This window comes from Streptomyces solicavernae, assembly GCF_029968095.1.
Classification (GTDB): Bacteria; Actinomycetota; Actinomycetes; order Streptomycetales; family Streptomycetaceae; genus Streptomyces; species Streptomyces solicavernae.
In genome coordinates this window covers 168,940-399,625 of the sequence record NZ_JASCIR010000002.1, presented here as the reverse complement: position 1 = coordinate 399,625, position 230,686 = coordinate 168,940, and the positions used below count along the sequence as shown (strand labels likewise).

The 230,686-nt window shown below is 71.7% G+C and carries 179 protein-coding genes, 1 tRNA gene, 10 pseudogenes and 2 riboswitches (2 of these 192 running past the window's edge); of the genes and pseudogenes, 79 read left to right on the top strand and 111 right to left on the bottom strand.

Annotation, left to right across the window (positions count from 1 at the left end):
• On the top strand, nucleotides 1–1,161 hold the 3' end of the coding sequence (locus QIS99_RS04185) for a Tex family protein (RefSeq protein WP_408909473.1). The gene continues 1,308 nt to the left of window position 1, outside the view; 1,161 of the gene's 2,469 nt are visible here — the last part of the coding sequence; its start codon lies off the left edge, out of view; its stop codon occupies nucleotides 1,159–1,161.
• A gap of 119 nt (nucleotides 1,162–1,280) precedes the next feature.
• Here the strand turns inward: QIS99_RS04185 and QIS99_RS04180 are convergent, their stop codons facing one another.
• Nucleotides 1,281–2,336, bottom strand: coding sequence for an oxidoreductase (locus QIS99_RS04180; protein WP_282510465.1), 1,056 nt, complete (start codon nucleotides 2,334–2,336; stop codon nucleotides 1,281–1,283).
• Nucleotides 2,337–2,644: 308 nt separating this feature from the next.
• Between QIS99_RS04180 and QIS99_RS04175 the strand changes: the two genes are divergently transcribed.
• Nucleotides 2,645–3,580, top strand: coding sequence for an FAD-dependent oxidoreductase (locus tag QIS99_RS04175; RefSeq protein WP_282510463.1), 936 nt, complete (start codon nucleotides 2,645–2,647; stop codon nucleotides 3,578–3,580).
• Nucleotides 3,581–3,709: 129 nt separating this feature from the next.
• On the opposite strand, the gene QIS99_RS04170 is transcribed toward QIS99_RS04175, so the two are convergent.
• The 3 genes from QIS99_RS04170 to QIS99_RS04160 all read right to left on the bottom strand — a co-directional run bounded on the left by QIS99_RS04170 (nucleotide 3,710) and on the right by QIS99_RS04160 (nucleotide 8,921).
• Nucleotides 3,710–5,437 carry a BCCT family transporter gene (locus tag QIS99_RS04170; protein WP_408909479.1) on the bottom strand — a complete coding sequence of 576 codons (1,728 nt, stop codon included), beginning with the start codon at nucleotides 5,435–5,437 and terminating at the stop codon, nucleotides 3,710–3,712.
• Between the two features lie 108 nt (nucleotides 5,438–5,545).
• The gene (locus tag QIS99_RS04165; protein WP_282510459.1) at nucleotides 5,546–6,841 is read right to left on the bottom strand and encodes a M14 family metallopeptidase; all 1,296 of its coding nucleotides are present in this window, start codon (nucleotides 6,839–6,841) and stop codon (nucleotides 5,546–5,548) included.
• Between the two features lie 97 nt (nucleotides 6,842–6,938).
• Nucleotides 6,939–8,921, bottom strand: a complete 1,983-nt coding sequence (locus tag QIS99_RS04160) for a Xaa-Pro dipeptidyl-peptidase (RefSeq protein ID WP_282510458.1) — start codon at nucleotides 8,919–8,921, stop codon at nucleotides 6,939–6,941.
• Between the two features lie 245 nt (nucleotides 8,922–9,166).
• On the opposite strand from QIS99_RS04160, the gene QIS99_RS04155 reads away from it, so the two are divergent.
• Both QIS99_RS04155 and sph read left to right on the top strand, forming a co-directional pair.
• Nucleotides 9,167–10,660: a M1 family metallopeptidase gene (locus tag QIS99_RS04155; RefSeq protein ID WP_282510457.1), complete on the top strand. Its 1,494-nt coding sequence runs from the start codon at nucleotides 9,167–9,169 to the stop codon at nucleotides 10,658–10,660.
• 209 nt (nucleotides 10,661–10,869) lie between these two features.
• Entirely contained in the window at nucleotides 10,870–11,871 is a 1,002-nt protein-coding gene (gene sph, locus QIS99_RS04150) for a sphingomyelin phosphodiesterase (protein WP_282510456.1), read from the top strand.
• A gap of 86 nt (nucleotides 11,872–11,957) precedes the next feature.
• Here sph and QIS99_RS04145 read toward each other — a convergent pair whose 3' ends face one another.
• Nucleotides 11,958–13,430, bottom strand: coding sequence for an amino acid permease (locus QIS99_RS04145; RefSeq protein WP_282510454.1), 1,473 nt, complete (start codon nucleotides 13,428–13,430; stop codon nucleotides 11,958–11,960).
• A 344-nt stretch (nucleotides 13,431–13,774) separates the two neighbouring features.
• Here QIS99_RS04145 and QIS99_RS04140 point away from each other — a divergent pair, with 344 nt between their 5' ends.
• Nucleotides 13,775–14,605 (top strand): MerR family transcriptional regulator, encoded by an 831-nt coding sequence (locus QIS99_RS04140; protein ID WP_282510452.1) that lies wholly within the window; start codon nucleotides 13,775–13,777, stop codon nucleotides 14,603–14,605.
• Nucleotides 14,606–14,661: 56 nt separating this feature from the next.
• Here QIS99_RS04140 and QIS99_RS04135 read toward each other — a convergent pair whose 3' ends face one another.
• The 6 genes from QIS99_RS04135 to QIS99_RS04110 all read right to left on the bottom strand — a co-directional run bounded on the left by QIS99_RS04135 (nucleotide 14,662) and on the right by QIS99_RS04110 (nucleotide 22,182).
• Nucleotides 14,662–15,384 carry a hypothetical protein gene (locus QIS99_RS04135; protein WP_282510450.1) on the bottom strand — a complete coding sequence of 241 codons (723 nt, stop codon included), beginning with the start codon at nucleotides 15,382–15,384 and terminating at the stop codon, nucleotides 14,662–14,664.
• A 177-nt stretch (nucleotides 15,385–15,561) separates the two neighbouring features.
• Nucleotides 15,562–17,772, bottom strand: a complete 2,211-nt coding sequence (locus QIS99_RS04130) for a 3-hydroxyacyl-CoA dehydrogenase NAD-binding domain-containing protein (RefSeq protein WP_282510448.1) — start codon at nucleotides 17,770–17,772, stop codon at nucleotides 15,562–15,564.
• A 250-nt stretch (nucleotides 17,773–18,022) separates the two neighbouring features.
• Nucleotides 18,023–19,237, bottom strand: coding sequence for an acetyl-CoA C-acetyltransferase (locus tag QIS99_RS04125; protein WP_282510446.1), 1,215 nt, complete (start codon nucleotides 19,235–19,237; stop codon nucleotides 18,023–18,025).
• 57 nt (nucleotides 19,238–19,294) lie between these two features.
• Entirely contained in the window at nucleotides 19,295–20,437 is a 1,143-nt protein-coding gene (locus tag QIS99_RS04120) for an acyl-CoA dehydrogenase family protein (RefSeq protein ID WP_282510787.1), read from the bottom strand.
• Nucleotides 20,438–20,508: 71 nt separating this feature from the next.
• Entirely contained in the window at nucleotides 20,509–21,663 is a 1,155-nt protein-coding gene (locus QIS99_RS04115) for a CaiB/BaiF CoA transferase family protein (RefSeq protein WP_282510445.1), read from the bottom strand.
• A 111-nt stretch (nucleotides 21,664–21,774) separates the two neighbouring features.
• Nucleotides 21,775–22,182: an MmcQ/YjbR family DNA-binding protein gene (locus tag QIS99_RS04110; protein WP_282510443.1), complete on the bottom strand. Its 408-nt coding sequence runs from the start codon at nucleotides 22,180–22,182 to the stop codon at nucleotides 21,775–21,777.
• A gap of 87 nt (nucleotides 22,183–22,269) precedes the next feature.
• Between QIS99_RS04110 and QIS99_RS04105 the strand changes: the two genes are divergently transcribed.
• Nucleotides 22,270–23,544 carry a saccharopine dehydrogenase family protein gene (locus QIS99_RS04105; protein ID WP_282510441.1) on the top strand — a complete coding sequence of 425 codons (1,275 nt, stop codon included), beginning with the start codon at nucleotides 22,270–22,272 and terminating at the stop codon, nucleotides 23,542–23,544.
• A 94-nt stretch (nucleotides 23,545–23,638) separates the two neighbouring features.
• Here QIS99_RS04105 and QIS99_RS04100 read toward each other — a convergent pair whose 3' ends face one another.
• A complete protein-coding gene (locus QIS99_RS04100) occupies nucleotides 23,639–24,337 on the bottom strand; it encodes an endonuclease V (protein WP_282510440.1) in 699 nt (232 codons plus the stop codon).
• Nucleotides 24,338–24,393: 56 nt separating this feature from the next.
• On the opposite strand from QIS99_RS04100, the gene QIS99_RS04095 reads away from it, so the two are divergent.
• The 5 genes from QIS99_RS04095 (at nucleotide 24,394) to QIS99_RS04075 (ending at nucleotide 29,483) form a co-directional block, all read left to right on the top strand.
• Nucleotides 24,394–24,690: a YciI family protein gene (locus QIS99_RS04095; protein WP_282510439.1), complete on the top strand. Its 297-nt coding sequence runs from the start codon at nucleotides 24,394–24,396 to the stop codon at nucleotides 24,688–24,690.
• A 180-nt stretch (nucleotides 24,691–24,870) separates the two neighbouring features.
• A complete protein-coding gene (gene ssgD / locus QIS99_RS04090; RefSeq protein WP_282510438.1) occupies nucleotides 24,871–25,287 on the top strand; it encodes a spore wall synthesis regulator SsgD in 417 nt (138 codons plus the stop codon).
• Nucleotides 25,288–25,668: 381 nt separating this feature from the next.
• The gene (locus tag QIS99_RS04085) at nucleotides 25,669–27,309 is read left to right on the top strand and encodes an ABC-F family ATP-binding cassette domain-containing protein (protein WP_282510436.1); all 1,641 of its coding nucleotides are present in this window, start codon (nucleotides 25,669–25,671) and stop codon (nucleotides 27,307–27,309) included.
• Between the two features lie 243 nt (nucleotides 27,310–27,552).
• Nucleotides 27,553–28,329, top strand: a complete 777-nt coding sequence (gene ddaH, locus QIS99_RS04080) for a dimethylargininase (RefSeq protein ID WP_282510434.1) — start codon at nucleotides 27,553–27,555, stop codon at nucleotides 28,327–28,329.
• A 182-nt stretch (nucleotides 28,330–28,511) separates the two neighbouring features.
• Nucleotides 28,512–29,483: an acyl-ACP desaturase gene (locus QIS99_RS04075; protein WP_282510432.1), complete on the top strand. Its 972-nt coding sequence runs from the start codon at nucleotides 28,512–28,514 to the stop codon at nucleotides 29,481–29,483.
• A gap of 142 nt (nucleotides 29,484–29,625) precedes the next feature.
• Here QIS99_RS04075 and QIS99_RS04070 read toward each other — a convergent pair whose 3' ends face one another.
• Both QIS99_RS04070 and QIS99_RS04065 read right to left on the bottom strand, forming a co-directional pair.
• Entirely contained in the window at nucleotides 29,626–29,916 is a 291-nt protein-coding gene (locus QIS99_RS04070; protein ID WP_282510430.1) for a WhiB family transcriptional regulator, read from the bottom strand.
• 296 nt (nucleotides 29,917–30,212) lie between these two features.
• A complete protein-coding gene (locus QIS99_RS04065) occupies nucleotides 30,213–31,010 on the bottom strand; it encodes a VOC family protein (protein WP_282510428.1) in 798 nt (265 codons plus the stop codon).
• A 354-nt stretch (nucleotides 31,011–31,364) separates the two neighbouring features.
• Between QIS99_RS04065 and QIS99_RS04060 the strand changes: the two genes are divergently transcribed.
• Nucleotides 31,365–32,591 (top strand): glycoside hydrolase family 64 protein, encoded by a 1,227-nt coding sequence (locus QIS99_RS04060; protein ID WP_282510426.1) that lies wholly within the window; start codon nucleotides 31,365–31,367, stop codon nucleotides 32,589–32,591.
• A gap of 18 nt (nucleotides 32,592–32,609) precedes the next feature.
• On the opposite strand, the gene QIS99_RS04055 is transcribed toward QIS99_RS04060, so the two are convergent.
• Nucleotides 32,610–33,662, bottom strand: a complete 1,053-nt coding sequence (locus tag QIS99_RS04055) for a LacI family DNA-binding transcriptional regulator (protein ID WP_282510424.1) — start codon at nucleotides 33,660–33,662, stop codon at nucleotides 32,610–32,612.
• Between the two features lie 163 nt (nucleotides 33,663–33,825).
• Entirely contained in the window at nucleotides 33,826–34,812 is a 987-nt protein-coding gene (locus QIS99_RS04050; protein WP_282510422.1) for a multicopper oxidase domain-containing protein, read from the bottom strand.
• A 221-nt stretch (nucleotides 34,813–35,033) separates the two neighbouring features.
• Here QIS99_RS04050 and QIS99_RS04045 point away from each other — a divergent pair, with 221 nt between their 5' ends.
• Both QIS99_RS04045 and QIS99_RS04040 read left to right on the top strand, forming a co-directional pair.
• Nucleotides 35,034–37,559 (top strand): ThuA domain-containing protein, encoded by a 2,526-nt coding sequence (locus QIS99_RS04045; protein ID WP_408909472.1) that lies wholly within the window; start codon nucleotides 35,034–35,036, stop codon nucleotides 37,557–37,559.
• A gap of 3 nt (nucleotides 37,560–37,562) precedes the next feature.
• On the top strand, nucleotides 37,563–39,788 hold the full coding sequence (locus QIS99_RS04040; RefSeq protein ID WP_282510418.1) for an OmpL47-type beta-barrel domain-containing protein: 2,226 nt from the start codon (nucleotides 37,563–37,565) through the stop codon (nucleotides 39,786–39,788).
• Between the two features lie 17 nt (nucleotides 39,789–39,805).
• Here QIS99_RS04040 and ligD read toward each other — a convergent pair whose 3' ends face one another.
• Nucleotides 39,806–40,855, bottom strand: a complete 1,050-nt coding sequence (ligD, locus tag QIS99_RS04035) for a non-homologous end-joining DNA ligase (protein ID WP_282510417.1) — start codon at nucleotides 40,853–40,855, stop codon at nucleotides 39,806–39,808.
• A 74-nt stretch (nucleotides 40,856–40,929) separates the two neighbouring features.
• Between ligD and QIS99_RS04030 the strand changes: the two genes are divergently transcribed.
• The 3 genes from QIS99_RS04030 to QIS99_RS04020 all read left to right on the top strand — a co-directional run bounded on the left by QIS99_RS04030 (nucleotide 40,930) and on the right by QIS99_RS04020 (nucleotide 44,718).
• On the top strand, nucleotides 40,930–41,994 hold the full coding sequence (locus QIS99_RS04030; protein WP_282510416.1) for an ATP-dependent DNA ligase: 1,065 nt from the start codon (nucleotides 40,930–40,932) through the stop codon (nucleotides 41,992–41,994).
• Nucleotides 41,995–42,375: 381 nt separating this feature from the next.
• Nucleotides 42,376–43,323 (top strand): DUF3048 domain-containing protein, encoded by a 948-nt coding sequence (locus QIS99_RS04025; RefSeq protein ID WP_282510415.1) that lies wholly within the window; start codon nucleotides 42,376–42,378, stop codon nucleotides 43,321–43,323.
• A gap of 264 nt (nucleotides 43,324–43,587) precedes the next feature.
• Nucleotides 43,588–44,718: a DUF3048 domain-containing protein gene (locus QIS99_RS04020; protein WP_282510414.1), complete on the top strand. Its 1,131-nt coding sequence runs from the start codon at nucleotides 43,588–43,590 to the stop codon at nucleotides 44,716–44,718.
• Nucleotides 44,719–44,929: 211 nt separating this feature from the next.
• Here the strand turns inward: QIS99_RS04020 and QIS99_RS04015 are convergent, their stop codons facing one another.
• The 8 genes from QIS99_RS04015 to sucC all read right to left on the bottom strand — a co-directional run bounded on the left by QIS99_RS04015 (nucleotide 44,930) and on the right by sucC (nucleotide 51,781).
• Complete coding sequence (locus QIS99_RS04015) at nucleotides 44,930–45,721, bottom strand: SDR family NAD(P)-dependent oxidoreductase (RefSeq protein WP_282510412.1); 792 nt, start codon at nucleotides 45,719–45,721, stop codon at nucleotides 44,930–44,932.
• A 50-nt stretch (nucleotides 45,722–45,771) separates the two neighbouring features.
• Nucleotides 45,772–45,909, bottom strand: coding sequence for a hypothetical protein (locus tag QIS99_RS04010; protein WP_282510409.1), 138 nt, complete (start codon nucleotides 45,907–45,909; stop codon nucleotides 45,772–45,774).
• Nucleotides 45,910–46,094: 185 nt separating this feature from the next.
• Nucleotides 46,095–46,991: a universal stress protein gene (locus tag QIS99_RS04005; protein WP_282510407.1), complete on the bottom strand. Its 897-nt coding sequence runs from the start codon at nucleotides 46,989–46,991 to the stop codon at nucleotides 46,095–46,097.
• 122 nt (nucleotides 46,992–47,113) lie between these two features.
• Nucleotides 47,114–47,479 carry a PH domain-containing protein gene (locus QIS99_RS04000; RefSeq protein WP_161697346.1) on the bottom strand — a complete coding sequence of 122 codons (366 nt, stop codon included), beginning with the start codon at nucleotides 47,477–47,479 and terminating at the stop codon, nucleotides 47,114–47,116.
• A gap of 255 nt (nucleotides 47,480–47,734) precedes the next feature.
• Nucleotides 47,735–47,819 (bottom strand) — tRNA-Leu (locus QIS99_RS03995).
• 309 nt (nucleotides 47,820–48,128) lie between these two features.
• Complete coding sequence (locus QIS99_RS03990; protein WP_282510402.1) at nucleotides 48,129–49,685, bottom strand: aldehyde dehydrogenase family protein; 1,557 nt, start codon at nucleotides 49,683–49,685, stop codon at nucleotides 48,129–48,131.
• 58 nt (nucleotides 49,686–49,743) lie between these two features.
• The gene (gene sucD, locus QIS99_RS03985) at nucleotides 49,744–50,631 is read right to left on the bottom strand and encodes a succinate--CoA ligase subunit alpha (RefSeq protein ID WP_282510400.1); all 888 of its coding nucleotides are present in this window, start codon (nucleotides 50,629–50,631) and stop codon (nucleotides 49,744–49,746) included.
• 25 nt (nucleotides 50,632–50,656) lie between these two features.
• The gene (gene sucC, locus QIS99_RS03980; RefSeq protein WP_282510398.1) at nucleotides 50,657–51,781 is read right to left on the bottom strand and encodes an ADP-forming succinate--CoA ligase subunit beta; all 1,125 of its coding nucleotides are present in this window, start codon (nucleotides 51,779–51,781) and stop codon (nucleotides 50,657–50,659) included.
• A gap of 223 nt (nucleotides 51,782–52,004) precedes the next feature.
• On the opposite strand from sucC, the gene QIS99_RS03975 reads away from it, so the two are divergent.
• The 4 genes from QIS99_RS03975 to QIS99_RS03960 all read left to right on the top strand — a co-directional run bounded on the left by QIS99_RS03975 (nucleotide 52,005) and on the right by QIS99_RS03960 (nucleotide 58,589).
• Entirely contained in the window at nucleotides 52,005–53,690 is a 1,686-nt protein-coding gene (locus QIS99_RS03975) for a thiamine pyrophosphate-binding protein (protein WP_282510396.1), read from the top strand.
• Between the two features lie 14 nt (nucleotides 53,691–53,704).
• Nucleotides 53,705–54,937: a formyl-CoA transferase gene (gene frc / locus QIS99_RS03970; RefSeq protein WP_282510394.1), complete on the top strand. Its 1,233-nt coding sequence runs from the start codon at nucleotides 53,705–53,707 to the stop codon at nucleotides 54,935–54,937.
• A 4-nt stretch (nucleotides 54,938–54,941) separates the two neighbouring features.
• Nucleotides 54,942–57,086: an acetate--CoA ligase family protein gene (locus QIS99_RS03965; RefSeq protein ID WP_282510392.1), complete on the top strand. Its 2,145-nt coding sequence runs from the start codon at nucleotides 54,942–54,944 to the stop codon at nucleotides 57,084–57,086.
• A gap of 117 nt (nucleotides 57,087–57,203) precedes the next feature.
• Nucleotides 57,204–58,589: an OFA family MFS transporter gene (locus QIS99_RS03960; RefSeq protein WP_282510390.1), complete on the top strand. Its 1,386-nt coding sequence runs from the start codon at nucleotides 57,204–57,206 to the stop codon at nucleotides 58,587–58,589.
• A gap of 88 nt (nucleotides 58,590–58,677) precedes the next feature.
• Here QIS99_RS03960 and QIS99_RS03955 read toward each other — a convergent pair whose 3' ends face one another.
• The 19 genes and pseudogenes from QIS99_RS03955 to QIS99_RS03865 form a co-directional block, all read right to left on the bottom strand.
• Entirely contained in the window at nucleotides 58,678–59,742 is a 1,065-nt protein-coding gene (locus QIS99_RS03955; protein WP_282510388.1) for a sugar phosphate isomerase/epimerase family protein, read from the bottom strand.
• A 75-nt stretch (nucleotides 59,743–59,817) separates the two neighbouring features.
• Nucleotides 59,818–61,221, bottom strand: coding sequence for a nucleotide pyrophosphatase/phosphodiesterase family protein (locus QIS99_RS03950; protein ID WP_282510386.1), 1,404 nt, complete (start codon nucleotides 61,219–61,221; stop codon nucleotides 59,818–59,820).
• Nucleotides 61,218–61,772 (bottom strand): annotated as a pseudogene (locus QIS99_RS03945) (metabolite traffic protein EboE); the annotation flags it as partial. The gene QIS99_RS03950 and the pseudogene QIS99_RS03945, both read right to left, overlap by 4 nt.
• 348 nt (nucleotides 61,773–62,120) lie before the next feature.
• Nucleotides 62,121–62,729: pseudogene (locus QIS99_RS03940) on the bottom strand (metabolite traffic protein EboE); the annotation flags it as partial.
• A 3-nt stretch (nucleotides 62,730–62,732) separates the two neighbouring features.
• The gene (locus QIS99_RS03935; protein ID WP_282510384.1) at nucleotides 62,733–63,587 is read right to left on the bottom strand and encodes a TatD family hydrolase; all 855 of its coding nucleotides are present in this window, start codon (nucleotides 63,585–63,587) and stop codon (nucleotides 62,733–62,735) included.
• Nucleotides 63,587–64,216, bottom strand: a complete 630-nt coding sequence (locus tag QIS99_RS03930; protein WP_282510382.1) for an EboA domain-containing protein — start codon at nucleotides 64,214–64,216, stop codon at nucleotides 63,587–63,589. Before QIS99_RS03930 ends, QIS99_RS03935 begins: the two co-directional genes overlap by 1 nt.
• Nucleotides 64,213–65,145, bottom strand: coding sequence for a sugar phosphate isomerase/epimerase family protein (locus tag QIS99_RS03925; RefSeq protein ID WP_282510380.1), 933 nt, complete (start codon nucleotides 65,143–65,145; stop codon nucleotides 64,213–64,215). The genes QIS99_RS03930 and QIS99_RS03925 overlap by 4 nt, the downstream gene beginning before the upstream one ends.
• A gap of 193 nt (nucleotides 65,146–65,338) precedes the next feature.
• The gene (locus QIS99_RS03920) at nucleotides 65,339–66,760 is read right to left on the bottom strand and encodes an SCO3242 family prenyltransferase (protein WP_408909478.1); all 1,422 of its coding nucleotides are present in this window, start codon (nucleotides 66,758–66,760) and stop codon (nucleotides 65,339–65,341) included.
• Nucleotides 66,761–66,837: 77 nt separating this feature from the next.
• The gene (locus tag QIS99_RS03915) at nucleotides 66,838–67,992 is read right to left on the bottom strand and encodes an inositol-3-phosphate synthase (protein ID WP_282510785.1); all 1,155 of its coding nucleotides are present in this window, start codon (nucleotides 67,990–67,992) and stop codon (nucleotides 66,838–66,840) included.
• A 127-nt stretch (nucleotides 67,993–68,119) separates the two neighbouring features.
• Nucleotides 68,120–69,478, bottom strand: coding sequence for a ThuA domain-containing protein (locus QIS99_RS03910; RefSeq protein WP_282510376.1), 1,359 nt, complete (start codon nucleotides 69,476–69,478; stop codon nucleotides 68,120–68,122).
• A gap of 30 nt (nucleotides 69,479–69,508) precedes the next feature.
• Nucleotides 69,509–72,073 (bottom strand): PQQ-dependent sugar dehydrogenase, encoded by a 2,565-nt coding sequence (locus QIS99_RS03905; protein ID WP_282510375.1) that lies wholly within the window; start codon nucleotides 72,071–72,073, stop codon nucleotides 69,509–69,511.
• A 258-nt stretch (nucleotides 72,074–72,331) separates the two neighbouring features.
• Entirely contained in the window at nucleotides 72,332–73,360 is a 1,029-nt protein-coding gene (locus QIS99_RS03900) for a sugar phosphate isomerase/epimerase family protein (RefSeq protein WP_282510373.1), read from the bottom strand.
• Between the two features lie 6 nt (nucleotides 73,361–73,366).
• Complete coding sequence (locus QIS99_RS03895) at nucleotides 73,367–74,695, bottom strand: Gfo/Idh/MocA family protein (protein ID WP_282510783.1); 1,329 nt, start codon at nucleotides 74,693–74,695, stop codon at nucleotides 73,367–73,369.
• 68 nt (nucleotides 74,696–74,763) lie between these two features.
• Nucleotides 74,764–75,825, bottom strand: coding sequence for a substrate-binding domain-containing protein (locus QIS99_RS03890; RefSeq protein WP_282510372.1), 1,062 nt, complete (start codon nucleotides 75,823–75,825; stop codon nucleotides 74,764–74,766).
• A gap of 69 nt (nucleotides 75,826–75,894) precedes the next feature.
• Nucleotides 75,895–76,950, bottom strand: coding sequence for an ABC transporter permease (locus tag QIS99_RS03885; RefSeq protein WP_282510371.1), 1,056 nt, complete (start codon nucleotides 76,948–76,950; stop codon nucleotides 75,895–75,897).
• Nucleotides 76,947–78,437, bottom strand: a complete 1,491-nt coding sequence (locus tag QIS99_RS03880) for a sugar ABC transporter ATP-binding protein (RefSeq protein WP_282510781.1) — start codon at nucleotides 78,435–78,437, stop codon at nucleotides 76,947–76,949. Before QIS99_RS03880 ends, QIS99_RS03885 begins: the two co-directional genes overlap by 4 nt.
• 249 nt (nucleotides 78,438–78,686) lie before the next feature.
• A complete protein-coding gene (locus QIS99_RS03875) occupies nucleotides 78,687–79,868 on the bottom strand; it encodes an ROK family transcriptional regulator (protein WP_282510370.1) in 1,182 nt (393 codons plus the stop codon).
• A 249-nt stretch (nucleotides 79,869–80,117) separates the two neighbouring features.
• Nucleotides 80,118–80,807 (bottom strand): GntR family transcriptional regulator, encoded by a 690-nt coding sequence (locus QIS99_RS03870; protein ID WP_282510369.1) that lies wholly within the window; start codon nucleotides 80,805–80,807, stop codon nucleotides 80,118–80,120.
• A gap of 163 nt (nucleotides 80,808–80,970) precedes the next feature.
• Nucleotides 80,971–81,927, bottom strand: a complete 957-nt coding sequence (locus tag QIS99_RS03865; protein WP_282510368.1) for a beta-ketoacyl-ACP synthase III — start codon at nucleotides 81,925–81,927, stop codon at nucleotides 80,971–80,973.
• A gap of 151 nt (nucleotides 81,928–82,078) precedes the next feature.
• On the opposite strand from QIS99_RS03865, the pseudogene QIS99_RS03860 reads away from it, so the two are divergent.
• Nucleotides 82,079–82,441: pseudogene (locus QIS99_RS03860) on the top strand (class I SAM-dependent methyltransferase); the annotation flags it as partial.
• A gap of 47 nt (nucleotides 82,442–82,488) precedes the next feature.
• On the opposite strand, the pseudogene QIS99_RS03855 reads toward QIS99_RS03860, so the two are convergent.
• A pseudogene (locus tag QIS99_RS03855) lies at nucleotides 82,489–83,147 on the bottom strand (class I SAM-dependent methyltransferase).
• Nucleotides 83,148–83,412: 265 nt separating this feature from the next.
• Between QIS99_RS03855 and QIS99_RS03850 the strand changes: the two are divergent.
• From QIS99_RS03850 to QIS99_RS03820, 7 genes are all read left to right on the top strand, one after another.
• On the top strand, nucleotides 83,413–84,402 hold the full coding sequence (locus QIS99_RS03850; RefSeq protein ID WP_282510366.1) for a 2-dehydropantoate 2-reductase: 990 nt from the start codon (nucleotides 83,413–83,415) through the stop codon (nucleotides 84,400–84,402).
• A complete protein-coding gene (locus QIS99_RS03845; protein ID WP_282510364.1) occupies nucleotides 84,399–86,390 on the top strand; it encodes a molybdopterin oxidoreductase family protein in 1,992 nt (663 codons plus the stop codon). The genes QIS99_RS03850 and QIS99_RS03845 overlap by 4 nt, the downstream gene beginning before the upstream one ends.
• A 9-nt stretch (nucleotides 86,391–86,399) precedes the next feature.
• Nucleotides 86,400–88,385: an NAD(P)H-dependent oxidoreductase subunit E gene (locus tag QIS99_RS03840; RefSeq protein ID WP_282510362.1), complete on the top strand. Its 1,986-nt coding sequence runs from the start codon at nucleotides 86,400–86,402 to the stop codon at nucleotides 88,383–88,385.
• A 106-nt stretch (nucleotides 88,386–88,491) separates the two neighbouring features.
• A complete protein-coding gene (locus QIS99_RS03835) occupies nucleotides 88,492–89,352 on the top strand; it encodes a 2Fe-2S iron-sulfur cluster-binding protein (RefSeq protein WP_282510360.1) in 861 nt (286 codons plus the stop codon).
• A 7-nt stretch (nucleotides 89,353–89,359) separates the two neighbouring features.
• On the top strand, nucleotides 89,360–90,238 hold the full coding sequence (gene fdhD, locus QIS99_RS03830) for a formate dehydrogenase accessory sulfurtransferase FdhD (protein WP_282510358.1): 879 nt from the start codon (nucleotides 89,360–89,362) through the stop codon (nucleotides 90,236–90,238).
• Nucleotides 90,239–90,547: 309 nt separating this feature from the next.
• The gene (locus QIS99_RS03825) at nucleotides 90,548–92,470 is read left to right on the top strand and encodes a sialidase family protein (protein WP_282510356.1); all 1,923 of its coding nucleotides are present in this window, start codon (nucleotides 90,548–90,550) and stop codon (nucleotides 92,468–92,470) included.
• 10 nt (nucleotides 92,471–92,480) lie between these two features.
• Complete coding sequence (locus tag QIS99_RS03820) at nucleotides 92,481–93,758, top strand: DUF4185 domain-containing protein (RefSeq protein ID WP_282510354.1); 1,278 nt, start codon at nucleotides 92,481–92,483, stop codon at nucleotides 93,756–93,758.
• Here QIS99_RS03820 and QIS99_RS03815 read toward each other — a convergent pair.
• Nucleotides 93,694–94,773, bottom strand: a complete 1,080-nt coding sequence (locus QIS99_RS03815) for a bile acid:sodium symporter family protein (protein ID WP_282510352.1) — start codon at nucleotides 94,771–94,773, stop codon at nucleotides 93,694–93,696. The genes QIS99_RS03820 and QIS99_RS03815 overlap by 65 nt on opposite strands.
• Before the next feature lie 207 nt (nucleotides 94,774–94,980).
• On the opposite strand from QIS99_RS03815, the gene QIS99_RS03810 reads away from it, so the two are divergent.
• The 6 genes from QIS99_RS03810 (at nucleotide 94,981) to QIS99_RS03785 (ending at nucleotide 103,901) form a co-directional block, all read left to right on the top strand.
• Nucleotides 94,981–95,853, top strand: a complete 873-nt coding sequence (locus QIS99_RS03810; RefSeq protein WP_282510350.1) for a LysR substrate-binding domain-containing protein — start codon at nucleotides 94,981–94,983, stop codon at nucleotides 95,851–95,853.
• A 295-nt stretch (nucleotides 95,854–96,148) separates the two neighbouring features.
• Nucleotides 96,149–97,972, top strand: a complete 1,824-nt coding sequence (locus tag QIS99_RS03805) for an AMP-dependent synthetase/ligase (protein ID WP_282510348.1) — start codon at nucleotides 96,149–96,151, stop codon at nucleotides 97,970–97,972.
• A gap of 123 nt (nucleotides 97,973–98,095) precedes the next feature.
• Nucleotides 98,096–99,355, top strand: a complete 1,260-nt coding sequence (locus QIS99_RS03800; protein WP_282510347.1) for an ABC transporter substrate-binding protein — start codon at nucleotides 98,096–98,098, stop codon at nucleotides 99,353–99,355.
• Between the two features lie 11 nt (nucleotides 99,356–99,366).
• Nucleotides 99,367–102,099 (top strand): ABC transporter permease subunit, encoded by a 2,733-nt coding sequence (locus QIS99_RS03795; RefSeq protein WP_282510346.1) that lies wholly within the window; start codon nucleotides 99,367–99,369, stop codon nucleotides 102,097–102,099.
• Nucleotides 102,096–102,881, top strand: a complete 786-nt coding sequence (locus QIS99_RS03790; protein WP_282510345.1) for an ABC transporter ATP-binding protein — start codon at nucleotides 102,096–102,098, stop codon at nucleotides 102,879–102,881. Before QIS99_RS03795 ends, QIS99_RS03790 begins: the two co-directional genes overlap by 4 nt.
• 186 nt (nucleotides 102,882–103,067) lie before the next feature.
• Entirely contained in the window at nucleotides 103,068–103,901 is an 834-nt protein-coding gene (locus tag QIS99_RS03785) for an aldo/keto reductase (RefSeq protein ID WP_282510344.1), read from the top strand.
• Between the two features lie 143 nt (nucleotides 103,902–104,044).
• On the opposite strand, the gene QIS99_RS03780 is transcribed toward QIS99_RS03785, so the two are convergent.
• Nucleotides 104,045–104,989: a class I SAM-dependent methyltransferase gene (locus QIS99_RS03780; protein ID WP_282510343.1), complete on the bottom strand. Its 945-nt coding sequence runs from the start codon at nucleotides 104,987–104,989 to the stop codon at nucleotides 104,045–104,047.
• A 137-nt stretch (nucleotides 104,990–105,126) separates the two neighbouring features.
• On the bottom strand, nucleotides 105,127–105,438 hold the full coding sequence (locus QIS99_RS03775; RefSeq protein WP_282510342.1) for a 4a-hydroxytetrahydrobiopterin dehydratase: 312 nt from the start codon (nucleotides 105,436–105,438) through the stop codon (nucleotides 105,127–105,129).
• Nucleotides 105,439–105,519: 81 nt separating this feature from the next.
• Between QIS99_RS03775 and QIS99_RS03770 the strand changes: the two genes are divergently transcribed.
• Nucleotides 105,520–106,341 (top strand): helix-turn-helix domain-containing protein, encoded by an 822-nt coding sequence (locus QIS99_RS03770; protein WP_282510341.1) that lies wholly within the window; start codon nucleotides 105,520–105,522, stop codon nucleotides 106,339–106,341.
• Here QIS99_RS03770 and QIS99_RS03765 read toward each other — a convergent pair.
• Complete coding sequence (locus QIS99_RS03765; protein ID WP_282510340.1) at nucleotides 106,331–106,732, bottom strand: hypothetical protein; 402 nt, start codon at nucleotides 106,730–106,732, stop codon at nucleotides 106,331–106,333. The genes QIS99_RS03770 and QIS99_RS03765 overlap by 11 nt on opposite strands.
• A 189-nt stretch (nucleotides 106,733–106,921) precedes the next feature.
• Here QIS99_RS03765 and QIS99_RS03760 point away from each other — a divergent pair, with 189 nt between their 5' ends.
• From QIS99_RS03760 to narI, 4 genes are read left to right on the top strand one after another with little or no spacing between them, the layout of a single operon-like run.
• Complete coding sequence (locus QIS99_RS03760; RefSeq protein ID WP_282510339.1) at nucleotides 106,922–110,599, top strand: nitrate reductase subunit alpha; 3,678 nt, start codon at nucleotides 106,922–106,924, stop codon at nucleotides 110,597–110,599.
• A complete protein-coding gene (gene narH, locus QIS99_RS03755; RefSeq protein ID WP_282510337.1) occupies nucleotides 110,599–112,245 on the top strand; it encodes a nitrate reductase subunit beta in 1,647 nt (548 codons plus the stop codon). The genes QIS99_RS03760 and narH overlap by 1 nt, the downstream gene beginning before the upstream one ends.
• Entirely contained in the window at nucleotides 112,242–112,829 is a 588-nt protein-coding gene (gene narJ, locus QIS99_RS03750) for a nitrate reductase molybdenum cofactor assembly chaperone (protein WP_282510335.1), read from the top strand. Before narH ends, narJ begins: the two co-directional genes overlap by 4 nt.
• Nucleotides 112,826–113,551: a respiratory nitrate reductase subunit gamma gene (gene narI, locus QIS99_RS03745; RefSeq protein ID WP_282510333.1), complete on the top strand. Its 726-nt coding sequence runs from the start codon at nucleotides 112,826–112,828 to the stop codon at nucleotides 113,549–113,551. The genes narJ and narI overlap by 4 nt, the downstream gene beginning before the upstream one ends.
• Nucleotides 113,552–113,632: 81 nt before the next feature.
• On the opposite strand, the gene dnaK is transcribed toward narI, so the two are convergent.
• The 7 genes from dnaK to QIS99_RS03710 all read right to left on the bottom strand — a co-directional run bounded on the left by dnaK (nucleotide 113,633) and on the right by QIS99_RS03710 (nucleotide 121,615).
• On the bottom strand, nucleotides 113,633–115,459 hold the full coding sequence (dnaK, locus tag QIS99_RS03740) for a molecular chaperone DnaK (protein WP_282510331.1): 1,827 nt from the start codon (nucleotides 115,457–115,459) through the stop codon (nucleotides 113,633–113,635).
• A 145-nt stretch (nucleotides 115,460–115,604) separates the two neighbouring features.
• Nucleotides 115,605–116,033 (bottom strand): OsmC family protein, encoded by a 429-nt coding sequence (locus QIS99_RS03735; RefSeq protein ID WP_282510329.1) that lies wholly within the window; start codon nucleotides 116,031–116,033, stop codon nucleotides 115,605–115,607.
• A 111-nt stretch (nucleotides 116,034–116,144) separates the two neighbouring features.
• On the bottom strand, nucleotides 116,145–116,693 hold the full coding sequence (locus tag QIS99_RS03730) for a nitrobindin family protein (protein ID WP_282510327.1): 549 nt from the start codon (nucleotides 116,691–116,693) through the stop codon (nucleotides 116,145–116,147).
• 220 nt (nucleotides 116,694–116,913) lie between these two features.
• Nucleotides 116,914–117,225 (bottom strand): hypothetical protein, encoded by a 312-nt coding sequence (locus tag QIS99_RS03725; RefSeq protein ID WP_282510325.1) that lies wholly within the window; start codon nucleotides 117,223–117,225, stop codon nucleotides 116,914–116,916.
• An 88-nt stretch (nucleotides 117,226–117,313) separates the two neighbouring features.
• Nucleotides 117,314–118,774: an amino acid permease gene (locus tag QIS99_RS03720; RefSeq protein ID WP_282510323.1), complete on the bottom strand. Its 1,461-nt coding sequence runs from the start codon at nucleotides 118,772–118,774 to the stop codon at nucleotides 117,314–117,316.
• Between the two features lie 86 nt (nucleotides 118,775–118,860).
• Nucleotides 118,861–121,068, bottom strand: coding sequence for a phage holin family protein (locus QIS99_RS03715; RefSeq protein WP_282510321.1), 2,208 nt, complete (start codon nucleotides 121,066–121,068; stop codon nucleotides 118,861–118,863).
• Nucleotides 121,069–121,210: 142 nt separating this feature from the next.
• Nucleotides 121,211–121,615, bottom strand: coding sequence for a hypothetical protein (locus tag QIS99_RS03710; protein WP_282510319.1), 405 nt, complete (start codon nucleotides 121,613–121,615; stop codon nucleotides 121,211–121,213).
• 154 nt (nucleotides 121,616–121,769) lie between these two features.
• Here QIS99_RS03710 and QIS99_RS03705 point away from each other — a divergent pair, with 154 nt between their 5' ends.
• Nucleotides 121,770–122,543, top strand: coding sequence for an MBL fold metallo-hydrolase (locus tag QIS99_RS03705; RefSeq protein ID WP_282510317.1), 774 nt, complete (start codon nucleotides 121,770–121,772; stop codon nucleotides 122,541–122,543).
• Between the two features lie 35 nt (nucleotides 122,544–122,578).
• Nucleotides 122,579–123,193 (top strand): DedA family protein, encoded by a 615-nt coding sequence (locus tag QIS99_RS03700; protein ID WP_282510779.1) that lies wholly within the window; start codon nucleotides 122,579–122,581, stop codon nucleotides 123,191–123,193.
• A 4-nt stretch (nucleotides 123,194–123,197) separates the two neighbouring features.
• On the opposite strand, the gene QIS99_RS03695 is transcribed toward QIS99_RS03700, so the two are convergent.
• The 5 genes from QIS99_RS03695 to QIS99_RS03675 form a co-directional block, all read right to left on the bottom strand.
• Nucleotides 123,198–124,406, bottom strand: coding sequence for an MBL fold metallo-hydrolase (locus QIS99_RS03695; protein ID WP_282510315.1), 1,209 nt, complete (start codon nucleotides 124,404–124,406; stop codon nucleotides 123,198–123,200).
• Nucleotides 124,403–125,650: an aminotransferase class I/II-fold pyridoxal phosphate-dependent enzyme gene (locus QIS99_RS03690; RefSeq protein WP_282510313.1), complete on the bottom strand. Its 1,248-nt coding sequence runs from the start codon at nucleotides 125,648–125,650 to the stop codon at nucleotides 124,403–124,405. Before QIS99_RS03690 ends, QIS99_RS03695 begins: the two co-directional genes overlap by 4 nt.
• A gap of 100 nt (nucleotides 125,651–125,750) precedes the next feature.
• Nucleotides 125,751–126,314, bottom strand: coding sequence for a hypothetical protein (locus tag QIS99_RS03685; RefSeq protein ID WP_282510311.1), 564 nt, complete (start codon nucleotides 126,312–126,314; stop codon nucleotides 125,751–125,753).
• Between the two features lie 244 nt (nucleotides 126,315–126,558).
• The gene (locus QIS99_RS03680; RefSeq protein WP_282510309.1) at nucleotides 126,559–127,134 is read right to left on the bottom strand and encodes a TIGR03086 family metal-binding protein; all 576 of its coding nucleotides are present in this window, start codon (nucleotides 127,132–127,134) and stop codon (nucleotides 126,559–126,561) included.
• A gap of 5 nt (nucleotides 127,135–127,139) precedes the next feature.
• On the bottom strand, nucleotides 127,140–127,364 hold the full coding sequence (locus QIS99_RS03675; protein WP_282510307.1) for a DUF6158 family protein: 225 nt from the start codon (nucleotides 127,362–127,364) through the stop codon (nucleotides 127,140–127,142).
• A gap of 91 nt (nucleotides 127,365–127,455) precedes the next feature.
• Here QIS99_RS03675 and QIS99_RS03670 point away from each other — a divergent pair, with 91 nt between their 5' ends.
• Together QIS99_RS03670 and QIS99_RS03665 are read left to right on the top strand one after the other, a co-directional pair.
• Nucleotides 127,456–128,256, top strand: a complete 801-nt coding sequence (locus tag QIS99_RS03670; protein ID WP_282510305.1) for a PTS sugar transporter subunit IIA — start codon at nucleotides 127,456–127,458, stop codon at nucleotides 128,254–128,256.
• Between the two features lie 26 nt (nucleotides 128,257–128,282).
• A complete protein-coding gene (locus QIS99_RS03665; protein WP_282510303.1) occupies nucleotides 128,283–129,869 on the top strand; it encodes a PTS ascorbate transporter subunit IIC in 1,587 nt (528 codons plus the stop codon).
• A gap of 33 nt (nucleotides 129,870–129,902) precedes the next feature.
• Here QIS99_RS03665 and QIS99_RS03660 read toward each other — a convergent pair whose 3' ends face one another.
• A complete protein-coding gene (locus QIS99_RS03660) occupies nucleotides 129,903–131,522 on the bottom strand; it encodes an ABC-F family ATP-binding cassette domain-containing protein (RefSeq protein ID WP_282510301.1) in 1,620 nt (539 codons plus the stop codon).
• Nucleotides 131,523–131,688: 166 nt separating this feature from the next.
• Here QIS99_RS03660 and QIS99_RS03655 point away from each other — a divergent pair, with 166 nt between their 5' ends.
• Both QIS99_RS03655 and QIS99_RS03650 read left to right on the top strand, forming a co-directional pair.
• Nucleotides 131,689–132,534 carry a class I SAM-dependent methyltransferase gene (locus tag QIS99_RS03655; protein ID WP_408909471.1) on the top strand — a complete coding sequence of 282 codons (846 nt, stop codon included), beginning with the start codon at nucleotides 131,689–131,691 and terminating at the stop codon, nucleotides 132,532–132,534.
• Nucleotides 132,535–132,673: 139 nt separating this feature from the next.
• Nucleotides 132,674–133,027: a VOC family protein gene (locus QIS99_RS03650; RefSeq protein WP_282510299.1), complete on the top strand. Its 354-nt coding sequence runs from the start codon at nucleotides 132,674–132,676 to the stop codon at nucleotides 133,025–133,027.
• 57 nt (nucleotides 133,028–133,084) lie between these two features.
• On the opposite strand, the gene QIS99_RS03645 is transcribed toward QIS99_RS03650, so the two are convergent.
• The 5 genes from QIS99_RS03645 to QIS99_RS03625 form a co-directional block, all read right to left on the bottom strand.
• Nucleotides 133,085–134,917: a CocE/NonD family hydrolase gene (locus QIS99_RS03645; RefSeq protein WP_282510297.1), complete on the bottom strand. Its 1,833-nt coding sequence runs from the start codon at nucleotides 134,915–134,917 to the stop codon at nucleotides 133,085–133,087.
• 258 nt (nucleotides 134,918–135,175) lie between these two features.
• Entirely contained in the window at nucleotides 135,176–136,108 is a 933-nt protein-coding gene (locus QIS99_RS03640; RefSeq protein WP_282510295.1) for a S66 peptidase family protein, read from the bottom strand.
• Nucleotides 136,105–138,108: a prolyl oligopeptidase family serine peptidase gene (locus QIS99_RS03635; protein WP_282510293.1), complete on the bottom strand. Its 2,004-nt coding sequence runs from the start codon at nucleotides 138,106–138,108 to the stop codon at nucleotides 136,105–136,107. The genes QIS99_RS03640 and QIS99_RS03635 overlap by 4 nt, the downstream gene beginning before the upstream one ends.
• Nucleotides 138,109–138,278: 170 nt before the next feature.
• Nucleotides 138,279–139,631 carry a M20/M25/M40 family metallo-hydrolase gene (locus QIS99_RS03630; protein ID WP_282510291.1) on the bottom strand — a complete coding sequence of 451 codons (1,353 nt, stop codon included), beginning with the start codon at nucleotides 139,629–139,631 and terminating at the stop codon, nucleotides 138,279–138,281.
• 11 nt (nucleotides 139,632–139,642) lie between these two features.
• The gene (locus QIS99_RS03625) at nucleotides 139,643–140,485 is read right to left on the bottom strand and encodes a M55 family metallopeptidase (protein ID WP_282510776.1); all 843 of its coding nucleotides are present in this window, start codon (nucleotides 140,483–140,485) and stop codon (nucleotides 139,643–139,645) included.
• Nucleotides 140,486–140,774: 289 nt separating this feature from the next.
• Here QIS99_RS03625 and QIS99_RS03620 point away from each other — a divergent pair, with 289 nt between their 5' ends.
• Nucleotides 140,775–141,248, top strand: coding sequence for a GreA/GreB family elongation factor (locus QIS99_RS03620; protein WP_282510289.1), 474 nt, complete (start codon nucleotides 140,775–140,777; stop codon nucleotides 141,246–141,248).
• 107 nt (nucleotides 141,249–141,355) lie between these two features.
• Here the strand turns inward: QIS99_RS03620 and QIS99_RS03615 are convergent, their stop codons facing one another.
• From QIS99_RS03615 to QIS99_RS32280, 3 genes and pseudogenes are all read right to left on the bottom strand, one after another.
• Entirely contained in the window at nucleotides 141,356–141,637 is a 282-nt protein-coding gene (locus QIS99_RS03615) for a hypothetical protein (protein WP_282510287.1), read from the bottom strand.
• Nucleotides 141,638–141,654: 17 nt separating this feature from the next.
• A pseudogene (locus tag QIS99_RS32285) lies at nucleotides 141,655–142,125 on the bottom strand (AAA family ATPase); the annotation flags it as partial.
• 52 nt (nucleotides 142,126–142,177) lie between these two features.
• Nucleotides 142,178–142,540, bottom strand: a pseudogene (locus QIS99_RS32280) (Clp protease N-terminal domain-containing protein); the annotation flags it as partial.
• Between the two features lie 285 nt (nucleotides 142,541–142,825).
• On the opposite strand from QIS99_RS32280, the gene QIS99_RS03605 reads away from it, so the two are divergent.
• The 5 genes from QIS99_RS03605 to QIS99_RS03585 all read left to right on the top strand — a co-directional run bounded on the left by QIS99_RS03605 (nucleotide 142,826) and on the right by QIS99_RS03585 (nucleotide 149,278).
• Entirely contained in the window at nucleotides 142,826–143,422 is a 597-nt protein-coding gene (locus tag QIS99_RS03605) for a DsbA family protein (RefSeq protein WP_282510285.1), read from the top strand.
• 90 nt (nucleotides 143,423–143,512) lie between these two features.
• A complete protein-coding gene (locus QIS99_RS03600; protein ID WP_282510283.1) occupies nucleotides 143,513–144,880 on the top strand; it encodes an NAD(P)/FAD-dependent oxidoreductase in 1,368 nt (455 codons plus the stop codon).
• Nucleotides 144,881–145,028: 148 nt separating this feature from the next.
• Entirely contained in the window at nucleotides 145,029–147,362 is a 2,334-nt protein-coding gene (locus tag QIS99_RS03595) for an FdhF/YdeP family oxidoreductase (protein WP_282510281.1), read from the top strand.
• Complete coding sequence (gene fdhD, locus QIS99_RS03590) at nucleotides 147,350–148,270, top strand: formate dehydrogenase accessory sulfurtransferase FdhD (RefSeq protein ID WP_282510279.1); 921 nt, start codon at nucleotides 147,350–147,352, stop codon at nucleotides 148,268–148,270. The genes QIS99_RS03595 and fdhD (QIS99_RS03590) overlap by 13 nt, the downstream gene beginning before the upstream one ends.
• Nucleotides 148,271–148,348: 78 nt before the next feature.
• Nucleotides 148,349–149,278, top strand: a complete 930-nt coding sequence (locus tag QIS99_RS03585; RefSeq protein ID WP_282510277.1) for a LysR family transcriptional regulator — start codon at nucleotides 148,349–148,351, stop codon at nucleotides 149,276–149,278.
• 75 nt (nucleotides 149,279–149,353) lie between these two features.
• Here the strand turns inward: QIS99_RS03585 and QIS99_RS03580 are convergent, their stop codons facing one another.
• On the bottom strand, nucleotides 149,354–150,286 hold the full coding sequence (locus tag QIS99_RS03580; protein ID WP_282510275.1) for a LysR family transcriptional regulator: 933 nt from the start codon (nucleotides 150,284–150,286) through the stop codon (nucleotides 149,354–149,356).
• Nucleotides 150,287–150,420: 134 nt separating this feature from the next.
• On the opposite strand from QIS99_RS03580, the gene QIS99_RS03575 reads away from it, so the two are divergent.
• Entirely contained in the window at nucleotides 150,421–151,530 is a 1,110-nt protein-coding gene (locus tag QIS99_RS03575; protein WP_282510273.1) for a cation diffusion facilitator family transporter, read from the top strand.
• A gap of 106 nt (nucleotides 151,531–151,636) precedes the next feature.
• On the opposite strand, the gene QIS99_RS03570 is transcribed toward QIS99_RS03575, so the two are convergent.
• From QIS99_RS03570 to QIS99_RS03520, 11 genes are all read right to left on the bottom strand, one after another.
• On the bottom strand, nucleotides 151,637–151,993 hold the full coding sequence (locus QIS99_RS03570; RefSeq protein ID WP_282510270.1) for a hypothetical protein: 357 nt from the start codon (nucleotides 151,991–151,993) through the stop codon (nucleotides 151,637–151,639).
• Between the two features lie 258 nt (nucleotides 151,994–152,251).
• A complete protein-coding gene (locus tag QIS99_RS03565) occupies nucleotides 152,252–155,134 on the bottom strand; it encodes a DUF5682 family protein (protein ID WP_282510268.1) in 2,883 nt (960 codons plus the stop codon).
• Complete coding sequence (locus QIS99_RS03560) at nucleotides 155,131–156,255, bottom strand: ATP-binding protein (RefSeq protein ID WP_282510266.1); 1,125 nt, start codon at nucleotides 156,253–156,255, stop codon at nucleotides 155,131–155,133. The genes QIS99_RS03565 and QIS99_RS03560 overlap by 4 nt, the downstream gene beginning before the upstream one ends.
• 74 nt (nucleotides 156,256–156,329) lie before the next feature.
• On the bottom strand, nucleotides 156,330–157,802 hold the full coding sequence (locus QIS99_RS03555) for a vWA domain-containing protein (protein ID WP_408909477.1): 1,473 nt from the start codon (nucleotides 157,800–157,802) through the stop codon (nucleotides 156,330–156,332).
• Nucleotides 157,803–157,912: 110 nt separating this feature from the next.
• Complete coding sequence (locus QIS99_RS03550; RefSeq protein ID WP_282510263.1) at nucleotides 157,913–159,340, bottom strand: hypothetical protein; 1,428 nt, start codon at nucleotides 159,338–159,340, stop codon at nucleotides 157,913–157,915.
• Complete coding sequence (locus QIS99_RS03545; protein ID WP_282510261.1) at nucleotides 159,310–159,828, bottom strand: hypothetical protein; 519 nt, start codon at nucleotides 159,826–159,828, stop codon at nucleotides 159,310–159,312. Before QIS99_RS03545 ends, QIS99_RS03550 begins: the two co-directional genes overlap by 31 nt.
• Before the next feature lie 210 nt (nucleotides 159,829–160,038).
• Nucleotides 160,039–162,507, bottom strand: coding sequence for a SpoIIE family protein phosphatase (locus QIS99_RS03540; RefSeq protein ID WP_282510259.1), 2,469 nt, complete (start codon nucleotides 162,505–162,507; stop codon nucleotides 160,039–160,041).
• 212 nt (nucleotides 162,508–162,719) lie between these two features.
• Complete coding sequence (locus QIS99_RS03535; RefSeq protein ID WP_282510257.1) at nucleotides 162,720–165,194, bottom strand: MFS transporter; 2,475 nt, start codon at nucleotides 165,192–165,194, stop codon at nucleotides 162,720–162,722.
• 276 nt (nucleotides 165,195–165,470) lie between these two features.
• Nucleotides 165,471–165,914 (bottom strand): SRPBCC family protein, encoded by a 444-nt coding sequence (locus QIS99_RS03530; protein ID WP_282510255.1) that lies wholly within the window; start codon nucleotides 165,912–165,914, stop codon nucleotides 165,471–165,473.
• A gap of 169 nt (nucleotides 165,915–166,083) precedes the next feature.
• Nucleotides 166,084–167,259 carry a GDSL-type esterase/lipase family protein gene (locus QIS99_RS03525; RefSeq protein WP_282510253.1) on the bottom strand — a complete coding sequence of 392 codons (1,176 nt, stop codon included), beginning with the start codon at nucleotides 167,257–167,259 and terminating at the stop codon, nucleotides 166,084–166,086.
• Nucleotides 167,256–167,867: a TetR/AcrR family transcriptional regulator gene (locus tag QIS99_RS03520; protein WP_282510252.1), complete on the bottom strand. Its 612-nt coding sequence runs from the start codon at nucleotides 167,865–167,867 to the stop codon at nucleotides 167,256–167,258. Before QIS99_RS03520 ends, QIS99_RS03525 begins: the two co-directional genes overlap by 4 nt.
• A 304-nt stretch (nucleotides 167,868–168,171) precedes the next feature.
• On the opposite strand from QIS99_RS03520, the gene QIS99_RS03515 reads away from it, so the two are divergent.
• The gene (locus QIS99_RS03515) at nucleotides 168,172–169,776 is read left to right on the top strand and encodes an alpha/beta hydrolase (protein WP_282510251.1); all 1,605 of its coding nucleotides are present in this window, start codon (nucleotides 168,172–168,174) and stop codon (nucleotides 169,774–169,776) included.
• Between the two features lie 14 nt (nucleotides 169,777–169,790).
• Nucleotides 169,791–170,435 carry a GNAT family N-acetyltransferase gene (locus QIS99_RS03510; RefSeq protein WP_349017266.1) on the top strand — a complete coding sequence of 215 codons (645 nt, stop codon included), beginning with the start codon at nucleotides 169,791–169,793 and terminating at the stop codon, nucleotides 170,433–170,435.
• On the opposite strand, the gene QIS99_RS03505 is transcribed toward QIS99_RS03510, so the two are convergent.
• Nucleotides 170,401–170,985, bottom strand: coding sequence for a HEAT repeat domain-containing protein (locus QIS99_RS03505; RefSeq protein ID WP_282510250.1), 585 nt, complete (start codon nucleotides 170,983–170,985; stop codon nucleotides 170,401–170,403). The genes QIS99_RS03510 and QIS99_RS03505 overlap by 35 nt on opposite strands.
• A gap of 391 nt (nucleotides 170,986–171,376) precedes the next feature.
• Between QIS99_RS03505 and QIS99_RS03500 the strand changes: the two genes are divergently transcribed.
• The 9 genes from QIS99_RS03500 (at nucleotide 171,377) to pssA (ending at nucleotide 182,334) form a co-directional block, all read left to right on the top strand.
• A complete protein-coding gene (locus tag QIS99_RS03500; protein WP_282510248.1) occupies nucleotides 171,377–173,161 on the top strand; it encodes a 3-hydroxyacyl-CoA dehydrogenase family protein in 1,785 nt (594 codons plus the stop codon).
• Nucleotides 173,162–173,252: 91 nt separating this feature from the next.
• Nucleotides 173,253–174,071: a TetR family transcriptional regulator gene (locus QIS99_RS03495; protein WP_282510247.1), complete on the top strand. Its 819-nt coding sequence runs from the start codon at nucleotides 173,253–173,255 to the stop codon at nucleotides 174,069–174,071.
• A gap of 478 nt (nucleotides 174,072–174,549) precedes the next feature.
• Nucleotides 174,550–175,887: a crotonyl-CoA carboxylase/reductase gene (ccrA, locus tag QIS99_RS03490; protein ID WP_282510246.1), complete on the top strand. Its 1,338-nt coding sequence runs from the start codon at nucleotides 174,550–174,552 to the stop codon at nucleotides 175,885–175,887.
• A gap of 34 nt (nucleotides 175,888–175,921) precedes the next feature.
• A complete protein-coding gene (locus QIS99_RS03485; protein ID WP_282510245.1) occupies nucleotides 175,922–177,970 on the top strand; it encodes a protein meaA in 2,049 nt (682 codons plus the stop codon).
• Nucleotides 177,967–178,932 (top strand): HpcH/HpaI aldolase/citrate lyase family protein, encoded by a 966-nt coding sequence (locus QIS99_RS03480; RefSeq protein WP_282510244.1) that lies wholly within the window; start codon nucleotides 177,967–177,969, stop codon nucleotides 178,930–178,932. The genes QIS99_RS03485 and QIS99_RS03480 overlap by 4 nt, the downstream gene beginning before the upstream one ends.
• A 6-nt stretch (nucleotides 178,933–178,938) precedes the next feature.
• On the top strand, nucleotides 178,939–179,451 hold the full coding sequence (locus QIS99_RS03475) for a MaoC family dehydratase (RefSeq protein ID WP_282510243.1): 513 nt from the start codon (nucleotides 178,939–178,941) through the stop codon (nucleotides 179,449–179,451).
• Nucleotides 179,452–179,453: 2 nt separating this feature from the next.
• Complete coding sequence (locus tag QIS99_RS03470; RefSeq protein WP_282510242.1) at nucleotides 179,454–180,659, top strand: acyl-CoA dehydrogenase family protein; 1,206 nt, start codon at nucleotides 179,454–179,456, stop codon at nucleotides 180,657–180,659.
• Nucleotides 180,660–180,830: 171 nt separating this feature from the next.
• Nucleotides 180,831–181,487, top strand: a complete 657-nt coding sequence (locus QIS99_RS03465) for a phosphatidylserine decarboxylase (protein WP_282510241.1) — start codon at nucleotides 180,831–180,833, stop codon at nucleotides 181,485–181,487.
• 22 nt (nucleotides 181,488–181,509) lie between these two features.
• A complete protein-coding gene (gene pssA, locus QIS99_RS03460; protein WP_282510774.1) occupies nucleotides 181,510–182,334 on the top strand; it encodes a CDP-diacylglycerol--serine O-phosphatidyltransferase in 825 nt (274 codons plus the stop codon).
• A 128-nt stretch (nucleotides 182,335–182,462) separates the two neighbouring features.
• Here the strand turns inward: pssA and QIS99_RS03455 are convergent, their stop codons facing one another.
• Nucleotides 182,463–183,641, bottom strand: a complete 1,179-nt coding sequence (locus QIS99_RS03455) for a glycerate kinase (protein WP_408909470.1) — start codon at nucleotides 183,639–183,641, stop codon at nucleotides 182,463–182,465.
• A 278-nt stretch (nucleotides 183,642–183,919) separates the two neighbouring features.
• Between QIS99_RS03455 and QIS99_RS03450 the strand changes: the two genes are divergently transcribed.
• From QIS99_RS03450 to QIS99_RS32275, 3 genes and pseudogenes are all read left to right on the top strand, one after another.
• On the top strand, nucleotides 183,920–185,011 hold the full coding sequence (locus tag QIS99_RS03450) for an ADP-ribosylglycohydrolase family protein (RefSeq protein WP_282510239.1): 1,092 nt from the start codon (nucleotides 183,920–183,922) through the stop codon (nucleotides 185,009–185,011).
• Between the two features lie 97 nt (nucleotides 185,012–185,108).
• The gene (locus tag QIS99_RS03445; RefSeq protein WP_282510770.1) at nucleotides 185,109–185,537 is read left to right on the top strand and encodes an NUDIX domain-containing protein; all 429 of its coding nucleotides are present in this window, start codon (nucleotides 185,109–185,111) and stop codon (nucleotides 185,535–185,537) included.
• A 238-nt stretch (nucleotides 185,538–185,775) separates the two neighbouring features.
• A pseudogene (locus QIS99_RS32275) lies at nucleotides 185,776–185,892 on the top strand (NAD-dependent deacetylase); the annotation flags it as partial.
• A gap of 97 nt (nucleotides 185,893–185,989) precedes the next feature.
• Here QIS99_RS32275 and QIS99_RS03435 read toward each other — a convergent pair.
• The 4 genes from QIS99_RS03435 to QIS99_RS03420 form a co-directional block, all read right to left on the bottom strand.
• The gene (locus QIS99_RS03435; RefSeq protein WP_282510237.1) at nucleotides 185,990–186,682 is read right to left on the bottom strand and encodes a hypothetical protein; all 693 of its coding nucleotides are present in this window, start codon (nucleotides 186,680–186,682) and stop codon (nucleotides 185,990–185,992) included.
• 55 nt (nucleotides 186,683–186,737) lie between these two features.
• A complete protein-coding gene (locus tag QIS99_RS03430) occupies nucleotides 186,738–187,241 on the bottom strand; it encodes a methylated-DNA--[protein]-cysteine S-methyltransferase (RefSeq protein WP_282510235.1) in 504 nt (167 codons plus the stop codon).
• 10 nt (nucleotides 187,242–187,251) lie between these two features.
• Nucleotides 187,252–188,730: an AlkA N-terminal domain-containing protein gene (locus QIS99_RS03425; RefSeq protein ID WP_282510768.1), complete on the bottom strand. Its 1,479-nt coding sequence runs from the start codon at nucleotides 188,728–188,730 to the stop codon at nucleotides 187,252–187,254.
• Between the two features lie 160 nt (nucleotides 188,731–188,890).
• The gene (locus QIS99_RS03420; RefSeq protein ID WP_282510233.1) at nucleotides 188,891–190,330 is read right to left on the bottom strand and encodes an NCS2 family permease; all 1,440 of its coding nucleotides are present in this window, start codon (nucleotides 190,328–190,330) and stop codon (nucleotides 188,891–188,893) included.
• A 299-nt stretch (nucleotides 190,331–190,629) separates the two neighbouring features.
• Between QIS99_RS03420 and QIS99_RS03415 the strand changes: the two genes are divergently transcribed.
• Nucleotides 190,630–191,304 (top strand): helix-turn-helix domain-containing protein, encoded by a 675-nt coding sequence (locus tag QIS99_RS03415; protein WP_282510231.1) that lies wholly within the window; start codon nucleotides 190,630–190,632, stop codon nucleotides 191,302–191,304.
• A gap of 137 nt (nucleotides 191,305–191,441) precedes the next feature.
• Here QIS99_RS03415 and QIS99_RS03410 read toward each other — a convergent pair whose 3' ends face one another.
• The 4 genes from QIS99_RS03410 to QIS99_RS03395 form a co-directional block, all read right to left on the bottom strand.
• Entirely contained in the window at nucleotides 191,442–191,954 is a 513-nt protein-coding gene (locus tag QIS99_RS03410) for an O-acetyl-ADP-ribose deacetylase (protein ID WP_282510229.1), read from the bottom strand.
• Between the two features lie 301 nt (nucleotides 191,955–192,255).
• On the bottom strand, nucleotides 192,256–193,680 hold the full coding sequence (locus QIS99_RS03405; RefSeq protein WP_282510227.1) for a phytoene desaturase family protein: 1,425 nt from the start codon (nucleotides 193,678–193,680) through the stop codon (nucleotides 192,256–192,258).
• A gap of 873 nt (nucleotides 193,681–194,553) precedes the next feature.
• Nucleotides 194,554–195,390, bottom strand: a complete 837-nt coding sequence (locus tag QIS99_RS03400; RefSeq protein WP_282510225.1) for an inositol monophosphatase family protein — start codon at nucleotides 195,388–195,390, stop codon at nucleotides 194,554–194,556.
• A 112-nt stretch (nucleotides 195,391–195,502) separates the two neighbouring features.
• Nucleotides 195,503–197,308 carry a gamma-glutamyltransferase family protein gene (locus QIS99_RS03395; RefSeq protein ID WP_282510766.1) on the bottom strand — a complete coding sequence of 602 codons (1,806 nt, stop codon included), beginning with the start codon at nucleotides 197,306–197,308 and terminating at the stop codon, nucleotides 195,503–195,505.
• Between the two features lie 313 nt (nucleotides 197,309–197,621).
• On the opposite strand from QIS99_RS03395, the gene QIS99_RS03390 reads away from it, so the two are divergent.
• From QIS99_RS03390 to QIS99_RS03375, 4 genes are all read left to right on the top strand, one after another.
• A complete protein-coding gene (locus QIS99_RS03390) occupies nucleotides 197,622–198,635 on the top strand; it encodes a TIGR02569 family protein (RefSeq protein WP_282510223.1) in 1,014 nt (337 codons plus the stop codon).
• A gap of 168 nt (nucleotides 198,636–198,803) precedes the next feature.
• Nucleotides 198,804–199,859: a lipoyl protein ligase domain-containing protein gene (locus QIS99_RS03385; RefSeq protein ID WP_282510221.1), complete on the top strand. Its 1,056-nt coding sequence runs from the start codon at nucleotides 198,804–198,806 to the stop codon at nucleotides 199,857–199,859.
• Between the two features lie 213 nt (nucleotides 199,860–200,072).
• Nucleotides 200,073–200,720 carry a hypothetical protein gene (locus QIS99_RS03380; protein WP_282510219.1) on the top strand — a complete coding sequence of 216 codons (648 nt, stop codon included), beginning with the start codon at nucleotides 200,073–200,075 and terminating at the stop codon, nucleotides 200,718–200,720.
• A gap of 81 nt (nucleotides 200,721–200,801) precedes the next feature.
• Nucleotides 200,802–202,346, top strand: coding sequence for an NCS1 family nucleobase:cation symporter-1 (locus QIS99_RS03375; protein ID WP_282510217.1), 1,545 nt, complete (start codon nucleotides 200,802–200,804; stop codon nucleotides 202,344–202,346).
• Here the strand turns inward: QIS99_RS03375 and cycA are convergent.
• The 7 genes from cycA to QIS99_RS03340 all read right to left on the bottom strand — a co-directional run bounded on the left by cycA (nucleotide 202,336) and on the right by QIS99_RS03340 (nucleotide 209,986).
• Nucleotides 202,336–203,811: a D-serine/D-alanine/glycine transporter gene (cycA, locus tag QIS99_RS03370; protein WP_282510215.1), complete on the bottom strand. Its 1,476-nt coding sequence runs from the start codon at nucleotides 203,809–203,811 to the stop codon at nucleotides 202,336–202,338. The two genes, QIS99_RS03375 and cycA, sit on opposite strands and share 11 nt — an antisense overlap.
• 282 nt (nucleotides 203,812–204,093) lie before the next feature.
• A riboswitch (glycine riboswitch) is annotated at nucleotides 204,094–204,184 on the bottom strand.
• Nucleotides 204,185–204,282: riboswitch (glycine riboswitch) on the bottom strand.
• A 63-nt stretch (nucleotides 204,283–204,345) separates the two neighbouring features.
• Nucleotides 204,346–205,368, bottom strand: coding sequence for a TIGR03842 family LLM class F420-dependent oxidoreductase (locus QIS99_RS03365; protein ID WP_282510213.1), 1,023 nt, complete (start codon nucleotides 205,366–205,368; stop codon nucleotides 204,346–204,348).
• A 73-nt stretch (nucleotides 205,369–205,441) separates the two neighbouring features.
• Complete coding sequence (gene hydA / locus QIS99_RS03360; protein WP_282510211.1) at nucleotides 205,442–206,848, bottom strand: dihydropyrimidinase; 1,407 nt, start codon at nucleotides 206,846–206,848, stop codon at nucleotides 205,442–205,444.
• 85 nt (nucleotides 206,849–206,933) lie between these two features.
• The gene (locus QIS99_RS03355) at nucleotides 206,934–208,214 is read right to left on the bottom strand and encodes an aspartate aminotransferase family protein (protein ID WP_282510209.1); all 1,281 of its coding nucleotides are present in this window, start codon (nucleotides 208,212–208,214) and stop codon (nucleotides 206,934–206,936) included.
• Entirely contained in the window at nucleotides 208,211–209,053 is an 843-nt protein-coding gene (locus QIS99_RS03350; protein WP_282510208.1) for a nitrilase-related carbon-nitrogen hydrolase, read from the bottom strand. Before QIS99_RS03350 ends, QIS99_RS03355 begins: the two co-directional genes overlap by 4 nt.
• 233 nt (nucleotides 209,054–209,286) lie before the next feature.
• Nucleotides 209,287–209,682: a PPOX class F420-dependent oxidoreductase gene (locus QIS99_RS03345; RefSeq protein WP_282510764.1), complete on the bottom strand. Its 396-nt coding sequence runs from the start codon at nucleotides 209,680–209,682 to the stop codon at nucleotides 209,287–209,289.
• Nucleotides 209,683–209,734: 52 nt separating this feature from the next.
• The gene (locus tag QIS99_RS03340; protein ID WP_282510207.1) at nucleotides 209,735–209,986 is read right to left on the bottom strand and encodes a helix-turn-helix domain-containing protein; all 252 of its coding nucleotides are present in this window, start codon (nucleotides 209,984–209,986) and stop codon (nucleotides 209,735–209,737) included.
• A 126-nt stretch (nucleotides 209,987–210,112) separates the two neighbouring features.
• Here QIS99_RS03340 and map point away from each other — a divergent pair, with 126 nt between their 5' ends.
• Nucleotides 210,113–210,880: a type I methionyl aminopeptidase gene (gene map / locus QIS99_RS03335; RefSeq protein WP_282510206.1), complete on the top strand. Its 768-nt coding sequence runs from the start codon at nucleotides 210,113–210,115 to the stop codon at nucleotides 210,878–210,880.
• A gap of 239 nt (nucleotides 210,881–211,119) precedes the next feature.
• Here map and ggt read toward each other — a convergent pair whose 3' ends face one another.
• A complete protein-coding gene (gene ggt / locus QIS99_RS03330; RefSeq protein WP_282510205.1) occupies nucleotides 211,120–212,958 on the bottom strand; it encodes a gamma-glutamyltransferase in 1,839 nt (612 codons plus the stop codon).
• A gap of 103 nt (nucleotides 212,959–213,061) precedes the next feature.
• On the opposite strand from ggt, the gene QIS99_RS03325 reads away from it, so the two are divergent.
• Together QIS99_RS03325 and QIS99_RS03320 are read left to right on the top strand one after the other, a co-directional pair.
• Nucleotides 213,062–213,826 (top strand): hypothetical protein, encoded by a 765-nt coding sequence (locus QIS99_RS03325; protein ID WP_282510204.1) that lies wholly within the window; start codon nucleotides 213,062–213,064, stop codon nucleotides 213,824–213,826.
• A 250-nt stretch (nucleotides 213,827–214,076) separates the two neighbouring features.
• A complete protein-coding gene (locus tag QIS99_RS03320; RefSeq protein ID WP_282510203.1) occupies nucleotides 214,077–214,286 on the top strand; it encodes a hypothetical protein in 210 nt (69 codons plus the stop codon).
• A 108-nt stretch (nucleotides 214,287–214,394) separates the two neighbouring features.
• Here the strand turns inward: QIS99_RS03320 and QIS99_RS03315 are convergent, their stop codons facing one another.
• Nucleotides 214,395–215,660, bottom strand: coding sequence for a cytochrome P450 (locus QIS99_RS03315; protein WP_282510201.1), 1,266 nt, complete (start codon nucleotides 215,658–215,660; stop codon nucleotides 214,395–214,397).
• On the bottom strand, nucleotides 215,657–216,430 hold the full coding sequence (locus QIS99_RS03310; RefSeq protein ID WP_282510199.1) for an alpha/beta fold hydrolase: 774 nt from the start codon (nucleotides 216,428–216,430) through the stop codon (nucleotides 215,657–215,659). The genes QIS99_RS03315 and QIS99_RS03310 overlap by 4 nt, the downstream gene beginning before the upstream one ends.
• A 178-nt stretch (nucleotides 216,431–216,608) precedes the next feature.
• On the opposite strand from QIS99_RS03310, the pseudogene QIS99_RS03305 reads away from it, so the two are divergent.
• Nucleotides 216,609–216,833: pseudogene (locus QIS99_RS03305) on the top strand (CocE/NonD family hydrolase C-terminal non-catalytic domain-containing protein); the annotation flags it as partial.
• Nucleotides 216,834–216,877: 44 nt separating this feature from the next.
• Here QIS99_RS03305 and QIS99_RS03300 read toward each other — a convergent pair.
• From QIS99_RS03300 to QIS99_RS03280, 5 genes are all read right to left on the bottom strand, one after another.
• Complete coding sequence (locus tag QIS99_RS03300) at nucleotides 216,878–217,750, bottom strand: amino acid ABC transporter permease (RefSeq protein WP_282510197.1); 873 nt, start codon at nucleotides 217,748–217,750, stop codon at nucleotides 216,878–216,880.
• Nucleotides 217,747–218,391 (bottom strand): amino acid ABC transporter permease, encoded by a 645-nt coding sequence (locus tag QIS99_RS03295; protein WP_282510195.1) that lies wholly within the window; start codon nucleotides 218,389–218,391, stop codon nucleotides 217,747–217,749. The genes QIS99_RS03300 and QIS99_RS03295 overlap by 4 nt, the downstream gene beginning before the upstream one ends.
• A gap of 10 nt (nucleotides 218,392–218,401) precedes the next feature.
• Nucleotides 218,402–219,334 (bottom strand): glutamate ABC transporter substrate-binding protein, encoded by a 933-nt coding sequence (locus QIS99_RS03290; protein ID WP_282510762.1) that lies wholly within the window; start codon nucleotides 219,332–219,334, stop codon nucleotides 218,402–218,404.
• 42 nt (nucleotides 219,335–219,376) lie between these two features.
• Nucleotides 219,377–220,120, bottom strand: coding sequence for an amino acid ABC transporter ATP-binding protein (locus QIS99_RS03285; RefSeq protein WP_282510193.1), 744 nt, complete (start codon nucleotides 220,118–220,120; stop codon nucleotides 219,377–219,379).
• Between the two features lie 128 nt (nucleotides 220,121–220,248).
• On the bottom strand, nucleotides 220,249–220,689 hold the full coding sequence (locus QIS99_RS03280; protein WP_282510191.1) for a DUF6278 family protein: 441 nt from the start codon (nucleotides 220,687–220,689) through the stop codon (nucleotides 220,249–220,251).
• Nucleotides 220,690–220,890: 201 nt separating this feature from the next.
• On the opposite strand from QIS99_RS03280, the gene QIS99_RS03275 reads away from it, so the two are divergent.
• Nucleotides 220,891–221,070 (top strand): hypothetical protein, encoded by a 180-nt coding sequence (locus QIS99_RS03275; protein ID WP_282510189.1) that lies wholly within the window; start codon nucleotides 220,891–220,893, stop codon nucleotides 221,068–221,070.
• Nucleotides 221,071–221,211: 141 nt separating this feature from the next.
• Nucleotides 221,212–223,020 (top strand): SGNH/GDSL hydrolase family protein, encoded by a 1,809-nt coding sequence (locus QIS99_RS03270; protein ID WP_408909469.1) that lies wholly within the window; start codon nucleotides 221,212–221,214, stop codon nucleotides 223,018–223,020.
• 97 nt (nucleotides 223,021–223,117) lie between these two features.
• Here QIS99_RS03270 and QIS99_RS03265 read toward each other — a convergent pair whose 3' ends face one another.
• The 4 genes and pseudogenes from QIS99_RS03265 to QIS99_RS03250 all read right to left on the bottom strand — a co-directional run.
• The gene (locus QIS99_RS03265; protein ID WP_282510185.1) at nucleotides 223,118–223,897 is read right to left on the bottom strand and encodes an exodeoxyribonuclease III; all 780 of its coding nucleotides are present in this window, start codon (nucleotides 223,895–223,897) and stop codon (nucleotides 223,118–223,120) included.
• A 58-nt stretch (nucleotides 223,898–223,955) separates the two neighbouring features.
• Nucleotides 223,956–224,597: an MBL fold metallo-hydrolase gene (locus QIS99_RS03260; RefSeq protein WP_282510760.1), complete on the bottom strand. Its 642-nt coding sequence runs from the start codon at nucleotides 224,595–224,597 to the stop codon at nucleotides 223,956–223,958.
• A 46-nt stretch (nucleotides 224,598–224,643) separates the two neighbouring features.
• Nucleotides 224,644–225,924, bottom strand: a complete 1,281-nt coding sequence (gene pcaDC / locus QIS99_RS03255; protein WP_282510183.1) for a bifunctional 3-oxoadipate enol-lactonase/4-carboxymuconolactone decarboxylase PcaDC — start codon at nucleotides 225,922–225,924, stop codon at nucleotides 224,644–224,646.
• Nucleotides 225,925–226,385: 461 nt separating this feature from the next.
• A pseudogene (locus tag QIS99_RS03250) lies at nucleotides 226,386–227,365 on the bottom strand (IS630 family transposase); the annotation flags it as partial.
• Between the two features lie 592 nt (nucleotides 227,366–227,957).
• Between QIS99_RS03250 and QIS99_RS03245 the strand changes: the two are divergent.
• A pseudogene (locus tag QIS99_RS03245) lies at nucleotides 227,958–230,686 on the top strand (scabin-related ADP-ribosyltransferase); it runs 2,412 nt beyond the window's last position.

The following is a 230,686-nucleotide window of genomic DNA, read 5'->3' as shown; positions in this document are numbered from 1 at the left end:
TACTCCGCCTCCGCGTTCGCCTCGCAGGAGCTGCCGGACCTGGACGTGTCGATCCGTGGCGCGGTGTCCATCGCGCGGCGGCTTCAGGACCCGCTGGCCGAGCTGGTGAAGATCGACCCGAAGTCCATCGGCGTCGGGCAGTACCAGCACGACCTGTCCGAGGTGAAGCTGTCCCGCTCGCTCGACGCAGTGGTCGAGGACTGTGTGAACGGCGTCGGCGTGGACGTGAACACCGCCTCCGCCCCGCTGCTCGCCCGCGTCTCCGGCATCGGCTCGGGCCTCGCGGAGAACATCGTGGCGCACCGCGACGCCAACGGCCCGTTCCTGAGCCGCAAGGGCCTGAAGGACGTCACGCGGCTCGGCCCGAAGGCGTACGAGCAGTGCGCGGGCTTCCTGCGTATCCGCGGCGGGGACGACCCGCTGGACGCCTCCGCCGTACACCCCGAGGCGTACCCGGTGGTGCGGCGGATGGTGAAGTCGACGGGCGGCGAGGTGGCCGCGCTGGTCGGGAACACGGGCGTGCTGCGCTCGCTGCGTCCGGCCGAGTACGTGGACGACAAGTTCGGTCTGCCGACGGTCACGGACATCCTGCGCGAGCTGGAGAAGCCGGGGCGGGACCCGCGGCCCGCGTTCAAGACGGCCACGTTCAAGGAGGGCGTCGAGAAGATCGCGGACCTGTCGTCCGGGATGGTGCTCGAAGGGGTCGTGACCAACGTCGCGGCGTTCGGCGCGTTCGTGGACGTCGGGGTGCACCAGGACGGGCTCGTGCATGTGTCGGCGATGTCGAAGACGTTCGTCAAGGACCCGCGGGACGTGGTGAAGCCGGGCGACATCGTCAAGGTGAAGGTTCTTGACGTGGACATCCCGCGCAAGCGGATCTCGCTGACGCTGCGCCTGGACGACGAGGCGAACTCCGGTGCGGCCGGGGGCGGTTCGGGCACCTCCGCCGGTCAGGGGCAGCGGCAGGGTCAGGGGCAGCGGCGTGAGCGGGGCGGGTCCGGTGGGCGGCCTCCGCAGCAGCGGGGTGGGGGCGGCGGCCGGGACCGGCGCGGTGGCGGTGGCGGTGGCGGTGGCCGTCAGGCTCCGGCGCCTGCGAACAGTGCGATGGCGGACGCGTTGCGGAAGGCGGGGTTGCTGGACGAGGGCGGGCGCGGGCGGTAGTCGGAGCTCGGCATTCGCGCCCCGACCGGGGCGCGGCATTCGTACCCCGACCGGGGCGCGGGGCTGTGACAACATGTGCGGCTCCGCCGCGTGGGCGCCGACCAGCCACGACGGCCGCCTCAAGGCACCGCGCTCACCAGCACCGCCCCCGGCGCCCGGGCCACCAGGAACGCCCGGCCCCGCACCGCCCGGGGGTCGAGGGCGATGCGGTGGCTGCCGGGTTCGAGGATGCCCTCGTACACCGCGTGGGCGCGGCCGCGGTGGAGGCGGTCCAGGCGGTACGCGGTGAGGCGGACGCGGCAGGTCGAGGCGACCTGGACGTCCGCCTCGCCGTCGACCACGTCGAGCCCCGCGAGCCGGTGACGGGCGAGCTGCCCCTCTCCCAGGGCCTGTTCGATCTGGGCGACCAGGAGCGGGACGATCGGGGCGAGCCCGTCGACGTACTCGACGGCGATGCCCGCCCGCTCGAACTCCCCGCGTATCGCGGCACGTTGACCGTCCGTCACGCCTCGGCCGAACGCCACCGCGCCGTACGTGCGCAGCTCCTCGGGCGGGATGTCGAGCGTGCCGTCGGCGGGCAGGGTCTCCGCGCCGATGCCGATGATCCGGAGCGCGGCGGCGAGCTTCGCGAGGACCGCCGCGCGGGCGCCGACCAGCAGGACGCGGCGGCGGGCGGCGGGAGCGCCGGAGGCGTCCTCGGCCCGCAGGACGCGGCGTAGGGCGTTCCGGTACTCCTGAGCGCGGAAGCGGAACGGGCCGATGCCGTGGTAGCCGTTGCGCTCCAGGTCGGCGCGCTCCTCGGTCTGCCAGGCGAAGTCCCGCCACACATAGGCGTCGCCGCCGTCCGTCCCGTCCCCGGCACGCTCGATGACCGCCGTCACCGCGCCGCAGGCCAGCGCCTCGCACTCCGGGCAGCCGTAGATCACGTACCGGCCGTCGGCCAGCGGGGCCTCCGCCTCCAGGAGGAGTCGGCGCACATGGTCGACGAAGATGGCGGGCGGCACGTCCGCGGCGAGCGGGGAGACCGCGTCGAGGTCGGAGAGCTGGAAGAGCAGCGGGCGGCCGTCGACGATGAAGTCCAGGTAATCCCGGTGCACTTGATAGCCACCGTCCGCGAGGACTCCCCCGGCGCGGGTCGCCGGGGCCAGGCCGAAGGAGGTGTATTCGGCAGACATGTGCGGAGTATTCCCGCCGGGACACGGAAGCGAGCATGCCGGCCGGTGCCGATTCCGGTGCGGTAGCGGTGCCGGTACGAGTGCCGCTTCCGGTGCCGATTAGGGCGTGTCCGGCGGATCTTCGCGGAACAGGCCGCGGCGTCATGGGGGTCCCCCCTGTTCGAGCGGAGCCGAGAGCTTGGGGGAGCGTGCTCTGGGGGTCCCCCCGGCCGGAGGCTGGGGGAGCGTGCCTGGGGGCACCCCCAGCGGTAGCTGGGGGAGCGTCGTGGACCCGCGAAGATCCGCCGGACACGCCCTAGGGTCCGTGCATGAGCGCTGAAACGATCGTGGTGGGCGGCGGGGTCATCGGGCTGACGACGGCGGTGGTCCTCGCCGAGCGGGGCGAGCGGGTACGCGTGTGGGCGCGGGACCCGGCCGCGGACTGCACGTCGGCCGTGGCGGGCGGGCTGTGCTGGCCGTACCGGATCGAGCCGCAGGCCCTGGTCGAGGAGTGGTCGCTGCGCTCCCTCGACGTGTACGTGCCGCTGGCCGCGGAGCCGTCGACGACGGGGGTACGGCTCGTCACGGGCACCATGGCCGACACCCGGCCCGGCGACCTCGGGCGGTGGGCGCAGGCCGTGCCGGGGCTGCGGGAGGCGACGCCGGGCGGGCCGGGGCTGCGGGCTACGGTGCCGTTGATCGACATGCCGACGCATCTGTCGTACCTGGAGGACCGGCTGGCCGCAGCGGGCGGCAGGGTCGAGCGGCGCACGGTGACGGACCTGCGGGCGGCCTCGGCCGAGGCGGGGGTGGTGGTCAACTGCACGGGTCTCGGGGCGCGTTCGCTGGCGGCCGACCCCTCGGTGCAGCCGGTGCGGGGGCAGCTGGTCGTCGTGGAGAACCCGGGAGTCGAGGAGTGGTTCGTGGCGACGGGCGGCGGGGGTGCGGCCGAGACGACGTATCTGCTGCCGCAGCCGTACGGGCTCGTGCTCGGCGGGACCGCGGAGGAGGGCGAGTGGAGCCGTGAGCCCGATCCGGGGACGGCGGCGGCGATCGTGGAGCGGTGCGCGCGGGTCCGTCCGGAGGTCGCCGACGCCCGCGTCCTGGCCCATCGGGTCGGCCTGCGCCCGGCGCGCCCGACGGTGCGCCTGGAACGTGAGCGCGTCGAGGGCGGCGGGGTGCTGGTGCACAACTACGGGCACGGGGGCGCCGGAGTGACGGTGGCCTGGGGGTGCGCGGAGGCGGCGGCGGGGTTGGCGGGCTAGCCCTGGACTAGGCCTGGACCAGGCCTGGGCTAGGCCGGTCCGGGAAGGGGCGGAGAGCGGAAAGCAACGGCGGCGCCGCCCCCGGTTGAGAGGGGGCGGCGCCGCCGCAGGTGTGGGCCGTGGGCCGGGTTACCTGCCCGAGGACGCGCCCTTGTCCGCGGGGGCGGACGGTGCTTCCGGGTCCGCCGGGCCGATGCGGAGCTCGAAGTCCCCGTCGTACTTCTCGTGGCCGGCGATGACGGCCATCTCGACCGCCTCCTCGCCCTTCTCGCCCCGCACGATCAGCGGGTCGTGGCGCAGGTCGCGCATCAGGGCCCAGCACATGCCGACCATGACCACCGCGAACGGCGCCGCGACCAGGATGGTGAGGTTCTTCAGGCCCGTCAGGGCGTCGTCGCCACCGCCGCCGACGAGCAGCATGATGGCCGCGACGGCACCGGTGACCACACCCCAGAAGATGACGACGAACCGGGTCGGCTCGAACGTGCCCTTCTGCGAGAGCGTGCCCATCACGATGGACGCCGCGTCGGCGCCGGAGACGAAGAAGATGGCCACCAGGATCATCACGAGCAGGCTCATGACGGTGGCGAGCGGGTACTCGTTCAGGACGCCGAACAGCTGGCCCTCGACCGACAGGTCGGTGCTGAGCCGACCGTCCTCGCTCAGCTGCATCGCCGTACCGCCGAAGACCGCGAACCAGATGAGGCTCACCGTGGACGGCACCAGGATGACGCCGCCGATGAACTGGCGGATCGAACGGCCCCGGCTGATGCGGGCGATGAACATGCCGACGAAGGGCGTCCAGGAGATCCACCAGGCCCAGTAGAAGACCGTGTTGCCGCCGAGCCAGGTGGCGATGTCCTCACCGCTGGCCGCTTCCGTACGGCCGGCCATCATCGGCAGGTCGCCGAGGAACGCGGCGACCGAGGTCGGCACCAGGTCGAGCACGAGGACCGTCGGGCCCACCACGAACAGGAAGACCGCGAGCACGCCCGCGAGCACCATGTTGATGTTGGACAGCCACTGGATGCCCTTCTCCACACCGGACACCGCGGATGCCACGAAGCAGATCGTGAGCACGGCGATGATGGAGACGAGGACGGCGGTGCTGACCTTGGTGGCCCAGTCCAGCTCCCGCATGCCGTTGGCGATCTGCAGGGCGCCGAGGCCGAGGGATGCGGCGGAGCCGAAGAGGGTCGCGAAGATGGCGAGGATGTCGATGGCCCGGCCGATGCCGCCGTTGGCGTTCTTCTCCCCGATGAGCGGGGTGAACACGGCGCTGATGGTCTGCCGCCTGCGGCGCCGGAAACAGGAGTACGCGATGGCGAGTCCGGCCACGGCGTAGATCGCCCACGGGTGCAGCGTCCAGTGGAAGAGCGTCGTGGCCATCGACACCTCCATCTGCGCGCCCGAGTCGGCAGGCGAGGTGCCGGGCGGCGGTGAGGTGTAGTGCGTCAGCGGCTCGCTCACGCCGTAGAACATCAGGCCGATGCCCATGCCGGCGCTGAACATCATGGCGATCCAGGACACCGTACGGAACTCCGGCTCCTCGCCCTCCGCGCCGAGGGTGATCCTCCCGTAGCGGCTGATCGCCAGCCACAGCGCGAAGATCACAAAGCCGGAGGCCGCGAGCACGAACGCCCAGCCGCCGTTGTGGATCAGGCCGTTGAGCATCTTCGTGGAGACTGTTTCCAGCGTGTCCGTGGAGAGCGCGCCCCAGACGACGAACGCGAGGGTGAGGACGGCGGTGACACCGAACACCACTCTGTCGGTCTGGGCCGGCGGCCCCTCGTGCGGGCTGCCAGGGAGCTCCACCGATCCGCCCGGTGGCTCTCCCTGGTCAGCCGTCTTGCTCAGATCATGTGTCACTGGCACGCCCTTCGAGGTACGAATCGCGGTACGAATCGCGGTACGAAATCAAGTCACCGCTACCCCTTACCACATGGGCCGGTTCTATTACCCCCTTCAGCAATCTTCGAACGGACGTGCCTCGATGAGGTGATACGGCGCCCGTTCGTCCAGAAGCAGCGGCACCAGAGCCCGCAGCGACTGCCGTACGGGGACGAAGGCGCCGTCGTCGGTGCGCTTGACCTTGATGCCGTGCAGCCGCAGCTCGTCGCCGACCTCCGCGTACTGGTCCGCGTCGAGGGTGTAGCCGCAGGGCGGGTCCTGCAGGGTCTCGGCCGGTTCGGCGGGGTCGTTGTCGGCGCCGCCGGTGTAGACGGGGCCGCGGTCGGCGAGGCCGGAGGTGCGGGCGGCCGCGGTGGCGGCGCGGATCTGGCCCGCGCGTGCGCCGGTGTAGGCGAGCAGGCCGTCGAGGGCGTGCAGCTGGGAGGTGACGCGGCGGCGGTTGTTGAACGCCTCGTCGGCCTTCTCCCGCTCGGTGAGGGCGTCGACGCGGCTCTCGATGAGGAGGCCGACGGCGTGCTTGAGGCCGGAGGTGTTGCGCAGGATGCGCTCCTGGCCGTCGCCCGCGGTCTGCTTGACCGGCTCGCCGGTCTCCGGGTCGGTCCAGATGCCGTACGTGCCGGTGGAGTGGCCGTGGTCCTCGGCGGCGGGCCTGACGTACTTCCCCGACAGGGTCTGCGCCTCGCGGTGCACGCCTTCGGCGACGTTGGGGTTGCGCGGCCAGAGGTCGAGGAGGTCCTTGTCGTAGTACGGCGGGGTGGCGCCGTACTCGTGCAGGTCGTAGATGACGTCGGGGCGCTTGTCGCGGATCACGGCGGCCAGGGCGCGGCCCTCGGCGGTCTGGAGGGCCAGGTGGTCGCGGTTGATGTCGACGCCGTCGGAGTTGCCGCGGGTGTTCGCGGCCCGGCCGTCGGGGTTGACGGTGGGCACGATCAGGAACGTGGTGGTGCGGCGCAGGGCGCGGGTGCGGTCGTCGGTGGCGGCGGCGAGTTCGCGGGTGGTGGTGAGGCAGGCTTCGCGGCCGGAGGGCTCGTCGCCGTGCTGGCTGCAGATGAGCAGCACGGTGTTGGTGGTGCGGCGTTCCTCGCCGATGCGGACGAGTTGCAGGGGGCGGTTCTGCCGGGTGGTGCCGATGCGGTCGACGGTGACGTCGCGGTGCGCCCGGTCGATCGTGGCGAGGAACTTCTGCTCCTCTGGCTGACTGGTCCAGCGGGCGCCGTTGCTCCGCTCGAAGCCGGTGCGGGGCCCGTCACCGCCCGCCCCGGCCTCGGCCGCGTTCGCCGGTACGGCGAGGAGGGGCGCGGCGAGCACGGTGGCGGCGGTGAGGGCGAGGGTGCGGGCGCGGGGTCTCAAGGGTGGTGCCTCCCTGGTTCTCGTACGGGGTCGGTCGCTTCGGCGTGCGGGGTCGGTCGCTTCGGCGTGCGGGTCGGTCGCTTCGGCGTGGCGAGGTTCAGCCGATGAACGGGACGCCGCCGGGCACGCGTTGCGCGGCGGGGTCGCGTTGCAGCCCTTCGTAACGGCTCTCGCGCGGCTGCTCGGGTTCCGCCGCGCCGCGGGTCGCCTCCGCGAAGGCGCGGGCGCCGCCGACCAGGGGCAGGCGGGCCTGGGTGCGCGCGAGGTCGAGGGTCAGCTGCGGGCGGGCGGCGGGCGGTTCGATGAGCCCGGCGTCGGTGCCCGCGACGATCAGGGCGAGGCGGTGGCCCTTCGGTACGACGTGGTCGCTCGCGGCGATGTCGATCGTGAGCGTGTGCCGCTTGCCCGGGGTGAGCGGGCGGCCCTTGTCCGGGTCGGCGTAGGTGCCGAGGTCGGCCCAGCCGCGCGCGAAGACGGTGAAGTCGACGTCGGCGGTGTCGGCCTCGGTCTCCCGGTAGCAGGGGCTGTCGCCGGGGCGAGCGGCGCCCCAACAGGTGCGCTCGTCAAGGGTGTTGATGCCTTCACCGGACCCGGTGTAGTCGCGGATCGTGTCGGGGCCGAGGTCGACGAGGACGGCCGAGAGGTGGGCGCTCGTGGCGTTCGGGGTGGCCGTGACGGTGATCTGCGAGGAGCCGGAGAGCCGTAGGTCCTGGGTGAGCGGGCCGGTGACGAAGGAGGCCTTGTCGGGTGTCGACTGGTCCACCTGCGCCGCCCAGTCGGCCTCGCCGCGCCGCGGGTCGTCCGTGAAGCTCTCTACGGCGCCTGCCGGGGCGCGCTGCGGGCCGAGGGTGCCGACGCCGGGCTGTTCGCCCTTGCCGGGGTGCAGGCGGACGGTGCCGGTGGCCTGCGGCGGCCAGTGCCGGTCGGTCGTCCAACGGTCGGGGGCGCGCTCGATGTCGGCCATCGGCTCCTCGTCGATGCCGTTGTCGTAGCCGAGGAGTTCATGGTCGAACCAGCGGTGCAGGGTGCGTACCCAGTCTTCGCGGCGGAAGTCGAAGGGGTCGACGTGGCCGGTCTGGCTGAGCCAGATCTTCCGCTCGACCCCGGCCTCGCCGAGGGCGTCCCACCACTGCCCGAAGTGCTTGGCGCGGACGTTCAGGTCCTGCATGCCGTGGACGAGGAAGACGCTGGCCTTCACCCGGTCCGCGTCCGGGACGTGGTCCCGCTCCTCCCAGAGGCCGGTCCGGTCGCCGCTGCGGGGCGCCCCGTCGATGAGCCGCTGCTGCACGGCGCCGCAGCGGGCGCGGGCGGCGGGGCTCTCCACGTAGTCCGACAGCCACTCGGGCCCGGAGTCGTAGAGGGGCGCGCCCTGCTGGAAGTAGTAGTCGTACCAGGAGGAGATCGCGCCGATCGGGACGATGGTCTCCAGGCCCTCGACCCCGGTGGCGGCGACGCCGTTGGCCACGGTGCCGTCGTAGCTCTTGCCGATCATTCCGGTGCGGCCGTTGGACCAGTCGGCCTTCGCGCGTTCACCGCCGGTGCGGGTGGTGTAGCCCTTGGCGCGGCCGTTCAGCCAGTCGACGACGGCCTTCGCGGACTGCACGTCGGAGCGGCCGCCGACGTCCACGCAGCCGTCCGAGCGGCTGGTCCCGGCGAGGTCCACGGCGACGAAGGCGTAGCCGCGCGGCACGAAGTAGTTGTCGAGGTACAGCGGGAACCGGACGACGTTCCCGTGCTCGTCGTACGTCTTCTTCTGGCTCTCGTTGCCGCGCCCGCAGCACTGGTAGTACGGGCTGGCGTCCATGATCACGGGGATCTTCCGGCCCTGCTGCGCGGGTTCGCGGGGCCGGATGATGTCGGCCGCGACCCGGTCGGTCCGTCCGTCGCCGTCCCCGTCGATGCGGGTGTCGACCCAGACGGACTCGCGTACGGCGTTCTCGTACGCGTGGACGGGCCTGCTCTCCTCGCCGTCGGGCGGGGCGGCGTACGCGGGTGAGACGGGTGCGAGGAGCGCCGCCAGGAGCGCTCCCGCGAGCAACAGCACACGTACCAGGCGCAGATCCCGCACATGTATCGGCATGGGCCGGAACGTACCCGGGTCAACTCCCGTGCAAAAGAGGGCAGTCGTGGTCTTCGAGGTGCGAGATGTCAGGAGTGCAGGACGAAGTGGCACATGTCGGCCGGATGGCAGTCGTGTGACAGCAGGGGCCATGGACATGACCGGGGCGTACGGGGCTGAATAGGCTCCGGAGCACGCGGACCGTCGTACACCTATCGGCCGTCCGCACCCCAACCAGCCCCCCACATCGACCACTTGGAGCTTTTGTGCACCGCAGACTGATCGTCCCCGGCGCGTTCGTGGCCGCCCTGCTGCTGGCGATCCCGGCATCGGCCGCCGACTACGAGCCGGGCGCCGCCGGGATCGGCGACCCGTACTACCCGGCGAGCGGCAACGGCGGCTACGACGTCTCGCACTACGACCTGCGCCTCAAGTACCAGCCGAAGACCGACCTGCTGGAGGGCACGGCGACGATCCTCGCCACCACCAAGCAGGACCTGTCGCGGTTCAATCTGGACTTCGGCCTGGATGTGAGCGAGGTCCGGGTCAACGGCAAGAAGGCGAAGGTGTCCTTCTCCGGCGACCAGGAGGTCGAGGTCACCCCGGCCGCGCCGCTGCCGCAGGGCAGCGAGATCACGGTCGTCGTGCGGTACGCGGGCAAGCCGTCCGAGCTTGAGATCAACGGCTTCACGGCGTGGCACCGCACCCCGGACGGCGGTGTCGCCGCGCAGGAGCCGGAGTCGGCGGTGTGGTGGTTCCCGTCCAACGACCACCCGCTCGACAAGGCCACGTACGACGTGTCGGTGCAGGTGCCCAACGGCACGCAGGCCATCAGCAACGGCGTGCTGCAGTCCACCCGGCCGGTGGGCGCCGACTGGACGCGCTACAGCTGGCGTTCGGACAAGCCGCAGGCCTCGTACCTGGCGACGCTCGCGGTCGGCAAGTTCGACATCACGACCGACAGGACGGCCGCGGGCCTGCCCGTACTGAACGCGTACAGCAAGGACCTCGGCGCGAACGAGGGCGCGGCGAAGGCCAGCGTCGAGCGCACCGCCGAGGTCGCCGAGTGGCTGGAGGAGGTCTTCGGCCCGTACCCGTTCAACGCGCTCGGCGGCTATGTCCCGAACGTGACCAGCGGCTACGCCCTGGAGACGCAGACCCGGCCGTTCTACAGCCCGAAGCAGTTCGCCTCCGGCTCCAACGTGTCGGTCGTCGTGCACGAGTTGGCGCACCAGTGGTACGGCGACAGCGTCTCCGTCCACGGCTGGAAGGACATCTGGGTCAACGAGGGCTTCGCCCGCTACAGCCAATGGCTCTGGTCCGAGAAGGAGGGCGAGGGCACGGCCCAGGAACTCGCGGACTACGTGTACGCCTCGCACCCCGCGGACGACGCGTTCTGGACGGTGAAGCCGGGCGACCCGGGCCCGGAGAACCAGTTCGACATCGCCGTCTACGACCGGGGCGCGCTCGCCCTGCAGGCGCTGCGGGGCGAGATCGGCGACAAGGCCTTCTTCGAGATCCTGAAGGGCTGGCCGGCGGAGCACGCGTACGGAAACGCGAAGGTGTCCGACTTCGTGCGGTACGCGGAGCAGGTCTCCGGCAAGCCGCTCGCCGGGCTCTTCGACACCTGGCTGTACCAGACGTCGAAGCCGTCCGCACCGGCCGCGGCGGGCGTGGGGGTGGCGCGCAGCAAGGCCGCACAGCCCAAGTCGTGGAAGAAGATCGCGCGGACGAACACGGTCCACGACCACAAGCACTGAGGTGTCACTGAGGTACCGCTGAGGTGCCAACGCGCGGCTGGGCGGCGTGCTTTCGGGCGCGCCGCCCAGACGTATGCCACCCGGAGCCGGACGTATGCCACCCGGAGCCCGGAGCCGGACAGATTCCGTCACCTCGGGGCTACCTGTAAGTAACTTCTCCTGGTTGGATGTGGCGCGAACCTCACCCCCACAGACCACAGGAGTCCCCCATGCCTCACATCCCGGCCCGTCGCGCCTGCGGCGCCGCCCTGGCGCTCGCGCTCGCGGGCGGTGCGCTGGCGGCTCAGCCCGCCGCCGCCGCGCCCGTCGAGCAGAGCGTCGAGCAGAGCTCCGCGCAGAACCTCAAGGTCCTCACGTACAACGCGTTCCTGTTCAGCAAGGCGCTCTACCCGAACTGGGGCCAGGACCACCGCGCGGCCGAGATCGTCAAGGCGCCGTTCTTCCAGGGCCAGGACGTGGTCGTGCTGCAGGAGGCCTTCGACAACTCCGCGTCGGACGCGCTGAAGCAGCAGGCCGCCACCGCCTACCCGCACCAGACGCCGGTCGTCGGCCGCAGCAAGGACGGCTGGGACGCGACCGGCGGCAGCTACTCGGCGACCACGCCGGAGGACGGCGGTGTCACGGTGCTCAGCAAGTGGCCGATCCTGCACAAGGAGCAGTACGTCTTCGGCGACGCCTGCGGGGCCGACTGGTTCTCCAACAAGGGCTTCGCCTATGTGGTGCTGAATGTGAACGGGCAGAACGTCCATGTGGTCGGCACCCATGCCCAGTCGACCGACCCGGGCTGCGGCGAGGGCGAGGCCGCGAAGATGCGCAGCGCCCAGTTCAAGGAGATAGACGCCTTCCTCGACGCGAAGAACATCCCCGCGGACGAGCAGGTCCTGCTCGCGGGCGACCTCAACGTCGACTCGCACAGCGGCGAGTACGCCTCGATGCTCCGCGACGCGGGCGTGGACGGCGCGGAGTCCCGTACCGGGCACACGTACTCCTTCGACACCGAGGAGAACTCCATCGCCAAGGACCGCTACCCGGACGCCCCGAGCGAGGACCTCGACTACGTCCTGCACCGCACCGGCCACGCCCGCCCCGAAGGCTGGACCAACCACGTCGTCAAGGAGCAGAGCGCGCCCTGGACGGTGTCCAGCTGGGGCAAGGAGTACACGTACACGAACCTCTCCGACCACTACCCGGTGACCGCGTCCGGGAAGTAGGCGGCGCGCACACGACGGCGGCCCCGCCCGAGGAGTGCTCGGGCGGGGCCGCCGTGTGGGGCCGTGTGGGGCCGTGCGGGCGGGCGTTACTCGATGCCCAGCTCGTCGTACGACTTGTCGAGCTCCTTCTTCGCGACCCGCTTGCGGACCCCGAACCAGCCGATGACCATCGCCGCGGCGATGACCGGGATCAGGTACAGCGTGCGGCGGCCGATCTCCGGGTCCTGCCACATCAGGACGAGCACGGAGAGCAGGAAGACGATCGTGACGATCTCCGTGACCGGGCTGCCGGGGAGCCGGAACTTCGGGCGTTCGAGCAGGCCCTGCTTGGCACGGCGGACGAACGCCAGGTGGCAGACCATGATCGTGACCCAGGTCGCGATGATGCCGATCGAGGCGACGTTGAGGACGATCTCGAAGGCCCTCTCCGGCATCAGGAAGTTCAGGCCCACGCCCGCCACACACACCGCGGAGGTGAGCAGGATGCCGCCGTACGGCACCTTGGAGCGGTTCATCTTCCCGGTGAACTTGGGCGCCGAGCCGGCCATCGCCATGGAGCGCAGGATGCGGCCGGTGGAGTACAGGCCCGAGTTGAGGGACGACATCGCGGCCGTGAGGACCACCAGGTTCATCACGTCGCCCGCCGCCGGCACGCCGATGCTGGAGAGCACGGTGACGAAGGGGCTCTCGTCGCCCGAGTACATCGAGCCGGGCATCAGCAGCGCGAGCAGCACGACCGAGCCGACGTAGAACAGGCCGACGCGCCACATGATCGAGTTCACCGCGCGCGGGACGACCTTCTGCGGCTCGGCGGTCTCGCCCGCCGCGACGCCGACGAGCTCCAGGGAGGCGTACGAGAAGACGACGCCCTGCATCACGATGACGACGGGCATGAGGCCCTCGGGGAACCAGCCGCCGTTCTCGGTGATCACGTGCAGGCCGGGGGTCTCGCCGCCGACGGGCTGCTGCGTGACCAGCAGGAAGATGCCGATGAGCATGAACCCGACGAGCGCCGCGACCTTGATGATGGAGAACCAGAACTCCATCTCGCCGAAGATCTTCACCGAGATCAGGTTCACCACCAGCACGATCGCGAGCGCGATCAGGGCGAGCACCCACTGCGGGATGTCGGTGAAGAAGCTCCAGTAGTGCGTGTAGAGCGCGATCGCCGTGATGTCGGCGATGCCGGTGGTCGACCAGTTGAGGAAGTACGCCCAGCCGGCGACGAAGGCGCCCTTCTCACCGAGGAATTCGCGCGCGTACGACACGAAGGAACCGGACGAGGGCCGGTAGACGACCAGTTCGCCGAGGGCGCGAACGACGAAGAAGGCGATGATGCCGCAGGCGAGATACGCGAGCGCGAGGCCCGGTCCCGCCGAGTTGAGGCGCCCTCCGGCACCGAGGAAGAGGCCGGTTCCGATCGCGCCACCGATGGCGATCATGTTGATGTGGCGCGCCTTGAGGTCCTTGTTGTAACCGGCGTCGCCCGCATCCGCAGGCGGCTGGGCGGCATCTGTGCGGGATGCGGCCGTGGCCGTCGTGACGGCGTCCTTGCTCACGGGTGGATCTGCTCTCTTCAGGGGATGTGCCGTGGTCCGTACCCCCACCTGACCTCGACACGAGACCACCTCGACACGAACCGACGGGACACCTTCACCCGCGGGCGCGGGATTATGCGGTGACGCGGATCACATCGCGTTTTATCTCACATGCTGGTCATGTCCTTGCGATCGCTCTGTCACGGCTCGTAGGGCCTTGGATCGGACGGTACGAAGACGGCTGCGCACTACTTTCACAACGCTGGTGGTACAGCAATACTGTCTCACTGGACCCCTGCACGACCGAGCACGCACGACCGAGCACGCACGCCCGAGCACGCACGACCCCGAGATGGAGCGCAGCCATGACGACCGAAGCGGACTCCTCCGGTCAGGACGGTCGGGACGGCCAGGACGGTCGGCACGGCCAGGACGGTCGGCACGGTCGGGACGGCCAGGTCGGTCCGGCCCTCTCCGGCCCCGGGGCGCCGACCCTCACGGTCGACGAGCTGGCCGCCCGCGCCGGAGTCACCGTGCGCACCATCCGCTTCTACAGCACCCGCGGGCTGCTGCCCCCGCCGGCCATAGGGCCGCGCCGGGTGGGGCGGTACGGGCCCGACCATCTGTCGCGGCTCGCCCTGATCGAGGAGCTCCAGCACCACGGCCTGACCCTCGCCGCGATCGAGCGGTACCTGGAGCAGCTGCCGCCCGACATGAGCGAGCACGACCTGGCGATCCACCGCGCCCTGGTCGCCAGCTGGATCCCCGACAGCGCCGCCGAGATGAGCCACGAGCAGCTGGAGCGTCGCGCCGGCCGCGCCCTCGACGAGGCCGACGTGGACCGGCTCGCCGCGATGGACGTCCTGGAGCGCACCGACGACGCGGACACCTTCCGGATCGACCCGGGCGTGCTCCACCTCGGCCTGCGCCTGCTCGACGTGCCGATCGGCCTCGACTCGATCCTCTCCGCGCGCGAGGTGATGCTCCAGCACTCCCGGGAGGCCGCGAAGGAGCTGACGCGGCTGTTCCAGGACGAGGTGTGGGGCCCGTACAGCGAGCGCGAGCGGGACCCGGAGGCGGTGGCCGCGATGAAGTCCCTCTCCGCACACATGCAGCCGATGGTGGTGCAGGCCCTGGTCACCGCGTTCCAGAGGACCCTCAAGGAGGAGCTGCGCGCGCGGTACGCGGGCGGGTGAGGCCCAGAGCTCAGGCCCAGAGCCCAGAGCCCAGAGCCCAGAGCCCAGGCTCAGGCTCAGCCGGGGAGCTTCACATGGGCGGCCGAGGCGGTCGGGCCCTGCTCCAGCTCGGCCTGGTTCATGCGCTCGACGAGCATCTTGCCGAGTTCGACGAGCGCGGTCGGGCCCGGCTTTCCGTCGTCGACGATGTCGGCGCGGCTGTACGTGCGGACGATGCCGACGTACTTGGCCTGGCGGACCAGGAGGGTCCGCTCGCCCATCTTGCCGCCCTTGACGGAGGCCGTCGCGGAGTGCTGCTCACCGAAGCGGCCGTCCGGCATCACCAGGAACCCCTCGGCCTCGGCACCCAGCTTCTCCTTCCAGGCGTCGAACCCGCCCTGCGCACTGACCGGTGTGCGGTACTCCCACACCTCGAAGTTGGCGTACTCGCCGCCGTCGTCGAACATCTCCGTGCCGAACTCGGCGATCGCGCCCGTGACGACGCCCTCGCAGCGTTCTTCGCTCGCGGGGCACTGGAGGGTGCCCTTCGTCCCCTGGAGGTCGCCGTAGTGCTCGTTCTTGCGGGGCTTCTTCAGCGGTTCGGGCATATGGCCGGGGAGCAGGGGCACCACGACCGCGGCGGGTGCCAGGTGCCGGTCGGCCTCCGGCGGCGCGGACGAACTCGCGCTCTGCTCCGGCTGCTTGGGCTCGTCGCCGCCCCCGCGGGTGGCCGAACCCCCGCACGCCGAGAGCATCATGGACAACCCGACGACCGTGATCGCGACCGGCTTCAGCCTCATCGCGGCTCCTCCCCCGTTGTTCCGTTCATTGTTCTGTTCCGCAAGGCTCATTGTTCTGTTCCGCAAGGCCCTTGCGGGTACCGAGGCCCTTGCGGGTACCGAGCTGTTCTACCAGTCCGACGGCCGCGCCCGGAGCACGGGGCTCCGGGCGCGGCCGTCAGGGTCGGGCGGGGTCGCTCAGCCGTCGCTGAACTTCTCGCCCTGCTCCGCCTTCTGCACGAGCAGCGCGGGCGGCTGGAAGCGGTCGCCGTACGTCTCGGCCAACTCCCGTGCGCGGGCCACGAATCCGGGCAGGCCGCCCTCGTAGCCGTTGATGTACTGCAGCACGCCGCCGGTCCAGCCCGGGAAGCCGATGCCGAAGATCGAGCCGATGTTGGCGTCCGCTACGGAGGTCAGGACGCCCTCTTCGACGAGGCGCACCGTGTCGAGCGCTTCGGAGAACAGCATCCGCTCCTGCATGTCGCGGAACGGGATCTCGTACCCCTCCCTCGTGCTGTGCTTGCCCGGGGGGCGACCCCCGGAACCCCCGAAATGCTCGCGCAGGCCCGGCCAGAGCTTCGCCCGCTTGCCGTTCTCGTCGTACTCGTAGAAGCCCGCGCCGCCGCTGCGGCCCGGGCGGCCGAACTCGTCCACCATGCGGTCGATGACGGCCTCGGCCGGGTGCTCGGGCCAGGTGCCGCCCTCGTCCTCGATGGCCTTGCGGGTCTCGTTGCGGATCTTGCGGGGCAGGGTGAGGGTCAGCTCGTCCATGAGGGAGAGGACCTTCGCCGGGTAGCCCGCCTGGGCCGCGGCCTGCTCGACGGAGGCGGGCTCGATGCCCTCGCCGACCATCGCGACGCCCTCGTTCATGAAGTGGCCGATGACCCGCGAGGTGAAGAAGCCGCGCGAGTCGTTCACCACGATCGGGGTCTTCTTGATCTGCCGGACCAGGTCGAAGGCCCGGGCCAGGGCCTCGTCGCCGGTGCCCTCGCCCTTGATGATCTCGACGAGCGGCATCTTGTCGACGGGCGAGAAGAAGTGCAGCCCGATGAAGTCCGCCTGCCGCTCGACGCCTTCGGCGAGGACGGTGATCGGCAGGGTGGAGGTGTTGGAGCAGAGCAGCGCGTCCGGCTCCACGATGTGCTGGATCTCCTGGAACACCTTGTGCTTGAGCGCCGGGTCCTCGAAGACCGCCTCGATCACCGCGTCACAGCCCGCGAGGTCCTGCGGGTCGGCGGTCGGGGTGATCCGGGCGAGCAGCGCGTCCGCCTTCTCCTGCGTCGTACGGCCGCGGCTCACCGCCTTCTCGCAGAGCTTGACGGAGTAGTCCTTGCCCTGGTCGGCGGACTCCTGCGACACGTCCTTGAGGACGACGTCGATCCCGGCGAGCGCGCACGAGTACGCGATCCCGGCGCCCATCATGCCCGCGCCGAGCACGGCGGCCTTGCGCACCGGCCTCGGCTCGATGCCCTTCGGGCGGTTGGCGCCGGAGTTGACGGCCTGCAGGTCGAAGAAGAACGCCTGGATCATGTTCTTCGACACCTGACCGGCGGCCAGCTCGGTGAAGTAGCGGGCCTCGATGGTCAGGGCGGTCTCGAAGTCGACCTGCGAGCCCTCGACGGCCGCCGCGAGGATGTTGCGCTGCGCAGGGTAGTTCGCGCCGCCGGTCTGCTTCTTGAGGTTGGCCGGGAACGCGGGCAGGTTCGCCGCGAACTTCGGGTTGGCCGGGGTGCCGCCGGGGATCTTGTAGCCGGGCTTGTCCCAGGGCTGCGCGGACTCCGGGTTGGCGTCGATGAAGGCGCGGGCCTTGGCGGTCAACTCGTCCCGGTCGGCGGCCAGTTCGTGGATCAGGCCGTTGTCGAGGGCGCGCTTCGGGTTGTACTGGTTGCCCTGGAGCAGCACCTTCAGGAGGGCGTCGGCGATGCCGAGGAGCCGCACGGTACGGACGACGCCGCCGCCTCCGGGGAGCAGGCCGAGGGTGGCCTCGGGCAGGCCGATCTTGGCGCTTGAGGAGTCGAGGGCGACACGGTGGTGGCAGGCGAGGGCGATCTCGTAACCGCCGCCCAGGGCCGCGCCGTTGATCGCCGCGACGACGGGCTTGCCGAGGGTCTCGATGCGGCGCAGGTCGCGCTTGATGCCCTGGCCGGCCTCGAAGGCGAGGTGGGCGGTCTCGGGGGTGACCTGGATGAGGTCGCGCAGGTCGCCGCCGGCGAAGAAGGTCTTCTTGGCGGAGGTGAGGATGATGCCGCGAATGGTGTCCTTCTCGGCCTCCAGGCGGTCGGCCGTCGCCGCGAGGGAGTCCTTGAACGCCTGGTTCATGGTGTTCGCGGACTGGTTCGGGTCGTCCAGGACGAGGGTGACGATGCCGGTGTCGTCCTGTTCCCAGCGGATGGTGGTGCTTTCGGTCATGGCTGTGTCTCCGTGAGGTCTGTTGGGGGTGCGGGGCGGCTACTGGGGAGGGTGGCCGAGGTTCATGGCCGGCTGCCGGTCTCGTCGTGGTTGCTCGCGCAGTTCCCCGCGCCCCTTGAGATGCGCACTCCGTGCGGCACCTCATCGGGGAAGGCAGCGGCGCAGCCGCACGCCTTCAGGGGCGCGGGGAACTGCGCGACCAGCCCCCACCGGCCTGCAGTCGGCGACGAACCTCAGCCGCCGCGGCGCGCTACAGCCGCTCGACCACGGTCGCGATACCCATGCCTCCGCCCACGCAGAGGGTGGCCAGCCCGTACCGGAGGTCCCTGCGCTCCAGCTCGTCCACCAGCGTGCCGAGAATCATCGCGCCCGTAGCCCCCAGCGGGTGCCCGAGAGCAATCGCCCCACCGTTGACGTTGACCTTCTCCAGGTCCAGCCCCATGTCCTTGACGAACCGCAGCACCACCGCCGCGAACGCCTCGTTGATCTCGACCAGGTCGATGTCGTCGATGGTCAGGCCGGCCTTGGCGAGCGCCTTACGCGTGGCCGGCGCCGGACCCGTGAGCATGATCGTCGGCTCGGAGCCGGACACCGCCGCGGAGACGATCCGGGCGCGCGGCGCAAGCCCGTACCGCTCCCCCACCTCGCGCGTGCCGATCGCGACCAGGGACGCGCCGTCCACGATGCCGGAGGAGTTGCCCGCGTGGTGGACGTGGTCGATCTGCTCGACCCAGTGGTACTTCTGCAGCGCCACCGCGTCAAAGCCGCCGAGGTCGCCGATGTCCTTGAAGGACGGCTTCAGCTTGGCCAGCGAATCCGCGGTCGTGCCGGGGCGCGGGAACTCGTCCTGTTCGAGGATGACGAGGCCGCTGCGGTCCTTCACCGGGACGACGGAACGCTCGAAGCGGCCGTCCTTCATCGCGGCGGCGGCCCGCTCCTGGGACAGCGCCGCGTACTCGTCGACGTCGCGCCGCGAGAAGCCCTCGATGGTGGCGATCAGGTCGGCGCCGATGCCCTGCGGGACGAAGCCGGTCTCGAAGTTGGTCATCGGGTCGGCGAACCAGGCGCCGCCGTCCGAGGCCATCGGGACGCGCGACATCGACTCGACGCCGCCCGCGAGCACCAGGTCCTCCCAGCCCGAACGGACCTTCATCGCGGCCAGGTTGACCGCTTCGAGGCCGGAGGCACAGAAGCGGTTCTCCTGGACTCCGGCGACCGTGTCGGGCAGCCCGGCGGCGATGGCGGCGATACGGGCGATGTCGGAGCCCTGATCGCCCACCGGGCCGACGACACCGAGCACGATGTCGTCGATGGCGGCCGGGTCGAGGCCGGGGAAGCGGGCCTTGATCTCGTGGATCAGGCCGACCACCAGGTCGATGGGCTTGGTGCCGTGCAGGGCCCCGTTGGCCTTGCCGCGCCCGCGCGGGGTGCGGATCGCGTCGTACACGTACGCTTCGGTGCTCAAGTCTCAGGCCTTTCGTGGTGCGGGACGAGGGTGGCTGTACGAGAGGTTCACGAGGGGCTACGGAAGCAGCGAACGGCCGATGATCTCCTTCATGATCTCGGTCGTGCCGCCGTAGATGGTCTGGATGCGGCCGTCGGTGAAGGCCTTGGCGACGCGGTACTCGGTCATGTAGCCGTAGCCGCCGTGGAGTTGGAGGCAGCGGTCGGCGACGCGCTTCTGCAGTTCGGTGGCCCACCACTTGGCCATGGACGCGTGCACGGCGTCCAGTGCGCCCTTGTCGTGGTCCTCGATGCAGCGGTCCAGGAACGTCCGGGTGACCGCGCACTCGGTGGCCATCTCGGCTATCTCGAAGCGGATGTGCTGGAACTTGGCGATGGAGCGGCCGAAGGCCTCGCGCTCCTTCACGTACTCCATGGTGATTTCGAGCAGGTGCTCGGCGGCGGCGATCGCGGCGACGGCGATGCCCATGCGCTCCTGCGCGAGGTTGGTCATCAGGTGGATGAACGCGCCGTTGAGCTCGCCGAGCAGGTTCCCCTTCGGGACCCGGACGTCGTTGAAGAACAACTCGGCGGTGTCCTGGGACTTCTGGCCGATCTTGTCGAGGTTGCGGCCCCGCTCGAAGCCGTCCATGCCGCGCTCGACGACGAGCAGCGACAGGCCGTGCGCGCCGCCCTCGGGGGTGGTCTTCGCCACGACGACCACGAGGTCGGCGAGGATGCCGTTGGAGATGAACGTCTTGGAGCCGTTGAGCAGCCAGTGGTCGCCCCGGTCCTCGGCGGTGGTGCGGATGCCCTGCAGGTCGGAGCCCGCGCCCGGCTCGGTCATGGCGATCGCGGTGATCAGCGAGCCGTCGCAGAACCCGGGCAGCCAGCGCCGCTTCTGCTCGTCGGTGGCGAGCGAGGTCAGATACGGGCCGATGATGTCGTTGTGCAGCCCGACGGCGAGCCCGGCCGCGCCCGCGCGTGTGAACTCCTCGGCCAGTACGGCGGAGTAGCGGAAGTCCTCGTTCCCGCCGCCTCCGAACTCCTCCGGTACGGCGAGCCCGAGCAGCCCCTGCCGGCCCGCGGCGAGCCAGGCCCCGCGGGAGACGATGCCGTCCTGCTCCCACTGCTCGTAGTGCGGCGTGACCTCCTTGGCGAGGAAGGTGCGCACGGTCTCGCGGAACGCCTCGTGATCGGCGTCGTACAGCTTGCGCTGCATGCCCGAGGGCGTCTGTGGCGTCATGCTGGGGGCCTCCTGGAGGCGGTACGGAACGGACGTGGGCTGGTCGCTCAGGACGGGTCGAGGCCGGGCACGCCCCAGTCGCGGGCCACCTCCGCGGTGTCGGCGCCGGGCTGCGCGGGGCCGCGGCGGACGGCGCCGGGGGTGGCGGAGAAGCGGGGCGCGGGCGCGGGCTGGGTGATGCCGCTGTGCTCGACGAAGGTGGCGCGGGCGGCGAGATGCGGATGCCCGGGCGCCTCGCGGAGCGAGAGCACGGGGGCCACACAGGCGTCGGAGCCCTCGAAGACGGCGGTCCACTCCGCGCGTGTCCGGGTCTTGAACGCGGCGGCGATCGTGTCCCGCAACTCGCCCCAGGCGGCCAGGTCCTGGCGGGCCGGGGCCCGGTCGGCGACGCCGAGGAGCGTGACGAACTCGTCGTAGAACTGCTGCTCAAGGGCGCCGACGGCCATGTGACCGCCGTCCGCCGTCTCGTAGGTGCCGTAGAACGGGCAGCCGCCGTCGAGAAGGTTGACGCCCCGCCGGTCCTGCCAGCCGCCGGCCGCCAGCATGCCGTGGATCATCGACGCGAGATGCGTGGCCCCGTCCACGATCGCGGCGTCCACCACCTGGCCCTCGCCGGTCGTACGCGCGTGCTGCAGGGCGGCGAGGACGCCGACGACGAGGTAGAGCGAGCCGCCCGCGTAGTCCCCGACCAGGTTGGCCGGGATCGCGGGGGCGTCGTCGGGGCGGCCGATCAGGCCGAGGGTGCCGGTGACCGCGATGTACCCGATGTCGTGGCCGGCGCGCTGGGCGAGCGGACCCTCCTGGCCCCAGCCGGTCATCCGCCCGTACACCAGGCGGGAGTTGCGGGCCCGGCACTCCTCGGGGCCGACGCCCAGGCGCTCGGCGACACCCGGCCGGTACCCCTCGATCAGGATATCGGCCCGCTCCACCAGGTCGAGCACCCGGCCGGGCCCCTCGGGCGACTTGAGGTCGATGCGCACCGAGCGCTTGTTGCGGTTGGTGATGTCGTACGCGGGGTCGATGCCGAGTCCGCCGCCGCCGGGGCGGTCCACGCGGACCACGTCGGCCCCGAGGTCGGCGAGGAGCATCGCCGCGAACGGGCCGGGCCCGATGCCGGCGAGCTCGACCACGCGGACCCCGCTCAGCGGGCCGTTCCGACCCGTCGCCGTCTCTGCCGCTGTCCCTGCCGCTGTCCCTGCCATCGAGCCCCCAGCACTGTGACACCACCGATGTAACACCAGTGATGCTAAGAACGTGTTCCACTCCGCACAAGGGTTGGCGAGCAAGCGCTTAGAAAATCGACTCCTCTCCGTTCAGTGCCGGGCGTCGAGCTCCCCGACCCACTTCTTCGTGGCGATCGCCCGGTAGCTCTCCTCCACCCAGTCGCACAGCAGCTCCGCGTCCGGCGCGCCCTGCTCCTCAAGGGGGACGCGCACCCAGCCGGCCTTGCCCAGGCCGTACCCCGCGGGCTCGGCTCCCGGGCAGGTCATGGCGTGCGCATGCGCCTCCTCGTCCTTCAGCTTCACCGTGACGCCCAGCGGCCAACTGCCGTCCTCCACGCCGAGGAAGACGAACACCTTCCGGTTCACCTTCGCCACCGACTCCCCCCACGGGAACTCCTCGACGGCGCCCGGCAGTTCCAGGGCGAAGGACCGCACGCGCTGCCACTTCCGCTGCACGGCCTTGGGGGCCTTGCGCGGGGGATTGTTCGGTTCGACCATGCCTGGCTCCGGGGTGCTCGAACGGCCATGTCCCCCTCACGCTAGCCTCGGCCACCGACAACGGCGCGGGCACGACCGAGGGGTGTCATGAGCACGGAAAACGACAAGGCTGCCGCCGAGACCACCGAGACCACCGAGACCACCGAGACCACCGAGACCGCCGGAACCGCGACGGGCGACTCCCGGGCCGAGCGCACGTACGACATCGTGCTGTTCGGAGCGACGGGTTTCGTCGGCACACTGACCGCCGAGTACCTCGCGGAGCACGCGCCCCGGGGGCTGCGCTGGGCGCTCGCCGGGCGCAGCACGGCCAAGCTGGAGCGGCTGCGCGAACGGCTCGCCGGGATCGGGCCGGACCTCGCTGAGCTGCCGCTGCTGCGCGCCGACGCCGACGACCCGGCCGCGCTCCGCGACATCGCACAGCACGCGCGCGTGGTGGCCACGACGGTCGGCCCGTACATCACGTACGGGCAGGAGCTGGTCGCGGCCTGCGCCGACGCGGGCACGGACTATCTGGACCTCACGGGCGAGCCGGAGTTCATCGACCTCGCCTATGTGCGGCACGACGCACGCGCGCGTGAGACCGGGGCGCGCCTGGTGCACGCCTGCGGCTTCGACTCCGTGCCGCACGACCTGGGCGCGCTCTTCACCGTGCAACAGCTGCCCGAGGGCGTGCCGCTGCGGGTCGACGGGTTCGTCCGCACCAACGCCACGTTCTCCGGCGGTACGTTCGCCTCCGCGCTGACCGCGTTCTCGCGCCCCCGGCAGACGGCGGCGGCCGCGCGGGACCGGCGCCGGCACGAGCCGCGCCTGACCGGCCGCCGCGCGTACGCGCCCGTGGGCCCGCCCCGGTACGCGAAGGAACTTGACGCCTGGGCGGTGCCGTTGCCGACGGTCGACCCGCAGATCGTGCAGCGTTCGGCGCGCGCCCTGGAGCGGTACGGCCCGGACTTCCGGTACCGGCACTACGCCGCCGTGAAGCACCTCCCGGTGGCGCTCGGCGGGGTCGCCGGCGTCGGCGCGCTGGCCGCTGCGGCCCAACTGCCGCCCGCGCGGCGCTGGTTGTCGGGCCGGGTCAAGCCGGGCGAGGGGCCGAGCGAGGAGCGGCGGGCGAAGAGCTGGTTCTCGGTGCGGTTCGTGGGGGACGGGGGCGGGCACCGCGTCTGCACCGAGGTCTCGGGCGGCGACCCGGGCTACGGCGAGACGGCGAAGATGTTCGCCGAGTCCGCGTTGTGCCTGGCGTTCGACGAGCTGCCCTCGGCCTCGGGTCAGGTCACCACTGCCGTGGCGATGGGGGATGCGCTGCGGGAGCGGTTGCAGTCGGCGGGGATCAGGTTCCGGGTGGCTCGGGGGGAGCGCTGAGTCCGGCCGGACGGGCCTCCACAGCCGCCCCTCCGCAGCCGCCTCAGCCGGTCGCCTCAGGAGGTCGCCTCAGGAGGTCACCTCAGGCGTCGCCTCAGCCGGTCGCCTCGGCCAGTGCGCGCCTGCACAGCGCATCCGCCCGCCGCGTCGACTCCGGCAGGCGGTACCGCGGCGCGAGGTGCAAGGTGTGGGCCACCGCGTTCTCCAGGTTCACCCCGTGGCCGACCGAGACGAACACCGGCTTGACCCCGTCCCGAGTGCGCACCGCACACCCCACCACCTCCCCGCCCGCCCCCGCGTCGACCAACGGCGACGTACTGCCGCGCCGAGCACCCGGCTCCTCGTACGCGAACGTGAACGGATTCTTCGCGACGCCGATCGTCGGCAGCCCGGTGAGCACGCCCAGATGGCTGGCGAGGCCGAAGCGGCGCGGGTGGGCCCGCCCGTACCCGTCGCACACGACGAGGCCCGGCGCAACCGTCAGCCGCTCCAACACGGCCAGCACCGTGGGCAGTTCACGGAAGGCGAGCAGCCCCGGCACGTACGGGAAGCTGACCCGCCCGACCGCGGTCGCCTCCTCGACCACCGCCAGGCTCGCCGCGTCCAGGACGACGGCGGCCGCGACGACCACGTCCCGCGCGTCGTCGTACGCCACGTCGACCCCGGCGACCCTGCCCGTGCCGGGCGGTGGGCCGGGCTCGCGCAGCTCGACGCGGGTGCGCAGCTCGTCCTGGACGGCGCGCGCCCGGGCTTCGGTGGTGGGCCAGTCGGCGGGGATGCGTACGGTCGTCATGGTGGTGCGAGGGTACGCGGACCGGGCGCGGCGCGTGCGCGGATATCCTCGCCGTCATGTTCGTACTGGAGTTGACCTACACCGCCCCCATCGAAGCCGTGGATACCCACCTCGACGCCCACGTCGCATGGCTGGACCGGCACCTCGCCGACGGCGTCTTCATCGCCGCCGGCCGCAAGAACCCGCGGGACGGCGGCGTGATCATCGCGGTCGGCGAGGACCGCGCCGCCGTCGAGAAGATCGCCGCCGCCGACCCGTTCAGCACGGCCGGGGTCTGCGAGTACCGGGTGACGGAGTTCATCGCGACCAAGACGGCCCCCGAACTGGCCCCCTTCCGGCAGCAGCCGGCGTAGCCGGACAGGGCAGTACACCTGGCCCTGTCTTCAGGCGCTCGCGGGCGGGCCACCGCAAGGGCGGGTCGTGGGGGCGCCGGTGATGCACGTCACCAACGCCCCTGTGCACGGATTGCCTCGTTCCGCCGTCTTCCCCGGTGTCCGGGTCCATCCGCCCGGCCGTCGTCGAGGGAGCAGGCGTTGTCCACCGTCATCGAGCAAGCCGTAGAGGCCCGCCTCATCGCGTCCGCGCCGCGCATGCCCAGCATCCCGGCGACCCTGCGCTACGACGCACGCGATCCGTACGCCGTGCGCATGGCGTTCCCCGCGCCCGCGACCCTCGAAGGCGTCGACGTGTCCTGGACGTTCGCCCGCGACCTGCTCACGGCCGGGGTGGACCGGGCCGCGGGCGACGGGGACGTGCGGGTGCGGCCGTACGGCTACGACCGGACCGTCCTGGAGTTCCACGCCCCCGAGGGCACGGCGATCGTGCACGTGCGCACCGCCGCACTGCGCCGCTTCCTCGGGCGCGCCGCCGCCGCCGTGCCGGCCGGGCGGGAGCACGCGCACCTGGACGTGGACGGCGACCTGGCGGAGCTGCTGCGCGACGCCTGCTGAGGGCGGGCGAGCGGTCGCCGGAGACCGGAAACCCGGATGCCGGAAACCCGTTGACGCCCATCGCGCTCCCCCTTTACGGTGTACGAGCCTTGTTGTCGTCGATCGGAGTAGGACGTTGCTCGTCTGAGGTCCTGGGACACCGCGTAGCACAGTGATTTCGCCTGTGTGCACGCCCGGTGCGACCTCGACGGTGAGCCGTCCCCCGCGCAACAGGGTTTTTCTGTTCCACTGCCGCCCCGGCTTCTCGCCGCCGCGGCTTCTCGCTTCCGCCCCGGCTTCTCGCTTCCGCCGCCGCAGGAGCCCCTGTCGCACTCCCCCGTCGCACCCCCGTGTCCCCCACGCGCCGCCCTGTCACTTCGAGCGCGCCGGAGGCCGCCCACCATGTCTACCCACCCCACATCCATCGCCTGCACCTCGCTCGGCTTCGCCTGGGCCGACGGCACCGAGGTCTTCGACGGCCTCCAGGTCGCCTTCGGCCCCGGCCGCACCGGCCTGATCGGCACCAACGGGTCAGGAAAATCAACCCTGCTGAAGCTGATCGCGGGCGAACTCACCCCGGCCGACGGCACCGTCCGCGTCAGCGGCGAGGTCGGCTACCTGCCGCAGAACGTCACCCTCGACACCGCCCTGCGGGTCGACGCCGTGCTCGGCATCGCCGCCACCCGTGCCGCCCTGCACGCCATCGAGGCGGGAGACGCGGCCGAGGAGCACTTCACCGCCGTCGGCGACGACTGGGACGTCGAGGAGCGCGCCGTCGCCACCCTCGACCAGCTCGGCCTCGGCCACATCGGCCTCGACCGCACCATCGGCGAGGTGTCCGGCGGCGAGTCCGTGCTGCTCAGGCTGGCCGCGCTGCTCCTGAGCCGGCCCGACGTACTCCTCCTCGACGAACCGACGAACAACCTCGACCTGTTCGCCCGGCAGCGGCTGTACGCCGCCGTGCAGGCCTGGTCGGGCGTGCTCGTCGTGGTCAGCCACGACCGTGAACTCCTCGACCAGGTCGACCAGATCGCCGACCTGCGCGGCGGCGAAGTCAGCTGGTACGGAGGCAACTTCAGCGCGTACGAGGAAACCCTGGCCGTCGAGCAGGAGGCGGCGGAGCGTATGGTGCGCGTCGCCGAGACCGACCTCAAACGGCAGAAGAGGGAACTCTCCGAGGCCCATATGAAGCTGGCCCGCCGGGTGCGCTACGGCAACAAGATGTACGCGCAGAAGCGGGAGCCGAAGATCGTGATGAACGCCCGCAAGCGGGAGGCCCAGGTCTCCGCCGGCAAGCACCGCATCATGCACGAGGAGAAGCTCAGCGAGGCCAGGGAACGGCTCGACGAGGCCGTGGAGGCGGTGCGGGACGACGACGAGATCCGCGTCGACCTGCCCTTCACCGCGGTGCCGCCGGGCCGCCAGGTCCTCACCCTGCGCGAGCTGACCCTCCGTTACGGAGCCGAGGTCAAGGGCGAGTTCGACGTGCGCGGGCCCGAGCGGATCGCCCTGGTCGGCCGCAACGGCGCGGGCAAGACGACGCTGCTCCGTACCGTCGCCGGACAGCTGGACCCGGAGGCGGGCGAGGCCGAGGCGCACGTCCCGCTGCGGTTCCTGCCGCAGCGGCTCGACGTCCTGGACGATGCGCTGAGCGTCGTCGAGAACGTCGCGCTCGCCGCGCCGGACGCCACCAACAACCGGATCCGGGCCCGCCTCGCCCGCTTCCTGTTCAAGGGGGCCAAGGCCGACCAGGCGGCGGGCACGCTCTCCGGCGGCGAGCGGTTCCGCGCGACCCTCGCGGCGCTGCTCCTCGCCGAGCCCGCACCGCAGCTGCTGATGCTGGACGAGCCGACGAACAACCTCGACATGGCCGGCGTCCGGCAACTCACCTCGGCCCTGGATTCGTACGAGGGCGCGCTGATCGTGGCCTGCCACGACCTGGCGTTCCTGGAGTCGGTCGGGGTGACCCGCTGGCTGCTGCTCGACGGAGATCTGCGGGACACGAGCGAGGAGGAGGTGCGGGAGCTGTTGGCGGCGCGGTGAGCGTTCGCGCGGCTCCGGAAAGGATCACGAATACGAAGGCGCGGTGTACGTCCTGGACGAGCCGCAGTCCGGAGAGGGGCTGCGGTGTGGGGTTCCGGTGTGGGGTTCCGGTGTGGGGTTCCGGTGTGGGGTTCCGGTGTGGGGTTCCGGTGTGGGGTTCCGGTATGCCGCGCGACCTTGCATCATTGCGGCAAGGACCGAACCAGCGGTAACCAGCAAGGACCGGCAAGGAGAGTCGCACCCGTGGCAAGCAAGAAGGCCCTGATCCGCCGACCCGGCCCGCGCCTGGCCGAAGGCCTGGTCACCCATCTGGAGCGCACCCCGGTCGACGTGCCGCTGGCGATCGCCCAGTGGGAGGCGTACGGCCACACGCTGCGGGCGCACGGCTGGGAGACGGTCGAGGTGGACCGCGCCGACGACTGCCCGGACGCGGTGTTCGTCGAGGACTCCGTGGTGATGTTCCGCAACGTCGCCCTGATCGCCCGCCCCGGCGCCGGGTCACGCCGCCCCGAGACGGCCGCCGTCGAGCAGGCCGTGGCCGGGCTCGGCGCCTCCGTGAACCGGGTGCGGGAGCCGGGCACGCTGGACGGCGGGGACGTCCTGAAGATCGGCGACACCCTGTACGTGGGGCGGGGCGGCCGGACGAACGCCGCCGGCGTCGCACAGCTGCGGGCCGCGTTCGAGCCGCTCGGGGCCCGGGTCGTCGCGGTGCCCGTCTCGTCCGCCCTGCACCTGAAGTCGGCGGTCACGGCGCTGCCGGACGGCACCGTGATCGGGCACCCGTCGCTCGTGGACACCCCGTCGCTGTTCGGGCGGTTCCTGCCGGTGCCGGAGGAGTCGGGCGCGCACGTGGTGCTGCTCGGCGGGGACAGACTCCTGATGGCGGCGAGCGCCCCGAAGTCGGCGGAACTGCTCGCGGACCTCGGCTACGCGCCCGTACTGGTGGACATCAGCGAGTTCGAGAAGCTCGAAGGGTGCGTGACATGTCTCTCGGTCCGCCTGCGCAATCTGCACGGATAGCCGCAAACCAGCAGGCCACATAGGGGATTGAGCGGAGAAATCGGTCACAGGCCCACCCTGGCGGGGCTGGCCCTTTACCTGCCTCTTAACCTACGGTCTCGTAACCTACGGTCTCGTAGGCTACGTCCCCGTAGGTAAGCCGCAGCAAGAGCACAGCACCTCACGTCCCCGCAGGAGCCCCCGTGACGATCGCCTCTCCCCACCTCGGCAGCCCGGACACCTGGACCGACGCCCGGCTGCTTTACGCCCTCGAAGAGGTCGTGGAGAAGGAGCTCAACCGCCACCTCAAGGTTGCCAAGGACTGGATGCCGCACGACTACGTGCCGTGGGGCGACGCGCGCAACTTCCCGGAGTTCTTCGAGGACGGCGAGGAGTGGGAGCCCGGCCAGTCCAAGGTCACCGACATCGGCAAGACCGCCCTCGTGGTCAATCTGCTCACCGAGGACAACCTGCCCAGCTACCACCACGAGATCGCGAGCCTCTTCGGCCGCGACGGCGCGTGGGGCACCTGGGTGCACCGCTGGACCGCCGAGGAGGGCCGGCACGGCATCGTCATGCGCGACTACCTCCTCGCCTCGCGCGCCGTCGACCCGGTCAAGCTGGAGCAGTTCCGGATGGCGCACATGAGCGAGGGCTTCGAGTCCGACAACCGGCACTCGATGCTGCACTCCGTCGCGTACGTCGCGTTCCAGGAGCTGGCCACCCGCATCTCGCACCGCAACACCGGCCACCAGTCGGGCGACCCGGTCTGCGACCGGATGCTGGCGCGCATCGCCACCGACGAGAACCTGCACATGGTCTTCTACCGGAATCTGCTGAAGGAGGCCTTCGAGCTCGCCCCCGACCTGACCATGCAGGCCGTGCGCGACGTGGTGGTCGACTTCCGGATGCCCGGCCACGGCATGCCCGGCTTCGAGCGGGCCGCGGCGCAGATGGCGATCGGCGAGATCTACAACATGCGCATCCACCACGACGACGTGCTGCAGCCGGTCCTGCGGCACCTGAAGGTCCTGGAGATCGACGGGCTCGGCCCGGAGGGCCTGCAGGCGCAGGAGGAGCTCGGCATGTTCATGGGCGGCCTCGACTCCGAGGCCGCCAAGTTCGACGAGAAGCTGGCGGCGCGCAAGGCCCGTATCGCGGCGCGCGGACGCTGACCGTCCGGTTACAGCGCACGCACTCAGGGCCGTCCCGGCCACCGCTTCGGCGGCCGGGACGGCCCTGAGTCGTTCTTCACGCCCTGAGTCGCTTTCCGTCGTGTTTTCACGCCCTGAGTCGCTGTTTCGGGTCCGGCTGAGCTCAGGCGCGGTCGGCCGGTCTGCGGGCGGGGCCCCTTCTGAGGCGGTCGCGCTCCTTCTCGGACAGGCCGCCCCAGACGCCGAACCGCTCGTCGTTCGCGAGGGCGTACTCAAGGCAGGCGGCGCGCCCCTCGCAGGCCTGGCAGATCTGCTTGGCCTCACGGACGGAGCTGCCCGGCTCGGGAAAGAAGAACGCCGCCCCGGTCTGGGCGCACAAGGCGAGGTCGAGCCAGCTGGGACGGTCGTCGGATGCCCCGGTGTGCGGGGCCTGCGTGATGGTCTTGCCGGTCATGACGCTCATCGTGTCGGCCCGGGAAAAACGAACGATCAACGAACGGTCAACGGGCCCCGGTCACCTGTTGACCGCGCCACCGCCCCGGCCACCGGCCGCCTGCTCGCCGTGCCGTGCCGTGCCGTGCCGTGCCGTGCCGTGCCGTGCCGTGCCGTGCCGTGCACGATGCCGCGCACCCCTGCCGCAGCGCCAGGCTTTCGGGCCGTAGGGCGTGTCGCGGCGGCCCGGCGGCCGTCGACCGTCGGTGCGTCGGTGCGTCGGTGCGTCGGTGCGTTGGCCCGCAGGTCGCCCGGCGCCTACTCCGCGTCCCCCTGGCGCGGCTTCGGCTTGAGGACGGCGAAGCGTGCCCCGAAGGGGTCCGCGAATCTGGCGAGGCGGCCGACGTCCGGCACGTCCAGGGGGTCGACCCGGACCGTGCCGCCCCCACCGCCCGCGGCGGCCGCCGCGGCGTCGCAGTCGGCCACTGCGAAGTACGGCAGCCAGTGCGCGGGGCCGTCGGCCTCCGAGGCGTCCGTGGACTGCTCGACGACGCCGCCGAACATGGCGTCCACACCGGCCTCCGCCGGGTGCAGCGTCGTGTAACTCCCCGTGGGGTACGAGACGTCGAAGGTCTGGATGCCGAGGACGCTGCCGTAGAACGCCGTGGCCCCCTCGATGTCCGGGGTGAACAGCTCGGCCCAGCAGCACGCGCCCGTCCTGCCGAAGGCGTCGAAGCCCTGCATCGTCCCGGCCTGCCAGAGGCCGAACCCGGCGCCCGCGGGGTCCGCGCAGACCGTCATCCGGCCCAGCTCGCCGACGTCCATCGGCTCCATCGCGACCGTGCCGCCCGCCTCCTCGACGGCCTTGGCGGTGGCGTCCACGTCCGGCGTGCGGAAGTACACCGTCCAGGCGGGGGCGTCCTGTGACTCCGGCACCGTCATGCCGCCGGCCACGGCGTCGCCTTCGCTGCGGTACGTGACGTACCCGCCGAAGTCCTCGTCGCCTTCGTCGGCCCGCCATCCGAGCACCGACGCGTAGAAGGAACTGGCCGCAGGCAGGTCCGGGGTTCCCAGATCCGCCCAGGTCAGGGAGCCCTTGTGACGAGTGCCGAGCATGATCGCTCCTTCGGGTGTCCGGTCCGGTCGCACTGCCTCTCCGAGTCTTGCACCCGGCACTGACAACCGCCTCCCGGACACCGGGCCGCCCGCCTGCCCGCGACGGCCCCCGCATCCGGCAGACCACGGCAGACCCCGACCGGCCCCGACCGGCCCCGACCGGCCCCGACCGGCCCCGACCGGCACTCCAGGCAACCACCACCCCACCCCCCTCCCGCCCCCGCCGACTTATGAACGATCACCGCCGAAGAGAGCGCTCTCAGTCACAACTCTTGACGCCAGTAAGGGACTTGGCCAAGGTGGTCGGCACGCGGACGCCCCCACACCGCGTACCCCCACACCCCAGGAGACTCCGTGATATCGCGCCGAGTGTTCTTGACCGCCACCGCAGGAGCCGCCACCGCGCTCACGTACCCCGTCTGGGGCAGCGCTCTCAGCCCCGGCGCCGAGGCCGCGCCCGAGACCTGTGAACTCGCCCTGGAGAACAAGTCGCTGACCGGCACCGTGCACGCGTACGTCACCGGGCACGAGCAGGGCACCGACCGCTGGGTGCTGCTGCGGGCGGACGGCAGTGTGTACCGGCCCGAGTCGCCCGCCGAGCCCGAGACCCCGCTGCCGGTCGACTGCGCGATCCCGCTCGGCGGCCCCGGCGAGGCCCCGGTCGTCCTGACGCTCCCGCAGATGTTCGGCGCGCGCGTCTACTTCGTACGCGACGACAAGCTGGACTTCTTCCTCAACCCCGGCCCCTCCCTCGTAGAGCCCGCCTTCGCGACCGAGGAGGACCCCAACTACGGGCGCACGTGGTCGTTCTGCGAGTTCACGTTCAACCCGCAGCAGCTGTACGCCAACATCAGCTACGTCGACCTGGTGACCGCGCTGCCGATCGGCCTGAGGCTGGAGGGCGACGGTACGCACGAGGTGGCGCCGCTGCCGGACGGGGCCGTACAAAGAATCGCGGACGATCTGGCGGCGCAGGCCGCGAAGGACGGGCAGCCGTGGGACCGGCTGGTGATCAAGGGCGACGGCGAGGACGTGCTGCGGGTGATCTCGCCGCAGAACCTGATGGCCCCGTACTTCGACAAGCCCGACGAGATGCCCTTCCGGGACCTGTGGAACGGCTACATCGACCAGGTCTGGGAGAAGTACCGCGCCGAGGACCTGCGGATCGACCTGCAGGGCGGCCGCGGCGTGCTCGCCGGCCGGGTCGGCGGGGACACGCTGACCTTCGACGGCGGGCACAGCTTCGCCAAGCCGACCTCGAAGGACGTGTTCACCTGCAACCACGGCCCGTTCACCAACAACCCGAACGACCCGGACGACAAGAAGGGCCTGATCGCCCGGCTCGCGGCGGGCTTCAACCGCAGCATCATGCTCAGCCACCCCGAGCAGCCGAACGGCGCCACGGCCGCGGACTACTACCAGGGCGCGACGACCAACCACTGGGCGCGGGTCGTCCACGCCAACTCGCCGATCGGGTACGCCTTCCCGTACGACGACGTACGTCCCGACGGCGAGCCGGACGAGTCGGGCGCCGCGCACGACGGGAACCCCCGGCGGTTCACGGTGTCGGTCGGCTCCTGACCGGGCGGGCCCCGGCGCTCAGGCGGAGGCCCGCCGCACCAGTGCCGTCGGTGTGATCACCGAGGCCGGGGCGGTGACCGAGTCCCCGCAGGGAGCGCCCCGGACGCCGCCCCGCTCCAGTCCGCGCAGCAGCAGCCGGGCCATCAGCCGGCCCATCCCCTCGATGTCCTGGCGCACGGTGGTCAGCGGCGGGCGGGTCTGCTCCACCACGGGCTCCATGTCGTCGAAGCCGACCACCGCCACGTCCTCGGGCACGCGCCGCCCGCGCTCGTGCAGCACCCGCAGGGCACCGGCGGCGGTCAGGTCGTTGGCGGCGAACACCGCGTCCAACTCCGGAGCCCGGTCCAGGAGTTCCCGCATCGCGCGCTCACCGCCCGCCGGGGTGAAGTCGCCGCGCGCGACGAGCGCCGGATCGGCCTCCGGCAGCACGTCGCGGTAGCCGTCGAGGCGGTCCACGGCCGAGGTCTGGTCGGGCGGTCCCGCGATGTGCGCTATCCGCTTCCGGCCGAGGCTGCGCAGATGCCGTACGGCCTCGCGGGCGCCGCCGCGGTTGTCGCAGTCGACGTACGGGGCGCACTCGCCGCCGCGGTCCGGGCGGCCGCCGAACACCGTGGGCAGGGCGGACCGCCGGATGATGTCGGGGAGTTCGTCGTCCAGATGCACGGAGAACACCAGGGCCCCGTCGACGTGCCCGCCGGCGAGATAGCGGCCCACGCGCGCGTAGTCGTCCCGGCCCTCCACGAGCAGCAGCACCAACTGCGAGTCGTGAGCGGTGAGTTCCTTGCTGATGCCGCGCAGCTGCTGGGCGAAGAAGGGGTCGGCGAAGACCCGGGTCTCGGGTTCGGCGATGACGACGGCGACCGCGTCGTGCCGCCGGGTGACCAGGGAGCGGGCCGCCCGGTTGGGTACGTAGCCCAGCTCGTCGACCGCGCGGAGGACCCTCCCGGCGAGTGAACTCCGCACGCCGGCCCCGCCGTTGACGACCCGGGACACGGTGGCGCGGGAGACGCCCGCGTGCGCGGCGACGGCCTCCAGGGTGGGGCGGGGCGCGGGGGTCGACGGGGCGGTCACGCTCGGGGCACTCCTCGGGCCGGAAGGGGCGGCCCGGCCAGGATAGGGAGCGCTCTCACCCACCGTCGACCCTGGCCCGACAGGGTCGCGGGGAACTGAGCGACCAGCCACGACGGCGTGAGCGCCCGAGCCAACGGTGCCGGACCCGCCCTCGAACCCAGGCCTAGTGCCCCCCGTGACCCCCGTCATGCCCCGGAATCGTCCCGTCCGCCTTCGCCACCAGGAACATCCCCACCATCCCCATGTCCGAGTGGCTCTGCACATGGCAGTGGTACATCCACGCCCCCGCGCCGACCCCCTCCCCCGCGACCACCTGGAACCCGAAGGAGTCCGCGGGCCCGGTGATCTTGTTGTCGATGACGGGGCTGGGGTCGTCCGGGCCGGTCAGGATGCCGGTGCGGTTGTCCGCCCAGCGGTGACCGTGCATGTGGAACGTGTGGTAGTACTCGCCGTGCGTGATCATCACGATCTCGACCCGGTCGCCGACGGTGGCCTTGAGGTCGGGGCCCTTGGGCAGGTTGTTGATGGTCATGTCGTTGAAGACGATCGTGTACGTCCTGTCCGGCAGCACATCGCCCTCGCGCCGCACGACAAGCCCGCCGTAGAGCCCCTTGCGCAGCCCGCCCGTGCCGTGGTCGGTGCCGACGACGTGGTCGTGGTAGTGCCAGTAGCCCGCGCTGCCCGCCCGCCAGGTGCCGTCCTTGCGTCGGCCGGGGGCGTGCGTGCGCCAGGTGTACGTACGCGAACTGCCGGGTTCCACATGGCTGTTGTTGTGCCGGGTGCCGTCGCTGCCGATCTCGTAGTCGACGCCGTGCGGGTGCAGGCTGACGTCGACGTCGGTGAGGTTCTCCACCTCGATGTGCAGGGTGTCGCCCTCGACCATCTCCAGGAGCGGCCCGGGGATCGTGGCCTTGCCCTTCTCCAGGCCGTATCCCATCTGTCCGTCGGCGAGGTTCTCGACGTACAGCTTGATGTGCCGGGTCTCGCCCTTCGCCTCGGCCTTCTTCCCGCCCGCCGCGGCGGCTGGGGGCGCGGAGCCGGGAACCACTCCCGACATCGATGTCAGACCGGCTGCGACGGCGGCGCCCCCGGCGAAGAGCCGCCGGTTGAATCCGCGTCTGCCGAGTTGCCCGCCCAGTGCTTCCGTCATCGCCGAACTCCCCAGGGCCGTAACGAGGTTGGCGGGTTCCAGGGGGTTCCCTGGCCCATCGGACGGCCCACACCGTAGCTTCGGGATCTCCGTTTATCCACACTCAGGACAAAGTTTGTGCAATCGCGGTCATAGCTATTGGCGGACCACCGAAAGAGGTCTAGCTTCCTTGGCGCTGTAGCCGTGCACGACGAGGGACACGATGAGGGGTGGGTGACCCGATGCGGAGCGCACCACGTCAGAAACCCGCGGATGCGGGCGCGTTGAACGGGCACAACAGACACAGACCCAGAACCCGCAGGCGCTGGGCGGCCGGGATCGCGGCGGGAGCGCTCACCGCGGGACTCCTCGCCGCCGGTCCCGCCACCGCACGGCCGTATCCGGGGCCGGGGGACACTCCCGCGACAACGATGTCGCTGCCCTCGCCACCGGGCGGGAACAAGGTGCGGGTGCTGCTCTTCCACGGCTCGGCGAGCGAGGAGACGCCGCTGGTCGACGCCGGGATCGAGGCGATCGAGAAGATCGGCCTCTCCGGGCCGCACAAGCAGCGCTTCACCGTCACCGCCACCGACGACGGCTCGGTGTTCACCGACGGGAAGCGGCTCGGCCGGTTCAACGCGGTGGTGTTCCTGACCGGCGGCGGCGATGTGCTCGACCCCGAGCAGGAGATGGGCCTGGAGGCGTACATGGAGGCCGGCGGCGGCTTCCTCGGCATTCATGACGCGGCCCGCGCCGAACCGTACTCGGACTGGTTCACCGGCCTGGTCGGCGCCCGCCCGGCGAAGGGCAGCGGTACGACAACCCAGCGCGCGACCGTCGAGGTCGGCGACCGGCAGCACCCGGCCACCAAGGGCCTCCCCCTGGAGTGGAAGCGCCCCGACAAATGGCTGAACTGGGAGAAGAACCCGTCCGGCGACGTGCACACCGTGGCACGCGTGCGCGAGTCGACGTACAAGCCGGGCGAGAGTGCCAACGGGCCCGACCATCCGGTGAGCTGGTGCCGTGACTACGACGGCGGGCGGTCCTTCTACACCGGCATGGGCGGCACCGTGGACTCGTACGCCGAGACGGACTTCCGTACCCATCTGCGCGGCGCGCTGCTGTGGACGACACGACTCGTGCGGGCCGACTGCAAGGCCGCCATCAACTCCAACTACAAGGCGGAGCGCGTCACCGAACCCAACCAGCCGGGCCGGAACGACCAGATCGGCGAGCCGCACGGCCTGGTCACCGCGGAGGACGGGCGGGTGTTCTACATCGGCCGGGGCGGCGCCGACGCCTCGCAGCCCGTGGTGACCGACTGGGACGACCCGGACATCGGCAAGGGAAAGGGCCAGATCCACATCTACGACCCGAAGACCGATAAGGTCCAACTCGCCGGTGAGCTCACGGTGTTCGGCAACAAGGGCGGCGGCGGCGAGCTGGTCAAGAACGAGGAAGGCCTGCTCGGCATCGAGCTGGACCCGGAGTTCGAGGACAACGGCTGGGTGTATCTGCACTACACCCCGCACTCGGAGATCAACCGCGAGACGCACATGGCCGAGCGCCGCGTCTCCCGCTTCACCCTCGACCCGGCCACGGACAGACTCGACCTGGGCAGCGAGAAGGTGCTGCTCAAGTGGCCCGTGCAGATCCACAGTTGCTGCCACGCGGGCGGTGGCATGGCCTGGGACTCGAAGGACAACCTCTACATCGCGACGGGCGACAACAACTCCAGCCGCTTCAGCGACGGCTACTCCGGCAACAACCCGGAGCCGACCTTCAAGGGCGTCTCGTTCGCGGACGCACGCCGCACCGCCGGCAACACCAACAACCTCAACGGCAAGATCCTCCGCATCCACCCGGAGCCGGACGGCACGTACACCCTGCCGGAGGGCAACCTCTTCACCGGCAAGGAGGAGGACGAGGGCGGCGGCAAGACGCGCGGCGAGATCTATGTGATGGGCGTGCGCAACCCGGCGCGCATCTCCATCGACCAGCAGACCGACATCCTGTACGCGGGCTGGGTCGGCCCCGACGCCGGTGAGCCGTCGACCACCTGGGGCCCGGCGAAGTACGACACGTTCGCCGCGATCACGGGCCCGGGCAACCACGGCTGGCCGTACTGCATGGGCAACAAGCAGCCGTACCGCGACCGCAACCTGCCCGACCCGACGCAGCCGCTCGGCTGGTACGACTGCGACGCGCCGAAGAATGAGTCGCCGCACAACGACGGCCTGGTCAACCTGCCTCCGGTCACGTCCAACACCATCTGGTACTCCCCGGCGGGCGGCGGCCCGGACTTCCCGCGCGACGCCAACGGCGTGCCCTCGTACAAGGCGGAGGAGCAGGTGTTCCGCCTTCCGTGGCTGAAGGGCGGCGGGCAGGCCGCGATGAACGGCCCGGTGTACCGGTACGACGCGGACAGCAAGAGCGAGGTGAAGTGGCCGGAGTACTGGGACGGCAAGTGGTTCGTCGGCGACTTCTACGACCAGGACCAGCCGCGGCACGCCGTGCTCACCGACCCTGAGACGGTCGGCAAGGGCGGTGTCCCGGTGCACGCCGAGTCGCTGAAGAAGATCGTGCCGATCGGCGACGACGGCATCAAGAACCTCATGGACTGGAAGTTCGCGCCGGACGGTTCGCTGTACGTCCTCGACTACGGGCGCGGCTTCTTCACCTCGGACGCCAAGTCGGCGCTGTGGCGCGTCACTTACGAGGGCGGCGCGGCCACGCCGAGCGCCGACCAGCTGGCCAGGAAGGGCTGACCGGTGAGACACAGACAGAGATGGCTACGGGTGCTGCTCGCCGCACTCCTGACGGTGCTCGGCCTGACCGCCCCGGCGGCGTACGGGCAGCCCGCCCCGGGCACGCGGCCGGTGCAGGACGAGGGCGCGGCCGTGGAGCAGGTGCTGACCTGGACGGCCGGTGACCCGATCGACAAGTACCTGTCGGCGCCCACCACGGCGGTGGCGGGCAGGACCACGATCGTCTTCGAGAACAGCGCTGCCACCGGCAACACCACGGGCATGCCGCACACGCTGACGTTCGACGTCTCGGACCCCGAGTACAACAACGACGTGCCGCTGAACATCCTGGCCAACCCCTCCGACGCGGAGGGCGGCAAGCACACCGCCGAGGTGACGCTGACGCCGGGCCGGTACCTGTACCACTGCACGATTCCCGGGCACGGCTCGATGCAGGGCATCCTCACGGTGACCGAGGGCGGCGGCGAGGACACCACCGCCCCTCAGACCTCGGCGAAGGTCGACGGCACGCAGAACGCGGACGGCGCGTACGTCGGGCAGGCCGCGGTGACCGTGTCGGCGGCGGACGACAGCGGCGGTTCCGGCGTGGAGAAGGTCGAGTACGCGGTCGGGGACTCCGGTGCCTGGCAGCCGTACACGAATCCGGTGGTCGTCGACCAGGTCGGCAGCCACAAGATCCGCTACCGGGCCACGGACAAGGCGGGCAACGTCGCCGCCGAGAAGGCTGTCGAGTTCGCGGTGGTCGCGCCGGACACGGACGACACCACCCCGCCGGAGACCTCGGCGACGGTGACCGGTGAGCAGAACGCGGACGGCGCCTATGTCGGCATGGCAACGGTCACGGTGGCCGCGTCGGACGCGGGTTCCGGGGTGAACACCGTGCAGTACGCGGTGGGTGACTCCGGTGAGTGGCAGGCGTACACCGCGCCCGTGATGTTCCACGACCCGGGCACGTACAAGGTGCGCTACCGGGCCACGGACAAGGCGGGCAACGCGGCCGCCGAGAAGGCTGTGGAGTTCGCGGTGGTGGCGCCGCCGGCGGAGGACACCACGCCGCCGGAGACCTCCGCGGAGGTCGACGGGACGGTCGACTCCGACGGCGCGTACGTCGGCAAGGCCACGGTGACAGTGACCGCGACGGACGACGGCTCGGGCGTGGACAAGGTCGAGTACTCGCTCGACGGCGCGCCGTACGTCGCGTACACCGAGCCGCTGGTCGTGGACCGCACCGGCCGGCACGAGGTGGCGTACCGGGCGAGCGACCGGGCGGGGAACACCTCCGAGGCCCGCAAGGAGGCGTTCACGGTCGTCGAGGGCGGCGGCGTGCCCGCGCCGGACTGTCCGGAGTACGACGAGCGTCCGACGGTGTTCGTCGGCTCGGTCGACAGCGGCGTGCCCAACCGGATGACGAAGAGCCGCTGCACGATCAACGAACTGATCGAGGACGAGAAGGACTGGTCCTCGCAGGCGCTGTTCCTGAAGCATGTGGACGAGGTGCTCGACGCCCTCGCCGACGAGGGGGTGATCGACGCCCGCGAGCAGCGCACGATCCACCACGCCGCCAAGAAGTCCGGCATCGGCAAGCCCGGCCAGACCAAGGGCTACCGCAAGCTGTTCGACGGCTCGAAGGAGTCGTTCGCCAAGTGGCAGCATGTGGGCGGCGGTTCGTTCGGCCTGAACGAGGACGGCTCGATGACCTCGGGCACCACCAAGGCCGGGCTCGGCATGCTGTGGTTCCCGGAGCGGAAGTACGACGACTTCTCGCTGAAGCTGCAGTGGCGGGACGACGCGCCGGGCGACGGCAACGCCAACTCCGGTGTGTTCGTGCGGTTCCCGCAGGTCCACGACCACCCGGAGGAGTCACGGCCGGAGTGGGTCGCCATCAAGTACGGGCACGAGGTGCAGGTGCTCGACCGTCCCGACGGCGACATGTACAAGACCGGGTCGGTGTACGGCTTCGACCGGGTCGGGCTCGCGGGCGCCGGGGTCACGCCGAAGGGCACCTGGAACGACTACGAGATCCGGGTGGTCGACCAGCACTACCAGGTGTTCCGCAACGGCAAGCTGATCAACGAGTTCGACAACACGGGCGGCCAGCTCTTCGAGCCGCCGCGTGCGGACGACCCGGGCACGGACGGCCGCAGGTACGCCTCCGGCTATGTGGGGCTGCAGGTGCACGGGGTGACGGATGTCGTCTCGTACCGGGACATCCGGATCAAGGAGTTGTAGTCACCGTCACCGGTTCATCAGGTGGTTGTGGGCTCGGGCGGCGCCTCCTTCGGGGGCGCCGCCTTCTTGGCCCGGCTCGGCTGCACCCGCTTCGGCTCGCCCGGCATCTTCGGGTACTCGGGCGGGTACGGCAGGTCACCGAGGCCGTGGTCCTGCTCGTCCTTGCGGGCCAGTTCGAGCAGCGCGTCCAGGGAGAAGCGGTGGTCGTCCATGTCCGCGTGCACGTCACCGCGTTCGGCGTACCGCTCGGGCATGGTCACGATGTCGAAGTCCTCGGGGCGGGCCGTGCCCACCTCGTCCCAGCTGAGCGGCGCGGAGACCGGGGCGTGCGGGCGGGGCCGTACCGAGTACGCGGAGGCGATGGTGCGGTCGCGGGCCGTCTGGTTGTAGTCCACGAAGATGCGCTCGCCGCGCTCCTCCTTCCACCACTTGATCGTGACCTGCTCCGGCATCCGGCGCTCCAGCTCCCGCCCGACCGCGATGGCCGCGCGCCGCACCTGGGTGAACGTCCAGTGCGGCGCGATGGGCACGAAGACGTGCAGGCCGCGGCCGCCGGAGGTCTTGGGCCAGCCGCGCAGCCCGCCGAACTCGTCGAGGACGGCGCGCAGTTCGTGGGCGGCGCGGACCGCGTCGCCGAAGCCGGTGCCGGGCTGCGGGTCGAGGTCAATGCGCAGCTCGTCGGGGCGGTCGACGTCGTCGCGGCGGACCGGCCAGGGGTGGAAGGTGAGCGTGCCGTACTGCGCGGCCCACAGCACGGCGGCCTCCTCGGTGGGGCACATCTCGTCGGCGCTGCGGCCGCTGGGGAAGGTGATGTGGGCGGTGGGAATCCAGTCGGGCATGCTCTTGGGCGCCCGCTTCTGGTAGAACCACTCGCCGGTCACGCCGTCCGGGTAGCGCTGCAGCGTCGTGGGCCGGTCACGGAGGGCGCGCAGGATGCCGGGTGCTACGGCGAGGTAGTACCGGGCGATGTCCAGCTTGGTGTACCCGCGCTCCGGGAAGAAGACCTTGCCCGGGTTGGACAGGCGCACGGTCCGCCCGCCGGCCTCCAGTTCCACCGCTTCGCCCATGCGAGCCACGGTAGGGGTGCGGCGCATCCCTCGCACACCGGGCGGTCGCGGTCGTGCGCGCGCAGAATCGATGCATGGATCTGCCGGTGATGCCGCCCGTGAAGCCGATGCTCGCCAAGCCCGTGAAGAAGATCCCGCCGGACATGCAGTACGAGGCCAAGTGGGACGGCTTCCGGGCCATCGTGTTCCGCGACGGCGCCGAGACCGAGCTGGGCAGCCGCACCGGCAAGCCGTTGACCAGGTACTTCCCGGAACTCGTGGCCGCCCTGACGGCCTGCCTGCCGGAGCGTTGCGTACTGGACGGCGAGATCGTCATCGCCCGCGACGGCCACCTCGACTTCGACGCGCTCACGGAACGCATCCACCCCGCCGAGTCCCGCGTGAAGCTGCTCGCCGAGCGGACGCCCGCCTCGTTCGTGGCGTTCGACCTGCTGGCGCTCGGGGACGACGCGTATGTCGACCGGCCCTTGACCGAACGCCGCTCGGCGCTGGTCGAGGCGCTGTCGGGGGCTGTCCCGCCGGTCCATGTGGCGCCGGCGACCACCGACCCCGAGCTGGCCGCCGACTGGTTCCGCACATACGAGGGCGCGGGTCTTGACGGGGTGATCGCCAAGCCGCTCGACCTCCGCTACCGGCAGAACGAACGCCTGATGTTCAAGATCAAGCACGAGCGCACCGCCGACGCGGTCGTGGCCGGCTACCGCTTCCACAAGTCGGGCCCGATCGTCGGCTCCCTCCTCCTCGGCCTGTACGACGAAGCGGGCGCCCTGCAGCACGTCGGGGTGTGCGCGGCGTTCTCCATGCGGCGGCGCGAGGAACTGGTCGCCGAACTCGAACCCCTCCGCCTCGGGGCGGACGAGGAGCACCCGTGGGCGGCCTGGGCGGAGGAGTCCGCGCACGAGTCGGCCCGGCTGCCGGGGGCGCCGAGCCGCTGGTCCGGCAAGAAGGACCTGTCGTGGGTGCCGCTGCGGCCCGAACGGGTCGTGGAGGTGGCGTACGACCACATGGAGAACGGCGCCCGCTTCCGGCACACGGCCCAGTTCCGCCGCTGGCGCCCGGACCGCGCCCCGGAGAGCTGCACCTACGCACAGCTGGAGGAGCCGGTGCGGTACGACCTGGCGGAGGTGCTGGGCGGGTGAGGGGTGGTTGCCCGGGGGGGTTGCCGGGGGGGGGGGGGGGGGTGAGGGGTGGCTGCCGGGGGGTGAGGGGTGGCTGCCGGGGGCTGCCGGGGCTTCCCATGTGTCACGCCGCGTCGTGGAAGACACCCCAGTCCGCGGCGGAGACGCGCTCGGCGGGGCCGGTGGTGGTCGTGTTGCCCTGGCCGTTCATACGGCCCAGGTTCGCGCGCCGGGCGGGCGGGGGCCCGGCGGGTTCCGGACGGGGAGGTACGTCGGCATTCCGGCGGGGCGGGGCAGGTAGGGGCTGGCATTCCGGCGGGGCGGGGCAGGTAACGGGACAGGCCTGACGCCGCCCGACCGCGGGTATGTGTCCGCCAAGGGGAGCAGGACGGGGTGGTCGGCATGGACGTCGGACAGAGCAAGGCCGAGGGCAGCCGCAGCAGCGTGGAACGGCGGACGTTCCTGATCGGCTCCGCCGCACTCCTCGCGGGCTGCACCCTCCAGACCCAACCCGAGGGCGACGACGCCCGGCCGCCCGCCGCAGGCGAGAAGGGCTGCGTCCCCCTCGCGGTGAAGGTCGACAATGTGGGCCCCGCCCGCCCGCACACCGGCCTGAAGGAAGCCGACTTCGTCCACGTCGAGCAGGTCGAGTCGGGCCTGAGCCGCTTCCTCGCCGTGTACGCCACCGGCCGCCTCCCCGAGTCGGTGGGCCCGGTCCGCAGCGCCCGCGAGAGCGACCTGGACCTGCTCGGCCAGTACGGGCGCCCGCTGCTCGCCTACTCCGGCGCGCAGTCCAAGCTCCAACCCCTCATCGCCGCCGCGCCGTTGGAGGCCCGTACGCCCGGCGAGGCGGAGGACGCGTTCTACCGGGACCCGGACCGGCCCGCCCCGCACAACCTGTTCGTGCGCCCGGCCCGCCTCGATCCGCGGCCCACCGCCTGCGACCCGGCGTCCTTCGGCTTCCGCGTCGGGCCCCGCCCACCGGACGGCCAGGACACGCCCCGGCACACCGTGCACTATCCGGCGGCCACGTTCGGCTTCGTCTGGTCGGCCGAGGAGGAACACTGGCGGGTGGAGCTGGACGGCGAGGAGTCGGCGCTGACCCCGTCGACGGTGCTGGTCCAGCACACCCGGATCCGCGGCTCCCGCTTCCACGACCGCTGGGGCAGCGTCACCCCGTTCACGGAGACCACCGGCACGGGCCGCGTCCTCCTCCTGCGCAACGGCCGTACGTACGAGGGAACATGGACCCGCCCGACGGCGGACCGTCCCACGGACTACCGCACGGCGGACGGCCGCCGCCTGTACTGCGCAAAGGGGCAGGTGTGGGTGGTGTACGTGAAGGAGTGAGCACCGGCGGCCTCTCTCCTTCTCAGCACTTCGACTTCCCAGCACTTCGACTGCCCAGCACCTCGATCGGGTCCGTCCCCCACCGATGCTCGGGGCACCCGTCCCGCAGCCGCGCCGCGCACCGGCCGGATGCGGCCGGAAAGGATGAATGCGCCGCGGTTGGATGGCCGCCGCGGCGGTACGTACACACCTCCCGTACGGAAGGACTGCGCCAGCGAATCCAGCAGGGACGCTCAGGACGCTACGGACGACGGAGGCGCTGCGATGACAGCGAGATCTGCACCGGCCAACCGCACAAGACCCACCAGCCCCACCAGCCCCACCGGCCCCACTGACGGCACCGCCCGCACCGATCGCACCGCCCACTCCGACCGCACGGACCGCCGCACCACCCGGCACACCACCCGCCACGGGGCGCGACTGCTCGCGCTCGTCGCCGCCGGTGCGCTCACCCTCGGCGCCGCGGCCGAGGCCGGCTCCCAGGACCGGGGCACCCAGGGCGGGGGTGCCCAGGACGCCAGGCGGACGGCCGCGGGACCGCCGAGCCAGGTGTCGCCGTTCACCGGCCGGCCCGCGAGCCTGGGCCCGGTGCTGGCGGTGAAGTTCGACAACTCCAGCAAGGCCCGCCCGCACCGGGGCCTCAACAAGGCGGACATCGTGTACGTCGAGAAGGTCGAGGGCGGCATGAGCCGGCTGATGGGCGTGTACGCCAGCCGCAAGCCGAGCTCGGTCGGGCCGGTGCGCAGCGCCCGCGAGTCCGACGTGGAGCTGCTGCGCCAGTTCGGGAACCCGGCGCTCGCGTACTCCGGGGTGCGCAGCTCGCTCACCACGTACCTGAACCGCTCGCCGATCTACGTACGGCCGCACGACAAGGTGCCCGGCGCGTACTTCCGCAGCGCGGACCGGCCGGCGCCGCACAACCTGTTCGTCGAGCCGGGCGCGCTCCTGAGGACCGCGCCGCACGCCAGCCGCGCCGCCGACATCGGGTTCCGCTTCGGCCCGGCCCCGGAGGGCGGCGTGCCGACGGACAGCCGCACCGTGCGCTACTCGGGCGCGAGCCACACCTTCAGCTGGTCGCCTTCGCTGCGCCGCTGGCGGGTCTCGTTCGACGGTTCGCCCGCGATGCAGACCAACGGCCGCCAGATGGCGCCCCGCACGGTCGTCATCCAGCACGTCTCGATGCCGCCGTCCAAGTACCGGGACGTCAACGGCGCCGCCACCCCGTACATCAAGACGGTCGGGCAGGGCCGGGCGACGGTCCTGCGGGACGGCAAGGCGTACGAGACCCGCTGGCACCGGCCGGACGCCGATTCGGGCACGACGTTCACCCGCCCCGACGGACAGCGCATGCCGTTCGCGAGGGGCCAGGTGTGGGTGGTGTACGCGGACCGCTGAGGCCGTCTGCCGGAGCGCACGGGCGGACCCGACCGGGGCGGGCGCACGGACTCTCCGGCCGAGCGGTCCGCCCGCAGGCCGCCCCACCGAGCAACCCCGGTCCTCCCCCTCGCTCCTCCCCTTCGCTCCCACCCCCCACCCTCGCCTCACTCCCCACCCTCGCCCTCTCTCACGTCTCACGTCTCACGTCTCACGTCTCACGTCTCACGTCTCACGACGAGTCCTTCCGCACCGTCCACCCCCCATCGACCACCAGACTGGACCCCGTCACATACGACGCCTCGTCCGCGGCGAGGAACGCGATCGCCGCCGCCACCTCCTCGGGCGTCCCGAGGCGCCCGGCGGCGGTCTGGGCGGCGCTGCGCTCTCGGTCGGCCTCCGACAGCCGGTCCCACGCGCCGGTGAGGATCGGCCCGGGCAGCACCGCATTGACCCGCACCTCGGGCCCGTACTCCACGGCGAGCTGACCGCACAGCGACACCAGCGCACCCTTGGTCGCCGCATACGCGGGGTGCCCCGGAATCCCCGCGTGCGCGTGCACGGACGACGTGAGGACGACCGCGCCACGCTGCGCGCGCAGTTCGGGCAGCAGCGCCTTGAAGCCGAGGAACGACCCGGTGAGGTTGACGGCCAACTGCCGGTTCCACGACTCCAGTTGCATCTCGTGGGCGCCGCTCACGTCCACGGTGAAGGCGTTGCTGACGAACACGCCGACCGGCCCGAATCCCGCCGCGGCCGCGCCGACCCGCTGCCACGCCTCGGGCTCCGCCACATCCGCGTGCACGAACTCCGCCCGCCCGCCCCGCTTGCGGATGGCCGCGGCGACGTCCCCGCCCCGGTCCACGGACACATCGGCGAGCACGACGGCCGCCCCTTCGGCGGCGAGCCGCGCGGCACTGGCGGCACCGATGCCGGACGCTGCCCCGGTGACGACGGCGACACGTCCGCCGAACCGGTTTGCTGGGGTGGGGAGTTGAGGCTCGGCGCGGTCGGCAGGGGCCATGGGCCGACCCTAGTGCTCCGCCCCGACCGCCGACACTCCTCGTGCGGGGCTCACTCGGGTCCGTTCCCCACAGGCCCCGGCAGCCAGTCGCGGGCCTGGTCGAACTCAAGCCAGCGTCTTCGTCCCGCGACCCGGGCGCAGGCGGCGAGCAGCTCGGCGAGCCCGTCCGGCTGCTGCCCTCGGACCACACGCCTCGGTCGCCGCCGCAGCCCGTACCGCCTGCACACGGACGAGCTGCCGCCGTACGTCAGTAGACGCTGGCCCTGCGCTGCGGCGGCCAGGACGTGACGCCGGGCGTGGAGAACTGCTGCTCCGGCTGCCGGTTCTGCTCCTGATCCGGCTGCCGATGCGCCTGCCGATTCAGCCCGGCGGCCTACGGCACGACCGCCACCGGACAATGCGCATGCAGCAGCACCGCGTTGGCGGCGGAGCCGACGAGGAACGAGTCGGCGGAGAGCCGGCGACGGTGGCGCCCCACTACCAGCAGCCCGGCCGTCTGCGAGGCGACGACGAGGCGCCCCGCCGCGTCCGCCGGGGCGACGACACAGGTGACCTCGGCATCCGGATGCCCCGACACGGACGCTTCGAGCCGCCGCCGCTGCGCCTCGTACAGCTCCGCCTCGATCTCGGGCCGTCCGTCGCCGTCTGTGCCGGTGACGTACGGACCCACGACCGTGAGCGTGGACAGCGGCACGGAGTACGTGGTCACGACCTCAAGTCGGGCCCCCTTGCGCGCGGCCTCCGCGAAGGCGAACTCGATCGCCGCGTCCCCGGTCTCCTCGGGTTCCAGGCCCAGGACCACGGGCGGCACACCCTCCGGCAGCCGTACGACCTCGGCCCGCGCGGCGTGCGGCACGACCACGACGGGGCAGCCGGCGCGCGCCGCGCACGCCCGGCTCACCGAGCCGAGCAGCAGGCTGGCGAAGCCTCCGCGGCCGCGCGAGCCGACCACGAGCAGCTGCGCCTCGTCGCCGAGCGCGGTCACGGCGGACGGCAGCGCACCGTCGAGGGTGACAGTGCGGACCGGCGGCAGGTCGGACCGGCCGTCGAGGAGGCGCCGCACCTCCGTGAGGACGGGCGTCTCGTCCGGCTCGGGCAACGGGATCACCGGCAGGTCGCCCTGGAGCGGCACGTTCTTCACGAAGTCGGTCCTGACATGCGTGACGACGAGCTCCGCCCCTCGCTCCCGAGCAGCGGCCAGCGCCCACTCCAGGGCCTTGACACTGTGCTCGGACCCATCGACGGCGGTGACGACCGGAAGCGCGTTCATGCCCCCATCGTGCGCACACATCGGCCCGCTCGGCAGGGCCGAACGTCTCCGCGGCTCAGGGCCAAGGTCTGCGGCCCGGGGTCCGGGGGTCCGGGGGTCCGGGGGTCCGGGGGTCCGGGGTCTCAGCGCGCCACGAACTGCGTGAGGATCGCCTGCACTTCGTAGATGTTGACGCCCTTGGTGAAGGTCTTCTCGATCGGCGCCGACTCCCCCGACACCCAGATCTTGAGCTCCGCGTCCAGATCGAAGTGCCCGGCCGTCTCGACGGCGAACCGCGTGATGCTCTTGTACGGCACCGAGTGGTACTCGACCTTCTTGCCGGTGATCCCCTGCTTGTCTATGAGCACGAGCCGCCGGTCGGTGAAAAGGATCGTGTCACGGATCAACACGTAGGCCGCATAGACCTGTTCCCCGTGCCCGAACAACCGCGCATACTCCTGCTGAGCCTTGCCCGGGTCGACGGTGTGAGCGTTACCGAAGAGTGCCATGCGACGTACCCCCGTGAATTCCTGGTGCCTGCTGGTCCGGTTCTCCGAACTGTATCGGGGGCGCTGAATTCCAGGTCGACCCCCGCCCCGGACACGGCAGTCCGCAGCCGCCAGTTCTCTGCCGACCGCAGCGCGATGCCGGCAGTGACCGGTGGGGCCCAACCCCCGGAGCGTGAGGTCCGCGACGGCCGGGAAGGTGAATCGAGGGGAACGACAGATCCCCGCGGTTCCTGTGAACCGCGGGGATCTGAACTGTGTCCGAGGGGGGACTTGAACCCCCACGCCCGATAAAGGGCACTAGCACCTCAAGCTAGCGCGTCTGCCATTCCGCCACCCGGACTAGGTGTGCGCCGCCTGCCGGGGGCCTTGCCCCGCGGCGACATGGACAACAATACCAAGGATTCAGAGTGCCTTTCACCTGCGTATCCCTCCACCTGCGAGCCTGCCCCCGCCGGCGAGGGCGGCGGATCTGCGCAGGTCGGGCGCGGTGTGCACTGCGTGTGGCCGGACGGACACCCGCTGTTGATATCGGCGTCGCGAGCCGGCCCACGTGGGGCGGGGCCGGCTCGCGAGTGGTGTGCGTCACGGCACGGTCGTAGGCGTCGTCACGGGACAGTCATAGGCGTCGTCACCGGCACATTCGTGGGCGTCACGGCATCAGGTGGTACTCGGGGAAGTTGCCCGGGAGCCGTTCGCGCTCGTCGCCGCGGGTGACCGCGCGGACGAGGAGTTCGCCGCCGACGAAGGCGCCCCGCCAGGACGCGCCGAAGCCGCCGAAGAGCTCCTCGCGGTCGCCGCGCGAGCGGGGCCTGTCGTGGCCGGCCTTGAACGCGCGGATCTGCGGGGCCAGCCGCTCGTACGTGGCCCGGTCGTCCGTGGAGAGCGTGGCGACCAGGGCGCCGTTGGACGCGTTCATCGCCGCGAGGAGTTCCGCCTCGGTGTCGACCAGGACGATCGTGTCGACCGGACCGAAGGGTTCCGCGTGGTGCAGCGGGGACGACGGGGGCGGCCCGAGGAGCGTGACCGGTGGGACGTACGCGGATGTGTCCTGGCCGGGCAGGAAGCGGCCGTCGGACAGGGTGCCGCGGTGCACGGGAACGGCTCCGCGGTCGACGGCCTCGGTGACCTGGTCGGTGAGCTCCTTCGCCTTGGCCGCGTTGATGAGCGGGCCGAAATCGAGGCTCGGCGGCGGGTCCGCCGGGTCGGCGACGGCGAGCGGGTGTCCGATGCGGATGGAGCGCACGGCCGGGAGGTACGCGTCGAGGAACCGGTCGAAGAGGGAGCGCTGCACGACGAAGCGCGGGTAGGCAGTGCAGCGCTGCTTGCCGTAGTCGAAGAGTTTGGGGATGAGGGCGGTCAGGGCCTCCCAGTTCGAGTAGTTCCAGATGCCCCAGGTGTTGAGGCCCTCCTGTTCGAGGATGTGGCGCTTGCCGAGGTCCGCGACGGCGGTGGCGACCGCGGCACCGGTGTCGCGGCCGCCGACGAACGAGACGCAACCGATCTCGGGCGCGCGCACGAGGGCCTCGGAGAGTTCGCCGCCGCTGCCGCTGACGAGGGTGATCGGCACGCCTTCGCGGGCGGCGAGCGCGCAGGCCAGAGTGAGGCAGGCGAGGCCGCCGTCGGTGGGGGTCTTGGCGATCACGGCGTTGCCGGCGAGGGCCTGGACGAGCATCGCGTGGACGAGGACCGACATCGGGTAGTTCCAGCTGGCGATGTTGGAGACCGGTCCGTCGAGTGGGGCGCGGCCGGCCAGCATGGGCTCGATGCCGTCGACGTACCAGCGCACTCCGTCGATCGCCCGGTCCACGTCCGCCTGCGCGAGGCGCCAGGGCTTGCCGATCTCCCAGACGAGGAGGAGGGCGAGGAGTTCGCGGTGTTCGGTGAGGGCGTCGAGGGTGGCGGCGATGCGGGCCCGGCGTTCGGGGAGCGGGACGTGCCGCCACGCGCGGTGCTGGTCGAGCGCCGCGCGTACGGCCTGGCGGGCGGTGCCGGCGTCGAGGCGGGGCGGTCCGGCGATGGGGGTGCCGTCGACGGGGCTGGTGGCGGGCAGGGTGCGGCCGCCGGGTTGCCAGGTCGCGGCCCGGAGGTTGAGGACGCGGTCGTCGAGGAACGCCTCGGGGGCGACGGTCCGGCAGCGCTGCCAGGCGTCGGTCCAGGCCGTTCCGGGTTTGAGGGCGAGGGTGGGTTCGGGGGTGGCAGGGGCCATCGGTGTTCTCCGCTCTCGGTGCACAGTCGGGGGCGGGAGGTGTGCGGTTCCCCAGGGATCAGGAGGAGGCGAGGTGTTCGAGGACGAGTCGGGCGGTCTCGGTGGGGGTCGCGCCCACGCGTACGCCCGCCGCTTCGAGTGCTTGCTGTTTGGCGCGGGCCGTTCCGGTCGAACCGGAGACGATCGCTCCGGCGTGCCCCATGGTCTTGCCCTCGGGCGCGGTGAACCCGGCGACGTAACCGACGACGGGTTTGCTGATGTGTTCGCGGATGTACGCCGCCGCCCGCTCCTCCGCGTCGCCGCCGATCTCGCCGATGAGGACGACGAGTTCGGTCTCCGGGTCGTCCTCGAAGGCCTGCAGGCAGTCGATGTGGGTGGTGCCGATGACGGGGTCGCCGCCGATGCCGACGCAGGTGGAGAAGCCGATGTCGCGCAGCTCGTACATGAGTTGGTACGTGAGCGTGCCCGACTTGGAGACCAGGCCGATGCGGCCGGGCTTGGTGATGTCGGCGGGGATGATGCCCGCGTTGGCCTGGCCCGGGGTGATCAGGCCGGGGCAGTTGGGGCCGATGACGCGGGTGCCGCGCTGTTGCGCGTACGACTGGAAGGCGACTGTGTCGTGGACGGGGATGCCCTCGGTGATGACGACGGCGAGGCCGATGCCCGCGTCGGCGGCCTCGGTGACGGCGGCCTTGCAGAACGCGGGCGGGACGAAGACGACGGTGACGTCCGCGCCGGTGGCCTCGATGCCCTCGCGCACGGTGCCGAATACATCGATGCCACCGGCGCGGTCGTCGAATTCGACGGTGCGGCCGGCCTTGCGGGGGTTGACGCCGCCGACGACGTTCGTGCCCGCGGCGAGCATGCGGCGGGTGTGCTTCATGCCCTCGGCGCCGGTCATGCCCTGGACGAGGACCTTGCTCTCCTTGGTGAGGTAGATCGCCATGGTGTGAACTCCTCTGCTGCGGGCGCTACTTGGCGAGTTGCGCGGCGCGCCGGGCGGCGCCGTCCATGGTGGTGACCTGTTCGACGAGCGGATGTCGGTGGCCGTTGAGGATGGCGCGGCCCTGGGCGGCGCTGTTGCCGTCGAGGCGTACGACGAGGGGCTTGGTGAGGCGGATCTCGTCGAGGGCCTGCACGATGCCGTCGGCCACGGCGTCGCAGGCGGTGATGCCGCCGAAGACGTTGACGAAGACGGACCTGACGTCCGGGTCGGAGAGGATGACGGAGAGCCCGTCGGCCATGACCCGGGCGGAGGCGCCGCCGCCGATGTCGAGGAAGTTGGCGGGGCGGGCGCCGCAGCCGGCCACCACGTCGAGGGTGGACATGACGAGTCCGGCGCCGTTGCCGACGACGCCGACCTGGCCGTCGAGCTTGACGTAGTTGAGGCCCTTGGCGGCGGCCCGCGCCTCCAGCGGGTCGTCGTGGGCGGTCTCGGCTCCGCCCCAACGGGTTTGGCGGAAGCGGGCGTTGTCGTCGAGGGCGACCTTTCCGTCGAGGGCGAGGAGCCGGCCGTCGCGGGTTCGGACGAGCGGGTTGACCTCGACGAGTACGGCGTCCTCCTCGGTGAGTACGGTCCACAGCTTGACGAGGACGTCGGCCGCTTCGGGCGGGAGGTGTGCGGCGCGGGCGATCTCGGCGGCCTTGTCGGCGGTGACGCCGTGCGCGGGGTCGACCGGGATGCGGGCGACGGCTTCGGGGCGGTTCGCGGCGACTTCCTCGATCTCCATGCCGCCCTCGGCGGAGGCGATCGCGAGGAAGTGCCCGGCGGCGCGGTCGAGGACGTAGGAGACGTAGAACTCGGTCTCGATCTCGACTGGCTGGGCGAGCATCACCTGGTGCGCGGTGTGCCCCTTGATGTCCATGCCGAGGATCTGGCGGGCCGTCAGCTCTGCGGCGGCCGGGTCGGCGGCGAGCTTGACCCCGCCCGCCTTGCCGCGGCCGCCGGTCTTCACCTGGGCCTTGACGACGGCGCGGCCGCCGAGGCGGTCCGCGATGCGGCGGGCCTCCTTGGCCGTGCCGGCGACCTCGGCCGTCGGCACCGACACACCGTATTCCTCGAAGAGTTCCCTTGCCTGGTACTCGAACAGGTCCATTTCGGCTCCTGACTCAAAAGTGCCGCACGCCCCCTGGACACCACTGACCGGATGCGGGATAACAAGTTTCATACAGTATTCGTCGACTGTATGCAATCTGCTCCAAACCGCGGTGGACGCAGTGCATGAAGCGTGTCTGACACGTGCGTGACAGCAGTCCACGGCCCGTCCGTGAGCTGCGTGTGAGGACGCCAACTCCCCTACGAAGGGACAGGACTTCGCCATGCCCGACGAGAACAGCCAGAACCTCATTTCCGGTGGGCACCTGGTCGCCAAGGCACTCAAAGCGGAGGGCGTGGAGGTCATCTACACCCTGTGCGGCGGCCACATCATCGACATCTACGACGGCTGCGTCGACGAAGGCATCGAAGTCGTCGACGTACGCCATGAACAGGTCGCCGCCCACGCCGCCGACGGCTACGCCCGCATCACCGGCAAGCCCGGCTGCGCCGTCGTCACCGCGGGCCCGGGCACCACTGACGCGGTGACCGGTGTCGCCAACGCGTTCCGCGCCGAGTCACCGATGCTCCTCATCGGCGGCCAAGGGGCCCACACCCAGCACAAGATGGGCTCCCTTCAGGACCTCCCGCACGTCGACATGATGACGCCCATCACCAAGTTCGCCTCGACCGTGCCGGACACGGCGCGCGCCGCGGACATGGTGTCCATGGCGTTCCGCGAGTGCTACCACGGCGCCCCCGGGCCCTCCTTCCTGGAGATACCGCGCGACGTCCTCGACGCCAAGGTGCCGGTGGACACGGCGCGCGTGCCCCAGGCCGGGCACTACCGTGCCTCCACCCGCTCCGCCGGTGACCCCGAGGCCATCGAGAAGCTCGCCGACCTCCTCGTGCACGCCGAGAAACCCGCGATCCTGCTCGGCTCCCAGGTCTGGACGACCCGCGGCACCGAGGCGGCCACCGAACTCGTCCGCACCCTCAACGTGCCCGCCTATATGAACGGTGCCGGGCGCGGCACCCTCCCTCCCGGCGACCCGCACCACTTCCAGCTCTCCCGCAGGTACGCCTTCTCCAACGCCGATGTCATCGTGATCGTCGGCACTCCCTTCGACTTCCGGATGGGCTACGGCAAGCGGCTCTCGCCGGACGCGACCGTCGTCCAGATCGACCTGGACTACCGCACCGTCGGCAAGAACCGGGACGTCGACCTCGGCATCGTCGGCGACGCGGGCCTGATCCTGAAGGCCGTCACCGAGGCTGCGTCCGGCCGGCTCAACGGCAGTGGGTCCAAGCGCAAGGAGTGGCTGGACGAACTGCGCGCCGCCGAGCAGACCGCCATCGAGAAGCGGCTGCCGAACCTGCGCTCGGACTCCTCCCCCATCCACCCCTACCGTCTGGTCAGCGAGATCAACGACTTCCTCACCGAGGACTCGATCTACATCGGCGACGGCGGCGACATCGTCACCTTCTCCGGCCAGGTCGTACAGCCCAAGTCACCGGGTCACTGGATGGACCCGGGTCCGCTCGGCACGCTCGGCGTCGGGATTCCGTTCGTGCTCGCCGCGAAGCAGGCCCGCCCCGACAAGGAGGTAGTCGCGCTCTTCGGTGACGGCGCGTTCTCCCTGACCGGCTGGGACTTCGAGACTCTCGTCCGCTACGAGCTCCCCTTCATCGGCATCGTCGGCAACAACTCCTCCATGAACCAGATCCGTTACGGCCAGAAGGCCAAGTACGGCGACGAGCGCGAGCGTGTCGGCAACACCCTCGGCGACGTCCACTACGACAAGTTCGCCCAGATGCTCGGCGGTTACGGCGAGGAGGTCCGCGACCCCGCCGACATCGGCCCCGCGCTGCGACGGGCCCGTGAGTCGGGCAAGCCCTCGCTCATCAACGTCTGGGTGGACCCGGACGCGTACGCCCCCGGAACCATGAACCAGACCATGTACAAGTGAGGAGCTGAATCGTCATGACGACCAAGGCTCTTGAGGGCGTGCGCGTCCTCGACATGACCCACGTCCAGTCGGGCCCTTCCGCCACCCAGCTGCTCGCCTGGCTGGGCGCGGACGTGGTGAAGCTGGAGGCGCCGAACGGCGACATCACGCGCAAGCAGCTGCGCGATCTGCCGGACGTCGACTCCCTCTACTTCACGATGCTCAACTGCAACAAGCGGAGCATCACCCTCAACACCAAGACCGAGCGCGGCAAGGAGATCCTCACCGAGCTGATCCGGCGCTCGGACGTCATGGTCGAGAACTTCGGCCCCGGGGCCGTGGACCGCATGGGGTTCACCTGGGATCGCATCCAGGAGATCAATCCGCGAATCGTCTATGCCTCCATCAAGGGTTTCGGTGACGGTCCTTACACCAACTTCAAGGCCTACGAGGTCGTGGCGCAGGCGATGGGCGGGTCGATGTCGACCACGGGCTTCGAGGACGGCCCCCCGCTGGCGACGGGGGCCCAGATCGGCGACTCGGGAACCGGCATTCATGCCGTCGCCGGAATTCTCGCGGCGCTCCTGCAGCGGGAAAGCACCGGGCGCGGGCAGCGGGTCAACGTGGCCATGCAGCATGCCGTGCTCAACCTCTGCCGGGTGAAGTTGCGCGATCAGCAGCGCCTGGCCCATGGCCCGCTCGCTGAATATCCCAACGACGACTTCGGCACGGAAGTTCCCCGGTCCGGGAACGCGTCCGGCGGCGGTCAGCCCGGCTGGGCGGTCAAGTGCGCGCCGGGCGGCCCGAACGACTACGTGTACGTCATCGTGCAGCCGGTCGGCTGGCAGCCGATCGCCAACCTGATCGGCCGGCCCGAACTGGCCGACGACCCCGAGTGGAACACGCCCGAGGCCCGGCTGCCGAAGCTGAACAAGATGTTCCAGCTGATCGAGGAGTGGTCCTCGACCCTGCCGAAGTGGGAGGTCCTGGAGCAGCTCAACTCCCACAACATCCCGTGCGGCCCGATCCTGTCGACGAAGGAGATCGTCGAGGACGCCTCGCTCGCCGCCAACGAGATGGTCGTGAAGGTCCAGCACCCCGAGCGCGGCGAGTTCACCACCGTCGGCTCGCCGTTGAAGCTCTCCGACTCCCTGGTGGACGTGGTCAGTTCACCCCTGCTCGGCGAGCACAACGAGGCGGTGTACGTCGGCGAGCTCGGCCTCGGGGACGAGGAGCTGCGCCTGCTCAAGTCGAACGGAGTGATCTGACGTGATGGCAGAGGACCGCACGCAGACGGTGCGGGCGCTGCTCGACGCCGTACGCGCCGAGGGCCGTACCGCGCTGACCGCGCCCGAGGGCAAGGTGATCGCGGAGGCGTACGGAATCGCCGTGCCGGGTGAGGAGTTGGCGCGGGACGTGGACGAGGCGGTCGCGGCGGCGGCGCGCTTCGACGGCCCGGTCGTCCTGAAGATCGTCTCGCCGGACATCCTGCACAAGACCGACGCGGGCGGCGTGATCGTCGGGGTGGAGGGCGCCGCCGATGTGCGGGCCGGGTTCCACACCGTCGTCGACAACGCCCGTGCCCATGACGCGGACGCCCGGATCGAGGGCGTGCAGGTGCAGCAACTTCTGCCGAAGGGGCAAGAGGTGATCGTGGGCGCGGTCACCGACCCGACGTTCGGGAAGGTCGTGGCGTTCGGGCTCGGCGGTGTGCTCGTCGAGGTGTTGAAGGACGTGACGTTCCGTCTCGCGCCCGTCGACGCCGACGAGGCGGTCTCCATGCTCGACTCGATCCGCGCCGCGGAGATCCTGCGCGGTGTGCGGGGCGCGGCGGGCGTGGACCGGTGGGCGGTCGCCGAGCAGATCCGGAGGGTCTCCGAACTGGTCACGGACTTCCCGGAGATCGCGGAGGTCGACCTCAACCCGGTGATCGCCACACCGGAGGGCGCGCTCGCCGCCGACATCCGCGTGATCCTGTCGACGGAGGCGCCCAAGGAGCGGCGGACGTATGGCCGCGACGAAATCCTCCGCTCCATGCGACGCCTGATGCAGCCGCGCTCCATAGCGGTCATCGGTGCCTCCAACGAGCAGGGCAAGATCGGCAATTCGGTGATGCGGAACCTCGTCGACGGAGGTTTCTCCGGCGAGATCCACCCCGTGAACCCCAAGGCCGATGACATTCAGGGCCGCAAGGCGTACAAGAATGTCACCGACGTTCCGGGTGAGGTGGATGTGGCGGTTTTCGCGATCCCCGCCCAGTTCGTGGCCTCCGCCCTCGAAGAGGTGGGTCGCAAGGGCATCCCCAATGCGGTGCTGATCCCGTCCGGCTTCGCGGAGACCGGTGAGCACGCGTTGCAGGAGGAGATCGTCGCCATCGCGGAACGGCACGGCGTACGCCTCCTGGGCCCGAACATCTACGGCTACTACTCGACGTGGCAGGACCTGTGCGCCACGTTCTGCACGCCGTACGACGTGAAGGGCGGGGTCGCCCTGACCTCCCAGTCGGGCGGCATCGGCATGGCGATCCTGGGCTTCGCCCGCGCCACCAAGACCGGTGTCTCCGCGATCGTCGGACTCGGCAACAAGTCGGACATCGACGAGGACGACCTGCTGACCTGGTTCGGCGAGGACCCGAACACCCAGTGCATCGCCATGCACCTGGAGGACCTGAAGGACGGGCGGGCGTTCGTCGCGGCCGCCAAGGAGACCGTGCCGAAGAAGCCGGTCGTCGTCCTCAAGGCGGGGCGTACGGCCGCCGGCGCGAAGGCCGCGGGCTCGCACACGGGGGCGCTCGCGGGCGACGACGCGGTGTACGACGACATCCTCCGGCAGGCCGGCGTGATCCGGGCGCCGGGCCTCAACGACATGCTGGAGTACGCGCGTGCGCTGCCCGTGCTGCCGACCCCCAAGGGGGACAACGTCGTCATCATCACGGGCGCGGGTGGCTCCGGAGTGCTCCTGTCGGACGCGGTGACCGACAACGGCCTCTCCCTGATGGAGATCCCGGACGACCTGGACGGCGCGTTCCGCGAGTTCATCCCGCCCTTCGGGGCCGCGGGCAACCCCGTGGACATCACGGGCGGCGAGCCCCCTGCCACGTACGAGGCGACGATCCGGCTCGGTCTTGAGGACCCGCGGATCCACTCCCTCGTACTGGGCTACTGGCACACCATCGTCACGCCGCCGATGGTGTTCGCCGAGCTCACCGCGCGCGTGGTGGCCGATTTCCGAAAGCGCGGCATAGAGAAGCCGGTTGTGGCCTCCCTCGCGGGCGATGTCGAGGTCGAGGAGGCGTGCGCGTACCTCTTTGAGCGCGGAGTCGTCGCCTACCCGTACACGACCGAGAAGCCCGTCGCCGTGCTCGGCGCGAAGTACCGGTGGGCGCGGGCGGCCGGGTTGCTCGGAGGTGGTCGATGAGCTGAGCGACGGCTCGAACCACGGGGCCTGCGGCGGCCGCTCGCCGTGGGCCCCGGTGCGAAGAGAACGGACAGGGGGCGCTGGCCAGACTTCTTCCACGCGAGGGGTTCGATCGACATGACGACAACCGACCTGCCAACCACCGTCCCCTATCGGGAGGTGACGGACGCCAACGGCCGCACGTACCGGCTCGGCGAGACCGACATCGACATCATGGGGCGCAAGCGCAAGTGGATGGTCATCCTGCCGTGGGTGGGCATGATGGGCATCAGTTCCGCGGAGTACGCGTTCGCGTCCGCGGAGGACACACTGCACACCGCACATCACTGGGCCAGCGGCCACATCTTCTGGATGATGACCGTCTGGGTGTTCTTCCAGGCCTCCGTTGCCTTCCCCGCGGGCCGGCTGCGCGAGAGCGGCCGGCTGCCGGCCCGCTGGGCGATGATGCTCGGCTCCGCGGGCACCCTGCTCGGCTATCTTTCCCTGGCCTACGCGCCGCACGTCGTGTTCGCGTACATCGGCTTCAGCATGTTCAGCGGCATGGGCGCGGGCATGGTGTACGCCACCTGCGTCAACATGGTCGGCAAGTGGTATCCGGAGCGCCGGGGCGGCAAGACCGGCTTCGTCAACGGCGGCTTCGCCTACGGTTCGGTGCCGTTCGTGTTCATCTTCACCGGCGTCATGGACCTGTCCAACTTCCGTACGGTGCTTCTTATGGTGGGCCTTTTCCTCGCCGCGGTCGTGGCCGTCGCGGGGCTCTTCTTCAAGGACCCGCCGAAGAACTGGTGGCCCGCCGACGTCGACCCGCTGAACCCGCCGGACGATCCGCGCGCCCGCCGGTCCCTGGAGAAGAACCCGCCGGCCGTGAAGCAGTACTCCCCCATGGAGGCCTGGAAGACCGGGCGGGTGGCGCTGATGTGGTTCTGTCTGGCGTGCACGTCCGGGGTGAACATCTTCGGCATCGCCTTCCAGGTCGACATCGGCAAGGAGGCGGGTTTCGCGAGCGGAATCGTCGCCACCGCGATGTCGCTCAAGGCGATCGTCAACGGCACCGGGCGCGGCGTCATCGGCTGGCTCTCCGACCGCTTCGGCCGCAAGCGGTGCCTGCTGAACGTGTGCGTCATCCTGGGGCTGGCGCAGTTCGGCCTCATCTGGTCGGCGAACACGCAGAACCTGCCGCTGTTCCTGTTCTTCTCGGCGGTCTCCGGTTTCGGCGGCGGCGCCATCTTCCCGATGTTCGCGGCGCTCACCGCCGACTACTTCGGCGAGAACAACAACGCCACCAACTACGGCATGGTGTACAGCTCGAAGCTCGTCTCCGGACTCGGCGCGGGCATGGGAGCCGTGGTCGTGGGGGCCTGGGGGCACACCGGTGCGTTCATCCTGGCGGGCTCGATCTCGTTCTTCGCGGGGTTCGTGGCGCTGTTCCTGACTCCGCCGGGACGGCCGAAGCGCGGGAAGATCACGCCGAATCCGCAGCCCATCAGCAGGGACGCGCACTAGCCGCTCAGCTGTCCCCTCCGCGTGGAGCCCCCGGCGAGGTCTTTCCTTGCCGAGGGCTCCACACGGCACCGCCAACCGCTGGGAGCGGTCAGTCGCGCTCGCGGAGCGAGTGCAGGTGGGCGCTGGACTTGCGGGCGAAGGCGAGCGAGTCGACCGGGTTGTCGTGCTCCACCTGCCAGTGGTGGTAGCGCCTGCCCGTCGGGGTTCGTCGCGTCACCTCGGAGAGGAACCGCCGGTAGTCGATGTCGCCGTCGCCCACGTCCACCATCCGGTAGCCGTCCTTGGCGGCCTCGTCGTGCTCGCCGTCCTTGACGTGGAACAGCGGGTACCGGTGCGGCTGCTTGAGTACGTAGTCCAGCGGCTCGAACGGCGCGGGTGTCCCGTCGACCCGCTGGGAGAAACGGAACTGCCCGGCGTACGCCCAGTAGATGTCCATCTCCAGGTGCACCAGGTCCGGGTCGGTCTCGGCGAGCAGCACGTCGTAGAGCCGGACGTCCGGCCGGTCGGTCGCGAACATGAACTCCTCGGCGTGGTTGTGCTGGTAGAACTTCATGCCACGCTTCCGCGCCGCCGCGCCGTACGTGTTGAACTCCTCGGCGCAGCGCTTCCAGCCGTCGACGGTCGTGCCGTAGCGCCATGGCCCGGAGGCGGTGCCGATGTGCCTGAGGCCGAGGGCCTGGGCCTCGTCGAGGACCTTGTCGAGGTTCTGCGCGAAGGTGTACGCGTTCGGGTCGTCGGAGTAGTAGCCGACGTGGCTGCCGATGGGGTTGAGGCCGTGGTCGGCGGCGAGGCGCTTGAGCTGGGCGAGAGTGATGGGGCCCGCGGAGCCCTGGGTGTAGCCGGCGAACTCGATCTCGTCGTAGCCGTGGGCGCTCAACTCCTCGAAGACCGGGGCGAATCCGAGGGTGGAGACCTTGTCGCGCAGGCTGTACAACTGGATGCCGAGACGGCCGGGCGGCAGCACGGGACGGCCCTTCGCCCCGGCTGCCGTGGTCGTGGCCGAACCTGCAGAGGGCTGGGCTGCGGCGGAGCTCGCGCCGACGCCGGCGAAGGCGGCCGCGGTGGCTCCTGCGGCGACACCGAGCATGCCGCGGCGGCTGAGTCTGTGGGCGAGCTCGGGGTCGGACGCGGACGTGCGGAAGGAACGGGGCATGCGGGAACTCCTTGCAGTCACGGGGCGTTGTCAGTGGTGTCTGGTTGAGTTGTTCTCAGTCGGCGGTCAGCACCGTCAGGAGTGCAGACCGGCGAGCTGAAGCAGCAGGGACTTCACATCGGTGGCCCGGATGGGGCCGGTGACAGCGCGGGGGGTGGAGCACAGGATGAGCGGACCGTCGTTCGGGTCATCGGGGAGGCGGCCATGGCTGCCGCGAATAGGTGAGGCGTCCAGCGGCACCACCGCCATGCGGTAGCGCATCCCGAGTTTCTTGCGGGCGAGCGCTTTCGCGGCCCTGACCTTCACATACGGGTCGAGGGGATCCATGAACAGCTCGACCGGGTCGTAGCCCGGCTTGCGGTGGATCTCGACGAGCTGCGCGAAGTCGGGTGCCCGTGCGTCGTCGAGCCAGTAGTAGTACGTGAACCAGGCGTCCGGCTCCGCGACGGCGACGAGTTCGCCGGCGCGCGGATGGTCCAGGCCGTGCTCCTTCTTGCCTTCGTCGTCCAGGAGTTGATCGATTCCCGCCAGGCTTTGGAGTGCCTCACGAGCGGCGTCGAGATCTTCCGGGCGGCGGACGTACACATGGGCGATCTGGTGGTCGGCCACGGCGAAGGCGCGGGACGCCATCGGGTCGAGGTACTCCATGCCGTCCTGGGTGTGGACTTCTAGGAGTCCGGCGCGGCGCAGGGCGCGGTTGATGTCGACGGTGCGGCTGACCTTGGTGATGCCGTACTCGGAGAGCGCGACGACGGTGCGGCCCTCGCGGGCGGCGTCGTCGAGGAGGGGGGCCAGGATCTGGTCCAGGTCGGTGGCGGCCTTGCGGGAGCGCGGATCGTCGGGACCGTAGCGCTGCAGGTCGTAGTCGAGATGAGGGAGGTAGCAGAGCGCCAGGTCGGGGCTGCGGGTGTCGATGATGTGGCGGGTCGCGTCGACGATCCACTGCGAGGAGACGATGTCGGCGCCGGGTCCCCAGAAGTGGAAGAGGGGGAACGTGCCGAGTTTCGCGGTGAGTTCGTCGTGCAGGCCCGGGGGCCGGGTGTAGCAGTCGGGTTCCTTGCGGCCGTCGGCGTAGTAGACGGGACGGGGGGTGACGGTGATGTCGGTGTCTGCGCCCATGGCGTACCACCAGCAGATGTTGGCGACCGTGTAGCCGGGATGGGTACGCCGCGCGGCGTCCCACAGCTTGTCGCCGGAGACCAGGCCGTTGTGCTGGCGCCACAGGAGTACGTCGCCGAGCTCGCGGAAGTACCAGCCGTTGCCGACGATGCCGTGCTCGGCGGGTGGGGCTCCGGTGAGGAACGTGGACTGGGCGGCGCAGGTCACCGCCGGGAGGACGGTGCCGAGTTCGGCGCTTGAACCGTTCTCGGCAAGGGACTTGAGGTGAGGCATGTATGCGAGGAGACGGGGGGTGAGGCCGACGACGTCCAGGACCAGCAGCGGAGTGGGAGCGGCTGTCGGGGCCGGTGGGTGCGTCATGGCAGTTCCTTGAGGCCGAGGTCGACGAGGAGATCGCGGGCGAGAGTGAGTTCGGCGGCGATGCCGTCGACGAGCTGGCTGCGGACCCGGGGGCGCAGCGCGGCGGGCAGCGCCTGCCAGGTGTAGGTCTCGACCTCCAGGTGGCGGGTGCGCGGATGGGAGCCGCCGACCAGGAGGGCGAGGGTGTCGCGCAGCACGGACAGGGTGGAGGTGAGCGGGGGCGCGGGTGCGGCGTGCAGCGGTACGTGGAAGTGCGCGCGCCAGGGGCTGGTGTCGGGCAGCGAGCCGCCGGAGAGGGCGGGGCCGAGGTCGTCGGTGCCGTGCAGCGTTCCGGCGGTGCGGGTGCGGGTCTGATGCAGGAACCGGGGCTCGTCGAAGGCAGCCAACGCCTCCTGAACTTCCGGGTGTTGGGGGTATTCGGCGTGCAGGGCGGCGGACAGCTGGACCTTGGGTACGGCGATACCGGCCGTGTCCAAGGCGTCGAGAGCGGTGTGGGGATCTTCGAAGGAGGTGGCGAGGTGACAGGTGTCGATGCAGATGCCGATGCGGTCGGCGGCGGTGCCCGGGGCCGACCGGTCGCCGAGGCCTGGCGACGCGGGCGGAATTGGCTGCGGCGCTTGGCCGGAGTGTGGCAAGGCAGGCTGCTGCGTGGGCCTGGGCTCGGCGGGCATGGCTGGTTGGGCGGGCACGGCCTGCTCGGTGGGCACGGCTTCGGCGGGCACGGCTTCGGCGGGCACGGCTTCGGCGGGCCCAGCTTGTTCGGCGGAACGGCCGCCGGCCCGTCCGGCGTCAGCCGGTTCGGCGACGGCCCGTTCGGCGACGGCCGGGGAGCCGCCCGCCGGTGCGGTGTCGGCTCGGGCAGGGGCGGAGAGTGCGGCGCGTCGGCGTATCTCTTCGCGGACGGCGGTGAGGGGTGCGATGGCGTCGGCGGTGGTCTCGACGATGCAGCCGGGCTCGGGTTCGAGGCCGATGCGGATGGAGCGGCCGGTGAGCTCCTCCAGGGCGTCGAGCCGTTCGGCGAGGGAGACGAGGGGGTGGCGTGCGGTGGCCGCGTGCCGCTCGGTGAAAGGGGTGCGCCAGGCCAGCGGAAGCGTGGAGATGCTTCCTTCCGTGACGTCGTCGGGCAGCAGCGCGGTCAGCAGCCGGGCCAGGTCGGTGGTGTGGCTCAGCCGCTCGGCGTCGGTCCAGTCCGGCTTGTACACCCGGTACTTGACCTCGTCGGCGCCGAACCCCTCGTACGGGAAGCCGTTGAGGGTGACCACTTCGAGGCCGCGCCGGTCCAGGTCGGCGCGCAGCTCGCGCAGGGACGCCGGGTCGGAGGTCAGGGCGCGGGCGGCGTCGCGGGCCAGCCACAGGCCGATGCCGAGCCGGTCGCGGCCGAGCCTGCGGCGAACGGGCTCGCAGTGGTCACGCAGCTGGGCGCGGACGCCGTCGAGGGTCTCGGCCGGGTGGACGTTGGTGCAGTAGGCGAGGTGGACGATCGAGCCGTCCGGGTGCCGGAAGCGCATGGGTCACTCCCCTCCGCGCAGGATGGAGTTCCCTTCGTGCGTGGACCTGGTGTCCGTGCCGGGTGGGTCGAGGACGAGGCGGCCGCTGAGTCCGTAGAAGGCGACCGGGTTCTGCCAGAGCACCTGGTCGACGTCGGCGTCGGAGAAGCCCGCCGCGAGCATCGCCTCGGCCACCTTGCGGGTCTTCAGGGGGTCGCTCCTGCCCCAGTCGGCGGCCGAGTTGACCAGCACCCTCTCGGGGCCGTAGGTCTGCAGCAGCGCCACCATGCGGTCCTCGTCCATTTTGGTGTCGGGATAGACGGAGAATCCGAGCCAACATCCCGCGTCCTTGGCCTCCTTGACGGTTGTCTCGTTGAGGTGGTCGAGGAGCACACGCTGCGGGTCGAGCGCGGACTCGGCGACGGCGTCCAGGGTGCGGCGCAGCCCGGCGAGCTTGTCGCGGTGCGGGGTGTGCACGAGGGCGGGGAGTTCGTGGTCGGCGGCCAGTTGCAGTTGGGCGGCCAGCGCCTGGTCCTCGGCCGGGGTCATGGAGTCGTAGCCGATCTCGCCGACGGCGACCACACCGTCCTTGACGAGATAGCGCGGCAGTTGGTCGAGGACGGGCGCGCAGCGGGGGTCGTTGGCCTCCTTCGGGTTGAGGGCGATCGTGCAGTGGTGGGCGATGCCGTACTGCGCCGCGCGGAAGGGCTCCCAGCCGAGGAGGGCGTCGAAGTAGTCGTAGAAGGAGGCCGGGGAGGTACGGGGCTGGCCGAGCCAGAAGGCGGGCTCGACGACCGCGCGCACCCCCGCGGCATACATGGCTTCGTAGTCGTCGGTGGTCCGGGAGGTCATGTGGATGTGCGGGTCGAAGATGCGCATCAGGACTCCTTGCGGGACGGCTCGGCGTCGGCCAGGGCGAGCGTGCGGACGCGGTGGAGATCGTCGGGAACGGAGCGGCCGGCGGCGGAGCGTTCGGCGGCGTAGTCGTCGAGCATGCGGGCGAGTTCGGCGTCGCCCCGGGCCCGTACGTCCAGGTGGGCGGCGGCAGCGACCGGGACGCCGATGAACAGGCACTTGAGGATCGCGTGCCGCCAGCCGTGGGCGTCCAGGTGTGCGGCGGCGTACGGGCCGACGGCGGCGGCGACCAGACGGGGGTCGTTGGTGCGCAGGGCGTCCTCGGTCAGGGGCAGGGCCTGCGGGCCGTGGACGAGATGGGGCAACGAGAGGAGGACGGCTCGGCGTTCGTCGGCGGTGCCCTGCCGGTAGAGCCGGGTCACGGTGGCCGGACCGGCCTCGGCGGCCTGCAGGAGAACTTGCCGGGCCGGGTCGGCGAGGGCGGCGCCGCAGCGACGCCCGGCCTCGGCGAACCGCAACTCCCAGGGCGGGGTCGGGCCTTGAGTGGAGTCGGAGGACTTGGCGTGGCTCGTGGCCTGGTCCAGGGCGCGGTCGAGCCAGGCGCGGGACGTGTCGTCGAGGGCGGCGCGGAGTGCGGCGGCGCTGTCGGTCACTGGGGTCCTCCTTGTCCCGGTACGAAGGTGAGGGGCGAGGCCGTGGTCCTGGACCTGGTCGGGTGGGTGGACGCGGGGACGGGGTTGGCGGTGGCGGCGGTGCGGCGGAGGAAAAGGAGGGATTCTTCGGCGAGTTGGGGACCGGCGTGGGAGTGGCGGGGCAGTTCCACGACGGTCAGGCCCTGGTAGCCGGTGGCGGCGAGGGCATCGAGGACGGGCGGGAAGTCGATCTCGCCGGTACCGAAAGGGAGGTGTTCGTGGACGCCGCGGCGCATGTCTTCGATCTGGACGTGGCGTAGCCACGGGGCGGCCGCGGTGACGCAGGCTGCGGGCGGCACGGGTTCCAGACATTGGCAGTGCCCGATGTCCAGGGTGAGGCCGAGGGCGGCCGGGTCACCGAGGTCGCGGCGCAGCCGGTGGAAGTCGGCCAGGCGGGCGAGCAGATGGCCCGGCTCGGGTTCCACGGCGAGCGGCACGTCGGCCTCGGTGGCGGCGGTGACGACCGGCGCCATGGCCTCGGCGAGGCGCTTCCAGCCGGTCTCGGCGTCGGTGCCCGGGGGCAGGGTGCCGCTGAAGCAGTGCACGGCGTGAGCGCCCAGGTCGGCCGCGACCTGGAGGGCACGCAGGAGCAGTTGGACGCGTGCGGCGCGCCCGTCCGGGTCGGGGTCGAGCAGGGAGGGGCCGTGTTTGCGGCGGCGGTCGAGGACGTAGCGTGCGCCGGTCTCAACGGTCACCGAGAGGCCGAGCTGGTCGAGGCGGCGCGTGAGGTGACGGGTGCGTTCGGCCAGGTCGGGGGCGAGGGGATCCAGGTGCATGTGGTCGAGGGTCAGGCCGAGGCCGTCGTAGCCGAGGTCGGCGAGGAGGCCGAGGGCGTCGTCGAGACGGAGGTCGGTGAGGCCGTTGGTGCCGTAGCCGAAGCGGAGGGTCATGAGGGCACCGCCTTGCTGCCGGAGGGGAAGGAGGTGTGCCCGAGGAGGGCGAGAGGGGCTGAGGGAGCGACGGATGCGGGGGAACCGGCGGATGCAAGGGAACCGGCGGATGTGGGGGAACTGGTGAAGGCGGCAGATGCGGGGGAACTGGTGAAGGCGGCAGATGTAGGGGAAGCCCCGGGCGGGCGGAGGTTCATGTGGCGCTCACCCGCCTGGCCATCCGCCGGGCGACGGGGGCGAGAGCCGCGGTGGCGAGGGCCGTGCCGAGGGAGCCGGCACGCGCGGCGAGAGCGGACTGGAGGGGAATCATGGCGCGGATGCCGCCGCCGACGGCGCGTTGGGTGAGTTGGGGTGAGGGGTTGAGGACGGCGTGGAACAGGGGCCGGGCAGCCGTGGCCACGTACGCCGCACCGAGCAGGTGGTGCGGGGCGAGCCGGACGGAGGCCGGGCCGGGCAGGCCGAGGGCAGCGGGGCCGGGGAGGCGGACGGTGGTCGGGAGGGTGGCGCGGCCGGGAACGGACGAGCGGAGGCCGCCCGGCGCAGGCCCGGCTGAGGCTCCGGAGGCAGCCACACCCCCGCCGACAGCCACACCCCCGCTGAAACCCGCACCCCCACCGACAGCACCAGAACCCACGCCACTGCCGGAACCCACTCCCGCGACGGAACCCACTCCCGCGGCGACACCCCCTCCCCAACGGGGTGACCCGACAACCCGCCCCAGCAACGCAGTTGCGGCCAACGCGGCGAGCGGCGTCAGTGAAGAGCCGCCCTGGGCCTCGCGGCGGGAGACGGTCGTGACGGCGAGGGTGTGGGCGGCGAGGACGACGGACGAGGGCAAGGCACACCGAACAGCACCGCAAACAGCCCGCGCCCCTGCACCAGAACCGGCACCGGCACCGGCCGCGACCTCCGACCCCACAGCCTCGGCACCAGAACCCACCCCACCACCAACACCCAAACTCACAGCCCCGGCCCGAGCCCCAGCCCCCGGCCCAACTGCCCGGGCCCCAGCCCCAACAACCCCAACAGCCCGAGCCCCAGCCCCAGCCCCAGCCCCAGCCCCCGACCCAACAGCCCCAGCCCCCGAAGCCACAGCCCCCAGCAAAAGGTCCAGGCCCCGGGCCGTGGCCATGGTGGCCGGGCCGGCGGCGGTGTGCTTGAGCTTCAGGTCGTACGCCCAGACCGACCCGGCGAGGAGGCCCGCCACCGTCAGGGCGGGGCGGCCCGCGCGGGCGGCGAGGCCGAGGCCGGTGGCGGTCAGGGCGCCGGCGGCGGCGAGGGCGGCGCCGCGGGGGATCCGGCCGGAGGGCAGCGGGCGGTGGGGGCGTTCGACGGCGTCCTCGGCGTGGTCCGCCCAGTCGTTGAGGGCCATGCCGGCCTCGTACAGGCAGAGGGAGGAACCGATGGCGGCGAGTGTGTGGGTGTTGGGGCGGACGCCGATGGCGGCGGCGCCGGCAAGGGCGTCGCCGGGGACGGTGAACAGGGCCGAGATGCGCAGGAGTTCGGCCCAGTCGCGCGCGCGGCCGAGCGGAGGCCGGGGCGACTGGCCGGTCGACGGCCAGATCGACGGCCGGATCGACGGCCGGATCGACAAGCACGTCGACGAGCGGGCCATCGAGCGGGTCCACGGGCGGGCCAACGAGCGGGTCCACACGCGGGTCGACGGCGGCACGCCGCCCGCGTCCTGCCCCTTCACTTCCGCTCCCCCAGCCGCGAGGCGAACGCGAGGAGTTCGGCGTACTGCTCGCCGAGGGCGGAGGTGTGGCCGTCCGGGTCCTTGAAGTAGAAGCCCAGCTCCGGGCGGGGGCCGCTGAGTCCGAGGTCGGCGGCGCGGGCGAGGAGGCGGGCCAGGTCGAGGACGAGAGGCGCGGCGAGGGCCGAGTCGCAGCCCTGCCAGATGGTCTGGAGGACCATGCGGGAGCCGAGGAAGCCGTCGAAGGCGATGTGGTCCCAGGCGGTCTTCCAGTCGCCGAGCGCAGGTACGTCGTCGATGTGGACCTCGCCCTGCGGGGCGGTGCCGAGGACGTCGGCGAGGACGCGTTCCTTGCCCGCGTTCTTGGCGGCGGCCGCGGCGGGGTCGGCGAGGGCGGCGCCGTCGCCGCCGCCGAGCAGGTTCGTGCCGGACCAGGCGCGGACGTCGAGGGCGCGCTGCAGGAACATCGGCGCGAGCACGGCGCGGAGCAGGGTCTGGCCGGTCTTGCCGTCACGCCCGGCGTAAGGAATGCGCGACGAGGCGGCGGCAGCGGCAAGCGAAGGGTGGTGGAGGCCGGTGGAGGGGGTGAAGTTGACGTAGGGGCAGCCGGCGCGGAGGGCGGCCGCGGCGTACAGGGAGCTGGCAGGGAGCCGCAACTCATGGTCGTCCGGAGCGGGTTCGGTGGAGGCGACGTTGACGACCACCGTGCGGGCGAGGCCGCGGCGGCGGGTGAAGTCACTGATGTCGGCGGCGAACGCGGCCACCAGCTCGTCGTCCGGCCGCGCATCGCCACTCACCGGACCGCCGGGCCTGATCTCGGCGTCGGCGGCGGCGAGTTCGGCGCGTACCGCCGAGGGGAGTCCGTGCGGCAGCACTCCCCCGGCGGCGAGGTGTTCGGCGCGTTTGGGCAGCGGGCACTCGACCGTGTCGTGTCCGCCGAAGACGAGGGAGCCGAGGGGTGGCAGGCCGGCCTCGGTGAAGGGAGGTGTTTCCGTCACCATGCCGGTCGCCGGGTGGAGTCCGGCGGTCACCGCCGCACTTCCCGCGACCGCCGTGGTGGCGACCGAGCCGCGGGCGCCGATCAACCAGACGCCGTAGGAGGGATCAGGAGTGGACGAAGGAGTCACGGCAGGGGTCGTCACGGCAGGGGTCACGGCACGGGTCACGGCACAGCCTCCTTGGATGGGTGGAGACGGCGGGCGGAGGTCCGGCGTCCCCCGCCCGCCGCCGTTCGCTGGCCCGCGCCCGGGAGGCGGGCGCGGGCGTGCTGGGACGGGGCCGTCAGCCGCCGGACCCGTCGGCGAGTTCCTTCACCCGGATGTCGCGGAACGACACGTCGTCGCCGTCTCCGTGGTTCTGGATGCCGATGTGTCCCTGGGCCAGGCTCCGTGCCGGATCGGTGTTGGTGTAGTCGTTGATCTTCACGCCGTTGAGCCAGATCTGCAGGTGCTCGCCCTCGACGCGGAGTTCGTAGGTGTTCCACTCCCCCGGCGGGTTGAGGGCCCGGTCGCGGGCCTCGATGTCGGCGGACTGGAAGCCGTACACCGAGCCGGTGGTCTTCTCCGGGACGTCGGTGGCGTCGATCTGGATCTCGTAGCCGTTGTTCACCGCCGACCAGGGGTCGTCGGAGGGCGGGAAGCCGATGAAGATCCCGGAGTTGTCGTCCCCGGACATCTTCCAGTCGAGCTTCAGGGAGTACGAGCCGAACTCCTTGGCCGCGTACCAGAGCATGCCCATGCCACCGACAGTCGTGAGCGTGCCGTCCTTCAGCTCGAAGGAGCCGGGGCCCGCCTGCTTCCAGCCGTCCAGGGAGGTGCCGTCGAAGAGCCTGGTGTAGCCCTGTTCGGGTCGGCAGTCGGCGTTGGCGGCGCCGGTGGCGTAGCGGATGCCGCCCAACAGGTGCTGCTTGAAGGCGGGTTCGGCGTACGACTCCTTGGTGTGGCCGCCGCCGGTGTAGAAGGAGCGGCCTCCGTCGAACTCCTGGCACCAGGCGATCGGGTGATCGCCGTTCATGGTGCCGCCGGTGTACGAGGACTCGTCGAGGGAGGCCAGGACGCGGGCGCGGTCGCGCGGGTTGGAGCGGTAGTTGTACCACTCGTCGGTGCGGTCCCAGACCTGGCCGAGGTGGGCGGTCGCCGGGTGGGCGTGGTCCTCCACGTCGACCTTCGCGGGCTGGATGTGCGGGTGGGACTGGAAGTAGGCGCCCGCGAGTTCGCCGTAGAAGGGCCAGTCGTACTCGGTGTCGGCGGCGGCGTGGACGCCCACGTAGCCGCCGCCGCTCTTGATGTACTTCTCGAAGGCGGCCTGCTGGGTGTCGTTGAGGACGTCGCCGGTGGTGGAGAGCCAGACGACGGCGTCGTACTTGGCGAGGTTGCCGGGCGTGAAGGCGCCGGCGTCCTCGGTGGCGTCGACGGTGAAGCCGTTCGCGGCGCCGAGGTCCTTGACGGCGGCGATGCCTTCGGGGATGGAGTCGTGGCGGAAGCCGGCCGTCTTGGAGAAGACGAGAACGCTCTCGCCGTCCTTGCCGGGCTTGTCCGGCTTGCCGTCAGGGGCGGGCCTGGAAGCTGCCGGTCCGGACACGCAGCCGATGAGCAGGGCCGCCGTCGCGGTGACGGTGAGCAGTCGGGCTCTTGTGCGCATTGCGGTCACTCCCTTTCTCTGCTCGGTGGGTCAGCCGGTGGTGAAGGTGAAGTCGTCGACGTCGAACAGGGCGCCCGTGCCCTCACCCTTGAAGACCAGGAAGAGCGTGGTGGTCCCGGCCGGGGCGCCGCTGAGGCCGGCGGTCACGTCGGCGTACGTCTCCCAGCCGCCGGTCGGGTCGACCTTGGCGGTGCCGAGGAGCTTGCCGTCGGCGGCTCCGGCGCGGACTTCGAGGGTGCCGCCCGCTCCGGCGGAGGCGACGCGGGCGGTGAACTGGGTGGCGTTGCCGAGGACGTACGGCTTGAAGGAGATCCAGTCGCCGTTGTTGATGTCGCCGACGGCCTTGCCGCCGTGGGCCGCGTCATGGCTGACCACGGACACGCCCTGCTGGTCGTCGAAGTGCTCGCCCTGCCGGTGCTTGGGCTGGACGACGTTCTGGTCGTGGGTGGTCAGCGCGGGCTGGCCGTTCGCGCCCTGGTCGGTGTACTCGGCGTCGAAGACCCCGAAGATGTTGGCGTTCGGGTCGTGCTCGCCGTCGGCGGAGGTCTGGATGGTGCCCTCGCAGCCGTTGGCGGAGGTCACCGGGTGGCCGTGGCTGTCGTGGCCGAGGATGTGCGTGACCTTGACCTTGGAGCAGTCGATGGTGCCGTCCTCCGGGTCGGTGACGGTGACCTTGAAGGGCACCTTGTCGCCGAAGGTGAACAGCTGCCCGTCGGCGGGCAGTTCGAGCTTCACGGTCGGCGCGGTGTTGCCGACGGTGATGTGAGCGCTGGCCGAGCCGGTGCGGCCGGTCTTGTCCTTCGCGGTGACGGTGGCGGCGTAGACGCCGTTCTTCTCGAAGGTGTGCGTGGGGTTCTGCTCGGTGGACGTGGCGCCGTCGCCGAAGTCCCAGCTGTACGTGAGCTTGTCGCCGTCGGCGTCGGTGGCGTCGGCCTTGAACTGCACCTCCAGCGGGGTCTGGCCGCTGGTGACGTCGGCGTCGGCCTCGACGACGGGCGAGTGGCCGCCGGTGGCGTTCTCGATCCGGTAGAGCGCGGAGTTCTCGTCGCCGTTGAAGTAGCCGGTGCCGTAGTCGAGGACGTAGAGGGCGCCGTCGGGCCCGAAGTCCATGTCCATGACCTGTGTGCCGGTCCAGGGGAAGTCGTTGATGGACTGCACGGCGCCGCCCGTGTCCGCGTCGATCCGCTTGATCCAGCGGCGGCCGAACTCACCGGCGAAGAAGTTGCCGTCGTAGGCCTCGGGGAACTTCACCTTCGAGTCGGAGTTCGCGTCGTAGCGGTAGACCGGGCCGCCCATCGGGGACTCGGAGCCGGTGCCGAACTCGGGGACGCTGCCGCCGTCGTACGGAATCCAGGCCTCCTGGGCGGGCGGCAGGTCGGTGAGGCCGGTGTTGTGCGGCGACTCGTTCTTGGGGGCGGCGCAGTCGAAGGCCGCGCCGGAGGTCTGGTCGGCGAAGTTGTAGTCGACGTACGCGTCGTTCTTGCCGGTGCAGTACGGCCAGCCGTAGTTGCCGGGCTCGGTGACGCGGGCGAACTCGACCTGGCCTGCGGGGCCGCGCCCCGGGTCGGCAGTGCCGGAGTCGGGGCCGTAGTCGCCGACGTAGACCGTGCCGGTCGGCTTGTCGACGCTCATCCGGAACGGGTTGCGGAAGCCCATCGCGTAGATCTCGGGGCGGGTCTTCTCGGTGCCGGGTTCGAAGAGGTTGCCGTCGGGGATGGTGTACGAGCCGTCGTCGGCGACCTTGATGCGGAGGATCTTGCCGCGCAGGTCGTTGGTGTTGCCGGAGGTCCGCTGCGCGTCGTAGGCCGGGTTGCGGTTCGCGCGCTCGTCGATGGGCGTGAAGCCGTCGGAGGCGAAGGGGTTGGAGTCGTCGCCGGTCGACAGGTAGAGGTTGCCGTCCTTGTCGAAGTCGATGTCGCCGCCGACGTGGCAGCAGATGCCGCGGTCGGCGGGGACGTCAAGGACCTTCTTCTCGCTGGCCGCGTCGAGGGTGCCGTCCTCCTTGAGGACGAAGCGGGAGAGCCGGTTCACCCCGTCGAACTTGGCGAAGTCCTCGGCGGTGCCCTCGTTGGGCGCGTCACCGGCGGGGGTCTCCAGGGGCGGGGCGTAGTAGAGGTAAATGGCCCGGTTCTGGGCGAAGTTCGGGTCTACGCCGATGCCCTGGAGGCCCTCCTCGTCGTGCGAGTAGACGGGTATCTTCCCGGCGACCTTGGTGGTGCCGGTGGGGTCGGTGAGGCGCAGGGTGCCGTCGCGGGAGGTGTGCAGGACGGAGTTGTCCGGCAGCACGTCGAGGGTCATGGGCTCGCCCATCTCGGGCTCGCCCTTGGCGAGGGTGACCTGCTGAAAGTCCTCGGCCTTGGGCTTCTTGCCCTTCTGCTCGGCCTTCTGCTCGGCCTTCTGCTCGCCCCTCTGCTCGCCCTTCTGCTCGCCCTTCTGCTCGCCCTGGTCGGCCACGGGTTCGACGCCCGAGGTGGGCGCGTCCGGTACGGCGGCGGCGGGGAGGGCGGGCGCGGCGAGCGTCAAGGACGCCGTCGCCAGGAAGGTGCCGGTGAGCAGGGCGAGCTTGTTGCGCAGTCTGAGCCTGTTTCTGTGCACGGATGTCCTCCGGAATGGGGCCGGTGGTACTTGGCGTGTGCGGTGCTCGTGGTGCTGCGGTGCGCCGGGATGCGCCGTCACCCCGGAGAGATCAATCCGTCCACCCCAGGGAAGGTAGCCACGTTCATCCCCGATAGAAAGCCCTTGCACAACACAAGAGTTGAACCCTCTACGGGAGCTGGGCAACGTGGCACGGGATGGGCGTGCGGGCCGGACTTGGGGCTGGGTCTGGGGCTGGGTCTGGGGCTGGACCTGGGGTCAGACCTGGGGCTGGGCCTGGGGCTGTTCCCCACCCCCGAACGCCGCGTCGAACGAAGCCGACGGCGGCTCGAAGTCGTACGCCTTCAGCTTTCGCAGCGCCTCGGGAGCGCCCTGGAGGCGGTCCATGCCAGCGTCCTCCCACTCCACCGAGACCGGCCCTGCGTAGCCGATCGAGCGGAGCATCCGGAAGACGTCCTCCCAGGGCACGTCGCCGTGGCCGGCCGAGACGAAGTCCCAGCCGCGCCGCGGGTCGCCCCAGGGCAGGTGCGAGCCGAGGCGCCCGTTGCGGCCGTCGAGGCGGCGCCGGGCCTCCTTGCAGTCGACGTGGTAGATGCGGTCGCGGAAGTCGTAGAGGAAGTTCGTCGGGTCGAGGTCCTGCCAGACGAAGTGCGAGGGGTCGAAGTTGAGGCCGAACGCGGGCCGGTGGTCGACCGCCTCCAAGGCGTGGACCGTCGACCAGTAGTCGTACGCGATCTCGCTCGGGTGGACCTCGTGGGCGAAGCGGACGCCCTGCGCGTCGAAGACGTCGAGGATCGGGTTCCAGCGGTCCGCGAAGTCCTGGTAGCCGCGCTCGATCATGCCGGGCACGACGGGCGGGAACATCGCGACGAGATGCCAGATCGCCGAGCCGGTGAAGCCGACCACCGTCTCCACGCCGAACGCCGCCGCGGCCCGCGCCGTGTCGGCGATCTCCGCCGCGGCCCGCTGCCGTACGCCCTCGGCCTCGCCGTCGCCCCAGATGCGGGCGGGCAGGATCGCCCGGTGCCGCTCGTCGATGATCGCGTCGCAGACGGCCTGGCCGACGAGGTGGTTGGAGATCGCCCAGCACTTGAGGCCGTACTGGTCGAGGAGTTCATGGCGGCCCTTGACGTACGAAGGGTCGGCGAGGGCCTTGTCCACCTCGAAGTGGTCGCCCCAGCAGGCGAGTTCGAGGCCGTCGTAGCCGAAGTCGCGGGCGTGCCGGCAGACCTCCTCCAGGGGCAGGTCGGCCCACTGTCCGGTGAAGAGCGTGAACGAGCGTGCCATCGGTTCTCAAACCTCCAGGTCCGAAGCGTCCAGTGCCGGGATGACCGGGATGACCGGGATCGGGGTGTACGAGGAGTTCTTCGCCGCGCTCTCCTCCACCGCCGCGAGGACGCGCTGCACCCGCAGGCCGTCCGCGAAGGACGGCTCGGGCCGACTGCCGGTGGCGATGGCGTGGACGAGGTCGCGGGCCTGGTGCGCGAAGGTGTGCTCGTAGCCGAGTCCGTGCCCGGGCGGCCACCAGCCCTCCAGATACGGATGGTCGGCCTCCGTGACCAGGATGCGGCGGAAGCCCGCCGAGGCCGCGGGCTCGGTGCCGTCGTGGAACTCCAGCTCGTTCAGGCGCTCCAGGTCGAAGGCCAACGAGCCCTGCTCGCCGTTGACTTCGAGGCGCAGGGCGTTCTTCCGACCGGTCGCGAACCGGGTGGCCTCGAACGTGGCGAGCGCCCCGGAGGCGAGCCGTGCGGTGAACACGGCCGCGTCGTCCACGGTCACGGGCCCGCGCGCGGTTCCGGAAGTTCCCCCGGCTCCGGAAGCTTCCCCTGCTTCCGAAGCTTCCCCTGCTCCCGAAGCTCCCCCGGCTCCCGAAGCGCCCCCGGCACCCGCGAGCCCCGCGGACGCCCCGGCGAGCAGCGGCCGTTCCCGTACGAAGGTCTCGGTCATCGCGGAGACGCCGACGATGTGCTCGCCCGCGACGTACTGCGCGAGGTCCACGATGTGCGCGCCGAGGTCGCCGAGCGCGCCCGAGCCGGCGTGCTCCCGCTCCAGGCGCCAGGTCAGCGGGAACTCCGGGTCGACCAGCCAGTCCTGCAGATAGGCGACGCGTACGTGCCGGATGCGGCCGAGGCGGCCCTCGGCGATCATGCGGCGGGCCAGCGTCATCGCGGGCACGCGGCGATAGTTGAAGCCCACCATCGCCAACTGGCCGCGTTCGCCAGCCCGTTCGGCGGCCGCCGCCATCGCCTCGGCCTCCTCCACGGAGTTGGCGAGCGGCTTCTCGCACAGCACGTGCTTGCCCGCCTCCAGGGCGGCGATCGCGATCTCGGCGTGGCTGTCGCCCGGCGTGCAGATGTCGACGAGCTGCACGTCGTCGCGGGCGAGGAGGGCACGCCAGTCGGTCTCGGCGTGGGACCAGCCGAGCCGGTCGGCGGCCGCCCGCACCGCGGTGCCGTCGCGGCCGCAGATCGCCGTCAGGTGCGGTGCGAGCGGCAGGTCGAAGGCGCGGCCGACGGTGCGCCAGCCCTGGGAGTGCGCGGCGCCCATGAAGGCGTAGCCGACCATGCCGATGCCCAGGCGCTGCCGCCGGCCCGCTCCGTTCTGGTCCCCGTTGTGCTGCATGCGGAATGCCTCCTCGTCGACGGCGGTGGGGGGTGTGGCCAACCTGCTCAACCCTTCTTCCGGGCCGCTCACTTGAAGCCGGTGGACAGGTACTGGTTGACGTTGTCCTTGGTGACGACGGCCGAGTAGAGCGTGATCGACGACGGGATCTCGAACTCCGCCATGCCGCCGATGCCCTTGCCCTGGCCGAGGGCGCGGGCCAGGTCGATCGCGGAGGCGGACATGGTGGGCGGGTAGAGGACGGTCGCCTTGAGGACGCCCTCGCCGGACTCGATGGCCTGCATCGCGGAGAGCGCGCCCGCCCCGCCGACCATGAAGAAGTCGTCCCGGCCCGCCTGCTCGATGGCGCGCAGCGCACCCACGCCCTGATCGTCGTCGTGGTTCCACAGGGCGTCGAAGTTCTTCTGTGCCTGCAGAAGTTGGGACATCTTGGACTGTCCGGACTCGACGGTGAACTCGGCGGCCTGCCGGGCGACCTTCTTGATGTTCGGGTAGTTCTTCAGGGCGGCGTCGAAGCCTTCGGTGCGCTGCTTGGTGAGCTCCAGGTTGTCGAGCCCGGCGAGCTCGACGACCTTGGCGTTCTTCTTGTCCTTGAGCTGTTCGCCGATGTAGTGCCCGGCGTTGAGCCCCATGCCGTAGTTGTCGCCGCCGATCCAGCAGCGGTAGGCCTGCGGGTTGGCGAAGATCCGGTCCAGGTTGACGACCGGGATGCCGGCCCGCATCGCCTTGAGTCCGGCCTGGGTCATGGCCTTGCCGTCGGCGGGCAGGATGACGAGGACGTCGACCTTCTTGTTGATGAGGGTGTCGATCTGGCCGATCTGCGCGGCCGTGTCGTTCGACCCCTCGGTGATCTCCAGGGTGACGTCCTGGTACTTCTTCGCCCGTTCCTTGGCGTTGACGTTGATCGCGTTGAGCCAGCCGTGGTCGGCCTGCGGCCCGGCGAAGCCGATGGTGACGGGCTTGCCCGGCTTGTCGTCGGCGACGGGGGCGTCGGCGGCCTGGCCTCCGCCGCCCTCCTTCGGCTCGTTGCTGGTGCAGGCGGTGAGCAGGGCTCCGCCGGAGAGGGCGGCGGCTCCGAAGAGGAGCCTTCTGCGGCTGGCGGCGGCTGGCAGACTCGGCTTTTCAGGCATGGCGGGACCCTTCGCGTAAGGCCGGTTCCTACGGGGAAGTGCGTTGCCGCACAGGGACGTTCGGGCTGATCAGGTCGTATGCGAGGTCGCGGTCCGTCGTTGGACGAGGACCGCGGCGACGATGATCGCGCCCTTGGCGATCTGCTGGGTCGCGCTCTCCAGGTTGTTGAGCGCGAAGATATTGGTGATCGTCGTGAAGATCAGCACGCCGAGCACGGAGCCCGTGACGGTGCCCCGGCCGCCGCTGAGCAGCGTGCCGCCGATGATCGCCGCCGCGATGGCGTCCAGCTCGTACAGGTTGCCGTTGGTGTTCTGCCCCGAGCCGGAGAGCACGATCAGCAGGAACGCAGCGATGCCGCAGCAGAGCCCCGACAGCAGATACAGGTAGAGGCGCTGGCGTCGGACGTCGATGCCGGCGAGGCGCGCGGCCTCCGCGTTGCCGCCGACGGCGACGGTGCGGCGGCCGAACGTGGTGCGGTTGAGGACCAGCCAGCCGATCACGGTGACGGCGGCGAAGACCAGGACGAGCGGCGGGACGCCGAGGACGTACGCGTCGCGCTCGCCGAGGTCGAGGACGGACGGGATGGTCACCATCTGCGTCCTGCCCTCGGTGATCTGCAGGGCGAGCCCGCGCGCCGAGGCCAGCATGGCGAGGGTGGCGATGAACGGCACCATGCCGCCGTACGCGATGAGCAGGCCGTTGACGAGCCCGCAGCCCACGCCGACGATCACGGCGGTGAACAGGATGCCCGCGAAGCCGTACTCCTGGGTGGCGACGGTGGTGGCCCACACGGAGGCGAGGGCGACGATCGCGCCGACGGACAGGTCGATGCCGCCCGAGGTGATCACGAACGTCATGCCGACGGTGACGACACCGATCACCGAGGCCTGGGTGAGGATCAGCTGGACGTTGCTGGCGGCGAGGAACGCGTCCGGTTCGGTGAGGCCGCCGATCAGCGCGAGCGCCACAAGGACGCCGATCAGGGACAAGGTGCGCACATCGGCGCGGAACAGCCGGGCGCTCCAGGGGCGGTTGTCGCCGGCGGCGGACTTGCTCGGTCCGCCAGGTCCGCCGCCGTCGAGCAGCGTCCCGTCCTGCCGTGCGGGCGTCGCTGGCTGCGTCATGACGCCGGGCTCCCTTCCATGACGAGGTCGAGTACGCGGTGTTCGTCGAGGTCGCGCGCGGGCGCGGTGTGGACGACGCGGCCCTCGCGCAGGACGAGGACCCGGTCGGCGAGCCCCAGGACTTCGGGGATCTCACTCGACACGAGCAGCACGCCGAGCCCGTCGTCGGCGAGCCGCCGGATCACGGCGTACAGCTCGGCGCGGGCGCCGACGTCCACGCCGCGGGTCGGCTCGTCGAGCAGCAGCACCCGACAGCCGCGGAGCAGCCAGCGGGCGAGTACGGCCTTCTGCTGGTTGCCGCCGGAGAGGGTGCGCACAGGGGCGGAGGGCCGGTCGGGCTTGAGGGACAGCTCGCGGGTGGCGCGGCGCGCGGCGGTGAACTCGGCGCGCCGGTCGAGCCAGCCGACGCGCGCGAAGCGGGGCAGGGAGGAGACGGAGACGTTCCGGGTGATGGATTCGAGCATCAGCAGCGCCTGCGCCTTGCGTTCCTCGGGCGCGAGTCCGAGCCCGGCGCGCACGGCGGCCCGCACGCTCCCCGCCTTCAACGGCCGCCCGTCGACGCGCACTTGACCGGCGTCCGGCTTTCGTGCCCCGTAGATGGTTTCCAGGATTTCGGAGCGCCCGGAGCCGACGAGCCCGGCGAGCCCGACGATCTCGCCGGGCCGCACCTCCAGGTCGACGGGCGCGAACTCCTCGGCCCGGGTGAGTCCCTGAACCGCCAACAGTGGTGCGGCCTCCGGTACTTGGGTGGGCCGCTCGGGAAAGACGTACTCGACGTTGCGGCCCGTCATCAGGGCTACGACATCGCGGGTCGGGGTGGACTTGGCGGGCAGTCCGCCGGCGACGGCGCGGCCGTCCTTCAGGACCGTGACGCGGTCGCCGATGCGCCGGATCTCTTCGAGGCGGTGCGAGATGTAGATGACGGCGACGCCTTCGGCGGTGAGGTCGGCGACGATCCGGAAGAGGTTGGCGACCTCGTCGGGGTCGAGCGCGGCGGACGGCTCGTCCATCACCATCAGGCGTACGTCGTGGGAGAGGGCGCGCGCCATGGAGACGATCTGCTGGTGGGCGGCGGAGAGTTCGCCGACGAGCCGGGCCGGGTCGATCTCCGGGTGCCCGAGCCTGCGGAGCAGCCCGGCGGCCGCCTGCCGCGCCTCCCGTCCGCGTACGACGAAACCGGCGCTGGTCGGCTCGTGCCCGAGGAAGACGTTCTCGGCGACGGACAGGCCCTCCACCAGGTCGAGTTCCTGGTAGATGGTGGCGATGCCGAGGCGCATGGCGGCGATCGGCGACTTCAGGGTGACGGTGTCGCCGCGCCAGGTGATGCGGCCGCCGTCGGGCTGGTGGGCGCCGGCGAGCACCTTGATGAGGGTGGACTTTCCGGCGCCGTTCTGCCCGAGCAGGCAGTGCAGTTCACCGGCGCGCACCTCCAGGTCCACACCGTCGAGCGCGCGGACGCCGGGGAAGGACTTGGTGATGCCGGACATGGTGAGCAGGGGCGGCGCGTCGGCGGAGGTCACGGACTCGGCGCCGGGCAGGGGTGATTCTGGTGCCATGGTGTTTCCCTCGCAGGTGCGGGGCCGGTTCAGGGCAGAGCAGTTTCAGGGAAGTGTGCAGGTTCAAGGCAGTGCAGGTTCAGGGCAGAGCAGGTTCAGGGCAGAGCAGGGCAAAGCGGGTGGTGCGGGGGCGCGCTGTGCTCTCGTACGGGCTACGCGGGTGCGGGTTGTACGGACCGGTCAGGCCGGTGAGAACAGGTGGTCGCTGATCAGGCGGGCGGCACCGATGACTCCGGCGACGGCCCCCAACTCGCCCAGGACGATGGGGAGGTTGCCGGTCGCGAGGGGCAGCGACTGGCGGTAGACCTGGGTGCGGATCGCGGCGAGGAGCGTGTGCCCGAGTCCGGTCACACCACCGCCGATCACCACCAGGCCGGGGTTGAAGAAGCTGACGAGTCCGGCGATGACCTGGCCGGTGCGGTTGCCGCCCTCGCGGATGAGGTCGAGGGCGACGGGGTCGCCGGCGGCCGCGGCGCCGGCCACGTCGGCGGCGGTGAGGGCGCCGGCGGCTTCGAGGCGGCCCGCGAGTTCGGCCGAGCGGCCCTGGGTGGCGGCCTCCTCGGCGTCCCTGGCCAGGGCGGCGCCGCTGAAGTGCGCCTCCAGGCAGCCCTTGTTGCCGCAGGCGCAGGGCCTGCCGTCGGGTTCGACCTGGATGTGTCCGATGTCCCCGGCGCTGCCCGTCGTACCGCGGTAGACCTCGGCTCCGACGACGAGGCCGCAGCCGATGCCCGTACCGATCTTGACGCAGATGAAGTCGTCCACGGAACGGGCGACTCCGGCGTGCTGTTCACCCATGGCCATCAAGTTGACGTCGTTGTCGACCATGACCGGGCAGCCCAGGTCCTGGCTCAGCGCCTCGCGCACCGGGAAGCCGTCCCAGCCGGGCATGATCGGCGGCGCGACGGGGACGCCCTCGGGGAACCGGACGGGTCCCGGCACCCCGATGCCGCAACCGTCGAAGCCCTCGGCAAGGCCGGAAGCCTTCAACTTGGCGGCCATGGCGAGGACTTGCTCGAAGACCGCGACCGGGCCTTCGCGTACGTCCATGGGCTGGTTGATGTGGCCGAGCACTTCCAGCTCGGCGTTGGTGACGGCCACGTCGACCGAGGTGGCGCCGATGTCGACGCCGAGGAAGCGGAGTGCGGGCGCGAGCCGGATGTTGTGCGAGCGGCGCCCGCCACGGGATGCGGCGAGTCCGTCGGCGACGACCAGGCCGGTCTCCAGGAGCCGGTCCACCTCGACGGCCAGCTTCGACCGGGAGAGGTCGACCTGATCGCCCAGCTGGGCACGGGAGTTGGGCCCGCCGTCACGCAGCAGGCGGAGCAGTCGCGCCTGGTGCGCGTTCGCGGGTCGAGCCGTCATCCGTCTCACGCCGCCCCTCCCGCCGTCGTCAGGCATCGTCGGTCATCACGCCATCACGTCATGACGTCATCACGCCATCACGTCGCCACGCCCCGCTCCCGGCCGCTGCGGGCCTTCTGCGGTGCCTGGCTTTCGAGGGGAACGTAGCAGCGGCTGCCGGGCGCGGGAAGAAGTTGCGCAGGAATTAGGGCTCACTTTTTCCTGCCACAGGACAAAGGGCGGTCCGTTCGTACGGACGTGGACGGCGGGCTAGCTCGGCTTCCCGTCGCGGTTGCGCTCGTGGTACGTGGCCCGCGTGTGTTCCGTGTGCGTCCGCATCACCTGCGTCGCGTGCGCTTCGTCGCGGGCGCTGATCGCCGCGATGAGTTCACGGTGCTCGATCCACGACTGCTTGCCGCGCTGCCGGGCCACCGGGGTGTAGTACCAGCGGACCCGCCGGTCCACCTGCCCCGCGAGCTCCGCGAGGACGAGGTTGCCCGCGAGCTCCATCACCTTGGCGTGGAAGGCCGCGTTGGTGGCGACGACCGTGTCCACCGCGCCGTCGGCGACGGCCTGTTCACCGGTCGCGCACAGCTCTTCGAGCGCGGCGATGCCCGCCGAGTCCGCGTTGGCCGCGGCCAGCCGGGCGGCCTCGGCCTCCAGGAGCATGCGGACGGTGAGGAGCTGGTCCGCCTCCGCCTCCGTCGGCTCGTGCACGAACGCGCCCTGGGCGGGCCGCAGGTCGACCCAGCCCTCGGTGTTGAGCCGCTGCAGCGCCTCCCGCACCGGTTGTCTGGACACGCCCAGGTGCCCGGCGAGCTCGCTCTCGACCAGGTGCTGGCCCGGGCGCAGGGCGCGGGTGGTGATCAGTTCGAGCAGCGCCTCGTACACCCGCTCGCGCAGCGGGCCCGGGCGCTCCAGCTTCGGCACGGCACCGTGCGGCAGTCCTGCGGACAACATCGCGGTCCCCCCTCGTCGGCACTCGGCCGCTCCGATGGACACATGAGCATGGACACATAGCCACATGGGCTCATGACTCATTGGCTATCGTCTACAGTCTACCGAGCACAATGGCCAGTACACCGGGGAGTTGGGCTCGTCACAGCGCGCGGCGGCGGCTCCCTTACGGGCAGCGCACGACCTGCCCCGCGTACGACAGGTTCCCGCCGAAGCCGAAGAGCAGCACCGGCGCCCCCTGCGGGATCTCGCGCCGTTCGACCAGCTTGGACAGGGCGAGCGGGATGCTCGCGGCCGAGGTGTTGCCGGAGTCCACGACGTCCCGGGCGACGACCGCGTTGACGGCCCCGATGCGCTCGGCGACCGGTTCGATGATGCGCAGGTTGGCCTGGTGCAGGACGACCCCGGCAAGGTCCTCCGGCGCGAGACCGGCGCGCTCGCACACCGTGCGGGCGATGGGCGGGAGCTGGGTGGTCGCCCACCGGTACACGCTCTGGCCCTCCTGCGCGAAGACCGGAGGCGTGCCCTCGATGCGCACCGCGTGACCCATCTCCGGCACCGAGCCCCAGAGGACGGGCCCGACTCCGGCCTCCTCGCCGTCGGCGACGGCCTCCAGGACGACGGCGCCCGCGCCGTCCCCGACGAGCACACAGGTCGTACGGTCGTTCCAGTCCGTGATCTCGGACATCTTGTCGGCGCCGATGACGAGGGCACGGGTCGCCGAGCCGGCGCGGATCGCGTGGTCGGCGGTGGCCAGGGCGTGCGGGAAGCCGGCGCAGACCACGTTCAGGTCGAGCACGGCGGGCGACGGCATGCCGAGGCGGGCGGCGACGCGTGCGGCGGTGTTCGGGGAGCGGTCGACCGCGGTGGAGGTGGCGACGACGACCAGGTCGATCTCGTCGGCGGCGCGGCCCGCGGCGGCCAGGGCCTTGGCGGCGGCCTGGGCGGCGAGCGCGTCGACGGGCTCGTCGGGGCCCGCGATGTGCCGGGTGCGGATGCCGACCCGGCTGCTGATCCACTCGTCGCTGGTGTCGACGAGCTGCGCCACGTCGTCGTTGGTGAGCACCTTCGCGGGCTGGTGGTGTCCGACCGCGGTGATCCGCGTGCCGTTCGTGCCGTACATGGTGCGGGGCCTCCGACGCCGAGTGCTGAGCAGGAGGACCCAGTCTCGTCAGCGACTCACGGGTAGGACGGCACGCAAGGCGACAGTATTTCAACGTAGTCGTTGGAGCTTTCGACCAGATGGGAGGTACGCCCATGGATACACCGGGGATCTGGAGCTGGCCTGCGGCACCGGTCAGTGGACGGCGCGGCTCGCGGCGAGGGCGCGGTCGGTGACGGCCGTCGACGCGTCGCCGGAGGTGCTGGCCCTGGCGCGGGCCCGCAACGCGTCGTCCGCCGTGCGCTTCGTGCAGGCCGACCTGTTCGCGTGGCAGCCGCCGCGGCGCTACGACACCGTGTTCTTCGCGTTCTGGCTGTCGCATGTCCCGCCCGCGCGGTGGGCCGGCTTCTGGCGCATGGTCGCGGGCGCGCTGGCGCCGGGCGGCCGGGCGGTCTTCGTCGACGACGGGCCCGCCGCTGCCGCCGAGGAGGAGGAGATCCTCGCGGACCAGCCGGGCAGTTCGTCGCGGTCGCGGAGCCGGCGCCCGCCGCCGGCTGAGCCGCCCGGCCGGTCGGGCAGGGGTCAGCGCAGCCGACGCGCGCGCAGCACCACGTCCTCGTGGTGGTGGGCGCCCGCCCCACCCTCGGGGATCTCGCGCGGCCGCCGCTCGTGCACCTCGACCTGCCAGTCGTCGCCGAGCAGCGCGGCGACCGTGTCCGGCAGGACGTAGTCCTCCGGGTCGAAGCCCGCCTCCTGAGCGTGCTGCTCGTCCACCACGTGGTGGACGAGCAGCAGTACGCCGCCGACCGCGACGGCCCCGAGCAGCGCGCGCTCGGCAATCGCCTCCGGGGTGCGGAGCAGGGCCAGGCCGGGTACTGGGCGGACACCAGGTCGAAGGAGCCCGGCGCGAGCCCCGCCTCGGTCAGTTCGGCGTGCACCCAGCGGACGGGGACACCGGCGTCGCGGGCGTGCCCGGCCGCCCGTTCGAGGGCCACGCCCGAGACCTCGACCGCGGTGACGTCCCAGCCGCCGCGGGCGAGCCAGATGGCGTCGGCGCCCTCCCCGCAGCCGACGTCGAGGATCCGGCCGGGGGCGAGCCGGGCGGCCTCGGCCACCAGCGCCCCGTTGGGCCGACCGCTCCAGAGCTGCTGCCGGTCGGCGTATCGGTCGTCCCACTCGGCCCGTACGGAGGGGTCGCCGAGGTAACTCTCGGTGCGCGTTGCTGCGCTGTCGTCATTCATGGGCCCACCGTGCACCCGGGTCCCCCGCGACCCCCACAAAAGTTGCCGGTGCGGCAAACCCCGGGCGTGGGGCGGAGGCGGCCCGGGTCAACGGTTGGCAACGTGCTGCGTGAACCCTTGTCGACCCAACTTCCATACTGTAGACAATATTTCGTCGACACAGCTCACTCGGCCCGGGTGGTCGACGTGCGGCACCGTGCAAGGAAGGCCACCCCTCGCTCCCCCGAACAACTCCTCGGTCCCCTCAACCGACAGGAGCCCTACCGTGAGAGTCGCAGTCCTCGGCGCCGGAGCGATCGGCGCCTACGTCGGAGCCGCGCTGCACCGCGCGGGCGCCGACGTCCATCTCGTCGCCCGTGGACCGCACTTGGCGGCCATGAGGCAGCACGGCGTGCGTGTGCTCAGCCCTCGCGGCGACTTCACCGCGCGGCCGCACTGCACGGACGACCCCGCCGAGATCGGCCCGGTCGACCATGTCTTCCTGGGCCTGAAAGCGACCTCCTACGCGGCGTGCGGGCCGCTCGTGGCGCCGCTGCTCCAGGACCGCACCAGCGTGATCGCCGCCCAGAACGGCATCCCCTGGTGGTACTTCCACCGGCACGGCGGGCCGCACGACGGCCACCGGATCGAGAGCGTCGACCCCGGCGGCTCGGTCAGCGCGGTGCTCGCCCCGGAGCGGGCCGTCGGCTGCGTGGTGTACGCGGCCACGGAACTCGAAGGGCCGGGCCTCGTGCGGCACTTGGAGGGCACCCGGTTCTCCGTCGGCGAGCCCGACCGGTCCACCTCGAAGCGGTGCCTGGAGTTCAGCGAGGCCATGCGCGCAGGCGGGCTGAAGTGCCCCGTCGAGCCCGAGCTGCGCGACGACATCTGGATCAAGCTGCTCGGCAACATCTCGTTCAACCCGATCAGCGCCCTGACCCGGGCCACGATGCGCCAGATGTGCGTGCACGGCACGACGCGCGAGGTCATCGAGCAGATGAGGCGGGAGACCCTGGCCGTCGCGCACACGCTGGGCTGCCGTCCGGAGATCTCCGTGGAGCGGCGCATCGCGGGCGCCGAACGCGTCGGCGACCACCGCACCTCCACCCTCCAGGACCTGGAGCGCGGCAAGCCCCTCGAACTCGACGTGCTGCTCGCCGCCGTGGTGGAACTCGCCGCGATCACCGGCGTCCCGGTGCCCACACTCCGTACCGTGCACGCCCTCTCGGACCTCCTGGCCACGCGCACCGTCCACGAAGGCAGGGCTGCCGCATGACACAACGCGACCGCACCCCGAAGACGTACAGCCGCACCCCGAAGACGTACAAGCGCACCCCGAAGACGTACAACCGCCTCACCCACCCCCTGGTCCGCGACAAGAAGGGCGGGCCGCTGCGCCGCGCCACCTGGGACGAGGCGCTCGCCAAGGCCGCCGAAGGGTTCCGGCACGCGCGCGTGGAGCACGGTCCCGACGCGTTCGCGATGCTGTCCTGCGCCCGCGCGACCAATGAGATGAACTATGTGGCGCAGAAGTTCACGCGGGTCGTGATGGGCACCAACAACGTGGACTCCTGCAACCGCACCTGCCACGCCCCGAGCGTCGCCGGGCTCTCCGCCGTCTTCGGCTCGGGCGGCGGCACCTCCTCGTACGAGGAGGTCGAGCACACCGACCTGATCGTGATGTGGGGCTCCAACGCCCGCTTCGCGCACCCGATCTTCTTCCAGCACGTGTTGAAGGGGATACGCAACGGGGCGCGAATGTACGCGGTCGACCCGCGCCGTACCTCCACCGCCGAGTGGGCCGAGTCCTGGCTCGGGCCGAACGTCGGCACCGACATTCCGCTCGCGCACGCCGTCGCCCGCGAGATCATCCACGCCGGGCTGCACAACGCGGCGTTCATCGAGCGGGCCACCAGCGGCTTCGAGGAGTACCGCGCCCTGGTCGAACCGTGGACCCTCTCCCTCGCCGAGAAGGTCACCGGCGTACCGGCCGCCGCGATCCGCGACCTCGCGCACACCTACGCGAGAGCCGAACGCGCCCAACTGTGCTGGACGTTGGGCATCACCGAGCACCACAACGGCACCGACAACGTCCGCGCCCTGATCAACCTCGCCCTGCTCACCGGCCACGTCGGGCGGTACGGCGCGGGCGTGCAACCCCTGCGCGGGCAGAACAACGTGCAGGGCGGCGGCGACATGGGCGCCATCCCCAACCGGCTCCCCGGCTTCCAGGACATCCTCGACGACGGCCACCGCGCCAAGTTCGAGGCGGCCTGGGACACGGTGATCCCACCGAAGTACGGGATGACGCTCACCGACATGTTCGAGGCGATGAGGCCGACGGCAGGACACAGATCGCTGCGCGCGGTGTACTGCATCGGCGAGAACCCGGCCCAGTCCGAGGCCGACAGCGACCAGGCCCTGCGCCGTCTCGCCGCCCTCGACCACCTGGTCGTCCAGGACATCTTCCTGACGAAGACCGCCGAGCTCGCTGACGTCGTCCTCCCGGCCACGGCCTCCTGGGCGGAGACCGACGGCACCACCACCAACAGCGAGCGCCGCGTGCAGCGCGTACGGGCCGCGCTCGCCCCGCCCGGCGAGGCCCGCGAGGACATCGACATCATCTGCGAGATAGCCGAACGTCTGGGCCACGCCTGGAAGTTCGCGGACGCGGAGTCCGTCTGGAACGAGCTGCGCGCCCTGTCCCCCGACCACTTCGGCATGACGTACGACCGCCTGGAGGAGCAGCAGGGCCTCCAGTGGCCCTGCCCCGACCTGGAGGCACTGCCCTCCAGTTTCCTGCACGGACGCCTCTGGGACCCCGACCCCGAACTGCGGGGCCCACGGGCGGCGTTCGGCCTCGTCGAGCACGACCCGCCGGTGGACCTCACCGACGAGTCGTACCCGCTGCGGCTGACCACCGGGCGGCGGCTCGACTCGTACAACACCGGTGTGCAGAGCGGCGGTTTCGCCTCTCCGCTGCGGCGCGGGGAGTACGTGGAGCTGTGCCCGGAGGACGCGGAGCGGTACGGCGTGGTGGTGGGCGAGGAGGTGCGGGTGGCCTCGCGGCGCGGCACGGTGGTCGCGCCCGTGTGGGTCGACCCCGGCCTGCGGCCCGGCCTCGCCTTCATGACTTTCCACTTCCCCGACGAGGTGGACACCAACGCGCTCACGATCGAGGCGAACTGCCCGATCGCGGGCACGGCGGAGTTCAAGGCGTCGGCGATCCGGATCGAGAAGATCGATGCGGCCGTGAGGAGCTGAGGAGCTGACATGGATCTGCACTTCGGTGACAGCAAGCCGACCGACGAGGAGCGCGCCGCCGTCGACGGGCTGCTCGGCCCGCCCGAGTCCCCCTGGGAGGGTGCGTCGGACCGCCCGGACGCGGATCTGCGCTGGGCCCTCGGCGGCCGCACGGCCCGGGACCGGCGCGATCTGCTGCTGCCGGGGCTGCACGCGGTGAACGACCGGATCGGCTGGATCAGCGAGGGCGCGCTGGCGTACCTGTGCCGGCGTCTCACGGTGCCGCCGGCGGAGGCGTACGGGGTGGCGACGTTCTACTCGCTGTTCGCGGTGCGGCCGCGGCCGGCGACGGTGGTGCAGGTCTGCACGGACCTGGCCTGCGCGGCCCGCGGTTCGGCCGAGCTCTGCTCGTCGCTCGAAGCCCGCCTCGGGGCGCCCGGTACGCCGGTGGCGGGCGGCGCGGTGTGGGAGAAGAGCCCGTGCCTGGGCCTGTGCGAACGGGCACCGGCGGCACTGGTGGTGCGTGCGGGTCCGCCTGCGGCGCCGTCGTGGCTGGGCGCGCAGTTCCCCGCGCCCCTATCGGGGCACGTGAATTCAGCCCCTCCGGCGTTTGAGGAGCGGGGGTCTGGGGGCGGAGCCCCCAGTTACGGGAAGGGGCGGGGTGGGGAAGAAGCCCCCAGCCGGGCCACCGCCGTACTCGCCCCCGCAACCGTGGACGCAATCACCCGCGCCGCCGCCGAACCGGAGTCCGCGGAACCCGAACCCCCGGCCGCGATGGCCGTCCCCCAAGCAGGCCAGAAAGGCCTGATCCTGCTCAAAAGGATCGGCAGGATCGACCCGCACAGCCTCGACGACTACCGGGCAACCGGCGGCTACGAAGCCCTCCGCAGAGCCTTCCACCTCGGCCCCGCCGAAGTGATCCGCGAGGTCACGGACGCCGGCCTCCTGGGCCGAGGAGGAGCCGCCTTCCCCACGGGAAGAAAGTGGCAGGCCACCGCCTCCCAGCCCGACCACCCCCACTACCTCGTCTGCAACGCCGACGAATCAGAACCCGGCACCTTCAAGGACCGCGTCCTGATGGAGGGCGACCCGTACGCGCTGATCGAGGCGATGACGATCGCCGGGTACGCGACCGGCGCCCACCTCGGCTACCTCTACCTCCGCGGCGAGTACCCGCGCGCCCTCGAACGCCTCACCCACGCCCTCGCGCAGGCCCGCGCCCGCGGCCTCCTCGGCGGGAACGTCCTCGGCCAGGGCTACGCCTTCGACATCGAGATCCGGCGCGGCGCGGGCGCGTACATCTGCGGTGAGGAGACCGCGCTGTTCAACTCCATCGAGGGCTACCGGGGCGAGCCCCGCTCCAAGCCGCCGTTCCCCGTGGAGAAGGGCCTGTTCGGCAAGCCGACGACCGCCAACAACGTCGAGACGCTGGTGAACGTCCTGCCGATCCTGACCATGGGCGCGCAGGCGTACGCGGCCATCGGCACCCCCGCCTCCACCGGGCCGAAACTGTTCTGCGTCTCCGGGAAGGTCGAACGCCCCGGCATCTACGAGCTGCCGTTCGGCGCGACCCTCGGCGATCTGCTCGAACTCGCGGGCAAGCCGGACCAGTTGAGGGCGGTACTGCTCGGCGGTGCCGCGGGCGGCTTCGTGCGCGGCGACGAGCTGGACATCCCGCTGACCTTCGAGGGGACGCGCGCGGCCGGCACCACCCTCGGCTCGGGCGTCGTGCTCGCCCTCGACGACACCGTCCCGCTGCCCCGCCTGCTCCTCCGTATCGCCGAGTTCTTCCGCGACGAGTCCTGCGGACAGTGCGTGCCCTGCCGGGTCGGCACCGTACGGCAGGAGGAGGCGCTGCACCGGATCGCCGAGCGTACGGGGGCCGCCGCGGCGGACGACATCGCGCTGTTGCGGGACGTGGGGCGGGCCATGAAGGACGCCTCGATCTGCGGCCTCGGCCAGACCGCGTGGAACGCCGTCGAGTCGGCCATCGACCGCCTTGGAACGTACGCATGACTGCCACCGGCCGTCTCGGGACGTACGCATGACCGCCACCGCCACCGGCCGTCTCGGGACTACGCATGACCGCCATCGACCGCCTCGACCTTCTGGGAGCGTACGCATGACCGCCATTCCGCTGCAGCCGCCGCGTCGCCTCGTGGAGTTCACGCTCGACGGCGAACCGGTCCGGGTCCCCGAGGGCGCCACCGTCCTGGACGCCTGCCGGGCCGCCGGCAAGGACATCCCGACGCTCTGCGAGGGCGACACACTCACCCCCAAGAACGCCTGCCGGGTGTGCGTGGTGGAGGTCGAGGGCGCACGCACCCTGGCACCCGCCTGTTCCCGCAGGGCCGAGCCCGGGATGGCGGTCCGCACGGACACCGAGCGCGCCCGGCACAGCCGCAGGCTGGTCCTCGAACTCCTCGCGTCCTCGGTCGACTTGTCGACCACGCCGCGCGTCCAGGAGTGGCTGAAGGAGTACGAGGCGAAGCCCGGCCGCTTCGGCCCGGACGCGGCCCGCCTGAACGAGTCCCCGAAGGTCGACAACGACCTGTACGTACGCGACTACGACAAGTGCATCCTCTGCTACAAGTGCGTGGACGCCTGCGGCGAGCAGTGGCAGAACACCTTCGCCATCGCCGTCGCCGGGCGCGGCTTCGACGCCCGGATCGCCGTCGAGCACGACGCCCCGCTCACCGACTCGGCGTGCGTGTACTGCGGCAACTGCATCGAGGTGTGCCCCACGGGCGCGCTGAGCTTCAAGTCCGAGTTCGACATGCGGGCGGCCGGTACGTGGGACGAGGAGGCGCAGACGGAGACGACCACGGTGTGCGCGTACTGCGGTGTGGGCTGCAATCTGACGCTGCACGTGCAGGACAATGAGATCGTCAAGGTCACCTCGCCGCACGACAATCCGGTGACCCACGGCAACCTCTGCATCAAGGGCCGCTTCGGCTACCAACACGTACAGAACCGGGACTGATCACCTGATGGGACGCGTCACCGAGCGACGCCGCGTCATCCGTGTCCGGGACGGGGCGGTCTCGACCCGCCCGGACACGCTGGTCGCGGAGGAGCCGCTGGAAATCCGCCTGAACGGCAAGCCCCTCGCGATCACGATGCGCACACCGGGCGACGACTTCGCGCTCGCCGCCGGGTTCCTGGTGAGCGAGGGCGTCCTCGGCGACGCGGACGAGCTGCGCTCCATCGTGTACTGCGCGGGCGCCACGGCGGAGGGCTCCAACACGTACAACGTGGTGGACGTGTCGACCGCGCCCGGCGTCGTCCTCCCGGACATCACCCTGGAACGGAACGTCTACACGTCCTCGTCCTGCGGTCTCTGCGGCAAGGCCAGCCTGGACGCCGTACGTACCACGGCGCGCTGGCCCATCGACGACGCGGCCGGCGACGGCACGCACGGCGCGGACCACCAGAAACGCAGCACTCCCCCGGTCCGGCTCGACCCCGAACTGCTCGCCTGCCTCCCCGACCGGCTGCGGGCGGCCCAGCGGGTCTTCGACCGGACCGGGGGCCTGCACGCGGCGGCGCTGTTCACGGAGGACGGCGAGCTGATCGACGTGCGGGAGGACGTGGGGCGGCACAACGCGGTCGACAAGCTGGTCGGCCGCGCCCTGCAGGACGGCCGCCTTCCGCTGGCCCGCACGATCCTGCTTGTCTCCGGGCGCGCCTCGTTCGAGCTGGCGCAGAAGGCCGTGATGGCCGGGATTCCGGTACTCGCCGCGGTCTCGGCGCCGTCCTCCCTCGCCGTGGACCTGGCGGCCGAGTCGGGGCTCACGCTTGTGGGCTTCCTGCGCGGCGCCTCCATGAACGTGTACGCGGGCGACCATCGCATCGCCCTGCAGGGCTGACTGCGACCCGCCCGCCTACACGGCGGCGGGGCCCCGGCCGGTGAGGAGCGCCCCCTGCACCGGCCGGGCCCGGCACGCGTTCCCTCGGACGTCCCTTGCCCAGTCCGGGGGCCGGCCCCCGTGGCCGACCGCAGGTCCTTCGGGAAGGGGCGGGGAGGGGAAGCACAAGGCCGCCACCATCCCCCACGCACAGGTCCTTGTCGGCGACTGCCACCCCAAGTACGGTCTCCAAACCGGACATTGGACGTGGGATGTCCGGATGACGCGAAATCAGATGCCGCGCAGCACAGCTGAAGGGCAGGTCTCAGCATGCCGTCCGGACTCCGCGCACGACTCCCAAAAGCACGTCCCCGCAGGGCCTTACGCCCCCTCCTCGCCGCACTCGCAGCCCTCGCCGTGGCCGCACCCACCGCGCAGGCCGCACCGAGCGCCGCGGACTTCACGCAGCAGGTCCTCTTCAAGGCCTCCCAGGACCCGGGCTACGCCTGCTTCCGCATCCCCGCCGTCGTCCAGACGAAGGCGGGGACCCTGCTCGCCTTCGCCGAGGGCCGGGTCAACGACTGCACCGACGCGGGCGACATAGACCTCGTCCTCAAACGCTCCACCGACGGCGGCCGCACCTGGGGCCCGCTCCAGGTGATCAACGAGGGCGCCGGTGACACCCACGGCAACCCCGCGCCCATGGTGGACCGCGAGAGTGGCCGGATCCTGCTCGCCGAGACCTGGAACCCGGGCAAGCCCGGCGGCGGCAACTGCGACGTGCCCTGTGAGCGCACCCCGCACCTCCAGTACAGCGACGACGACGGCCGCACCTGGTCGAAGCCCCGCGACCTGAGCGACCAGATCCTGCCCGAGCACTGGAACTCCTGGTACGCGACCGGCCCCGTGCACGGCATCCAGCTGAAGCAGGGGCCGCATGCCGGGCGGCTCGTGTTCGGCGTCAACACCGAGACGTGGAACGGCAGTCGGGTCACCGCCAACCACGCCGCCCTGATCCTCAGCGACGACGGCGGCGACACCTGGAAGATCGGCGCGACCGACTCCTGGCCGATAGCGCAGGACGGCACGTTCCGCCAGAAGCCCTCCGAGGTGACGCTCACCGAGCGGGGCAACGGCGAGATCTACGTCAGCGGCCGCGAGCAGGACGGCACCGACCTGGGCCACCGCACGCACGCCGTGAGCCGCGACGGCGGCGCGACCTTCGACGGCAAGTTCCGCGCGATCCCGGACCTGTACGCACCCCAAGTGCAGTGCGCCACCGTCGGCCTTGAGAGCCGGATGCTGCTCTCCTGCCCGGCCGACCCGGACCGGCGGCGCACGATGATGGTGCGTTCCTCGTACGACGAGGGCCGCACCTGGGAGAGCGTGGACCGCGGCACGGTCGTGACGACCGACTGGTCCGGCTACTCCGACATGGTGGCGATCGGCGGCGCGGACAGCTCCCCGGCGACCGTCGGCCTCCTCTACGAGGGCGGCGCGGTGGACGCGCGCGACGAGATCCGCTTCGCCCGCTTCACCGAGGACTGGCTGAAGCCCCGCCGCGGCCCCGACCCGACCACCCCCGACCTGGCGTCCGGCGCGCCCGGCGGGGCCGTGCTCGGCGGCGCCCGGCAGACCCCCGGCCGGTTCGGCGGGGCGCTCGCCCTCGACGGCCGGGACGACGCCGTACGCCTGCCCTACCGCTCGCAACTCCCGCTGTACGAGAAGGACTTCACGGCGTCCGTGTGGTTCCGCTACTCGGCGGCGAGCGGGAACCATCCGCTGCTGTGGATGGGCGGGGTCGGCACCAACCAGCCGCAGGTGTGGCTGCGCGCGGAGCCCGGCTCGGGGCGGATCACCGGCCTGATGACCGCCAGGGACGGGGCCGCCGCGCCCCGCTCGGCATGGGTGCGCAGCCCCTCCGCGCACAACGACGGGGCATGGCACCACGCCGTACTGCGCCGTTCGGGTGGAGAGTTCAGCCTGACCGTCGACGGCGCGAAGGCCGCCACGGCCGCCGCTCCAGGCTCGGTGACCCGCACCTCCGGGTTCGGGGTGCACATCGGCCAACGCGTCGACAGCCGCCAGCACTTCGCCGGTGCGCTGGACGAAGTCCGGGTCTGGGACCGGGCGTTGAGCGACGCCGAGGTGAAACGCCTGGGACGGCAGGGACAGCAGGGACGTGCCAAGTCCGCTGTGACACGCGGCACCGTGCTGTGGCTGCCCATGGACCGGATCAACGGCAGCCGTTAACGTCCGGTGCGTGTCGGCCGCTGAGCGTACGAAGCGTACGAGGGTTCCCGCGGGCCGGCGGCGGCAGTTCGGCGCCGGTGTGGTGCTGCTGCTCGCCGCGGTCCTGGTGGGCGCCCTGCTCGCCGCCCTCCCGGCGACGGACGGCCGGGAGGCCGGCGCCGCGTGCGCCCCGCGCAAGGTGGCGTCCTGGGCGCCGGACCAGGGCACGACCGGGGAGTTCACCCGGTACGGCGACGACGCGTCGCGCGCCGACGACTGGTCCGGCGGCGACGGCACGCACTCGGTGCGCCTCCCGGACGGCCGGGTCCTGTGGCTCTTCTCGGACACGTTCCTCGGCCGGGTGCACGCGCCGCCGAACCGGTCGGGCCAGCCGCACTCCTGGCGCGACGGCAGCGCACCCTTCGTACGCAACTCAGCGGTGGTGATGGACCGTTCGGGCCGTCTTGAGCGGACGCTGCCCGCGCCGGTGTTCGCCGATCCGGCGGCCGGGCAGTGGCGCTGGCCGGTCGCGGCGAAGGTCGAGCCGCGCTCCCCCGGCTCCGCCGAGCAGGTGGTCCGGGTCCTGCTCTGGACCCGCGCCACCGGCACCGGCCCGTGGATCTACGGCCTGCCGCTGGCCACGGAGGTCGCCACCCTCTCCCTGCCCGGCCTGCGCCTGGAGGGCGTGGTCCGGGTCTCCGACCAGAGCACGGTCCAGGACCCGGCCGAGCGCGTCCTGTACGGGACGACCGCGGTCGACGGCGAGGAGTACACGTACGTCTTCGGCGGCAACGACGGGAAGACGGCGACGGGGGCCGCGTCGCAGGCGTTCCTGGCGCGCGTCCCGCGCGGGCGGCTCGCCGAGCCCGGCGCCTGGCGGTACTGGGACGGCGAGGGTTGGGGCGACCGGGCGGCGCCGGTGCTCGGGGACGGGGCGAAGAAGGGCGTGGGCAGCGCGTACACCGTCGTACGGGACGAGGGGACGTGGGTGCTGTTCACCATGGCGGCGGGGGTGGAGGGCCTGTCGACGATCACGTCGTACTGGTCGTGCGCCCCGTCCGGCCCGTGGCACGGCCCGGCGAAGGGGTTCACGCCGCCGCTGCCGGCGGACAGCGCGCCGCAGCAGCGCACGGCCGTCTACAACCCGCAGGCGCACCCGGCGCTGCGCGGCGACGACGGCCGGCTGCTGCTCAGCTACGACGTGAACTGGCTGGACCCGGACCCGCGGGCCGCGCAGGCCAACGTCAGCCGGAACGTGTCGCTGTACCGGCCACGGTTCCTGCGGCTGCGGCTCGCTCCAGGCGACTGATCGGACCGGGGTCCGGCTCCGGCGCGGGCGGTGCGGCGTCGGGCGAGGCCTCCAGGTCGCGGGAGCGGCGCTTGGCGATGACGGCGCAGACCATCAGCTGCATCTGGTGGAACAGCATCAGCGGAAGCACCGCGAGCGAGGCCTGCGCGCCGAACAGGACGCTCGCCATGGGCAGCCCGGCCGCCAGGGACTTCTTCGACCCGGCGAACTGGATCGCCACCCGGTCGGCCCGCCCGAAGCCGAGGCGCTTCGCCCCGAACCAGGTGAGTGTCAGCATCACGGCGAGCAGCACGGCCTCCACGCCGAGCAGCGCGAGCAGCCGCAGCGGGGTGACCTGGTGCCAGATCCCGGCGACCATGCCCTGGCTGAACGCGGCGTACACGACGAGCAGGATGGAGCCGCGGTCCACCCACCCCAGAACCTTCTTGTGCCGGGCGACGAACGGCCCGATCCAGCGGCGCAGGAACTGCCCGGCGAGGAACGGCACGAGCAGCTGCAGCACGATCTTCACGAGCGAGTCCGCGGAGAACCCGGCGTGCCCGCCGATCAGCCCGGCCGCGAGCAGCGGGGTGAGCACGATCCCGGCGAGCGAGGAGAACGACCCGGCGCAGATCGCGGCGGGCACGTTGCCGCGCGCGATGGAGGTGAACGCGATCGAGGACTGCACGGTCGACGGTACGAGGGTCAGGAACAGGAAGCCGCTGTAGAGCGCGGGCGTCAGGACGTACGGCACGAGCCCGCCCGCGGCCAGGCCGAGCAGTGGGAACACGGCGAAGGTGCAGGCGATGACGGTGAGGTGGAGCCGCCAGTTGCGCAGCCCGTCGAGCGCCTCGCGGGTGGAGAGGCGGACCCCGTAGAGGAAGAACAGGAAGGCGACGGCCGCGGTGGCCGCGCCGGAGGCGACGTCGGCGCCCGTGCCGCGCGCGGGCAGAAGCGCGGCGATCCCCACCGTGCCGAGCAGCAGCAGGACGTACGGGTCGATCGGCAGCCGGGACGGCCAGGTCGGGCGTTTCACGTGCGCTGTGCTCCAGTGCGGTGGTCGGGGAGTCGGTGGGCCGGGAGTCGGGGGCCGGGAGTCGGTGGGCCGGGACGGGCGCGCGGTGCGGAGCGTGCCCTCTCCATCGTCCTCCAGTTCCCCGTGATCGGGAATCCGGGATACGGGACTGACTGCTATCGCGATCGCCGATAGCCGCGCAGGCCCACAGGGCCTAGCCTCTGTGTCATGTACGACCCGGGGCAGCTGCGCACGTTCCTGGCCGTGGCGCAGACGCTGAGCTTCACGCGGGCCGCGCGCCGGCTGGGTCTGCGGCAGTCGACGGTGAGCCAGCACGTGCGGCGCCTTGAGGACGCGACGGGCCGCACGCTCTTCGCCCGGGACACGCACAGCGTGGAGCTGACCGAGGACGGCGAGGCGATGCTCGGTTTCGCCCGCACGATCCTGGAGGCGCACGAGCGGGCGGCGGCGTTCTTCGCGGGGACGCGGCTGCGCGGGCGGCTGCGGTTCGGGGCCTCGGAGGACTTCGTCCTCACCGAACTCCCGGAGATCCTCAAGGCGTTCCGGCGCGAGCACCCGGAGGTCGACCTGGAGCTGACGGTCGAGCTGTCCGGCACCCTGCACCGCAGGCTCGCGGACGGGCGGCTCGACCTGGTCCTCGCCAAGCGGCACGCGGGGGCGGACGGGACGCTGGTGTGGCGGGACGAGCTGGTGTGGGTCGGTGCGGAGTCGGGCGGGGAGCGGCTGCGGATCGACCCGCAGGAGCCGGTCCCGCTGATCGTGTATCCGCCGCCCGGCATCACGCGGGCCCGTGCCCTTGAGGTCCTGGAGCGACACGGCCGGGCGTGGCGCGTGGCCTGCACCAGCGGCAGCCTCAACGGCCTGGTGGCGGCGGCCCGCGCGGGCCTCGGCGTGATGGCCCACACCCGCAGCCTGATCCCGCCGGGCCTGTCCCGCATCCGCTCGGGCCTCCCGGACCTCGGCGAGGTCGACTTCGTCCTCCGCCACGGCCGCACGCGGGCGGCGCGGACGCAGGAGGCGGCGGACGCGCTGGCCTCGGCGATCCTGGCGGGCGGCGACCGCTTGCACCGGGGCCGCTGAGGGCACCGCGCGCAGGGGAGACTCCCGCCATGCCGGCCCGGATCAGCCGGGCAGGGGCACACAGCGTGACTACCCCGTATAGATCCCGTGGAGATTACGGCACCGAAACTTACCCGTAAGTAAGATTCCGCCCATGCCTCCGCCCACGCCTGCGCCCACGCCTCCACCCCTGTCCCCTCATTTCGCCGCCTGACCTGTGGCGATGCCAAAAATCCCGGAAGCGCCACCCCCTCCCGCCCGGGAGCCGCGTGGGGTACCGTCACCCGCGCTGTGTGGAGCGCCACAAGGAGAACCATTGCGCGAGTTCACCTCACCTCCCCTGGCGTCGGCGCCGCCGGTGGGCGGTCTGGCCGATGCCGTCTTCGGCCATGCCCTCGAAGACCCCCTGCGCATCGCCCTGGGACGCAAGACCGACGGCGTGTGGCAGGACGTCACCGCCGCAGAGTTCCGCGACGAGATCCTCGCCCTGGCCAAGGGCCTGCTCGCGCAGGGCGTACGGTTCGGCGACCGCGTCGCGATCATGTCCCGTACGCGCTACGAGTGGACGCTCTTCGACTTCGCCCTGTGGACCGTCGGCGCGCAGGTCGTGCCGGTCTACCCGACATCCTCCGCCGACCAGGTCTTCTGGATGCTGTACGACGCCGAGGTCTCGGCCTGCGTCGTGGAGCACGAGGACCACTCGATGACGATCGGCTCGGTCATCGACCGGCTGCCCGCGCTGCGCCGCCTCTGGCAGCTGGACTCGGACGCGGTCGGTGAACTGCGGGCCGCGGGCGAGCACATCGACGACGAGGTGGTGCACCGCCACCGCCGCGCGGTCACGCCGGACTCGGTCGCGACGGTGATCTACACCTCCGGTACGACGGGCCGCCCGAAGGGCTGCGTGATCAGCCACGCCAACTTCATGTACGAGGCGGACACCGTGCTCGGCCGCTGGGAGCCGGTGTTCCACTCCAAGCGCGGCGACGAGGCGTCCACGCTGCTTTTCCTGCCGCTCGCGCACGTCTTCGGGCGGATGGTGGAGGTCGCGGCGGTTCGCGGCCGGGTCAAGCTGGGGCACCAGCCGAACCTGAACGCGGCCGCGCTGCTGCCCGACCTGGCCGCGTTCCGGCCGTCGTTCATCCTGGCCGTGCCGTACATCTTCGAGAAGGTCTTCAACGCGGCCCGCAGGAAGGCCGAGACGGAGGGCAAGCTCGGGCCGTTCGACAAGGCCGTCGAGGTCGCGGTGAAGTACTGGGACGCGATGGAGCACAAGGCCTTCGGCACCGGCTCGGGCCCCTCGGCGGCGCTGCGGATGCAGCATCAGCTCTTCGACAAGCTGGTGTACTCCAAGGTCCGCGCGGCGATGGGCGGCCGGGTGCGGCACGCGATGTCCGGCGGCTCCGGCATGGACCGCAGGCTCGGCCTGTTCTTCGCGGGCGCGGGCGTGCTGATCTTCGAGGGGTACGGGCTCACCGAGTCGACCGCCGCCGCGACCGCCAACCCGCCGGAGCAGACCCGCTTCGGCACGGTCGGCCGTCCGATCCCGGGTGCGACGGTGCACATCGCGGACGACGGCGAGGTGTGGCTGCACGGCGGCCATGTCTTCCAGGGCTATCTGGGCAACCCGAAGGCCACCGACGAGGCGCTGCACGGAGGCTGGCTCGCCACCGGCGACCTGGGCCACCTCGACGAGGACGGCTATCTGACGATCACCGGCCGCAAGAAGGAGATCATCGTGACCTCCGGCGGCAAGAGCGTCTCGCCCTCGCAGCTGGAGGAGCGGGTACGGGACCATCCGCTGGTCGCCCAGTGCATCATCGTCGGCAACGACCGGCCGTACATCGCGGCCCTGGTGACGCTGGACTCCGACTCCGTCGAGCACTGGCTGAACATGCGCGGCAAGCCGACGCTGAACCCCGCCGACCTGGTCCGCGACCCGGACCTGGAGACGGAGATCCGGCGTGCGGTGGTCGCGGCGAACACGCTGGTCTCGCAGGCCGAGTCGATCCGTACGTTCCGGATACTGGCGCACCAGTTCTCCGAGGAGCACGGGCTGCTGACCCCGTCCCTGAAGCTGAAGCGGAAGGCGATCGAGCAGACCTACGCGGCCGAGGTGGAGGCCCTCTACCGCGCCTGACCCTCGGCTTGAACCTCACCTGCACCAGGTCCTGACGGTTCATCAGTTACCGATGCGTCAGTTCTTGACGGTTCATCAGGTTGCCCGCAGAATCCCCCTCACTTCGACGGAGGGATCAGGCCAGTGCCTCGACGCAACCGCACCCGCACCTTCGCCGCCGCTGCCGCCCTGCTGCTCGCCGCGACCGCCTGCAACTCCGCCGCCACCTCCGCCTCCGGCGGAGACAAGGGCGGTTCGGCGCGCGGCGTGAGCGACGACAGCATCAAGGTCGGCGGCATCGTCTCCATGACCACGTCCAGCGGGTACAGCAAACGGGACACCGACCTCGGCGCGAAGGCCCGCTACGACCGCGCCAACGCCGAGGGCGGCGTCAACGGCCGGAAGATCGACTACCTGGGCGCGGAGGACGACGGCCAGAACCCCGCCAAGAACCTCGCCGCGGCCCGCAAACTCGTCCAGCAGGACAAGGTGTTCGCGATCTCCCCGATGAGCTCGGTCACCTTCTCCGGCGCGGACTTCCTGAACAAGGAGCAGGTGCCGACGTTCGGCTGGGGCACCGTCCCGCAGTTCTGCGGGCCCGAGTACATCTACGGTTTCACCGGCTGCCTGGTCCCGATGCCGGGCGGCACTCTCACCCAGGCCTGGCAGAAAGGCCTGGCCGAGGTGATGGGCGGCGCGCGGGGCAAGTCCGTCGCGATCCTCGCCAACGACAACGACGCCGGCACCTTCGCCATCCGCACCTACAAGCAGGGCTTCGCCGCCGCCGGTTTCGACGTGACGTACGCGAAGGCCGTCGTCCCCGCGACGTCCACGCCCAGCGACTGGTCCGCGTACACCAAGGAGATCCTGCGCAGCGACGGCGGGAAGGCGCCGGACGCGGTGGTCTCCGTGATGCAGACCCCGTACAACATCGGCCTGTTCACGGCGCTCAAGCGGACCGGCTACCAGGGCGTCCTCACCGACCCCACCGACTACGACCCCGGGCTGCTCGCCAAGAGCACCAGCCGGAAGGCGCTCGACGGGGTGCATGTGCTGCTCACCTTCGAGCCGTTCGAATCGGACAGCGCGCGGATGAAGCAGTTCAAGGCGGACATCAGGAAGGCCGCCGGCAAGGACGTGCCTCTCAACATGCACATGATGACGGGCTATATGTCCGCCGACCTGTTCCTCGCCATCGCCGAGAAGGCCGGCCGCGACCTCACCACCGCCTCCTTCCAGGAGGCCGCCAAAGGCTTCAAGGACAAGGGCACGCTGGTCGGCGACCGCGAACTGCCCATGGGCCAGAAGGAGTCCTTCGGCTGCGGCGCGCTCGTGCAGCTCAAGAACGGCCGGTACGAGGTGTCGTCGCCGTATCGGTGCTACGAACCCATCCCCTTCAAGTAGGGCGGCCACCGATGGCTGACCTTCTCGGTTTCGTCCTCAGCGGTCTCGTCTCGGGCGCGCTGTACGCGCTGCTCGCCACCGGGCTCGTGCTCTCCTACTCGGCGTCCGGGCTCTTCAACTTCGCCCACGGCGCGACCGCGTACCTGTGCGCGCTCGCCTTCCACGAACTGCACTCCGCCTTCGGCTGGCCCGCCGTACCGACCGCGCTGCTGCTCGTCTGCGTGGTCGCGCCGGGGCTCGGCTGGGGCCTGGACCGGCTGATGTTCCGCAAGCTGGCCAAGGTCGGCGAGACGGCCCAAATAGTCGCCACCATCGGCCTGTTGGTGGCGCTGCCCGCGCTCGGCCTGTGGATCGTCGAGCTGCTTGAGCAGGCGGGCGCGCCCGTGCAACCCGCCGAGAACCAGTTCGGGCTGCCCGGCGTCGGGCCGAGCCCCGCCGTGTCCTGGCAGCTGATGGACGGCGTGGGCGTCGACTCGGACCAGCTGATCACCTGGGTCACCACGGCCGTGGTCGCCGCGGGCCTGTGGCTGCTCCTCCGGCACACCCCGCTCGGGCTTCGCCTGCGCGCCGTCGTCGACAACCGCTCCCTGGTCGAGCTGCGCGGCATGAGCGCCGACCGGCTGTCGTCGGTGGCATGGATGCTGTCGTCCGCGCTCGCGGGTCTGGCGGGAGTGCTGGCAACTCCGCTCCTCGGGCTCTCCGCCCACGACTTCACCCTGTTCCTCTTCGTCTCCGCGACCGCCGCCGTCCTCGGCCGCTTCGCCTCCATCCCGCTCGCCTTCGCGGGCGGCCTGGCGCTCGGAGTCCTGCAGAACCTCGTCGCCGGGTACGCCTCGTTCGCCGACGGCCTCACCGGATTCCGTACGGCCGTGCCGTTCCTGATCCTCTTCGCCGGGCTGCTGCTCATGGCCCGGCGGCAGCGCACCGCGGGCACCGCCGCCGTGGACGCGCCGCCGCCGGACTATCTCGCGGGCCGTTCATGGGGACGGCGCTGGGGGCCGTGGGCGGCGGGCGCGGCACTGCTCGCGATCGCCTTCTACACGGTCACGACCCCGTTCTGGAGCGGCATCCTGGCCCAGGGCCTCGCCGTCTCGCTCGTCTTCCTCTCCTTCACGGTGGTCACGGGGCTGGGCGCGATGGTCTCGCTCGCGCAGGCCACGTTCGTCACGGGCGCGGCCCTGGTCGCCGGGCTGCTGATGAGTCAGGGCTGGCCGTTCCTCGGTGCGACGCTCGTCGGTACGTGTGCGGCCGCGCTGCTCGGCGCCCTGGTCGCGCTGCCCGCGCTGCGCCTGGGCGGCCGCTCCCTCGCCCTCGCGACGCTCGCGCTCGCGTTTCTCGCCGACCAAGTGCTTTTCCAGACGGGGTGGTTGAGGAACGGCGACACGGGCTGGGCGATCCCGCGGCCGGTCTTCGGTCCCGTGGACCTGGGCGACGACCGGGCCCTCGGTGTCGCCCTGCTCGTCCTCGTCGCGGCGGTCGTGGCGGCCCTCAGCGCGCTGCGCAACTCGCCCACGGGGCGCGCGATGCTCGCCGTACGGTCCGCTCCTGCGGCGGCGATGGCCTCCGGCGTCTCCGTCGTCCGTACGAAACTGCTCCTGTTCACGCTGTCGGCGGGGCTCGCCGGGTTCGGCGGGGTCATGTACGCCTCGTACAACACCCGGATCACCGCAACCGACTTCACCGCGATGACGGGCCTGATCTGGCTCGCGGTGGTCGTGGCGGCGGGCGTGCGGCGGCCGCAGTTCGCGGTGGTGGCGGGGCTGGTGTTCGCGCTCGCCCCGCACCTGATCGCGGACTACGTGACGGAGTCCGCGCATCTGCCGGTGATTCTTTTCGGGCTGGCGGGGCTGGCGTTGGCGAACGACCCGGACGGGTATTGCGCGGCGGTGTCGGTACGGAGGCATCGGCACCGGGTCTCTTCTTCCCCTGCCCCGCCCCTTCCCGAAAGTCCTGCGGACAGCCGCATCGCAGATCGCCCTCCGGGCTCGTCCTCATACGCGGCAGAGGAAGACAGCGCCCTCACTCTCCACGAGATACACGCGGGATACGACGGAGCCCCCGTCCTCCACGGCGTGACCTTGACCGTTCGCCGGGGTGAAATCCTCGCCCTTCTGGGCCCCAACGGCGCAGGAAAAACCACCACTTGCCGAGTAGCAGCCGGACTCCTGACGCCCCGCACCGGCCAGGTGCTGATGGACGGCCGGGACGCAAATCGGCAAACCCCCGTCCACCGCTCCCGCGAAGGCGTCCTCCTCGCCCCCGAAGGCCGCGGCATCTTCCCGGCACTCACCATCGACGAGAACCTCACCCTGCACCTGCCGCACCGCACCGACCGCGACGCGGTGTACGAGCGGTTCCCCGCGCTCGCCGCCCGCCGCACCGTCGGCGCCGGCTCGCTCTCCGGCGGTGAGCAGCAACTCCTCGCCCTCGCCCCGCTGTTGCAGCGCCCACCGAAGGTGCTGATCGCCGACGAGCCGTCCCTCGGACTCGCACCGCGCGTCGTCGACGAGGTGTTCCGGCTGCTGACCGAACTGCGGGACGCGGGTACGGCGTTGCTGCTCGTCGAGGAGAAGGCCGCCGAGATCCTGGGCGTCGCCGACCGGGTCGCGTACCTGGCCCAGGGCCGCGTCTCCTGGTGCGGCCCGCGCGCGGAGGTCGAGGCGGACCGGCTGACGGAGGCGTACCTGGGGATCGACACACGCACCGAGGGGAACGACACACGTACAGAGGTGAGCGGGCCATGAAGCATCACGTGCTCGAAGCGAGCGGGATCGACGTCCGGTTCGGCGGCGTACGGGCCCTGCGGGACGCGCGGATCGCCGTCCGCCCCGGCGAGGTCTGCGGCCTTATCGGGCCCAACGGGGCCGGGAAGACCACCCTGTTCGACGTGGTCTCCGGTATCCGCCGCCCGGACTCCGGCCGCGTCCTGCTCGACGGGGCCGACATCACCCGGCGCTCCACCGTCTGGCGGGCCCGGCACGGCATGCGGCGTACGTTCCAGCGTCAGCAGCTCTTCGGCCAGCTGACCGTCGCCGACCATCTGCTGGTGGCCCAGGAGTGGCGCGGCGGCGGGGGCGGGCTCGTGGCCGACGCGGTCGGTGCGCCCGGCCGCCGCAGGCGTGAACGGGCCCGCCGGGCAAGGGCGTCGGAGGTGCTCAAGGAGTGCGGTCTCGACGGCCTGGCGGACGGCAGCGCGGGCGCCCTGCCGGTCGGCCGGGCCCGCATGGTCGAGCTGGCGCGGGCCCTCGCCGACCCGCCCCGGCTGCTGCTCCTGGACGAGCCCGCGTCGGGGATGACGGCCGCGGAGCGCGCCCAGCTGTCGGCCGTCGTACGGCATCTCGCGGACGAGACGGGCTGTGCGGTGCTGCTGGTCGAGCACAATGTGGCGTTCGTCATGGAGCTGTGCGCCCGCGTCGTCGTCCTCGACCTCGGCGCGGTCCTGGCGGAGGGCACCCCGGCCGAGGTGCGGGCCGACCCGAGGGTGCGGGAGGCGTATCTGGGGCTCCCGGCGCGGTCGACGGCGTGAGCCGTGCACGTGCCGCGGGAATAAGCCCTGCACGTGCCGCGGGAATAGGCCCTGCACGTGCCGCGGGAATAGGCCCTGCACGCGCCCGCGGGGATAGGCCCTGCACGCGCCCGGGAACCGGAATGCACGGCAGGGAGAGATCGTTGACGATGTGAGTACCACCCACCACCGAAGGATCGAGAGCTCGTGAGCAAGGTCCCCACCATCACCCTCAACAACGACGTCGCCATGCCGCAGCTCGGCTTCGGCGTCTGGCAGGTGCCGGACGACGAGGCGGAGCGCGCGGTCGGCACCGCCCTGGAGGCCGGGTACCGCAGCATCGACACGGCCGCCGCGTACGAGAACGAGAGGGGCACGGGCCGGGCGCTCGCCTCGTCGGGCATCGCGCGTGACGAGCTGTTCGTCACCACCAAGCTGTGGAACTCCGACCAGGGCTACGACTCGACGCTGCGCGCCTTCGACGCCTCCCTCGACAAGCTCGGCCTGGACCACGTCGACCTGTACCTGATCCACTGGCCGCTCCCGTCCCGGGACGAGTACGTGGACACGTACAAGGCGTTCGAGAAGATCTACGCCGACGGCCGCGCGAAGGCCATCGGCGTCTCGAACTTCCTGCCCGAGCACCTGGAGCGGCTGCTCGGCGAGACGTCGGTCGTGCCGGCGCTCAACCAGATCGAGCTGCACCCGCAGCTGCAGCAGTCCGAGTCCCGCGCGGCGCACGCGCGGCGCGGCATCGCGACCGAGGCCTGGTCGCCGCTCGGCCAGGGCAAGGGCCTGCTCGACGTGCCGACGATCGTGGCGATCGCGCGCAAGCACGACCGCACCCCGGCCCAGGTCGTGCTGCGCTGGCACCTCCAGCTGGGCAACGTGGTGATCCCGAAGTCCGTGACGCCGTCCCGGATCCGGGAGAACCTCGACGTGTTCGGCTTCGAGCTCGACGACGAGGACCTGACCGCGATCGCGGCGCTCGACGAGGGCAAGCGGCTGGGCCCGGACCCGGCGACGTTCGACGTGGTCTGAGGCGGCCGAGTCGCACACGGCACCGGCGGAGCCGCCGCCCGGAGGTGTTCCGGACGGCGGCTCCGCCGGCGTAGGAGCACGGCGGCTCCGCCGTGCTCGTACGCGTGTCAGCGGGCCCGCGCGTGTCAGCGGGCCCGCGCGTGTCAGGCGGCCCGCTTCCCGAGATGCACGGTCTGGGTGGCCAGGAGGAACACGTCCGGCCGCCGGTCGAGGCCCGCCTCGTCGTCCGGGTCGAGGAGCCGGCCGACGGTGGCGGCGTCGTCCGCGTCAAGCCCCTCGCGCAGGCCGCCGGCGCGTCGCCCGAGGACGTCGGCGACATGGGCGCGGACCGTGCCGGAGGCGGGCGCGGGCAGGTCGAGCAGATGGGTGCGGGTCTCGACGTGCGCGAGTCCGGCGGCGGTGAGCAGCGCGCCCCAGTCCTCGACCTCGTCCTTGGCGTCGGGCAGGGCGGCGCGCATCTCGTTGAACCAGGTCTCCTGGGCCGCGTCGAGCCGGGCCTGCAGTCCGGGGCGGCCGATGCCGATGTCCCGCGGCAGGTAGCGCGCCGGAAGCCCGCCCTCCAGGAGGACGAGGGCCCCGCCGGGCGCGAGGTGCCGGGCGAACTCGGCGAGCGCGGCGCGCTGGTCGCCGAGGTGGTGCAGGGCGAGGCCGAGCCAGATCACGTCCGCCCCGCCGAGGTCCGCGAGGCCGTCGGGCAGGTCGGCGAGGCGGGTACGGACCCGGTCGCCGAGCCCCACGCGTTCGGCCCGCCGTGCGGTCAGGTCGAGCAGGGCCTGCGTGCCGTCCACGGCGACGACCTCGGCCTGCGGGAAGGCGGCGGCGAGCGCGCAGGTCACGACGCCGGGGCCGCTGCCCGCGTCGACGATCCGGCGCGGCTGGGGCTGCACGGCCCGTACCTGCTCGATGATCTGCGCGGTCAGCGGCGCATACGCCTCGGCCCGCCGCTCCAGGCTCGCGCTCATCTCCGCCCAGTCGACGTCCGCGTGCGCGTGGCCGTGCGCGGGGCACTCGTGCGTGCCCTGCTCGTGCGTGCCCTGCTCATCCGTGCTTTGGCCGTGCGCGCCGTGGCCGTGCCGGTGATCGCCCATGTGTGGTCGCCCCTCAGGTGGTACGTGTACGGGGGCCAGCGTGCGCGTACGTGGATGTGCCGGGCGAATCCTGTTGCGGTTCCGGCAAGGTCCGGCACGCCGCCTCACGTTGCCCTCATGGCGCCCTCATGCCGCCCTCACGTCGCCTTGACCCCGTGCCCCTGGGACAGCGCCTCCACCCGTCCCGCCAGCCCGAAGTCCTTCTCCGTGACCGCCCCGCCCACGCTGTGGGTGTTCACGGACAGCGCGACCTTGTTGTACCCGAGCGTCAGGTCCGAGTGATGGTCCAGCTCGTCCTGCACCTGCGCGATGTGCAGCACCAGCGCCGCCGCCGCGAAGTGCGAGCCGAGGCGGTAGGTGCGCCGCAGCTTCTCGTCCCGGAACTCCCAGCCGGGCAGCTCCGCGAGCCGGTCGTCGATCTCCTGCTGCGACAGCGGTGCCAGTGCCATGGCCGTGCTCCTCAAAGTCGTACGGGGCCTCGCCGTCAGCCTGCCACAGCCGCCGCGCCCCGGATCGGTTACCGTCCTGTCATGACCAGCACCCAACGGAGGCCAACTGCCGTACGGGACAAGGGAGTCGGCCCGCTCCTGCGCGGCTGGCGGCAGCGGCGCCGCATCAGCCAACTGGAGCTGGCGCTGCGCGCCGACTCCTCGGCCCGGCACATCAGCTTCGTGGAGACCGGCCGCTCCCGCCCCAGCGAGGAGTTCCTGCTGCGCCTCGCCGACCACCTGGACGTCCCCGTGCGGGAGCGGAACGCGCTGCTCCTTGCCGCCGGGTACGCGCCGCGCTTCCCGGAGACCCCGCTCGACGACCCGTCCCTGGACGCCCTGCGCACCGGCCTCGACCAGCTGCTTCAGGGATACGAGCCGTACCCGGCCCTGGTCGTGGACGCGAGGTACGACGTGGTGGCCGCGAACCGGGGCATGGCGATGCTCCTCGACGGCGTGCCGGAGCACCTGCTCGCGCCGCCGCTGAACGTCATGCGCCTCACCCTGCACCCGGAGGGCCTGGCCGCGAGGGTCCGCAACCTGGGCGAGTGGCGGGCGCATCTCCTTGACCAGATGGAGCACCAGATCGCCCTGCACCGCTCGGACGCGCTGCGCGAGCTGTACGAGGAGGTCGCGGCCTACCCGGTGGCGGACCCGGGCGAGCGGCCGGACCCGGACGAGCCGCCGGTGCCGTACTTCGCGCTGCCGCTGCGCCTGGAGCACCAGGGCCGGCAGCTGTCGTTCGTGTCGTCGATCGCGACGTTCAACACGCCGCTGGACGTGACGGTCGCCGAGCTGGCCGTGGAGACGCTGCTCCCGGCCGACCCGGCGACGGCCAAGCATCTGCGGGAGCTCATGCCCTGACCGGCACCCCGGCCCGCCCGCCCCGCAGGGCCACGTACTGCGCGACGGCGAAGGCGGCCACGACGAGCGCCTGCACCGTGATGTACACGGCGCCCGCCGCGCTCGGCTCCAGCCACGCGGCGAGCGCGACGAGGCTGAGCGCGGCCCAGACCGCGTTGATGTCGACGACCGCGTTCACGGCGAGTACCGGCGGCCTCGACCTGGTGGCGAGCAGCCCGACGCCGCCCGCGTAGAGCGCGAGCCCCAGGCCGAGGGCGAGCAGCAGCCCGGGGTCGACGCCGAGGAACCGGCCCAGCGGCCCGGAGGCGGCGGTGTAGGCAAGGCCGTTGGCGCCGGTGCCCACGGCGTCGAGGGCGAGGAGGCGGCGCAGGGTGAGCGAAGGAGTCGACATGATCGGTTCCTCTCGGTCGGCGGCCACGATCGGCTCGGGCCCGGTACGACGACTCTGCCGGGCGCGGTCGGGACCGTCGATTACGTCAGGGGTAAGCGAGCCCCGGACGGCCCCCGCGAAGATGTAGCCGCCCCGCATCCCGCTTACGTTCGCCGGAGGCGTTGTCCCACGTTCCGAGGGAGCTCTGCGGTGACCGACCATGTGACGGAACCGGGCGCCGCGCTGCTGCGCGCCGGCAGGTTCTTCCGGCGCGGCAAGGCGGCGCCCGACCTGCACAGCATCGAGCGGTCCGGCGGCCGGCAGGCGGACGCGTTCTACCGGGACCGGTGGAGCCACGACAAGGTGGTGAACTCCACGCACGGCGTGAACTGCACGGGTTCCTGCCGTTGGAAGGTGTACGTCAAGGACGGCATCATCACGTGGGAGACGCAGCAGACGGACTACCCGTCGGTCGGCCCGGACCGCCCCGAGTACGAGCCGCGCGGCTGCCCGCGCGGCGCCGCGTTCTCCTGGTACACGTACTCGCCGACGCGGGTGCGCTACCCGTACGTCCGGGGCGTGCTGCTCGACCTGTACCGCGAGGCGAAGCAGCGGTGGAAGGACCCGGTGCTCGCCTGGGCGGACATCCAGGACGACGCGGAGCGGCGGCGTACGTACCAAGTGGCGCGCGGCAAGGGCGGGTTGGTGCGGGCGACGTGGGACGAGGCGCTTGAGATCGTCGCGGCGGCGCATGTCCACACCATCAGGAAGTACGGCCCCGACCGGATCGCGGGGTTCTCGCCGATTCCGGCGATGTCGATGGTGTCGCACGCGGCGGGCGCCCGTTTCCACTCCCTCATCGGCGCGCCGATGCTGTCGTTCTACGACTGGTACGCGGACCTCCCCGTTGCCTCCCCGCAGGTCTTCGGCGACCAGACCGACGTACCGGAGTCGGGTGACTGGTGGGACGCGGCCTATCTGATGATGTGGGGTTCGAATGTCCCGGTGACGCGGACGCCGGACGCGCACTGGATGGCCGAGGCACGCTACCGGGGCCAGAAGGTCGTGGTCGTGGCGCCGGACTACGCGGACAACGCGAAGTTCGCCGACGAGTGGCTGCACCCGCATCCCGGGACGGACGGCGCCCTGGCGATCGCGATGGGGCACGTCATCCTCAAGGAGTTCTTCGTCGACAGGAAGACGGAGTTCTTCGACGACTACGTCCGCAAGTTCACGGACCTGCCGTTCCTGGTGACGCTCAAGGAGAAGGACGGCTCCTACGTCCCGGACAAGTTCCTGCGCTCCTCGGACCTGGGCGACGACGGCGAGGGCGGCGCGTGGAAGACCGTCGTGCTCGACGAGAACACCGGGCAGCCTGCCGTGCCCAACGGCTCGCTGGGCTTCCGCTGGACCGAGTCCGGCAAGGGCAAGTGGAATCTGCAGCTGGGCTCGGTCTCGCCGCAACTCTCCCTGCACGGGCAGGACTTCGCGACCGGAGTCGAGGTGCTGCTGCCCCGCTTCGACACGGACGGCGGGGCGCACGGTCAGGGGCGCGGCGAGGTGCTCGCCCGGGGTGTGCCCGCAACCCGGCTCGGCGGCCGGGAAGGACCGCTGGTCACCACGGTCTTCGACCTGCTGCTCGCCCAGTACGGGGTGGGCCGCGAGGGCCTGCCCGGCGCGTGGCCGCAGTCGTACGAGGACACCGACTCGCCCGGCACGCCCGGCTGGCAGGAGGCGCACACCTCCGTACCGGCGGCGAAGGCCGTGAAGATCGCCCGGGAGTTCGCGCGGACCGCCGAGCAGTCACGCGGGCGCTGCATGATCCTTATGGGCGCGGGCACCAACCACTGGTTCCACTCCGAGACCATTTACCGCGGCTTCCTCGCGCTGCTCACCCTGACCGGCTGCCAGGGCCGCAACGGCGGCGGGTGGGCCCACTATGTCGGGCAGGAGAAGTGCCGCCCGGTCACCGGCTGGGCGACGCTCGCGGGCGCGGGCGACTGGTCGCGGCCGCCGCGGCAGATGATCGGCGCCGCCTACTGGTTCCTCAACGCCGACCAGTGGCGCTACGACCGCTTCGCGGCGGATGTGCTCGCCTCGCCGCTGGGCGAGGGCCGCTTCGACGGGATGACCGGGGCGGACTGCCTGGCGCAGTCGGCGCGGCTCGGCTGGATGCCGTCGTACCCGACGTTCGACCGGAACTCCCTGGACCTCGGCGAGCAGGACGTGGCCGACACGGTCGCCCAACTCAGGGACGGCAGCCTCAAGTTCGCCTGCGAGGACCCGGACGCGCCGGAGAACTGGCCGCGTGTGCTGACCCTGTGGCGGGCCAACCTGCTCGGCTCGTCCGCGAAGGGTGCCGAGTACTTCACCAGGCATCTGCTCGGCACTCATTCGTCGCTGCGCGCCGAGGAGGCCGGCCCGGACGAGCGGCCGAGCGAGGTGACCTGGCACGAGGAGGCGCCCGAGGGCAAGCTCGACCTGCTGCTCTCCCTGGACTTCCGGCAGACCTCGTCCACACTCCTGAGCGATGTCGTCCTGCCCGCCGCGACCTGGTACGAGAAGCACGATCTGTCGTCCACGGACATGCACCCGTACGTGCACTCCTTCACCCCGGCCGTCGACCCGCCCTGGCAGGCGCGCACCGACTTCGAGACGTTCCTCCAACTCGCCCGAAAGCTCAGCGAGTTGGCGGCACCGCACCTCGGCGTACGCAAGGACCTGGTGGCCACCGCGCTGCAGCACGACACCCCGGGCGAGACGGCCCAGCCGGGAGGTGTCGTACGGGACTGGAAGCGCGGGGACTGCGAACCGGTGCCGGGGAAGACCATGCCGAACCTGACGGTGGTGGAGCGGGACTACACGGCGATCGGCGACAAGTTCGCGTCCCTCGGCCCGCTGGTCGAGGAGTTGGGCCTGCCCGCGAAGGGCATCGCGCTGCGGCCCGACCACGAGGTGGACGACCTGGGCGAGCGCAACGGGCGGGCGCGCGGCGGGCCCGCGGACGGGCGGCCGCTCCTGGACACCGCGGTGAAGGCCTGCAACACGATCCTCGCCCTGTCCGGCACCACCAACGGCCGCCTCGCCACGCAGGGTTTCCACACCCTGGAGAAGCGCACCGGGCAGGAGATGGCCCACCTGGCGGCGGAGGCCGAGGGCAAGCGCATCACGTACGCGGACACGCAGGCGGCGCCCGTGCCGGTGATCACGTCGCCGGAGTGGTCGGGCAGCGAGTCCGGCGGGCGGCGCTACACGGCGTTCACGCTCAACACGGAGCACCTGAAGCCCTGGCACACGCTCACCGGGCGCCAGCACTTCTTCCTGGACCACGACTGGATGCACGAACTCGGCGAGGCGCTGCCCGTGTACCGGCCGCCGCTCGACATGAACCGCCTGTTCGGGGAACCGGAGCTGGGCCCCGACGGGCAGAAGCAGGTCACGGTCCGTTATCTGACCCCGCACAACAAGTGGTCCATCCACTCCGAGTACCAGGACAACCTGTTCATGCTGTCGCTGTCCCGGGGCGGGCAGTGCATCTGGATGTCGCCGCAGGACGCGGCCGCGATCGGCGTGGCGGACAACGACTGGATCGAGGCCGTCAACCGCAACGGTGTGGTGGTGGCCCGCGCGATCGTCTCGCACCGCATGCCCGAGGGCACGGTCTACATGCACCACGCCCAGGAACGGACGGTGAACGTGCCGAGGACGGAGACCACCGGCAAGCGCGGCGGCATCCACAACTCCCTGACCCGGGTCCTGATGAAGCCGTCCCACCTCATCGGCGGCTACGCCCAACTCTCCTGGGCCTTCAACTACTTGGGTCCGACAGGCAACCAGCGCGACGAGGTGACGGTCATCCGCCGCCGCAACCAGGAGGTCGAGTACTGATGCGCCCGATGGCACAGATCGCGATGGTCATGAACCTCGACAAGTGCATCGGCTGCCACACCTGCTCGGTCACCTGCAAGCAGGCGTGGACCAACCGCAACGGCATGGAGTACGTCTGGTTCAACAACGTCGAGACCCGCCCGGGCCAGGGCTATCCGCGGCGCTACGAGGACCAGGAGAAGTGGAGGGGCGGCTGGGAGCTGAACAGGCGCGGCGCCCTGAAACTGAAGAACGGCGGCCGTATCAAGTCCCTGCTCTCCATCTTCTCCAACCCGAAGCTCCCGGAGATCAAGGACTACTACGAGCCCTGGACGTACGACTACAAGAACCTCACCGACGCCCCGCTCGGCGACGACTACCCGGTGGCGGAGCCGCGCTCGCTGATCGACGGCAAGCCGATGAAGGTCGAGTGGTCCTCGAACTGGGACGACAACCTGGGCGGCGCGCCCGAGTACGGCGACCTTGACCCGATGGTCGAGAAGGTCCGCCGGCAGGCTCGGCAGGCCGAGGCCGACGAGCAGGCCCGACAGGCCGCGGACAAAGTCAAGTTCGCGTTCGAGCAGACCTTCATGTTCTATCTGCCGCGGATCTGCGAGCACTGCCTCAACCCGTCCTGCGTCTCGTCCTGCCCGTCCGGGGCGATGTACAAGCGGGCGGAGGACGGCATCGTCCTCGTCGACCAGGACGGCTGCCGCGGCTGGCGCAAGTGCGTGACGGGCTGCCCGTACAAGAAGGTGTACTTCAACCACGCCACCGGCAAGGCCGAGAAGTGCACGCTCTGCTATCCGCGCGTCGAGGTGGGCCTGCCGACGGTCTGCTCGGAGACGTGTGTGGGCCGGCTCCGCTATCTCGGGGTGATCCTGTACGACGCGGACAAGGTGACCGAGGCCGCGTCCACGCAGGACGAACAGGCCCTGTACGAGGCCCAGTTGGGCGTGTTCCTGGACCCGGAGGACGCCGGGGTGCGGCAGGCGGCCGAGCGGGCCGGGATCCCGTACGACTGGGTGGAGGCGGCCCGCCGCTCCCCCGTGCACGCGCTGATCAGCAAGTACAAGGTGGCGCTCCCGCTGCACCCGGAGTACCGCACGATGCCGATGGTCTGGTACATCCCGCCGCTCTCCCCGGTGGTGGACGCGCTCACCGAGACCGGGCACGACGGGGAGGACGCGGACAACCTGTTCGGCGCGATCGACACGCTCCGCATCCCCCTGGAGTACCTGGCGGAGATCTTCACTGCGGGCGATGTGGGGCCCGTACGGTCGTCGCTGACGAAACTCGCCGCGATGCGCGCCCATATGCGGGCGGTCAACCTCGGTGAGCGGCCGGATCGCGCGATCGCCGAGGCGGTCGGCATGGACGGGCCCGGGATCGAGGAGATGTACCGGCTGCTCGCCGTCGCCAAGTACGAGGACCGCTACGTCATCCCCACCGCGGCCGTCGGCGACGCCCGGCGCCTGGAGGAGTCGGCGGTCCCGGACACCTGCTCGCTCGACCACGCGGACGGCCCCGGCATGGGCGGCGACGGGCCGTTCGGCCAGGACTCCGGCGGCAAACAGCTGCCGCTGGTGACCATCGAGAACTTCCACGCCGCGCGCAAGCGCCAGACCTCCGACGAAGAGCCCGACGACGTACGGGAGCAGCAGTGAGCCATGTCCGCCCCGAGCACACCCTGATCCACCAGGCGGCGGCGCTCTGCCTCGCCTACCCCGACGACGCGTTCCGCGAGCGCCTCCCCCTCCTGCGGGCCGCGGCCCCGCCCGCCCTCGACGCGTTCCTCACGTACGCGGAGTCCACGAGCCCGCGCGAACTGGCGGCCCACTACGTCCAGGTCTTCGACTTCAAGAACCGGCACTCCCTGTACCTGAGCTGGTGGCGGGACGGGGACACGCGCCGGCGCGGCATGACGCTGGTGCGGTTCAAGGAGACGTACCGGGCGCACGGCCTGGACTTCACCGGCGAGGAGCTGCCGGACTTCCTGCCGGCGGTCCTGGAGTTCTCCGCCGTGGCCGGGCCGGTCCTCCTGGAGGAACACCGGGCCGGTCTGGAGCTGTTGCGGCTCGCCCTCACCGAACACGGCACGCCGTACGCGACGGTCCTCGACGCCATCTGCGGCACGCTGCCCGGCCCCTCCCCCAAGGACCGCGCGGAGGCCCGGGCGCTCGCCCGCTCGGGCCCGCCGCGTGAGGAGGTGGGCCTGGACCCGTACCTGACCGTCGGAGGGCACTCATGAAGACGCTGCTGTGGGGCGCCCTGCCGTACATCGCGGTCGTCCTGCTCGTCGCGGGCACGATCTGGCGGTTCCGCTACGACAAGTTCGGCTGGACCACCCGCTCGTCCCAGGTGTACGAGTCGAGGCTCCTGAACGTGGCCTCGCCGATGTTCCACTACGGCATCCTGTTCGTGGTCGTCGGCCACGTCATGGGCCTGTTCGTGCCGGAGCGGTGGACCGACAACGTCGGCCTCAACGAGCACACGTACCACCTGCTCTCGCTGTACGGCGGCACGGCGGCGGGCGTCCTCGCGGTCCTCGGCATCCTGATGCTGCTCTACCGGCGCCGCACCAACGCGCCCGTCTTCAAGGCGACGACCGCCAACGACAAGGTGATGTACCTGGTGCTGCTCGCGGCGATCGTCCTCGGCATGTGGGCCAAGCTCGCTCACTCCTCGGTCAGCGAGGGCTACGACTACCGCCAGACCATCGCCCCCTGGGTCCGCAGCCTCTTCACGCTGCAACCGGACATCGACCGGATGGCCGGGGTCCCGCTCCTCTACCGGATCCACGCGGTCGTCGGCCTGCTCCTGATCGCCCTGGTCCCGTTCACCCGCCTGATCCATATGTTCAGCGCGCCGGTCCAGTACCTGTTCCGCCCGTACGTGGTGTACCGCTCGCGCGACGAGGGACAGCTGGGGGCGCGGCCGGAGCGGCGGGGCTGGGAGAAGAGCAAGCTGTGAGCCTGGGGCCCCGCGCCCGAGCCCCGGAGATGTCGTTCGGCTGCGGCGCCGTCGTGGCCGGTCGCGCAGTTCCCCGCGCCCCTATCGTGGCTTCTGGTCGTCCACGACCTCGGCGTCCACCACGTCCTCGTCCGCCGACGGCTGCTCCTCCTGCCGAGGCGCCGCGTACATCGCCTGCCCCATCCGCTGGGCCGCCCCGGACAGCCGGTCCGCGGCCGGACGCAGCGTCTCGGAGGACGTGTCCGGGGCGTCGAGCAGGGTCTTCAGCTCGGTGAGCGCCGAGGTCACCTCCTCGCGGGTCCCCGCCGGCACCCGCTCCTCGTTCTCCCGCAGGAACGTCTCCGTCTGGTACACGAGTTGCTCGGCATCATTACGGGTCTCGGCGGCCTCGCGGCGGCGCCGGTCCTCGTCCGCGTACTGCTCGGCGTCCCGCATCATGCGGTCGATGTCGTCCTTGGGCAGCGCCGATCCGCCGGTCACGGTCATCTTCTGCTCCCGCCCGGTGGCCAGGTCCTTCGCGGAGACGTGCATGATCCCGTCCGCGTCGATGTCGAACGTCACCTCGATCTGCGGCACCCCGCGCGGCGCGGGCGGCAGCCCGGTCAGGTCGAAGACGCCGAGCTTCTTGTTGTACGACGCGATCTCCCGCTCGCCCTGGAAGACCTGGATGCCGACCGAGGGCTGGTTGTCGGCGGCGGTGGTGAAGACCTCCGAACGGCGCGTGGGAATCGTGGTGTTGCGCTCGATCAGGCGGGTCATGATGCCGCCCTTGGTCTCGATGCCGAGCGACAGCGGCGTCACGTCGAGCAGCAGCACGTCCTTCACGTCGCCCCGGATGACGCCCGCCTGCAGGGTCGCGCCGACCGCCACGACCTCGTCGGGGTTGACGCCCTTGTGCGGCTCCTTGCCGGTGAGGTCCTTGACGAGTTCGGTGACGGCGGGCATGCGGGTGGAGCCGCCGACGAGGATGACGTGGTCGACGGCGGCCAGCTTGACCCCGGCGTCCTTGACGGCCTGGTGGAAGGGGGCCCGGCAGCGCTCAAGGAGGTCCTCCGTCAGCTCCTGGAACTGCGTGCGCGTCAGCTTCTCCTCCAGGTGCAGCGGCCCCGCCGCGGAGGCGGTGACGTACGGCAGGTTGACCTGGGTCTCACCGGCCGAGGACAGCTCGATCTTGGCCTTCTCGGCGGCCTCGCGGAGCCGCTGCACGGCCATCTTGTCCTGGCCGAGGTCGATGCCGTGCCCGCTCTTGAACTGCTTGACCAGGTGGTCGACGATCCGCTGGTCCCAGTCGTCGCCGCCGAGGAGAGTGTCGCCGTTGGTGGCCTTGACCTCGATGACGCCGTCGCCGATCTCCAGGAGAGACACGTCGAAGGTGCCGCCGCCGAGGTCGAAGACCAGCACGGTCTGCTCGTCCCCGCGGTCGAGCCCGTACGCGAGGGCGGCGGCCGTGGGCTCGTTGATGATCCGCAGGACGTTCAGGCCGGCGATCTCCCCGGCCTCCTTGGTGGCCTGGCGCTGGTGGTCGTCGAAGTAGGCGGGCACGGTGACGACGGCGTCGGTGACGTTCTCCCCGAGGTATGCCTCGGCGTCCCGCTTCAGCTTCTGCAGCACCCGCGCCGACAGCTCCTGCGGCGTGAACCTGCTGCCGTCGACCTGGCCCTGCTCGGGGAAGCGCCAGTCCGCGTCGCCCATGTGCCGCTTCATGGAGCGGGCGGTGCGCTCCACGTTGGTCACCGCCTGCCGCTTGGCGACCTCGCCGACGAGCACGTCGCCGTTCTTCGCGAAGGCCACGACGGAGGGGGTGGTGCGCGCGCCCTCGGCGTTGGCGACGACGGTGGGCTCGCCGCCTTCGAGGACCGAGACCACGCTGTTCGTCGTACCGAGATCGATCCCGACCGCACGTGCCATGTCAGTCCCCTTCCGGGCGCCGCATCACTCCGCTTCCTACCTCCAGCACAAAACTTGAGTGCCGTTATGTCAATGCCCCGATACGGCGACGCCGCCGCCGTCCGGCGGGGGGCACCGGACGACGACGGCGGACGAAGGGCCGGAGTCAGGCAGCCAGATTGGCCCGGAGCGAGATCTCCGTACCGGACAGCGCCTGGCTGACCGGACAATTGGCCTTGGCGTCCTCGGCGGCCTTGAGGAACGCGGCCTGGTCGAGACCGGGCACGTCGCCCTCGACGATCAGCAGGATCCCGGTGATCCCCTCGCCCGGCTGGAAGGTGACCTCCGCCTGCGTGACGAGCTTGGTGGGCGGCGTCCCGGCCTGGCTCAGGCCGTGCGAGAGCGCCATCGAGAAGCAGCTGGAGTGGGCGGCGGCGATCAGCTCCTCGGGGCTGGTCTTCCCGTTCGGCTCCTCGGCCCGGGACGGCCAGGACACCGGGTACTGCCCGATCCCGGACGAGTCGAGCGCGACCTTGCCGGTGCCCTCCAGCAGGTTGCCTTCCCAGACGGTGTGCGCGGTGCGCATCGTGGCCACGACGGTTCCTTCCTGTGCGGACGGTTCGAGCGCTGCGGAAGCGCCGGTCCCATCCGACCACACCGGACCGAATCGGACACTCCGTACGCGAGGGCGCGCTGCGCGCCGGGGCTACTTCTCGCGGTGGAGGCGGGCCGCGAGGTGATGTTGCATCGGCCGGCCCACCGCCGCCATGTCGTGCACGAACGTGAGGGTGCCGGGGGCCGTCAAGGTGTAGCGGCGGCGGGTGGCCTCGACGGGCTTGGCCGTGGGGGTGGTCGCCACCTGGTGCGTGGTGAGGTCGACCGTGCCGTCGCCCGCGTGGCCGGACGCGATCTCCGCGATGCCGGTGGGCTGCGTGATCAGCGCCTCCACGCGCCCGTCCGGCTGCAGCCGCCACCAGCCGCTCTCCCGGGCCGCGGGCCGCAGCGGCGCGTCGTCGGAGGCGGCGTCGATGAGCCAGGCCCGGGCCTCGTACCGCAGGAACGGGCGGCCGTCGTGGCTGAACGTGACCTCCTGCGCGTACGCGAAGTCCGCATCGAGCGTCGGGTACGCGCCCTCCCCGCGGCCCCGCCACCGCCCGAGCAGCCCGAGCACAGGGGCGAGCAGCGGGTGCGGGGCCGGGGTTCCGTCCGCGTCGTGGGATTCGGCGTACGGGTACGCGGGGGCGGGGTCGGACACGGGTACTCCTCAGTCGAGCCAGGTGGTGAGAGGAGCCTAAGCGGTCCGATCGGTGCGGCAGGGGGCTGCTTTGGTCGACTCGGTGCGTCGATGGCGCTGTTCGGCCCGGCGGTGTGGCTGGTCACGGTGGCGGGCGCGTACGCCCTGGAGCGGGCGGGGCGGCGCAGGCCGATGGAGGCGGCGCGGGCGGGCCGGGACGCTAGCCGCTAGCCGCTAGCCGCTAGCGGACGAACGCCAGCGCCGCCACGCTCGCCGCCAGCGTCACCGCGGGGACGATACGGGCCGCCCGGGCCAGGCCGGGACGGCCCAGGCGCCCCGCGTTGAGGAGCGTGAACAGGCCGAGGTGGACCGCGATCACGTTCACCCCGGTCAGCCACTGGTGGCGGTGCTGCAGCAGCGAGAACACCAGGATGAACCAGGAGCCCAGGATGGCCACGATCCATACGGCGAGTTCACTTTGGGGAATGGGCCCCTGCCGCCGCTCCCCCGAGGCCGGGGTCGACGGGTCCTGCGCGCGGGTCTTCTGGCTCAACGGGGCTCCTGCGGTCGAGAGGTACGAGGGGTGGGACCGTACGACCCTAGGCGGCCCTCTGATCAACTCCGCGACCGGCCCCCGGGGTTCAGGCCTCCCGGTCCGCCGCCCCGGACCTCTCCCTACGGGCCGACATCACCGCGTACACCACCACACCCGCGAAGAGGAAGATCACGCCCTGGTACACCGCCGCGTAGCCCGCGCCGCCGACCAGCCACAGGGAGAAGGCGCAGGCGGTCGCGGCGATCACCGCGTCGCGGACGAGGCGGGGGCGGTGGACGCGGTCGGCCCGGCCGGAGAGCAGGTGGTAGATCTGGGCGGCGGTGGCGAGGAGGTAGGGGACGGTGGCCATGAAGGTGGTGACCGTGACGAGGAGCGTGAAGACCTCGGTGTCGCCCTTGCCCTCGCCGGAGGCGTAGTTGTACACGGTGAGCAGCGAGGCGAGGATCACCGTGATCACGACGCCGGCGGTGGGGACGCCGCGCTGCTTCTTCAGGAAGACCGCCGGGAACAGGCCGTCCTTGGCCGCGGCGAACGGTGCCTGGGCGCTCAGCAGCGTCCAGCCGTTGAGCGCGCCGAGGATGGACACCACCGCGGCGACGGCGACGAGCGAGCCGCCCCACGTACCGCCGAACATCGCGTTCACCGCGTCCGAGAACGGGGCCTCGCTGTCGATGAGGCGTTCGTGCGGGACGGTGCCGAAGACGGCGAGCGTGCCGAGCAGGTAGACGAAGGCGGCGCCGAGCACGCCGAGGATGGTGGCGCGGCCGACGTTGCGCCGCGGGTCGCGCACCTCACCGGCGCTGACGGCGGCGGACTCCACGCCGAGGTAGCTGAAGAGCAGCAGCGCGGCCGCGGCCGAGACGGCGCCGACGGGGCTCGCGTCCGGGTCGGCCCGGAACGGGCCCAGGTTGTCCGCGTCGAAGAAGAACAGCCCGCCGATCGCGACGAGCAGCAGCGGCGCGAACTTCAGTACGGTCGCGACGAGTTGGACCGCGCCCACGTACCGCGTACCCGCGAGGTTCGCGAGCCCCGGCAGCCACTGGACGACGAGCGCGGCCAGGCACATCGTCCACCAGTGGCCGTCGATGTCGATCAGCAGGTTGAGGTAGCCGACGGCGCCCACGGCGAGCGCGGCGTTGGAGACCCAGGAGGTGATCCAGTACGACCAGGCGGCGAGGAACCCGGCGAAGTCGCCGAAGGCCTCGCGGGCGTAGACGTACGGGCCGCCGGTGCGCGGGTCGCGCTGGGCGAGCCGGCCGAAGACCAGGGCGAGGGCGATCGCGCCGAGCGTGAGCACGGCGAAGGCGACGAGGCTGATGGTGCCGTAGGAGGCGACGTCGTGCGGGAGGCGGAAGATGCCGCCGCCGATGATGTTGCCCATGACCAGGCAGGTGGCGATGGGGAGTCCGAAGCGGCGGGCGTGCTTGCCGAGTTCTCCGCGCCGTTCGATCTCAGCGGCCTCGCCTCGGTCTGCCGGAGCCGGAGCTGGAGCCGAAGCCGGTACCGGAACCGGATCCGGGGTCGATGCGGGTCCGGTGTCGTGCATGGGGTGGTGCGCCTTTCGTCGTGCTGGGTCCGCCCGGGATCGCCGGGCGACGGCTCATAGTCGGGCACGTTGAACGCTGCACCAAATCAGTGGGTTTTGTCCTCCACGGCTCGGTTGTCAGCCGCAAAAGTTTCACCTTCGGGTGCGGGCGGGCGCCGATTCTCCGTACCGTCGATCGCCGCGGCCAGCGGCACCTGCGGCCCGTCCGCCGCCTCGCGCAGCCAGCGGCGAAGGACCCGGTGCACCTGCTCGGCGCCGACGAGTTCCACCCCGTCCCCGACCGGCGGCGACAGCGTGTACGGGGAGAGCAGGAAGGGCCTGCCCTGGGCGCCGCCGAGGCCGCCGTGCGAGCCGATCTGCTCTTCAAAGGCCAGCACCTCGCCGTCGCCCGCCGCACCGTCCCCCGGTTCGTACGAGGAGTTGACCATGATGTCGGCGACGTGCGGGAAGCCGTCCGTGCGCCGCACCGCGGTCACCGCGGCCGGGCCGAAATCCCGCAGCGGCTCCGGGAGTCGGGCCGGGTCCGGGTCGTCGGGGAGCTCGTCGAGGCGGATCTCGGCGCCGCGCGCGCCGAGCACCAGCGGGCCGTGCTCCTCGCTGCGGACCAGCAGGAAGCCGATGCCCGGGTGGTTGGCCAGGGTGGGCAGGAGCGCGGGGTGGCGGCGGTCGATCTGCTCGCGCGTCATCCGGCCGCGTACGTCGGGGAAGGAGACCAGGCCGAGGTTGCCGGAGGCCAGGACGACGGGCTCACGGCGCTTCGCGGGCCTGCGCTGCTCGCCGCCCTCCTCCACCGGCCGGTGCAGCGCGGCGAGGACGGCGGCGCGCGCCTCCGCGCCGCTGTGGGTGCGCCGGGCGCGGCGCGGCACGGGCAGCCCGCAGCCGGCCCGCACCAGGTCGCCGAGGGTGAGGCCGTAGCGGGCGTGGAACGTCTCGCCGGGGCTCTGGCCGTGGTCGGAGAGGAGCACGATGCGGTACTGGCGGGGCGCGTGCTCGGCGACCTTGGCGAGCAGCGCCAGCGAGCGGTCGAGGCGGGCCAGGACCCGCTCGGCGTCCCGGCTGCGCGGCCCGGAGTGGTGCGCCACCTCGTCGTACGCCACCAGGTCCGCGTAGACGGCGCTGCGCCCGGCGAGCATGTCCCCGATCACCGCGGCGACGACGACGTCCCGTTCGACGACGGTCGCGAACGCGCGGATGAACGGGTAGAGGCCGCCGCGGCTCACCCTCGGGCGGGTGCGGCGCAGGCGGGCGCGGGTGGACTGGGCGAGCTCGCGGATCACCTCGGCGACGAAGGACATCGCGGTGCGGACGGCGTTCGCCGGGTCGGAGAAGTACGCGAAGTACCCGGCGCGGGACCGGTTGGCGCGGCCGCGGCGGGCGGCGACCGAGAGGACCAGGGCGAGCTGGTCGGCGCCGCCGCTGAACAGGTTGCCGCGGCTGGCGCCGTCGAGGGTGAGCAGGCCCGCGTCGCCGGTGCGGGCGACGGCGCGGCGCTGGAGTTCGGCGGCGCTCGCGGGCCGGTTGCAGACCACGACCTCGCCGTGCTCCTTCTCCAGCCAGCGGAAGGCGGGCACGTCGTGGTTGCTGCCGTGCAGGATGCCGAGCTGGCTGGCGCCGGTCTGGCTGGACCAGTCGGTGCGCCACGGGGTGAGGCGGTGGCTGGGGCTCTCGCCGGGGACCTCGCCGGGGCGGGCGCCGGGGCGTGCGCCGAGCCAGCCCGCGACGGTCGGCATCAGGCCCTGCGCGACGGCGTCCCGCAGCACGCCGTGGCCGACGCCGTCCAGCTGCAGGAAGACGGTGCCGGTGGTGCGCGGTCCGGCGATCGCGGCGTCCCGGCGGCGGCGCCGGTCGGCGAGGCGGTAGAGCCTGCGGCGGTACGCGGTGTCGTCGCGGACGGCGAGCGCGGTGGACGCGGCCGAGGCCACGGCGGACATCGCGGCGGCGACGACCACGGCGGTCTGCGGGTCGGACTCGCCGCGCCCGTCCGGGATCAGGCTGAGCGCGACGAGCAGCAGGGAGCCGTTGAGGAAGAACACGAGCAGGCCCAGGACCAGGGCGGGGACCAGGAGCAGCGCGCGGACGACCAGCGGCCACACCAGGGCGGTGAGCAGTCCGAAGACGCCGGCGCCGATGGCGGCGGTGATGCCGATGCGGGTGGCGCTGTCGCCGCTCTCCGACTGCAGCCGGAACTCCGGCAGGAGCCCGGCGAGGACCAGCATCGTGACGGTGCTGATCGCCCAGACGGCGCCGATGCGCAGTGCGGCCCGTCCGGTCTGGCGCCACTTGCTGTCGGCCACGTCCACCTCACGTTCCGGTGCCCGGGGTTCTCGGGGTCGGGCCCGGTCCCAGCCTGCCACGGGGGCGCCGGGCGGGCTGGTTTCGTTCCCCTTCCCGCCCCTTCCCGCCCCTTCCCGAAAGACCGCCGTCGGCCGGGCAGGCTCAGCAGCCGTCGTACCCCGCCGTCGGCATCGACAGCCTCCGATGCACCCGCGCCTTCATCTCCGCGTCGTACGACGGTTCGTCGAGGCCCGCCGTCTCCACGCGCACCCCGCGCCGTACGCACTCCCGGGTGAACTCGTCCACCGAGGCGAGGGCCCGCTCCAGGACGCGCCGGCTCGGCGTCACGAACAGGTCGACGAGGCCCGCCTCGACGTCCGCCCAGAGGCTGAGGTGGTCGGTGCGCAGCCGGTGCACGAGCAGTTCACGTGTCACCACGTAACCGCGGTCCGCGGCCCAGCGCGCGCACATGGCGTACTGGCTGCGGGAGTCCACGAGGAACGGCTCCCGGTCCAGCTCCTCCAGCGGCATCAGGCTGGCGATGGCCGCCACCTTCAGCTCCCCCATGCCGTCCCCTCCTGTCCCTGCGTCCGCCGACCCTACTACCAGGGCCTGCCGTTCGGACCTTGCCGCGGGCGCGGACCGGATCCGGCCAGATCCGAACGGCAGGCCCTGGCCGTAGGCTCGGAGCAGACCGCGCAAGGGCGGAAGGAGGCCGTACGTGCCGGTGGAGATCACCTGGTGGGGCCATGCCACGTGCACGGTCGAGGACTCGGGCGTACGGGTCCTCACCGATCCGCTGTTCGCCCGCCGCCTCGCCCATCTGCGGCGGCGCCGCGGGGGCGCGCCGGCGCCGCGCGCGCGGGTGGCGGACGTCGCGCTCGTCTCGCACCTGCACGCCGACCACCTGCACCTGCCCTCGCTCGCCGAACTCCCGCCCGGCACCCGGCTCCTGGTGCCGCGCGGCGCCCCGGAGGCGGTGCCGGGCCTGCGCCGCCTCACCGGCCTCGACGTCACGGAGGTCGCACCCGGCGACGAGGTGCCGGTGGGCGGGCTGACGGTACGGGCGGTCTCCGCGCTGCACGACGGACGGCGGCTGCCGCTCGGACCGCACCGCTGTCCGGCGCTCGGCTTCGTGGTGAGCGGCGCCGCACGCACGTACTTCGCGGGGGACACCGGCCTGTTCGACTCGCTCGCGGACGAGGTGGGCGAGGTGGACGTGGCGCTGCTCCCGGTCGGCGGCTGGGGGCCGTACCTCGGGCACGGGCACCTGGACGCGCGGCGCGCGGCGGTGGCGCTTGCCCGGATCGCGCCGCGGTCCGCGGTGCCGGTGCACTACGGCACGTACTGGCCGATCGGCCTGGACGCGGTCCGGCCGCACGAGTTCCACGCGCCGGGTGACGAGTTCGCCCGGCAGGCGGCCCGGCTCGCACCGGAGGTGGCCGTGCACCGGCTCGGGCACGGCGAGAGCGTCCGCCCGGAGGTCGCCAAGTGAAGCTCGGCGTACGGGGGTGGGAGCTCGGGCGGGAGCTGGCGGCGCAGGTGCCGACCGAGTCGACGCAGCAGGCGGTGGGCTATCCGTCGCTGTTCCTGCTTGTGGTGATCGGCGCGCTGGTGCCGGTGGTGCCGACGGGGGCCCTGGTGAGCTCGGCGGCGGTGGTGGCGTTCCATCACTCGGCGCCGCTGTCGCTGCTGTTCGTGTTCCTGGTGGCGGCGGGCGCGGCGTTCCTCGGGGACGTCGGCCTGTACTGGCTCGGCCGGCGCGGCCTGCGCTCGAAGAACGGCTCGCGCTGGCTGCGGGCGCTGCGCGAGCGGGCGCCGGAGGAACGGCTGGCGCGGGCGCGGGCCAGGCTGGACGCGCACGGGGTGGCGGTCCTGGTGCTGTCCAGGCTCCTGCCGGCCGGGCGGATCCCGGTGATGCTGGCGTGCCTGCTCGCGAAGATGCCCCTACGGCGCTTCGTACGCGGCAACGCACCGGCGTGCCTGGCGTGGGCGGCGACGTACCAGGTGATCGGCATCCTCGGCGGCTCCCTGTTCCCGGAACCGTGGCAGGGCGTGGTGGCGGCCGTCGCACTGACGATCGCCATCAGCACGGGGCCGGCGGTCTGGCGACGGATGCGGGGGGCTCGGGCTTCCGGGGCCTGAGGTCTCAGGCCCCCGCCACGCGGCTCCCGGCCTGCTCGGCCGAGTCCGCCGCCTCCGCCGCCTCCTCCGACGCCAAGGACGCCGCCGACTCGGCCGCGGAGCCGAATACCCGCGAAGCGCCCACCCCCAGGTCCCACAGGTCCTCGCGCCGGCGGCCCGCCTCCGCCCACGCGCGGCGTACCCGCCCCAGGGGTTCGAGGACCGGCTCGGCGGAGAGCAGGAACGTGGCCCAGTGCATCGGGGCCAGGCGGGCCGCGCCGAGGTCCGTCACCGCGCGTACCGCCTCCTCCGGGTCGCAGTGGACGTCGCTGAGCCACCAGCGCGGGTCGTACGCGCCGATCGGCAGCAGCGCCAGGTCGATGCCGGGGTGGCGGCGGCCGATCTCCGTGAACCAGCGGCCGTAGCCCGTGTCGCCCGCGAAGTACAGCGTGCGGCCGGTCCCCTGGTCGGTGAGGACCCAACCGCCCCACAGGGAGCGGCAGGTGTCGGTCAGGGTGCGCTTGGACCAGTGGTGGGCGGGCACGAAGTCGAAGCGCACCCCGGCCAGTTGGACCGCCTCCCACCAGTCGAGCTCCGTCACGCACGTGAAGCGGCGGCGCCGGAACCAGCGGCCGAGCCCGGCCGGGACGAACAGCGGAGTGTCGCGGGGCAGCCGCTTCAGGGTGGGGGCGTCGAGGTGGTCGTAGTGGTTGTGGCTGATGACGACGGCGTCGATGCGCGGCAGCGCCGGCCAGGCCACGCCCGCCGGGGTGATCCGGGCGGGGATGCCGAGGATGCGGCGTGACCACACGGGGTCGGTGAGCACGGTGAGGCCGCCGATGCCGACGACCCAACTGGCGTGCCCCACCCAGGTGACCGCGAGGTCGGTGGCGGTGGGCCGGGGCAGCGGGCCCGGTTCGAAGGGCAGCAGGGGGATGTCGGCGAGCCCCTTCGCGTCGGGCCGGGTGGCGCCCTCGCGGGCGAAGCGGGCCAGCGCCTTCACGCCGGGCAGCGGCGCCGTCAGCCGGTCCGCGAAACTCCTCGGCCAGCGGCGCACCTCGCCGAGCGGGCGTACGCCTCCGAGCGGGCGTACGTCGCCGAGCAGGGCGGCCTCGGGGAGCCGTTCCACGGGGGGCGCGGTCACCGCGGGACGGGAGGCCGCGGGACGGGAGGCCGCGGGACGGGAGGGAGAGGCCGCGGAAGGAGTGGGCGTCGACTCGGACTGCTGCGTCATCGAGGCGGCTCCCTTCGTGGGGCGTCGTCCCGGACCGCGTCCAGGGCCGCTCCGAACATGCTCAACGCTCCCTGTACGTGCGGCAATGCGAGCGGCTCCGGTGCGGTGAGCGTCGCCAGCCGCTCCTCGGGCGTACGTCCGGTCAGCGGCGCGAGGGAGACGCGGACGCGCAGCGCGCCCAGCTCGTCGCCGAAGCGGTGACCGCCGGGCACGGGCGTGCCGAGGGCCCGGGTGAGGTGGTCCTCCAGCTCCATCGCGTCGCCGACCCCGCTCCGGGCGAGCCCGGCCCGCAGCGGTCCCAGGTCCGCGTACAGGTGCCGGCCGGCCTGCGGCGGGCGGGCGAACGCCCCGGCGTCCCGCACGAGCCGGTACGCGGCGGCCGCCACGCGCGCGTGCAGGGCGACGGCGGCGGCGCGGCGCGCGGTGACCTCCTCGGGTTCGGCGAGCGCGTACGCGGCGGCCGCCGACACCGGGGCGGCGACGACCGCGCCGAGCCCGGTGAGCGCGTCCAGGGCGCGGGCGCGCAGCTCGGCTCCGTCCGGGGTGTCGGGGAAGCGGGCGAGTGCGGCGGGCCAGTCGCCGGGCAGCAGGCCGCCCGCGAGGTCGGCGAGGACGGTGACATGGGCCGGGGCCATCTCGGCGGGGCTGATGAGGACGGTGTCGTGCGGGTCGTGCAGCGTGTCGCGCCAGGTCTCGTCGGAGACGATGTGCAGCCCTTCGCCGAGCGCGGCCTCGACGGTCTCGTGCAGCACCTCGGGCGGCGCGACGGTGGCGGTCGGGTCGTCGGCGACGCTGAGCAGCAGCACCCGCGGCCGCCCGCCCTCGGCGCGCACTCTCCGTACCGTTTCGAGCAGGGCGTACGGGTCGGGAACCCCGCCGCACTCGGCGGGCGTGGCCACGGAGTACGTGCGCCGGCCGACGAGCCGCGCCGCGGGCGCCCACCAGGCGGGGCACGGCCGGGGCAGCAGTACGTCACCGGCGAGCGCGGTGGTCACGGCGAGCAGCAGCGGGGCCGCGCCGGGGGCGGCGGCGGTGCGGCCGGGGTCGGTGGGCAGTCCGCGGCGCCGCCAGTAGCCGCTCGCCGCGTGCCGCAACTCCTCCGAGCCGCCCGGCACTTCGGCCGGTGCGCGGTCGGGCGCCGCGGCGAGGACTTCGGCGAGGCGGGGCAGCACGGGCAGGCCCTGCTCGGGTGCGGGCGGCGCGTAGCGGACGGGTCCGTGGCCCGCCGGGTCCGTCCGCCGCATGCCAGCCTCCGCGAGAGTGGTGAACGTCCGCACGCGCGTCCGTAGGTCCCTGCTTACCGCCGTCCGCGCCGCGCCGCAGCCCCGCCGGCCCCGCCGCCGTTCAGTCCTGCGGGGGCTCTTCCCGGCGGCGGGTGCGGTAGTACGCGTAGCCGAGGGCGCCGGCGATGAGGACGCCGCCGGTGAGCATCGTGGTCTGCGAGTCGGTGAAGCTGCCGCCGAGGCCGCCGCGTACGCCCTTGTTCTGGTGGGACGCGCGGGAGACGGTGAAACTCGCGCTCCACTGGCCGTCGTGCGGGCAGGACCCGTCGACGGTCCACTCGGACTTGCCGCCCACGCCGTTGGGGCCGCTGCCGGTGGAGCCGCGGGTGTCGGCGATGCGGGCGGTGCCGCGGTAGGCGGGGCCGACGCCGGGGACCGAGGCGTTCTTGACCTTGCGCAGCCGGACGCTGCCCTTGGCGAAGGCCTGCGAGTTCGCGGCGATGCTGCCGGGCGCGGGGTTGCCCCCGGTCGACGGGCAGGACACGGAGATCGTCAGGGTCCCGCCGGGTGCGACGGTACGGGGGCTGACCTCGGCGGAGGTCTCCCCCGCGGCGGCGAAGGGGGCGGCGCCGAGGACGACCGCGCAGGCTGCGGTGGTGGCGGCGAGGGATCGGGCGGTACGCATGGGGGCTCCTTCGGGACCTGGGGCGCGGTGGGGGGCGGCGCCTTGGAGCCATGGAAACCTGAGCGTTCCTCAACCGCCTGTGAGCGGGCACCATTCGGGGGGTCTGCGGTGGGGGGCGGGCGTAGCCGGGCCGGTTACCGTCGGTTGGCTGCGGTCCTTCTGTGCTGCGGGCCTTCGGGGCTATGGGCCTTCGGTGCTATGGGCCTTCGGGGCTATGGACCTTCGGCGCTATGGGCCTTCGGGGCTATGGGCGCCGGCCCAGCAGGCACAGGAGCTTTGTCTGGACGTCCGCGTTCGGGGGTGGTTCCACCGGGTGCGCGAAGAGGCCGCTCTTCGTGAGGTCGGCCGCGTACGGGGAGACCTCGCGGACCGCGAAGTCGACCAGCGGGCGCGGGAGTTGCTCGTCGGCGCCGATCGCGCGGGCCAGGTCCCAGGCGTGGACGACGAGGTCCGTGACCATCTGGCCGCAGTAGTGGGCGGCGGGCGACGGGCCGTAGGAGAGGTGGACCGTGCCGTCGAGCGCGCCGGGTCCGGCGAACGCGGCGCGGGCGGCGTCGGCGGCCTCGTCCCAGGTCGCGACGGGGTCGTCGCCGAGCACGTCGCCGTCGTAGGCCGTGCCGACGGACGCGATCGTGGCGCCGTCGCGGACGAGGTGCGGGACCCACAGCTGTTCCGCGGTGAGGTGGTTGACGAGGTCGCGGACGGTCCAGTCCGTGCAGGGGGTGGCCGCGTCCCACTGGTCGGCGGCGACCTTGTGCACGCGGTCGGTGAACGCGTCGAGGGCCTCGGCGTGCCGGGCGAGCAGTGTCCTGTGTGCCATGGCGGTCAGTCCTTCCTCGCCCGGGCGCCGTCGCGTGTGCGGGCCGAGGCGATGGGCCGGTCCGGGTGGCGGCGCAGGTACTCGTTCTCCAGGGCCGTCTGGCGTGCGGTGTGCGCCGTGAGGGCCTCGTCGGAGCCGTGCAGGAGTGTGTCGTGGCGGGTGTTGTGCAGGGTCTGCAGTTCGCGCAGCAGCGTCCGGTCGTCGAGCTGCGCGGGGTCCACTCCGGTCATGTCCGTCTCCTTCGGGGCGTCGGGCGCGGTACCCGTGATGCCTACTCTCCACGGGGCGACGGATCCGCGCACCCGTGCGAAGATCCTTTGCATGGCTGAGCTGAGTGACCTGCTTCCCGTGGAGGCGGTACGACTCGATGTCCGCGCGGCCGACTGGCGGGGCGCGGTGCGTGCCGTGGGCGACCTGATGGTTGCGACGGGCGCGAGCACCGAGGCGTACACCACGGAGATGATCGAGAACGTCGCTACGAGCGGCCCGTACATCGTGGTCGCCCCCGGTTTCGCCTTCGCGCACGCGCGCCCCTCGCCCGCGGTGCTGCGGACCGGGATGGCGTGGGTGCGGCTCGCGGAGCCGGTGGAGTTCGGGCACGAGACGAACGACCCGGTGGAGCTGGTCGTAGGCCTGGCCGCGAAGGACGCGAGCGAGCACACCGCCGCGATGGCCGCCCTGGCGCGGCTGCTCGGCGACCCGGCGACGGCGGCCGCGCTGCGCGAGGCGCCCACCCCGCAGGCCCTGCACGCGGTGCTGAGCGGAACCGCCCGGCCGGCGAAGGCCCGGACGAGGACTGCGCCTTCCGGGCACGGGATGCACAAGATCCTCACCGTGTGCGGCAACGGCGTCGGCACCAGCCTGTTCCTCAAGAACACCCTGGAGCAGGTCCTGGACCGCTGGGGCTGGTCGCGGTACGTGACCGTGGAGGCGACGGACACGATCTCCGCCAAGGGCAAGGCGTCCGAGGCGGCCGCGATCCTCACCTCGCGGGAGATCGCCCGCACCCTCGGCGACGTGGGCGTCCCGGTGAAGGTGGTCGAGGACTTCACCTCCACGGGCGAGGTGGACGGGGTGCTGCGGGACACGTACGACGTGTCCGGCGCGGACGGGAGTGAGTGACGGCGTGGACGGGAGTGAGTGACGGCGTGGACGTACTCGTATCGATCGCGAAGTTCCTCGTCAACGAGATCCTCAGCGTCCCGGCCTATCTGATCGGGCTGATCACCGCGGCCGGCCTGATCGCGCTGCGCAGGTCGGTGGGGCAGGTCGTCGGCGGCGCCATCAAGGCCACGCTGGGCTTTCTGCTGATCGGCGCGGGCGCGAGCCTCGTCGTCGGCTCGCTCGCCCCGCTCGGCGTGATGATCCAGGGCGCGACCGGCGCGCACGGCGTGATCCCCACCAACGAGGCGATCGTCGGCATCGCGCAGGCCGAGTACGGGGCGCGGGTGGCGTGGCTGATGATCCTCGGCTTCGCGGTGAGCCTGCTGCTCGCGCGGTTCACACCGCTGCGGTACGTGTTTCTGACCGGGCATCACATGCTGTTCATGGCAACGCTGTTGACGATGGTGCTCGCGACGGCCGGACACGCCTCGGTGGTCGTGGTGGTCGTCGGCGGGGTGCTGCTCGGCATCATGCTGGTCGCGATGCCTGCGTTCGCGCACCCGTGGACGAAGCGGGTGACCGGCAACAACACCGTGGCGATCGGGCACTTCGGCACCGCCGGGTACATCGCGGCGGGCGCGGCCGGTCAGCTGGTCGGCAGGAAGAGCCGGTCGACGGAGGACATGAAGCTGCCGGAGGGGCTGCGGTTCCTGCGTGACTCGATGGTGGCCACCGCCCTGTCGATGCTGCTGATCTATCTCGTCATGGCGGTCGTGTTCCTGGTGAAGGCGGGCGAGGAGACCGCGTTCAAGGCGTTCGCGAGCGACACCGCCCCGGCGGCCGCGGACGTCGGCGACTACCTGATGCAGTCGGTGATGCAGGGCCTGCAGTTCGGCATCGCGGTCGCGGTGATCCTCTTCGGCGTCCGGACGATCCTCGGCGAGCTGGTGCCGGCGTTCCAGGGCATCGCGCAGAAGCTGGTGCCGGGGGCGGTGCCGTCCCTCGACGCGCCGATCGTCTTCCCGTACGCGCAGAACGCGGTGCTCATCGGGTTCATCGCCAGCTTCATCGGCGGCCTGGTCAGCCTGGGGCTGCTGACGGCGGTGTTCAACCCGGCGTTCGGGCTCGCGCTCGTCCTGCCGGGTCTGGTGCCGCACTTCTTCACGGGCGGCGCGGCCGGGGTGTACGGCAACGCGACGGGCGGGCGGCGCGGGGCGGTGGTCGGGGCGTTCCTCAACGGTGTCCTGATCACGTTCCTGCCGGCGCTGCTGCTGAAGGTGCTCGGCGCGTTCGGCGACGAGAACACGACGTTCGGCGACGCGGACTTCGGCTGGTTCGGCTCGGTCGTCGGGTACGCGGCGCAGGCGGGGGAGGTCGGGGGTGTCGTGCTGATGCTGGTCGTCGGGGGTGTGGTGCTGGTGGCGGCGATCGTGATGCAGAAGCGGGTGGTGGATGCGGGGTGGGATCCGGGGGCGGGGCGGGACGCGTATTTTCCGCGGGACGGCGCCCCGGAGCCCGGCGAGGGCGCGGCGCCCTCGCCGACTCTCCCGTCGACTCCCTCGTCGGCTCCCTCGTACGCGAAGCTTGCGCCGCCGGAGGGTGCCCCGAAGCCCCCGCCTCCGCCGGGGTAACCCCACAGGGGCGCGGGGCGGGGGGCGGGGAAATCAGCGCGCGCGCTCGACCCGGCGCTCGTCCCACACCGGTTCCGGGGACTCCCGCACCCGGCCGTCCGCCCCGAACACCAGATACCGGTCGAAGGAACGCGCGAACCAGCGGTCGTGGGTGACCGCGAGGACCGTGCCCTGGAAGGACTCCAGGCCCTCCTGGAGGGCCTCCGCGGACTCCAGGTCGAGGTTGTCCGTCGGCTCGTCGAGGAGCAGGGCCGTGCAGCCCTCCAGTTCGAGGAGCAGGATCTGGAAGCGGGCCTGTTGGCCGCCGGAGAGCCGTTCGAAGTGCTGCTCGGACTGGGCGGTCAGCTCGTACCGCCGCAGCCGGGACATCGCCGCACCCCGGTCCTGGGCGTGCTCGCGCCACAGGATGTCGAGGAGGGTGCGGCCGAACAGCTCCGGGTGGGCGTGGGTCTGCGCGAAGTGGCCGGGGACGACGCGCGCGCCGAGCTTCCACTGCCCCGTGTGGGCCACACCGTCACCGGCGAGCAGGCGCAGGAAGTGGGACTTGCCGGAGCCGTTGGAGCCGAGGACCGCGACCCGCTCGCCGTAGAAGACCTCCAGGTCGAACGGGTTCATCAGGCCGGTGAGTTCGAGGGCCGCGCAGGTCACGGCGCGCACACCCGTGCGGCCGCCGTGCAGGCGCATCGTGATGTCCTGCTCGCGGGGCGGCTCGGGCGGCGGCCCGGCCTCCTCGAACTTGCGCAGCCGGGTCTGCGCGGCCGCGTACCGGGACGCCATCTCGTGGCTGACGGCGGCGGCCTGGCGGAGGTTGATCACGAGCTTCTTCAGCTGGGCGTGCTTCTCGTCCCAGCGGCGGCGCAGCTCCTCGAAGCGGGCGAAGCGTTCGCGCCGGGCCTCGTGGTACGTGCCGAAGCCGCCGCCGTGCACCCAGGCGTCGGCGCCCGCCGGGCCCGGTTCGACGCTGACGATCTTCTCGGCGGCGCGGGCGAGGAGTTCGCGGTCGTGGGAGACGAAGAGGACGGTCTTACGGGTCTCCTTGAGCTTTTCCTCCAGCCAGCGCTTGCCGGGCACGTCGAGGTAGTTGTCCGGCTCGTCGAGGAGCAGCACCTCGTCGGTGCCGCGCAGCAGCGACTCCAGGACCAGGCGTTTCTGCTCGCCGCCGCTGAGGGTGCGGACCTCGCGGAACTGGGCCTTGTCGTACGGGACGCCGAGGGCGGCCGTGGTGCACATGTCCCACACGGTCTCGGCCTCGTAGCCCTGGACCTCGGCCCAGTCGGAGAGGGCCTGCGCGTACTGGAGCTGGGCGGCCTCGTCGTCGACGGTCATGATCGCGTGCTCGGCGGCGTCGACGGCCTGCGCGGCCTCCCGGATGCGCGGCGGGGCGACGGAGACGAGCAGGTCGCGGACGGTGGTCTCGTCGCGTACGGAGCCCACGAACTGCGGCATGACGCCGAGGCCGCCGGTGACGTTGACGGCGCCGCCGTGCGGCTGCAGCTCGCCGGAGAGGAGCCGCAGCAGGGTCGTCTTCCCGGCGCCGTTCGGCCCGACGAGGGCGACGACCGCCCCCTCACCGACCCGGAACGAGACGTCGCCGAGCAGCGTGCGCCCGTCGGGGAGGTGGTATTCGAGGTGTGCGGCTTCCAAGTGACCCATGGTTCCGCATTCTCGACGGGCGGCCGCGAGCGGGGCAAACGCGTTTCCGCCCCCAGCCCCGCTGTCCGTACTGCGAGACGATGGGTCTCATTATTCGACATGGTCGCGTACGGTGCGGGCATCGCGTCCGGGCCGTCCAGCGGCCGGCCAACCGAGGAAGACCGCCATGCCGAGGAAGACCGCCATGCCGAGGGAGACCGCCATGCCGAGGGAGGCCGCCGTCTACACCCACGGGCACCACGCGTCCGTGCTGCGCTCGCACACCTGGCGGACCGCCGCCAACTCCGCCGCGTACCTGGTCGGCGCAGTGAAGCCGCACATGCGCATCCTGGACGTCGGCTGCGGACCCGGCACCATCACCGCAGACCTGGCCGCCCTGGTCCCCGAGGGCCACGTCACCGGCGTCGACGCGGCGCCCGGGGTCCTGGAGCAGGCCCGCGCCACTGCGGCCGAACGGGGCCTGGACAACGTGGAGTTCGCGGTCGCCGACGTGCACGCCCTCGGCTTCCCCGACGACACCTTCTGCGTGGCCCACGCCCACCAGGTGCTGCAGCACGTCGGCGACCCGGTGCAGGCGCTGCGCGAGCTGCGGCGCGTGGTGAGGCCCGGCGGCATCGTCGCCGTACGCGACTCCGACTACGCGGCGATGACCTGGCACCCGCACACGCCCGGCCTGGACGACTGGCTGGAGCTGTACGAGCGGGTGGCGCGCGCCAACGGCGGCGAGCCGGACGCGGGCCGCAGGCTCAAGTCCTGGGCCCTGGAGGCGGGCTTCACCGACATCACGGCGTCGTCCTCGACGTGGACGTTCAGCACACCGGACGAGCGCGCCTGGTGGAGCGGCCTGTGGGCCGAGCGCACCACTGACTCCTCGTACGCCCGCCGCGCCACCGAGTCCGGCCACGCGGACGCGGCACGGCTGGCCGCGATCGCGGACGCGTGGCGGGCGTGGGGCGAGCAGGCGGACGGGTGGTTCGCGGTGCTGCACGGGGAGCTGCTCTGCCGGGTGTGAGCACACCCGCCTCCGCCACGGCGGGCCCGGCACGCGGCCGGAATCCACCCCTGGAAGGTGATTCAGCGGGGCGGGAGGGGGCGGCGGCGTACGCGGAGTGAGGTGCGCCTGGCCGGGTACGCCAACTACCCTGCCCCGTATGGAAATCCTGGGTACCACGCTGCGCATCTGCGTCGATGACCTGGACGCCGCCGTCGCGTTCTACGAGCAGCTGACCGGCGCCGCGGCGCAACGCTCCGACCGCGGTGGGGTGTCCGTGGCCGCGGTGGGCTGCTTCCTCCTGATGAGCGGTCCCGCCGCCGAGCTGGAGGTGCTGCGCAAGGTGACGGCGACGGTGGCCGTGCCGGACGTGGACGAGGCCCAGAAGGTCCTCACCGCCTCGGGCGGCCGCGTCGTCGCGGGCCCCGTGGCGACGCCGGTGGGCCGCAACCTGATCGCGCTGCACCCGGACGGCGCGATCTTCGAGTACGCGGACCGGCGTCCGGCGGCCTGAACTTTCCCCCGGAGGGGCTGAATGTGCCGGACAGGCCCTAACCCCCGGCCCGTACGGCTACCGCACCACCGGCAGCCGCAGCACTCCCGTGTCCGAGGGTTCATGGGTGACGGTCACCGGCTTCACGCCCCGGTTGCCGTAGTACGCGTCGTCGCTGGCGGCGATCACGAACTGCAGGCGGTGGCCCTTCTCGTAGCGGTGCACGATGCCCGGCAGGGTCACGGTGAATTCGCGGGTCACGTCCGGCACACGCGCGGGCGCGACGAGGCGGTGCACCAGGGTCTTCGTGCCGTCGGGCGCCACGTCGTACAGCTTCGCGAAGAGCACCAGCTGGTCCGCCGCGTCCCCGGAGTCCTGCACCCGCTCGGTCTTCGGCGAGATCACCTTGAGGGTGGCCTTCGGGGCGCCGACGACATCGGTGGCCTCGGTGAGGGGTTCGCTGGTCCAGTCGAGATAGGTGCCCTCGGTGTCGCGCGGGGCCGGGTCGCCGAGGCCGATGATCCCGGCGAGGGAGCTCTCCGAGTGGCTGGTCGGCACCAGCCGGTTGCGGTACTCGCGGCTGCCGCGGGCCACCTTGGCGCGGTCGTCGACGAGCTTGCCGTCGCCGGACAGGTACAGCGTCTGCGACAGCGCCGGCAGCGTGTCCGCCGTGCCGTAGGCGTCCGGGCCCGGCCGCCAGTCCCGGTAGTACGCGAAGTCCGGCCCGGTGTCGACGCCCTTCTGGTGCCGCAGGTAGCGGTCGAACCAGGCGAGGATGCGCTTGCCGACGTAGGAGGTCTCCAAGTTGCCCTCGCCCAGGTTCAGTTCGCCGGACGCGGGGTCGGTCATGCCGCCGCTGTGGCCCCAGGACTGCCAGATCATCTTGGTCTCGGTGCCCTGCTCCTTCAGCGTCTCGTACGTCGCCGTCGCCTCGTTGAGGTTGAACAGCGTGTCCGCCTGGCCCTGCACGAGCAGCGTGGGCGCACGCACCCGGTCCAGATAGGAGACGGGCGAGACGCTGCGTGCATACCGCAGCATCTCGGCGGTGCGCTCGGCGGGGTACCGCTTCTGGTCGAGCAGCCGCTTCGTCTCGCAGGCGCCGGCCACGAAGTGCAGACAGCCCGAGTCGCCGAGCCGGGACGGGTCGAGGCTCGGGTGGAGCAGTCCTTGCGCCTCGCCGATGAGGAAGAAGCCGCCTGTCCACTGGTACTTGTACGCGCCGGGAGTGTCGGAGGAGACGCCGCCCAACTCCTGGGACTGGGCGGCGTTGTTCGGGTCGAGGGAGTACGCGAGGTCGTTCCAGGTGATCAGCGGTACGAGGGCGTCGACCCGGCGGTCCTGCGCGGCCGTCGCCAGCTGGATGGCGCCGCCGTACGAGCCGCCGATCATGCCGACGCGCGGGTCGCCCGCCGCGTCCGCGCTGACGTAGTCGGCCTTCGTGCCGTCGTCGGCGGCGCGCGTCCCGGCGAGGAAGTCGACCAGGTGGGAGGCGGCGCGGCCGTCGTGCTCCGGGGCGTCGAGGGAGATCGGGCAGCCGGACTTGCCGAAGCCGAGCCCGGAGTAGGCGAGCGCCACGTAGCCGCGCTCGGCGAAGGCCCCGGCGGTGGCGTCCGTGGACCCGTCCGCCTTGCTGCCGCCGAAGCCGTTGGTGGTGAGGACGGCGGGCGCCCGGTGTTCGGCGTCGACCCCGGCGGGCCGGTAGAGGTCGGCGTCCACGGTGCAGGTGCGGCCGCCCGCGTCGACGGTGAACTTCAGCGGGGTGACGGTGAACTCCCCGTCGGCGGCGGCCTGTTGGGTGCCGGGTGCCGCGTGCGCGGGGGCCGCGAGGGCGAGGGGTGCGGAGACGGCGGCCGCGGCGATGCCGACGGAGAGGGTCAGGGGGATACGGGAACGCGCACCGGAACGGGACAACGCACGACCTCCACGAGTGAGCGAAATTACCGCCGGGTAAGCCGGGGCCGCGCTCATGCTGTGACACGTGTCATGACGGGGTCAACGGTCGTGCACGGGGTGCGTCGGTGTAATTGACGGAGATTCAGTGAAGGCGAGGGTGGCGTAGTGAGGCGGGCCGGGGCGCATGCCCCGCCGGGGGCGCGGGGAACTGCGCGGGCGACCACGGCGGCGCCGCAGCCGGACGGCGCCCCGGGCGCCCGCGGACCGGAGAGCGCCCTACCCCCGCAACGCCGGTTCCGCGAGCCGCAGTTCACCCGCGGACGCGTCCAGCTCCGCCCGCACCCCCAGCGGCAGCGTCACCGCGTCCGCGCAGTGCCCGAAGCCGAAGCGCTCCACGACCGGGACGCCGAGGGTGCCGAGGCGGTCGGCGAGTACGGCGCGGACCTCCGCGTACGGGCCGCACTCCGCCCACGAGCCGAGGAGGACCCCGGCGACGCCGTCGAGCAGCCCGGAGCGGAGGAGTTGGGTGAGGTTGCGGTCCAGGCGGTACGGGTCCTCGCCGGTGTCCTCGACGCACAGCAGGCCGCCGCGGCCCGAGGAGCGGCCGGTCGGCGTGGCCAGGCCCGCGGCGAGCAGGGCCAGGCAGCCGCCGAAGGTGACGCCGCTCGTGCGCCCGGGGACGAGCGGGGCGACGCCCGGCAGGCCGCGGACCGTACGGGTCGACTCGGGCGCGAACAGCGTGGCGTGCAGGTGGTCGCGGGCCCGCGCGCTCGCGAGGAAGTCCGCGGCGGCCGGCATCGGGCCGTGCAGGGTGACGAGGCCGAGGCGCAGGGCGAACGCCTCGTGCAGGGCCGTGATGTCGCTGAAGCCGACCAGCACCTTGGGCCCGGCGGCGCGCAGCGCGTCCCAGTCGAGCAGGTCGACCATGCGCTGGGCGCCGTAGCCGCCGCGGGCGCAGAGCACGGCCGCGACGGCGGGGTCGCACCAGGCCCGCTCCAGGTCGGCGGCGCGCTCCCGGTCGGCGGCGGACAGGTACCCCAACCGCCCGTGTCCGGCGTGGACATGGGGTGCGACGACCGGGTCGAGGCCCCAGCCGCGCAGCACGTCGAGCCCGGCGGCGAGCCGGTCCCGGGGCACGGGCCCGCTGGGCGCGACGACGGCCACCCGGTCGCCGGGGACGAGCCGGCGGGGGCGGGTCAGGGCCCTCACGCCTTGAGCTCCAGGCGCGGCACGCCCGCCGGCTCGAACCCGAACACCTGGGCGTACAGGGAGAGTTCGGCCTCGACGGCGCGGATCATGGTGTCCGCGCGGCGGAAGCCGTGGCCCTCTCCGGCGAAGGCGAGGTAGGCGTGCCGCACGCCGCGGCCCTTCATCTGCTCCAGGAACCGCTCGCACTGCGCGGGCGGGCAGATCACGTCGTCCAGGCCCTGGAGCAGCAGGAACGGGGCGGTGACGCGGTCCGCGCGCCGTACCGGCGAACGGTCGCGGTAGCGGGCCGGGACCTCGGCGAGCGGGCCGACCAGGGACTCCAGGTAGTGCGCTTCAAAGTCGTGGGTCTCGCCGGTGGCGAACGCGGTGAGGTCGAGGACCGGGTACTTGACGGTGCCGCAGGCGTAGACGTCGGCCGTGGCGAGGGAGGCGGCCGCCGTCAAGCCGCCCGCGCTGCCGCCGCGGATCGCGATCCGCCCGGGGTCGGCGGCGGCCTCGTCGGCGAGGGCGCGGGCGACGGCGGCGCAGTCCTCGACGTCCCCGACGCCCCACTGCTCGCGCAGCCGGTTCCGGTACTCCCTGCCGTACCCGCTGGACCCGCCGTAGTCGACCTCGACCACGCCGATGCCGCGCGAGGTGAAGTAGGCGATCTCCAGGTCGAGGACGAGCGGCGCGCGGCCGGTGGGCCCGCCGTGCACCCACACCGCATAGGGCGGGAGGTGCCCGTCGGGGGCGCGGTGGCGGGGGTTGCGCGGCGGGTGGACGTGCGCGTGCACGTCCCGGCCGCCGGGTCCCGCGAAGGTGCGGATCTGCGGCTCGGGGTAGTACGCGGGGTCCACCGGGTCGGTGTGCCGGGCGCCGATGGCGCGGGCGCGGCCGGTCGCCGTGCACAGTTCGACGACCTCGGGGGCGGTGTGCGGGCCCGCGCCGACGCCGACGACGCGCGTGCCGTTCGTGCCGAGGGTCGGCGACCACTCGGTCCAGGGTCCGGCGGCGTCGGCGACCTCTCCGGTTCCGGGGTCGAGGATGCCGAGGGCGGTGGCGCCCCGGCCGTGGAGCACGGCGATCGGGCCGCCCGCGAGCGGCGCGAACCAGCGCAGGCCCACCTGCCACAGCGGGCCGGCGAACTCCTCGTCACGGGGGCAGAGTCCGAGCGGGGGTCCGGCGGGGGCGCCGGCGTTCCCGGGTACGTCGGTCCGGTACAGGTTCCACCAGCCGGTGCGGTCCGAGGCGTAAAGGAGCGTGCCGTCCTCGGCCCATTCGGCCTGGGCGATCGCCTCGTCGGGGCCGCCCGCGACGGTCCGTGCCCCGTACGCGGTGCCGTCCGCGTCCAGTTCGGCGACGCGGAGTTCCGTGCCGTCCCACGGCATCCTCGGGTGGTCCCAGGCGAGCCACGCCATGCGGCGGCCGTCGGCGCTCAGCCGGGGGCCGGTGACGAAGCGGTGCGGGCCGTCGGTGAGTTCCCGCACCCGCGCGCGGTCCTCGGCGGCGGATCCGTCGAGCGGTACGGCGGCGATGCCGCGGCGCACGTCGCTCGGTCCCTCGCCGGTGAACTCCTCCCGTACGCACCAGACTTCGCCCAGGTCGGCCCGGAGCACGGGGTCGGCCCAGCGCAGTCCGCCGCCGAGCGGGGAGGTGGGGGTGAGGGGGCGGGGCACGGCGCCGGGGCGGTCGGGCTCGTAGGCGTAGAGGCGCTGGTCGGCGAAGTGCACGAAGACCAGCAGCGGGCCGCCGTCCGGTCCGGGCACCGCGGTCCAGGGCACGCCGCCGTACTCGACGACGCGGCTGCGGACGTTCCACGGTGGCGGCAGCACCGGCTCCTCGGTGCCGTCGGGGGCTCTGCGGACGAGGGCGCGGCGGCCGGACTCGGTGGGGCGGGGCGCCGTCCACCACACTTCTTCACCGACGAAGGCGAGGTACTCCGGGGCGCCGTCGTGGGCGGCCGCGAGCTCGGCGTCGATGGGTGATTCCCATGCCCCGTACGGAGCGGTGTTGATCATGTCCCCCACTTTCTGTGGTCGAGTGCGCCGGGTTCTTCCTTCCCCACCCGTCCCTTCCCGAAGTCCTCGCCGGAGGGGCTGAATTCACGTGCCCCGTCGGGGCGCGGGGAACTGTCCCGAAGCCGTTCGCTTGCCTGGGGCCTGTCCGGCGGATCTTCGCGGGACAGGACCTAAGCCGTCCGCAGGAACCGGTCCAGGACCCGCACCCCGAAGTGCAGCGCGTCGACCGGCACCCGTTCGTCCACGCCGTGGAAAAGCGCCTGGTAGTCGAAGCCGGGCGGCAGCCGCAGCGGGGAGAAGCCGTACCCCCTGATGCCGAGGCGGGAGAACTGCTTGGCGTCCGTGCCGCCGGACATGCAGTACGGCACCACATGCCCCTGAGGCGCGAACTCCTCGACCGCGGCCCGCATCCGCGCGAACGTCCGCGACTCGACCGGCGCCTCCAGGGCGGCCTCGCGGTGGTCGAACTCCCAGTCCACGTCCGGCCCGGTCAGCGCGTCGAGGGTGGCGCGGAACTCCTCCTCGCCGTCCGGCAGGAAGCGACCGTCGACGTGCGCCTGGGCCACGCCGGGGATCACGTTGACCTTGTAACCGGCCCGCAGCATCGTCGGGTTGGCGCTCCCCCGCACGGTCGGCTCGACCAGCTCCGCGGCGCGGCCCAGCTTGCCGATCAGGACGTCCGCGTCGAAGTCCGGGGCGGTCACGTCCACGTGCAGGCCGTGCAGCCGCGCCAGTTCGGCGAGGCACGCGCGCACCGTCGGGGTGAGGCGCACCGGCCACTCGTACGCGCCGATCCGCGCGACGGCCTCCGCGAGGCGGGACACCGCGTTCGCGCGGTTGACCTTCGAGCCGTGCCCGGCCCGGCCCCGCGCGGTCAGCTTCAGCCAGCCGGTACCGCGCTCCCCCGCGGCGATCGGGTAGAGCTGCAGGTCGGGCGCGGCGTGGAAGGTGAAGGCGCCGGACTCGCTGATGCCCTCCGTGCAGCCCTCGAAGAGGCCGGGGTGCCGGTCGGCGAGGAAGCCGGAGCCGTCGACCGCGCTGGCCTCCTCGTCGGCGGTGAACGCGATCACGAGGTCGCGCCGTGGCCGTACGCCCGCGCGGGCCCAGGCGCGTACGACCGCGAGGATCATCGCGTCCATGTTCTTCATGTCGACCGCGCCCCGGCCCCAGACGACGCCGTCCCGGACCTCGCCGGAGAACGGGTCGACCTGCCAGTCGGCGGCCTCGGCGGGGACGACGTCCAGGTGGCCGTGGACGAGCAGCGCGTCGGCGCCCGGGTCGGTGCCGGGGAGGCGGGCGACGACGTTGGTGCGGCCCTCGGTGCGCTCCAGGAGGGCCGGTTCGAGGCCCGCGCCGGCGAGTTGAGCGGCCGCGTACTCGGCGGCGGGGCGCTCGCGGCAGTCGCCGCCGCCCCGGTTGGTGGTGTCGATACGGATCAACTCGCTGGTGAAACGCACGACTTCGTCGAGCGCCTGCGCGTCCACCCCGGTGCCCGGCGCCCCTGCGATCGCTTCCTCAGCCATACTGCTCCTCCTCAGCCATACTGCTCCTCCACTGCGGCCGAGACGATCGTGGTGACGGCCTTGAACGTGCGGATGCCCTCGTACATCGTCTCGCTGGTGTACATCACCCTGCGCTCCGCGTGCTGCCGTACGCCCGGCACGACCGTCGCGGCCATCGCGAGGTGCGCGGCGTCGAACTCGACCTCCACGGTGAACGGCCCGGCGTGCACCGGCTCATGGCGCACCGCGAGCGCGGCCGCCTCCTTCGCGGCGGCCCTGATGTCGGTGGCGGTACGGGCCGGGGTGCGGCAGACCGCCGCGTACCGCGAGACGTGGTCCTTGACGGCGACCTTCAGCGCCTCCGGCGCGTAGCCGAGGGCGTCCTCGCAGGTCAGGTCGTCTCCGGTGACGAGCACGACGGGGACGCCGTACTCGGCCACCACATGGGAGTTGAGCAGGCCCTCGCCGGCGCGTTCGCCGCCCAGCCAGACGCCGGTGATGGAGTTGGCCAGGTAGGTGTGCGCGAGAACGCCGTCCGCCCCGGCGCCGGTGTGGTACCCGACGAACGCGATGCCGTCGACGGCCCGCTCGTCCTCGTACTGCACGCCCTCGACCATGCTGAGCGACTTGTGCCGCCCGGTGAGCATCTGGACGCGCTCGTCGAGCTGTTCGAGGAGCAGGTTGCGCATGGTCCAGTGGGCCTCGTTGACCAGCACCTCGTCGGCGCCGCCGTCGAAGAAGCCGAGCGCGGCCGCGTTCACGTCGGAGGTGAACATCGCGCGGCAGCGTTCCCACTGCGGGGTTCCCGGCAGTACGTCGGCCGGCCAGGTGACGCCGGTGGCGCCTTCCATGTCGGCGCTGATGAGGATCTTCATGCGGTCTCCCGTCCCGGTGTGCTCGGCCGTCCCGGCGTGCTCGGCCGTCCCGGTGTGCTCGGCCGTCCCTGCGTGCTCGGTCATGCCGGTCTGCTCGGTCGTCCCGGTCTGCTCGGCTGCTCGTCGTTGCCAACCCTGTCACCTGCCGACACGCCGTGTCGCGGACTCGGCGTGACGCGCGTGTAATGGGAGCTGTTGGCCTGAGGGGCGCGTTTCCCCTCCCCTCCCACAGCCCCCCCACAGCCCCTCCCACAGCCCCTCCCACAGCCCTTCCCACCCAGGAGCAGCCATGAGCGGTGACGCCCAGCCGATCAGTGCCGAGGCCCGACTGGCGATCGAGCAGGAGCTCGCCGGCCTGCGCGCCGAACGCCGTCTGGTCGCCGAGTCCCTGGCGGGGACCGTCTCAGACACGGCGGGCGACCACGCCGACCGGGCCGACGAGCTGGAGCGCGCGGAGCGGCTCTCGCACCTCGACGTCCGGATCAAGGACCTGGCGGTCCGCCTCCACCAGGCCGACGTGGCGGGGCCCGCGCGCACGGACCAGGTCGGGGTGGGCAGCAGCGTCGCGCTGCGGTTCGCCGACGGGAGCGAGGAGACGGTCCAGATCGGCGAGGTGGCCGAGGCGCTCGACCCGACGCTTGTCACCTCCGACAGCCCGCTGGGCGGCGCCCTCCTCGGCCTCCGCACGGGCGACAGCGTCCACTACGACACCCCGGACGGGCCCGCCACGGCGGTGATCGTTTCCATCGGGGGGCGGGGCTGAGGTTCCGCCCCCGGCCAGGGAGCCAGGGGCGGAGGGGCACCGGGCGCCGACGTTCGGCAGGTTCGGCCGTGCGCTCGGCGCCCCGTCCCCGTTGCGGCCCGCGGTGCTCAGCGCCCGTAGCGGCTGGGCGGGTACGGGTCGCGCGCCTTGCGGGTCATGTGGCCGGCGCGGAGCTCGCCCCGGCCGACCTGGTGGTCGATCTCCGCGTGCACCTCCTCGTACTGCGCATCCGCGCTCAGGCGTACGGGACCGTCCAGGCCGGCCGCGCGCCGCTCGCGGTCCGTGCGCTGTTCCAGCTGCCGCTCGTCGGGCCGCCGGGGCATCCCCCGGCCTTGGCCCGTGCCCGGTTCTCCTTCGACCGCCCTGTTGGGTTTGTGGTGGTGTGCCATGGGTCCTCCTCCGCCGGTCAGGCCGCCTCGGCCTTGCGGATCGAACAGTGCAGGGAGTCGTTCTCGACGTCGGCGACGATCGTGTCGCCGGGGTCCGCCTCGCCGCCGAGGAGCAGCGCGGCGATGCGGTTGTCGAGTTCGGTCTGGATGGTGCGGCGCAGCGGGCGGGCGCCGAACTCGGGCTTGTACCCGTGGGCGACGAGCAGCTTCTTCGCGGCCTCGGTGACCTCCAGCTTCAACCCCTGTGCGTGGACGCGGTGTTCGCTGCGCCGCAGCAGGTGGTCGACGATCTGCGCGAGGTCGTCCTGGGTGAGGCTGTGGAAGACGATGATGTCGTCGATGCGGTTGAGGAACTCGGGCAGGAACCGGCCCCGCAGGTCCTCCATCAGCTCGTCCTTGAGCTCGGCGGCGTCGCCCTCGTGGGCGAGGATGCGGTACGCGCCGATGTTGGACGTCATGATGACGACGCAGTGCCGGAAGTCGACCGTCGGCGCGCAGGAACCGGCCCGCGCCCGAGTCGGTGTCGTCCAGGAGTGCGCCGAGGACGTGCTCGGGGCCGATGTACGAGACGCCCGCCTGCTGGGACAGGGCGTACGCGCTGCCGAGGGTGCGCTTGGCGGCGGGGGTCAGGCCGGGTTCCGCCGAGGGCCGGCCGGACTCGCTGGGCAGCACCTTCGCGATCCGGTCGCCGAGGGCCTGCGGGTCCAGCCCGGCCTGGGCGAGCAGGGAGCGCGCCGGGTCCACCTTGGTGCAGGCCCACAGGAGGTGTTCGGTGTCCAGGTCCGCGGTGCCGTCGTCGGCGGCGCGCCGGGCCGCCAGGTTCAGGAGTTCCTGCGAGGACTCCGTCAGGAGGCGCCCGATCGGCACCCGCTGCACCGCCGGCGGCGAGGACTGCGGCGACATGCCGAAGAACCGGTTGAACATCTCACTGAACGGGTCGGAGGGGCCAGAACCGAAGGAGGACATCGACACGACAGCTCCAGGTGCGTCGGGCAGGTGCGCAGGGCAAGCGGGAGGTCAGCCACGGTCCTTCAACTCAAGCCCCGCCCCCGTACGCGCGCAACCGGAGAACCACCGTGGAAAGGCCGAGAAATGCGCGGTGCGCGCGGGCGGAATTCGCGTCGGGAAATGTGCTCCGGGACCGTGGTCGACTCGTGCCTCCCGGACCGGCGTGGCACGCTCGAATGCATGCATCCGGCTAACGCGACAGGCCCGGACGGCGCCACTCTCCGTTACGGAAATCCCGACAACGCACGCACGCTCGATCTGTTTCTCGAACTGCGGGACCGGTCGAGCCGCTATGCGATGGACGGCCTGCTGAGCACCATGCGGCAGGCCGCAGACGAAGGGCGTTTCGTCCTGCACTTCCACTTCGCGGCGCTCCTCGACGGCACGGTCGGCGGCAGCGGTTCCGTACGGGCGCTGAGTGCCCTGGGCGCGGCGGGCGACGTCGGCCAGCGGCAGTTCGCCGACTACCTCGCCGCACTTTTCGCGGGCCAGCCGTTCCCGCCGGGGTTCGACCGCTTCTCGGATCCGGCGGTGCTGCTGTCCCTCGCGGGAAAGGTGGACGGGCTGCGCTCCCCGGAATTCGACGGAAAGGTCACCGCGCATACGTATGTGCACTGGGCCGGTGAGGCCACCGGGGCTTTCGGCGCGTACGGGGTTTTGGAGACGCCGGCCGCGCGGCTCGACGGCGAGGAGCTGACCCTGGTGCGGGCCGAGGGCGGATTCGCGCGCGGCGCGGCGATCTCGGTGCAGGAATTCCTTGAGCAGATCCCGCAGTGAACCGAACCGGCCGCGGTGAGTGACATCAGGGCGAGCGGCATCAGGGCGAGCGACATCCATCAGGGCGAGTGACATCAGGAGGCGCAGCACATGGCAGTCCCCCGGATTCTGATCGTCGGCGGCGGCTTCGCGGGCCTGGAGTGCGCGCACAAACTGGAACGGCTGCTGCGGCCCGGCGAGGCGGAGGTCAGGATCGTCACGCCCCAGGCCCACCAGCTGTATCTGCCGCTGCTGCCGCAGGTCGCCTCGGGTGTGCTGACGCCGCAGTCGGTGGCCGTGCCGCTGCGGCGGATGCTGCGCCGCACCGGCGTCGTGCCGGGTGCGGCGGTGGGCGTGGACACCGCGGCGAAGGCGGTCGTCGTGCGGCTGATCACCGGGGAGACCACGGTGGAGCGGTACGACCACCTCGTCCTGACCCCGGGCAGCGTCACCCGCCAGTTCGACATCCCGGGCCTGGACCGGTACGCGGTCGGCGTGAAGACGCTGGCGGAGGCGGCGTGGATCCGCGACCACGTGATCGCGCAGCTCGACCTGGCCGCGGCGAGCAGCGACCCCGCCGAGCGGGCGGCGCGGCTGCAGTTCGTGGTGGTGGGCGGCGGGTACGCGGGCACGGAGACCGCGGCGTGCCTGCAGCGGCTGACCTCGGCGGCGGTGCGGCGCTATCCGGGGCTCGACCCGGCGTGGATCACCTGGCACCTCGTCGACATCGCGCCGAAGCTGATGCCCGAGCTCGGCGACCGGCTCGGTGCGAGGGCCCTCGACCTGCTGCGGCGGCGCGGCGTGCACGTGTCGCTCGGGGTGTCCGTGGCGAAGGCCACCGAGGACACGGTGACGCTGACGGACGGGCGGATGCTGCCCTGCCGCACCCTGATCTGGACGGCGGGCGTCGCGGCGAGCCCGCTGGTGGGGACGCTCGACGCGGAGACCAGCCGGGGCCGGCTCGTCGTCGGCGCCGATCTGACCGTGCCCGGGGCCGACGGGGTGTTCGCGCTCGGCGACGCGGCGGCGGTGCCGGACCTGGCGAAGGGCGGCGAGGCGGTCTGCCCGCCGACGGCGCAGCACGCGATGCGGCAGGGCTGGGCGGCGGCGCACAATGTGGCGGCCGTGCTGCGGGGCGGACGCCCGGCCCCGTACCGGCACAAGGACCTGGGGCTTGTGGTGGACCTGGGCGGCTGGCAGGCGGTGTCGAAGCCGCTGGGCGTCCAACTCTCCGGCCCGCCCGCCCAGTTGGTGGCGCGCGGCTACCATCTGGCGGCGCTCCGCACCCTCACGGCGCGTTTCCGTACGGGCGCGAACTGGGCGCTGAACGCGGTGGCGGGCGACGATTTTGTACGCATCGGATTCCAGTGGGAACGGCCCGCGACGCTGCAGGACTTCGAGAAGACGGACATGTATCTGACGGGGGACACGATCCGGGAGATCGTCGAACGGGCGGCGGAGGAAAGGCAGTCGGCTTGAGAAGGTCCGCTCCGCATTCCGGGAATTCCCTCCGCACCGCTTGATAAGCGGCGCCTATCGGCCCATCGAAAGTCCCTCTTTGACACGCCGCGGACGGCGGGCGGAAGCTTTCTCCGCAGCGAAGGTCAGGGGAAAGGCAGTACGGAAAATGGGCAGCAATGAGGATCCTGTCGACGACCTGAGGGTGACCGAGCCGAAGACATGGGCGACGGGTTTTCCGGCGGTGACGCACGCGCTTGAGTACTCGCTGGGCCAGACCTCGGTGCGGCGTACGGCGTTGACGTTGCTGAACATCAACCAGGCCAAGGGCATCGACTGCCCGGGCTGTGCCTGGCCGGAGCCGCCCGCGGGCAAGCGGCACCTGAACGAGTACTGCGAGAACGGCGCGAAGCACATCAACGACGAGGCGACCTCGCGCCGCGTCACCCGGGAGTTCTTCCGCGAGCACTCGATCGCCGAGCTCGACGGCATGTCCGACTACTGGCTGAACCAGCAGGGCCGTCTGACCGAGCCGATGGTGAAACGGCCGGGCGGCACGCATTACGAGCCGATCGCCTGGGACGAGGCGTTCACCCTCCTCGCCCGGGAACTCAACGGCCTGGACTCCCCCGACGAGGCGCTGTTCTACGTATCCGGGCGGCTGAACAACGAGGCCGCGTTCCTGCTGCAGCTCTTCGCCCGCGCGTACGGCACCAACAACCTCCCCGACTGTTCCAACATGTGCCACGAGTCCAGCGGCTCCGCGCTCGGCGAGACCCTGGGCATCGGCAAGGGCAGCGTGTCCCTGGACGACATCCACGCGTCGGACCTGGTGTTCGTCGTGGGCCAGAACCCGGGCACCAACCACCCGCGGATGCTGTCCGCCCTGGAGGAGACCAAGCGGGGCGGCGGGCAGGTCGTGGCCGTGAACACGCTGCCGGAGGCGGGGCTCATGCGGTTCAAGAACCCGCAGAAGGCGCGCGGCATCATCGGCCGGGGCACCCAGATCGCCGACCAGTTCCTGCACATCCGCGCAGGCGGCGACCTCGCGCTGTTCCAGGTCCTGAACCGGATGCTGGTGGAGGCCGACGACGCGGCCCCCGGCTCGGTCCTCGACCACGCCTTCATCGACGCCCACACCTCCGGCTTCACCGAGTTCGCCGAGCAGGCCCGCAAGGTGTCCTGGGACGACGTCCTGGCGGCGACCGGGCTGCCGCGCGAGGAGATCGACGAGCTGTTCGACCGGGTCCTCAACGCCCGTAAGATCATTGTCTGTTGGGCGATGGGCGTGACCCAGCACAAGCACGGCGTGCCCACCATCCGCGAGATCGTCAACTTCCTCCTCGCACGCGGCAACCTCGGCCGCCCGGGCGCGGGCGTGTGTCCCGTACGCGGACACAGCAACGTCCAGGGCGACCGCACCATGGGCGTGTGGGAGCGGATGCCGCAGCCGTTCCTGGACGCCCTGGAGAAGGAGTTCGGGTTCACGCCGCCCGCGCACCACGGCCTGGACGCGGTCGACGGCATCCGCGCCATGCACGAGGGACGCGCCAAGGTGTTCCTGGGTGTGGCGGGCAACTTCGTGCGTGCGACGCCCGACAGCGCCGTCACCGAGGAGGCGATGCGCGGGTGCCGGCTCACCGCTCACGTCTCCACGAAGCTGAACCGCTCCCACACGGTGTGCGGCGACACCGCGCTGATCCTGCCCACTCTCGGCCGCAGCGACCGCGATGTGCAGAGCGGTGTCGAGCAGTTCATCACCGTCGAGGACTCGATGAGCGAGGTCCACGCCTCCCGCGGCAAACTCCCGCCCGCCTCGCCCGAGCTGCTCAGCGAGGTCGCGATCGTCTCCCGGCTGGCGCGCGCCACGCTCCGCGACGAACCCGCCCTGCCCTGGGGGGAGTTCGAGCAGGACTACGGCACCATCCGGGACCGGATATCCCGCGTCGTCCCCGGCTTCGAGGACTTCAACGCCCGCGTCACCGTCCCCGGCGGGTTCACCCTGCCCAACCCGGTGAACTCGTACGAGTTCCGCACCGCGAGCGGCAAGGCGCAGTTCACCTGCAACGCGTTCACGATGCCACAGGTGCCGAAGGGCCATCTGCTGCTGCAGACGCTGCGCTCGCACGACCAGTGGAACACCGTCTGGTACGCGCCCGACGACCGCTACCGCGGCATCCACAACGCCCGCCGCGTCGTCCTCGTCAACCCCGACGACCTGACCGAACTGGGCCTGGCCGACCGTGACTTGGTGGACCTGGTGAGCGTCTGGCACGACGGGCGGGAGCGCCGGGCCGAGAGTTTCCGCGTCGTCGCGTATCCGGCGAGCCGCGGTTCGGCCGCCGCGTACTACCCCGAGACCAACGTCCTGGTCCCCCTGGACAGCGTCGCCGACATCAGCAACTGCCCGACCTCCAAGGGCGTTCTCGTACGACTGGAACCCGCGCGCGCCGGCGAGGAGCCGCAGGGCGCGAAGGAAGGGAGCCCGGCATGGGACGTGTGACCGCGCGCAAGCCCGTCCTGCGCATCCGGGACGGCCGCAGCACCACCCGGCCCGACACGCTCACCGTCGAGGAGCCGATGGAACTCCGCGTCGGCGGAAGGCCGTTGACCATCACCATGCGCACCCCGGGCCACGACTTCGACCTCGCCGCCGGGTTCCTCGTCGGCGAGGGCGTCGTCCACGGCGCCGGTGACGTGGCGGGCATCCGGTACTGCGCGGGCGCGACGGCCGGGGGCACCTCCCGCTCGGAGAGTGGGGGAGGCGGCAACACGTACAACGTCGTGGACGTCGCCCTCGCCCCCGGCGTGGCCGCACCGGACGCCTCCCTGGAGCGGAACTTCTACACCACGTCGTCCTGCGGCCTGTGCGGCAAGGCCAGCCTCGACGCCGTCCGTACGCAGACGACCTGGGCCGTCGCGGACGACCCGCTCCGCATCCCGCCCGAGACCCTGGCCACGCTCCCCGAACAGCTGCGGGCCGCCCAGCGGGTGTTCGACAGCACCGGCGGGCTGCACGCGGCCGCGCTGTTCACGTCCGGCGGGGAGCTGATCTGCCTGCGCGAGGACGTGGGGCGGCACAACGCCGTCGACAAGGTCGTCGGACACGCCCTGCGGGGCGGGGCGCTGCCGCTGCGGGACACCGTCCTGATGGTCTCCGGGCGGGCCTCGTTCGAGCTCGTGCAGAAGGCGGTGATGGCGGGCATCCCGATGCTCGCCGCCGTCTCCGCCCCCTCGTCGCTCGCCGTGGACCTGGCGGACGAGGCGGGTCTGACGCTGGTGGGGTTCCTGCGGGGCTCGTCCATGAACGTGTACACGCACACCGAACGGCTCGCGCCCGCGCCGGTCGGCCAGCCCTCGGCCAGCCCAGTGCCTGTACCTCCGGTAGACCAGTACCTCAGCCTCCCGTAGACCAGTACCTCAACCTCCCGTAGACCAGTACCTCAACCTCCGGTAGACCAGTACTTCAACCTCCGGTAGACCCGAATCGTGCTCCTCCGTCAACTCGAATACCTCCTCGTCCTCTCCCGCGAACGGCACTTCGCCCGGGCCGCGCAGGCCTGCTACGTCTCCCAGCCCGCCCTCTCCGAAGCCATCCGCAAGCTGGAGGAGGAGTTCGACGTCCCCCTCGTCCGGCGCGGCCGGAAGTACGAGGGCCTGACCCCCGAGGGCGAACGCATCGTCGTCTGGGCGCAGCGCATCCTGGCCGACCGCGACGCCATGAAGAGCGAGGTCGCCGCCCTGCGCACCGGCCTCTCCGGCACCCTCCGCATCGGCTCCGTACCCACCGCCTCCGGCGCCGTCGCCCAGCTCACCGCGCCGCTCTGCGCCGCCCACCCGCTCGTGACCGTCGAGGTGACGGCGGACCTGCGGGCGGAGGACGTCGTCCGGCAGGTGCAGGGCTTCGAGCTGGACGCGGGCATCACATACCTGCACCGGGAACTTCCGGACAGCGTGCGCACGATCCCGCTGTACGAGGAGCGGTACGTCCTGCTCACCGACGCCGCCGACGCCTCCGCCGAGCACGCCACGGCCGACTGGCCTCAGGCCGCACGGCTGCCGCTGTGCCTGCTCAGCCCGGCGATGCAGGGCCGCCAGGTGCTCGACGAGGTGTTCGCGGAGGCGGGCCTTGAGGTCTCCCCGCGGGTCGAGACGGACTCGGTGGCCGCGCTGTTCGCCCATGTCAGGACCGGCCGCTGGGCCAGCATCGTGCCGCACACCTGGCTGCACGTCTTCGGCGTGCCGCACGGCATGCGTGCCCTGCCGATGACCGGGCCCACGCACGCGATGCCGATGGGCCTGGCCGTCGCCGCCCGCGAGCCCGGCTCCGTACTCGCCCGGGCGCTCGCGGACATCGCCCGCAGAACGGATGTCACGGCCGCCCTGGAGCTGGTGCCGAGCGGGGCGGGGCACACGTAGCAGGCGGGCCGCGGGCACGCAGGAGGCGGGCCGCGGGCACGCAGGAGGCGGGCCGCGGGCGCGGGTCCTCGCGGGTCAGACGCGGGCGCCCAGGTGGCGGCGGAGCGTGTCGTCCAGGGCGCCGTGCAGGTCCACCTCGCGCGCCGTCTCCACCAGGGCGCGGGCCAGCATCGACTCGGGGTCCCGGTCGGCGAGGACGAGGCCGACGTGGCAGGAGCGGGTGGGACGCGGCAGCGGGAGTACGCGGGTGCCTTCCGGTACGCCGTAGTTGTGCAGCCAGGCGTGCGGGATGACGCTGGACAGCCGCATGGACGTGACGTGCGCGTAGATCGCCGAGACGGTGTCGGTCTCCACGACCGGACTGACCAGCGCCCCGGCCTCGGCGAAGCAGGCGTCGAGGATGCGGCGGTTCTGCATCACCGGCGTCAGCATGCACAGCGGGGCCAGCGCGGCCTCGTCCCAGCCGAGCGCGTCCCGCCCGCCGAACTGTCCGTCGCCGGGCGTGAGGAACACGTAGCGCTCCCGGTACAGCGGCACCACCCGCACCTTGCCGAGCGGCTCGCCGTCGACGTAGGTCATCCCCGCGTCGATCTCGAAGTCGTTGAGGCGGCTGACGATCTCCCGCGACGCCATCGACTCCAGGGCGAACCGCACCCGCTCGTGCTTCTCCCGCAGCGGCGTGGTCAGCTGCGAGGCGATCGTGAGCGCCGTCGGGACCGCGCCGATGCGCAGCACTCCGGAGAGGCCGCCGCGCATGCTGGCCAGCGCGTGCCGCAGCTCGCCCTGCTCGGCGAGCATCCGGTGCGCCCACTCCAGCACCTGCTTGCCCTCGGGCGTGAAGCCCTCGAAGCGCCGGCCGCGCTGCACTATCTGCACGCCCAGCTCGGCCTCCAGCTTGCGGATGCCCGCGGAGAGCGCGGGCTGCGAGACATGGCAGGCCTCCGCCGCGCGCCCGAAATGCCCCTCCCGTGACAGGGCACTCAGGTACTCCAACTGGCGCAACAGCATGCGGATATGGATACGCGAAAGAAAGCCGCAGGTAAAGGCGGTGCACGGCGCTCGCCCCCGCACCGGGGCACGGGCCCGCGGCCTGCCTCGGACATCTCGTACGTAGCTCATACGTAGCGGGCATACTGCCGCGCATGCAGCCACGAGACGAGTCACAGGGTGAGGCACAGGGCGCGGGGCGGGGCGCCGGGCAGGGCGCCGGGCGGGGTGCCGGGCGGGGTGCGGCGCCGGGCGACGAGTCGACGTTCACCGTCGTCGTCGCGGCCGCCGCCAACTTCGGCATCGCCGCCGCCAAGGCCGTCGCCGGAGTCCTCAGCGGCTCCAGCGCCATGCTGTCCGAGGCGGGCCACTCGGTCGCCGACACCGTCACCGAGCTCCTGCTGCTCACCGCCCTGCGCCGCAGCGAGAAGCCCGCCGACGAGGACCATCCGCTCGGCTACGGGCCCGCCCGCTACATCTGGGCCCTGCTCGCCTCGGTCGCCACGTTCGTCGGCGGCGGCGTCTTCGCCCTGTACGACGGCATCCACGCCCTCACCCACAGCAAGGAGCCCGGCGACCCGCTCCTCTCGTACCTCGTCCTGGCCGTCGCCTTCGCCCTGGAGGCGTACTCGCTGCGCACCGGCCTCAAGCAGGCCGCGGGCGAGGCGCGGGACCGGCGCGTGCCCGTCCGGCACTACCTCCGCCACACCCCCGACACCGCCGTGAAGGCCGTCGTCATGGAGGACTCAGCGGCCCTCACCGGACTCGCCCTCGCCGCCCTCGGCCTCCTCGGCGGCCAGCTCACGGGCTCCGGCGTGTGGGACGGCATCGCCTCGGTCCTCATCGGCGTGCTGCTCGTGTACGTGGCGTGGGTCCTGGGGCGATCCAACACCGAGTTCCTCATCGGCCGCGCCCTGCCCCGAGCCAAGCGGGACGCGCTGCGCCGGGAACTGCTCGCCGTCGGCCCCGTCGAGGACGTCCTGGAACTCACCACCCTCGTCCAGGGCCCGCGCGAGATCCTGGTCGCCGCGAAGGTCGACTTCCGGGACGCGTCGACCGCCGCCGAGATCGAGTCGGCCTGCGAGGAGGCCGAGTCCCGCCTGCGCACCCTGCTCCCCGCGGTCGGCCGGGTCTACCTCGACCCGACACCGGGACGGGGCTCCGGCCGAGGCGTCGACCGGGGCGTCGGCCAGGGCACTGATCCGGACGGCACTGATCCGGACGGCGCGGGCCCGGGCGGAGGGGGCCCGGGGCTCAGCCGGTGACGATCCCTACGACCAGGTTGATCGCCGTGGATGCCCGCCCTCTGGCCGGGTTCAGGCCGACTTCAGGCCGACTTCAGGCCGACTTCAGGCCGACTTCAGGCCGACTTCAGGCCGACTTCAGGCGGGAGGCTATGCCGTGGCCGACGCCGAGGTAAATCACCGCCGGCAGGCCGTAATTGAGCAGAACGCGCAGGCCTTCCGTCTCCATGGTGAATATGTCCTGCGCCCAGGCGCCCAGCCAATCGGCCGTGCCGTGCACGAACTCGACGAATGCATTTCCCTGGTTCGCGTCAAGCAGGAACAGCAGGATCCACAGGCCGAGGAAGCCCGCGGCGACATCGGCGATCGTGGCCACCACCAGCGCACCCCTGCGACCTGCGCTCTGGTTGCGCAGAGGCTGCTCGGGCGGCCCGGCGGGCCCGTTGTACGACTGGTATCCGGACATCGGGTCGTGGCTGCTCACTGGGAATCCGATCTGATGGTCGCGCTGTCGATGGGGTCACTCCCCCTGGGGTCGCCCCCTTTCCTGGTTCTGCGTCCCGGAAACATCCGCGCGTTACACCCGAGACGCGGCCGGAATACAAATCGCGAACTATTCGGGCACTTCACTACATCGCTGGGCGCGACAATATATGTACGGATTACCGGGCCGCCCTTTTCGACCGCCCCGGTAATTTCCGTGGGGGGCCGGTAATCGCCGTACGGGCCGCGCCGCCGGTCCTCAGCCGCCCAGCAGAGCCCCCAGCGCCGCCGCCGTCTCCGGGTGCCGACCGAGCAGCGCCGCGCCGCTTGCGGCCCCGGGGCCGGAGCCCTCCGGTGCCCACTCCCCGGCGCAGCCGAGCAGCTCCGCCACCGCGTCACACGTCTGCGGGTGTGCGACGAGCAGCGCGCTGCGGCCGGCGTACGCCGCGCCCCCGCCCGTACCCCTGCCGGGCCGGGCCGCGTCCACGGCGGGCTGGGCCAGCCACGGCGGCACCCACGCGTCCAGGGCGGCGAGACGGCCGGGGAAGATCCGGCCCGCCTCGCGTATCAGCAGCGGAGCCAGATCCGCGCCGTCCTTGCGGAGCGTCGTGATCAGCGTCGGCAGCCAGGGCAGCAGCACCGGGTCCGGCAGCCTGCCGAAGGCGTTCGACACCGCCTCCACCACGAAGTCCGTGAGCCCCGGAACGGGTTCCAGGGCGTGCACGAAACCGCTGAGGTAGCGCGGGTACGACGGCACCACCAGCGGGTTGCCGAGCAACGCGTCGCAGCGGGCGCGCAGTTCGGCGCGCGGCAGCGTGCCGAGGTGGGTCTGCGCGGCCCAGAGCAGCGCCGTCTTCGACGGGTCCTGAGGGTGCGACTGGCCGACGGACAGCTCCAGTTGGGTCCGGTCGCAGCCGAGGGACAGGGCGAGGCTCTCCATGCTGAACAGGAAGCCCAGCATCGCCGCCACCTGCCGGACGGTCGCGTCCTCGTCCGTGAACGCCACCGGAAGCAGCGTGCAGTAGTGCGCGTACCCCGCCTTGACGAAGGACTCGATCCAAGGCGGCAGCACCGGTTCGCTGGTGCGGTAGTACGCGAGGAGCCGCCGCACCCGGCGCAGCACCTCGGGCGCCCCGTCGACGCTGCGCTCGGTGGTGAGCACCGTCAGGGCGTGGTGGCCCAGCTCGTCGGCGAGGCGGCGGCTGCGCAGGTAGAGCGTGGCGTCCTCGACGGCTTCGAGGACCGTCGCCGCCGTGGCCGTCGGCGCGTACGCCGCGCGGCGCAGCCGCTGCTCCAGGACCTGCTCGATGCTGACGCCCTCGTAGCCGAGCTCGATGAGGGCGCGCTGGTGGGTGCCGAGCGCGAGGTCCCAGGACTCCTGGATGGACCGCTCCCCCAGCTTCCGCTCGCCCATGATCGGCCTGGCCGCGCCGTGCGGCAGCAGCCGGCGCAGCATCCACAGCACGTCGGAGCAGGAGGCGAGCTCCGGGCGTCCCGCGATGTCGAGCAGCGCCCGCTGCACGCCTCGCTTCTCCAGCGGGAGTTGGAGCGGCGCCAGGCGGTCGTGGACGTCGCGGGCCAGGGGCGGCAGCGACTCGTAGCCGACCTGACCGATCCGGTCGCCGCCCATCATGATCTCGACGAGCCGCCGCACGTCCCGCCTGCCGGGCACCGCGTCCTTCTCGATGCAGGTGACGGCCGCGTCCTGGAAGTCGTACGGCGTGGGCTTGGCGCGGTCGCGCATCCCGGCGAGGAGGATCGACGTCTCGAACACGGCGATGGCGTCGGCGGTCGAGGACAGATAGCCGTTGCGCCGGGCCGCGCGCACGATGTCCACCGACCAGCCGAGCAGTTCGGCCTCGTCGAGCCCGTCCAGGACGGGTGGCTGCTGCAGGAAGCCGGTCAGCCTGTCCTTGGCCTCGATCTCCGCGACGGGAGGCGGCGCGGCCACGGTCTTCTTCCTGGCCCTGGACTTCCTGCCGCCCGCCTGCCCCTCCAGGCGGTACGGCTCGACGCGGGTGCGCTTGACGTTCTTCGCCCACACCGTGGCCGCGATCGAGACGGAGCCCGCGGCGAGCCCGAACTGGGCCTCGATCGCCGCGTGGCTGGACGGGATCAGTCCGTGCTGCCACTTGGTTGCGGTGCGCGGGCTGATCCCGAAGGTGTCGGCGCCGTCGATCCCGAACTCCTCGACGCGGCTGGCCGCGTGGAACGCGCCGCAGACGTAGAGGCAGTCGGCGGGGTCGACGCCGGTCGCCGCGCGGTGTTCCCGCATCCGGGTCCACATGTACCGCTCGCGGTCCTCGTCCACTCGCACCCGGTGCGCGTCGCCGGGTGCGAGGCGCCGGAAGAGGCTGCCGATGAGGAACATGACCTGGCGGTACGTGTCGTGGTCGCTGTCGCCGAGGGGCAGTTCGACGTACTGGTGCCACCACTCCGACCAGTGCCGCACCCGGCCGTGGCGCAGCAGGTGTTCCTCAAGCTCGGCGAAGCGCGGTCGCAGGTCGCCGATCTCCACGCCGACCGCGTCCCCGTGCAGGGCCGCCTCCTCCTCGGCCGGCGGGGCATCCGGGTCGGCCGGTTCCGAGGGCTGCTCGCCGCGCGCGTCCCACTGGAAGACGTGGTCCGAGGACCGGTCGACCAGGACAAGCTCGACGCCCGGGGTGTCCAGGGCGTACGCGATGGCCTGGTACTCGGCGGAGGCCTCGGTGATCGGGGCGACCACCGAGAGCGGGGACCACTCGGCGGGGAAGCCGTCGATCCCGGTCGCGAAGGACTGGACGGCCACCGGCAGCTTGCAGTTGCGCAGCTCGGTGAGGAGCGGGGCCATGTCCTCGCACAGCTCCAGGTACACGACCTTCGGCTGCTTCTCCCGGAGCCTGCGGGCCATCGCGAGCGCGGACGCGGGCGAGTGGTGGCAGACGGGGAAGATCTCCAGGGGCTCGCGGATCGCCCGGTCGACGTCGTCGACGAGGCCGAGCAGGATGCCCTCCAGGGCGTCGGAGCCACCCGCGAACTCTGTCGCCGCTTCCTGGAGTTGTCCGCGCAGCGAGGCGAACGGCCGACTGTCGGACTGCTCGTGGGGCTGGACGTGGAGCTGGACGTGGGGCTGCTCGCCGGACTGCTCGTGGGGCGCGCTCATGACAGGGTCGCGATCGCGTCGCGGCCGCCTTCGAGGAACTCCGGCCAGGAGCCGCCCTCTTCGGTGCTGCGCGGCTCGACCACGCCGTGCAGGTACTTGTTGAGGATGGCCAGGTCCTCGGGCTCGCGCCGGGCGAGCGAGCCTACGAGCGAGGACGCGAGCGTACGGGCGGTGAGTTCGCGGGCGCCGAAGAAGTTGCTGTGCAGGATCGCGTCCTCCAGGACGCCGATCTGCTCGGCGGTGGACAGGGCCGACTCCAGCTTCTCGTCGTCGCTGCCGGCGGCGGCCGCGGAGGCGCGCAGGTCGGCGAAGCTCTGCAGCAGGACGTCGAGGAGTGTGGGCGGCACGTCGAGTTCGATCTGGTGGCGGCGCAGAAGTTCCTCGGTGCGGAAGCGGACGATCTCCGCCTCGCTCTTCTTGTTCGTGACGACCGGGATGCGGACGAAGTTGAACCGGCGCTTGAGGGCGGAGGACAGGTCGTTGACGCCGCGGTCGCGGCTGTTGGCGGTGGCGATGACCGAGAAGCCGGGCTTGGCGAAGACGATGTTGTCGCTGTCCCGGTCGCTGCCCAGCTCGGGTACCGAGATGTACTTCTCGGAGAGGATCGAGATCAGCGCGTCCTGGACGTCACTCGTGGAGCGGGTCAGCTCCTCGAACCGCCCGATCGTGCCGGTCTCCATCGCGGTCATGATCGGCGAGGGGATCATCGACTCCCGCGACTGGCCCTTGGCGATGACCATCGACACGTTCCAGGAGTACTTGATGTGGTCCTCGGTGGTGCCCGCCGTGCCCTGCACCACCTGCGTGGAGTTGCGGGAGATCGCCGCGGACAGCAGCTCGGCCAGCCAGCTCTTGCCGGTGCCGGGGTCCCCGATGAGGAGCAGGCCGCGGTCGGAGGCGAGGGTGACGATGGAGCGCTCCACGAAGCTGCGGTCGCCGAACCACTTGGGCGCGATCTCGCGGTCCAGGCCGTCGGCGCGCTCGGAGCCCACGATGAACAGGCGGACCATCTTCGGCGAGAGCCGCCACGAGAACGGCTTCGGGTTGTCGTCGACGGACTCCAGCCAGTCGAGTTCCTCGGCGTACTTGATCTCGGCGGGGGCGCGCAGCAGGTCGGACATGGCAGGCCTTTCTCAACAGGTCTTACGGGAAGGAGGAGTTCGGGTCTCGCGGGCCGCGGAAGGGGCGCGCGGACTCAGGTGAGGAACGTCTTCAGCTCGTGGACGAGCTTGTTTATGTGCCCGGACAGCACGGGCGCACCGAGGTCCTTGAACCGCTCCCGGAACCAGGGGTTGACGCTCCCCCGGCCGGAGCTGGTCACGGAACCGACGGGGATGAACTTGGCGCCGGAGCGGTGCACGGCGGCCATCGACTCGAAGAGTTCCTCGCCGCGCCACTCGTAGAAGTCGGAGATCCACACGACGACGGTGTTGCGCGGTTCGGCGATCTTGGGCTGGGCCAGGGCCATCGCGACCGTGCCGTCGGTGCCGCCGCCGAGCTGGGTGCGCAGCAGCGTCTCGAACGGGTCCTGCACCCACGGCGTCAGGTCGAGGGCCTGGGTGTCGTACGCGATGAGGTGCACGTCGACCTTGGGCAGGCCGGCGAAGATCGACGCCAGGATGGTGCAGTTGACCATCGAGTCGACCATGGAGCCGGACTGGTCGACGACGACGATCAGGCGCTGCGGGGTCGTCTTGCGGGCGGTGTGCCGGTAGTAGAGGCGGTCGACGTAGAGCCGCTCCTCCTCCGGGCTCCAGTTGGTGAGGTTCTTCCAGATGGTGCGGTCGAGGTCGAGGTTGCGGAACACCCGCTTCGGCGGCACGGAGCGGTCCAGGGCGCCGACCGTGGACTTCTCCACCTGGGTGCGCAGCACTGCGGCGACCTCGTCGACGAAGCGGCGGATGAGGGCCTTCGCGTTGGCGAGGGCGACGCCGGAGAGGTTGTTCTTGTCGCGAAGCAGCTGCTCGATCAGCGACATGCTGGGCGTGAGCTGCGCGGCCAGCTGCGGGTCGGCCAGCACCTCGCGCAGGTGCATGCGCTTCACCAGGTCGGCCTCGATGGAGCCGAGTTCGGGTCCGATCGCCGGGATCAGCTTGCTCAGGTCGGGGGTCGTGGAGCCGACGCCGCTGCCGGTGGGGCTGACGCCGCCGGGGGCGCCGGTGCCCGTGGCTCCGGCGGTGTGGGCACCCGCGCCGCCTCCGCGGCCGCCGCGCAGGTCGCCCGGCTTGCAGCCGAGCGCCCGCTCCAGCCAGCCCGCGTCGGACTGCCAGCGCGCCAACTGCTCGGCGCTGACGGTGCCGTGGCCCGTGGAGAAGGTGTTGAGCAGTACCTTCGAGACGAGGGCGGCGCGCCGCACCTCGGCGGCCCGGTCCCGCTCGCCCTCCGCGTCCGTCTCCTGGGGTGCCATGAGTCCGTCGAACTCGGCGGCCAGGTCCGGGTGGCGCTGCACGATCGAGTCGACCGAGGCCTGCGGGTCGAGGAGGGCCGCCGGCAGGCCGATGTCCTCCACGACGCCGAGGCTCGCCGACTCAAGGGCGGCCTGCTCCTCCTGGTCGAAGAGCCGGGCGAGCAGCCGCCAGTACAGCACCTGGCGCCGGTTGTCCTGCGCGTCGGCCACGGGCCCGGGCGAGGACGCCCCGCCACCGGGACCGCCCTGCGCCGGAACCACCCCCGCCCCGGAAGCCGACGCAGCAGAGGCAGGGCCCGGCCCGGCGGTGGGCGTCGTCCGGCCGTCGGACTCGGGTGCGGTCGGAGGAGTGGGGGAAGTAATCCGCTCGGTCATTTCCGCAGCAGCCTTCCCGCGCGCTCCCGCAGCACCTTCACCGCGTCCGTCGCAGCCTTCTCGCCCTTCACGCCGGCCTTGTCCGTGGTGCCCCCGGCCCACGCCCCGGCGTGCAGCGCGACCGTCTTCTTCCGTACCGTCGACTCCACGGCCAGCGGCTGCAGTGTGAACCGGCCCGCGTCCCAGCGCAGCAGCCCGATGCAGGCGCCGGACTTGGCGACGGCCTCCGGGGTGAGCGGCGACGCGGTGGGGATGCGGTCCGCGTCGACATGCAGAGCCTGACCGGCGAGGGTCAACGTCAGCCCGCCCTCGTCCAGTTGGGCCGCGTACCCCTCGACGAACACGGGGACGGCGAGCCGTGCCGGGTGCCGGTCGAGCGGTGCCGTGGGTGCCTCCGTGGCCGTGGGGAGGGCGACGCGGGCGGTGGCGAAGGGGTCGGCGGGCTCGCCCTGCCGGGCGTGGCCGTCGCTCCACAGCAGGTCGCCCTCGGCGGTGACCGGCATGTCCGTGAGCTCCATCGCGCGCCCCTCACCGAGGGCTTCGAGCAGCGACAGGTGCGGCCGCAGCAGCTGCCACAGACCCGCGCCGACGACCGTGTCCGGCTTGGGCGCCGACACACTGGCCCGTACGAGCCGGGCGGCGGAGCCGTCGGCGGGCTCCAACACGGCGTGGATCTGGGCCTGCACGGCGGTGGGGTGCTCGTGTACGTCCACCCCGAGCGGCAGCAGCCGGCCGCTGACCGTGGCCGTCTCCGGCATCTCGGCCGCGCCGGGCACCGTGAGCAGCATGGCGCGCGCCCACAGGTCGGCCCAGCGGCGCTCCGGCACCTGCTGCAGGGAGGCGCCGGGGCAGGACGCGGCGAGTTCGGCGGCGAAGCCGTCGAGGAGGGCGGCGAGGCGGCGCAGTCCGGGCTCGGGCAGCAGGGCCGAGACGACAGGGGCGGCCCCGGCGACCACCTCGTGATCCATGCCCTGCCAGCCGCAGCGGGCCAGGTCGGACAGCCAGGACCGGGCGGCCACCAGGACGTTGACCTCCTGGGCGGCCTCGCGCGGGCCGTCGCCCTGCGTGCTCCGCTCGCCGCGCGGACGGCCGGTGGCCTCCTCGGCGCGGGCGCCGAGCGCATCGTGCACGGCGCCGAGCAGGGCGGTGCGGGCGGCGGCGAGCGCGACGAAGTGGTCCTCGCCCGCGGCGCCCGCCACGGCCTTCTCGGCGGCTTCGGCGGCCTTCGCGGCGAGCGGTGTGCCCGCGACGGCGTCGGCGAGCCCCAACAGCCCGGCTGCCCGGTCGGGTTGGGGCCTCAGGAGCCCGGAGGCGAGTGCGCCGTCGAACGCGTCCACGGCGGCCAGGGCCTCGTCGAGCCCGTCGACGGGCTCGGTCAGCAGATCCGTGCGCATCAGGCCACCGCCCTCGTCGGCGGGAACCACTGCATCTCCGGCAGCGGCGCCGTGGCCGGGTCGAACTCCAGGTAGGCGAGGTGCCGCAGGAAGCGGCTGAAGACCGTCGCCGCGGCCTTGCTGTCACCGGCCGGGGGACGCGTGGCGAGCATGGCGCGCGTGAGGCTCGCCGCGTCCGGCTCGGCGTCGGCGAGGTCGCACTTCAGATAGCGGGCGACGCGCTCGGCGCCGTACTGCAGCACCGCTTCCTTGACCATCGCCGCGATGTGGTTGCAGTACGACCCGCGGGCGCCGCCGCACGGCCGGTTGTTGTTCGTGCTGCAGGCGTACGCGAACTCCCCCGCGGTGACCGACGAGACGTACACCCGGCCGATGTCCGAGCCGCTGGAGACCACCCCCTGCAAGCGTCCGTCGGCGAGTTCGACGAACGGAACCTTGGCGAGCTTCCTCGGCCTGGCGGGCGCAATGACCCGTGCCGTGCTCGACCTCTCCCACCCGGACAACGCACCATCTCCCATGCACCATGGACCTGTCCCACACCGGTTCGGCGGGGACACCAAGGAACATACTTGCGACCACTGACAATCGACCTCGGGCAGCCCAAAGGTGCTGGTCACAGCGGTACTTGAGAGGTGCGGGGGCGGTTGCTCGTCCGCCGCGCCATCGTGGCCGGCCGCGCCCCGCGGCGGAGCCGCAAGTGTCACAGCGCCGCGCCCCTGTCGGGGCACCTACCGCGGCAGCGACAGCTCGAACCACACCGACTTGCCCTGGCCGGTGCGCGCCGCGCCCCACTCCCTGGCGAGTGCGCTGACGACGGCGACGCCGCGCCCGGACTCGTCGTCGGGCCCGGCGCTGAGGAGCGTGGGCAGCGTGTGCTCGGCGTCCTCGACCTCGCACTGGAGCACGTCGCTGCGGACCAGGCGGAGCGCGATCCGGTCGCCGTGCGCGTGCCGTACGGCGTTGGCGACGACCTCGCCGGTCAGCAACTCGGCAATCTCCACGAGCGGTTCGAGCTGCCAGCGGCGCAGCTGGGCGCGGACCAGGCGGCGGGCGCGGGCGGCCTCGCGCGGGTGGGCGTCCAGCTGCCAGTGCGCCACGTCCTCGGTGACGATGCCGTTGAGCCGGGCCATCAGGAGCGCGACATCGTCCTTGCGGCCGCCGCGCCCCGCCTCCGAAAACGTCGCTGCCAGGGCGCGGATGATGGTGTCGCAGGCGTCGTCCATGGACGCGGCGGGGTGGGCGGCCGATGCGCAGAGCGTGGCGAGGCCGACGGCGATGTCCTCGCCGCGCACCTCGACCAGGCCGTCGGTGCACATCACGAGGCGGTCGCCGGGCGCGACGGGGACGCGTACCGCCTCGAAGGGCACGCCGCCGACGCCGATCGGGGCGCCGGTGGGCAGGTCAAGGAGGTCGCTGCGGCCGTCCTCGGCGCGGACGATCACGGGCGGGATGTGTCCGGCGTTGGCGAGGTGCAGCTCGCCCGCGATGGGGTCGTAGACCGCGTAAAGGCAGGTGGCGAGGTACTGATCGCCGAGCCGCTGCGCGAGGTCGTCGAGGTTGCGAAGGAGCTGGGCGGGCGGCAGGTCGAGGGCGGCCATGGTCTGTACGGCCGTACGCAACTGGCCCATCATCGCGGCCGAGTTGAGGCCGTGACCCATCACGTCCCCGACGACGAGGGCGGTGCGGGAGCCGGGCAGCTTCACGGAGTCGAACCAGTCGCCGCCGACCCGGCCGAGGAGGGTGCCCGGGAGGTAGCGGGTGGCGATGTCGCAGCCGGACATGCGCGGCGCGATGTGCGGCAGCATGCTCTCCTGGAGCGTCTCCGCGACGTTCTCCTGGTACGTGTACATGCGGGCGTTGTCGAGCACCAGGGCCGCACGGGCGGCGAGTTCGGCGGCCGTGACGCGGTCCATGTCGTTGAAGACGATGCGGTCCGGGTGGCGGAGCAGGACGCTGAAGCCGAGGACGACGTTGCGCGCCTTGAGGGGCACGATCAGCATGGAGCGGTCGACGATGAACGGCCGGATGTCCCGCTTGTCCAGCTCGGAGGCGATGGCGTGGCCCATCTCCTCGCTGATGTGCGGGATGAGGACGGGCTCGCCGGTCGTCATGCACTGGAAGAACGGCGTGTCCGCCGGGAACGGCATGGCCTCGCCGACCGGCACGACGTCGTCCCAGCGGCCCGGCTCGTCGGTGTGCTCCAGGGCGACGCGGTGCCACATGGTGGTGGAGTCGGGCACGCCTTCGGCGAACCCCTCGCCCGCGACGACCTGTTCGCGCAGATAGGTGCAGGCCACGTTGGCGAAGCGGGGCACGATCGCCTGGCTGACCTCGTGGATGGTGCGGGTCAGGTCGAGCGAGGTGCCGATCCTGCCGCTGACCTCGTTGAGGAACTCCAGGCGCTCGCGCACCGCGAGGTGTTCAAGGTCCTCCGCCTCGTCCGCCGGCTCCTGCGGCTCGGGCTGCCCCGCGGCCACGGCGCGCGCCACCCGCTCGCGGCGCGCCTTGCGCCCCGCGCGCCGGGGGACGCCCCAGTCGGGCGTGACCGGGACGCGGTCGTGCTGGCTGAACTCCAGGACGGGATAGCCCAGTTCGAGCACTTGCGAGACGATCCGGGACCCCTCGGCCACACTCATGCTGGGCAGGATCTCGGGCAGCCGGCGCGCCAGCTCCTCGTATCCGGGGAACTCGGTGTGCAGGCCGAAGCCGGGGGCGATGCGCTCGGTGGCGACCTCCTCGGGGTCCTCAGGGTCCTCAGGGTCCTCAGGGTCCTCGCGGCGCAGCCGGTCGGCGTCGGCGGCCAGGACGAGCAGCCGCTCGGGCCCGGGTCCCACCAGCGGGTACGCCCACCACAGGACGTCCACGCGGTCCCGGCCGGGCTCGGAGAGGCGGGCGCGCCCCGCCGCCGGGTACGACGTGTGCCCGCCGAGTGACGCCTCCAGGTCGGGGCCCAACTCCTCGTGTCCGTCGGGCAGTTCGATGGGCGTCGTCGCTTCCTCGGGCAGGGCGCCGGAGACGGGCAGCAGGTCGACGGCGCGACGGCCCACCGCCTCGTCCTTGGCGTACCCGAACAGGCGGCGCGCGCCGCTGCTCCAGTGCGAGACGAGACCCGCTCCGTCCACGACCACCACGGCCAGCGGAATACGGCCGGCGACGGCTGACTGCGTCGCCGGCCCATCCGGAGTGCCACGCTCCATGGTCTGGGCTCCTTCCCGTGGCGCGGATGAAGATCTGCGCCACCACCACGGTACGGGGGCTGCGCCCTGCCGTGTGCGGCATCTTCGGAAATTGCACCGGAAGGATGCGCAGGCTGCGCGCCCCCTGTGCGCCCCCTCTTACGCGACGCCGGCGCTCACCGGCCACGACGTGCGGCGCACGGACGGCGACAGGCGGCGCGGGGGATCGATCGTCAGTCCTCGTGACCGAGTTGCAGGTCCCGTTCGGTGCGCCCGCCGCCCGCGACCTGAAGGACGGTGGCGACCGGCGGGTAGCCCGCGGCGATCACGGTGTACTCGCCGGACGACAGGTCGACGAAGCGGAACGTGCCGTCGGCCCCGGTGGTGAGGGTGTCGACGACGTTGCCCGCGGCGTCGAGGAGGGTGACGCGGGCGTCCTCGACGGCGCGTCCTCCGGTGGCCCGTACGGTGCCGCGCAGGACGGCTCCGCCCGCGAGCTCGATGTCCTGCCGGGTCTCGCGCGCGGCCTGCACGCTGACCGGGACGGCGGCCGGCCGGAAGGCGGGGGCGCTGGCGGCGAGGGTGTACTCGCCGGCCACCAACTCGCTGATGACGTAGCCCCCTTCGCGTCCGCTGCGGGCGCTCGCGACCACCTCGCCGCGCACGTCGGTCAGGGTCACCGCGGCGTCCCGTACGGGGCTGCCGTCGGCGGTGACGACGGCTCCGGCCAGGCGTCCGGCGCCGCCGAGCACGACGTCCAGCTCCACGGGACGCTCCCCGACGGTCACGGAGACGGCCTGCGGCTGGTGCCCGCCGGCCGCGGCGATCAGGACGTACGACCCGGCTCCGGGCGTGGACAGTGCGTACCGCCCGTCGTCGCCGCTCGCGCCCCGGCCGATCTGCTGCCCGCTGACGTCGATGAGGGTGAGCGCGGCGCGGGGCACGCTGGTGCCGTCGGAGTGCTGGACGCTGCCGCAGACGGGCACGCCCGCGGTGTGCGCGGCGCTGCGGGCGGCGGGGACGGTGGCGCCGGGGGTGGCGGTGGTGGCGGTGGTGGCGGTGGCCGTGTGCGCGGTGGCCGTGTGCTCGGAAACGGGCGGGATGTCGTGGGAGGCGGCGTTGGCGGACAACAGAGGTGTCTCCTTGAGGAACAGGGCGATGACGAGGCCGAGGACGAGCACCGGCACGAGGTACAGGAAGATCCGCGGCATGGCGTCCGCGTACGCCTGGATGTAGCCCTCGCGCAGCTGCTCGGGGAGCCGGTGGACGAGTTGCGGCGTGATCGACTCGGGGTCGGGCAGACCGGCGCCCGCGGGCAGCCGCTCGGACAGCGCGTGGGCGAGCCGGTCGGCGAAGAGGGTGCCGAAGACGGCGGCGCCGACGCTGCCGCCGATCTGCCGGAAGTAGTTGTTGGCGCTGGTGGCGGTGCCGAGGTCGGCGGGCGGTACGGCGTTCTGCACGGCGAGGATGAGTACGGGCATGACCAGGCCGATGCCGACGCCGAGCACGCCCATCCAGATGCTGTAGTCGAGCCGCGAGGTGTCGGCTTCGAGCCGGGAGAGGAGCCACATGCCTACGGCGGAGGCGGCGCCGCCGATGATCGGGTAGACGCGGTAGTGGCCGGTGTGGCTGATGAGTTGGCCGGAGACGATGGACGCGGCGACGATGCCGAACATCATCGGCAGCATCAGCAGCCCGGACTCGGTGGCGGTGGCCCCGTCGACCATCTGCAGGAAGGTCGGCAGATAGCTGGCGGCGCCGAACATGCCGACGCCGACGACCGCCCCGACGAGCCCGGTGATGTTGAACGTCGGATCGCGGAAAAGGCGCAGCGGGATGATCGGTTCGACCGCGAACCGCTCGACGACGAGGAACAGCGCGGTCGACAGCACGGCACCGGCCCCGAGCCCGATGATCACGCGGTCGCCCCACGCGTACTCCGTACCGCCCCAACTGGTCAGCAGCACCAGGCACGTTGAGGCGGACGCGAGCAGCAGGGCGCCCAGCACATCGAACCGGGGCCTGACGACGGGCTTGGGCAGCTTGAGCACGACGGCGATCACGGCGAGGGTGAGCAGCCCGAACGGCACGTTGATGTAGAAGCACCAGCGCCAGCTCGCGTGGTCCGTGAAGAAGCCGCCGAGCAGCGGTCCGGCGACGGAGGCGAGTCCGTACGCGGCGCCGATCACGCCCATGTAGCGGCCGCGTTGGCGGGGCGGGACGATGTCCGCGATGATCGCCTGCACGCCGATCATGAGGCCGCCGGCGCCGACGCCCTGGATCGCGCGGAAGGCGATCAGCTCGTCCATGGTCCGCGACCAGCCCGCCAGCGCGGAGCCGATGATGAAGACGACGATCGAGAACTGGAAGACGCTCTTGCGGCCGAGAAGGTCGCCGAGCTTGCCGTAGACCGGCAGTCCGACGGTGGCGGTCAGGAGGTACGCGGTGATCGCCCAGGACATCTTGTCGAGGCCGTGCAGCTCGCCGACGATCTTCGGCAGCGCGGTGGCGACGATCATCTGCTCCAGGGCGGCGAGGAGCAGGGCGAGCATCAGCCCGGCGAAGACGAGCCTGGTCCGGCGCGGGCTCAACTCCGGCGGGGCGTCGGGGGCCTGACCGTCTCCGGGGGCGGCGGGCGGCGGGGGCTGCTCGGCTGCCGGTGCGGCCTCGGGGGCCTGCTCGTCCTGCACCAGAGTCGTCCCACGCACGTACCGCTCCCCTCATCCGCGCCCGGTCGCGCCGCCCATTTCTCGCATTACGCGACAACTGCGGGCAACTGGGTAGAACGTGCGGGCGACGGGGCTACGGCCGCTTCCCGCAAGGGGGTTGGGCCGTGGGCGCAGCCATCGGACCTCGGGGTTTGACGCGCGGCACGGGTACGGGGGCGTGCGCGGGGAGTGCGCCCGGAGCGCACGGGAAACCACCCGAACGAGGGGTGGGCGGCGGCGGCCCGGCCGGGACTTCCGGCCGGGCCGCCGCGGGGCTCACTTCTCGACTTCGGCGGCGAGCCTCGCGAGCAGGGCGTCGTAGATCCGCCCGAGGCCCTTGGGGGCGAAGGTCTTCTCGAAGAAGCCGCCGATGCCGCCGGCGCCGTTCCACACGCTCGACACGACGACCTTGGCCCTGCCCTCGCCGGCGGGGGTGACGGTCCAGGTGGTGACCATCGAGGAGTTGCGGTCCTTCTCGACGAGCTGGCCGTCGGTCGGCTCGCTGACCTCCAGGAGGCAGTCGCGGACGCGCTTGCTGGTGGCCTGGAGCTTGAAGTGGACGAGGCTGCCCTCGCCGTCGCCGCCCTCGCGGACCTCGTACTCGCTGAACTGCTCGGGCAGCACCTTCGGACGCGTGTCCTTGTAGTCGGCGAGCGCGTCGAAGACGTCGTCCGGGTCCGCCGCGATGATCCGCTCGGTCACGGCTTCGACCTGTGCCATGGCACTTCCTCCACTGCGTTGCTTTCGGGGGTACGGGGTGCTGCGTACTCCATTGTGACGCGTTGCCGGGGCCCCTCGAACCCCGGCTCCGCGGCAAGGGCTGCCGTTCGGCTTTCGCGCCGTGATGGCGGCTCGCGCAGCTCCCCGCGCCCCCGCAGGGGCGCACCACTCACGCCCCCGCGAACGCCCCTCCCGCCCCGAACGCCGCCTCCGCGAACCGCGAGGCGATCCGCGCGTGCCCCTCCGGCCCCGGGTGGACCGCGTCCGGGAGCGGAAGTTCGGCGTGGTCGGCCTCGCCGTACAGCTCGCGGCCGTCGAGGTAGGACAGCCACGGGTCGTCCGCCGCGCGCTGCGCCACGATCCGGGCGAGTTCCGCGCGTACGACGTTCAGGGTGAGACGGCCCGCCGCGACCTCGGCCGGGTCGCCGGTGGCCTTGAACCGCACCGTCCCGTCGGCGAAGTCCGGAGCGAGCGGGCCCGGGGTGTCCTCCTGGACGGGGCAGAGCACGGGGGAGACGACAAGGAGCGGCGTCGTGGGGTGCCCCTCGCGGATCGTGTCGAGGAACCCGTGCACGGCCGGCCCGAAGGCACGCAGCCGCATCGCGTCGGCGTTGACGATGTTGATGCCGATCTTGACGCTGATCAGGTCGGCGGGGGTGTCCCGCAGCGCCCGCGCGGTGTACGGGTCGAGCAGCGCGGAGCCGCCGAGGCCCAGGTTGACCAGCTCGACGCCCGCGTCCGCCGCGGCGAGGGCGGGCCAGGTCCCGGTCGGATGCGTGGCGTTGGAGCCGTGGCTGATGGAGCTGCCGTGGTGCAGCCACACCTTGCGGCCCCGGTCGGGCAGCGGCGCGAGGGGCGCGTCGGCGCGCAGGGCGACCAGCTCGGTGCGTTCGGTGTGCGGCAGCCAGATCTCGACGTCCTTCTCGCCCGCGGGGAGTTCGGTGAAGCGGGCGGTGCCGGGTGTGCCCTCGGCGAGCTCGAAGGACTGCGTGGCCATGTCGATGGCCAGGACGTTCCCGCCGGGCACGGTGGTCTGGGCGGCGAGGCGGCCGTCGACGAGCAGGTCGTACACGCCGTCGGCCGGGGCCGGTCCCGGCACGCCGCGGTAGGCGCGCTTGGTGGGCAGCGTGTCCAGCTCGACCGCGGTGGCCGCGGTGCGGAACGCGAGGCGTACGCCGGAGGGCTGGGCCTCGGCCATGGCGGTCTGGCCCTCGGAGATCTGGCGCCGGGCGCGCGCGGGCAGCCGGTGCGGCAGCAGCCCGTGCGCCGTGGGCTCCAGCTCCAGGGCGCCGCGCACGAGGTCGGCGGTGATGGGGGTGCCGGTCAGGGGGTCGGTGGCGGTCATGCGGTGTCTGCCTCGGTCGTCGTGGTGTCAGGGCGGGTGGGCGAGGGCTGGGCGGCCAGGAGCGCGTCGAGGGCGTCGAGGATCCAGGTCCACGTCTCCTCGGCGGGCGGCGCGCTGTGGCTGAATCCGCCCGCCGTCTCCAGGCTCACGAAGCCGTGGAAGACGCTGCCGAGGAGTCGTACGGCGTGGGTCTCGGCCGGTTCCGTCAGGCCGTAGCCGCGCAGTACGGCGCGGCTCATCCGGGCGTGCCGGGGCCCGGCGCTCGCGGCGGCGGTCTCCGGGTCGAGGGGGAAACGGGCGGCGTCGTACCGGCCGGGGTGCTCGACTGCGTACGTGCGATAGGCGTCGGCGAACGCGGTCAGGGCGTCCCGGCCGGCGCGCCCGGCGACCGCGTCGGCGGCCCGGTCGGCGAGCTCGGCGAGGGCGAGCAGCGCGATGCGCGTCTTGAGGTCGTGCGAGTTCCTGACGTGCGAGTAGAGGCTCGCGACCTTCACATCGAACCGCCGGGCGAGCTCGGAGACGGTGACGTGCGCGAAGCCGACCTCGTCGGCGAGCTCGGCCCCGGCGCGGACCAGGCGCTCCACGCTCAGCCCGGGTCGTACGGCCACGGTTCCTCCAGGTGCAGATGCCGGGTGTCGGATGCGAGGTGTCAGCCGTCAGCAAGCAGCTGTCGGACGCAAGGCTCCAGCTGAATCCAGCCATTGCCTAGAGCCATAGTGCATCTGCCTAACACCTTTAGGCAAATGCCAAAACCAATCACCCCTCCGCGCGGACACCCACCCAGCTCACCCTCCTCTGACGCCCTTCGGGTCAACCTCCCTTACAAAGCACGCTTTCTGACGGTGCTTCCGAGAACATGCGGCAGCGGGCTGTGGCATACACAGTCCGAACTCCTCCGCCTCGGGAGACCGGATGAAAACTCGTACCGTCGCGCTGCTCGGCGCCGTCGCCGCAGCCGCCGGACTGCTCTCGGCAGGACCGTCCGCCGCGGGCACCTCGGGCACCGCCGACACCCGCCGGGCGCCCGCCCCCCAAGCCCGCCCCGCGCTCAAGTGGACCGACTGCGCCACCAAGAAGTACCCGGCGCTGCAGTGCGCCTCCCTGCGCGTCCCCCTCGACCACGACCGGCCGGACGGCAGGAAGATCACCCTCGCCCTGTCCCGCGTCCGCGGCACCGACCGCGCCCACCACCAGGGCCCGCTCCTCGTCAACCCCGGCGGCCCGGGCGGCAGCGGCCGCGCCCTCGCCGGATTCGTCGCCGGCGCCCTGCCCCGCAAGGTCGCCGCGCAGTACGACGTGATCGGCTTCGACCCGCGCGGCGTCGGCGCCTCCCGCCCGGCCGTCGACTGCCGCCCCGGCCACTTCGACCCGGTACGCCCCGACCCGGTGCCCGTCGGCAAGGGCGTCGAGCAGGCCAACCTCGACCGCGTCCGCGCCTTCGCGAAGGCCTGCGAGACGAAGTACGGGCCGCTGCTCCAGCACCTCGACACGGTGAGCGCCGCCCGCGACATGGACCTGATCCGCCAGGCCCTCGGCGCCCGGCGCATCAACTACTTCGGCTACTCGTACGGCACTTACCTCGGCGCGGTCTACGCCAAGCTGCACCCGAAGCGTGTGCGCCGCGCCGTCCTGGACTCGGTGGTCGACCCGACGGGTGTCTGGTACCGCGACAACCTCGACCAGAACCTCGCCTTCGACGACCGCCACAAGGCCTTCGCCGCCTGGGTCGCCCGGCACGACAAGACGTACGGGCTCGGCACGGACCCGTCCCTGGTCGAGGGCAAGTGGTACGCGATGCGCGAAGCCCTCGCCGAGCGGCCGGCCGACGGCAAGGTGGGCGCGGGCGAACTGGAGGACACCTTCATCCCCGGCGGCTACTTCAACGGCTACTGGCCGCAGCTCGCCGAGGCGTTCGCGGCGTACGTGAACGAGAACGAGACCGGCCCGCTGGTAGAGGCGTACGAGTCGCTCGGCGCGGTCGACGCGGCGGGCGACAACGGGTACGCCGTGTACGCGGCCGTGGAGTGCCGGGACGCGCCCTGGCCGCGCAGCTGGAACACCTGGCGCGCGGACAACTGGCGGTCGCACGCCAAGGCGCCGTTCATGAGCTGGAACAACGCCTGGTACAACGCCCCGTGCGCGTTCTGGCCGACCGCCCACCTCACCCCGCCGGACGTCACCAACGCCCAACTGCCCCCGGTCCTCCTGTTCCAGGCCACCGACGACGCGGCCACCCCGTACGAAGGCGCCGTCACCCTCCACCGCAAGCTGCGCCGGTCGAGCCTGGTCGTGGAGGTGGGCGGCGGCAACCACGGCGTCACGCTCAGCGGAAACGCCTGCCTGGACCGGTACTTGGCGGACTACCTCGCCACCGGAAAGGTCCCGCGCGGCCGCGGCCACACCCCGGCCGACGCCACCTGCGAGGCCCTGCCCGAGCCCAAGCCGACCCCCGAGAAGCGGACTTCGGACTCCCGCAAGGGCCTGACCCTGCACGGCCTCCTCGGGCGGCACCGCTGACCTAGGGTGCCTGCATGGACGTACCGGTACCTGCCTCCGCACCCGTATCCGTACGGCAGATGACCTCCGCGGACTGTCCCGCCGTGGCCGATATACGCGTCCGCGGCTGGCAGTTCGCGTACGCGGGGCTGATCCCGCGGTCGTATCTGGACGCCATGGACGTCGCCGAGGACACCGAACGCTGCCGCGAGCGGCATGCGCGCGGCGATCCGGCGGTGGTGGGCCTCGTCGCCGAGCGCGCGGGCCGGCCCGTCGGCTGGGCGAGCTTCGGTCCGTACCGCGACAGCGATCTGCCGCCCACGGACACGGAGTTGTACGCGCTGTACGTCCACCCCGAGCACATCGGCACGGGCGCGGGGCGGGCCCTCATGGACGCGGTCCTCGCCCGCTGCGCGTCCGCGGGGGCGCCGTGCGTCCGCCTCTGGGTCCTGCGGGACAACGCCCGCGCCCGCCGCTTCTACGCGCGCGCGGGCTTCGAGGCGGACGGGGCGGAGGAGGTCTTCGAGGTGCACGGCGCACCGGTACCGGAGGTGCGCCTGACTCTTTGGCTCCGCGCCCCTTCCCGCCCCGCGCCTTCCCGACTGTGCCGATGGCTCAAATTGGGCCCCTCCGGCGAGGGAACAACTACGGCTCCCCGATCCGGGCCAACGCCGCGGTAGCCGCCGCAGCAAGCCGCGGATGGACCCGCGCCGCATCCAGCACCGGCACCGCCCGCTTGTCCGCCAGCGCCCCCAAACCCTCCACACACGCGAGCGCGATCCGCCAGTACGGATCATGCGGCGAGGCGAGACGCCGCTTGAGGGCCGTGATCAGCGCCGGCGCCGACTCGGGCGCGCGCAGCGCCGTCAGCAGCCGGACCGGGTGCAGCGCATAGGCGACGCGGAGTTCGTTCGTGGCGAGCGCGGCCGCGGCCCGGGCCGTACGCGGATCCCCCAGGCGGCCCAGCGCCAGCGCCGCACTCGCGCAGCGCTCCGGGTCGCGGTGGTTGAGCAGCAGGACAAGGGACTCGAAGGCCCGCCGCTCCCCCGCGCAGCCGAGCCGGAACGCGGCCAGTTCCCTCGCCCACAGCTGCTGCCCGGGCGCGGTCAGCACATCCGCCAGCTCGTCGGGATCGTCCGTCGACCGCAGCCGCTCGAAGCGGGCCGAGGCCGACGCGTCCACGGCCTCTTTCCGTAAACGTTCCGTGACCGCTCGCAACTCGTCGTCCATGCAGCTCAGCGTAGCGATCGTCGGGCCGCACCAGGAGGGGGCGATGCACGTCACAGTGCCCCAGGACTGGCGCGCTCGTTACCCACTGGTTAAGCTCATACGAGCGGGTGACACCCGCACCTCTCGGCGGCCTGGTGACGCAGCCGCCGAGCGACAGTCGGTTCGGCTCGGTACAGCACGAGTTTCACGGCGCGGCCCGGGGACAGGGCCCGTCGCCTCACCTCAGCTTCACCTCACCGGATCCGCCGCCTCGCGCGCGGCGGCCCGGACCACGACACCAACTCCCGCACGCCGCGCAGCAGTTCGCCCCAGCGACGGAGATCTCTCTTCCGGCGGGGCCGTGAGCGCCGTGCGCCCTCTCAGTCGTCACTCTCACCCTCTGGAGTCCGCGATGGACCGTACCCCCCTGCACACCGTCGCCGTCGTCGGCCTCGGCACCATGGGCACCGGGATCGCCGAGGTCCTTGCCCGTGCGGGCCGCGAGGTCATCGGCATCGACATCAGCGAGGTGGCCGCGGCGCAGGCCGTCGGCGCCCTCGAAGCCTCGACCGCCCGGGCCGTCGGCCGCGAGCGCCTCACCGAGCAGGAGCGGCAGGGCGCGCTCTCCCGCTTCCGCACATTCACCGACCTGCAGGCCGCGGCCGAGGCCGACCTGGTGATCGAGGTGGTGCCGGAGTCGTACGAGATCAAGAGCCAGGTCTTCCGTGAGCTCGACGCGATCGTCCGCCCCGAGACCGTCCTAGCCACCGGCACCAACGCCCTGTCCGTGACCCGCCTCGCCGCCGACTCGGCCAGGCCCGAGCGCGTGATCGGCCTGCACTTCTTCAACCCGGCGCCGGCGATGAAGCTGGTCGAGGTGGTCTCCTCGGTGCTGACCGCGCCGCAGGCCGTCGAGGCGGTCACCTCGCTCGCGGTGGACCTGGGCAAGGAGCCGGTCTCGGTGGGCGACCGCCCCGGCTTCGTCGCGGACGGGCTGCTGTTCGGCTACCTCAATCAGGCGGCCGCGATGTACGAGGCCCGCTATGCCTCGCGCGAGGACATCGACGCCGCGATGAAGCTGGGCTGCGGTCTGCCGATGGGCCCGCTGGCGCTGCTCGACCTGATCGGCGTGGACACCGCGCGGACCGTCCTGGACGCGATGTACGCGGACTCCCGGGACCGGCTGCACGCCCCCGCGCCGATCCTGAAGCAGCTCGCCGAGGCGGGCCTGACCGGCCGCAAGTCGGGCCGCGGCTTCTACACGTACGCGGAAGCGGGCAGCGCCGAGGTCGTGCCGGACGCGCTCACCCCGGCCGCCGGAGGCGAGGCCGCGCAGGGCCGCGAGGTCCGCTCGGTGGGCGTCGCGGGCTCGGGCACCATGGCGTCCGGCATCGCCGAGGTGTTCGCCAAGGCCGGGTACGAGGTGGTGCTCGCGGCGCGCAGCCAGGAGAAGGCCGACCTTGCCAAGTCCCGTATCGGCAAGTCGCTTTCGCGCTCGGTCGCCAAGGGCCGGATGGCGCAGGAGAAGGCCGACGCGACGCTCGCCCTGATCACCCCGGCGGGCAGCCTGGACGCGTTCGCGGAGGTCGACCTGGCCGTGGAGGCGGTCGCGGAGGACCTGGAGGTCAAGCAGCAGCTGTTCCAGACCCTGGACAAGGTCTGCAAGCCGGGTGCGGTGCTCGCGACGACCACCTCCTCGCTGCCCGTCGTCGCCTGCGCCCGCGCCACCTCGCGCCCGCAGGACGTGATCGGCATGCACTTCTTCAACCCGGCCCCGGCGATGAAGCTGGTCGAGGTGGTCCGCACGGTCCTGACCGCGGACGACGTGCACGCCACGGTCCGCGAGGTGTGCGCGAAGATCCGCAAGCACCCGGTGGACTGCGGGGACCGCGCGGGCTTCATCGTGAACGCGCTGCTTTTCCCGTACCTGAACAACGCGATCAAGATGGTGGAGGAGCACTACGCCTCGCTCGACGACATCGACACCGCGATGAAGCTGGGCGGCGGCTACCCGATGGGGCCGTTCGAACTCCTGGACGTCGTCGGTCTGGACGTCTCGCTCGCCATCGAGAAGGTGCTGCACCGCGAGTTCCGCGACCCGGGGCTGGCGCCGGCGCCGCTTCTGGAGCACCTGGTCGCCGCGGGGTGCCTCGGCCGCAAGACGGGCCGCGGCTTCCGCGAATATGCCAGGCGCTGAGGCGCACGCCGACTGGGGAGGGCTGCTCGGTACGCCGGGCGGCCCGCTCCCGGGGGCGCGGCCTGCTGCGGACATGCAGTACGTTCGATCCATGCCCAAGGCCGCCAAGTCCCCCCGTACGCCCTCCTCCACCGACGCCCCGGAGACCCCGGCGACCCCCGCGGGCAACCGCGCCGCCGCCCAGCGGCTGAAAATGCGCCGGGAGCTGGCGGCCGCCGCGATGGAGCTGTTCGCGACAAAGGGGTACGAGGCGACGACGGTCGACGAGATCGCCGCGACGGCCGGGGTCGCCCGGCGCACCTTCTTCCGCCACTTCCGCTCCAAGGAAGAGGCGATCTTCCCGGACCACGACGACACCCTGATCCGCGCCGAGGCGGTCCTGAACGCCGCACCGGCGCACGAGCACCCGCTCGACACGGTGTGCCGGGGCATCAAGGAAGTCATGAAGATGTACGCGTCCTCGCCGACGGTGTCGGTGGAGCGGTACCGCCTGACGCGCGAGGTGCCGACGCTGCGGGAGCGCGAGATCGCCTCGGTGGCCCGGTACGAGCGGCTGTTCACCCGCTATCTGCTCGGCCACTTCGACGAGAGCGCGCACCACGACGGCAACGACGACCCGCTGCTCGCCGAGGTCGCGGCCTCCGCGGTGGTCACAGCCCACAACCACGTGCTGCGGCGCTGGCTGCGGGCCGGCGGGCAGGGCGACGTGGAGACGCAGCTGGACCACGCGTTCGCGATCGTGCGGAAGACGTTCGGCTCGGGCATAGGCGCGGGCCGGGAGAGCACCGCTCTTCCGGCCCCTGCGGCGACCGCCTCCGCGCACGGCGAGGTCCTGGTCACCGTGGCCCGCACGGACGCTCCTCTCGACGAGGTCATGCGCACCATCGAGACGGCACTGCGGGACCGCTGACCGCGCCCCTCACCACACCGCGACGCGAAGGCGCCGGGCGGACTGATCGATCAGTCCGCCCGGCGCCTTCGCCGTGTGGGGCGGTTCACACCCCCTCTGACCTGCGATGATCGATCATCGCTCAAATGAACCGGTCCGCTGACAAGTGTGAAAAATTGTTGGCACCGAGTGCCTTGTGCACTGGCACGGCGTGTCATACGTTGATCTCAGTCCGGGCGGCCGGCGTGCAGAGATCCTCCGTACGCCGGCTGTCCCAGCAAGCCCCGCACGGGGTCTCGCGCCCGCCCGGACGCCTGCGTCACAGGCACCTCCCGCGCCCACCAGGCGCTCGCCGAGCACCACCACCTCCGCCGAACCGACGGCACCACCCTCAGTACCGCTTCAGCACTCGCTACAGCACTCGCTTCAGCACCGCTTCAGCACCCCGACGTCCCCTCAAAAGCGTTCCCGCAACCCCGCTTTTCGCCGGAGGCCCCCCGTGAAGGAAATCCTGGACGCGATCCAGTCGCAGACCGCCACGTCCGCCGACTTCGCAGCCCTGCCGCTGCCCGACTCGTACCGCGCGATCACCGTGCACAAGGACGAGACGGAGATGTTCGCCGGTCTTGAGACCCGCGAGAAGGACCCGCGCAAGTCGATCCACCTGGACGACGTGCCGGTCCCCGAACTCGGCCCGGGCGAGGCCCTGGTCGCCGTGATGGCCTCCTCGGTCAACTACAACTCCGTGTGGACCTCGATCTTCGAGCCCGTCTCCACCTTCAGCTTCCTGGAGCGGTACGGCCGCCTCAGCGAGCTCACCAAGCGCCACGACCTGCCGTACCACGTCATCGGCTCCGACCTCGCGGGCGTCGTCCTGCGCACCGGCCCCGGCGTCAACGCCTGGAACCCCGGTGACGAGGTCGTCGCCCACTGTCTGAGCGTCGAGCTGGAGTCGTCCGACGGCCACAACGACACGATGCTCGACCCCGAGCAGCGCATCTGGGGCTTCGAGACCAACTTCGGCGGCCTCGCCGAGATCGCCCTGGTCAAGTCCAACCAGCTGATGCCGAAGCCGGACCACCTCAGCTGGGAGGAGGCCGCCGCCCCCGGTCTGGTCAACTCCACCGCGTACCGCCAGCTGGTCTCCCGCAACGGCGCCGGCATGAAGCAGGGCGACAACGTCCTGATCTGGGGCGCGAGCGGCGGACTCGGCTCGTACGCCACCCAGTTCGCCCTGGCCGGCGGCGCCAACCCGATCTGCGTCGTCTCCAGCGAGCAGAAGGCGGACATCTGCCGCGCGATGGGCGCCGAGGCGATCATCGACCGCAGCGCCGAGGGCTACAAGTTCTGGAAGGACGAGCGCACCCAGGACCCGAAGGAGTGGAAGCGCTTCGGCAAGCGCATCCGCGAGTTCACCGGCGGCGAGGACATCGACATCGTCTTCGAGCACCCCGGCCGCGAGACCTTCGGCGCCTCGGTCTACGTCACCCGCAAGGGCGGCACCATCACCACCTGCGCCTCCACCTCGGGCTACATGCACGAGTACGACAACCGCTACCTGTGGATGTCCCTGAAGCGCATCATCGGCTCGCACTTCGCCAACTACCGCGAGGCGTGGGAGGCCAACCGTCTGATCGCCAAGGGCAAGATCCACCCCACGCTGTCGAAGACGTACAAGCTTCAGGACACCGGCCAGGCCGCGTACGACGTGCACCGCAACCTCCACCAGGGCAAGGTCGGCGTTCTCGCGCTCGCGCCCGAGGAGGGCCTGGGCGTGCGCGACCACGAGAAGCGCGCCCAGCACGTCGACGCCATCAACCGCTTCCGGAACGTCTGAACGAACGTCTGAACTCCCTGAGGAGAAGCAGCTGATGACTGAGCGTCAGAAGGACCGGCCGTGGCTCATGCGGACGTACGCCGGTCACTCCACGGCGGAGGCGTCCAACGAGCTGTACCGGCGCAACCTCGCCAAGGGCCAGACGGGTCTGTCGGTCGCCTTCGACCTGCCGACCCAGACGGGGTACGACCCGGACCACATCCTCGCGCGCGGCGAGGTCGGCCGGGTCGGGGTGCCCGTCTCGCATCTCGGTGACATGCGGCGCCTGTTCCAGGACATCCCCCTGGAGCAGATGAACACCTCGATGACCATCAACGCCACCGCCATGTGGCTTCTGGCGCTCTACCAGGTCGTCGCGGAGGAGCAGGGCGCGGACATCACGCAGCTCCAGGGGACGACGCAGAACGACATCGTCAAGGAGTACCTCTCGCGGGGGACGCACGTCTTCCCGCCGGGGCCTTCGCTGCGCCTCACCACCGACATGATCACGTACACGGTGGCGAACATCCCCAAGTGGAACCCGATCAACATCTGCAGCTACCACCTCCAGGAGGCGGGGGCCACACCGGTCCAGGAGATCGCGTACGCGATGTCCACCGCCATCGCGGTTCTCGATGCCGTACGCGACTCGGGGCAGGTCCCCGAGGAGAAGTTCGGGGACGTCGTGGCCCGTATCTCCTTCTTTGTGAACGCGGGCGTCCGCTTCATCGAGGAGATGTGCAAGATGCGGGCGTTCGGGCGGATCTGGGACCAGATCACGCGTGAGCGGTACGGCATCGAGAACGCGAAGCAGCGCCGCTTCCGCTACGGCGTGCAGGTCAACTCCCTCGGCCTGACCGAGGCCCAGCCGGAGAACAACGTCCAGCGCATCGTCCTGGAGATGCTGGCCGTGACCCTCTCCAAGGACGCGCGCGCCCGCGCCGTCCAACTCCCGGCCTGGAACGAGGCGTTGGGCCTCCCGCGGCCGTGGGACCAGCAGTGGTCGCTCCGTATCCAGCAGGTCCTCGCCCATGAGTCGGACCTCCTTGAGTACGAGGACATCTTCGCCGGGTCGCACGTCATCGAGAAGAAGGTCGACGCGCTGGTCGCGGAGTCGCTGGCCGAGATCGACCGGATCCAGGAGATGGGCGGCGCGATGGCGGCCGTCGAGTCCGGCTACCTGAAGTCGCAGCTGGTCTCCTCGCACGCCGAGCGCCGGGCCAAGATCGAGGCCGGCGAGGACAAGATCGTCGGCGTCAACTGCTACGAGTCGACCGAGCCCAACCCGCTCACCGCCGACCTGGACGCGGCCATCATGACCGTCGACCACGAGGTCGAGGCCAGGGTCGTCCGGGCCATCGGCGACTGGCGCACCACGCGTCAGGAGTCCTCCGACCGCCAGGGCATGGGCGACCCGTTCCACTGGCCCACCACCCAGCAGGCGCTCGACCGCCTGAAGGAGGCGGCCGCCGGTACGGAGAACCTGATGGAGGCCACCCTGGAGTGCGCCCGCGCCGGCGTCACGACGGGCGAGTGGGCGGGCGCGCTCCGCGAGGTCTTCGGCGAGTTCCGCGCCCCCACCGGCGTCTCGTCGGCCCCGGTCGCGGTGCCCGCCGAGGAGGGCTCCCAGCTCGCTCTCGTACGGGAGAAGGTCCGTCGTACGGGCGACGAACTCGGCGGCAAGCTCCGCCTCCTTGTGGGCAAGCCGGGCCTGGACGGGCACTCCAACGGCGCCGAGCAGATCGCCGTGCGGGCCCGTGACGCCGGGTTCGAGGTGGTCTACCAGGGCATCCGGCTCACCCCGGAGCAGATCGTGTCCGCCGCGCTCGCCGAGGACGTGCACTGCGTCGGCCTGTCGATCCTCTCCGGGTCGCACGCCGAGCTGGTGCCGGACGTGCTCGACCGCCTTCGCGAGGCGGGCGCCACCGACATCCCCGTGATCGTCGGAGGCATCATTCCCAACGCCGACGCCGATGACCTGAAGAGGGCGGGAGTCGCCGCCGTCTTCACCCCGAAGGACTTCGGCATCACGGAGATCATCGGCCGTATCGTCGACGAGATCCGGCAAGCGAACAAGCTCGACCCTCTGGAGGTCCCCGCATGACCGCGCCCATCAACCGCCTGCGCCCGCGCCGCTCGTGTCTCGCGGTTCCCGGCTCCAACCCCCGCTTCCTGGAGAAGGCCCAGGGCCTGCCCGCCGACCAGGTCTTCCTCGACCTGGAGGACGCCTGCGCCCCGCTGGCCAAGCCGGAGGCCCGGCACACCATCGTGAAGTTCCTCAACGAGGGTGACTGGACGGGCAAGACGCGGGTCGTGCGCGTCAACGACTGGACCACGGAGTGGACTTACCGCGACGTCGTCACCGTCGTCGAGGGCGCCGGCCAGAACCTCGACTGCATCATGCTGCCGAAGGTCCAGGACGCCCAGCAGATCGTCGCCCTCGACCTGCTGCTCACGCAGATCGAGAAGACCATGGGCTTTGAAGTCGGCAAGATCGGCATCGAGGCGCAGATCGAGAACGCCCAGGGCCTCAACAACGTCAACGAGATCGCGCAGGCCTCCCCGCGCACCGAGACGATCATCTTCGGCCCGGCCGACTTCATGGCATCCATCAACATGAAGTCCCTGGTCGTGGGCGAGCAGCCGCCCGGCTACCCGGCGGACGCCTACCACTTCATCCTGATGAAGATCCTCATGGCCGCCCGCGCCAACAACCTCCAGGCGATCGACGGCCCCTACCTGCAGATCCGCAACATCGACGGCTACCGCGAGGTCGCGGGCCGCGCCGCCGCCCTCGGCTTCGACGGCAAGTGGGTCCTGCACCCGGGCCAGGTCGAGGCGTCCAACGAGATCTTCTCGCCGTCCCAGGAGGACTACGACCACGCCGAGCTGATCCTCGACGCGTACGACTACTGCACGTCCGAGGCGGGCGGCAAGAAGGGCTCCGCGATGCTCGGCGACGAGATGATCGACGAGGCCAGCCGCAAGATGGCCCTGGTGATCTCGGGCAAGGGCCGCGCCGCCGGCATGACCCGTACGTCGAAGTTCGAAGCCCCGGAGGCGTAAGACATCATGCAATTCGGACGCACCTACGAGGAGTTCGAGGTCGGCGCGGTCTACAAGCACTGGCCAGGGAAGACGGTCACGGAGTACGACGACCACCTCTTCTGCCTCCTCACCATGAACCACCACCCGCTCCACATGGACACCAACTATGCGGAGAAGACGACGGACTTCGGCAAGAACGTCGTCGTCGGGAACTACATCTACTCGCTCCTGCTCGGCATGTCCGTCCCGGACGTCTCCGGCAAGGCCATCGCCAACCTGGAGATCGAGTCGCTGAAGCACGTGGCGCCGACCTTCCACGGCGACACCATCTACGGCGAGACGACGGTCCTCGACAAGACCCCGTCGAGGTCGAAGAACGACCGCGGCATCGTCCACGTCGAGACCAAGGGCTACAAGCAGGACGGCACCCTGGTCTGCGTCTTCCGCCGCAAGGTCATGGTCCCGACCGAGACGTACATCAAGGAGCGCGGCGGCGAGCAGCCCGGCCGCCCCGAGCTGAAGCAGCAGGAGAAGTAGCCATGAGCCGACTCGCGCAGACCGCCGGACTGACCGACGTCCAGCAGGAGATCCTGTCCACCGTCCGGGACTTCGTCGACAAGGAGATCATTCCGGTCGCCACGGAGCTGGAGCACCGGGACGAGTACCCGCAGCAGATCGTGGACGGCCTCAAGGAGTTGGGCCTGTTCGGCCTGATGATCCCCGAGGAGTACGGCGGTCTGGGCGAGTCGCTGCTCACGTACGCGCTGTGCGTGGAGGAGATCGCCCGCGGCTGGATGTCCGTGTCCGGGATCATCAACACGCACTTCATCGTGGCGTACATGCTCAAGCAGCACGGCACGCAGGAGCAGAAGGACTACTTCCTGCCCCGGATGGCGCTCGGGGAGGTGCGTGGCGCGTTCTCGATGTCGGAGCCGGGGCTCGGCTCCGACGTTTCGGCGATCACGTCGAAGGGCGTGAAGGAGGGCGACGAGTACGTCCTGAACGGTCAGAAGATGTGGCTGACGAACGGCGGATCGTCGACGCTCGTGGCCGTTCTCTGCCGAAGTGACGAAGGCCACCCGGAGGGCACGGCCCCCCACAAGTCCATGACGACGTTCCTCGTCGAGAAGGAGCCCGGCTTCGGCGAGGTCCGCCCCGGACTCACCATTCCCGGCAAGATCGACAAAATGGGATACAAGGGGGTGGACACCACCGAACTGGTCATGCAGGACCTGCGAGTTCCGGCCAATCGCGTACTCGGTGGAACCACCGGCCGAGGGTTTTACCAAATGATGGACGGCGTCGAGGTCGGCCGCGTGAATGTCGCTGCCCGTGGCTGCGGAGTCGCGCAGCGTGCATTTGAGTTGGGTGTCTCGTATGCCCAACAACGCCACACTTTCGGCAAGCCGATCGCTCAGCACCAGGCGATCCAGTTCAAGCTGGCCGAGATGGCCACCAAGGTCGAGGCCGCGCATGCGATGATGGTGAACGCAGCACGCAAAAAGGACTCCGGGGAGCGAAACGACCTTGAGGCAGGGATGGCGAAGTACCTCGCCTCCGAATACTGCAAAGAAGTCGTGGAGGACGCGTTCCGTATCCATGGCGGATACGGCTTCTCGAAGGAGTACGAGATCGAGCGTCTCTACCGGGAGGCCCCGATGCTGCTGATCGGCGAAGGTACCGCCGAGATCCAGAAAATGATCATTGGTCGTCGACTGCTCGAAGAGTATCGATTCCAGGGCTGAATGTCCTTTTCGGGGTGTTTTCTTCGGGAGGAAGATCACACCCCGTCAACACTCTTCGGCGGCCGACTCGGCTTCCTGGCTTGCCCAGTTGCGGCTCGCAACCGATAGCATCCCCGGAAAAGCCGCCGTCCCCCGTCACTTGCGCGGCATCATCCGCTACGAAGGTCATCCATGCCCCACAGCCAAACCTCTGCACCACGCGACAGCCTCCTGGGCGGCCGCATTGCTCGCGGAGCATCGCCGTGGCTCCTGCCGACCGTCGCCACCGCGGCACTCAGCCTGGCCCGTGCGCGACGCTCCGGCGCCGCCAAGGCCGTCGCCGTACCCGCCACCGCGCTGGCGGCGGGCATGCTGTGGTTCTTCCGCGACCCGGAGCGCGAGATCGCCTCCGGCCGGGTCATCTCCCCGGCCGACGGTGTGGTGCAGAGCATCATGCCGTGGAAGGACGGGCGCACCCGCGTCGCGATCTTCATGAGCCCGCTGAACGTCCACGTCAACCGCGCGCCGCTGGCCGGCACGGTGACGTCCGTGGAGCACATCCCCGGCGGGTTCGTCCCGGCGTTCAACAAGGAGAGCGAGAACAACGAGCGCGTTGTCTGGCACTTCGACACCGAGCTCGGCGACATCGAGATGGTGCAGATCGCGGGCGCCGTGGCCCGGCGCATCGTGCCCTACGTCCCGCAGGGCACGAAGGTGGAGCAGGGCGAGCGGATCGGCCTGATCCGCTTCGGCTCGCGCGTCGACATCTACCTCCCCGAGGGCGTCGACGTGGATGTCGAGGTCGGTCAGCAGACCGTGGCTGGGGTGACTCGCATTGACCGTGATTGATCCGGAGACACAGGCCGGGTGGGTGCCCGAGGCCGACGAGGACGACTCCGAGGAAGAGATGCCGCTCTCACTGCGGCTCTCGATAGCGGACACCCTGACCCTCGGGAACGCCACCTGCGGCTTCATGGCGGTGTACTTCACCACCACCGGCATCCTGATCCCGCACCTCACCGGCAGTGACGAGACGGGCATGGCCCGCAACAGCGCCGCCACCGCGGTGATCCTGATGCTGTGCGCGGCCGTCTTCGACCTCTTCGACGGCCTCGTGGCCCGCAAGCTGCGCTCGTCGCCGATGGGCGCGGAGCTGGACAACCTCTCCGACCTGATCAGCTTCGGGCTTGCGCCCGCGTACTTCGTGCTCGTGTACGGCATGGTCGCGGACAACACGGTGTACCAGCGGGTCGCGGCGGTGGGCGCGATCGTGGTGCTGTTGGCGGTGGTGCTGCGGCTTGCGCGGTTCTCGTGCGTGACCGTGAAGGACGGCACGTTCCAGGGCATGCCGTCGCCGTTCGGGGCGCTGACGGTCGTCTCGATCGTGCTTCTGGAGCTGCCGTTCGTGGCGACGCTCCTCGCGATCATCGGTACGGCGTGGCTGATGGTGAGCCGGGTCGAGTACCCGAAGCCGCGGGGGCGCCTCGCCGTGGCGATGCTGTCGTGGATCGTGCTGAGCATGGGGCTGCTCACGGCGTGGGCGTTCGACGCTCCCGGTGGTCAGCTGCTGCTGCAGACGGGGTGTGCGCTGCAGCTCGTGCTCGGGGCGGTGATTCCGCTGTTCGCGACGGCTCGCCGGGTGAACAACTTCCGCGACAACCGGCGCGAGGCCCGGGCGGCGTCGCAGCTGCCGTAGTTTTTCGCCCTTGCGGCGCGCGAAGGGGCCGGAACCATCCGTGGTTCCGGCTCCTTTTGCTTTGCCTGTCGCTTTGCCTGCGGCACCTTCGGGGGCGGAGCCCCCGAAGGTGCCGCAGAAAGAAGGTCTCAGCCCGCTACCAGCTGCTCGCGCCCGATCAGCTCACCGACCTGCTCCAGGATCGGCCCCGCCTCGGTCATGCACCGGGCGACGTCCGACTCCACCAGGCTCAGCGGGTACGCCCGCGAGATCCCGGCGTTCACCAGGGCCTCCTCGGACAGCTGCAGGCGCCCGCAGACCGCCACGACCTCGACGCCCGCCGCCCGCGCCGCCGCAGCGACCCCCGCCGGAGCCTTGCCGTGCAGCGTCTGCTCGTCCAGGGAGCCCTCGCCCGTGATGACCAGGTCGGCCCTCTCCAGCGCAGGACCGAAGCCCAGCACGTCCAGCATCACGTCGATGCCGGCCCGGAACCGCGCCCCGAGCCCGACAAGGGCCCCGTACCCGATCCCGCCCGCAGCACCCGCGCCCGGCGCCTTCGCGTGCTCCGCGGCGCGCGGGCCGACCGCCTTCTCCAGGACGACGGCGAAGTGCGCGAGGGCCGCGTCGAGCGTGGCCACGTCGTCCGCAGTGGCGCCCTTCTGCGGGCCGTACACCGCCGGGGCGCCCTTCGGGCCCGTCAGCGGGTTGTCGACGTCGCTGGCGAGGATCAGGTCGACCTCGGCGAAGCGCGGGTCGAGGCCGGACAGGTCGGCCGAGGCCAGGTCGCGCAGCGGGCCGCCGCCGGGGGCGACCGGCTCGCCGTCCGCGTCGAGGAACGTCGCACCGAGCGCCGCCAGCATCCCGGCGCCGCCGTCGGTGGTCGCACTGCCGCCGACGCCGAAGACGATCGTGCGGGCCCCGGCGTCCAGGGCGGCGCGCAGCAGCTCGCCGGAGCCGTACGTGGTGGCCGTGAGCGGGGCGAAGACGCCCTCGGGGAGCAGCTGGAGGCCCGAGGCCTCGGCCATCTCCACCACGGCGGTGTCGCCGCGCAGCGCGTACGCCGCGGTGACCTCGGTACCGAGCGGTCCGGTCACCGTCACCTCGCGGCGCTCGAAGCCGCCCGCGACCGCGGCCGCCACCGTGCCGTCACCGCCGTCGGCGACCGGCAGGGCCTCGACCCGCACCTCGGGGTCGACCCGGCGCAGGCCCGCCGTCACTCGCTGCGCGACCTGCACGGCCGTCAGCGAGCCCTTGAACTTGTCCGCGGCAATCAGCACGCGTCGCGCCTGCGCGCGTTCCGACTCCGCCGTCACTGCAGCGTCCGCCACCTTGGTTCCCCTTGCTTTCCGGGCCTTGCTCGCGTCAAGGCAGTCGCGCCGCTGAGACCCTATCTCCAGGTGGGGGTCTGTGCCCATGTCCGCCCGTACGACGAGACGGTACGAGACGGGAGGAGTGCGGGACGAGTGCGGGAGGAGTACGGGGACGAGCACGGGACGAGTACGGGGACGAGCACCGGGATGCGGGCCCCTGTCCGGTCCCCACGGACCGCGGGACCGGTGCCGCGTCGGGCGCGCGGCGGCGCCCGGATTTCGGGTACACCGGACGCATGACCCCTGTCGCGCACCCGCCCCCGCCCCCGGACGTCGCCGACCGGATCCACGGCGGCTGGCTCGGCCGGATCGCGGGCAACATGCTGGGCAAGCCGGTGGAGCAGGGCGAGACGTGGACGCGGCCGCGTATCGACCGCTATCTGCGGCGGACCGGCGCGCTGCCGCTCACCGACTACCTGCCCGAGCCGGCCGACGCCGCCGACGAGGCCGATCTGCGGCCCGAGTGGCGCTGCTGCGTGCGCGGCCGGATCGACGGCAGCTGCCGGGACGACGACGTGGACTACACGATCCTCGGCCTCGACCTGCTGACCGCGCACGGCTTCGGCTTCACGACCGAGCAGGTGGGCGAGTTGTGGCTGCTGCGGCTGCCGTATCTGCAGACGTTCACCGCCGAGCGGGTCGCGTACCGCAATCTCGCGGACGGGCTGCGGCCGCCGCTGACCGCGACCCTCGACAACCCGTACCAGGAGTGGATCGGCGCGCTGATCCGCGCGGACATCTTCGGCCTGACCAGCCCCGGGCAGCCGCGCCGGGCGGCCGCGCTCGCCCGCAAGGACGCGGTGCTGTCGCACACCGGGAACGGGGTGTACGGGGCGATGTGGGCGGCGGCGCTGGTGGCGGCGGCGTTCACGGCGCGGGATCCGCGGGCGGTGCTTGAGGCGGCCCAGGGCGTGATCCCGGGCGGCAGCCGCCTCGCGCGTACGGTGCGCCGGGTGCTTTCGCTGCACACGGCGGGCCTGGCCTGGGCGGACACCCTCGACACGGTCGGGCAGGACACGGCGCGGCTCGGCTGGATCCACACGGTCCCGAACGCGGCGGTCATCGCGGCCGGACTCCTCTACGGGGACGGGGACTTCACCCGCACCATCGCGCTGACGGTACGAGGCGGCCTCGACACCGACTCCAACGGCGCCACGGCCGGCACGGTCGCGGGCGTGCGCTGCGGGGCGGCCGCGCTGCCGCCCCAGTGGACGGACCCGCTCGCGGACCGGGTGCGCAGCGCGGTGTTCGGCCGGGACGGGGCGCGGATCAGCGAACTGGCGGCGGAGACGGTGGAGTTGGCGCGGGCGGCGGCCACGTCGGGCTGAACGGAGGCTCTGCGGGCGGGCGGATACGCTCGACGGCGTGACTGCCGACTACGCCACGTACATCGCGGGCCTGCCGAAGATCCTCGCCGGTGCCGCCATGCTGTTCCGGGACGCCGAGGGCCGGGTGCTCCTCCTGGAGCCCAACTACCGCGAGGGCTGGGCGCTGCCCGGCGGCACGATCGAGTCGGACGACGGCGAGACCCCGCGCGACGCGGCCCGGCGCGAGACGGTGGAGGAGATCGGCCTGGACGCCGCGCCCGGCCCTCTCCTCGCCCTCGACTGGGTCTCGGGCCCGGGCCGCCCACCGATCGCCGCGTACCTGTACGACGGCGGCGTGCTGTCCCGCGCGCAGCTGGACGCGATCGTGCTGCAGGAGGAGGAGCTGGACTCCTGGCGCCTGGTCGCCGCCGGGGACCTGGACGCGTACGGGCCGCCGTGGCTGGTCCGCCGCGTACGGGAAGCGCTCGCCGCGCTGGAGTCGGGGACGGGGCCGGTGGAGCTGGTGGACGGGGTACCGGCGGGCTGAGGGGGCCCTCGTCCGGTGCTGAGGTCCGGTGCAGGCGTGCGGTGCCTGCGTGCGGTGCCTGCCTCCGGTGCCTGCGTCCGGTGCCTGCCTCCGGTGCCTGCGTCCGGTGCCGAATTCGCTCGCGGGCGGCGCGTGGCGCTGCGTACGCTCGGCGCATGAGCAGGAAGCCGCCCCGAGAACCGTTTTGCGGATTCCCCAACGGAGTCGTAAACAACCGGGGTTCCTCGCAAGATCCCAGCTGAAGTCGGCCACGGTGATGTTCGGCGACCGGCTCGACCCGGAGGTGCTCGGCGCCGCGATGGCCGTCGCGAAGGGCTGCGACCTGTTCTTCGCGGTCGGCACGAGCCTGCAGGTGCACCGATCGGGACGGCGCTGCCGGGGCTGCTCGCGCGGGTGGGGTCGGCGCAGGCGCTCCAGACCCCGCGACCCCGGCATGATCCGAAGGAGACGGCCTAGTCGTTCTCCTTGTCCCAGGAGTCGCCCAGGATCCCGTCCCAGCTCTTGAGGAGGGTGACGAGGCCGGCCGTGACACGGGGGTCCCAGTGGCCGGGGTCCGCCACCGCGAGGTTGAGGTTGTCCGTCCAGTCGAGGACCCCTCTTCCCTCGCTGCGCCACTTGATGCGGCGCGGGGTGCGGGCGATGTCGCCGCCGCCGATGATGCTGCCCACCGCGATGACGATCTGGATCGGCAGGATCAGCCACCAGACCGCCCACCAGAACGGATTCCCCTTGCGCCCGACGGCCGGCTGCCCGCCCACCTGCTGCACGGTCCAGCGGGTCCTGCACCCGCCCGTGAGGGCACGCTTCCGCGTGACGACCGCCAGCGACTCCCCTGCCGCGCCGAGGATCTCGTACGTCGGCGCCTGGCCCTCGGGAGCGGGCCTGGTGACGACGCGGGCGAGGGCCTGCTGCCGGTGGCGGTCTGCCCAGAGGACGAAGTGCCGAGCGCCGTCGCCACGGGACTTGCGGTACTCCTTGAGGCCTCCCGGGGGAAGCAACCGCTCCGCGTAGGCGTAGGGCTGGGCCGGTGCAGGGTTCTCGGGGGCTGAGGTGCGCACCCAGAGCTCCCACACCAATGCGCCGTCGTCGGCTTCGACCTCCTTCTTGTCCTTGAGTCGCCTGCTCAGCCGCACCGTGATAGTCATCGTCCGCTCTTCCGCACCGAGTTGGGCCTGGTCCGCGCCGGACCCTACCCCGCGCTCAGAACAGCCCTTCCGGCACCCCGCCCCGCTCCAGCTCAAGCAGCCGCCGCTTGCGGTCGAGTCCGCCTCCGTACCCCGTGAGGCTGCCGTTCGCGCCGACGACACGGTGGCAGGGGACGACGATGCCGATGGGATTCTTTCCGTTGGCGAGGCCCACGGCGCGGGAGGCGTTCGGCTTGCCGAGCTGCGCGGCCAGTTCGCCGTACGTGCGGGTCTCGCCGTACCGGATGGTCGACAGGCCCTCCCAGACCCGGCGTTGGAAGGGGGTGCCTGCCAGGCGGAGCGGCAGGTCGAAGGTGTGGCGCTCGCCCGCGAAGTACTCCCCGAGTTGGCGGGCCGCCTCGGCGAAGGGGGCCTCGTCGGGCGTGACGCGGGCGCCGAAGGTCTCCTCGGGCGGGCGGTGGCGCTGCTCCGTCATGTAGAGGCCGGACAGCGTGCCGTCGACGGCGACGAGGGTGAGCGTCCCGTACGGGCCGTCCAGGTGAGCGTGCGTGGTCGTCATGGCAACTTCCTTACGCGGGCAGGGAGTTGATCGGGTGATCGTCCGTCGCCCACAGGTACTGGACCGCATAGGCCCGCCAGGGGCGCCAGGCCGCGGCGCGGGCCGTGAACGCGGCCGGAGTGTGGGGCAGGCCGAGGCTCTGGGCGGCGCGGCGGATGCCCAGGTCCGTGGGGAGGAACGCGTCCGGGTCGCCGAGCGCGCGCATCGCGATGACCTCGACCGTCCAGGGGCCGAAGCCGGGCAGTTCGGTGAGCCGGGCGCGGGCCTCGTCCCAGTCGCTGTCGGGGCCCAACTTGATGGCGCCGTCGGCGAGTTCGCGTACGAGCCGGGTCAGGGTGGTGCGGCGGCTGCGGGGCAGGGCCAGGGACTCGGGGTCGAGGGCGGCGAGCGCGGCGGGCGACGGGAAGAGGTGGGTGAGGCCCCCCTCGGGGTCGTCGACCGGTTCGCCGTGGGCGAGGACCAGCCGGGCGGCGTGGGTGCGGGCGGCGGCCGTGGACACCTGCTGGCCCAGCACGGCGCGTACGGCGAACTCCGGTTCGTCGACGGTGCGCGGCACCCGGCGGCCGGGGGCCTTGTCGACCAGCGGGGCGAGGAGTTCGTCGGTGCGCAGCTGGTCGTCGACGGCGACCGGGTCGGCGTCCAGGTCGAGCAGGCGGCGGCAGCGGCTGATGGCGACGGTGAGGTCGCGCTGGTCGGTGAGGGCGAGCCGGCAGCCGATGTGCTCGGGCCCGGGCGTGAGGGCGACGATGCCGGGGCCGTGCGGCAGGCGCAGGGTGCGGCGGTACGCGCCGTCGCGCCACTCCTCGACTCCGGGTACGGCGGTCGCGGCGAGGTGGCCGAAGAGGTTGTCGGGGTTGAGCGGGGCGCGGAACGGGAGGCGGAGGGAGAGGACGCCGGGGGTGCCCGGCTCCGTGCGGTCCCGGGTGCGGGCCGCCCGGGTGCGGAGTTCGCCGGGGGCCAGGGCGTACACCTCGCGGACCGTGTCGTTGAAGGTGCGGATCGAGGCGAAGCCGGCGGCGAACGCGATCTGCGCCATGGGCAGTTCGGTGGTCTCGATCAGGATGCGGGCGGTCTGGGCGCGCTGCGCGCGGGCCAGGGCCAGCGGCCCGGCGCCGAGTTCGGCGAGGAGTTGGCGCTCCACCTGCCGGGTGCTGTAGCCGAGGCGGGCGGCGAGTCCGGTGACGCCCTCGCGGTCCACCACCCCGTCGGCGACGAGCCGCATCGCGCGGGCGACGAGGTCGGCCCGGTGGTTCCACTGCGGCGAGCCGGGCGTGGTGTCGGGCCGACACCGCTTGCAGGCCCGGAACCCGGCCTGCTGGCAGGCGGCGGCGCTCGGGTGGAACCGCATGTTGTGCGGCTTGGGCGGTACGACGGGGCAGCTCGGGCGGCAGTAGATCCCGGTCGTCAGGACGGCCGTGAAGAACACCCCGTCGAAGCGCGCGTCCTTCGCCTGGACTGCGCGTACACAGCTCTCGCTGTCGGTGTACATGCGTACGGCGTCGGTGCGGGTGCGTACGGCGTCGGTGCGGGTGCGTACGGCGTCGGTGTGCATGCGTACAGCTTCACCGAGCGAGGCCGCCGGGGCTGGCGAGAATCCGACATCGACCTCGGACTGCCAGGGCCCCGACGGCCTTAAGGTGCGTGTGCGGCTACTTCATGCCGAGCAGCTGCTCCAGCGGGTCGATCGCGAAGTAGACGGTGAACAGGGCGGCGGTGCCCCAGAGCAGCCAGTGCACCTCGCGGGCCTTGCCGAGGCAGGCCTTGATGACGACGTACGAGACGAAGCCGGCGCCGATGCCGTTGGTGATCGAGTACGTCATCGGCATCACGGCAATGGTGAGGAAGGCCGGGATGGCGAGCTCGTACCGCTCCCAGTCGATGTGCTTGACCTGGGTCATCATCAGGAAGCCGACGGCGACCAGGGCCGGGGACGCGGCCTGCAGCGGCACGATCGTCAGGACCGGGGTGAGGAAGAGCGCGGCGGCGAACAGGCCGCCGGTGATCACGCTGGCGAAGCCGGTGCGCGCGCCCTCGCCGACACCCGCGGCGGACTCGACGTACGTGGTCGCCGAGGAGGACGAGGACGCGCCGCCGACGACCGCGGCGGCGCCGTCGATGAGCAGGACGCGGCCGAGGTCGGGCACCTGGCCGCGCTCGTCGAGGAGCCCGGCCTCGGCGGTGACGCCGACGATCGTGCCCATCGTGTCGAAGAAGTCGGACAGGATCAGCGTGAAGATCAGCAGGATCACGGTGAGGACGCTGACCTGGCCGAAGGCGCCGATCACGTCGAACTGGCCGAGCAGCCCGAAGTCCGGGGCGGCGACCGGATTGTCCGGCAGGGACGGGGAGATCAGGCCCCAGGACTTGACGTCGGCCACCGAGTTGATGATCAGCGAGAGGACCGTCATCACGGCGATGCTGATCAGGATCGCGCCGGTGACCTTGCGGGCGAGCAGCACGACGGTCAGGAGCACGCCGAGGCAGAACACCAGCATCGGCCAGCCGACGAGGCTGCCGGAGCCGAGCTGCACGGGCACGGTGCTGTTGGCGGCGTCCGGGACACGGGTCACGAACCCGGCGTCGACGAAGCCGATGAACGCGATGAACAGGCCGATGCCGACGCTGATGGCCTGCTTGAGCGCCTGCGGGATGGCGTGCATGACGGCCTGCCGCAGACCGGTCAGCACCAGGATGCAGATCAGGACGCCTTCGAGGACGACGAGGCCCATCGCGTCGTCCCAGCTCATCAGCGGGGCGATCTGGAAGGCGACGACCGCGTTCAGGCCGAGGCCCGCCGCGAGGGCGAGCGGCAGATTGCCGCCGACGCCCATGATGATCGTCATCATCGCGGCCACCATCGTGGTGGCGGTGGCGAGTTGAGTGGGGTCGAGCTGCTCGCCGAACTTGTCCTTGGCGCTGCCCAGGATGATGGGGTTCAGCACCAGGATGTACGCCATGGTGAAGAACGTGGCGACGCCGCCGCGTATCTCCCGGGCGAGCGTCGAGCCGCGCTCGCTGATACGGAAGAACCGGTCGAAGGGGCCACCGGATCTGGCGGGCGGCGCTGCCGGCCCCGTCCTTGTCTGCATGACTGCGTCTCCTGGACCTGCACATGTGAGGCGTTTCGGGGGATTTGAGGCTTGTCAGGTGCCACGGCAGTCGCACGTCAGGTCGTCGTACGAACATACATGCGGCACCTCGCGCGAGGATCATACGCGGCGTGACGGAGTTCTCAATTCCGATGGGAAACAGCGGAACTCGGGCCCGGCACCCAAGAAGTGATCACTATGTCCTTTCCTACAAAATCGCCATGGATCTACTCCACCAAATCCGGACGCAGGCGACAGCGCCCCTGCGGTCGCGGTCCGTGAGCGCCTACTCTCTGTCCGTGCATCCACCGATCCCCTTCAACGCGCGCGCCGCCCGGACCCTGCGCGAGAAACTCGGAATGGCCCCCGGCCATGTCGCGTACGGCATGAGCGCCTCGTACGGAATGACCCACATCACGCCCGACCACATCACCGCGTGGGAACGGGGCGTCGCCGCGCCCACAGCGCACGAACTCAACGCGCTCGCCGGTGCCTTGTGGTGCTCCCCCGCCGAGCTCATGGGCCGGCCGCGGACGCTGCACGAACACCGCCTCGCCCGCGGGATCGCCGCGGACGACGTCGCCGACGCCACCGGCCTCGCGCGCGAGGCCTACGCGCGAATGGAGGCCGAGGGGCGCTGGAGCGGGGATGCGCAGCAGTCCGCCAAGCTCGGCGCCGTCCTCGGCCTGGCCCCGCGCGACCTGATCGCCGTCACGGGCCTGGAGGGGGAGCTGGCGCGGCTGCTCACCGAGGCGGTCTCCACCCGCTGGCAGGCCCACATCAAGGACATCGCCAGGCTGCTCTCCCGGGACCGCCGCGAGCTGAAGGAACCGCTGCGGGCCATGCACGACGAGTATCAGACCCTGATGGCCGCGACGTTGATGCGCGCCAGCGCCAACTCGGCCGCGGGCGAGGCGGGTCGGCTCTACCTCGACAGCATCGTGGATCACTTCTGGGACGGGCTGGAGCGGTAGAGGCTGTCTCCTGCCGTCTCACGCCGTCTTCCGCCGCCTCCCGCCGCCTCCCGCTGCCTCCCGCCGTCTTCCGCCGTCTCCCGCCGGGCCCTGTCCGGCCTGCGTCAGCGGCAGGTCGTGCCGTCGGCCCTCGGCTGTCAGCCGAGCTGCGCGGTGAACGCCTCGTACGCCCGCTCGTCGAAGAGGACGAATCTGACCTCCTCGACCGCCGTGTCCGTGCCCCGCACCGTCTCCACGGCGATCCGCGCGGCGTCGTCCATCGGCCAGCCGTAGATCCCGGCGGACACGGCGGGGAACGCGACGGTACGGGCCCCCAACTCGTCGGCCACCCGCAAGGATGCGCGGTAGCAGGAGGCGAGCAGGTCGGAGCGGTCCGTGTCGGCGGAGTAGCGCGGGCCCACGGTGTGGATCACCCAGCGGGCGTCGAGCCGACCGGCGGTGGTGGCCACGGCCTGCCCGGTCGGCAGCCCCTTGCCGTAGTGCGAGGCGCGCAGGTCCCGGCAGGCGTCGAGGATCTCCGGTCCCCCGCGCCGGTGAATGGCCCCGTCGACCCCTCCTCCGCCGAGGAGCGAGGAGTTGGCGGCGTTGACGATCGCGTCGACGGACTGCTGGGTGATGTCGCCCTGGACGAGGGTGAGGTGGGTGCTCATACGCCCCATGATGCGCGGCGGGACCCCGGCAGGGCGCGGGCTGTGACATCTGCGGCTCCGCCGCGGGTGCGACCGGCCACGGCCACGGCGAGAGCCGCACCCGCCGATGACGCGCACCCGGCAGACGCGTCCGCCCGATCAGCACCGTCGCCCGATCAGCACCATCGGCCGGTACGGACCGTCGGCCGGTACGGACCGTCGGCCGGTACGGACCATCGGCCGGTACGGACCATCGGCCGGTGCGGACCGACGGCCGGAGGGGACCGTCACGTATGGCTCGCGCAGTTCCCCCGCGCCGCCCCTATCGGGGCACCCGCAACCGCCTCCACACCGCCTTCGCCGCATTGTGACCCGACATCCCATGCACCCCCGGCCCCGGCGGGCTCGCCTGGGAGCAGAGGAAGACCGCAGGGTGCGGTGTGTTGTACGGGAACAGCGACAGCTTGGGGCGCAGCAGCAGTTGGAGCCCGGAGGCCGCGCCGCAGGCGATGTCCCCGCCGATGTAGTTGGCGTTGTGCGCGGCGAGTTGGGGCGGGCCGGCCGTGGCGCGGGCGAGGATCCGGTCGCGGAAGCCGGGCGCGAACCGCTCCAGCTGCCGCTCCACGGCGTCCGTGAGGTCCCCCTCCCAGCCGTTGGGCACATGCCCGTACGCCCAGAACGCGTGCTTGCCCTCGGGGGCGCGGCTCGGGTCGGCCAGGCTCGGCTGGGCGGTGATGAGGAACGGGCGGTCGGGGGCGCGCCGTTCGCGGGAGGCGGCGTCGAGCGCGGCGCCGATCTCGGCCTTGCTCGCCCCGACCTGGACGGTGCCCGCGCGGCGCGCCGCCTCCGCGGTCCACGGCACCGGACCGTCGAGCGCGTAGTCGATCTTGAATACGCTCGCCCCGTACCGGTATCCGTCGTATGCCTGGCCGAGGCCCGCGATGCGGGCGAGGGCCGTGGGCGCCGTGTCGAAGACGTAGGCGCGGGCGGGCGGCAGGTCGTCCAGGCGCTTCACCTCGAAGTCGGTGTGCACCGCGCCGCCCAGATCGCGCAGGTACGCGGCGAGCGCGTCGGAGACGGACTGCGAGCCGCCCTTCGCGACGGGCCAGCCGCGCTCGTGGGCGGCGAGCGCGAAGACCAGGCCCACGGCCGCGGTGGCGGGGCCGCCCAGCGGGGCGACGACATGCGCGACGAGCCCGGCGAACAGCGCCTTGGCCCGCTCGTCCCGGAACCGCTGGGCCATCAGCCACGTGGACGGCACGAGCCCGGCGAGGCCGAAGCGCGCGAGGGTGACCGGGTCGCGGGGCAGCGCGGTGGACGGCAGCGACATGAAGTCCCGTACGAGCGTGTCCCACTTGCCGATGAAGGGCGCGACGAGGCGGCGGTACGCACCCGCGTCGCGCGGGCCGAACGACAGGGCCGTCTCGGCGACGGAGCGGGACAGGACGGCCGCCGAGCCGTCGGGGAGCGGGTGGGCCATCGGCAGCGGTGCGTGCAGCCACTCCAGGCCGTACCGCCCGAGGGGCAGGCGGGAGAAGGCGGGGGAGCCGATGCCCAGGGGGTGCACGGCGGAGCACGGGTCGTGCCGGAAGCCGGGGAGGGTGAGCTCTGCCGTGCGGGCGCCCCCGCCGACCGTCCCCTCGGCCTCGAACACGGCCACCGAGAAGCCGCGCCGGGCCAGCTCGACGGCGGCGGTCAGGCCGTTGGGCCCCGCACCCACGACGACGGCATCGAGCATCGACGGCACCTTCGGACTCCTTTGTCAGCCGGTGGCCGGCCCACTGCTCCGCCGGTTCGGTCGAGTCCGGGAACCAGTGGCCGGTGCTGCCCAGGATAGGCCGGGGCACTGACAACGCCGCCGCGGGTAGCCTTCGCCCGATGCCGCACTGGACTTCCTGCTTGGACACGCGCACCGCCACGCACCACTGGTTCGAGTGCGACGGCTCGGGGGCGGTGCTGCGGCACGCGTCGTTCGAGGCGGGCCTGCAACGGCCGCAGGCTCCGCAGGTCTTGGCGGAACACCTCGACCGCGAGCCGCCGTTCGCCGGTTCGGATCGGAGCCGCCGTCCGGGCCGCCGACCGCTCCGAAATCGCCTGGCTCCGCGGGGAGTTCGGCCCGCTCTGCGTCGGCGTCTACGAGGCGACGTACGGCCTTCCGGCCGATCGCCCCACGACGACCACTAGAACTCAAGGGGACCGGGCCTTTACGCGGATCACCACCGGCCCGCTGCCAAAGGGCCTGCGCCTGAGCGGGACGGTCCGGGCGGTTCCGTGGGGCCCCGGTGTCACCGGTCTCTTCGTCGAACTCGGCCTGCCCATCGTGGGTTTCGTGGACATGGTGCAGCTGCCGCGGGAGCCCGGGCGGTGGCCCACCGTGGGCGCGGTGGGCGAGTTCGAGGTGCTAGGCCCTGTCTTCAAGCTCCCGTCGTCGCCCGAAGGGCGGCCCCGCGGCGTCAGGTGCGTGCTCTCGGCGTGCCGGGCAGATGCCCTCGTACTGGACGTACTTGGGCATGTGCCCGGTGCGGCGAGAGTGCGTGCATGGCGTCGCGGGGCAGGCGGGAGTTTGAAGACCGGGCCTAGCGACTCAACTGCACGCTCCCGCACCGCGGTTCACCGCAGGTCAGGCTCCGGCCCGCAGCAGGCTGAGCACCCGCTCCACCGTCCCCTCGTCCCGGCCCGCCGCGAACGGCAGGGCGTTCCCGCCGACGATGCGGAACGGTTCGCCCGCGAGCGTGCGGTTGGTGCCGCCAGCCTCGGCCACGAGGAGCAGCCCGGCCGCATGGTCCCAGGCGTTCTCCCAGGAGAACGCGACCGCGTCCACCTCGCCCTTCGCTATCGCCAGGTACTCCAGGCCGGCCGAGCCGCACGGCCGGCCGTGCACCCCGTCCGCGTCGAGGCCGAGGAGGGCGTGCTTCTGCTCGTCGGTGGTGAAGTCCGGGTGGGACATGGCCACTTCGAGGACGTGTCCCGGCTCGGGCGCGCCCGGCCGCAGCACCCGGTCGCCGAGGTGCGCGCCGCGGCCGCGGACGGCGACGGCGAGCTCTTCGAGCGCCGGGGCGTACGTCCACGAGGCGAGGACCTCGCCGCGCCGGGCGAGCGCGACGAGCGTGCAGAAACCGGGGTCGCCGTGGACGAACTGCCGGGTGCCGTCGACCGGGTCGACGATCCACACCGGGGCGTCGCCGTGCAGCGCGTCCAGCTTCGACGGGTCGGCGTGCACACCTTCCTCGCCGACCACCACGGAGCCGGGAAGCAGGGCCGTGAGCGACTCGGTGAGGTGCTCCTCGGCGCGGCGGTCGGCGACCGTGACGAGGTCGTGCGGGCCGTTCTTCTCGTCGATCTCGTGGGTGGCGAGTTGACGGAAGCGCGGCATCACCTCGGCCGCGGCGGCCTTGCGGACGGCCTCCTCGACGTCGGTCAGGCCGGTGTCGAGGAAACCTTCGAGGTCTTCGATCATGTGTCCATCACATCACGCGACACTGACAACCCCCACCCGGCTGGTGGACGGCGCCTTGAATCCCGGTGAACGCTCGGATCCCGCACGACACCGCGCACGCGGTCACGCACGGTCACCGTCCGACCGCGTAGCCCTGCATCCCGCGCGGGTTCGCCGCCGCCGAGAGGACGCCCGTACGGGGATCGCGGGCCACCGCGCACAGGCGCCCCTCCGACCACGGCTCGCCCACGGTGACGTCGTGGCCGCGCTCCCGCAGCCCGGCGATCACCTCGGCGCCGAGCCGCGACTCGACCGTCACGCTGCCCGGCCGCATACCGCGCGGGAAGAACGAGCCGGGGAAGGCGTCGGTGTGCCAGTTCGGGGCGTCGATCGCGCCCTGCAGGTCGAGCCCGCCGCGCACCCGGTCACGCAGGGCGACGGCGAGGAAGAAGTGCAGCTGCCACTGGTCCTGCTGGTCGCCGCCCGGCGTGCCGAAGGCGAGCACGGCTTCGCCGTCGCGCAGGGCGAGGGACGGGGTGAGCGTGGTGCGCGGACGGCGGCCTGGCGTCAGGGAGTTGGGGAGTCCGGGTTCGAGCCAGGCCATCTGGAGCCGGGTGCCGAGCGGGAAGCCCAGTTCGGGCACGACCGGGTTGGAGTGCAGCCAGCCGCCGCTGGGCGTGGCCGCGACCATGTTGCCCCAGCGGTCTACGACGTCGAGGTGGCAGGTGTCGCCGCGCGTGTGCCCGTCGCGCGCGACGGTCGGCTCGCCCGCGCCCGCGACCGGGGTGCCCATCGCGTACTCCCCGTCCAGCACGGTCGCAGCGGCGGCGGCCAGACGCACGGTGCGCCCCTCGGGGCTGCCGGACCGCAGCTCGTGCGAGGCCCGCTCGCCCATGAGCGCCCGCCGCTCGGCGTTGTACGCGGCCGAAAGGAGCGCGTCGAGCGGCACCTCGGCGGCGTCCCCGTACCAGGCCTCCCGGTCCGCCATCGCCAGCTTGCAGCCCTCGACGAGCCGGTGGACGTACGCCGCCGTGCCGGGCTCGGGCAGCTCGCGCGGGTCCTCGGGCAGCAGGGCGAGCTGCTGCAGAAACGCGGGCCCCTGGCTCCAGCCGCCGGCCTTGCACAGGGTCCAGCCGTTCCAGTCGTACGTGACGGGCGCCTCGTAGGACGCGCGGTACGCGGCGAGGTCGGCGGCGGTGAGGGTGCCGGGGTGGCGCTCGCCGCTGGTGTCGAGGGTGGGGCGGGCGGACTGGCGCAGCAGGGCCTCGGCGATGAAGCCGGTGCGCCAGATCTCGCGGGCGTTCTCGATCTCCGTCTCGCGGTCGGCGTGCGCGGCCTCGGCGAGCAGGCGGCGCCAGGTCGCGGCGAGTGCGGGGTTGCGGAACAGCTCGCCGGGGCGCGGGGAGCGGCCGCCGGGCAGGTAGACGTCGGCGGAGGAGGCCCATTCGGGTTCGTTCTCGAAGAGGGGGCGCACGGTGTCGACGGTCGCGCCGATCCGCTCCACGGGCGCGTGCCCGTCGTCCGCGTACCCGATCGCGTACCGCAGCACCTGGGGCAGGGACTTGGTGCCGTGGTCGCGGAGCAGCAGCATCCAGGCGTCGAAGGCGCCGGGCACGGCGGCGGCCAACGGGCCGGTGCCGGGGACGAGTTCGAGGCCGAGGGAGCGGTAGTGGCCGACGCTCGCCCCGGCCGGCGCGGGCCCCTGCCCGCACAGCACGCGCGCGTGGCCGCCTGCGGGCGCGAGGATGATCGGCACTTCTCCGGCGGGCCCGTTGAGGTGCGGCTCGACGACATGCAGCACGAACCCGGCGGCCACGGCGGCGTCATAGGCGTTGCCGCCGTCCTCCAGAACGGCCATCGCGCTCTGCGAGGCGAGCCAGTGCGTGGACGCCACCATGCCGAAGGTGCCCTGCAGGGTGGGGCGGGTCGTGAACTCCATGTCTGACCTCCGTGTTCGCGTGCGTCGGCCGCCCCATCCAACCTCATGGCGCGAACGGTGGTAGGTGCACGCACCTTCGTCATCGGGGGCGGGTCCGGCCTCGGGGTGGCTGCCGTCGGCGGCGCGCACCGGTCGGCCGTCGGCGAGCGTGCCGACGCCCACGCCCGTCCGGAGGGTGGCCATCGGGAGGCTGTCGCAGCCCCGGCCGGTCCCGGCTCCAACTCCCCCGTACGCGAGCCTCGGGCGGGCTCCCTGCGCCACGCCGAGGCGGAACGCGAAGCGGCGGGACATGATCGCCGCTACGCTCCGCGCCATGTTCGCGATCCGACCAAATAGCCCCAATTCCTCTAATAACGTCAGCTCGATCTCGGCCGTGCCCCGGCAGGAGCCGCCCGACCGGGCCGTGCTCGCCGCCTTCGGCTCCGAGGGCCCGGCCCGGCCGCTGCCCGGCGGCCAGGGCGGCACCTGGTGCGCGGACGGCATCGTCCTGAAGCGGACCGGCCTGCGCACCGAGACCGCCTGGCGGGCCAACACCCTCAACGCCCTGCCGCGGTCCGAGGAGTTCCGGGTGGCGCCGCCCGTGCGCTCCATGGACGGCACCTGGACGGCGGGCGGCTGGGAGGCCTGGCGCCTGGTGCCGGGCACCGCCGACGAGCGCCGCGTGGACGACGTCGTACGTGTCGGCCGGGCCTTCCACGCGGCCCTCGCCGAACTGCCGCGCCCGGCCTTCCTGGACGAGCGGGACGACCCGTGGACGCGGGCCGACCGGTTCTCCTGGGGGTACGCGGCGGGCTCCGCCGAGGCGGTTGCCGCCGAACAGGGCGTACCGGCGCGGGAGTTCGACCTGGCCGCCCCGCTGCTCGCCGCCCGCACCCCACTGCCCGACGACGCCTCGCAGGTGGTCCACGGCGACCTGCTCGGCAACGTGCTGTTCGCCGACGCCGACGGACTGCCGCCCGCGATCATCGACTGGCCCGCGTACTGGCGCCCGCCTGGCTGGGCCGCCGCCGTGGCCGTCGTGGACGCGCTGAGCCGGCACGGGGCCGAGCCGGGCGTGCTCGACCGCTGGGCGCATCTGCCGCACTGGCGCCAACTCCTCGTCCGGGCGCTGCTGTTCCGCATCGCCACGCACGAGCGCCTGGACCGTGACCTGGAGACGGCGTACCGGCCGGTGATCGACCTGGTCCTCGACGGCCGCTGGCCGAACCCCGGCGAGGCACGGAAGGCACTCCTCAGCGAGCCGCACAGCGAACCCCTCAGCGAGCCGCAGCAGCCGGAGGCTGAGCCAGACGCAGAGCGCGCGCCGTCGGACTCCTCGTCGTCCTGAAGGGGCCGCACGCGCGGGCACGGTCTCGGCACGCGCGTGCGGTGCGTTTTCGCACCGCGGTGACGGTTCTCGCGCGCCGGTGCGCCGCCCCGGGGGTGCCCAGGACGCCCACGGCGCGCCCCGTCCACGAGCAGTACGATTTACACCCGTTCACCCCAGGAGGGCGCAGTGCACGGTGAGTACAAGATCCCGGGCGGCAAGCTCGTCGTCGTGGACCTGGAGGTGGAGGACGGCGCGCTGCGGCACGTACGCGTCGCCGGGGACTTCTTCCTCGAACCCGACGACGCCTTCCTCGCGTTGAGCCAGTCCCTGGAGGGCGCGCCCTGGGACACCGACGCGGCGGGCCTGGCCGCCCGGATCGACGCGGCCCTGCCGGACGGCACGGTGATGTACGGGCTGACCCCGGAGGGCGTCGGCGTCGCCGTACGACGGGCGCTCGCGCACGCCACGGACTGGACGGACTACGACTGGCAGTTGATCCACGAGGGCCCGCAGTCCCCCGCCCTGCACATGGCCCTCGACGAGGTGATCACCGCCGAGGTGGCGGCCGGTCTGCGGCCGCCGACGCTGCGCGTCTGGGAGTGGGCGGCGCCGGCGGTGGTGATCGGCAGCTTCCAGTCGCTGCGCAACGAGGTCGACGCGGAGGGCGCGCGGCGCCACGGTGTCGAAGTGGTGCGGCGGATCAGCGGCGGCGGCGCGATGTTCTGCGAGCCGGGCAACACCATCACGTACTCGCTGTCCGTGCCGGAGGCCCTGGTGCAGGGCCTGTCGTTCGCGGACAGTTACGCCTACCTCGACGACTGGGTGCTCGGCGCGCTCGGCGACATGGGCGTCAAGGCCTGGTACCAGCCGCTGAACGACATCGCCACGGACGCCGGGAAGATCGCGGGCGCCGCGCAGAAGCGGGTGGCCGGCGGGGACGGTGCGGTCCTGCACCACGTGACGATGGCGTACGACATCGACGCCGACAAGATGGTCGAGGTGCTGCGGATCGGCCGCGAGAAGCTCTCCGACAAGGGCACGAAGAGCGCCGGGAAGCGCGTCGACCCGCTGCGGCGGCAGACCGGCCTGCCGCGCGAGGCCGTCATCGACCGCATGATCGACTCGTTCCGCTCCCGGCACGGCCTCACCGCGGGCCAGGTCACGGAGGACGAACTGGCCACGGCCCAGCATCTGGCCCGTATGAAGTTCTCGACGCCGGAGTGGACCGGCCGCGTGCCGTGACCTGCTCCTCGGGCTGAAGCCCGAGGTTTCCTGCCTTCTCTCTCGTTGCTGTGTCGCTACGCGGCATGCGCGGACGCCCCTGTCCCGTACCGCGTCCCGTATGGCACTCTCGTCCCTCACGCCTCACCGACACGCCTCAATGAGACCCGGCACGGCTCAGTGACCGACACGGCTCACCACCGACCGGATCCCGCCGCACGAGGAGGACCGACCGTGCGTTCCCTGCCGCTGCTGCTCGCCGCGCGGCTGCTGCCCGTCGCAGCCCTGGCCACGGCCGGCTGGGCCTGGACGAGCGGCCCGTACGCGCCGACGGAGAACCGTCCCGCGGTCGCCGCCGAGCCCAAGGCCGCCGAGGCCGAGGCGGAGGCGGAGGCGGAGGCGACATACGGGAAGCCGCCCGCGCCCTGCGACGTGCTGCGGTCCGGCACGGTCGAGGAGCTCGTGCCCGGCGCGGACCGCGGCGGCAAGGAGCTGCGGCTGACCGATCCGGGGCGCCGCCGCACCTGCTCGTGGAGCGCGCTGAAGGGGTACGACTACCGCTGGCTGGACGTCGGCTACGACGTGCGGGAGTCGGCGGCGGCCGCGCGCTCGGCGTACGCGGCGCGCACGGAAGGATCCGCCGAGGCGGTGGCCGGACTCGGCGAGCAGGCCGCCGTCCTCATGGAGCTGAGCGAGAAGGACGGCCAGCAGAGCCGCGAGGCGAAGCTGGTCGTCCGGTCCCACAACGCCGTCGTGACGGTCACGTACAACGGCAGCGACTTCGAGACGCAGTCCGCGCCGAAGGCCGAGACGGTGCGGGACGGGGCGGAACGGGCGGCGCGGGCGGCGGTCGAAGCGCTGGGCGAACCGCGCGAACGGTAGGTTCCGGGCCGCGCAGGAGGGCTCCGTTCCCGCCCCGTGGCCGGTAAAGTCCGCCCCCACCCGCAGCAGAGGGAGGGCACGATGGGCTCGACGGTTCCTTCCGCGCCGGGGCCGAGCGCGGCGCCCCGCACCCAGCGCACGCACCCCGACGGCCGGGTGTCGCTCACCGAGGGTGTGGCCCTGGACGATCCCCGGTTCGCCAACGGCGACCTGCTGCCGGTGCCGATGGAGCGCCGCACCTGGGGCGTGTACAACTACACGGCGCTGTGGATCGGCATGGCCCACAACATCCCGTCCTGGACGCTCGCCTCGGGCCTCGTCGCGCTCGGCATGGACTGGAAGCAGGCGGTCCTCGTCATCGCGCTCGCCAATGTGATCGTGCTGCTTCCGATGCTGCTCACCGGGCACGCGGGGCCGAAGTACGGCATTCCGTTCCCGGTCGTCGTGCGCGCCTCGTTCGGCCTTCGGGGCGCCAATCTGCCCGCGCTGATCCGCGCCGCGGTGGCCTGCTGCTGGTTCGGTATCCAGACGTGGATCGGCGGGCAGGGCATCTTCCTGCTGCTCGGGAAGGTGTTCGGCGGCTGGACCACGGCCACCGAGATCGGTGGCCACCCGTGGACGCTGTGGCTCTGCTTCGTGATCTTCTGGGCGCTTGAACTGGCCATCATCTACCGGGGGATGCAGACCCTGCGGCGGTTCGAGAACTGGGCGGCGCCGTTCGTCCTCGTCGGCGCCGTGGTGCTGCTCGTGTGGATCACGGTGCAGGCCGGCGGCTTCGGCCCGCTGCTCGACCAGCCGTCGAAGCTGGGCTGGGGCGAGGACTTCTGGCCGGTGTTCTTCCCCGCGCTGATGGGGATGATCGGCTTCTGGTCGACGCTGTCCCTGAACATCCCCGACTTCACCCGCTTCGGCAGGGGCCAGCGGGCGCAGGTCTGGGGCCAGTCGCTCGGCCTGCCGACGACGATGACGGCGTTCGCGCTGCTCTCCGTCCTCGTCACGTCCGGCTCGCAGGTCGTGTACGGGGTGCCGGTCTGGGACCCGGTACAGCTCGCGGCGAAGACCGACAACGTCTTCGGGCTGCTGTTCGCCCTGGTGACGGTGCTGATCGCGACGATTTCCGTGAACATCGCGGCGAACGTGGTGTCGCCCGCGTACGACCTGTCGAATCTGCTGCCGAAGGTGATCAACTTCCGTACGGGGGCGATCGTCACGGGGGTCGTCGGGGTCCTGGTGATGCCGTGGAAGCTGACCGCGACGCCCGAGTTGTACATCTTCACGTGGCTCGGCGTGGTCGGCGGGCTGCTCGGTGCGGTGGCCGGGGTGATGATCGCGGACTACTGGATCGTCCGCCGTACGGCTCTCGACCTGGCCGGGCTGTACGACCGGCACGGCCCGTACTGGTACACGGGCGGCTGGAACTGGCGGGCCCTGCTGGCCTTCGGTGCGGGCGGGCTGCTCGCGGTGGGCGGTTCGCACTCCGCGCCCGGCAAGGGCCCGTTCCCCGAGGACGGCCTGATCCCGTTGCTGCGGCCGCTGGCCGACTACGGCTGGGCGGTCGGCCTGGTGACGGCGCTCGTGCTGTACGCCGCCACCAGCCGCCGGCCGGAACCCGCTGTTACGACGTGACCTCGGCCTTCTCGCGACGCGCCCGGCTCCGCCCCATCGCCAGCCACGCGACGCCGAGGACGAGGAACCAGACCGGGGTGACGAGGAGCGCCTGCAGGGTGTCCGACTTCTGGGTGAACGCCCAGATCAGGAACGCGAAGAACGCGAACACCACGTAGCACATGAAGATGCCGCCGGGCATCTTGAACTTCGACGCCTCGTGCAGGTGCGGGCGGCGCTTGCGGTACACGAGGTAGCTGATCAGGATCATCGTCCAGATGAACATGAAGCACACCGAGGAGATCGTCGTCACCAGCGTGAACGCCTCGATGATCGAGCCGCCGATCGCGACCATGACGACCCCGCCGAGCAGGAAGACCCCGGAGAGCAGCAGCGCGTTCACCGGCACCTTGCGGGAGCTCAGCCTGCCGAACGAGGCGGGTGCGTCGCCCTCGTGGGCCAGGCCGTACACCATCCGGGAGGTGGAGTAGATGCCGGAGTTGGCGGACGAGGTGGCGGAGGTGAGCACCACGAAGTTGATCACGGAGGCGGCGACGGCGAGACCGGCGAGCGTGAACATCACGACGAACGGGCTGCGGTCCGCGCTGATCTCCCGCCAGGGCGTGACCGAGATGATCACGACGAGCGCGACGACGTAGAAGAGCATCACGCGCACGGGGATCGAGTTGATGGCCTTCGGGAGGTTCTTCTCCGGGTCCTTGGTCTCGGCGGCGGTGGTGCCGACCAGCTCGATGCCGACGAACGCGAAGGTGGCGATCTGGAAGCCGGCCACGAAGCCCATGGGCCCGGTCGGGAAGAAGCCGCCGTCGTTCCAGAGGTTGGCGAAGCTCGCGGTGGCGCCGCTGGTGGACTCGAAGCCCTTGAACACCATGACGAGGCCGACGACGATCAGCGAGACGATCGCGACGATCTTGATCAGCGCGAACCAGAACTCGGTCTCACCGAACGCCTTCACCGTGGGCAGGTTGAGCCCGATGAGCACCACGACCGCCGCGAGCGCGGGGATCCACAGCGGTGCCCCGTCCCACCAGTAAGCGACATATCCGGAAATAGCCACGACATCGGCAATGCCGGTCACGATCCAGCAGAACCAGTACGTCCAGCCGGTGAAGAATCCCGCACACGGACCGAGGAGGTCGGAGGCGAAGTCGGCGAACGACTTGTAGCGCAGGTCGGACAGGAGCAGTTCGCCCATGGCGCGCATGACGAAGAACAGCATCGCGCCGATGATCATGTAGACGAAGATCACCGAGGGCCCGGCGAGCGAGATCGTCTTGCCCGAGCCCATGAAGAGGCCGGTTCCGATCGCACCGCCGATCGCGATGAGCTGGATGTGCCGGTTGGACAACTGCCGGTCGAGCTGCGGCCCTTCACCGGACGCGGGCGGGGCGCCCTTCGTACCGGAACCGCCGCCGCCACCGGACACCGCCGTGGCGGTCGAACCGGCGTCACTGCTGTCGTGCATGGACGAACCTCACTGATCTCGCGCACGTGCGGGCGCGCGCACTTTACACACTCGTTCCACAGGGGAGTTCGGCCCGCCGGGGACGGACCTTGAGGCCGCTCGGGCCTGGAGGCCGCTCGGGCCTGGAGAAAGCAGGGGAAAGCAAGGAAAGCAGGAGATCAGCCCGCCGCCGCGCGGGCAGGGGGTGGCCACGGGTCGGGCAATGGAACAGCCATCGGAACAGCCATCGGGGGCTCCTCGCAGGTCGAGCACGGGCCGGTTACCCGTGCTGCGAAGTGAGCCTCCCCCTCTGTCATGTGGCCTGAGAGCTTCGCGGCCTCGGACGCCGCTTGCACCGTGGGCGAGACGCCGCGGCGCCTGCTTTCCAGAGTTGCCTGACCGCGCGGTAGGGATGCCTGAGAGTTTCCGGGGAGGTGTTGCTCCTTCGGCGCCCGGTACTGGCTGTACCGGTGCTCTCCCGCTGCGGGGTGAACGGCAAGTTGCCGCGAGGCTAGGCCGAGCCCACCCCAGAAATCAAGGGTGTACGTGCAGGTCTCAGCCCCGCAGCGCGGGAATCACCGCGCTCCCGTACCCGTCGACGACCCGCTCCCTGGCGTCGTGCATGGCGTAGACGGCGAACTGGTCGACGCCGATCTCCTTCAACTCCCGCATCCTCGCGACGTGCTGCTCCGCCGTCCCGATCACGCAGAAACGGTCCACGATGTCGTCCGGTACGAAGGCGGTGTCGGGGTTGTCGGCACGGCCGTGGTGGGAGTAGTCGTACCCCTCACGGGCCTTGATGTAGTCCGTGAGCGCCTCGGGGACCAGGTCCGAGTGTGCGCCGTACCGGGCGACCAGGTCGGCCACGTGGTTGCCGACCATGCCGCCGAACCAGCGGCACTGCTCGCGGGCGTGTGCGAGGGCTTCCGGGGAGTCGTCCTCGGTGAGGTAGGCGGGGGCGGCGACGCAGACGGTGACCGAAGCCGGGTCCCGCCCCGCCGCGGCCGCGGCGTCCCGCACGGCCCGCACCATGGTCCCGGTCAGATACGGGTCGGCCAGCTGCAGGATGAACCCGTCGGCCTCCTCCCCCGCCATCTTCAGCGCCTTGGGCCCGTACGCCGCCATCCACACCGGCAGCCGCGCGTCCTGCCCGACCCACGGGAAGCGCACGGTCGTGCCGCCGCCCAGGTCGGCCTCCTGGCCGGAGGCGAGGGCGCGGATCACCTTCATCGCGGCGCTCACCCGGGCCAGCGTGTTCGGCGGCCGGCCGGCGACCCGCATCGCGCTGTCGCCGCGCCCGATGCCGCAGACCGTGCGGTTGCCGTACATGTCGTTGAGCGTGGCGAAGGTGGACGCGGTCACCTCCCAGGTGCGGGTGCCCGGGTTGGTGACCATCGGGCCGACGATCAGGCGACGGGTGTTGGCCAGGATCTGGCTGTGGATGACGAACGGCTCCTGCCAGAGCACGGCGGAGTCGAACGTCCAGCCGTAGCGGAACCCGTTGCGCTCGGCGCGCTTCATGAGGCTGATGACCTGCGCGGCAGGCGGATCGGTCTGGAGGACGAGTCCAAAGTCCATGCGCCGGCTCCTAGTCGCTCTCGTGATCCAAGTGGTTCTGGTGGTTCCAGTGGTTCTGGTGGTTCTAGTGGTTCTAGTGGTTCAGGTACTGGCAGTTTCCGCGAGGCGTATACACGCCGTGCCCCGCCCGTCCCGTGAACGTCCGCCGGTCGATGACCACTTCGCCGCGCGAGAGGACCGTCTCCACCTGGCCGCGGACCCGCTTGCCCTCGTACGCGGAGTAGTCGACGTTCATGTGGTGCGTCTCGGCGGACAGGGTCTGCTCGGCGTGCGGGTCGTAGACGACGACGTCCGCGTCGGCGCCCGGCGCGAGCGTGCCCTTCTTGCCGTACAGGCCGAACATCCGGGCCGGGGCCGCGCAGGCGATGTCGATCCAGCGGCGGCGGGAGAGGTGGCCGTCGACGACGGCCTGATGGAGGAGGTCCATGCGGTTCTCCACGCCGGGCAGGCCGTTGGGGATCTTCGAGAAGTCACCGCGGCCCAGCTCCTTCTGGCCGGTGAAGCAGAACGGGCAGTGGTCCGTGGACACCACCTGCAGGTCGTCCGTGCGAAGCCCGCGCCAGAGGGCCGCCTGGTGCTCGCGCGGGCGCAGCGGGGTGGAGCAGACGTATTTCGCGCCGTGGAAGTCCGGCTCGGCGAGGTTGTCCGTGGAGAGGAAGAGGTACTGCGGGCAGGTCTCGCCGAAGACCGGCAGTCCCTTGTCGCGGGCGGCGGCCAGCTCGGCGACGGCCTCCTCGGCGGAGACGTGCACGACGTACAGCGGGGCCCCGGCGACGCGGGCGAGCTGGATCGCGCGGTGCGTGGCCTCCGCCTCCAGGAGGACCTTGCGGACTTCGCCGTGATAGCGGGGGTCGGTCTCGCCGCGCTGGAGGGCCTGTTCGACGAGGACGTCGATGGCGATGCCGTTCTCGGCGTGCATCATGATCAGCCCGCCGTTGCCTGCGGAGCGCTGCATGGCGCGCAGGATCTGGCCGTCGTCGCTGTAGAAGACGCCCGGGTAGGCCATGAAGAGCTTGAACGACGTGATGCCCTCCTCGACCAGGAGGTCCATCTCCTTCAGGGACGACTCGTTGACGTCGGAGAGGATCATGTGGAAGCCGTAGTCGATCGCGCACTTGCCGTCGGCCTTCGCGTACCAGGCGTCCAGGCCCTCGCGCAGGGCCCGGCCCTGGCTCTGCACGGCGAAGTCCACGATCGTGGTGGTGCCGCCCCAGGCGGCGGCGCGGGTGCCGGTCTCGAAGGTGTCGGAGGCGAAGGTGCCGCCGAAGGGCAGCTCCATGTGCGTATGGGCGTCGACGCCGCCCGGGATGACGTACTTGTCGGTGGCGTCGATGACGCGGTCCGCGGTCCAGGAGGCGGCCTGTTCGCTGCCGTGGGCGGCGAGGGCGGCGATTCTGCCGTCCTCGGTCAGGACGTCCGCGTGGGTCTCGTCGGCGGCGGTGATGACGAGTCCGCCGCGGATCAGGGTGCGGGTGCTCATGGCTTCCCCTCACAAGGTTGCTCGACACAAGGTTGCTCGACACAGGTTGCTCGACACAGGTTGCCCGACTGACGACAGGGCTGAACTACAGGACGCGCAGGGCCTGTTCGAGCACCGCGGCGCCCTCCTCGGCCTCGGCGACCGTGAGGGACAGGGGCGGGGCGATCCGCAGCACGCTGGTGTCGTGGCCGCCGCCCTTGCCGATGAGGAGTCCGGTTTCGCGGGCGGCCTCCAGGACGGCGCTCGCGGCCTCCGGGTCGGCCGCGCCGGTGCCGGGCCTGGCCAGCTCGACCCCGATCATCAGCCCGCGCCCGCGCACTTCCCGTACGCGGTCCACGCCCGCGCCGATCGCGCGCAGCCGCTCCAGTAGCAGGCCGCCGACGCGGCGCGCGTTGCCCTGCAGGTCGTGCTCCAGGAGGTACGTGAGGTTGGCGAGGCCCGCCGCCATGGTGACCGGGGAGCCGCCGAAGGTGGAGATGGAGTTGGCGTCGAGGCAGTTCATGACCTCGGCGCGGGCGACGACGCCGCCGATGGACATGCCGTTGCCGATGCCCTTGGCGAAGGTGAGCATGTCCGGCGGCCCGTTCCGCCCGTGCGCCTGCCAGCCCCAGAAGTGCTCGCCGGTGCGGCCCCAGCCGGTCTGCACCTCGTCGGAGATCCACAGGATGCCGCGCTCGGCGAGGACTTCGCGGAACGCGGCGTACAGCCCGTCGGGCGGGGAGGTGAAGCCGCCGACGCCCTGGATCGGCTCGGCGATCAGGGCGGCGGCGCCGCGGGTCTGGCCGAGCATGTCCTCCAGGTCGGCCACGCAGGCGGCGGTGAACTCGGCGTCGGACAGGGCCGCGTACGGGCCGCGGCTGCGGACGCCGCCGTGGACGTACAGGGTCTGCAGCGGCGAGAGGCTGGTGGGTGACCAGCCGCGGTTGCCGGTGATGGAAACGGCCGAGAAGGAACGGCCGTGGTAGCTGTTGCGCATGGCCAGGATCTGGTTGGAGCGGCTGTACGCGGTGGCGAGCAGCAAGGCCGCGTCGTTGGCCTCGGTGCCGGAGGTGGTGAAGAAGACGCGGGCGTCCGGGATGCCGGACAACTGGGCGATGCGCTCGGCGAGTTCGATCATGGGGCGGTCGAGGTAGAGCGTCGAGGAGTGGATGATCCGGGCGGCCTGGTCGCTGACCGCCTTGGTGACCTCGGGCAGGGCGTGCGCGGTCATGGTGGTGAGGATGCCGCCGAAGAAGTCGAGGTACTTGTTGCCCTCGGCGTCCCACACGTACCGGCCCTCGCCGTGCGTGAGCTCGATCGGGTCGGCGTAGTAGAGCGCGAGCCATTCCGGCATCACGGCCCGGTGCCGCTGGTGGAGTTCGCTCACGGCTGCACCAGCCCGTCGTACGCGTCGGGGCGGCGGTCGCGGTAGAACGCCCACTGGGTGCGGACCTCGTCGATGAGGCCGAAGTCCAGGTCGCGTACGAGGAGTTCCTCGGTCTTGTCGTTCGCGGTCTCGCCGACGAACTGGCCGCGCGGGTCGACGAAGTAGCTGGTGCCGTAGAAGTCGTTGTCGCCGTACTCCTCCTGGCCGACGCGGTTGATCGCGGCGATGTAGTACTCGTTGGCGACGGCGGCCGCGGGCTGCTCCAGCTGCCACAGGTACGCGGAGAGGCCGCGCGAGGTGGCCGACGGGTTGTAGACCAACTGGGCGCCGTTCAGGCCGAGTTGACGCCAGCCCTCCGGGAAGTGCCGGTCGTAGCAGATGTAGACGCCGACCTTGCCGACGGCGGTGTCGAAGACCGGCCAGCCCAGGTTGCCGGGTTTGAAGTAGTACTTCTCCCAGAAGCCCTTGACCTGCGGGATGTGGTGTTTGCGGTACTTGCCGAGGTAGCTGCCGTCGGCGTCGATCACGGCGGCGGTGTTGAAGTAGAACCCGGACTGCTCGACCTCGAAGACCGGGACGACGATCACCATGCCGGTCTCGCGCGCGAGGTCCCGCATCCGGCGCACGGTCGGCCCGTCGGGTACGGGCTCGGCCCAGCGGTAGTGCTCGGGCTCCTGCACCTGGCAGAAGTAGGGCGCGTTGAAGACCTCCTGGAACCCGATGACCTTCGCCCCCTGCCGGGCGGCCTCCCGGGCGTGCTCCTCGTGTTTGGCGATCATGGATTCGGTGTCTCCCGTCCAGGTCGCCTGGACGAGGGCCGCGCGTACGACGTGCGCCATGAGCTGCTCCTTCGACGGACCGCCGACAAGCTTCTTCCCAGCCTCTACGCCCGTAGAGCCGGGGCGTGGAGACATGAACGTAAGCCGCGTCACAGCCCGGGGCAAGACCATCGTCACGAACCGGCTGAGTCGATCAGTTTTCGGCACTCGTGCGGGTGAAGTGGTCACACCTGCCCGGTCCGGAGGGTCACACCTGCCCGGTTCGGAGGGTCACACCTGCCCGGTTCGGAGGGTCACACCTGCCCGGTGCGGAGGGTCACCGCGATCCCTGTGTGCGGGCGCTTGCCGAGGCGTACGAGGGTGGCGGGGAGGTCGAGCAGCCAGTACTGGAGGCGGTACTTGCGGCCGAGGAGCCTGCGCAGGCGCGGCATCTCGGCGGGGGTGAGGAAGCGCGCGGTGCCGTCGACGGCGGGCGCGTCCGGGGCGACCCGCCCGCGCACGTCGCAGGGCGCGACGCGCACGGCCTTGTCGCGCCGCAGCCGCTTGACCTTCCACGAGTCGCTGCGCGTCCACACCCACAGCTCGTCCCCCTCCCGCACGACCCACACGGGCGTCGCGACACCGACCCCGTTCCGGCGGTACGTGGTGAGGCTGATGTAACGGACACGGCCCAGATGTTGGGGGTTCATGGGGGTCATGAGGGGAGCCTAGGCGAGGGCGCCCGGCGGCTCTTCCGGCCGCTCAGGCAGGCACGGGTGCGCAGCGCGCGAGGACCTCGTCCAGGGAGAGGCCGAGGGCGCCGGCCAGGGCGGCGACCGTGAAGAACGCGGGGGTGGGCGCGCGGCCGGTCTCGATCTTGCGCAGGGTCTCGGCGGAGAGCCCGGCGTTCGCGGCGATCTCGACCATGCTCCGCTCGCCGCGCGCCTCACGGAGCAGCCGGCCGAGCCGCTCGCCGCGTTCGCGCTCTTCGGGGGTGAGAGGGGTGCGCACCATGCGGCCAGTTTACAGGCGGGGCCCATTTCTATACCGGTCTCTACCGGTCTCCGCCGGTGCGGTCATCCCGGTACAGTAATCCCGGTATAGAAATCCCGGTATAGAAATACCGGTACAGTAATCGGCATGGTGGAACTCAAGACGGACGCGTCCCTGGACGCGATGCGGGAAGCGGGCCGGGTCGTGGCCCGGGCGCTCACGGCGGTACGGGAGGCGGCGGACGTCGGCGTCCGGCTGCTCGACCTGGACGAGGTGGCGCGCGGCGCGCTGACGGAGGCGGGTGCGGACTCCCCGTTCCTCGGGTACCGGCCGGGCTTCGCCCCGACCCCGTTCCCGGCGACGCTGTGCGTGTCGGTCAACGACGCGATCGTGCACGGCATCCCGGACACGTACCGGCTGCGCGACGGCGATCTGGTCTCGGCGGACTTCGGCGCGCGGCTCGGCGGCTGGGTCGGCGACTCCGCGGTCAGCTTCATCGTGGGCCGGCCGCGCCCGGCCGACGCCCGGCTGGTGGAGACGGCGTTCGCGGCGCTGGACGCGGGCATCGCGGCGGCGGTCGTCGGCAACCGCATCGGCGACATCGCACACGCCGTCGGGACGGTCTGCCGCGGCGCCGGGTACGGCATCCCGGACGGCTTCGGCGGCCACGGCATCGGCCGGCGGATGCACGAGGACCCGGGCGTACCGAACGAGGGCCGCCCCGGGCGCGGCATGCGGCTGCGGCACGGCATGGTCCTGGCGATCGAGCCGATGCTGACCGGCGGCGGCAAGGACGACTACTACGCGGACGGGGACGGGTGGACGCTCCGCACCTGCGACGGCAGCAGGGCTGCGCACGCGGAGCACACGGTGGCGATCACATCGGAGGGGCCGCGGGTGCTTACGGTGCTGTGAGCTTCCGTGGTCCGACCCGCACCGCCGACTCGGGCACCGCTGCGGGGGCGGCGCCCCGGCGCCCCGGCGCCCCCGCAGGATGGTTCTTCGACTGCGGCGCCGTCGTGGCCGGTCGCGCAGTTCCCCGCGCCCCTGTCGGGGCACGCCCGCTCACCCCGCCAGGAGGTTCCTCGGCACGGACTTCGGCACGTACTTCGGCACGTACTTCGGCGCACGCAAGAGGAACCCCTAGAAGTGGATCAAGAGCTCGGGTGCACCACCCTCGCCGAGCCCCCGCCCCTTCGCACCTTTTCCGCCGCCGCGAGCCAGCGCCCGTCGGGCAGCCGCTGCACCCCGGTGGCCGCGCCGATCTCCGGGTTCTCCTTGAACGCGTGCCCCAGCGACTCCAGCTCCGCCCTCAACTCGCTCCCGTACAGGCCGGGTTCGAGTTCCGTGGCCGCCGTGTTGCGCTGGCTGGCGCGGGGCGCGGCGATCGCGTCGACGAGCGGGAGGCCCCGGTCGACCACTCCGGTGAGGGTCTGCAGCACGGTCGTGATGATGGTCGCGCCGCCCGGCGAGCCAAGGGCGAGCACCGGCCGGCCGTCGTCCAGGACGATCGTCGGCGACATCGACGAGCGCGGCCGCTTGCCCGGCCCCGGCAGGTTCGGGTCGTGCACGCCCTCCCTCGCCGGGGCGAAGGAGAAGTCGGTCAGCTCGTTGTTGAGCAGGAAGCCGCGGCCGGGGACGGTGATGCCGCTGCCGCCGGTGGACTCGATGGTCAGGGTGTACGCGACGACGTTGCCCCACTTGTCCGCGGCCGTCAGGTGCGTGGTGTTCTCGCCCTCGTACGTGGTCGGCGCGGCCCGGTCGCCGCTGCCGCAGGGCTTCGGGTCGCGCGGGTCGCCGGGGGCGAGGGGGCTGGTGAGCGCCTTGTCGTCGCGGATCAGGCATGCGCGCGCGTCCGCGAACTCCTGGCTGAGGAGTTCCTTCGTGGGCACGTCCTCGAACGCCGGGTCACCCACCCAGCGCCCCCGGTCCGCGAAGGCGATCCGGCTGGCCTCGATGTACCGGTGCAGGTACTCGGCCCGGGTGGCCTTCGACAGGTCGGTCCGCTCCAGGATGTTCAGCGCCTCGCCGACGGTCGTGCCGCCGGAGGACGACGGCGCCATCGAGTAGACGTCGAGCCCCCGGTACTCGGACCGGCTCGGCGCCTGCCGCTTCACTGCGTACCCGGCGAGGTCCGCGGTGCTGAGGTCGCCGGGGCGGGCGGTGCGGCCCGAGTCCGGGTCGACGGGCGGCTCGTTGACGGCCCGTACGACCTCCTCGGCGAGCTTGCCGTGGTACATCGCGCGGGTGCCCTTGCGGGCCAGCTCGGCGTACGTACGCGCCAGATCGGGGTTCTTGAAGACCGAGCCGACCACCGGGAGTTCGCCGCCGGGCAGGAACAGCTCGGCGGAGGCGGGGAAGTCGGCGAACCGGTCCTGGTTGGCGGCGGTCTGCGCGCGGAACGTCTCGTCCACGACGAAGCCCTTGGCCGCCAACTTCTGGGCCGGTTTGAGAAGTTGGCCGAGCGAGCGGCTGCCCCAGGCGTCGAGGGCCGCGTCCCAGGTGGCCGGGGTGCCCGGGGTGCCGACGCTGAGGCCGCTGGTGACGGCCGCGTCGAACGGGAGCGGCTTGCCGTCCTCCAGGAACAGCCCGGAGTCCGCGCTCGCCGGGGCGGTCTCCCGGCCGTCCACCGTGTGCACCCGGCCGGACCTCGCGTCGTAGTACACGAAGTAGCCGCCCCCGCCGACGCCCGCCGAGTACGGCTCGGTGACGCCGAGCGCGGCGGCCGTGGCGACGGCGGCGTCCACCGCGTTGCCGCCCTTGCGCAGCACCTCGACGCCCACGGCGGAGGCGTCCGGGTCGACGCTGGACACGGCCCCGCCGTACCCGACGGCGACCGGCGACTTCGGCGGGGCGGACACCGCCGCACGCTCCCCGGACTTTCCGGACTCCCTGGATTCTCCGGACGACGAAGGGGGCGCAGCCGCACCCACCGCCACCAACGCCCCCGAAACAGCTAACAGCGACAGATTCCGCGCAACTGGACGACGCATCCGTACCTCCGGTCAACGACTGTCTGCGCACTGTAACTTCACGGCGCGCACACGTCAGGTCCCCCTCGAACACGGGTGCGCCGTGGGGCTAGAGTGCCCGCCCATGACTGAAGACCTCCGCACAATCGTCACACTCGTCGTCGGTGTGGTCGCCGCGGTGATCGTCGCGTCCCTCGGCTGGTTCGGCCGTACGCACCTGTGGAAGCGGGCGCTCCGGCGCAAGCAGGCGTTCTTCGGGCTGCCCGTCAACGCGGAGACCCTGCTGGTCGTGGGCCGGGAGGCGGGCGGGCCGGAGCTGACCGTCGCCCGCACGGACGTGTTCTCCCTGCTCGAACTCTCCGCGCTCGTCAAGGAGTGCGGCGCGCACGCCCAGGTGATCCCCCACGACGCCGTCAAGGAGGGCTTCGGCGAGCGCACGGAGTTCTGCGTGGGCGGCCCCGCGTCCAACCGCCGCATGGCCGCCCACCTGCACTCGCTGCTCCCGGGCGTACGGGTCCACTCCGACCCCGAGCCGGGCCCGGACCGGGGCGCGTTCCAGATCGGCAGCGAGCGGTACCGGATGGAGCCGGGCCGCGCGGAGCACGTGATCCTCGCCCGGCTGACGGCAGGGCAGGGGCAGCAGGCGCGGCCGGTGTTCCTGTTCTGCGGCCAGCGGGCGATCACGCACCAGGCGGCGACCCGCTATCTGGCCCGCCACCACGAGCGCCTCTCCCGCAAGCACGGCGCGCACTCCTTCGTGCTGCTCCTGAAGGTGGTCAACTCGCAGGCGTACGGGCCGGACGTGGTGGAGCTGGTCTCCGACGTGACGAAGGCCGCGCAGGCTCCGGCACCCGTCGTACGCACCTCGCACCGGGCGCCGAAGGACTGACCGGGCGCCGGTACCGACGGCTCGTCGAATGTCCCGACTTGGCCTCACATCGGCGCAATCCACGGACACTTGGTGATCTTGTCTCACGCCACATCAACCGCATACCGGCACACTTGGCGCGACCTCGGTGAACCTCCCTGCGCAGGTGTGACACGGAGCCGCCCGGGTGCGCTGTCACAAGTGAGTTCGGCCGTCACAAGTGAGTTCGGCCGACTCACCGCACCATTCGCCAACGAAGGAAGCGTTCCTCATGAACCACAACGCCCAGATCGAGACCCGCGAGATCGCCGACGACGCCCTGGACGCCGTGGCCGGCGGGGCTGCCGCCCTGGCCCTGCACGGCGACACGAGCGGGCTCCACGGCTTCGGCGGCGTCGAGCTGGCCGGCCACGGCGTCACCGCGGAGGGTGCGGCGTCCCTGCAGAACGGGACGGTGAACCTCAGCGTCGCCACCTTCTGATCGGTCGGCACGGCTGAGCCCGTGCTGACCCGCGAGCCCCCTCGGCCACCCCGGCCGAGGGGGCTCGCGCCGCCCGAGGGGGCTCGCGCCGCCCGGCCCCGTCGCCGGTCAGGCGATCCGCACCGGCAACTCCTTGATCCCGTTGATGAAGTTCGACACCAGCCGCCGCGGCCGCCCCGCGGGAACCAGCACCGGAAAGCACCGCAGCGCCTCCTCGTACAGCACCCGCAGCTGCAACCGGGCGAAGTGCGCGCCGAGGCAGACGTGGGGGCCCTCGCCGAAGGAGACGTGCGGGTTGGGCGTGCGGCCGAGGTCGAGGCGGTGCGGGTCGGGGAAGGCCCGCTCGTCGTGGTTGGCGGAGGCGTGCAGGACGACCACCTTGTCGCCCGCCCGGACCTCCTGCCCGGCGATCGCCGTGTCCCGTACCGCCGTACGCCGGAACGTCAGCACCGGCGGATGCCACCGCAGCAACTCCTCCACGGCAGGGGCGAGTCCGGCCCGGCCCGCGCGCAGCCCGGCCTGCTCACCGGGGTGTTCGGCGAGGGCGAGCAGCCCGCCGGGCGCGGCGCTGCGCACCGTGTCGTTGCCCGCGACGGTGAGCAGGAAGAAGAACATCTCCAGCTCGGGCGCGGCCAGCCGGACGTCGCCGTCGGTGGCGTGCGCGAGTGCCGTCATCACGTCGTCGCTGGGGTGGCGCCGCTTGTACGCGGCGAGCCGCTGCGCGTAGTCGAACATCTCCCGCAGCATCGCGGGCGAGCGCGGGTCGACCGGCCGCCCGTCGGGCCCGCGCACCAGCGTCGCCGCCTCGTCCGGGTCCTGGTACCCGATGACGCGCTCGGTCCACTCCAGGAGCAGCCCGCGGTCGCCCTTGGGCACGCCGAGCAGGTCGGCGAGGTTGAGCAGCGCGTAGTCGTCGGTGACGGTCGCCACCAGGTCGACCACCGCGCCGAACTCCCGTGCGGCGGCGAGCAGTTGCCGGGCCCGCCCCCGCACCTTCGCCTCGATCCGCTCGACCCGCCCCCGGGTGAACGCCCTGCTGACCAGCCGCCGCAGCCTGAGGTGGTCCGGCGGGTCCTGGTTGAGCATCATGCGGCGGATGAACGGCAGGTCGTCGGGGGCGGGGTCGCGGATCTGGGTGGCGCCGAGGTGCGAGGAGAACGTGGCGTGGTCCTTGAGGACCCGTACGACGTCGGCGTGGCGGGACACGGCCCAGAACCCCGGCCCGGCGGGCCAGCCCAGGACCTCGTACTCCTGCTGCCAGGCCACCGGGTGGTGGGCGCGCAGTTCCCGGTAGGCCGTGTGCGGGATGCCGTCGCGCAGCAGCCGCGGGTCGAAGACGTCGGGGACGGGCGCGGGCGCGGGGGCCGCCGTCACAGCTGCTCCGCGCGCAGGAAGTCCTCGACGACGCGGACGAGTTCGAGCGGCGTCTCGTCCATCGCGTAGTGGCCGGCGGCGGCCAGCTCGACGATCTCGGCCCGTACGAAGCAGCGCCCCCAGGTCTGCCGGGTCAGCTCCGCGCCGATAGCCGGGTCGAGCGCGCCGACCACGGCGAGGGCGGGCACGGTGCTGCCCTCGACGTCGGCGTGGAAGTCGTCGCGCGCCCAGGAGTCGAGCCAGGCGCGGAAGGCCTTGGGGTCGGCGCACTCGATGGAGCGGCCGACCATACGGTCCAGCCAGGCGGCGGGCCGAAAGCCGCCGGTGGTGAGGTCGAGGATGGTACGGCGGCTCTCCGCGAGCTCGGCGGCGGAGGCGAACAGCTCCCACTGCCCGGGCGGCAGCGCGACCCCCGCGGCGGGCACGGGCGACACCCCGACGAGCCGCCGCATGCGCTCCGGGACCGCCGCCACCACGCGCTGTGCGACCGCGCCTCCCATGGAGTGCCCGATCACCGAGAACCGGTCCCAGCCGAGCCGGTCGGCGGTCGCGATCAGGTCGGCGGCGCCCTCGCGCGTCGTGTACGCCCCGGCCTCCTCGCGCGCCTGGCCGTACCCGCGCAGGTCCACGAGGGCGTACGTGAACGACTCCAGGTCGAGGACGGCGCGGACGGCCGCGTAGGCGTCGCGGTCGGCGAGCCAGCCGTGTACGGCGAAGACCTTGTGCGGCCCGGATCCGAGCAGGGTGTGGGGCAGGGGGACGGCGGCCACGGCGACTCCGTTCGCGGGGGTGGGCGTGCGGATTCCCCAACCTGGCCCCAACTCCCGCCTCCGGCAAGGGCGCAGAGTGGGCACGGCCGCGGCACACGGGCTGCGGCCTGCGCCCGCCTTGCGCCCCCGCCCGCATGTGGCCGGATCAACCGCCAAACCCCTGTGGTCGCCGTCTGGTCACGCCCCCTGCACCTTCCACGACAAGGCGCCCGGCCGGCCGTTCGGCGTGGACCTGGAGCTGTTCTCCACGGCCTACGACGTACCGGCCGGGCATCGCCTCGCCGTGGTCGTCGACACGGTCGACCCGCTCTGCATCGAGCACAACCCGGCCGGCGCGCAGCTGACCTTCTCCTCCCCCGCGGCCGACCCGTCTCACGTGTCGGTCCCGCTGCGCGAGCAGTGATCTCCGGCTGCTGCCGGGCGGGTTCAGGCCCCGTGCCCTGAGCGCTACTGCGGACCCGGCAGCAGCGTCCCCGGTTCGGCCGGGGCTACGTCCACGGCCTCCGTCTTGGGACTGCGCCTCTGCCGCTTGGACACCCAGGTGGCGAACCACGACAGAAGCATGCACATCCCGATGTAGATCGGTGAGATCACCATCACCACGGGGATGAACGGCAAATCGTAGTCGAGATTCGAGGCGATGAGTTTCCCCGCGTGCAGGAACTCCTCGTAGGTGATGAGGTAGCCGAGCGAGGTGTCCTTCAGAGCGACCACGAGCTGGCTGATGATGGCGGGCAGCATGGCGCGTACCGCCTGCGGCACGAGCACATGTGTCATCACCTGCGTCTTGCGCATGCCGAGTGCGAACGCGGCCTCCCGCTGCCCGCGTTCCACGGCGTTGATGCCGGAGCGGAAGACCTCGGCGAGCACCGAGCCGTTGTAGAGCGTGAGGCCCGCGACGAGCGCGGGCAGCGGATGCACCTTCAGGGCCACGAAGACGAAGAAGATCATCACGAGGACCGGCATCGCGCGGAAGAACTCCACGATCAGGGTGGCGAGCCAGCGCACCGGCTTGTGGTCGGAGAGCCGCCCCACCGCGAGCACCGTGCCGAGCACAAGGGAGAGCACGGCGGCCATGGCGAACGCCTTGAGCGTGTTGCCGAGCCCGGTCAGGAGGAGTTCCTGGATTCCCTCGTACTGGAAGGGAGTCCACTTGGCCGCCGTGAACTGCTCGGTGTCGAAGAGGAGATAGAGGATCCAGGCCGCGAGCCCCAGGATCAGAAGCGTCGCGAGCACCCCGTACCCGAAGTGCCGCTTGCGGGCGGTCGGTCCGGGGATGTCGTAGAGGGCGGTGGACTCTTCGTGCGCGGTCGCGGTCATCGGGCGACTCCCCAGCGCTTCTCCAGGAAGTTGAAGAACGCGCTGATGGTGAGGGTGATGATCAGGTAGCCGAGGGCGATCCAGACGAACGTCCAGATGATGCTGTAGCCCAGTTCGTTGAGGGTCTTGTACGTGCCGAGAAGCTCGGTGACGCTGAACGCCCCCGCGATCGCCGAGTTCTTGGCCAGCGCGATCAGATTGGAGCCCACCGGCGGGATCACCGAGCGGAACGCCTGCGGCAGGACGACGTTGTTGAGCGTCTGCCCGAAGCTCATCCCGAGACTGCGCGCCGCCTCGCCCTGGCCCTTGGGCACCGTGTTGATGCCGGAGCGCAGCGCCTCGCAGATGAACGCCGAGGTGTAGCAGCCGAGGGCGAGGACCGCGAACACCTTGAACGGCAGCACGAGGCCGAAGCGCGGCAGGCCGAGCAGCACCGCGAAGAACAGCAGCGTCAGCGGGGTGTTCCGGAGCACGGTCACCCACACCGTGCCGAACACCCGGAACGACCCGACGGGCGCGACCCGGAACGAGGCCATCACGAACCCGAGCACGAGCGCCAGGATCGAGGCGTAGACGGTGAGCTCGACGGTGCCGAGGAACCCTTTGCCGTACGTGGAGAAGTTGTCGGTCAGTACGTTCATGACGGCCCCCTCAGCTCGCCGGGTAGCGGTCGATGGGCGGCGGCTTCGGCGCGGGGACGCCGGACAGGCCGAGCGTCGCGTCGTAGGCCTTCTTCCAGTCGCCGTTCTTCTCGTGCCGGGCGAGCGCGTCGTCGATGGCGAACCGCAGCGCGTTGTCCCTGCGCGGCACGCCGATCCCGTACGGCTCCTCGGAGAAGGGCTTGCCGACCAGCTTCATCTCCTCGGGCAGCTTGGCCGCGTAGCCCTGCAGGATCGCGTCGTCGGTGGTGACCGCGTCGACCTGGTACGTCAGCAGGTTGTCGACACAGATCGAGTAGGTGTCGTACGCGACGAGGTCGGCCTTCGGATAGTCCGCCTCGATGCGCTGGTACGGGGTGGAGCCGGCCGCCGAGCAGACCTTCTTGCCGGCCAGGTCCTGCGGGCCCTTGATGTCCTCCTCGTCGCTGCGCACCAACAGGCCCTGGCCCGCCATGTAGTACGGGCCGGCGAAGCCGACGAGCTTCTTGCGGTTGTCGTTGATGGTGTAGGTGCCGACGTAGTAGTCGATCTGGCCGTTCTGCAGGGCGGTCTCGCGGTTGGCCGAGGCGATCGTCCGGAACTGGATCGTCTTCGGGTCGAAGCCGAGCGACGCCGAGATCATCTTGGCGATCTCGATGTCGAAGCCCGAGTAGACGCCGCTCGCCGGGTCCTTCTCCCCCAGGTACGGCTGGTCCTCCTTGGCGCCCACCACGAGCCGGCCGCGCCGCTGCGCCTTCTTCCAGGTGGGCGAGTCGGGCAGTTGGAAGCCCCGCGCGATCCGGTACTCGGGCAGGTCCTCGGCGCGCGGGCCCTTCACCGGCGGGCTGCCGTCCTTGCCGCAGGCGGTGGCGGCGAGGGCGGTGAGCGCGAGCCCGGCGAGGGCCCTGACGAGCCTGCCCGTCCTTGCGGAGCCGCGCGCGGGCATGCGTGTGCCGCGTGCTGTACGTGTCATCGGTGCACGTCCCCGTCAGTGCTTGAGGATCTTGGAGAGGAAGTCCTTGGCCCGGCTGCTCTCCGGGGCGGTGAAGAAGTCCTCGGGGGTGCGGTCCTCGACGACCTTGCCGTCGGCCATGAACACCACGCGGTTGGCGGCGGAGCGGGCGAAGCCCATCTCGTGCGTGACGACCACCATCGTCATGCCGTCGCGCGCCAACTGCTGCATGACTTCCAGGACTTCGTTGATCATCTCCGGGTCGAGGGCGGAGGTCGGCTCGTCGAAGAGCATCACCTTCGGGTCCATGGCCAGGGCGCGGGCGATCGCCACGCGCTGCTGCTGGCCGCCGGAGAGCTGCGCCGGGAACTTCTCGGCGTGCGCGGCGAGACCGACGCGTTCCAGGAGTTCACCGGAGCGCCGGTCCGCCTCGTCCTTCTTGCGCCCGCGCACCTTGACCTGCGCGAGCGAAACGTTCTGCCTGACCGTCTTGTGCGCGAAGAGGTTGAAGGACTGGAACACCATGCCGACTTCGGCGCGGAGCCTGGCGAGTTCCTTGCCCTCCGCGGGCAGCGCCTGCCCGTCCAGGGTGATGTGTCCCGACTGGATGGTCTCCAGCCTGTTGATTGTCCGGCACAGGGTCGACTTCCCCGACCCGGACGGCCCGATGACCACCACCACCTCCCCGCGTCCGACGGTGAGACTGATGTCCTGCAGGACATGCAACTCCCCGTAGTACTTGTTGACGTCCCGCAGTTCGATCAACGGATCGACGGCCATTCCCAGCCCTACTCACTCATCGCTGTATGACAGTCCGCGCAAACTATCCATATCAATACGGGACTTAACAGGCGACACGCATCCTGCCGGTATTAACCGTATTTGCACCTGGGAGAGGTGGCGTCTTGTCAGGCCTCGGCCGCTTCGCCGTACACCTGGGAGAGTTCGGGGGCGCCGGAGACCGCCCACTCCAGGCCCGCCTCGACGACCTGGATCTCCCGGCCGGAGGCGAGCCTGACCACCGGATGCCCGCCGGGCCACACATGCCACCGGGCGCCCGGGACGGTGCGCACCAGCACGGTGCCGAGGTAGAGGCCCGCGTCGTTGCCGAGCCAGGGGAGCATCTCCGGGTCGTCGCGCCAGCGCGGCGTCAGCTGGTCCAGAGCCTCCAGCGAGGCGACGCTGTCGTCCAGTTCAAGACCTGCGACGGCGGCCTGCGAGCGCAGCAGCTCGCACTCCGACAGCAACGCGGCCACGCCGTCCGGGTCTTCCGCGAACGCCGCCGCGAGATTGGCGCCCGGCTCGTCGGTCCGCCGCCCGAGCCACTTGTCCAGGAAAGGCATCTTCATGATCCACGCTCCGCCGGTTCGGCCCGCTTCGCCCAAGTATGGCTGTCACTTTGCCGTAGCACTAGATCACCCTCCGCCCGCCGCCCCGGAACCCGACACGAGAGGCGCTCTTCCTCCATTGTGCGTCCGGATGTTGCGGAGGGAAGCCTTCCGTGACCGGGCGGTAGCGGATTGTCAGACCGTGCCCCTAGGCTTCACTCCATGTCCCTCAATGACGAGTGCCATGGCACCACGCCCTCCGCCGCGGAGATCAACGCACAGATACGCAAGCTGTGGAGCCGCGCGGACGGCCGGCTCTCCGACGACCAGCGCCGGGAGTACGCCCGCCTGGTCACCCTGTGGGCGACGGCCGTGCGCGACGAGGTCGTGGAGGCCGCCTGAGCAGGCGCGCGGCCCGGGCGGCGCACCCGAGGTTTACGCGGACCTAGTCATCTTCCTTGAATTCAGGGCGAGTTCAGACGCCGGACATTGACGGGTCTTGGGCCTCTTCTTAGCTTCATGGCGCATCTGTCGTCTGTCGTCATGAGGTCCTCACCCCCGGTGAGGAGGAGGAGACAGCCCGTGCGCCGACGTTTCTGGGGAACCACGGTCGTCCTTGGACTCCTTGCCGGAGTCGCACCAGTCGCCCACGCCACGGCGGCCGAGCCAAGACACAAGCCGCTCCCCCTGGAGCGGCTCTTCGACAACCGGGCGGTCAGCAGCGACGACCGCCCCGCCGCCGCGGACTTCGACGGCTCGGGCGCCTCGCTCTCCGCCCAGGACCTGACCGCCGCCGGCTGGACGCCCGGCCGCACCGTCGGCGTCGACTCGGCCCGCCTGCGGATGCCCCGCACACAGCCCGGCGAGCCCGACAACGTCACGGCGGACGGCCAGTCCGTGGCCGTGCGCGGCCGCGGTGACGCCCTCGCCTTCCTGGTCGCGGGCACCGGCGGCGACGCGAGCGGCACCGGCACCGTGCGCTACCGCGACGGCTCTCGCGACAGCTACCGCCTCACCGCCCCCGACTGGCGTTCCGGCCCCCTCGCCACCAAGTCCGTGGCGCTGCCGCACATCAACACCCCGCAGGGCCAGCGCACCGAGACCGCCCGCCTGTACGTCGTCACCGTCCCCCTCGACCGCGGCCGCGAGGTCGCCGCGGTCCGCCTGCCCGAGGACCGGGGCCCCGACCTGCACGTCTTCGCCCTGTCCGTACGGCCCGCGGCCACCGGCTGGACGGGCACCTGGTCCGCGTCCACCGCGGGCTACACCGCCGTCGGGCCCTGGGTCGACCGCACGCTGCGGCTGGTCGTGCACTCCTCCGTGGGCGGGCCCCGGGTGCGGATCCGGCTCGACAACACGTTCGCGCGTACGCCGGTACGGATCGGCAGCGCCACGGTCGCCGTGCAGCGCTCGGGGGCCGAGCCGCGGCAGGCGCCCGTACCGCTGGAGTTCAAGGGCTCGTCCGGCGCCGAGATCCCGGCCGGGGCACAGGTGTTCAGCGATCCGGTCGACTTCGACGTGCCCGCCGACAGCAATCTGCTCGTGAGCTTCCACCTGCCGGGGGCGGTCACGGCGGCGCCCGTGCACAGCCAGGCCATCCAGCGCTCCTACCTGAGCACCGCCGGAGACCACAGCGGCGACAGCGCACCCGGCGCCTACACCTCGACGATCACCACCTGGCCGTTCCTCACCGGCGTCGACGTCGGCGGCGGCCCCGGGTCCGTCGTGATGCTCGGCGACTCCATCACGGACGGCGTGAAGTCCACGCAGAACGCCAACCTGCGCTGGCCCGATGTGCTCGCCCGCCGGATCCTCGCCCAGGACGACATCCCGCACTACGGCGTGATCAACCACGGGATCTCGGCGAACCGTGTGGTCTCGGACCGTTATCCGGGCGACGGGATCTCCACCGACACCGGCGGCGTCAGCGCCCTGCACCGGCTCGACCGGGACGTGCTCGCCCAGACCTCGGCCCGCACCGTGGTCGTCTTCGAAGGCATCAACGACGTGCGGTGGGGCGCCAGTTCGGGTGAGGTGATCGCCGGCCTGGAGGAGATCGCGGAACGGGCGCGGGCGCGCGGCCTGCGCGTGGTCGCCGCGACGATCGCGCCCTGCGAGGGCGAGAGGCTCTGCTCGGCCCCGGGTGTCGACGCCCAGCGGGTGGCCGTCAACACCTGGATCCGCACCAGCGGCACCTACGACGCGGTTTTGGACTTCGACGCCGTCCTGCGCGACCCGGACCGTCCGGCCCGCATCCTTCCCGCGTACGACAGCGGCGACCATCTGCACCCGGGCGACGCGGGCCTCACCGCGCTCGCGGAGTCCATCGACCTGAAGGCGCTTGCGGGCTGAGGCGGTTGCGGGCCGAGGCGGATTCCAGGACGAGGCGGATTGCAGGCCGAGGCGGTTGCGGGGCCCGGACACGGCCGGGCCCCGCGGCGGCGGCTCGCTACACGTCCAGGTCCACGACCACCGGCGCATGGTCCGACGCGCCCTTGCCCTTGCGCTCCTCGCGGTCCACGTACGCGTCGGAGACGGCCTTGGCGAACGGGTCGTTGCCGTACACGAGGTCGATGCGCATGCCGCGGTTCTTCGGGAAGCCGAGCTGGCGGTAGTCCCAGTACGTGAACGGGACGTCGTACTTCAGCGGGCGCGGCACCACGTCGTTCAGGCCCGCCTCGCGCAGGGCGGCCAGGGCGGCGCGCTCGGCGGGGGTGACGTGCGTGGCGCCGTCGAAGAGGCTGATGTCCCAGACGTCGTCGTCAGTGGGCGCGACGTTGTAGTCCCCCATCACCGCGAACGGGCGGGAGCCCGCGGCGTCCCCGGCGACGGCGGCCTTCAGGGCCTCGAACCACTGCAGCTTGTAGGCGTAGTGCGGGTGCTCGGGCTCGCGGCCGTTCGGCACGTACACCGACCAGACGCGGACTCCGCCGCAGGTCGCGGAGACGGCCCGGGGCTCTTCCACGCCCTCGTACCCCGGGTCGCCCGGCAGCCCCTTGACCACGTCCTCAAGGCCGACGCGGGAGACCACCGCCACGCCGTTCCACCGGCCGGTGGCGTTGACCGCCGATGCGTAGCCCAGCTCGCGCAGCTCGTCCGCGGGGAACTGCTCGGCTGCGCACTTGGCCTCCTGGACGCACAGCACGTCCGTGCCGCTGTTCTCCAGCCAGGCCAGGAGGCGGGGCAGCCGGGCGGTGATCGAGTTGACGTTCCAAGTCGCGATGCGCATGTCTCACAACCTACCGGGCGGGTACGACAACCGGCTCCGGCCTCGGGGACGAGCGAGCTCAGAGCTCCGTGCCGTCGCCCGACGCGAACCGGGCGTGCTCGGCGCCGCCCAGGTTCGCGATGTGGGTGTCGTAGATCGGCCGGGCCAGGTCGTTGAGGAGCGCGTCGTGGATGTCGAAGGCCCGCTGCGGCTTGACCTCGCGGACGTACTCGATGACCTCGGAGACCTTGTTCCAGGGCGCCATCACCGGCACCAGCAGCGTCTGGACGGGCTGCTCGGGCACGGTCAGCGCGTCACCCGGGTGGAAGACGGCGGTAGCGCCCGGGTCGACGAGGAAGCCGACGTTGGTGACCCGCGGCAGGTCCGGGTGGATCACCGCGTGCAGCTCGCCGTGCACCTGGACGTCGAACCCGGCGGCCGTGAACGTGTCGCCGTGCCCGACCGTGTGCACCCGCCCCGGGAAGGCGGCCGCGATCTTCTCGGCGACCGCGCGCAGCGTCCAGATCTCGGCGGCGGGGTTCGCGTCGAGGGCGGTGCGCAGGTGGTTCTCGTCGAAGTGGTCGGGGTGCTCGTGGGTGACCAGGACCGCATCGGCGCCGAGCGTCGCGTCCTGTTCGCTGAAGCCGCCCGGGTCGATGACGAGGGTGCGGTCGTCCTTCTCCAGGCGGACGCAGGCGTGCGACTTCTTGGTCAGCTTCATGTGTGCCATGGGACCATCCTGCCGCCGGGACCATCCTGCCGCCGGTTCAGCCCTCCGGCGTGGTCTCCTCGCGGATGACCGGCTGGGCGACCTTGAAGGCGGCGTTCGCCGCGGGCGCGCCGCAGTAGACGGCGGCCTGCAGGAAGACCTCCTTGATCTCGCTGGGCGTGAGGCCGTTGCGCAGCGCGGCCCGGACGTGGAACACCAGCTCCTCGTGGTGGCCGCCGGCGATCATCGCGGTCAGCGTGACGCAGCTGCGCATCCGCCGGTCGAGGCCGGGCCTGGCCCAGACCTCGCCCCAGACGTACCGGGTGATCAGGTCCTGGAAGTCGCCGGAGAACTCGTCGGCGGCGGCGAGCGCGGTGTCCACGTGCGCGTCACCGAGGACCTCGCGGCGGACCTTCAGACCGCTGTCGTACGGGTCGGGACGGCCCGCCGGAACCGTCTCGTCCGCCTCGGCCGGGGCGATCTCGGCCACCGGGGCGGTCGGCATCGGCGGCGCGAGGACCGGCTTGGGCGGGGTCGCGGAGATCGCCGAGTGCTGCTCGGTCCAGGCGGTGGAGAAGTGGCGTACGAGCAGGTCGGTGACGGCGGCGGGCTGCTCGACGGGGGCCAGGTGGGAGGCGCCGGGCACGACGGCGAGCCGGGCGTCCGGTATGCCGGCGACGAGCGTACGGGCCTCGGCGGGGCCGGTGACCTGGTCCTCGGAGCCGACCAGGACGAGGGTGGGCACGCCGATGCGGCCGAGCCCCGCCTTGATGTCGAAGGCGGCGAGCGCCTCGCAGGCGGCGATGTAGCAGCCGGGGTCGGTGGTGCGGACCATCTGCACGGCCCACTCGGTGATCGCGGGCTGGCTGGCGGCGAAGCCGGGCGTGAACCAGCGCTCCGGGGACGTACGGGCGACCGGGTCCAGGCCGTTCGTACGGACTATCACGCCGCGCTGCCGGAACTCGTCGGCGGTGCCGAACCGGGGCGAGGCGGCGATCAGCGCGAGGGAGGCGACACGCTGGGGGTGGCGCAGGGCGAGGTCGGCGCCGATGGCGCCGCCGAGGGCGCAGCCCGCGTAGCCGAAGCGCTGCACTCCGAGCTCGTCGAGGGTGGCGAGCACCCGGTCGGCGAGCTGACCGACACTGTCGGCCGCGCGCGCGGGCGCGCCGCCGTGCCCGGGCAGGTCGAACCGGAACACACGCCAGGTCTTCGCCAGCTCCGGAACCTGGCGGTCCCACATGTGCCATGTGGTACCCAGTGAGGGACCCAGGACCAGGACGGGCGCGTCTTCTGGCCCGTCAAAGCGGTATTGCAGGCTGCTCTTCGGTGTCTCACTCACCCGCCTGACCCTCTCATCTGTCACGACCGCCCCTATGCGCGGGGTCCTTGCTGTAGCTGTCCGACCAGGTGGAAGACGTTGCGGGCCGCCCCATTTTTCATGCAACGGGCGCTTTCACGCCGGGTCTTGTCCCCCTTGATCCGGCGCCCATAGTAGTCGGGGCGCGGGGGGGTCGGCTGGCGGGTGCGGGAAAGGCGAAGCGAGGCAGCACGACATCGGCCTGCCGGCCGTCGTCGCGGTTCAGGCGACGGAATTGCCGGCGGGCTTGGGGATGGCGCCACGGGGGACCATATGAAGCGGCGACGACACTTCATCGCCGAGCCGTTCTGAACTTGATCGAACTAGCTGAGCCTGTACCCCTTTCCCCTAACTAACCCTCCAACGACGTGTCACTGTGCTGCCGGTGCCGAGCCACGTCAGGCGGTCAGGTACGTGAGAAAGCCGGAGTGGTCGACAGGCCCCCGGGTCTGCACGGTGTGGTTGGGGTGGTTCGAGTTGGCGATGGTGAACTGCCGCAGCGGTCCGAAGTGCGCCTCGATCGGGTTGGCCCACGAGGCGTAGGTCGGGGTGAAGCACAACTCGACCTTGTGCTTCTTCGCCCAGCGGCGGATGTCGGCGCCCTTGTGGGCGGACAGGTTGTCCAGGATGACGTAGATCGGGGCGCCGTCCGGGCGGGCGGCGCGGATCGACTTCAGTGCGGCCAGCGTGTTCGCGGCGCCCTTCTTGCGGCGGTTGACGCCCCACAGGGTGTCGTCGCCGATGGAGTAGCAGCCGTGGAAGTACCGGACTCCGTGGTGCGGTGGTAGGTGGCAGGGAGCCGGTCAGGGTGTCGCTCATCAGCCCAGCAGCTGCCGCCGGTGGGCCGGATCCCGAGCGGGCCGAACTCGTCGAAGGCAAACACCCGGTCCGGAAAGCGGTCCAGTACCTCCTCGATCCGGTCCAGCTTCGCCTCGCGGTCCGGGTCGGGGGATTCCTTCCATGTCTTGGTGCGCTGGAAGGTGACACCGCGGCGGGCGAGCAGGCCGCGTAACGCCTCGCGACTGATGCGGATCACCCGGCCATGGACTTTCCGCAGGTAGGCGACGAGTTTGCGCAGCGACCAGCGGGTGAAGGGCTGGCCGAGCTTGGTGGGGCGGGTGGTGGCCGTCGCCACGACGAAGTCCTCGTCGTCAGGGCTGAGTCGGCGGGGACGGCCTCCCGCCCATTGAGGGTCCAGGCAGGCCAGGCCGATCTCGTTGAACCGGTGGATCACATCGCGCACGGTGTCCTCGTCGGCCTGCACCAGCTGGGCGATCACCGGCACGCGGTTCCCGCCGGCGGAGGCCAGCAGCATCATCGCGCGCCGGTAGCGCACCGAACTCGTGCTGCCACGGCGCACGATCTGCTGCAGCTTCTGCCCCTCCTGATCGGTCAGTCTGCGCACACGGACAGGCTCGGCCACCGCGCCTCCAGCGGTCGGATCGGACGTCACCGCACATCCAACCGCCACGACCACCAACCCGGCGAACCTATGCGGTCAGAGCACTAGCGACCGCCGCCTCGCCCACTGGACTGGGGCGGGGGTGCTGGCGCGGACCAACGAAGACAAATTGCCACGGCTGCACACCCGATACGGGAAGGCCACTCACGGTTCACTCCCCGCCGTTGACGAGTTCACGGAACCGGATGAGGGCTCCCGGCGTGTTCACGCCATTTCTGGACACAGGGAGCTCGCCGAACCTCCCAACGCCAGGGGAAGCATCAACAACTCCCCGCATCTGCTGGCACGTTCAAGCCAGATCTCTGGGTCCTGAGTCGTTCCGTTCGCCCCTTAATCGAGGATCATCTCGACGCTTCGTTCACAGCTGCCACACAAGGGGTGCATGGTGCGCACACGAACTCGAAGACCTGTCCTCGCCTTGCTGGTTCTGGCTCTCCTAGCCACCGCCGGCGTCGTCCCCGACCGCGCCCTACCAGATAGCCCCTCGGCACCGTCCGCGGTTCAGCAGGCCCAGGCCCGTACGGCGGCCGACCTGCCAAAGCCACCCAGGGCCATGACTCTGGCTGAGCGGCGCAAGCAGGTGAAGCAGTCCCGGGATGAGCTCTCGCCCATGCGGGATTTCATCGAGCCGCGTGGAAAGAAGCCGCGGGGCAAGCCGCATGCCCGACCGAAGAAGCTCCCGAAGCAGGGCCCCGCTGCCGAGCAGCAAGTGAACTCCCTGACAGCTGCGGCCACTTCTGACCCCGCCTGGGTGACGGCCTACGCCACTGCCTACCCGGACTACCTGTCGATCGGCGGACAACTGAAGTTCTCCTCCGGCACAGCGTCGTCGTACTCCGGTCTGTGGATGTACGTCCAGGACGAGGGCGGCAACATCGTCTACGACAAGGAAATCAGCAAGGCGACCGGTGACCCGGCCGGGAAGTTTCTGGAGAACGGAGCCTGGTGCTACGGCTGGTGGGGCAGCAGCTCTTATCCAGCCGACCAGTGCTTCTGGTGGAGCACGAACAAGCTCGGCGGTCACCTTCAGGACGGCAAGAAGTACTACGCCTGGATGTTCCTCAAGGGCTCGGACGGTAGCTGGAGTTCGAACGGCACCACCTCCCCGCTGGTGGAGGCGTTCTACACCCCGAACATCCCAGGGGCCCAGGCGGGCATCTGCACCTGCTACGCGCAGGCCCACCGGGCCGACCCAGTCAACACGGCCACCGGCATGTTCTTCGAGCAGCTCACCGACGCCCAACTGACAGGTGTCGGCAAGCAGGTGGCCCTGGAGCGCACGTACCGCTCCGACTCCACCACGACGGGACTGCTCGGGCGTGGCTGGGCCACGCCGTTCGACGCGAAGCTGACGATCACCACCGGCAAGGTCACCTACAAGGCCGACGACGGCGCCAAGTTCGTCTTCACCGAGGCGAGCGACGGAACGTACACCGCGCCGGCCGGATCGGCCACCAAGCTCGTCAAAGGCACCAGCACGTACACCGTCACCAGCCCGGACCACACCAAGCGCACGTTCAACAGCACCGGCCAGCTGACGTCGGTCGTCGACAAGGCGGTGCAGGGGCTGACGCTGACGTACACGTCCGGCAAGCTGTCGTCCGTCAAGGACGCGGCGGGGCGCAACACCAGCTTCACCCTGAACGCTGACGGCCTGGTCACCAAAGTGAGCCTCCCGGACGCCACTTCGGTCTCCTACGCCTACACCGACGGGCTGCTGACCACCGTCACCGACCCGGCCGGCAAGGTCTCCACCTACGCCTACGACGCCAGCAAGCGGCTGTCTTCGTACACCGACCCGGCGGGCGGCAGGGTCAGCAACACCTACGACTCCTCCGGCCGCATCACCTCCCAGACGGACCAGAACGGCAAGCTCACCAAGTTCACTTGGGACGGCAGCCGCGAGTCGCACATGACCGCCCCGGACGGCGGGATGTGGACCGACATCTACTCCGGCAACGTGCTGCTCGAGAGCATCGACCCGTACGGCAAGAAGGTCTCTTACAGCTACGACCGCCGCCTCCGGCCTGCCGACATCACCGACCAGCGCGGCAACACCACATCCATGACGTACGACAGCGCCGGACGCATGCTCACGCGCAGCGCTCCGTCGTCGCTGGGCTACTCGGAGAGCTGGACCTACGACAGCGCGGGCAACATCCTCAGCCACACGGACGGCCGCGGCAACAAGACGTCGTACACGTACAACACGTCCAACCAACTGATATCCACCACCGATCCGCTCGGCGGCAAGACCTCATACACGTACACCGCGCTCGGCGCCCTGGCGACCGTGACGACACCACGCGGCAAGACCACGACGTACGGCTACGACGCGGCCGGCAACCGAACCTCGGTCACCACCCCGCTCGGTGAGAAGGCGACATTCACCTACGACGACGCGGGCCGCATCGCTTCCAAGACCGACCCCCGCGGCAACGTCACCGGCGCCGACCCGCTCGCCTACACCACGAAGTACACCTACGACGGCCGCGGCCTGCTCAGCACCGCCACCGACCCGCTGGGCCGCACCACCACCTACGGCTACAACGGCGCCGAGCAGCTGACATCAGCCAAGGATCCGGCCGGCAACACAACCACTTACGGATACGACGACGCCGGGAACCTCACCAAGACCACCGACCCAACGGGCAAGTCCGTCACCCGCACCTACGACAGTGGTGGCCGCCTCACCTCCGAGACCGATCCGCTGGGCAGCAAGACGACGTACACGTACGACAAGGTCGGCCGCCTGCTGACCACCGTTTCCGCGCGCGGCAACGTCACCGGCGCCGACCCGGCCGCTTACACCACGAGCTACGCCTACGACGCCGCAGGCAACCGCACCAAGGCCACCGGCCCCACCGGCGCGGCCGTCACCACCACCTACGACGCCGTGAACCGGCCGATCAAGGTCACCGACCCGCTGGGCAACGCGACCAACTACACCTACGACACCGTCGACAACGTCACCAAGGTCACCGACGCCCTCGGCAAGAGCACCTCGTCGGTCTACGACAAGAACAACCGGCTGACCAGCACCACCAACCAGCTCAGCAAGACCACCAGCTACGCCTACGACGCCGACGGCAACCTGCTCAGCCGCACCTCTCCCCTCGGCAACAAGGAAAGCTGGACCTACGACGGCGACGGCCGCCAAGCCACCGCCGTCGACCCGCGCGGCAACGTCACCGGAGCCGACCCCGCCCAGTTCACCACCGCCAACGACTACGACGCAGCCGGCAACCTCATCACCGTCACCGACCCGCTCGGCGGCGTGAC

Coding starts and splice junctions, on each gene's coding strand:
- QIS99_RS03865 (WP_282510368.1), bottom strand. CDS start 81,927: ATGTACGGCACGAACGGCACGCGGATCACCGCGGTCGGACACCACCAG.
- QIS99_RS03300 (WP_282510197.1), bottom strand. CDS start 217,750: ATGACCGCGACCGCGCACGAAGAGTCCACCGCCCTCTACGACATCCCC.
- QIS99_RS03925 (WP_282510380.1), bottom strand. CDS start 65,145: ATGACCCTCCGCTTCGGCTACGGCACCAACGGCCTCACCGACCTCCGT.
- QIS99_RS03960 (WP_282510390.1), top strand. CDS start 57,204: ATGACGACAACCGACCTGCCAACCACCGTCCCCTATCGGGAGGTGACG.
- sph (WP_282510456.1), top strand. CDS start 10,870: ATGCCTCACATCCCGGCCCGTCGCGCCTGCGGCGCCGCCCTGGCGCTC.
- QIS99_RS04025 (WP_282510415.1), top strand. CDS start 42,376: ATGGACGTCGGACAGAGCAAGGCCGAGGGCAGCCGCAGCAGCGTGGAA.
- ligD (WP_282510417.1), bottom strand. CDS start 40,855: ATGGGCGAAGCGGTGGAACTGGAGGCCGGCGGGCGGACCGTGCGCCTG.
- QIS99_RS03765 (WP_282510340.1), bottom strand. CDS start 106,732: ATGTCGACTCCTTCGCTCACCCTGCGCCGCCTCCTCGCCCTCGACGCC.
- QIS99_RS03965 (WP_282510392.1), top strand. CDS start 54,942: ATGGCAGAGGACCGCACGCAGACGGTGCGGGCGCTGCTCGACGCCGTA.
- QIS99_RS03525 (WP_282510253.1), bottom strand. CDS start 167,259: ATGACCGCCACCGACCCCCTGACCGGCACCCCCATCACCGCCGACCTC.
- QIS99_RS03615 (WP_282510287.1), bottom strand. CDS start 141,637: ATGGCACACCACCACAAACCCAACAGGGCGGTCGAAGGAGAACCGGGC.
- QIS99_RS03480 (WP_282510244.1), top strand. CDS start 177,967: ATGACCGCGCCCATCAACCGCCTGCGCCCGCGCCGCTCGTGTCTCGCG.
- QIS99_RS03660 (WP_282510301.1), bottom strand. CDS start 131,522: ATGGGTCACTTGGAAGCCGCACACCTCGAATACCACCTCCCCGACGGG.
- fdhD (WP_282510358.1), top strand. CDS start 89,360: ATGGGACGCGTCACCGAGCGACGCCGCGTCATCCGTGTCCGGGACGGG.
- QIS99_RS03445 (WP_282510770.1), top strand. CDS start 185,109: ATGCTGTTCCGGGACGCCGAGGGCCGGGTGCTCCTCCTGGAGCCCAAC.
- QIS99_RS04045 (WP_408909472.1), top strand. CDS start 35,034: ATGCGGAGCGCACCACGTCAGAAACCCGCGGATGCGGGCGCGTTGAAC.
- QIS99_RS03270 (WP_408909469.1), top strand. CDS start 221,212: ATGAGGTCCTCACCCCCGGTGAGGAGGAGGAGACAGCCCGTGCGCCGA.
- QIS99_RS04115 (WP_282510445.1), bottom strand. CDS start 21,663: ATGGCAGGGACAGCGGCAGGGACAGCGGCAGAGACGGCGACGGGTCGG.
- QIS99_RS03635 (WP_282510293.1), bottom strand. CDS start 138,108: ATGATCAACACCGCTCCGTACGGGGCATGGGAATCACCCATCGACGCC.
- QIS99_RS04130 (WP_282510448.1), bottom strand. CDS start 17,772: ATGACCGAAAGCACCACCATCCGCTGGGAACAGGACGACACCGGCATC.
- QIS99_RS03710 (WP_282510319.1), bottom strand. CDS start 121,615: ATGGGGGAGCTGAAGGTGGCGGCCATCGCCAGCCTGATGCCGCTGGAG.
- QIS99_RS03515 (WP_282510251.1), top strand. CDS start 168,172: ATGAAAACTCGTACCGTCGCGCTGCTCGGCGCCGTCGCCGCAGCCGCC.
- QIS99_RS03295 (WP_282510195.1), bottom strand. CDS start 218,391: ATGAACGTACTGACCGACAACTTCTCCACGTACGGCAAAGGGTTCCTC.
- QIS99_RS03825 (WP_282510356.1), top strand. CDS start 90,548: ATGCCGTCCGGACTCCGCGCACGACTCCCAAAAGCACGTCCCCGCAGG.
- QIS99_RS03320 (WP_282510203.1), top strand. CDS start 214,077: ATGAACCACAACGCCCAGATCGAGACCCGCGAGATCGCCGACGACGCC.
- QIS99_RS03655 (WP_408909471.1), top strand. CDS start 131,689: ATGCCGAGGAAGACCGCCATGCCGAGGGAGACCGCCATGCCGAGGGAG.
- QIS99_RS03990 (WP_282510402.1), bottom strand. CDS start 49,685: ATGGCCCCTGCCACCCCCGAACCCACCCTCGCCCTCAAACCCGGAACG.
- QIS99_RS03795 (WP_282510346.1), top strand. CDS start 99,367: ATGGCTGACCTTCTCGGTTTCGTCCTCAGCGGTCTCGTCTCGGGCGCG.
- narH (WP_282510337.1), top strand. CDS start 110,599: ATGCGCCCGATGGCACAGATCGCGATGGTCATGAACCTCGACAAGTGC.
- QIS99_RS03485 (WP_282510245.1), top strand. CDS start 175,922: ATGACTGAGCGTCAGAAGGACCGGCCGTGGCTCATGCGGACGTACGCC.
- QIS99_RS03890 (WP_282510372.1), bottom strand. CDS start 75,825: ATGCCTGAAAAGCCGAGTCTGCCAGCCGCCGCCAGCCGCAGAAGGCTC.
- map (WP_282510206.1), top strand. CDS start 210,113: ATGGTGGAACTCAAGACGGACGCGTCCCTGGACGCGATGCGGGAAGCG.
- QIS99_RS03975 (WP_282510396.1), top strand. CDS start 52,005: ATGCCCGACGAGAACAGCCAGAACCTCATTTCCGGTGGGCACCTGGTC.
- sucC (WP_282510398.1), bottom strand. CDS start 51,781: ATGGACCTGTTCGAGTACCAGGCAAGGGAACTCTTCGAGGAATACGGT.
- QIS99_RS03690 (WP_282510313.1), bottom strand. CDS start 125,650: ATGCGGCGGACGGACCCGGCGGGCCACGGACCCGTCCGCTACGCGCCG.
- QIS99_RS03720 (WP_282510323.1), bottom strand. CDS start 118,774: ATGCACGACACCGGACCCGCATCGACCCCGGATCCGGTTCCGGTACCG.
- QIS99_RS03870 (WP_282510369.1), bottom strand. CDS start 80,807: ATGTTGTCCGCAGGACTGCCGCACGGTGCCGTGCCGAAGCTGGAGCGC.
- QIS99_RS03670 (WP_282510305.1), top strand. CDS start 127,456: ATGGCTGAGCTGAGTGACCTGCTTCCCGTGGAGGCGGTACGACTCGAT.
- QIS99_RS03835 (WP_282510360.1), top strand. CDS start 88,492: ATGACCGCCATTCCGCTGCAGCCGCCGCGTCGCCTCGTGGAGTTCACG.
- frc (WP_282510394.1), top strand. CDS start 53,705: ATGACGACCAAGGCTCTTGAGGGCGTGCGCGTCCTCGACATGACCCAC.
- QIS99_RS03540 (WP_282510259.1), bottom strand. CDS start 162,507: ATGGAGCGTGGCACTCCGGATGGGCCGGCGACGCAGTCAGCCGTCGCC.
- QIS99_RS03325 (WP_282510204.1), top strand. CDS start 213,062: ATGACTGAAGACCTCCGCACAATCGTCACACTCGTCGTCGGTGTGGTC.
- QIS99_RS03595 (WP_282510281.1), top strand. CDS start 145,029: ATGGGCAGCAATGAGGATCCTGTCGACGACCTGAGGGTGACCGAGCCG.
- QIS99_RS03780 (WP_282510343.1), bottom strand. CDS start 104,989: ATGGGCGATCACCGGCACGGCCACGGCGCGCACGGCCAAAGCACGGAT.
- QIS99_RS04085 (WP_282510436.1), top strand. CDS start 25,669: ATGTCTACCCACCCCACATCCATCGCCTGCACCTCGCTCGGCTTCGCC.
- QIS99_RS03265 (WP_282510185.1), bottom strand. CDS start 223,897: ATGCGCATCGCGACTTGGAACGTCAACTCGATCACCGCCCGGCTGCCC.
- QIS99_RS04175 (WP_282510463.1), top strand. CDS start 2,645: ATGAGCGCTGAAACGATCGTGGTGGGCGGCGGGGTCATCGGGCTGACG.
- QIS99_RS04095 (WP_282510439.1), top strand. CDS start 24,394: ATGTTCGTACTGGAGTTGACCTACACCGCCCCCATCGAAGCCGTGGAT.
- QIS99_RS03280 (WP_282510191.1), bottom strand. CDS start 220,689: ATGAAGATGCCTTTCCTGGACAAGTGGCTCGGGCGGCGGACCGACGAG.
- QIS99_RS03900 (WP_282510373.1), bottom strand. CDS start 73,360: ATGGCACGCTCGTTCACGCTCTTCACCGGACAGTGGGCCGACCTGCCC.
- QIS99_RS03365 (WP_282510213.1), bottom strand. CDS start 205,368: ATGGACTTTGGACTCGTCCTCCAGACCGATCCGCCTGCCGCGCAGGTC.
- QIS99_RS03950 (WP_282510386.1), bottom strand. CDS start 61,221: ATGACGCACCCACCGGCCCCGACAGCCGCTCCCACTCCGCTGCTGGTC.
- QIS99_RS03605 (WP_282510285.1), top strand. CDS start 142,826: ATGCATCCGGCTAACGCGACAGGCCCGGACGGCGCCACTCTCCGTTAC.
- QIS99_RS03875 (WP_282510370.1), bottom strand. CDS start 79,868: ATGACGGCTCGACCCGCGAACGCGCACCAGGCGCGACTGCTCCGCCTG.
- QIS99_RS03810 (WP_282510350.1), top strand. CDS start 94,981: ATGTACGACCCGGGGCAGCTGCGCACGTTCCTGGCCGTGGCGCAGACG.
- QIS99_RS03345 (WP_282510764.1), bottom strand. CDS start 209,682: ATGAACCCCCAACATCTGGGCCGTGTCCGTTACATCAGCCTCACCACG.
- QIS99_RS03675 (WP_282510307.1), bottom strand. CDS start 127,364: ATGACCGGAGTGGACCCCGCGCAGCTCGACGACCGGACGCTGCTGCGC.
- QIS99_RS03955 (WP_282510388.1), bottom strand. CDS start 59,742: ATGCCCCGTTCCTTCCGCACGTCCGCGTCCGACCCCGAGCTCGCCCAC.
- QIS99_RS03510 (WP_349017266.1), top strand. CDS start 169,791: ATGGACGTACCGGTACCTGCCTCCGCACCCGTATCCGTACGGCAGATG.
- fdhD (WP_282510279.1), top strand. CDS start 147,350: ATGGGACGTGTGACCGCGCGCAAGCCCGTCCTGCGCATCCGGGACGGC.
- QIS99_RS04135 (WP_282510450.1), bottom strand. CDS start 15,384: ATGAGGCTGAAGCCGGTCGCGATCACGGTCGTCGGGTTGTCCATGATG.
- QIS99_RS04110 (WP_282510443.1), bottom strand. CDS start 22,182: ATGGTCGAACCGAACAATCCCCCGCGCAAGGCCCCCAAGGCCGTGCAG.
- QIS99_RS03695 (WP_282510315.1), bottom strand. CDS start 124,406: ATGACGCAGCAGTCCGAGTCGACGCCCACTCCTTCCGCGGCCTCTCCC.
- QIS99_RS03620 (WP_282510289.1), top strand. CDS start 140,775: ATGAGCGGTGACGCCCAGCCGATCAGTGCCGAGGCCCGACTGGCGATC.
- QIS99_RS03895 (WP_282510783.1), bottom strand. CDS start 74,695: ATGCAGCACAACGGGGACCAGAACGGAGCGGGCCGGCGGCAGCGCCTG.
- QIS99_RS03340 (WP_282510207.1), bottom strand. CDS start 209,986: ATGGTGCGCACCCCTCTCACCCCCGAAGAGCGCGAACGCGGCGAGCGG.
- QIS99_RS03580 (WP_282510275.1), bottom strand. CDS start 150,286: ATGCTGTTGCGCCAGTTGGAGTACCTGAGTGCCCTGTCACGGGAGGGG.
- QIS99_RS03530 (WP_282510255.1), bottom strand. CDS start 165,914: ATGGCACAGGTCGAAGCCGTGACCGAGCGGATCATCGCGGCGGACCCG.
- QIS99_RS03425 (WP_282510768.1), bottom strand. CDS start 188,730: ATGTACACCGACAGCGAGAGCTGTGTACGCGCAGTCCAGGCGAAGGAC.
- QIS99_RS04050 (WP_282510422.1), bottom strand. CDS start 34,812: ATGACGGAAGCACTGGGCGGGCAACTCGGCAGACGCGGATTCAACCGG.
- QIS99_RS03375 (WP_282510217.1), top strand. CDS start 200,802: ATGGGCTCGACGGTTCCTTCCGCGCCGGGGCCGAGCGCGGCGCCCCGC.
- QIS99_RS03630 (WP_282510291.1), bottom strand. CDS start 139,631: ATGGCTGAGGAAGCGATCGCAGGGGCGCCGGGCACCGGGGTGGACGCG.
- narI (WP_282510333.1), top strand. CDS start 112,826: ATGAAGACGCTGCTGTGGGGCGCCCTGCCGTACATCGCGGTCGTCCTG.
- ggt (WP_282510205.1), bottom strand. CDS start 212,958: ATGCGTCGTCCAGTTGCGCGGAATCTGTCGCTGTTAGCTGTTTCGGGG.
- QIS99_RS03775 (WP_282510342.1), bottom strand. CDS start 105,438: ATGGCACTGGCACCGCTGTCGCAGCAGGAGATCGACGACCGGCTCGCG.
- cycA (WP_282510215.1), bottom strand. CDS start 203,811: ATGCACGACAGCAGTGACGCCGGTTCGACCGCCACGGCGGTGTCCGGT.
- QIS99_RS03390 (WP_282510223.1), top strand. CDS start 197,622: ATGTTCGCGATCCGACCAAATAGCCCCAATTCCTCTAATAACGTCAGC.
- QIS99_RS03600 (WP_282510283.1), top strand. CDS start 143,513: ATGGCAGTCCCCCGGATTCTGATCGTCGGCGGCGGCTTCGCGGGCCTG.
- QIS99_RS03450 (WP_282510239.1), top strand. CDS start 183,920: ATGACCCCTGTCGCGCACCCGCCCCCGCCCCCGGACGTCGCCGACCGG.
- QIS99_RS03400 (WP_282510225.1), bottom strand. CDS start 195,390: ATGATCGAAGACCTCGAAGGTTTCCTCGACACCGGCCTGACCGACGTC.
- QIS99_RS03420 (WP_282510233.1), bottom strand. CDS start 190,330: ATGCAGACAAGGACGGGGCCGGCAGCGCCGCCCGCCAGATCCGGTGGC.
- QIS99_RS03475 (WP_282510243.1), top strand. CDS start 178,939: ATGCAATTCGGACGCACCTACGAGGAGTTCGAGGTCGGCGCGGTCTAC.
- QIS99_RS03430 (WP_282510235.1), bottom strand. CDS start 187,241: ATGACGACCACGCACGCTCACCTGGACGGCCCGTACGGGACGCTCACC.
- QIS99_RS03845 (WP_282510364.1), top strand. CDS start 84,399: ATGACACAACGCGACCGCACCCCGAAGACGTACAGCCGCACCCCGAAG.
- QIS99_RS04070 (WP_282510430.1), bottom strand. CDS start 29,916: ATGACCGGCAAGACCATCACGCAGGCCCCGCACACCGGGGCATCCGAC.
- QIS99_RS03505 (WP_282510250.1), bottom strand. CDS start 170,985: ATGGACGACGAGTTGCGAGCGGTCACGGAACGTTTACGGAAAGAGGCC.
- QIS99_RS03470 (WP_282510242.1), top strand. CDS start 179,454: ATGAGCCGACTCGCGCAGACCGCCGGACTGACCGACGTCCAGCAGGAG.
- QIS99_RS04160 (WP_282510458.1), bottom strand. CDS start 8,921: ATGCCGATACATGTGCGGGATCTGCGCCTGGTACGTGTGCTGTTGCTC.
- QIS99_RS04120 (WP_282510787.1), bottom strand. CDS start 20,437: ATGCAGCGCAAGCTGTACGACGCCGATCACGAGGCGTTCCGCGAGACC.
- QIS99_RS04015 (WP_282510412.1), bottom strand. CDS start 45,721: ATGGCCCCTGCCGACCGCGCCGAGCCTCAACTCCCCACCCCAGCAAAC.
- QIS99_RS03275 (WP_282510189.1), top strand. CDS start 220,891: ATGTCCCTCAATGACGAGTGCCATGGCACCACGCCCTCCGCCGCGGAG.
- QIS99_RS03840 (WP_282510362.1), top strand. CDS start 86,400: ATGGATCTGCACTTCGGTGACAGCAAGCCGACCGACGAGGAGCGCGCC.
- QIS99_RS03395 (WP_282510766.1), bottom strand. CDS start 197,308: ATGGAGTTCACGACCCGCCCCACCCTGCAGGGCACCTTCGGCATGGTG.
- QIS99_RS03885 (WP_282510371.1), bottom strand. CDS start 76,950: ATGACGCAGCCAGCGACGCCCGCACGGCAGGACGGGACGCTGCTCGAC.
- QIS99_RS04065 (WP_282510428.1), bottom strand. CDS start 31,010: ATGCTCGGCACTCGTCACAAGGGCTCCCTGACCTGGGCGGATCTGGGA.
- sucD (WP_282510400.1), bottom strand. CDS start 50,631: ATGGCGATCTACCTCACCAAGGAGAGCAAGGTCCTCGTCCAGGGCATG.
- QIS99_RS03565 (WP_282510268.1), bottom strand. CDS start 155,134: ATGAGCGCGCCCCACGAGCAGTCCGGCGAGCAGCCCCACGTCCAGCTC.
- QIS99_RS03625 (WP_282510776.1), bottom strand. CDS start 140,485: ATGAAGATCCTCATCAGCGCCGACATGGAAGGCGCCACCGGCGTCACC.
- QIS99_RS03770 (WP_282510341.1), top strand. CDS start 105,520: ATGACCAGCACCCAACGGAGGCCAACTGCCGTACGGGACAAGGGAGTC.
- QIS99_RS03500 (WP_282510248.1), top strand. CDS start 171,377: ATGGACCGTACCCCCCTGCACACCGTCGCCGTCGTCGGCCTCGGCACC.
- QIS99_RS03495 (WP_282510247.1), top strand. CDS start 173,253: ATGCCCAAGGCCGCCAAGTCCCCCCGTACGCCCTCCTCCACCGACGCC.
- QIS99_RS04005 (WP_282510407.1), bottom strand. CDS start 46,991: ATGAACGCGCTTCCGGTCGTCACCGCCGTCGATGGGTCCGAGCACAGT.
- QIS99_RS03260 (WP_282510760.1), bottom strand. CDS start 224,597: ATGAAGCTGACCAAGAAGTCGCACGCCTGCGTCCGCCTGGAGAAGGAC.
- QIS99_RS03285 (WP_282510193.1), bottom strand. CDS start 220,120: ATGGCCGTCGATCCGTTGATCGAACTGCGGGACGTCAACAAGTACTAC.
- QIS99_RS03290 (WP_282510762.1), bottom strand. CDS start 219,334: ATGCCCGCGCGCGGCTCCGCAAGGACGGGCAGGCTCGTCAGGGCCCTC.
- QIS99_RS03545 (WP_282510261.1), bottom strand. CDS start 159,828: ATGGGAGATGGTGCGTTGTCCGGGTGGGAGAGGTCGAGCACGGCACGG.
- QIS99_RS03410 (WP_282510229.1), bottom strand. CDS start 191,954: ATGAGCACCCACCTCACCCTCGTCCAGGGCGACATCACCCAGCAGTCC.
- QIS99_RS03685 (WP_282510311.1), bottom strand. CDS start 126,314: ATGCGTACCGCCCGATCCCTCGCCGCCACCACCGCAGCCTGCGCGGTC.
- QIS99_RS04140 (WP_282510452.1), top strand. CDS start 13,775: ATGACGACCGAAGCGGACTCCTCCGGTCAGGACGGTCGGGACGGCCAG.
- QIS99_RS03350 (WP_282510208.1), bottom strand. CDS start 209,053: ATGGCGCACGTCGTACGCGCGGCCCTCGTCCAGGCGACCTGGACGGGA.
- QIS99_RS03575 (WP_282510273.1), top strand. CDS start 150,421: ATGCAGCCACGAGACGAGTCACAGGGTGAGGCACAGGGCGCGGGGCGG.
- QIS99_RS04100 (WP_282510440.1), bottom strand. CDS start 24,337: ATGACGACCGTACGCATCCCCGCCGACTGGCCCACCACCGAAGCCCGG.
- QIS99_RS04180 (WP_282510465.1), bottom strand. CDS start 2,336: ATGTCTGCCGAATACACCTCCTTCGGCCTGGCCCCGGCGACCCGCGCC.
- QIS99_RS03935 (WP_282510384.1), bottom strand. CDS start 63,587: ATGCGCATCTTCGACCCGCACATCCACATGACCTCCCGGACCACCGAC.
- QIS99_RS03790 (WP_282510345.1), top strand. CDS start 102,096: ATGAAGCATCACGTGCTCGAAGCGAGCGGGATCGACGTCCGGTTCGGC.
- QIS99_RS03680 (WP_282510309.1), bottom strand. CDS start 127,134: ATGGCACACAGGACACTGCTCGCCCGGCACGCCGAGGCCCTCGACGCG.
- QIS99_RS04105 (WP_282510441.1), top strand. CDS start 22,270: ATGAGCACGGAAAACGACAAGGCTGCCGCCGAGACCACCGAGACCACC.
- QIS99_RS03920 (WP_408909478.1), bottom strand. CDS start 66,760: ATGGCCCGCTCGTCGACGTGCTTGTCGATCCGGCCGTCGATCCGGCCG.
- QIS99_RS03880 (WP_282510781.1), bottom strand. CDS start 78,437: ATGTCCGGCATCACCAAGTCCTTCCCCGGCGTCCGCGCGCTCGACGGT.
- dnaK (WP_282510331.1), bottom strand. CDS start 115,459: ATGGCACGTGCGGTCGGGATCGATCTCGGTACGACGAACAGCGTGGTC.
- QIS99_RS03910 (WP_282510376.1), bottom strand. CDS start 69,478: ATGCGCACAAGAGCCCGACTGCTCACCGTCACCGCGACGGCGGCCCTG.
- QIS99_RS03465 (WP_282510241.1), top strand. CDS start 180,831: ATGCCCCACAGCCAAACCTCTGCACCACGCGACAGCCTCCTGGGCGGC.
- QIS99_RS03560 (WP_282510266.1), bottom strand. CDS start 156,255: ATGTCCGACCTGCTGCGCGCCCCCGCCGAGATCAAGTACGCCGAGGAA.
- QIS99_RS03650 (WP_282510299.1), top strand. CDS start 132,674: ATGGAAATCCTGGGTACCACGCTGCGCATCTGCGTCGATGACCTGGAC.
- hydA (WP_282510211.1), bottom strand. CDS start 206,848: ATGAGCACCCGCACCCTGATCCGCGGCGGACTCGTCATCACCGCCGCC.
- QIS99_RS04030 (WP_282510416.1), top strand. CDS start 40,930: ATGGATCTGCCGGTGATGCCGCCCGTGAAGCCGATGCTCGCCAAGCCC.
- QIS99_RS04020 (WP_282510414.1), top strand. CDS start 43,588: ATGACAGCGAGATCTGCACCGGCCAACCGCACAAGACCCACCAGCCCC.
- QIS99_RS04000 (WP_161697346.1), bottom strand. CDS start 47,479: ATGGCACTCTTCGGTAACGCTCACACCGTCGACCCGGGCAAGGCTCAG.
- QIS99_RS03435 (WP_282510237.1), bottom strand. CDS start 186,682: ATGACTATCACGGTGCGGCTGAGCAGGCGACTCAAGGACAAGAAGGAG.